188 protein-coding genes and 4 pseudogenes are annotated in these 182772 nt (G+C 60.6%); 119 read left to right on the plus strand and 73 right to left on the minus strand.

Annotated elements, in window-relative coordinates; all coding sequences use genetic code 11:
• Positions 1 to 74: 74 nt before the first annotated feature.
• From U4Z31_RS10165 to hisD, 10 genes are all read right to left on the minus strand, one after another.
• The gene (locus U4Z31_RS10165) at positions 75 to 887 is read right to left on the minus strand and encodes an ATP-binding cassette domain-containing protein (RefSeq protein WP_321810192.1); all 813 of its coding nucleotides are present in this window, start codon (positions 885 to 887) and stop codon (positions 75 to 77) included.
• Positions 888 to 2006: an ABC transporter permease gene (locus U4Z31_RS10170; RefSeq protein WP_321810193.1), complete on the minus strand. Its 1119-nt coding sequence runs from the start codon at positions 2004 to 2006 to the stop codon at positions 888 to 890.
• A 12-nt stretch (positions 2007 to 2018) separates the two neighbouring features.
• A complete protein-coding gene (locus U4Z31_RS10175) occupies positions 2019 to 2966 on the minus strand; it encodes a sugar ABC transporter substrate-binding protein (protein WP_321810194.1) in 948 nt (315 codons plus the stop codon).
• A gap of 56 nt (positions 2967 to 3022) precedes the next feature.
• On the minus strand, positions 3023 to 4282 hold the full coding sequence (locus U4Z31_RS10180; protein ID WP_321810356.1) for an MFS transporter: 1260 nt from the start codon (positions 4280 to 4282) through the stop codon (positions 3023 to 3025).
• A 142-nt stretch (positions 4283 to 4424) separates the two neighbouring features.
• Entirely contained in the window at positions 4425 to 5195 is a 771-nt protein-coding gene (locus tag U4Z31_RS10185; protein ID WP_321810195.1) for an HpcH/HpaI aldolase family protein, read from the minus strand.
• The gene (locus U4Z31_RS10190; protein WP_321810196.1) at positions 5182 to 6162 is read right to left on the minus strand and encodes a hydroxyacid dehydrogenase; all 981 of its coding nucleotides are present in this window, start codon (positions 6160 to 6162) and stop codon (positions 5182 to 5184) included. The genes U4Z31_RS10185 and U4Z31_RS10190 overlap by 14 nt, the downstream gene beginning before the upstream one ends.
• A gap of 7 nt (positions 6163 to 6169) precedes the next feature.
• The gene (locus tag U4Z31_RS10195; protein WP_321810197.1) at positions 6170 to 6997 is read right to left on the minus strand and encodes an NAD(P)-dependent oxidoreductase; all 828 of its coding nucleotides are present in this window, start codon (positions 6995 to 6997) and stop codon (positions 6170 to 6172) included.
• Positions 6998 to 7005: 8 nt separating this feature from the next.
• Positions 7006 to 8853 carry a 3D-(3,5/4)-trihydroxycyclohexane-1,2-dione acylhydrolase (decyclizing) gene (iolD, locus tag U4Z31_RS10200; RefSeq protein WP_321810198.1) on the minus strand — a complete coding sequence of 616 codons (1848 nt, stop codon included), beginning with the start codon at positions 8851 to 8853 and terminating at the stop codon, positions 7006 to 7008.
• 38 nt (positions 8854 to 8891) lie between these two features.
• Positions 8892 to 9659 (minus strand): SDR family NAD(P)-dependent oxidoreductase, encoded by a 768-nt coding sequence (locus tag U4Z31_RS10205; RefSeq protein ID WP_321810199.1) that lies wholly within the window; start codon positions 9657 to 9659, stop codon positions 8892 to 8894.
• Positions 9660 to 9669: 10 nt separating this feature from the next.
• The gene (gene hisD, locus U4Z31_RS10210) at positions 9670 to 11001 is read right to left on the minus strand and encodes a histidinol dehydrogenase (RefSeq protein ID WP_321810200.1); all 1332 of its coding nucleotides are present in this window, start codon (positions 10999 to 11001) and stop codon (positions 9670 to 9672) included.
• Between the two features lie 293 nt (positions 11002 to 11294).
• Here hisD and U4Z31_RS10215 point away from each other — a divergent pair, with 293 nt between their 5' ends.
• A complete protein-coding gene (locus U4Z31_RS10215; RefSeq protein ID WP_321810201.1) occupies positions 11295 to 12098 on the plus strand; it encodes an IclR family transcriptional regulator domain-containing protein in 804 nt (267 codons plus the stop codon).
• Between the two features lie 145 nt (positions 12099 to 12243).
• Here the strand turns inward: U4Z31_RS10215 and U4Z31_RS10220 are convergent, their stop codons facing one another.
• From U4Z31_RS10220 to U4Z31_RS10230, 3 genes are all read right to left on the minus strand, one after another.
• Positions 12244 to 13368, minus strand: a complete 1125-nt coding sequence (locus tag U4Z31_RS10220) for a zinc-binding dehydrogenase (RefSeq protein ID WP_124488550.1) — start codon at positions 13366 to 13368, stop codon at positions 12244 to 12246.
• Positions 13369 to 13569: 201 nt separating this feature from the next.
• The gene (locus U4Z31_RS10225; RefSeq protein ID WP_124580095.1) at positions 13570 to 15039 is read right to left on the minus strand and encodes an aldehyde dehydrogenase family protein; all 1470 of its coding nucleotides are present in this window, start codon (positions 15037 to 15039) and stop codon (positions 13570 to 13572) included.
• Positions 15036 to 16043, minus strand: coding sequence for an ABC transporter substrate-binding protein (locus U4Z31_RS10230; RefSeq protein ID WP_321810202.1), 1008 nt, complete (start codon positions 16041 to 16043; stop codon positions 15036 to 15038). Before U4Z31_RS10230 ends, U4Z31_RS10225 begins: the two co-directional genes overlap by 4 nt.
• A 410-nt stretch (positions 16044 to 16453) precedes the next feature.
• On the opposite strand from U4Z31_RS10230, the gene U4Z31_RS10235 reads away from it, so the two are divergent.
• Positions 16454 to 17404, plus strand: coding sequence for a LysR substrate-binding domain-containing protein (locus tag U4Z31_RS10235; protein WP_321810203.1), 951 nt, complete (start codon positions 16454 to 16456; stop codon positions 17402 to 17404).
• Positions 17405 to 17854: 450 nt separating this feature from the next.
• Here U4Z31_RS10235 and U4Z31_RS10240 read toward each other — a convergent pair whose 3' ends face one another.
• From U4Z31_RS10240 to U4Z31_RS10275, 8 genes are all read right to left on the minus strand, one after another.
• Positions 17855 to 19261: a purine-cytosine permease-like transporter gene (locus U4Z31_RS10240; RefSeq protein WP_321810204.1), complete on the minus strand. Its 1407-nt coding sequence runs from the start codon at positions 19259 to 19261 to the stop codon at positions 17855 to 17857.
• A 187-nt stretch (positions 19262 to 19448) separates the two neighbouring features.
• Positions 19449 to 20171: an SDR family oxidoreductase gene (locus U4Z31_RS10245; RefSeq protein WP_321810205.1), complete on the minus strand. Its 723-nt coding sequence runs from the start codon at positions 20169 to 20171 to the stop codon at positions 19449 to 19451.
• A gap of 223 nt (positions 20172 to 20394) precedes the next feature.
• Positions 20395 to 20715, minus strand: coding sequence for a 2Fe-2S iron-sulfur cluster-binding protein (locus U4Z31_RS10250; RefSeq protein ID WP_321810206.1), 321 nt, complete (start codon positions 20713 to 20715; stop codon positions 20395 to 20397).
• Positions 20716 to 20756: 41 nt separating this feature from the next.
• The gene (locus U4Z31_RS10255) at positions 20757 to 21968 is read right to left on the minus strand and encodes an NAD(P)/FAD-dependent oxidoreductase (protein ID WP_321810207.1); all 1212 of its coding nucleotides are present in this window, start codon (positions 21966 to 21968) and stop codon (positions 20757 to 20759) included.
• Positions 21969 to 21978: 10 nt separating this feature from the next.
• Entirely contained in the window at positions 21979 to 22572 is a 594-nt protein-coding gene (locus tag U4Z31_RS10260) for an aromatic-ring-hydroxylating dioxygenase subunit beta (protein WP_321810208.1), read from the minus strand.
• 2 nt (positions 22573 to 22574) lie between these two features.
• Positions 22575 to 23960, minus strand: a complete 1386-nt coding sequence (locus U4Z31_RS10265) for an aromatic ring-hydroxylating oxygenase subunit alpha (protein WP_321810209.1) — start codon at positions 23958 to 23960, stop codon at positions 22575 to 22577.
• A 32-nt stretch (positions 23961 to 23992) separates the two neighbouring features.
• Positions 23993 to 25486 carry a glutamine synthetase family protein gene (locus U4Z31_RS10270; protein ID WP_321810210.1) on the minus strand — a complete coding sequence of 498 codons (1494 nt, stop codon included), beginning with the start codon at positions 25484 to 25486 and terminating at the stop codon, positions 23993 to 23995.
• A 1073-nt stretch (positions 25487 to 26559) separates the two neighbouring features.
• The gene (locus U4Z31_RS10275) at positions 26560 to 27801 is read right to left on the minus strand and encodes a dienelactone hydrolase family protein (protein ID WP_321810357.1); all 1242 of its coding nucleotides are present in this window, start codon (positions 27799 to 27801) and stop codon (positions 26560 to 26562) included.
• Between the two features lie 174 nt (positions 27802 to 27975).
• On the opposite strand from U4Z31_RS10275, the gene U4Z31_RS10280 reads away from it, so the two are divergent.
• The 3 genes from U4Z31_RS10280 to trpA all read left to right on the plus strand — a co-directional run bounded on the left by U4Z31_RS10280 (position 27976) and on the right by trpA (position 31374).
• Positions 27976 to 28602, plus strand: a complete 627-nt coding sequence (locus tag U4Z31_RS10280; protein ID WP_321810211.1) for a helix-turn-helix domain-containing protein — start codon at positions 27976 to 27978, stop codon at positions 28600 to 28602.
• 426 nt (positions 28603 to 29028) lie between these two features.
• Positions 29029 to 30222 carry a tryptophan synthase subunit beta gene (trpB, locus tag U4Z31_RS10285; protein ID WP_321810212.1) on the plus strand — a complete coding sequence of 398 codons (1194 nt, stop codon included), beginning with the start codon at positions 29029 to 29031 and terminating at the stop codon, positions 30220 to 30222.
• Positions 30223 to 30558: 336 nt separating this feature from the next.
• Positions 30559 to 31374 carry a tryptophan synthase subunit alpha gene (gene trpA, locus U4Z31_RS10290; RefSeq protein WP_321810213.1) on the plus strand — a complete coding sequence of 272 codons (816 nt, stop codon included), beginning with the start codon at positions 30559 to 30561 and terminating at the stop codon, positions 31372 to 31374.
• Positions 31375 to 31583: 209 nt separating this feature from the next.
• On the opposite strand, the gene U4Z31_RS10295 is transcribed toward trpA, so the two are convergent.
• The 6 genes from U4Z31_RS10295 to U4Z31_RS10320 form a co-directional block, all read right to left on the minus strand.
• Positions 31584 to 32276, minus strand: coding sequence for a GntR family transcriptional regulator (locus tag U4Z31_RS10295; RefSeq protein ID WP_321810214.1), 693 nt, complete (start codon positions 32274 to 32276; stop codon positions 31584 to 31586).
• Positions 32277 to 32379: 103 nt separating this feature from the next.
• Positions 32380 to 33516 (minus strand): aminotransferase class V-fold PLP-dependent enzyme, encoded by a 1137-nt coding sequence (locus tag U4Z31_RS10300; protein ID WP_321810215.1) that lies wholly within the window; start codon positions 33514 to 33516, stop codon positions 32380 to 32382.
• Positions 33517 to 33546: 30 nt separating this feature from the next.
• On the minus strand, positions 33547 to 34671 hold the full coding sequence (locus U4Z31_RS10305) for a porin (protein WP_321810216.1): 1125 nt from the start codon (positions 34669 to 34671) through the stop codon (positions 33547 to 33549).
• A 75-nt stretch (positions 34672 to 34746) separates the two neighbouring features.
• Positions 34747 to 36063, minus strand: coding sequence for an MFS transporter (locus U4Z31_RS10310; protein ID WP_321810217.1), 1317 nt, complete (start codon positions 36061 to 36063; stop codon positions 34747 to 34749).
• 45 nt (positions 36064 to 36108) lie between these two features.
• Positions 36109 to 37299, minus strand: a complete 1191-nt coding sequence (gene argE, locus U4Z31_RS10315) for an acetylornithine deacetylase (RefSeq protein ID WP_321810218.1) — start codon at positions 37297 to 37299, stop codon at positions 36109 to 36111.
• A gap of 668 nt (positions 37300 to 37967) precedes the next feature.
• On the minus strand, positions 37968 to 39194 hold the full coding sequence (locus tag U4Z31_RS10320) for a citrate/2-methylcitrate synthase (protein ID WP_321810219.1): 1227 nt from the start codon (positions 39192 to 39194) through the stop codon (positions 37968 to 37970).
• Positions 39195 to 39254: 60 nt separating this feature from the next.
• On the opposite strand from U4Z31_RS10320, the gene U4Z31_RS10325 reads away from it, so the two are divergent.
• Positions 39255 to 39539, plus strand: coding sequence for a hypothetical protein (locus U4Z31_RS10325; protein ID WP_185715761.1), 285 nt, complete (start codon positions 39255 to 39257; stop codon positions 39537 to 39539).
• Between the two features lie 339 nt (positions 39540 to 39878).
• On the opposite strand, the gene U4Z31_RS10330 is transcribed toward U4Z31_RS10325, so the two are convergent.
• Positions 39879 to 40985, minus strand: coding sequence for a porin (locus U4Z31_RS10330; protein WP_321810220.1), 1107 nt, complete (start codon positions 40983 to 40985; stop codon positions 39879 to 39881).
• A gap of 522 nt (positions 40986 to 41507) precedes the next feature.
• Between U4Z31_RS10330 and U4Z31_RS10335 the strand changes: the two genes are divergently transcribed.
• The 3 genes from U4Z31_RS10335 to U4Z31_RS10345 are packed head-to-tail and all read left to right on the plus strand — an operon-like array spanning position 41508 to position 45913.
• On the plus strand, positions 41508 to 43625 hold the full coding sequence (locus U4Z31_RS10335; protein WP_321810221.1) for a hydantoinase/oxoprolinase family protein: 2118 nt from the start codon (positions 41508 to 41510) through the stop codon (positions 43623 to 43625).
• Between the two features lie 10 nt (positions 43626 to 43635).
• On the plus strand, positions 43636 to 45624 hold the full coding sequence (locus U4Z31_RS10340; protein ID WP_321810222.1) for a hydantoinase B/oxoprolinase family protein: 1989 nt from the start codon (positions 43636 to 43638) through the stop codon (positions 45622 to 45624).
• Positions 45625 to 45628: 4 nt separating this feature from the next.
• Positions 45629 to 45913, plus strand: a complete 285-nt coding sequence (locus tag U4Z31_RS10345; protein ID WP_185715759.1) for a hypothetical protein — start codon at positions 45629 to 45631, stop codon at positions 45911 to 45913.
• 482 nt (positions 45914 to 46395) lie between these two features.
• On the opposite strand, the gene U4Z31_RS10350 is transcribed toward U4Z31_RS10345, so the two are convergent.
• From U4Z31_RS10350 to U4Z31_RS10395, 10 genes are all read right to left on the minus strand, one after another.
• Complete coding sequence (locus U4Z31_RS10350; RefSeq protein ID WP_124488529.1) at positions 46396 to 46941, minus strand: phosphohydrolase; 546 nt, start codon at positions 46939 to 46941, stop codon at positions 46396 to 46398.
• A 387-nt stretch (positions 46942 to 47328) separates the two neighbouring features.
• The gene (locus U4Z31_RS10355) at positions 47329 to 48036 is read right to left on the minus strand and encodes an ABC transporter ATP-binding protein (RefSeq protein ID WP_321810223.1); all 708 of its coding nucleotides are present in this window, start codon (positions 48034 to 48036) and stop codon (positions 47329 to 47331) included.
• The gene (locus U4Z31_RS10360) at positions 48020 to 48766 is read right to left on the minus strand and encodes an ATP-binding cassette domain-containing protein (RefSeq protein ID WP_124580139.1); all 747 of its coding nucleotides are present in this window, start codon (positions 48764 to 48766) and stop codon (positions 48020 to 48022) included. The genes U4Z31_RS10355 and U4Z31_RS10360 overlap by 17 nt, the downstream gene beginning before the upstream one ends.
• The gene (locus tag U4Z31_RS10365; protein WP_321810224.1) at positions 48763 to 49767 is read right to left on the minus strand and encodes a branched-chain amino acid ABC transporter permease; all 1005 of its coding nucleotides are present in this window, start codon (positions 49765 to 49767) and stop codon (positions 48763 to 48765) included. Before U4Z31_RS10365 ends, U4Z31_RS10360 begins: the two co-directional genes overlap by 4 nt.
• 1 nt (position 49768) lies before the next feature.
• Positions 49769 to 50638, minus strand: coding sequence for an ABC transporter permease subunit (locus U4Z31_RS10370; protein ID WP_321810225.1), 870 nt, complete (start codon positions 50636 to 50638; stop codon positions 49769 to 49771).
• 86 nt (positions 50639 to 50724) lie between these two features.
• The gene (locus U4Z31_RS10375; RefSeq protein WP_321810226.1) at positions 50725 to 51960 is read right to left on the minus strand and encodes an ABC transporter substrate-binding protein; all 1236 of its coding nucleotides are present in this window, start codon (positions 51958 to 51960) and stop codon (positions 50725 to 50727) included.
• A gap of 71 nt (positions 51961 to 52031) precedes the next feature.
• Positions 52032 to 52847, minus strand: a complete 816-nt coding sequence (locus U4Z31_RS10380) for a phosphodiesterase (protein WP_124488523.1) — start codon at positions 52845 to 52847, stop codon at positions 52032 to 52034.
• 34 nt (positions 52848 to 52881) lie between these two features.
• Positions 52882 to 54027, minus strand: coding sequence for a cobalamin-independent methionine synthase II family protein (locus tag U4Z31_RS10385; protein WP_321810227.1), 1146 nt, complete (start codon positions 54025 to 54027; stop codon positions 52882 to 52884).
• 228 nt (positions 54028 to 54255) lie between these two features.
• Positions 54256 to 55284, minus strand: a complete 1029-nt coding sequence (locus U4Z31_RS10390) for an isopenicillin N synthase family dioxygenase (protein WP_321810228.1) — start codon at positions 55282 to 55284, stop codon at positions 54256 to 54258.
• Between the two features lie 141 nt (positions 55285 to 55425).
• Complete coding sequence (locus U4Z31_RS10395) at positions 55426 to 56310, minus strand: LysR family transcriptional regulator (RefSeq protein ID WP_321810229.1); 885 nt, start codon at positions 56308 to 56310, stop codon at positions 55426 to 55428.
• A gap of 199 nt (positions 56311 to 56509) precedes the next feature.
• Between U4Z31_RS10395 and U4Z31_RS10400 the strand changes: the two genes are divergently transcribed.
• The gene (locus tag U4Z31_RS10400) at positions 56510 to 57661 is read left to right on the plus strand and encodes a porin (RefSeq protein ID WP_321810230.1); all 1152 of its coding nucleotides are present in this window, start codon (positions 56510 to 56512) and stop codon (positions 57659 to 57661) included.
• Between the two features lie 230 nt (positions 57662 to 57891).
• Here the strand turns inward: U4Z31_RS10400 and U4Z31_RS10405 are convergent, their stop codons facing one another.
• From U4Z31_RS10405 to U4Z31_RS10415, 3 genes are all read right to left on the minus strand, one after another.
• The gene (locus U4Z31_RS10405) at positions 57892 to 58134 is read right to left on the minus strand and encodes a hypothetical protein (RefSeq protein ID WP_321810231.1); all 243 of its coding nucleotides are present in this window, start codon (positions 58132 to 58134) and stop codon (positions 57892 to 57894) included.
• Positions 58135 to 58180: 46 nt separating this feature from the next.
• The gene (locus U4Z31_RS10410; RefSeq protein WP_321810232.1) at positions 58181 to 58543 is read right to left on the minus strand and encodes a DUF4156 domain-containing protein; all 363 of its coding nucleotides are present in this window, start codon (positions 58541 to 58543) and stop codon (positions 58181 to 58183) included.
• A gap of 71 nt (positions 58544 to 58614) precedes the next feature.
• On the minus strand, positions 58615 to 59211 hold the full coding sequence (locus U4Z31_RS10415; RefSeq protein ID WP_321810233.1) for a porin family protein: 597 nt from the start codon (positions 59209 to 59211) through the stop codon (positions 58615 to 58617).
• Between the two features lie 151 nt (positions 59212 to 59362).
• Between U4Z31_RS10415 and U4Z31_RS10420 the strand changes: the two genes are divergently transcribed.
• From U4Z31_RS10420 to U4Z31_RS10430, 3 genes and pseudogenes are all read left to right on the plus strand, one after another.
• Positions 59363 to 59878, plus strand: a complete 516-nt coding sequence (locus tag U4Z31_RS10420) for a DUF2975 domain-containing protein (protein ID WP_321810234.1) — start codon at positions 59363 to 59365, stop codon at positions 59876 to 59878.
• Positions 59879 to 59883: 5 nt separating this feature from the next.
• Positions 59884 to 60096: a helix-turn-helix transcriptional regulator gene (locus U4Z31_RS10425; protein WP_321810358.1), complete on the plus strand. Its 213-nt coding sequence runs from the start codon at positions 59884 to 59886 to the stop codon at positions 60094 to 60096.
• 554 nt (positions 60097 to 60650) lie between these two features.
• Positions 60651 to 61079 (plus strand): annotated as a pseudogene (locus tag U4Z31_RS10430) (integrase core domain-containing protein); the annotation flags it as partial.
• A gap of 308 nt (positions 61080 to 61387) precedes the next feature.
• Here the strand turns inward: U4Z31_RS10430 and U4Z31_RS10435 are convergent.
• Positions 61388 to 61666, minus strand: coding sequence for an HU family DNA-binding protein (locus U4Z31_RS10435; protein ID WP_321810235.1), 279 nt, complete (start codon positions 61664 to 61666; stop codon positions 61388 to 61390).
• Positions 61667 to 62761: 1095 nt separating this feature from the next.
• On the opposite strand from U4Z31_RS10435, the gene U4Z31_RS10440 reads away from it, so the two are divergent.
• The 5 genes from U4Z31_RS10440 to U4Z31_RS10460 all read left to right on the plus strand — a co-directional run bounded on the left by U4Z31_RS10440 (position 62762) and on the right by U4Z31_RS10460 (position 67517).
• Positions 62762 to 63451, plus strand: a complete 690-nt coding sequence (locus U4Z31_RS10440; RefSeq protein WP_321810236.1) for a phage integrase family protein — start codon at positions 62762 to 62764, stop codon at positions 63449 to 63451.
• Between the two features lie 151 nt (positions 63452 to 63602).
• Complete coding sequence (locus tag U4Z31_RS10445; RefSeq protein WP_321810237.1) at positions 63603 to 64049, plus strand: hypothetical protein; 447 nt, start codon at positions 63603 to 63605, stop codon at positions 64047 to 64049.
• A 20-nt stretch (positions 64050 to 64069) separates the two neighbouring features.
• A complete protein-coding gene (locus U4Z31_RS10450; protein ID WP_321810238.1) occupies positions 64070 to 64396 on the plus strand; it encodes a tyrosine-type recombinase/integrase in 327 nt (108 codons plus the stop codon).
• A gap of 1358 nt (positions 64397 to 65754) precedes the next feature.
• Positions 65755 to 66444 (plus strand): ParA family partition ATPase, encoded by a 690-nt coding sequence (parA, locus tag U4Z31_RS10455; protein WP_321810239.1) that lies wholly within the window; start codon positions 65755 to 65757, stop codon positions 66442 to 66444.
• Positions 66441 to 67517: a ParB/RepB/Spo0J family partition protein gene (locus tag U4Z31_RS10460; RefSeq protein ID WP_321810240.1), complete on the plus strand. Its 1077-nt coding sequence runs from the start codon at positions 66441 to 66443 to the stop codon at positions 67515 to 67517. The genes parA and U4Z31_RS10460 overlap by 4 nt, the downstream gene beginning before the upstream one ends.
• Before the next feature lie 137 nt (positions 67518 to 67654).
• On the opposite strand, the gene U4Z31_RS10465 is transcribed toward U4Z31_RS10460, so the two are convergent.
• Together U4Z31_RS10465 and U4Z31_RS10470 are read right to left on the minus strand one after the other, a co-directional pair.
• Positions 67655 to 68506: a replication initiation protein gene (locus tag U4Z31_RS10465; RefSeq protein ID WP_321810241.1), complete on the minus strand. Its 852-nt coding sequence runs from the start codon at positions 68504 to 68506 to the stop codon at positions 67655 to 67657.
• A gap of 1084 nt (positions 68507 to 69590) precedes the next feature.
• Positions 69591 to 70166: a hypothetical protein gene (locus tag U4Z31_RS10470; RefSeq protein WP_321810242.1), complete on the minus strand. Its 576-nt coding sequence runs from the start codon at positions 70164 to 70166 to the stop codon at positions 69591 to 69593.
• Between the two features lie 401 nt (positions 70167 to 70567).
• Here U4Z31_RS10470 and U4Z31_RS10475 point away from each other — a divergent pair, with 401 nt between their 5' ends.
• Genes U4Z31_RS10475 through U4Z31_RS10540 form a run of 14 tightly spaced genes read left to right on the plus strand, consistent with a single transcriptional unit; the run spans position 70568 to position 85182 of the window.
• Entirely contained in the window at positions 70568 to 71284 is a 717-nt protein-coding gene (locus tag U4Z31_RS10475; protein ID WP_321810359.1) for a type IV secretion system protein, read from the plus strand.
• Positions 71281 to 72156: a TrbG/VirB9 family P-type conjugative transfer protein gene (locus U4Z31_RS10480; protein WP_321810243.1), complete on the plus strand. Its 876-nt coding sequence runs from the start codon at positions 71281 to 71283 to the stop codon at positions 72154 to 72156. Before U4Z31_RS10475 ends, U4Z31_RS10480 begins: the two co-directional genes overlap by 4 nt.
• A 7-nt stretch (positions 72157 to 72163) precedes the next feature.
• Positions 72164 to 73438, plus strand: a complete 1275-nt coding sequence (locus U4Z31_RS10485; protein WP_321810244.1) for a TrbI/VirB10 family protein — start codon at positions 72164 to 72166, stop codon at positions 73436 to 73438.
• Positions 73435 to 74241, plus strand: a complete 807-nt coding sequence (locus U4Z31_RS10490) for a transglycosylase SLT domain-containing protein (protein WP_321810245.1) — start codon at positions 73435 to 73437, stop codon at positions 74239 to 74241. Before U4Z31_RS10485 ends, U4Z31_RS10490 begins: the two co-directional genes overlap by 4 nt.
• Positions 74238 to 75503: a TrbG/VirB9 family P-type conjugative transfer protein gene (locus U4Z31_RS10495; RefSeq protein ID WP_321810246.1), complete on the plus strand. Its 1266-nt coding sequence runs from the start codon at positions 74238 to 74240 to the stop codon at positions 75501 to 75503. The genes U4Z31_RS10490 and U4Z31_RS10495 overlap by 4 nt, the downstream gene beginning before the upstream one ends.
• Complete coding sequence (locus U4Z31_RS10500) at positions 75500 to 75925, plus strand: lytic transglycosylase domain-containing protein (protein WP_321810247.1); 426 nt, start codon at positions 75500 to 75502, stop codon at positions 75923 to 75925. The genes U4Z31_RS10495 and U4Z31_RS10500 overlap by 4 nt, the downstream gene beginning before the upstream one ends.
• A 2-nt stretch (positions 75926 to 75927) precedes the next feature.
• On the plus strand, positions 75928 to 76476 hold the full coding sequence (locus U4Z31_RS10505; RefSeq protein ID WP_321810248.1) for a toxin co-regulated pilus biosynthesis Q family protein: 549 nt from the start codon (positions 75928 to 75930) through the stop codon (positions 76474 to 76476).
• A gap of 5 nt (positions 76477 to 76481) precedes the next feature.
• On the plus strand, positions 76482 to 78086 hold the full coding sequence (locus U4Z31_RS10510; protein WP_321810249.1) for a type II secretory pathway protein: 1605 nt from the start codon (positions 76482 to 76484) through the stop codon (positions 78084 to 78086).
• Between the two features lie 2 nt (positions 78087 to 78088).
• Positions 78089 to 79417, plus strand: a complete 1329-nt coding sequence (locus U4Z31_RS10515) for a hypothetical protein (protein WP_321810250.1) — start codon at positions 78089 to 78091, stop codon at positions 79415 to 79417.
• Positions 79404 to 79982, plus strand: coding sequence for a hypothetical protein (locus U4Z31_RS10520; RefSeq protein WP_321810251.1), 579 nt, complete (start codon positions 79404 to 79406; stop codon positions 79980 to 79982). Before U4Z31_RS10515 ends, U4Z31_RS10520 begins: the two co-directional genes overlap by 14 nt.
• Positions 79979 to 82219 carry an ATPase, T2SS/T4P/T4SS family gene (locus U4Z31_RS10525; RefSeq protein ID WP_321810252.1) on the plus strand — a complete coding sequence of 747 codons (2241 nt, stop codon included), beginning with the start codon at positions 79979 to 79981 and terminating at the stop codon, positions 82217 to 82219. The genes U4Z31_RS10520 and U4Z31_RS10525 overlap by 4 nt, the downstream gene beginning before the upstream one ends.
• Positions 82216 to 83349 carry a type II secretion system protein gene (locus U4Z31_RS10530; protein WP_321810253.1) on the plus strand — a complete coding sequence of 378 codons (1134 nt, stop codon included), beginning with the start codon at positions 82216 to 82218 and terminating at the stop codon, positions 83347 to 83349. The genes U4Z31_RS10525 and U4Z31_RS10530 overlap by 4 nt, the downstream gene beginning before the upstream one ends.
• Positions 83350 to 83360: 11 nt before the next feature.
• Positions 83361 to 83954 carry a type 4 pilus major pilin gene (locus U4Z31_RS10535; protein WP_321810254.1) on the plus strand — a complete coding sequence of 198 codons (594 nt, stop codon included), beginning with the start codon at positions 83361 to 83363 and terminating at the stop codon, positions 83952 to 83954.
• Between the two features lie 10 nt (positions 83955 to 83964).
• Entirely contained in the window at positions 83965 to 85182 is a 1218-nt protein-coding gene (locus U4Z31_RS10540) for a hypothetical protein (RefSeq protein WP_321810255.1), read from the plus strand.
• An 883-nt stretch (positions 85183 to 86065) separates the two neighbouring features.
• Here the strand turns inward: U4Z31_RS10540 and U4Z31_RS10545 are convergent.
• From U4Z31_RS10545 to U4Z31_RS10570, 6 genes are all read right to left on the minus strand, one after another.
• A complete protein-coding gene (locus U4Z31_RS10545) occupies positions 86066 to 87058 on the minus strand; it encodes a CAP domain-containing protein (RefSeq protein ID WP_321810256.1) in 993 nt (330 codons plus the stop codon).
• A 224-nt stretch (positions 87059 to 87282) separates the two neighbouring features.
• Positions 87283 to 87648, minus strand: coding sequence for a hypothetical protein (locus U4Z31_RS10550; RefSeq protein WP_321810257.1), 366 nt, complete (start codon positions 87646 to 87648; stop codon positions 87283 to 87285).
• A 7-nt stretch (positions 87649 to 87655) separates the two neighbouring features.
• Positions 87656 to 87853 (minus strand): hypothetical protein, encoded by a 198-nt coding sequence (locus U4Z31_RS10555; RefSeq protein ID WP_321810258.1) that lies wholly within the window; start codon positions 87851 to 87853, stop codon positions 87656 to 87658.
• The gene (locus U4Z31_RS10560; RefSeq protein WP_321810259.1) at positions 87843 to 89042 is read right to left on the minus strand and encodes a FlhC family transcriptional regulator; all 1200 of its coding nucleotides are present in this window, start codon (positions 89040 to 89042) and stop codon (positions 87843 to 87845) included. The genes U4Z31_RS10555 and U4Z31_RS10560 overlap by 11 nt, the downstream gene beginning before the upstream one ends.
• Before the next feature lie 52 nt (positions 89043 to 89094).
• Positions 89095 to 90330: a hypothetical protein gene (locus tag U4Z31_RS10565; protein WP_321810260.1), complete on the minus strand. Its 1236-nt coding sequence runs from the start codon at positions 90328 to 90330 to the stop codon at positions 89095 to 89097.
• 259 nt (positions 90331 to 90589) lie between these two features.
• Positions 90590 to 91261, minus strand: coding sequence for a nuclease-related domain-containing protein (locus U4Z31_RS10570; RefSeq protein WP_321810261.1), 672 nt, complete (start codon positions 91259 to 91261; stop codon positions 90590 to 90592).
• Positions 91262 to 91685: 424 nt separating this feature from the next.
• Here U4Z31_RS10570 and U4Z31_RS10575 point away from each other — a divergent pair, with 424 nt between their 5' ends.
• The 7 genes from U4Z31_RS10575 to ltrA (U4Z31_RS10605) all read left to right on the plus strand — a co-directional run bounded on the left by U4Z31_RS10575 (position 91686) and on the right by ltrA (U4Z31_RS10605) (position 97714).
• The gene (locus U4Z31_RS10575) at positions 91686 to 92048 is read left to right on the plus strand and encodes a hypothetical protein (protein ID WP_321810262.1); all 363 of its coding nucleotides are present in this window, start codon (positions 91686 to 91688) and stop codon (positions 92046 to 92048) included.
• A gap of 113 nt (positions 92049 to 92161) precedes the next feature.
• A complete protein-coding gene (locus tag U4Z31_RS10580) occupies positions 92162 to 92611 on the plus strand; it encodes a hypothetical protein (RefSeq protein ID WP_321810263.1) in 450 nt (149 codons plus the stop codon).
• A complete protein-coding gene (locus U4Z31_RS10585; RefSeq protein WP_321810264.1) occupies positions 92599 to 93453 on the plus strand; it encodes a hypothetical protein in 855 nt (284 codons plus the stop codon). Before U4Z31_RS10580 ends, U4Z31_RS10585 begins: the two co-directional genes overlap by 13 nt.
• Positions 93453 to 94043: a single-stranded DNA-binding protein gene (locus tag U4Z31_RS10590; protein WP_321810265.1), complete on the plus strand. Its 591-nt coding sequence runs from the start codon at positions 93453 to 93455 to the stop codon at positions 94041 to 94043. The genes U4Z31_RS10585 and U4Z31_RS10590 overlap by 1 nt, the downstream gene beginning before the upstream one ends.
• Before the next feature lie 397 nt (positions 94044 to 94440).
• Positions 94441 to 95583 carry a toprim domain-containing protein gene (locus tag U4Z31_RS10595; protein ID WP_321810266.1) on the plus strand — a complete coding sequence of 381 codons (1143 nt, stop codon included), beginning with the start codon at positions 94441 to 94443 and terminating at the stop codon, positions 95581 to 95583.
• 95 nt (positions 95584 to 95678) lie between these two features.
• Complete coding sequence (locus U4Z31_RS10600; protein ID WP_226158749.1) at positions 95679 to 95906, plus strand: hypothetical protein; 228 nt, start codon at positions 95679 to 95681, stop codon at positions 95904 to 95906.
• A gap of 443 nt (positions 95907 to 96349) precedes the next feature.
• On the plus strand, positions 96350 to 97714 hold the full coding sequence (gene ltrA / locus U4Z31_RS10605; RefSeq protein ID WP_321810360.1) for a group II intron reverse transcriptase/maturase: 1365 nt from the start codon (positions 96350 to 96352) through the stop codon (positions 97712 to 97714).
• Positions 97715 to 97801: 87 nt separating this feature from the next.
• Here the strand turns inward: ltrA (U4Z31_RS10605) and U4Z31_RS10610 are convergent, their stop codons facing one another.
• The 4 genes from U4Z31_RS10610 to U4Z31_RS10625 form a co-directional block, all read right to left on the minus strand.
• A complete protein-coding gene (locus U4Z31_RS10610; RefSeq protein WP_321810267.1) occupies positions 97802 to 98056 on the minus strand; it encodes a hypothetical protein in 255 nt (84 codons plus the stop codon).
• Entirely contained in the window at positions 98053 to 98208 is a 156-nt protein-coding gene (locus U4Z31_RS10615) for a hypothetical protein (RefSeq protein ID WP_321810268.1), read from the minus strand. The genes U4Z31_RS10610 and U4Z31_RS10615 overlap by 4 nt, the downstream gene beginning before the upstream one ends.
• 119 nt (positions 98209 to 98327) lie before the next feature.
• A complete protein-coding gene (locus U4Z31_RS10620) occupies positions 98328 to 98666 on the minus strand; it encodes a hypothetical protein (protein WP_321810269.1) in 339 nt (112 codons plus the stop codon).
• Positions 98667 to 98675: 9 nt separating this feature from the next.
• Positions 98676 to 99680, minus strand: coding sequence for a PRTRC system protein D (locus tag U4Z31_RS10625; protein WP_321810270.1), 1005 nt, complete (start codon positions 99678 to 99680; stop codon positions 98676 to 98678).
• Positions 99681 to 101143: 1463 nt separating this feature from the next.
• Between U4Z31_RS10625 and U4Z31_RS10630 the strand changes: the two genes are divergently transcribed.
• Entirely contained in the window at positions 101144 to 102274 is a 1131-nt protein-coding gene (locus tag U4Z31_RS10630) for an integrase domain-containing protein (protein WP_321810271.1), read from the plus strand.
• 367 nt (positions 102275 to 102641) lie between these two features.
• On the opposite strand, the gene U4Z31_RS10635 is transcribed toward U4Z31_RS10630, so the two are convergent.
• Complete coding sequence (locus tag U4Z31_RS10635) at positions 102642 to 103040, minus strand: RidA family protein (RefSeq protein WP_321810272.1); 399 nt, start codon at positions 103038 to 103040, stop codon at positions 102642 to 102644.
• Between the two features lie 409 nt (positions 103041 to 103449).
• Here U4Z31_RS10635 and ltrA (U4Z31_RS10640) point away from each other — a divergent pair, with 409 nt between their 5' ends.
• Both ltrA (U4Z31_RS10640) and U4Z31_RS10645 read left to right on the plus strand, forming a co-directional pair.
• A complete protein-coding gene (ltrA, locus tag U4Z31_RS10640) occupies positions 103450 to 104940 on the plus strand; it encodes a group II intron reverse transcriptase/maturase (RefSeq protein WP_415750279.1) in 1491 nt (496 codons plus the stop codon).
• A gap of 58 nt (positions 104941 to 104998) precedes the next feature.
• A pseudogene (locus U4Z31_RS10645) lies at positions 104999 to 106056 on the plus strand (IS5 family transposase); the annotation flags it as partial.
• A gap of 276 nt (positions 106057 to 106332) precedes the next feature.
• On the opposite strand, the gene U4Z31_RS10650 reads toward U4Z31_RS10645, so the two are convergent.
• A complete protein-coding gene (locus tag U4Z31_RS10650; protein WP_165487627.1) occupies positions 106333 to 106470 on the minus strand; it encodes a hypothetical protein in 138 nt (45 codons plus the stop codon).
• A gap of 48 nt (positions 106471 to 106518) precedes the next feature.
• Between U4Z31_RS10650 and istA the strand changes: the two genes are divergently transcribed.
• Together istA and istB are read left to right on the plus strand one after the other, a co-directional pair.
• A complete protein-coding gene (gene istA, locus U4Z31_RS10655; RefSeq protein WP_321810274.1) occupies positions 106519 to 108069 on the plus strand; it encodes an IS21 family transposase in 1551 nt (516 codons plus the stop codon).
• A gap of 15 nt (positions 108070 to 108084) precedes the next feature.
• On the plus strand, positions 108085 to 108834 hold the full coding sequence (gene istB, locus U4Z31_RS10660; protein ID WP_321810275.1) for an IS21-like element ISBmu3 family helper ATPase IstB: 750 nt from the start codon (positions 108085 to 108087) through the stop codon (positions 108832 to 108834).
• Positions 108835 to 108977: 143 nt separating this feature from the next.
• Here the strand turns inward: istB and U4Z31_RS10665 are convergent, their stop codons facing one another.
• The gene (locus U4Z31_RS10665) at positions 108978 to 109721 is read right to left on the minus strand and encodes an IclR family transcriptional regulator (protein WP_321810276.1); all 744 of its coding nucleotides are present in this window, start codon (positions 109719 to 109721) and stop codon (positions 108978 to 108980) included.
• 123 nt (positions 109722 to 109844) lie between these two features.
• Here U4Z31_RS10665 and U4Z31_RS10670 point away from each other — a divergent pair, with 123 nt between their 5' ends.
• A complete protein-coding gene (locus U4Z31_RS10670) occupies positions 109845 to 110834 on the plus strand; it encodes a nitrilase-related carbon-nitrogen hydrolase (protein WP_321810277.1) in 990 nt (329 codons plus the stop codon).
• Positions 110831 to 111760, plus strand: a complete 930-nt coding sequence (locus U4Z31_RS10675; RefSeq protein WP_321810278.1) for a threonine/serine dehydratase — start codon at positions 110831 to 110833, stop codon at positions 111758 to 111760. The genes U4Z31_RS10670 and U4Z31_RS10675 overlap by 4 nt, the downstream gene beginning before the upstream one ends.
• Positions 111761 to 111954: 194 nt before the next feature.
• Here U4Z31_RS10675 and U4Z31_RS10680 read toward each other — a convergent pair whose 3' ends face one another.
• The 5 genes from U4Z31_RS10680 to U4Z31_RS10700 all read right to left on the minus strand — a co-directional run bounded on the left by U4Z31_RS10680 (position 111955) and on the right by U4Z31_RS10700 (position 115430).
• The gene (locus U4Z31_RS10680; RefSeq protein WP_321810279.1) at positions 111955 to 112623 is read right to left on the minus strand and encodes a cold shock domain-containing protein; all 669 of its coding nucleotides are present in this window, start codon (positions 112621 to 112623) and stop codon (positions 111955 to 111957) included.
• The gene (locus tag U4Z31_RS10685) at positions 112617 to 113288 is read right to left on the minus strand and encodes a Lar family restriction alleviation protein (RefSeq protein WP_321810280.1); all 672 of its coding nucleotides are present in this window, start codon (positions 113286 to 113288) and stop codon (positions 112617 to 112619) included. Before U4Z31_RS10685 ends, U4Z31_RS10680 begins: the two co-directional genes overlap by 7 nt.
• Before the next feature lie 110 nt (positions 113289 to 113398).
• Positions 113399 to 113818, minus strand: a complete 420-nt coding sequence (locus U4Z31_RS10690; protein ID WP_175753966.1) for a hypothetical protein — start codon at positions 113816 to 113818, stop codon at positions 113399 to 113401.
• Positions 113819 to 113871: 53 nt separating this feature from the next.
• On the minus strand, positions 113872 to 115101 hold the full coding sequence (locus U4Z31_RS10695) for a DUF1173 family protein (protein ID WP_321810281.1): 1230 nt from the start codon (positions 115099 to 115101) through the stop codon (positions 113872 to 113874).
• A complete protein-coding gene (locus U4Z31_RS10700) occupies positions 115098 to 115430 on the minus strand; it encodes a hypothetical protein (protein ID WP_043292945.1) in 333 nt (110 codons plus the stop codon). The genes U4Z31_RS10695 and U4Z31_RS10700 overlap by 4 nt, the downstream gene beginning before the upstream one ends.
• 569 nt (positions 115431 to 115999) lie before the next feature.
• Here U4Z31_RS10700 and U4Z31_RS10705 point away from each other — a divergent pair.
• The 32 genes from U4Z31_RS10705 (at position 116000) to U4Z31_RS10860 (ending at position 145398) form a co-directional block, all read left to right on the plus strand.
• Positions 116000 to 117001 (plus strand): N-6 DNA methylase, encoded by a 1002-nt coding sequence (locus tag U4Z31_RS10705; protein WP_321810282.1) that lies wholly within the window; start codon positions 116000 to 116002, stop codon positions 116999 to 117001.
• A 274-nt stretch (positions 117002 to 117275) separates the two neighbouring features.
• Positions 117276 to 118955, plus strand: coding sequence for a PRTRC system ParB family protein (locus U4Z31_RS10710; RefSeq protein WP_321810283.1), 1680 nt, complete (start codon positions 117276 to 117278; stop codon positions 118953 to 118955).
• Between the two features lie 76 nt (positions 118956 to 119031).
• Positions 119032 to 119478, plus strand: coding sequence for a PRTRC system protein E (locus U4Z31_RS10715; protein ID WP_321810284.1), 447 nt, complete (start codon positions 119032 to 119034; stop codon positions 119476 to 119478).
• Between the two features lie 8 nt (positions 119479 to 119486).
• The gene (locus U4Z31_RS10720) at positions 119487 to 119705 is read left to right on the plus strand and encodes a PRTRC system protein C (protein WP_096506455.1); all 219 of its coding nucleotides are present in this window, start codon (positions 119487 to 119489) and stop codon (positions 119703 to 119705) included.
• 99 nt (positions 119706 to 119804) lie between these two features.
• On the plus strand, positions 119805 to 120947 hold the full coding sequence (locus U4Z31_RS10725) for a PRTRC system protein F (protein ID WP_321810285.1): 1143 nt from the start codon (positions 119805 to 119807) through the stop codon (positions 120945 to 120947).
• 11 nt (positions 120948 to 120958) lie between these two features.
• Positions 120959 to 121687 (plus strand): PRTRC system protein B, encoded by a 729-nt coding sequence (locus U4Z31_RS10730; protein WP_321810286.1) that lies wholly within the window; start codon positions 120959 to 120961, stop codon positions 121685 to 121687.
• On the plus strand, positions 121684 to 122319 hold the full coding sequence (locus tag U4Z31_RS10735; RefSeq protein WP_321810287.1) for a PRTRC system protein A: 636 nt from the start codon (positions 121684 to 121686) through the stop codon (positions 122317 to 122319). The genes U4Z31_RS10730 and U4Z31_RS10735 overlap by 4 nt, the downstream gene beginning before the upstream one ends.
• Positions 122319 to 123146: a PRTRC system ThiF family protein gene (locus U4Z31_RS10740; protein WP_321810288.1), complete on the plus strand. Its 828-nt coding sequence runs from the start codon at positions 122319 to 122321 to the stop codon at positions 123144 to 123146. Before U4Z31_RS10735 ends, U4Z31_RS10740 begins: the two co-directional genes overlap by 1 nt.
• Positions 123147 to 123417: 271 nt before the next feature.
• Complete coding sequence (locus tag U4Z31_RS10745; protein WP_321810289.1) at positions 123418 to 123879, plus strand: hypothetical protein; 462 nt, start codon at positions 123418 to 123420, stop codon at positions 123877 to 123879.
• A gap of 87 nt (positions 123880 to 123966) precedes the next feature.
• The gene (locus U4Z31_RS10750; RefSeq protein ID WP_321810290.1) at positions 123967 to 124359 is read left to right on the plus strand and encodes a hypothetical protein; all 393 of its coding nucleotides are present in this window, start codon (positions 123967 to 123969) and stop codon (positions 124357 to 124359) included.
• A gap of 8 nt (positions 124360 to 124367) precedes the next feature.
• Positions 124368 to 124841 carry a hypothetical protein gene (locus U4Z31_RS10755; RefSeq protein WP_321810291.1) on the plus strand — a complete coding sequence of 158 codons (474 nt, stop codon included), beginning with the start codon at positions 124368 to 124370 and terminating at the stop codon, positions 124839 to 124841.
• A 213-nt stretch (positions 124842 to 125054) separates the two neighbouring features.
• Complete coding sequence (locus U4Z31_RS10760; RefSeq protein ID WP_321810292.1) at positions 125055 to 125465, plus strand: hypothetical protein; 411 nt, start codon at positions 125055 to 125057, stop codon at positions 125463 to 125465.
• Between the two features lie 78 nt (positions 125466 to 125543).
• Positions 125544 to 127064, plus strand: coding sequence for a hypothetical protein (locus U4Z31_RS10765; protein ID WP_321810293.1), 1521 nt, complete (start codon positions 125544 to 125546; stop codon positions 127062 to 127064).
• A 14-nt stretch (positions 127065 to 127078) separates the two neighbouring features.
• Complete coding sequence (locus tag U4Z31_RS10770) at positions 127079 to 127543, plus strand: hypothetical protein (RefSeq protein ID WP_321810294.1); 465 nt, start codon at positions 127079 to 127081, stop codon at positions 127541 to 127543.
• 255 nt (positions 127544 to 127798) lie between these two features.
• Positions 127799 to 128050: a DUF3717 domain-containing protein gene (locus U4Z31_RS10775; RefSeq protein ID WP_321810295.1), complete on the plus strand. Its 252-nt coding sequence runs from the start codon at positions 127799 to 127801 to the stop codon at positions 128048 to 128050.
• Between the two features lie 119 nt (positions 128051 to 128169).
• Positions 128170 to 129195, plus strand: coding sequence for an ATP-binding protein (locus tag U4Z31_RS10780; RefSeq protein ID WP_321810296.1), 1026 nt, complete (start codon positions 128170 to 128172; stop codon positions 129193 to 129195).
• Between the two features lie 99 nt (positions 129196 to 129294).
• Entirely contained in the window at positions 129295 to 130224 is a 930-nt protein-coding gene (locus tag U4Z31_RS10785; protein WP_321810297.1) for a hypothetical protein, read from the plus strand.
• A 7-nt stretch (positions 130225 to 130231) separates the two neighbouring features.
• Positions 130232 to 131407, plus strand: a complete 1176-nt coding sequence (locus U4Z31_RS10790) for a DUF2201 family putative metallopeptidase (protein ID WP_321810298.1) — start codon at positions 130232 to 130234, stop codon at positions 131405 to 131407.
• Positions 131408 to 131683: 276 nt separating this feature from the next.
• Positions 131684 to 132730, plus strand: coding sequence for a CpaF family protein (locus U4Z31_RS10795; protein ID WP_321810299.1), 1047 nt, complete (start codon positions 131684 to 131686; stop codon positions 132728 to 132730).
• A 17-nt stretch (positions 132731 to 132747) separates the two neighbouring features.
• A complete protein-coding gene (locus U4Z31_RS10800; RefSeq protein WP_321810300.1) occupies positions 132748 to 133128 on the plus strand; it encodes a conjugal transfer protein TrbC in 381 nt (126 codons plus the stop codon).
• Positions 133121 to 133432, plus strand: coding sequence for a VirB3 family type IV secretion system protein (locus U4Z31_RS10805; RefSeq protein ID WP_321810301.1), 312 nt, complete (start codon positions 133121 to 133123; stop codon positions 133430 to 133432). The genes U4Z31_RS10800 and U4Z31_RS10805 overlap by 8 nt, the downstream gene beginning before the upstream one ends.
• On the plus strand, positions 133429 to 135906 hold the full coding sequence (locus tag U4Z31_RS10810; protein ID WP_321810302.1) for a type IV secretion system protein VirB4: 2478 nt from the start codon (positions 133429 to 133431) through the stop codon (positions 135904 to 135906). Before U4Z31_RS10805 ends, U4Z31_RS10810 begins: the two co-directional genes overlap by 4 nt.
• 10 nt (positions 135907 to 135916) lie before the next feature.
• Complete coding sequence (locus U4Z31_RS10815) at positions 135917 to 136129, plus strand: hypothetical protein (protein WP_321810303.1); 213 nt, start codon at positions 135917 to 135919, stop codon at positions 136127 to 136129.
• A 10-nt stretch (positions 136130 to 136139) separates the two neighbouring features.
• On the plus strand, positions 136140 to 136883 hold the full coding sequence (locus U4Z31_RS10820) for a DUF4141 domain-containing protein (protein ID WP_321810304.1): 744 nt from the start codon (positions 136140 to 136142) through the stop codon (positions 136881 to 136883).
• On the plus strand, positions 136880 to 137890 hold the full coding sequence (locus U4Z31_RS10825) for a type IV secretion system protein (protein WP_321810305.1): 1011 nt from the start codon (positions 136880 to 136882) through the stop codon (positions 137888 to 137890). Before U4Z31_RS10820 ends, U4Z31_RS10825 begins: the two co-directional genes overlap by 4 nt.
• Positions 137890 to 139212 carry a TraI domain-containing protein gene (locus tag U4Z31_RS10830; protein WP_321810361.1) on the plus strand — a complete coding sequence of 441 codons (1323 nt, stop codon included), beginning with the start codon at positions 137890 to 137892 and terminating at the stop codon, positions 139210 to 139212. The genes U4Z31_RS10825 and U4Z31_RS10830 overlap by 1 nt, the downstream gene beginning before the upstream one ends.
• Positions 139209 to 141077: a conjugative transfer system coupling protein TraD gene (gene traD, locus U4Z31_RS10835; RefSeq protein WP_321810306.1), complete on the plus strand. Its 1869-nt coding sequence runs from the start codon at positions 139209 to 139211 to the stop codon at positions 141075 to 141077. Before U4Z31_RS10830 ends, traD begins: the two co-directional genes overlap by 4 nt.
• Positions 141078 to 141087: 10 nt before the next feature.
• Entirely contained in the window at positions 141088 to 141606 is a 519-nt protein-coding gene (locus U4Z31_RS10840) for a hypothetical protein (RefSeq protein ID WP_175891295.1), read from the plus strand.
• On the plus strand, positions 141560 to 141823 hold the full coding sequence (locus U4Z31_RS10845; protein WP_257774762.1) for a hypothetical protein: 264 nt from the start codon (positions 141560 to 141562) through the stop codon (positions 141821 to 141823). The genes U4Z31_RS10840 and U4Z31_RS10845 overlap by 47 nt, the downstream gene beginning before the upstream one ends.
• The gene (locus U4Z31_RS10850; RefSeq protein ID WP_124902155.1) at positions 141813 to 142418 is read left to right on the plus strand and encodes a DUF4400 domain-containing protein; all 606 of its coding nucleotides are present in this window, start codon (positions 141813 to 141815) and stop codon (positions 142416 to 142418) included. Before U4Z31_RS10845 ends, U4Z31_RS10850 begins: the two co-directional genes overlap by 11 nt.
• Before the next feature lie 347 nt (positions 142419 to 142765).
• Entirely contained in the window at positions 142766 to 143659 is an 894-nt protein-coding gene (locus U4Z31_RS10855) for an ATPase (RefSeq protein ID WP_321810307.1), read from the plus strand.
• 17 nt (positions 143660 to 143676) lie between these two features.
• Positions 143677 to 145398 (plus strand): ATP-dependent helicase, encoded by a 1722-nt coding sequence (locus U4Z31_RS10860; protein ID WP_321810308.1) that lies wholly within the window; start codon positions 143677 to 143679, stop codon positions 145396 to 145398.
• 121 nt (positions 145399 to 145519) lie between these two features.
• On the opposite strand, the gene U4Z31_RS10865 is transcribed toward U4Z31_RS10860, so the two are convergent.
• Positions 145520 to 145927, minus strand: coding sequence for a hypothetical protein (locus U4Z31_RS10865; RefSeq protein ID WP_321810309.1), 408 nt, complete (start codon positions 145925 to 145927; stop codon positions 145520 to 145522).
• A complete protein-coding gene (locus U4Z31_RS10870) occupies positions 145924 to 146331 on the minus strand; it encodes a polymer-forming cytoskeletal protein (RefSeq protein ID WP_321810310.1) in 408 nt (135 codons plus the stop codon). The genes U4Z31_RS10865 and U4Z31_RS10870 overlap by 4 nt, the downstream gene beginning before the upstream one ends.
• A 555-nt stretch (positions 146332 to 146886) precedes the next feature.
• On the opposite strand from U4Z31_RS10870, the gene U4Z31_RS10875 reads away from it, so the two are divergent.
• The gene (locus tag U4Z31_RS10875) at positions 146887 to 147129 is read left to right on the plus strand and encodes a hypothetical protein (RefSeq protein WP_321810311.1); all 243 of its coding nucleotides are present in this window, start codon (positions 146887 to 146889) and stop codon (positions 147127 to 147129) included.
• 145 nt (positions 147130 to 147274) lie between these two features.
• Here U4Z31_RS10875 and U4Z31_RS10880 read toward each other — a convergent pair whose 3' ends face one another.
• Positions 147275 to 147883, minus strand: a complete 609-nt coding sequence (locus U4Z31_RS10880; RefSeq protein WP_321810312.1) for a DUF1845 domain-containing protein — start codon at positions 147881 to 147883, stop codon at positions 147275 to 147277.
• Between the two features lie 652 nt (positions 147884 to 148535).
• On the opposite strand from U4Z31_RS10880, the gene U4Z31_RS10885 reads away from it, so the two are divergent.
• From U4Z31_RS10885 to U4Z31_RS10940, 12 genes are all read left to right on the plus strand, one after another.
• Positions 148536 to 148766, plus strand: coding sequence for a hypothetical protein (locus U4Z31_RS10885; protein ID WP_321810313.1), 231 nt, complete (start codon positions 148536 to 148538; stop codon positions 148764 to 148766).
• Positions 148763 to 150037: a hypothetical protein gene (locus U4Z31_RS10890; protein WP_321810314.1), complete on the plus strand. Its 1275-nt coding sequence runs from the start codon at positions 148763 to 148765 to the stop codon at positions 150035 to 150037. The genes U4Z31_RS10885 and U4Z31_RS10890 overlap by 4 nt, the downstream gene beginning before the upstream one ends.
• 167 nt (positions 150038 to 150204) lie before the next feature.
• The gene (locus tag U4Z31_RS10895) at positions 150205 to 150690 is read left to right on the plus strand and encodes an NADAR family protein (protein WP_321810315.1); all 486 of its coding nucleotides are present in this window, start codon (positions 150205 to 150207) and stop codon (positions 150688 to 150690) included.
• A gap of 80 nt (positions 150691 to 150770) precedes the next feature.
• Positions 150771 to 152126 carry a metallophosphatase family protein gene (locus U4Z31_RS10900; RefSeq protein WP_321810316.1) on the plus strand — a complete coding sequence of 452 codons (1356 nt, stop codon included), beginning with the start codon at positions 150771 to 150773 and terminating at the stop codon, positions 152124 to 152126.
• 198 nt (positions 152127 to 152324) lie between these two features.
• The gene (locus U4Z31_RS10905) at positions 152325 to 152846 is read left to right on the plus strand and encodes a hypothetical protein (protein WP_321810317.1); all 522 of its coding nucleotides are present in this window, start codon (positions 152325 to 152327) and stop codon (positions 152844 to 152846) included.
• Positions 152834 to 155155 (plus strand): SMC family ATPase, encoded by a 2322-nt coding sequence (locus U4Z31_RS10910; protein ID WP_321810318.1) that lies wholly within the window; start codon positions 152834 to 152836, stop codon positions 155153 to 155155. Before U4Z31_RS10905 ends, U4Z31_RS10910 begins: the two co-directional genes overlap by 13 nt.
• A 79-nt stretch (positions 155156 to 155234) precedes the next feature.
• Complete coding sequence (locus U4Z31_RS10915) at positions 155235 to 155411, plus strand: hypothetical protein (protein WP_203234300.1); 177 nt, start codon at positions 155235 to 155237, stop codon at positions 155409 to 155411.
• Positions 155412 to 155433: 22 nt separating this feature from the next.
• Positions 155434 to 155628 (plus strand): hypothetical protein, encoded by a 195-nt coding sequence (locus tag U4Z31_RS10920; protein ID WP_321810319.1) that lies wholly within the window; start codon positions 155434 to 155436, stop codon positions 155626 to 155628.
• 193 nt (positions 155629 to 155821) lie between these two features.
• Complete coding sequence (locus U4Z31_RS10925) at positions 155822 to 156103, plus strand: hypothetical protein (RefSeq protein ID WP_321810320.1); 282 nt, start codon at positions 155822 to 155824, stop codon at positions 156101 to 156103.
• A gap of 140 nt (positions 156104 to 156243) precedes the next feature.
• The gene (locus U4Z31_RS10930) at positions 156244 to 156672 is read left to right on the plus strand and encodes a phospholipase D-like domain-containing protein (protein ID WP_321810321.1); all 429 of its coding nucleotides are present in this window, start codon (positions 156244 to 156246) and stop codon (positions 156670 to 156672) included.
• Between the two features lie 204 nt (positions 156673 to 156876).
• Positions 156877 to 157746 (plus strand): hypothetical protein, encoded by an 870-nt coding sequence (locus U4Z31_RS10935; RefSeq protein WP_321810322.1) that lies wholly within the window; start codon positions 156877 to 156879, stop codon positions 157744 to 157746.
• Positions 157721 to 158680: a hypothetical protein gene (locus U4Z31_RS10940; protein WP_321810323.1), complete on the plus strand. Its 960-nt coding sequence runs from the start codon at positions 157721 to 157723 to the stop codon at positions 158678 to 158680. The genes U4Z31_RS10935 and U4Z31_RS10940 overlap by 26 nt, the downstream gene beginning before the upstream one ends.
• 130 nt (positions 158681 to 158810) lie before the next feature.
• Here the strand turns inward: U4Z31_RS10940 and U4Z31_RS10945 are convergent, their stop codons facing one another.
• From U4Z31_RS10945 to U4Z31_RS10970, 6 genes and pseudogenes are all read right to left on the minus strand, one after another.
• Positions 158811 to 159290, minus strand: coding sequence for a hypothetical protein (locus tag U4Z31_RS10945; RefSeq protein WP_321810324.1), 480 nt, complete (start codon positions 159288 to 159290; stop codon positions 158811 to 158813).
• Between the two features lie 51 nt (positions 159291 to 159341).
• Complete coding sequence (locus tag U4Z31_RS10950; protein ID WP_321810325.1) at positions 159342 to 160289, minus strand: tyrosine-type recombinase/integrase; 948 nt, start codon at positions 160287 to 160289, stop codon at positions 159342 to 159344.
• 149 nt (positions 160290 to 160438) lie between these two features.
• Entirely contained in the window at positions 160439 to 160831 is a 393-nt protein-coding gene (locus tag U4Z31_RS10955; protein WP_321810326.1) for a DUF2471 family protein, read from the minus strand.
• A gap of 100 nt (positions 160832 to 160931) precedes the next feature.
• Positions 160932 to 161231: an H-NS histone family protein gene (locus U4Z31_RS10960; RefSeq protein WP_321810327.1), complete on the minus strand. Its 300-nt coding sequence runs from the start codon at positions 161229 to 161231 to the stop codon at positions 160932 to 160934.
• A 125-nt stretch (positions 161232 to 161356) separates the two neighbouring features.
• A pseudogene (locus tag U4Z31_RS10965) lies at positions 161357 to 162497 on the minus strand (error-prone DNA polymerase); the annotation flags it as partial.
• Positions 162498 to 162548: 51 nt separating this feature from the next.
• Positions 162549 to 162869: an H-NS histone family protein gene (locus U4Z31_RS10970; protein WP_321810328.1), complete on the minus strand. Its 321-nt coding sequence runs from the start codon at positions 162867 to 162869 to the stop codon at positions 162549 to 162551.
• Positions 162870 to 163116: 247 nt separating this feature from the next.
• On the opposite strand from U4Z31_RS10970, the gene U4Z31_RS10975 reads away from it, so the two are divergent.
• The 16 genes from U4Z31_RS10975 to U4Z31_RS11050 all read left to right on the plus strand — a co-directional run bounded on the left by U4Z31_RS10975 (position 163117) and on the right by U4Z31_RS11050 (position 169813).
• Positions 163117 to 163812: a site-specific integrase gene (locus tag U4Z31_RS10975; protein ID WP_321810329.1), complete on the plus strand. Its 696-nt coding sequence runs from the start codon at positions 163117 to 163119 to the stop codon at positions 163810 to 163812.
• A gap of 95 nt (positions 163813 to 163907) precedes the next feature.
• Positions 163908 to 164150: a hypothetical protein gene (locus U4Z31_RS10980; RefSeq protein ID WP_232438893.1), complete on the plus strand. Its 243-nt coding sequence runs from the start codon at positions 163908 to 163910 to the stop codon at positions 164148 to 164150.
• 32 nt (positions 164151 to 164182) lie between these two features.
• The gene (locus U4Z31_RS10985; protein WP_232437021.1) at positions 164183 to 164545 is read left to right on the plus strand and encodes a nucleotidyltransferase family protein; all 363 of its coding nucleotides are present in this window, start codon (positions 164183 to 164185) and stop codon (positions 164543 to 164545) included.
• The gene (locus U4Z31_RS10990) at positions 164542 to 164982 is read left to right on the plus strand and encodes a HEPN domain-containing protein (RefSeq protein ID WP_321810330.1); all 441 of its coding nucleotides are present in this window, start codon (positions 164542 to 164544) and stop codon (positions 164980 to 164982) included. Before U4Z31_RS10985 ends, U4Z31_RS10990 begins: the two co-directional genes overlap by 4 nt.
• Before the next feature lie 13 nt (positions 164983 to 164995).
• Positions 164996 to 165247, plus strand: a complete 252-nt coding sequence (locus U4Z31_RS10995) for a hypothetical protein (protein ID WP_321810331.1) — start codon at positions 164996 to 164998, stop codon at positions 165245 to 165247.
• Between the two features lie 15 nt (positions 165248 to 165262).
• Positions 165263 to 165517, plus strand: a complete 255-nt coding sequence (locus U4Z31_RS11000; protein WP_321810332.1) for a hypothetical protein — start codon at positions 165263 to 165265, stop codon at positions 165515 to 165517.
• Positions 165518 to 165768: 251 nt separating this feature from the next.
• Positions 165769 to 166026: a hypothetical protein gene (locus tag U4Z31_RS11005; protein WP_321810333.1), complete on the plus strand. Its 258-nt coding sequence runs from the start codon at positions 165769 to 165771 to the stop codon at positions 166024 to 166026.
• A gap of 32 nt (positions 166027 to 166058) precedes the next feature.
• A complete protein-coding gene (locus U4Z31_RS11010; RefSeq protein WP_321810334.1) occupies positions 166059 to 166421 on the plus strand; it encodes a DUF6283 family protein in 363 nt (120 codons plus the stop codon).
• 12 nt (positions 166422 to 166433) lie between these two features.
• Positions 166434 to 166733 carry a hypothetical protein gene (locus U4Z31_RS11015; RefSeq protein WP_321810335.1) on the plus strand — a complete coding sequence of 100 codons (300 nt, stop codon included), beginning with the start codon at positions 166434 to 166436 and terminating at the stop codon, positions 166731 to 166733.
• 232 nt (positions 166734 to 166965) lie between these two features.
• Positions 166966 to 167124 carry a hypothetical protein gene (locus U4Z31_RS11020; protein WP_321810336.1) on the plus strand — a complete coding sequence of 53 codons (159 nt, stop codon included), beginning with the start codon at positions 166966 to 166968 and terminating at the stop codon, positions 167122 to 167124.
• Between the two features lie 12 nt (positions 167125 to 167136).
• Positions 167137 to 167379, plus strand: a complete 243-nt coding sequence (locus U4Z31_RS11025) for a hypothetical protein (protein ID WP_321810337.1) — start codon at positions 167137 to 167139, stop codon at positions 167377 to 167379.
• 32 nt (positions 167380 to 167411) lie between these two features.
• The gene (locus U4Z31_RS11030) at positions 167412 to 167654 is read left to right on the plus strand and encodes a hypothetical protein (protein ID WP_321810338.1); all 243 of its coding nucleotides are present in this window, start codon (positions 167412 to 167414) and stop codon (positions 167652 to 167654) included.
• Positions 167655 to 167693: 39 nt separating this feature from the next.
• The gene (locus U4Z31_RS11035) at positions 167694 to 168008 is read left to right on the plus strand and encodes an H-NS histone family protein (protein ID WP_321810339.1); all 315 of its coding nucleotides are present in this window, start codon (positions 167694 to 167696) and stop codon (positions 168006 to 168008) included.
• 75 nt (positions 168009 to 168083) lie between these two features.
• Positions 168084 to 168410, plus strand: coding sequence for a hypothetical protein (locus U4Z31_RS11040; RefSeq protein WP_321810340.1), 327 nt, complete (start codon positions 168084 to 168086; stop codon positions 168408 to 168410).
• A gap of 185 nt (positions 168411 to 168595) precedes the next feature.
• Positions 168596 to 169543, plus strand: a complete 948-nt coding sequence (locus tag U4Z31_RS11045) for a hypothetical protein (protein ID WP_321810341.1) — start codon at positions 168596 to 168598, stop codon at positions 169541 to 169543.
• Positions 169544 to 169555: 12 nt separating this feature from the next.
• Positions 169556 to 169813 (plus strand): hypothetical protein, encoded by a 258-nt coding sequence (locus U4Z31_RS11050; protein ID WP_321810342.1) that lies wholly within the window; start codon positions 169556 to 169558, stop codon positions 169811 to 169813.
• A 295-nt stretch (positions 169814 to 170108) separates the two neighbouring features.
• On the opposite strand, the gene U4Z31_RS11055 is transcribed toward U4Z31_RS11050, so the two are convergent.
• Together U4Z31_RS11055 and U4Z31_RS11060 are read right to left on the minus strand one after the other, a co-directional pair.
• Entirely contained in the window at positions 170109 to 171230 is a 1122-nt protein-coding gene (locus tag U4Z31_RS11055; protein ID WP_321810343.1) for an IS110 family transposase, read from the minus strand.
• A 107-nt stretch (positions 171231 to 171337) separates the two neighbouring features.
• A protein-coding gene (locus U4Z31_RS11060) for an IS3 family transposase (protein WP_321810344.1) occupies positions 171338 to 172515 on the minus strand; the annotation gives its coding sequence in 2 pieces (ribosomal slippage) (positions 171338 to 172260 and positions 172260 to 172515; 1179 coding nt in all).
• A 430-nt stretch (positions 172516 to 172945) separates the two neighbouring features.
• Here U4Z31_RS11060 and U4Z31_RS11065 point away from each other — a divergent pair.
• The 12 genes and pseudogenes from U4Z31_RS11065 to U4Z31_RS11120 all read left to right on the plus strand — a co-directional run bounded on the left by U4Z31_RS11065 (position 172946) and on the right by U4Z31_RS11120 (position 182667).
• Positions 172946 to 173374 (plus strand): hypothetical protein, encoded by a 429-nt coding sequence (locus tag U4Z31_RS11065; RefSeq protein ID WP_321810345.1) that lies wholly within the window; start codon positions 172946 to 172948, stop codon positions 173372 to 173374.
• Between the two features lie 14 nt (positions 173375 to 173388).
• On the plus strand, positions 173389 to 173613 hold the full coding sequence (locus U4Z31_RS11070) for a hypothetical protein (protein ID WP_157661044.1): 225 nt from the start codon (positions 173389 to 173391) through the stop codon (positions 173611 to 173613).
• Between the two features lie 24 nt (positions 173614 to 173637).
• Positions 173638 to 173838 carry a hypothetical protein gene (locus U4Z31_RS11075; RefSeq protein WP_321810346.1) on the plus strand — a complete coding sequence of 67 codons (201 nt, stop codon included), beginning with the start codon at positions 173638 to 173640 and terminating at the stop codon, positions 173836 to 173838.
• A 180-nt stretch (positions 173839 to 174018) separates the two neighbouring features.
• Positions 174019 to 174231, plus strand: a complete 213-nt coding sequence (locus tag U4Z31_RS11080; RefSeq protein ID WP_321810347.1) for a hypothetical protein — start codon at positions 174019 to 174021, stop codon at positions 174229 to 174231.
• A gap of 37 nt (positions 174232 to 174268) precedes the next feature.
• The gene (locus U4Z31_RS11085; protein ID WP_321810348.1) at positions 174269 to 174796 is read left to right on the plus strand and encodes a hypothetical protein; all 528 of its coding nucleotides are present in this window, start codon (positions 174269 to 174271) and stop codon (positions 174794 to 174796) included.
• Positions 174797 to 174910: 114 nt separating this feature from the next.
• Entirely contained in the window at positions 174911 to 175930 is a 1020-nt protein-coding gene (locus U4Z31_RS11090) for an IS110 family transposase (RefSeq protein ID WP_321810349.1), read from the plus strand.
• 609 nt (positions 175931 to 176539) lie between these two features.
• Complete coding sequence (locus tag U4Z31_RS11095) at positions 176540 to 176968, plus strand: hypothetical protein (RefSeq protein ID WP_321810350.1); 429 nt, start codon at positions 176540 to 176542, stop codon at positions 176966 to 176968.
• 96 nt (positions 176969 to 177064) lie between these two features.
• On the plus strand, positions 177065 to 178042 hold the full coding sequence (locus U4Z31_RS11100) for a DUF2971 domain-containing protein (protein ID WP_321810351.1): 978 nt from the start codon (positions 177065 to 177067) through the stop codon (positions 178040 to 178042).
• 57 nt (positions 178043 to 178099) lie between these two features.
• Positions 178100 to 178870 carry a DUF5677 domain-containing protein gene (locus U4Z31_RS11105; protein ID WP_321810352.1) on the plus strand — a complete coding sequence of 257 codons (771 nt, stop codon included), beginning with the start codon at positions 178100 to 178102 and terminating at the stop codon, positions 178868 to 178870.
• Positions 178871 to 178912: 42 nt separating this feature from the next.
• A complete protein-coding gene (locus tag U4Z31_RS11110) occupies positions 178913 to 179578 on the plus strand; it encodes a hypothetical protein (protein WP_321810353.1) in 666 nt (221 codons plus the stop codon).
• 11 nt (positions 179579 to 179589) lie between these two features.
• Positions 179590 to 181417: pseudogene (locus U4Z31_RS11115) on the plus strand (phage integrase family protein).
• 206 nt (positions 181418 to 181623) lie between these two features.
• Positions 181624 to 182667, plus strand: a complete 1044-nt coding sequence (locus U4Z31_RS11120) for a PDDEXK nuclease domain-containing protein (protein ID WP_321810354.1) — start codon at positions 181624 to 181626, stop codon at positions 182665 to 182667.
• Positions 182668 to 182772 lie beyond the last annotated feature (105 nt).

The following is a 182772-nucleotide window of genomic DNA, read 5'->3' on the forward strand; positions in this document are numbered from 1 at the left end:
TACTCCTTTAATTTAGTTGTCCAAATATCCTTCACCGAAACTTCACCGCCCGACCTGCCGGAATGCCACACCGCTCAGTGCGGCACGGTATTCCGGCTACGATGGATGCTGTTCCTGCTCACGTCATCCGCGATTTCGTTGAGTTCGTCGCCTCCGCCCATCAGGTTGTAGAGCTCCTCCAGGGTGACGTCGCCGCGCTTGCGGGTCTCGAGCGTCGTGCCGCGTTTCAGAATGACGAACCGGTCGCCCACCGTATGCGCGTGACGGACGTTGTGGGTGATGAAGATCACCCCGAGCCCCTTTTCCCGAACCTGGTTGATATAGCGAAGCACCATCGCGGTCTGTCTCACGCCGAGGGCCGAAGTCGGCTCGTCGAGAATCAGCACCCTTGCGCCGAAATAAACCGCGCGTGCGATGGCTACGCACTGCCGTTCGCCGCCGGAAAGCGTCCCGACGGCCTGCTCCGGATCTCGCACATCGATACCGATCTTGAGCATCTCTTCTCGCGTGACCTTGAGCGCATGCTGCGCATCGAAGAACTTGAACGGCCCGATACCCTTCTTCGGCTCGCGCCCCATGAAGAAATTGCGCGCGACCGACATGAGCGGAATCATCGCGAGGTCCTGATACACGGTCGCAATGCCCTGATCCAGCGCGTCCCGGGGGCTGTCCAACGTCACCGGCTGGCCACCGACCAGCAGTTCACCGGAGGTCGGCCGGTGCACACCCGATAGCGTCTTGATCAATGTCGATTTGCCCGCACCGTTGTCGCCAAGCAGGCACAAGACCTCACCCGGATACACCGTCAGCGACACGCCGTTCAACGAGATCACCGAACCGAAGTGCTTGACGAGATTCCGAGCTTCGATAAGTGGCGTGGTTTCCATTTAACGCTCCCCCGTCGCGCGCTTGCGCACGACATTGTTGAAAAGTACGGCCACGAGAAGCATCGCGCCCAGGAACACCTGATACCAGTCCTGGTCGATACCCGTATAACTGAGGCCAATGACAACCATGCCGAAAATGATCGAACCGAAGAAGGCACCGATGACCGAGCCGTACCCGCCCGTCAGCAGACACCCGCCGATGACCGCCGCGATGATCGCTTCGAACTCTTTCTGAAACCCGCGACTCGCGTCGGTCGATCCTGCGTCCAGCACTGTCAGCACGGCGACGAGCGCGGCGCAGCACGCTGTCGTCATGAACAGGATGAACTTGACGCGTGTAACGGGCACCCCGGAATTGCGGGCCGCCGCCATGTCACCGCCGACCGCAAAGATCCAGTTGCCGAACGTGGTGCGGATCAGAACGATTGTCGCGACGACGGTCAGGCCGATGAACCACAGGATCGAAACGGGAACCCCCTTCACGCTGGGCTCGCCGTTGGGGAAAGCGGCGATGATGTTGTGCTCGGCGAACCAGCTGAACAGCCCCGTGAACGCATTACCCGAAAATGCATGAACGAGCCACGACGATCCTGCCGCCGAATCGACTTCGCGCAATTGCGTCAGTCCGCCTGTCGCCTGCTTGAGACCGACAAGCGTGAGCCCGCGCAGCATGAACATGAACGACAGCGTCACGATGAAGGACGGCAGACCGGTGCGGAGAACGATCTGCGCATTGATCGCACCGAACAGGGCCCCGACGACGAACGTGATGACGATGGAGACCGGCAACGGCAGGTGGAACACCACCAGGCAGGTGCCGAAAACCAGCCCGGAAAACGCGATCATCGATCCGATCGACAGGTCGAACTCCCCGCCAATCATCAGCAGCGCCGCGCCGATGGCGAGGATGCCGAGCTGAGACGCGGGCGTCATGAAGTTCATGATCCCGGCGACCGAGAACATCGCATTGCTCGCCGTCGCAAAGAAGAACACACCCACGAGGATGAGGCCGGCCATCGCGCCGAGCTCGGGCCGCCGCATCAGCCGCCGCAGCTGGGAAGCATTCTTGAGCCGCTCGTCCGGCATGGTGGGCGCTCCTGAAGCACGAACATGTTGCATGGTTTCCTCCTGTTACCGGATGGCTTTCGCGGAAAGACTCATCACGCGTTGCGCATCGGCCTTGGTGATGAACTTGGGTCCTGTCTCAATGACCTTGTTGGTCGGCAACAGTCCATAGCGGATCTCGTTCGCGAGAAAGACCGTGCCGAGATAACCGAACAGATAGGGCTGGTGTTCGACCGCGAACAGCGCCTTGCCGTCAGCTACCGCCTTCAGGAAACCCGGTGAGAGGTCGAACGACACCACCGCCAGGTTCGCGCGCTTCGCTTCCTGGGCAGCGGCCACGGCCGGTTCGCCGGACTGGCCCGCACTCAGTGCGACGACGGCATCGACGGCGGGATCCTGCGCGAGCGCCGCGGCAACCTTGGACTTCACTTGCTGGAAATCGGCGGTAGTCGGCAGCACCGTGACGTTACCGCCGAATCCGTCTTTCACGCCGCGGCAACGGTCGTCGAGCGCCGTGTTGCCAACCTCATGATTGATACAGATGGCCTTCTTCAGCCCCATCGACTTCAGACGTTCGCCCACTGCCTTGCCCGCCGGGTATTCGGGCTGCCCGATGTGAAGAAGCGTGCCGAGTTTCGCCGCGACATCCGCACCCGAATCGACGGAAATCACCGGTATGCCGGATGCCACCGCGTTCTTGATGGCGCCGCTCAATGCGTTCGCGTCGGGAATGGTGACGATGATGCCGGCGGGTCGCTGATTAACCGCCGCATTGATCAGGTTCGACATCTGAACCATGTCGAAGGTAGGGGGCGAGCGATAGTCGACGGTGACGCCAAGCTGTTTGGCCGCGTCATTCGCGCCGTGCTTGACGATGTTCCAGTACGGGTCGCTCGCGAGGCCGTGCGTGATCAGGATGATCTTCTCCGGCTCCGCGCCGCTCGCGTGAACTGCCGCGAAAGCCAGCGTTCCGGCCGCCACGAGGGTTTTAAGCGTTTTCCATGCATTCAACATTTTTTGTCTCCTGATATCAATCGTTGTACCTGCTTCGAGCGCAAAAGCGTGGACCGCTATCGCGCAATACCTTCCGTTTGAACATGCCGTCGTGCCCTACCGTCACGCCCGCGCCGGGCCAGCATCAACAGGGTTCCGAACAGGACGACGACAAGACAGGCTGCCGGCATCAACATCGGCGCGGCCGTGCTGCCCGTCTGGTTGCGAATCCAGGGCGCGAGGTTCTGCGCGAGGAATCCGCCCACGTTCCCGATCGAGTTGATCGCCGCGATGCCCGCGGCGGCTCGTGCTCCCGAGAGAAATTCGGCGGGCAGCGTCCAGAAGCACGGCACGATGATGTACATGCACGGAGCGGCCAAACACAGCGCTGCAAATCGCCAGACGTTATCCGTGAGCAGCGCGCTGCATACGAAGGACACGATCCCTATGCACGCCGCAACGGCGATCCCCCGCAGCAATTGCCTGCCGTGGCCCATGCGCTTGGGCAGCCAAAGCAGCGTCACGGTCACGATCAACCACGGAATCGATGCAAGCAAACCATTCACCGAGTTCGATACGCCGAATGCCTTGACGAAAGTCGGCATCCAGTAGCTCACCGCGGCGATGGACATCGACACCATCATGAAATAGCAGGAAAGAAGCAGTACGCGGCGATCCACCAGAACGTCGAGCACACGGCCGTGTGCCGGATGTCCGACTGCCTCCTTGCCCAGCTCGCGGGCGATCCAGGCCCGCTCGCCGTTGTCCAGAAACTTCGCCATCGCCGGGCTGGCGGGCAGCAGACGCCACGTGACGAACGCCATTGCGACCGGCGGTAGACCCGTGGCGATGAATACCCACTGCCAACCTTGCAGCCCCCAAAGTCCTTGCAAGTCCAGAAGGGCCCCGCAGATCGCCGCGCCGGACAAATTGCCGACCGCGCTGCCGAGTACGAAGTACCCCATGATTCTTGCCCGATGGCGCGCCGGAAACCACAATGTCATGTAGTAGATGATTCCCGGGTAAAGCCCTGCTTCGGCCGCGCCGAGCAAGAATCGCAGGACGTAGAACATCGACGCGCTACGCGTGAAAGCCAGCATCAACGTCACTGTGCCCCAGGTCAGCATGATCCGCGCAAGCCAGCGCGGTGCACCAACCCTGTACAGTGCCATGTTGCTCGGCACCTCGAAGATCAGGTAACCGATGAAGAAAAGCGATGCACCGAGTCCGTAGGTGACTTCGCTCATCTGCAGGCTGTCGATCATCTGAAGCTTGGCGTAACTCACGTTCTGCCGATCGATATAAGCCATCAGGTAAAGAACCCCCAATAGCGGCATCAAACGCAGCGTCAATCGATTGATCAGTCGCTTTTCGCAGACAGGTTCGTACACGTCTCCTCCAACCATTACGATGGGGACTCTTCCTCCAGCGCAGTCTCGGACCCTCGAGTGCTGCGCGGGAAGCGTTCCAGGATTCTTCTTATAGCCCGCGACCTTCACGCGCCGCCCGCACCTCGGCCGCCGTCGCTGCCTTGAGATGATTCGCATCGCTGTTCGGTACGACGAAATCGAATCCCTGGGCGGACCAGCGCGCAGCCACCGCACCCGAAGGACAAAACATGCCGATGTGCTTTTTCTGGGCCTGCGCAGCCTCCTTGCATCGTGCAATCGCGGCCAGGACAGTGGCATCGGTCGGGTCCCCGGCAGTCCCCTTGCCCAATGTCAGCCCGAGGTCGTTGGGCCCGATGAATATGCCGTCCAGGCCATCGACCGAAACGATTTCCTCCACCGCATCGAGACCGGCGACGGTCTCGATCATGGCCAGCCGGACAATGGTCCGGTCCGCATGCTCGAAGTAATCCGGCCCGCCGTAGAGCAGCCCTCGCGAAGGGCCGAAGCTGCGGTCTCCGTGCGGCGGGTAGCGCGTCGCGGCGACGAACGCACGCGCCTGCGAAGCACTGTTGATCATCGGGCAGATGACCCCGTAGGCACCCGCGTCGAGCGCCTTCATCAGAAGCGCCGGATCGCTGTCCGGCACCCGGACAAAGGGCGTCGCCGGCGTGGCGGAAATGGCCTGCAGCATGCCGATCATCGTCTGGACGTCCGTCATGCCATGCTGCAGGTCGACGGTGACGCAATCCACACCGCTCCACCCGATCATTTCCGCGCTGTAGCTGTTGCCGATCGACAGCCAGGCTGATACGGCAGCGCGGCCGTGCTCCCAGCACTCCCTTACCTTATTCGGACGCATTGGACACCTCGTCGAGAACGGAACGATTCACCACAAGCGCACGGTCGAGATTCCCGTCGAGACCGGCCAGCGCGTTCCTGACGGCCATCACACCCATTCCGATCAGCGCCTCGGTACTGAGCGCGGCCGAGTGCGGGCTCAATACGACGCCTTGCTCGCTGGCAAGCGGCGAATCCGCAGGCAGCGGCTCGACCGCGAAGGTATCGATACCGGCACCGCGCAGATGCCCGTCCTTGATCGAGCGGGCGAGCGCATCCTCGTCGACGATGCCTCCGCGTGCGCTGTTGATCAGCACCGCCCCCGCCGGCATCAACGCGAGCTCGCGCGCACCAATGAGGTTGCGCGTTTCGGGTACCAGCGGAACGTGCAGCGTCACGATATCGGCACTCGCGAGTCCGTCGTCAAGCGTGTTCGTGAACGCGACGTCCGGGAAGTTCGCCCGCGTGGCAAACGGATCGAAGACGCTGACATGCATCCCGAAGGCTCGGGCACGCGCTGCCACCTCCTGCCCGATCCGGCCATAACCGACGACGAGCAGCCTGCGCCCTCGCAGCTCGAAACAGGTGATCCTCGAACGCGCCGAGAATTCGCCGGCGCGCACCGCCGCGTCCATCCGGATTCCCGAGCGCGCAACTGCCAGCATCAGGAACAGCGTGTGCTCGGCGACGGAGTTCGAGTTGACGTCCCCGACGACGGTCACGGGAATGCCCCGGCTCGTGCAGTAGTCCACCGGGATGTTGTCGTAACCGACACCGTGGCGTGACACGACCTGAAGGTGCGGAGCGGCGTCCAGCACATCTGCCGGCAGCAGCGCGTCGCGTACCGTGATCGCGTTTGCATCGGTCACGTGTCTCAGCAGGTTCTCGCGCGAGAAATCGGTCACGACCTCGTAGGTGACGTCCGGCCGCGCATCGAGCAGGCGGAGCGCTTCGGCATGAAGCGGTTGGATGCAAAGAATTTTTTTCATGTCTGTCTCACCAGCGGGCGCCGAAAAGGGGCACCGAAGCTCCCGTAGGAATAAACCGGTCGCGTAACGCGGCGGCACGGTCTTTAATCAGGTTGGTCGCGGTCTGCATCGGTCGATGAGACTGGACAGGGTCGTAGCCAATCGTTTCTTTCGCCTCCTCCAGGTCCCAGCGGCTACCGTGATTGCGGGACACGATATTGAGCACCGCAGAGCCATGAAACGGACTTGCGACCGACCGGACCACCGCCTGGGCCCAGTCTTCGTTACCCAACCACATTTCCTGCCCCCAACGACCGAAAGCCATGTGTGGACCGGGGCGGTTATCGCCGGGTTGGCAATAGCCGATCCGTAACGAGATCACCGACATGCCGGTGCGCGCTGCAGCCGCCGCTCCATAACGTTCGACGAAGAGCTTCGACGCCCCGTACGGATTGACCGGCCACGGGTTCAGCACGCTGGTCAGACGCTCATCGCCGAAGCGATAACCGCCGAGCACCCAGTTCGAACTCGCGAAGACAAAGCGTCTCACGCGCGCCTCCTCGGCCGCCCTGAAAACATTCAGCGCCAGTTCGATGTTCAGCCGTGTGATCGATTCCCATGACCCGACCGGTTTCGGATCCGCCGCCAGATGCAGCACTGCATCGGCCCCTTCGAAGCGTTTCGCCCACGATGGGTCGTAGCGTTCCAGGTCGGCGGTAATCACGTTCGGATCACCCGTCGAGTTGCGCCCGATACCGACGACTTCGACGTCTTCGAGCGTCCGTAACGCCGCCATCGCCTTCGCTCCGAGGTTGCCGGTGGATCCGGTCACCAGTACGCGCTTAACCGCAGTCATGGCGCCTCCTAGATGCCCTTGCGCTGGTACGGGCGCAGCGCTTCCTGGGCAACGCGCGCTTCCTCGATCGATGCGCGATGCGTCACCTCCGGCATGCCGACATCCCACCACGAGCCGCCTTCTGCCCATTCATACGGATGCGTGCGAATGGCGATGACATAGGTCCGGTCCGCTTCCCGCGCACGGGCGAGTGCCGCCTCGAACTCGTCGATCGTCGTGACATTCTCGGAAAGCGCGCCCATCGAACGCGCGTGCATCGCGAAATCGATACGCGGCACGTCGCCGGAACGCTTTGACGATGCGAAGAGATTGTTGAACTCCGCGCCCCCTTTGCTCGTCTGCAAGCGGTTGATGACGGCGAACCCGCCGTTATCGCAAACGATGCAGATGAACTTGTTGCCGGTCAGGACCGACGAATAGATGTCGGAATTCATGATCAGGTACGAGCCGTCTCCGACAAAGGCGAACATCTCGCGGTCCGGATTGGCGATCTTCTGCCCATACGCGCCGGCGATCTCGTATCCCATGCAGGAAAATCCATACTCGGACTCGAACGTACCCACGCCGATCGTCTTCCACGTGCAATACAGTTCGCCAGGCAAGCCACCGGCCGCCGACACAAGGACGTCGGTCGGCTTTGCATTGCGTTGCACGGCACCGATGACCTGTGCGTAATTCGGTACGGCCTGCGGGCGGAACGCCGTGTCGCGTTCGATGACGGCATCCCACGCCGCCTTTTCCTCGACGGCACGCTCGCCCCACGCCGCGGGTGCACCCCACCCTTCGAGCCGCCGCGTCAGCCCCTTCAGCGAGAGCTTCGCATCGCCCACGACTGGTTGGGCCATGTGTTTGTTGGCATCGCACCGGTTGGTGTTGAGTGACACGAAGCGCACTTCGTCATTGCGGAAGACGCTCCACGATCCCGTCGTCATGTCGGCGAGCCGCGTGCCGATGTTGATGACGACGTCGGCCTCCGCTGCGATCCGGTTGCCGGCATGGCCGCCCATCACGCCAACCGACGCCAGGTTGAGGCGATGCTCGTGGAGCAGCGCCGAGCGACCCATCACTGTCTCCACGACCGGAATGCCTAACGCGTCGGAAAATCGCGCGAGTTCGTCGCAGGCGCCCGAGTAATGAACGCCGCCACCGGCAACGATCAGCGGCCGTTTTGCCGAACGAATGATCTCGGCCGCCTCATCCAGCTGGATGTCCGGCGCCTGATAGCGCTCGATGCGATGTACGCGCTCCTTGAAGAAGTCGACCGGATAGTCGAACGCTTCGCCCTGCACGTCCTGCGCGAGCGAGATCGTGGCGGGCCCGCAATCTGCCGCGTCGAGCAGCAGTGACACGGCCTGCGGCAGCGAGCTCAGGATCTGCTCCGGCCGGGTGATCCGGTCAAAAAATGCCGACACTGCCTTGAACGCGTCGTTCGTGGTCATCGTCAGGTCGTGGAAATGCTCGACCTGCTGCAGCACCGGATCGGGCAAGCGCGAAGCGAAGTTGTCCCCGCACAGAAGCAGGACCGGCAAACGGTCGGACAACGCCACGGCCGCGGCGGTCACCATATTCGACGAACCCGGGCCGACGGAGGCCGAACAGACGTGGATCTGCTTGCGGCGCCGGGCGCGAGCGTACGCGACCGCAGCCAACGCCATGGACTGTTCGTTCTGGCCGCGGTAAGTGGGCAGCGTTTCCTGCACTTCTTCCAGGGCCGAGCCAAGACAGGTGACGTTGCCATGTCCGAAGATTGCGTGCACACCCGTGAACAGCGGCAGTACTTCGCCATCCGTATCGATTTTCTGCGCGATCAGAAACCGGACGATGGCTTGAGCAAGAGTTAAGCGAACCGTTTCCATCCTGATTGTCTCCAAATGAATTTTTTGTGCTGCCCGGGTCAGCTCGTCGTGGTCCAGCCGCTGTCGAGCATCAACGCGGATCCGGTCATCAGCGCCGACGCATCGGACGCAAGAAACACGACAGCGCCCATGATGTCTTCCGGTACCCCGAGGCGGCCGAGCTTCAACTTGCCGAGAACGAAGTCCCGAAACGCGGCGTCGACGAAAAACGGCTTCGTCATCGGTGTTTCGATGAACGTCGGACAAATCGTGTTCACGCGTATCCCGTGCTCTCCCAGTTCAGCCGCGATCGCCTTGGTCATGCCTTCCACCGCATGCTTGGTTGCGCAATAAACCGTTCTGCGAGCCGCGCCGACGTGCCCCATCTGGGACGACATGTTGATGATCGAGCCCGGTCGCCGTTCGCGGACCAACTTGCGGGCCACGGCTTGCGCAACGAAAAACGCGGCGCGCACATTGACGTCGAACACGAAGTCGTAGTCGGCCGCTTCGGTATCGAGGAAGGCGGCCGGCCGGTTCGTCCCGGCGTTGTTGACCAGAATGTCGAATGCAGGCGCCTGGTCGAGCCACGCGGAAGTCGCGTCGAGATCCACGACGTCCAGCGCGACACCACTTGCCATGCCCCCGACCTCACGTATCGCCGCCGCAGCCTCGCTTACCTCTTGCGGCGAACGGGCTGCCAGCACCACCTCGGCACCCGCCGCAGCCAGCGCCGATGCAGCAGCTAGACCGAGGCCGCGACCCGCGCCCGTGACGAGCGCGCGGCGGCCATCGAGGCGCATGGAAGGCATAACAGGGATAGTCATGATCGCTCGCTCAGTCGACCGCTTTCGCCGTTGCGCGAGGAGCAGCAGCGTAGGGTTTCACGTCCAGGCCGCCGAACCGGCGCAGGCGGATATTGGCCTGCTCGCCATGCCCCGCAAATCCTTCCAGCGCGCACAACCGCGAGCAGTATTCGCCGACCAGCGTCGTCGCTTCGTTGGTCTTCACATACTGATAAGTGCAGGTCTTGAGGAACTTGCCGACCCACAACCCGCCGGTGTACCGCGCCGACTTGAGCGTCGGAAGCGTGTGATTGGTACCGATGACCTTGTCGCCATACGCTACGTTGGTCCGCGGGCCGAGAAACAGGGCGCCGTAGTTGGTCATGTTTTCGAGAAACCAGTCGTCACGGTCGGTCATGACCTGCACATGCTCCGATGCAATGGCATCGGCAACGCGTAACGCGTCTTCGTAGTCATCGGCCACGATGATCTGGCCGTAATCGTTCCACGCCGCACGAGCTGTCTGCCCCGTCGGCATCAGGTCGAGCAGACGCTCGATTTCCCGCTGGGTGTCGCGTGCGAGCTGTTCCGAGACAGTGAGGAGAATCGCCGGCGAATTCGCGCCATGCTCCGCCTGGCCCAACAGATCGACTGCACAAATTTCGCCATCCACCGTATCGTCGGCAATAACCAGCGTTTCCGTCGGCCCGGCAAACAGGTCGATGCCGACTCGCCCGAACAATTGACGCTTCGCCTCGGCAACGAAGGCATTGCCCGGCCCGACCAGCATGTCGACCGGTTGAATCGTCGTCGTCCCTACCGCCATCGCCGCGATCGCCTGAATGCCGCCCAGCACGTAGATTTCGTCAGCACCCGCCAGATGCTGCGCCGCGACGATCGCTGCCGCGGGCTTGCCCTTGAACGGCGGCGCGCACGTCACGACACGCTTGACGCCCGCCACCTTCGCCGTGAGCACCGACATGTGTGCCGACGCCAGAAGCGGATATTTGCCACCGGGCACGTAGCAGCCGACCGAATTCATCGGGATGTTCTTATGACCGAGAAATACTCCCGGAAGCGTTTCCTGTTCGACGTCGAGCATCGACGCGCGCTGGATTTGCGCAAAGTTGCGCACTTGCGCCTGGGCAAACCGGATGTCCTCGAGTTCGCCTTCCGACAGCGCGCTCAGGCAGTCCTGAATCTCCTGATCGGTCAATCGGTAACTCTTGCGCTCGAGTCCATCGAACCTGATCGACATTTCTCGCACAGCCTCGTCTCCGCGGACTTCGACGTCGCGGATCGCGTCCTCGACCATCTGCCTGACTTTGCTGTCGATCTCGCGCCGCGCTGCTTCGTCCATGCCCTGCTTGAGCCAACGTGCCATTTCGTTCGTCTCCTGAAAAATTCATCGTCTACATGCAGTGGATGAGTTCAGTGTAGGAGCGGCCTTCGATCAATGTCAACATATCGCGCGCATGTGCGTTTATCGCACAACGATCATTGAGAATCTGGAAAATCTCGCCGAGATGACCGCCCCACATGGCTTTTCATCCATCCGGACACATCAGCATCACGCACATCCGATTCAAGATTTACGGGAAAACACCTAAAATATCGCACGCTTGCGCGCTTATCGCACGCATGGGACAATCGCGCACAAACACGGCATCGACTGATATGGACTCGACCAAGGAATTGCAGAAACAGGATTTCGCCCAAACCCTCGCGAGAGGCCTTGCATGTCTCGAGGTTTTGGCGGACGCGACTGCCCCGTTGGGATGTAGCGAAGTCGCGGCTGCAATGGGCGTGAGCCGCGCGGCAGCACGCCGCATCCTTCTTACGCTCACGCACCTCGGCTACGTTGCCGAGGACCGCGGGGAATACAGTTCGTCACCCAAAGTGCTCTCCCTGGGCCGAGGCATGCTCGCGAAAGGCAGCCTCTGGAGCACGGTTGCGTCCGAGGTACTGCAATTCGCCGACCGTCTCGATGATGCGTGCTCGATCTCCGTGCTCGAGGGGCTCGACATTCTTTTCGTGTGCCGCGACGCGACACGTCGCATCTTCACGTCCCGGCTCGGCATCGGTGACCGGCTTCCGGCGCATTGCTCTGCAAGTGGCAAAGTGCTCCTTGCGAACCTGTCCGAGGCAGAGCTTGACCGACGGCTGGATGGCGTCAAGCTGAAGGCGCAAGGCCCGGCGTCTATAACGGACACTGCAACGCTGAAGATTGCCCTGAAGCAAATCAGGGCGGTGGACTATGCACTGGCGATCGACGAAATGGAACCGGGGACGCTGTCACTCGCGGTCCCGCTGCGGGAACGAACGGGCCGGGTCATTGCCGCAATGAGCTTTGCCTCTCACAGATCGAGACGCACCCCTGAGGACCTGTCGGCGAATGTTCTTCCCGACCTCCGGAGTGCGGCGACGCGGGTGGAAGCGACCATTCGCGACTTCCAGGACCGAGGATGGGTCATGGTCTAGTCGATTCGCGATCGTCGCGCGGCTGACTGCCCAGGTATTGCGCCCAGTGTGGATTCCGTGGCGGCAGCGGCAGCCGGATCAGCGACAGCGCACGAGACGCTCGCCGGCCCCGAATTGGTTGCCGGAGAGCACCCGCCCATTACCCTCACGCACCCTGACCAAGACGCGGCACGATGACAGGCTTCACTTCCCTGAACTCGCTCATTGCCTGCAACGCCTCCGTCAATCGATCAAGCGGATAGGTATTCGAGATCAGTTTGTGGAAATCGAAGTACTTTTGCCTCGTTGAAACAAACTCGATCGCCTGGTAGAAGTGCCGCGCTTCAGCCATGACAGTCGAGGCGATCTGCACCCCGCGAAACAGCAGCTTGGGTGCGACGGGAATGTCCCCGCTGCCGGATATCCCCACTTGAACCAGCCGGCCGCCAGGTCGCGTCATTCGCAGACCTTCCACCAACGCGTGTGAGTTGGCGCAATTCAATACGGCGTCCGCGCCGCGGCCGGATGTCAGTTCACGAACCCATTCGACGCGCGCTGCAGGATCGGTGACTTCGGTCAAATCGAGTACGTCATCGGCACCCCACTGCTTCGCGACCTCGAGCCTGGTGGCTGGCGCGCCGATCACCAGTACCTTCTTCGCACCGCGGTCTTTGGCGACTGCAAGCGCATACAGACCCAACGGTCCACATCCCTGTATCACCACGGTCTCGTGACTGGAGATGGATCCGAGTTGCTCGAAGCTATGCATCACGGTACGCAACGCACAGGCAGCCGACGCGGCGATTTCAGGCGCCACGTTTTCCGGAATTCGAATGTACAACGCACCGGGCGGAAAGTAGTGATATTCGCTACACCCTCCTCTGAGCTTGCTCGGATGCGAGTGACCGTAGCTCTTGACGTCATGACACAATGTCGTCTGCGTAGCGATGCGGCAATAGTAGCAATGACCGCAATGGGCATATGACGAGATGATCCGATCGCCCGGTTTTAGCGGTTCGTTCAGCACGTCGACAATATCGCCGCCGGTTTCTACAATCGTGCCGCAGGTCTCGTGGCCCGGAATGTATGGCAACTCCAGCGGCTGCAGAAAGGGCTGATCGCCACCGCCTTCCGTAAAGTGGCCCATCCAGCGATGTGCATCGGTGCCGCACAGCGTCGCCGCATCAACCTTGATCAATGCCGACGACGGCTCGATTTGCGGCAGCGGAACGCGCCAAAGCTCGGTAGGTCCTTTGAACTTCGTTACGACGGCTGCTAAGCTTTCGGTCATCTAATACTCCTTCATTCAGAATGTCGGATCGGCGAGAAAGGGTTCATGACCCGCGTTCGCGTCTGGCACGGTCCCGCGTCGTGACACATGCGTTGCCCGCTCCAGACACGAATCGAGCAACATTCGGTGACTCCCGATCCGAAAACGAAGCGGCAACGAAGCAATTCGCTGCCGCCCGTTGCCCCGCACGCTGATGCGATATCAAAACGCGATGTTAATGTTCTTGATTTGAGTAAAGGCCATCAACTCGTCGATGCTTTCCTCGCGACCGATCCCGGACTGCTTGTAGCCGCCATAGGGCGCACCAAGGAAATGCGGCCCGGCGCGATTGACCCAAATGAAACCAGACTCGATTCGTGACGCTGCACGATGCGCGGTGGCAAGGTCCTTCGTAAATATCGAAGCGGTCAGCCCGTACTCGACACTGTTGACTTCAGAAAACAGCGTCTCCTCGTCACTCCACTTCAGCACCGACAGGATCGGACCGAAAACCTCTTCCTGGGCAATTCGCATGTCGCTCTTCACCCCGGAAAAGACCGTCGGGTCGACGTAGAACCCGTTCTGCAAATCGGGCGCCGTCGGCTGCGTCCCGCCGGCCACGAGCACCGCGCCTTCGCGCTTGGCAATCTCGATGTACTCCAGGACCTTGTTGAGCTGGGACTTCGAGATGATCGCCCCCATCGTTGTCGCGGGATCGGTCGGAATTCCGGGCCGGTAGGCCTTGATCTTCTCGAGCACGCCAGCGAGTACACGATCGTGGACCGATTCGTGCACAAACAGGCGCGAGGTCGATCCACACGACTGGCCGCACCACGTAAAATTCATCCCGCGCACGGCCCCTTCGATCGCCCGGTCGACGTCTGCGTCCGGAAACACGACCAGCGCGTTCTTGCCGCCAAGCTCGAAAATCAACTGCTTGAGCTGATTTGCTGCCTGCCTCGCGATAGCACGCCCGGTCGGGACACTTCCAATCAGCGTGACCATCGGAACCTGGGGATGCGCAACCAGTGCCTCGCCCGCGGGAACACCACCTGTAACGATGTTCAGGACACCGGGGGGAAACACGCCTTCGAGGAGTTCCATCATCCGCAGCGCGGACAGCGGCGCCTGCTGCGGCGGCTTGATGATCACCGTATTCCCGGCCGCGATCGGTGCGGCGAACTTCCCGGCGCTGAACATCAGTGGGTGGTTGTACGCAACGATTCTGGCGCACACACCCAATGGCTCGCGTACGGTCAGATTGGTGACCCCACCTCCCATCGGGATGGTTTCCCCTTTGACTTCCGTCACCAGGCCCGCAAAGAAATCGATTTGCGCCGCGGCGTGCAGTACGTCATTCGCCATTTCGCTGACCGGATTACCGCAGTTCTGAGCGTCAATCAGCGCCAGCTCTTCGGCGTTCGCCCGCAGGATGTCCGCGGCCTTCCTCAGCATCGCCGCGCGATCCAGCGGCTTGCTGAAGCGCCAACTCTCGAACGCATTCCGCGCCGCCGACGCCGCGGCATTCACGTCTTCTGCATCCGCCTCGGCGCAACGCCCGAGACTCTCGCCGGTTCCGGGATTGAAAGTTTCGCTGTAGCCCCCCCGAGGAGCATGCCAGGCGCCGCCGTAATAGAGGTCGCGTTTCTTCGGCAACGCTTCGGCCTGACGTTCGGAAACCGCTTGATTCACTTCTCCTCCCCGGATTCAGTCGGATGCAGTTTTCTGGATTCGATATTCACGAACAAATCAAGCACGTCAGGCTTGGTCGAAATGATGTTCTGATCGTGCAGATGCCGAACGAAAGTCGAGATACTGTGCTGATTGGCACTGACGCCAAAGGGCCAATAGTCCATCCCCATGAGCTGGCGCGTCCGTTCGACTTCGTGGACGATGAACGGGGCAGCGACCGCCAACGCATTCAATTCATACAGGTTGGCGACGGCACGATCCTTTGCTTCCTCGAACGCATCAAACAGGCTCTGGGCAGCCCAAGGATGCTGGTCATAAATCGCTCGTTTCATGACGAGCGTGTGCATCATCGGAAAAATGCCCGTACGTCGAAAATAGTCCTCCTCGACTTCCCGGCAGTTCTCGAACAGGTAGCGAACGGTACCCTCGTTTCTTGCCATCGCCCGCGGCGAATGCACCGACAGCAATGCGTCGATTTCACCGCGTTCCAGCATGACTTCAAGACGCGGTTTGTCCTGTTTGGTGCCCGCCACCATATCAGCGGCTTGATGTACCTGATCCGCGTCGGGTGCCGCCTCGACGTCGGTCCCTGAAACCCAGGTGATCTCGCTCGGCTTGATTCCGTAGTCATCCAGCAATGCGCCACGACACCACACCGCGCCGCTCATTTGATACCAGCCGATCCCAACCCGCTTGCCCCTGAGTTGCTCCGGATGCCGGATATCCGAATCCGTGCGAACGTAGAGTGCGGAATGACGAAAGACACGCGACGGAAACACCGGCAGTGCAATGAGGTCATCACGCCCCTTCGCACGCATCTGCACATAGGCGGACATCGACATCTCGCAGATGTCCCATCGCAAGTCCTTCATCTGCTCGTAGAACGTCAACTCAGGCGCTTGGGGCGTGTAGTCAAGCTCGATGTCCCGAGGCCGAATCGTGCCGGTGCGGAAAGGAATGGTGCGGTCGTACTCTCCGCAGGCGAACGTAAGTTTCAACGACATCTAACAACACCCTCCATTGAAAGGAATCTGCCCGAGGCTGCTGGCGGTGCCTTGCCCGAGACGCACAGCTCACCGCTATCCCGCGCACTCGACAGTCGTGCCCGATTAGCGATGCCGTCGCATCCGGGTAGCAACCTGCGCTCGGCTCGACTGTTACGAAAAATTCTGATCCATCGGGGAACACCCGAATCACGCACACTGCATGCCATGAGGGCCGGTCGCTACCCAATATGCTCGCGCTCCCGGAGCCTCTTCGCGGTCCCTCATGAGGGCTCCACGCCGCACGGTCTTTCGCACTTCCAAGACAACGTCGTGACAGAGTTGCAGCTCGCCGACCAATTATGGGAATATCGATAGACACTGATCAAATGATTTGTTTGATCCTTTTGATAACACATTCGGTATGAGTCATGATCCCGCTGAAGAAAGCTAGCCGACTGAGGCGTATGGTGCGGCCAGCACATCTGGAACTACTGGCGGCCATGCAGCACGCACCTACACTCGGCGCAGCCGCACGCGCCGCCGGCGTCGCCCAGCCAGCCGCATCACGGCTACTCAGGGAGCTCGTCGACATTACCGGAATCGAACTCTTCGAGAAATTCGGACGAACTTTGCGGCCAACCCCGTCGGGGAAGATCGTCCTGCAGCATGCGTCGCGGCTTGTCACTGAGCTGGACCGTCTCGAGGCGGAACTGGAAGCTGTCGATCGAGGCCTGATGGGAACGGTTTCGATTGGTGCCGGCGTGGCGCCGTGCTGCGTTCTCGTTCCCCGTTCGATCAATCTCCTGGCCCAAAGTGGCCCGAAGATCTTCGTCAGTCTTCGCGAAGGCGGAATGGACGAGTTTGCCGAACGCCTTCGCGAAGGTCAGATCGACTTGCTCGTCGGTCGTATCGAAAACGCAGGCCGCTATAGCGACCTCGCATTCGAGGAGCTTTACGATCCGTCCATGCGGATCGTCTGCGGACCACAACATCCCCTGGCGCACCGACAAACGCTCTCGGTGGCCGAGGCCATTCGCGAAACCTGGCTCCTGCCCGAGTCGAATACGTCCATGAGACGTGGCATCGAGACGCTTTTCAAGACGGAGAAGGTGTGGCCGGACGAGTGTTTGTTCGAATCGTCATCGATTCTGGCAAATGTAGCGTTGCTTGGCGGAAACAACGTCGTCTGGGTATTGTCTGCCGATATCGCGACTCATTTCGAACAACTCGGGCAGCTTAAGATATTGCCCGTACCTGAGTTGCCTGGTCCTGGGCCGGTCCTGATGGCAAGCCTGAAATCTCGCAGTATCTCTGCGCCGGTCACACGCATGCAGGACTGTCTGCGCCAAGCGGCGAACGAGCTGTCCCGCAGCGAATAGCCCATACAACGTGCACGGCGGCGCGGACCGACCCCGGTTCGGGTCGTCACATTCATTCCGTACGTAAAACGTCACGCCGAGCGTGCTGCGCTTGAATGCCCCGTGCGGTACCTCGAACAGTCGGCAAGGCTCAAAGGGTGCACAACGGGCATTGGCGCGACCGGAGTCGACCGCGCAGACTCTCGAGTCGACGGCGGCCGATCCGATCCCCTGACCGGAATGTACGTCGCTCTATCGGCCGCCTGCGCGCATTCCCCCGGTTGATTGATCACTTCAAGCGCGCCCGTTCCGTGCCAAGGCACGGCAGAAATGCGTGTTTCGCGCCGACTGCCGCGCAAGCGGCCGACGATCGTCCATGTGCGATCCAGGGTAGCCGGTACATCGAGAAGCGCCGGCACCCACACTCAACGCTTCAATAACAGCGTTACGCTCGTTCGCGTTCGAAGCAACTCACGCCGGATCACCGACTCCAGCAGCAAGCGGGCGAAATACAGTCAGCCGCAATGCCGGGTACAACACGACGCTTATGCCGAGCGACGTGAAAAACTGAATCGGCACGATTTGATTCAGCATGAAGTGCGCCACGGTCGAGGCAATCACCGTGGTGCCTACGCCCGCCCAGTTGACCGACTCGGGTTTAGACGCGGGGAGGCGTCCCGTGATACGACTGACAAAAAAATAGTCGACGATCATGACCGCGGCAAATGCGGTCGTAATCACCCCGAGAATCTCGATCCACGCCTGTACCCTGTTCAGGATATCCAGCGCCACCATAAGAAGACCGAGCAAGTTCGCGACGACGACCAGGACAATACGTCTTGTACGCAACCCGATGGCGTCAAACAGATTGGAGAGTGCAAGCGATCCGCTATACGTGTTCAAGACCTGGGCCTTGGTTTGCGCAAGTATCATGAGAGCGACACCGACCCAGCCGCCAAAAAACAGGAAAGCGGCAGTTACTCCGTCGGGACTCATCGCCAGCTTTCGCGCCGTCGCCAGATCGACATGCAGGGAAGCAGCATAATGTTCAGCCAGTTTGCCGACGCCGGCGTACATGAAGACGCCGCCGATAAACACCATGCCGAACCCCAGTGCGACGTTGCCCACAGCGGCCGCCACACCGATGTCCGACGAACTTCGCGCGAATCGGCCGAGGTCCGCATCGACGAGAGCCAACGCACCGGCCGAGCCGATCAGGACATTCGTGCAGAAGATGAATTTTCCCAGGCTATCGGACGCCCCCAGAGTAGCGAGCACGTCGGGCGGAAACAGTGCGGGAAAATCATACGCGTGATTGTCGGCATGAATCGTGACGACCTTCCAGGTGATGTATAGCAGCAACGCGATAAAGGCAATCAACGTGTAGGAAGACACCTTTGAAACGGCGCCGAAGCCGTATGCGGTCAGGAAGATCCAGAGGACACTTAAGAGTCCATAGACGAGAATCTGGTTAGCGAGCGTATCCTGGAAGCCGAACGCAAAACGAAACCCTGCGTACAGCAGCGCGTTCTCCAGCGCAAGGAATCCGATGATCATGAAGCCAAAGATAAGCGAGCCTATCAGGCTGCCGCGTGCACCGAAGCCATAGTGCCGCGCCATGACCGTACTGGAAAGGCCCGTTTTGAACGCAATGTGACCGCACGCCCAGCCGAGAAGCGAGCCGACCACGGCGACGAAGCCACCGGCGGCCAGTGCGATCTTGATGCCCGCAGCGAAAGTCGTGAGTGCTCCCAGGAACAACACCACGAGCGTGGTTGCGATACCAGCGGTGCTCCACGACAGCTTCAACCATCCGTGTCGCAGGTGAAGCGGCACAGGTTCCAGTGCATGATCCTCCATCTGTCCATCGGCATTCACATTCGTCTCCTTTTTCGTTATGCACTCAAAAAAGCGAAGCGACCTGGAGCAGGCGACGTCAAGACCGGACGCCTCTGCCATCCCTATTCGGCGGTACCCCGTCAACATCGACGAATCAAATACGCTCCCTTCGCTCCGCGATACTCACACTCAAAACCCACCTCCATCAGCCGCCCACCCTGCCGGTCTATAGCGTGCCGGATGCCAGTCGGCGCTCAACCGCTTTCGCGTCGTTCGCGAGTTCGGCAGCCAGCTCACGCGCCATGTCCCCCACATAGATGTCCTCGGCGCCGGCCTCGAAGCCATCCAGGGCTTCCTCCGCCGCCGCCAACGCTCCCATCTTGCGAAGCGTCAGGCCGGCCGTCATACGCGTGTCGATAGCACCGGGTAACACTGCAGCCACCCGCACGCCCATCGGAGCGAGCTCACCGCGCAGACCCTGCGTCAAGCTCAGCGCCGCGGCCTTCGACGCGCAATACGAGCCCATCGATGGCAGATTGACCCGCGCTAGCAGCGCCAGCACATTGAGCACGGCACCATGGTGAGCGATCAGCGCCGGTGCGAACGCGCGCGTGACGCGCAGCAACGCCAGATAATTGACATCGATTTCCTCGCGGGCGAGTTGCAGGTCGGGTGCGCGCAGAAATGAGGTGTTGTGATTGACGCCAGCGTTATTGATCAGCAGCGTGACGTCCTTGGCCGTGGCTGCGGCCTGCGTGACGTCCTCGTCACTGGTGACGTCGAGCGTGATCGGCACGACGTTCTCGGACGCAGGTACTGCCGACACGTTGCGTGCGGCGGCGTAGATCCTTGCGGCGCCCCGCGCCTTCAGGGTCTCGATAAGCGACTGGCCGATCCCGCCGGTCGCACCTGTTACGAAGACGACCGATCCTTTAATGGGCGTTGTCATGCAACCTTTCCTTGCTATTAGTCTCGCGAGAATCGCACATCGTTATGTCCTAAATCGCCATCTCGGCGCATATCCAGATGCAAGTTCGAGTACGGCTCATGGCCCGTGCCATTGTCCTCGACTCCGTATGCGCGATGCGCACATCGGTCAGAGATCGACCTGCGTCGCCCCGTCAGCCAACCGCAACGTCACTGCACCAGAAACGCGGCATACGGCCCCGTACTCATCCCTGAGTTTCCGGCGTTCGCACGATCAGCCCATCGAGTTGGGCCTGGATTTTGATTTGGCACGAGAGGCGCGAATTTTCCCTGACCTCATTGGCAAATTCGAGCATGTCGCGCTCTGTATCACCAGGCGCGCCAACCACCGCCAACCACTCCGGATCGATATAGACGTGGCAGGTCGCGCACGCGCATGCGCCGCCGCATTCGGCGTCGATGCCGGATACATTGTTTGAGATCGCCGCCTCCATGACCGTCGAGCCCAACCTCGCGTCAACAGCAACACGTCGACCAGCATGGTCTTCGAATATGATCTTCGTCATCTGACACTATTCGCTTGAAAATTGCACAAAATCCGACCGCTTCACCGCTTCATCAGCGCAGCAATATCGAAATCCACTTCTTGTAAACGCGCCCGCGTCACCCCAGCCGGCAACAGACGACGTGCCGACATATGTTCGCGAGGCCGGTTCACGCTCTCCACACTGATGCAGACGTCATCGCGGAAATGGAACACCGAAAACTCCGAGTCAGAACCGTGACGCACCACACGATCCGTTGCACCAGAGGCAAGACCTGCCATCTGAAGTTTCAAGTCATACTGATCCGACCAAAACCACGGGAGCGACTCATAATGCTTGTCAACACCGGCAATGGTCGAACCGGCCACACGGGATTGATCGATTGCGTTTTGAACGGACTCGAGTCGCGCTCCATTCGTATTGAAGACGCCGCCAAACACCGCACAATCGCCCATGGCGAATACATCGGCGACACCGGTTCTCGACTGCGAATCGACTGCAATCCCGTTTCTGCAGCGTAGGCCGATTTGCTCGGCCAACTCCGTATTCGGAATAGAGCCGATGCCGACGATGACAATGTCAGCATCGATGACACGCCCGTCCTTGAGTACGACCCGCTGAACCACACCCTTTTCGCCAACGAGCGATTCGATCTCGCCGGCAACCGAAAGCGTTACCCCGTGCCGAGCATGTGCGGCGGCAAGAAATCCCGAAATTTCCGGCGCAACGGCTCTCGCAAGAATTCGATCCGCCGCCTCGACGACGGTGATCCGCCGCTCGGGAGCGGCAAGCGCCGATGCCACCTCGAGACCGATAAAGCCGGCCCCGATGATGACGATGTTGACCGCGCTCGCCGCCGCTGCTCTGAGCGTTCGTGCGTCGCTTGCCGATCGTAGGTAGTGGACATTGCCCAAGTCGGCACCCGCGAGCGGCAGCGAACGTGCGCGAGCCCCCACTGCAAGCGCCAGCGTATCGAACAGCACGCGAGCGCCGTTGGATAGTACCGCCTGCTTACCCTCGCGCTCGATCCCGACCACCCGAACTCCAAGTTCGACGTCGATATGATTGGAGGTGTAGAACGCCTCGGCCTTGATAGCCAATGGGTTCTCGACCTCCCCCTTGAGAAAGGCTTTCGACAGAGGCGGCCGATGATACGGAAGCTCGCTCTCGTCGCTGACGATTACAATTTGCTCGCCGTAGCCGTTTTCCCGGGCAGACGACGCGAGTTCGCATGCGGCATATGAACCGCCAACGATAAGTAGCCTACGGCGCATGACGATATGCTCACAAAATGATGCTCGGGTTGCGAATGCACTGATCGCAGTTGATCAAATTGATCTGTTTGGCGGAGATCTTCCATCCCCCCTCGTCGCGTTGCATTCGATATCCCGCCCAGCCCGTCAAGATTCTGGTTTCGTTGTCCCAGAACTCGCTGATCAGGAAATTGGCGCGGACCATTCGCACGTCGGCACTACCACCTTCGAACACTTCGACGTTCGTAATCAACCTGGCAGTCCGGGACGCGGGTGCCTGCGACCACGCATGGCCGGTACGCAAACGGTAGACCCGATCCTCCAGGCGTCGCCGATCATCGAACATCACGGCAATCTCCGATCGAGGGTCGCCCTGATTCCTCGTCGACGGAGCCCAGTAGACGCATTCGCGCACAAACATATTCAGCCAGTCTTCGAAAAGCTGCTGATCGAGAAGCCGCGCCTCCCTTTCGATGATTGATCGGAATGCGTCGCGCTCCGAGGCCTCGGGAACGATACGATCGTCCTGTTGCCATTCCGAGAAATCGGCGACCAGTTTTTGATAGAACTCGTCCGTCATGTAATAGGAGAAGCGGGACGGATCGCGGCTTGCCTGAACATTCATGATTAAACTTCTCGCTGGACGCTGTTGTTCGGAGTAGATGCCATCAGTCGCTTCCACTCACGGATGTACTCGCGCATGAAAAGCTCATCCGTCGATGGCCCTTTGATTGTGCCGTCGGGCAATGTTTCGAATCGGTCCGGAATGCCAAGCCCCCGGTTCATGTAGATCCATTCGTCTTCGATACACTCCAGCCCACGCTGAATCTGCTCGAAGTTCGTCAGATCGTCGATTTCGCCGAAGTTTGGAAAACCTTCCTGCGTTCTCATGCGAAGCGTATTGATGTCGTTCAATACGTCTTCCCCGAGCATGCCGTCCACGTCTTCGATCTTCGTTCCGTACCAGACCGAATCGGTTTCACCGACGCTCACCGGCTGGAACACCTGGATGTGATTGCCGAGCAATGACAGGTTCGGAAAGACGTTGATGTTCACCGGCTCCGATCCGGCCAGATCGAGAATCGGCTCTGCGTCCGCGCCGAAGCGGTTTCGCAGCTTCTCCGCAACATGCTCCATACCCGGATGCAATGACTCGATAGCCCAGAGTCCGCCGGGGCGTTTCTCGAGCGCCGGTCGCTTGTCCTTGAAGTGATGCCCGTTACCCATGTATTGGATATACATGGGCAGTTTGTCGGGCTCGTGCTTGTAGTACGACATTCCCTTCTCTGCATCTTCGTCCTTGAAACGATTTTCGGTTTCGATCAGAGACTGATGCGAGTAGATGACGTGATAGCCATCACCAGAGTTATCGTAGGCCAGCTTCCAGTTGCCCTTGTACTTGAACCGATTCGCCTCGCATACGACCACCTTGCCGCCGGGATTCCGGTCGATCCATTCGTCTATAGGCTTGCGAATGGGGCCCAGATGTTCCTCGATCGAGGGTGCATCGACATTCAAGGTACCGAAGATGAACCCGCGATAGGACTCGACACGCGGGACCTGCGCCAGGTTGAAGTCCGGATTCTTGACCAGACGCTCGGCATAACCGTCCGCCCAGGGCACACCACGAAGCTTGCCGGTATTGGCAAAGTTCCAGCCGTGATACGGGCATTGGAACGAGCGGGCGTTGCCCTTCTCCCAGCGACAGAGTGTCGTGCCGCGGTGGGAGCACCGATTGTAGAGCGCCCGAATCGTCCCGTCGCTGCTACGCGTAACGATGATGGGCCGCAGCCCAAGCTTGCCGGTCACGTAATCGTTGACGTTCGGAATCTGGCTTTCGTGTGCCAGATAGACCCACGTTCCACCGAAGATGTGGGTCATCTCCGCATCGAAAATCGCCGGGTCGGTGTAGATGGTGCGGTGAACGCGTTGCTCCTGAACCAGATTGTCCCAGTCGAACCGGGCATCGCTGCTCGCCTGCGTGGGAAACGATATGCGCTGAAGCGTGGACATGGAAATGGATCCTCAGATTGGTTGACTCTTCATCAGAAGAAGTCGAAATATTCGTTCTGCTCCCATTCAGTGGTCTCCTCACTGTCGGGATCGATGTTGTGTTCGCGGACAAATGCTTCAAAGCGCTTGAGTTCGGTGCGCTTAAGTTGCCCGTAGTAGTCGACGAACACCTTCCCGAGCTGGTCACCAAAGAGTGGCTCGCGCTCGAACAGCTCCAGTGCCTCGGATAGCGAATGCGGCAACATCGTGTGCTGCGTGTTGTAAGGGTCGGTATCGGGCGGCCCCGGGTTGAACTCGTTTTCAACACCGTCGAACCCGGCAATCAGCTGCGACGCGATGTACAAGTACGGATTGGCCGAGGGCTCACCAACACGGTTTTCGATGCGGCTCGCGGGATCATCGACTCCCCCCAGCACCCGAAGCATCACGCCCCGATGATCAGTGCCCCAGGCAACCCGGTCCGGCGCGAGCGAATTGGCCCTGAAGCGCCGATAAGCATTGATCGTCGGATTCGACAGGAGCGCCGCGGCGGGTGCGTGACGGAGCAGTCCCGCCAGATAATTCATGCCCAGCGGCGAGAGCACGTCGCCGGCGTTATCAGGCATAAAGAGATTTCGACGCGATTGTGCGTCCACGATGGACTGATGCAAGTGCCAGCCGCTCGAGTAATATCCCTTCAGCCCCGGGCGGGCCATGAAGGTCGCAAGGTAACCCAGACGTCGGCAAACCTGGCGCGTGGCACTCCTGAACAGCACCAGATTGTCGGCCGCCTCCAGCGCATCACGCGGCGCAAACGTGCACTCCAGTTGGCCGGGTCCCCACTCCTTTTCGATCGAACGCAGCGGCAGGCCAAGCCCCTGCATTGCTTTACTGAGCGCAGCAACAGGCACATGGATGGTGTCCATGTTGCTCTCGGAATGGAACGAATATCCGGGTTCGACGGGGAACGTACGCGGTGCCCGTGCCTTGAGGCCGGGTGCACCGATATCCTCGTGGGAAAGGTGATCCTCGGCCAGGCGCAGCAGGTACCACTCGACTTCGAGTCCGATCACGCAACGCTTGCCGCGCGCAGCGAGCTTGTCGAGCTGGTCACGCAGCAAGCGCCGCGGGGAGAAGTGAAAACCCTTGCCCGAGGTGAAATATTCGTCGCCAAGAATCCACGCGACATTCGGCTCCCACGGCAAGATACGAAACGTTGCGGGATCGGGCACGACGATCAGGTTGGGCGAGCCGGTCATCTCCTCCAATCCCATTCCGCCACCTCGAGTGAACGACGAGAAGACACGCGCCCCGGATGCGTCCAGCGTCGCCGTTGCGACATTGATGTTGTAGCCATCTTCGAGTGCCGACAGGAATGCGGGAAGCGTCACTGTCTTCGCGCGTGACGCACCATGGGGATCCGCCCATACGATTCTGAACAGCTCAATGTTTTCCTTCGTGACTCGAACTTTGATTTCATCGGCCAGTCGCCTCTGATCGTCCGACCACAGGTTGTGCTTCGCGATAAATCCCAAACTGTGCGCCATCTTGTATCCGCTCCTCGAACAACGCTGCGTAACCAAACTGCAGGGTATGAATAGTCATTATCGGAATGTCGATCGACACTGATCAAATGATTTGTTTGAGCAAATCGATAACGCATTCGGTATGAGTCGAGCGAGCGCGGTCGCTCGCGATGACAAATCCACGTCGAGTGCCACATCGGCGCCCGGATCAAATGCGTGCAGCGCCCGATCGGCCTTCAAAACGGCTCGTGAAGCAGCGGCATCGGCAACTGTCATGCCCCCGAACCCGTCACCCGCTGCCAGTTCCTGGCCGGAACAGTGGGCACGACGCCGAAGTATCGAGCCAGTCCACGGATGCGGCCGAACGCGTGACGCGCCCAAGCCATGCACGCGCTATCCGCCATGCGGCCTGCAATGGATGAACTGTTTTTGCCAGAAAGAAGAATGGACAATCACCGTGCCCGACAGGTCCGGTGCGGGGTCGTCGCGCATTAAAACGGCGTGCAACGGAGCAAGACACCGTACGGCGCGCAACCAATCGCGCGACCTCGGAGCCATGGGCGCCGAGCCCAGCTCTTGCAGGCCGCCTTGCGATTGAGAGGGTTCCGCACAAGGGATGGCCAGTATCGCTAGCGCGCGAGCAAGCAGTTCGCCATCGATACTCACCGCTCGTCGGGCATCTTTACACTATTCTGGATAACTACATATTTGTATTTTTATGCGACCTGCAGCAATGTGTTTCGCAACGAGCAAACCCTTACATGATGCGGCGTAACCGTCGCCATGCGAACCCCTTTCCGCGAGTTCACGAACGGTCGGCTTGAACGGACGACGGCGAATGAGCCCATCCACGCCCAATCCAGCTCTGACATTCATCGGAGCCTCCGCGATGGACGCGCTTCCTCTCCGCCTCCACCTTCAGTCATCCGCGTTGAACGACTTGCCATCCAGGATTGAAACGGGGCTCGTTGCCGTGATCGCCCATGTTGCGACTACATTTTCGCCAAGCCGGCGCACGATACCTCTTGGCGATATCGTGCCCGGCGCCCGAAGTCCGCTGTCACATGACACGGTAGATTCGAGCAGGTGATCGATCACACGGCCGCAGAAGGCTCCCCGACCTGCCACTTTGCCATCAGGACATTCGACGGCAACGTCTCGTCAACCAGCTTCTTCGCGGTTTCCGCGCCGACTACCGGCAGGTTGCCACGCTCGAGCAGACCGATCTGCACCAGCACGGAAGCTTGGTCCCAGTAGATATGCTCGTTGTAAAGCTTGTCACCGCGGAACCGAACGATCGCCACAAGCGGAACCTCGACATATTTGCCGGTGGGAGGCACACCCGGCAGCATCCAGTCGATCTCGATATCGTGGGTGAAACAAAGCAGAACTTCATCGACGATGCGATCGGCACCAATCGTGCGCGAGATCGGGATGAGCTTGGCATCCTTCGGGTTCTTGGGAATGAAGTGATCCCGATAGAAGCGGTAGAGATCGCGATAACCGACGCCGCCGGTGAGCGTCGGAATATGATTGACGTAAGGCTCGGGCACCATCGTGGCCATCGTGGCGTCGACCGAACGCTCAACGAATTCGAGGTCGCTATGTCGCTGCCACAAACGATCCAGATCGTAGTGCGGGCCCATTACCTTGCGGAACAGCGCGATCGATCGTGAATGCGCCATCAGGCTGGCCGGCTTGTTGAAGCTCGCGCGGTCTGGAGCGGAAAAAGCGTGATCGCAGTCCGGATATGAATACACGCCGACGTCCGGGCGCTGGGCAAACGCAGCACCGATCCGATCGCGCGCCTCTCGCGGCACATAGCGATCCAGTTCGGCGAAGTGGAAGACCATCGGGCAATTGACTTGGGGCGCCTCGGCAAGGTGCTCCTCGATACCGACCCCATAATAACTGACCGCGCAGTCGATATCCGTGCGCGCGGCCATCAGGAATGCCAGCTTGCCTCCGAGACAAAAACCGAGCGCCCCGACCTTGCCAGTGCACTCGGCACGTGAGCGAAGCGTCGCCAATGCACGGGAGATGTCCGCAATCGATCTTTCGGCGTCGAAGCGCTGGTTGTATTCCATCGCCTTGGCGAAATCGGCATCGCTGTAGCCGAGGTCCACTCCCTGCTCGAGTCGCCAGAACAGATCAGGCACCAGAACCACATACCCTTCCTCGGCATAGTAGTCGGCAACCCTGCGCATCGACTCATTGACGCCGAAAATCTCGTGAAGCAACAGTATCCCGGGCCCCGATCCGGCGGCCGGCACGGACAAATATCCCTTGAACACTCCGCCATCTGCGGCGGCGACCTCAACCCACTGGCCTGCCATACTTGCCTCCTCCTCAAAGTCCTGCACTTCCGCGTCAAGCCCCGCGGCGTAGGTTCTTGCATCACCTTTCATCACAAATTCTTAGTTGAATTTTTAATATAACTTTTTTATGATGTCAATCCAGCGCACGGGAGTAATTTCCCGCCCCGAGCACGTGCCATCCGCGAGATCGCCATGAAAGAGAGCCGGAAGACAGTCCCGAAACGTAGTGACGCCCACACCGAGCCTGTGCAGCGGCCACGCGTCGCCGAGCGGCCGGCTTCGTCACACCTTGACCGCACCGCGGCCATGCGGCGGTTGTCGGATTTCGAGTTCAGGATGGAGCGGCTGGCACAGGCCTATTACCGGTGGAAGGCAGCTTGCTTCTCCGCAGTCTGCAGCGTCGCGCTGAGCGGTGACGACGTTGCGGTGCTCAATGTCGTGCGCATGGGCGATGAACCCAAGCGACTCTCCGAGATCGGCCAGTTGTTGAACCGTGTAGATGTCCCCAATCTTCAGTACGCCACGCGAAAACTCGTAAAGGCGGGACTGATCGAGACCGAAGGCAAGCCGTCACGTAAGGAGACGCGTTACCGGACGACCGATGCGGGTCGCGAAATCACCGACGCTTATGCGACATTGCGCGGCGCCACTTTGCCACCATTGTTCGACGCACTCGAGGAAGGCGTCCGCGACCTCGAGAAGATGAGCGTCCAGATGGACTTGTTTGCGAGCCTTTATGGCCAAGCGGCCCAAGTCGCACTGAGTCAACGCTGCCTACCCACGGAGCATCTCGCGCACGAGGATCTCGAATTGCGTTGAGCCGGTAAAGCTCGGACGCTGCGGGTTTCCATCGGTTGCACATCCCCACTGCCTCGCCCGATACTGGGGCCACCGGTTTATTGAAATTGCAGTTCGGCGTGGCGGTTCGCTGTTGTTCGACACGAACATCGAGTGCCGCCACCGCAGTACAAAGGTACTCCTTTGGTCACTTTTTCCAGCAGAGCCCGCGCATCGGGCCGTTTCGAATGGTGGGTTGAACTCGCGAAACGTCAATGACGTGGCGTGTACCCGCCCGTTCGCAGCGGACGCCCCCTATTGGCGCCGCTCCGACGGCCGCGAAAGGCTGAAGAATCAGCCCAACGATCGGTTTGCGCCGCGCGCAATGCGCAGGCGAAAGCCGAATGACGCTTGGCAGTGCCGCGCACTGGTTCTGCAGTTGCGCAGCACGCTCTGGAGAGTGATGCAATGTACAATTTGCCTGACAATCGTGGCCATTTCGGCCCATACGGTGGCGTATTCGTCGCAGAAACGCTTGTCCACGCCCTCAATGAACTGCGCGACGCTTATGAAACACTCAAGCACGATGCCGAATTCATCGCGGAATATCAGCGCGAACTGAAATACTTCGTTGGACGCCCGTCACCCGTCTACCACGCCCGCCGCTGGAGTGAACTGCTGGGCGGTGCGCAACTCTTCCTCAAGCGAGAAGACCTTAACCATACCGGCGCACACAAGATCAACAACGTGATCGGCCAGGCGTTGCTTGCTCGACGCATGGGCAAGAAGCGTGTGATCGCCGAAACCGGTGCGGGTCAACACGGTGTCGCGACTGCGACCATTGCGGCACGCTTCGGCATGGAATGCGTCGTGTACATGGGATCGGAAGACGTCCGACGGCAAGCGGCGAACGTATACCGGATGAAACTGCTGGGTGCGACTGTCGTGCCGGTCGAATCCGGTTCGCGTACGCTCAAGGACGCGCTCAATGAGGCGATGCGGGACTGGGTAACCAACGTCGAAACCACCTTCTACATCATTGGTTCCGTGGCCGGCCCCCATCCCTATCCAATGATCGCTCGCGATTTTCAACGCGTCATTGGAGACGAGTGCCGCTCACAGATGCCCGAACTGACGGGCCGACAACCGGACGCGGTCATTGCGTGCATCGGCGGCGGATCCAACGCGATGGGAATTTTTTACCCGTATATCGATGATGCCGCCGTGCGCCTGATCGGCGTTGAAGCAGCTGGCGATGGCCTCGAAACCGGCCGCCACGCGGCCGCACTCACGGGTGGCAGTCCGGGCGTGTTGCACGGCAACCGGACATATCTGCTCCAGGACGAAAACGGCCAGATCATCGAAGCGCACTCGATTTCTGCCGGCCTCGACTATCCCGGCGTCGGCCCCGAGCATGCATGGCTGAAGGATAGCGGTCGTGCCGAATATGTCTCGATCACGGACGCCGAGGCATTGAAGGCGTTCCACGACTGCTGCCGGATCGAAGGCATCATACCGGCACTCGAGTCGAGCCATGCACTCGCTTACGCCGCGAAGCTTGCTGCTACGCTAGACAAGGACAAGCTGTTGCTGGTGAACCTGTCGGGGCGCGGCGACAAGGACATGCATACGGTTGCCGAGCATTCGGGCATCAGTCTGTAAGCGCGTCATGTTTGACGGGGACGACTCGAACCCGGACGTGTCCTCTCGACCTGATCGACCGTCTAGCGATAGACCCCGTCATCCCATATGACACTGCAATCCCGCACTACCCGCGCACGCTGTCGCTAAATCGGCCAGGGTTGCTTTTCGCTCGCGCCGCAAGCGCACTTCGCACGCGCCCCAGGCTCAGTTGCTTGCAACGCACACTGGACAGACCGACCGATCGCACGGACTGAATGCATGCGATCGGTCCGGTTGCCAGCGCCCACATGCCGGCCGCGCGCGAGCAGCACGAATTGCCGCGAAAGACACGAATTCAGAACCCAGGATATTTCTATGTCACGCATTCACAATACGTTTTCGACGCTCGCCGCGCAGGGCAAGAAAGCGCTGATTCCCTTCATCACCGCGGGTGATCCCGACCCTGCCCGCACCGTCGAATTTATGCACGCGCTCGTCGCGGGCGGCGCCGATGTCATCGAGCTCGGTGTGCCGTTCTCCGATCCGATGGCCGACGGCCCCGTCATCCAGCGGGCGAGCGAACGCGCACTCGCCAACGGCGTCTCCTTGCGGCACGTGCTGGCGGACGTCAAACACTTTCGCGACACGAACACGCACACGCCGGTCGTACTGATGGGTTATGCAAATCCCATCGAACGGATGGGTGTCGATGCATTCGTGGCGGCCGCACGCGATGCAGGGGTCGACGGGGTTCTCACGATCGACTATTTACCGGAAGAATCGGCTTATTTTGCAGCTAAGTTGCAGCACGCCGACATCGATCCCATCTTCCTTCTGGCGCCTACGTCGTCTGAAGAGCGCTTCGCTGCGGTCGCGAAGGTCGGACGCGGCTATGTCTACTACGTTTCACTGACAGGCGTAACCGGGGCGGCCAATCTGGATCTCTCAAGCATTGCAAGCAAGATCCCGGCGATCAAGTCGCACGTACCTTTGCCTGTTGGCGTTGGTTTCGGCATTCGAGATGCGCGCACTGCGCGCGCCGTATCGGAGACTGCCGATGCGGTCGTCATCGGCAGCCGCCTCGTGCAGCTACTTCACGAGACGCCCCCGCGAGATGCCGTCGGGACGCTCACGCGCTTCGTCGCCGACATACGCGCAGCCCTCGACTACGCGGACACCGACGCCCGATAGCAAAGCGTTTTCATCACGGCCGCCTCCCGTACCCAACGGGAGGCACGTGAGCATGATCCCCCGAGCACGAACCATGCTGACGAGTTCGTGAACGCGAACTCCGATAGCAATGACACTCGGAAAGGCAACCTCCCCGCAATCATAGGGGACGCAGTCGAGCCGCTACGACGGGAACGCCAGAGACGACACGGTTGCGATGCGCGGGAAAATCACTCGACGCGGCTCCACGATTCGAAGTACTCGTGCTCCGCCGCTTTCATGCCGTTCTTCAATGCGCTTTCGATTCGCGCCGGATCGCGCAGCATGAACGCATCAAGCATCGCGCCGACGGACTCTACAACGACTTTCTGTGTTTCGGGCCGCTTCAGCGTTTTTACCCTCACATGTTGCACATGATCTGCAAAGCGCTGGATCGCAGAGACAAGGCGAGTATTTTCCACTCCGGCAAGCCATGTATCGCGAAATTCGGTATTGGCCGCAATCATGAGTTCGACATCGTTGCGTTCGTATGCCGTGCAGATCTTCTCGTACGCCCGCCTGAGTGCGTCCAACTGTTCGTCAGCCAGCGTTTTCGCAACCGATGCCGCGGCAGCAGGCTCCAGCAACCGACGCACCTCGAAGATCTCGCGGATATCTCGCGTCGTAATGATCGGAACGACGAAACCGCGCGTCGTCCCCATCAAGTACCCTTCGTTCACTAGCCTCATCAGCGCCTGACGGGCAGGCATCCGCGTACAGTCGAATTCGCCGGCGATCTCGTAGTCCAGCAGGCGATCGTCCGCACCTATCTCGCCACGCTGAAGGCGCCCAAGCAGTTCCAGATAAATCGTCTCGGCCAGCGTTGTCTGCTTGAGCGCAGTGCGTCGCGGAAGCTTCGTTTCCTTCGTTTGTGCACCCGGCACGTCGTCCCCTCAGAATTCCGAATTCATCATTCAGAATACGGCTGGGCCCGACGCGCGTCAAGGCCACCTGGATTCGCAGCGGAACATCCGCCCGCCATCACCCTTACTCCGGCAGAAGCGTTGCAAGGGCTGCCGCTACCGACGTGTTGGTCACGACACCGGCCGAAAAGCGCATGACGCGCCCGCGCGTGTCAACACTCACACCCGCGGTATCGTACAGATGTGCTTCCAGCGCCTGCGGGTCGATGTGGTCAGGCAATCTGGCCATCACGCTGCCACCTCGCTCCTCGTCACGACGGGGAGAAGCCAGTTCATAACCTTTGCGATCGAGCACGTCGATAATTTCATGACTCAATCGCAAATTGCAGGCTCGGAGATCGTGCGACCCGCCACCAAGGTGCCACTGCAAACCCGGCCCGGATGCGACGTACGGAAGCAGCGACGGCGTCGCAACGTTGAATCGCCGCGCATCCGGCGCAAACGTGAATCGGTCCAGGTCCCAGTTGAAAGGATCCGACTGACTCCACCAGCCCCGTTTGAGCGGCACAAGCCCCTCTTCGATCATCGCCGGATTGATGTAAGCAAGACCAGCACCCGTTGTCCCGCACAGCCATTTGAGCGTTGTCGTTACAACGAAGTCCAGCGGCGTTTCGGCGAGGTTGAACGGAAGCAGGCCGGCTCCTTGCGTCAGATCAGCAGCGAGCAAGCTGCCTTGCTGACGCCCGTGTGCGATGAGTCGTTTCAGATCGGCTCGCTTCGATGCCGTCGATGTCACCCAGTTAATGACGGCCAGTGCAACGCTGTCGTCCCACCGCTCGATGAAGTCATCATCGGTCACATAGGATTTGTTGTCCGACAGCGGCACGGTTTCGAGCGTGAAGCCAAGCGACGGCGCAAGACCTGTCAAGAAGAAGTGCAGACTCGGGAAACAGTCGGCGGCGATGAGCACGCGTCGTCCGGCAAGACGCTGCCGCCCCAGCGCATCGACAAATTTCGCGAATGCCTCCGTCACGTTCTCCGCCGCGAACACTGCATCGGACCGGGCGCCGATAAGTGTCGCCCAATCGTCAAGCACTTCCTGCTTGGCTTGCAAGCCGTAGTCCCAACGCGCGTGATCGGATCGATACCACACCGCCGTAAACGAATCGAGCGCCGCTTGTACCGCCTCGCGCTGACCGGGGAACATCCCGACCGAGTGGTACATCAGCCACCCATCATGTTTGCCTTTCCACTCGTACATAACTCGAAACCTCCAAAAGAAACCGTAGATTCAGAACTTGTGACGCATGCCAACCCGCAGCAATAGCTGATTGCGCCCGGATGAGCCCGGCATGCTGATGACGTCCGCATGCGCCGTGTCGCCCGTGGCATGCTGGAAGATGGATTGAACATATACGTCGGTGCGCTTGGACAAGAAGTAATCCGCGGTCAGGTTTCCCTGGTGGTACTTGTTCCCGTTCAGCGTCGTGAGCGTATAGCCGAAGCCGAAATTCCAAAACGACCGGAACAGCCAGGAAACCCCGCCCTCATAGTTGTGGAACGTACCGTTCGCCGCAGCCGATGCACCCCGATAAATCGCCTGGGTATAAAGCGCATACAGGGTGACGTTCGGAACGACCTGATACGTGCCGCCAGCGCCCCACGTTCTGGCGAAATCTCCGCCCAGCAACACAGGTTTCGACGACCCGACAATCGGTGAAATATCGATCGTTTGGCCGCTGATATCCGCGTATGCGGTCGCAACGCTCAATGGCCCATTCGTGTAATTCGCGCTGAAGCTGTACGTCCGCCCGTTACCATTGATCTGCCCCGGCAGATTCGAGAAGCCGTACATCGCGCCCAGCGTGAGTCCGCCGAAGCTCGGGCTCAGGTACTTGACCGCATTGTTTACCCGCTGACCGCCCATTCGATCATTGTCCAGCGGGTTATTACCGTAGCCGCCTGCCGACAACGTTGGCGTGTTGTACGTCCCGAGCGGGTCGTACATGAAGTCGAGCTGACGCCCAAGCTTCACGGTACCGTAACGCTCATGGGTCAGCCCAACCCAGCTCTGGCGTCCGAAGCCCAACCCGCCCTGGCCAAGGGCGCCGGTCCCGAGGTTGTAACCCGTTTCGAGTGTGAAGATGGCTTTCAATCCGCCACCCAGGTCCTCAACGCCCCGGAAGCCCAGACGGTTTGCCTGCATGATGCCGGTATCCATCAGCGTCGCGGTCTTGCCGCCTGCATTGCTAACCCATGTAATGCCCGCGTCGACAATCCCATACAACGTGACGCTGCTTTGCGCGAAAGCAGCATTGGATGCTCCGGCGAACGCACATGCTGCCAGTGCCATTCCAATCGCCCGATACCCACGCTTCGTATCGCGGCCGCTCTGGTACTTTCCGATCGTGTTCATCTCCAAACTTCCCGTCTATGTGAGGTTGTAGTGAGGCCCTCTCTTTGTTATGCACGCACTCCCGTCGTCGTTCAGTTACCCTCGACTAAGCCTCCGTGGCGACGGAAGCGCGAGGATCAGGAAGCCGCCCGCGACTGCCCAGCCTGCGATGGCAAGCATCGATACGACGGTACTGCCCGTCAGGTTCTGCGCCAGCCCCATTGCGTAAGGACCGAAGAACCCGCCCAGTGCACCGAGTGCGTTCATCAATGCCAGACAGGTAGCCGCGGCACGATCAGTAAAGAAGTTCGACGCGAACGCCCAAATAATCGGAGTCGATCCGACAAAAGCACCTGTCGCGATCGAAATGCCGGCGATAGAAAGCCATGGCGATGAATGAAACAAGATGCTGATCAGCAGCCCCAAGGCTCCAGTCATGCATGCTCCGGCGATGTGCCATCTCCGTTCGCGGAAGAAATCGGAGCTTTGCCCGAGCAGCAGCATGCCTGCCGCCGCCGTGGCGTATGGAATGGCCGAGATCAAACCGATCGAACCGTATTGATGAAAGCCGGCCGCCTTGACGATCGTTGGCGTCCAAAACACGACGGAATAAGCACCGAGATTGGCTGCAATAAGCACCAGTCCGAGTAACCAGACTCGAGACTCACGTAACGCGTCCGAAATTCGTGCACGCTGATGTTCCGGCGCACGGTCCGCATCAACGATCGCCCGCAACTGCGCACGTTCGGCATCGTTGAGCCATGCAGCCTCTTTGGGCGAGTTATCGAGGAAGAACCAAACCATGAAGCCGATCACAATCGCCGGAGCACCTTGCAACAGGAACAGCCATTGCCAGTTCCGCAGCGACCCGACATTTTCAAACGCCCCCATCATCCAGCCGGACAATGGTCCGACCAGGATCCCGCCAACGGCGGTAGCTGCAATCAGCGTTGAAATCACGCGCCCCAAGCGCCGCTGCGGATACCATTGCGTCAGGTAATAGATCACCCCCGGCGTGAAACCGGCCTCGGCTGCACCGAGCAAAAATCTGCTGACATAGAACATCTCAGGAGTCTTAACGAACAATGTCGCGATCGAGATTGCCCCCCAGGTAATCATGATTCTCGAGATCCAGAATCTGGCACCCACTCGATAAAAAATAAGATTGCTCGGCACCTCGAACAGAATGAATCCAATGAAGAAGATGCCAGACCCTAACCCGTACACCGCCGCGCTGAAATGCAGATCATCCAGCATCTGCAGCTTCGCGAATCCGAGGTTGACCCGATCGATATAAGCGATGATGTAGCTCACGAAAAGCAGAGGCAAAAGACGTTTGCTAACCTTCCTCAACAGCCTATCTTCCTGAACCGACTCGAGCAGTGGCGCACTGCTCACATTGAGAGCCTTCATGGCGTAAACTCCGAGACGTGGGATGTGTTGTATTGCAATATTTAGTTAGACGTTGACCCGCTCAACAAGACGCTCAATGAATCGCTCGCATGCGCCGAGCTGCTCGAGAGTGACGTATTCGTCAGGCTTATGTGCCTGCTCAATGGAGCCTGGTCCGCAAACAATGCTTGGCACACCGTATTGCTGGAAATATGCAGCCTCAGTACCATATGCAACCTTCTCGGCGCGATCGCGGCCGACGAGTTCCGTTGCGATCTTGTAGATTTCGTCGCTTTCCTTGCCATCGAGTGCAGGGATGTTTCCAATGCATTCGAAATCGATCGCCGCATTGGCATACTTCTTTCTCATCTTCGGCAGCAGCACCTCATTTGCGTAGCGTTCCACGGATTCAATGAAAGGATCCGGGGAAAGCCCGGGCAGCAATCGATAGTCGAACACGAACTCGCAATGGGCCGGAATAATGTTGTCGCCCGAGCCACCCACAATGTTGTTCGTCGAGATCGTCGAGAACGGCACGTCAAATGCGTCATCACGCGTTCCGTGACTTTCTTCGCGCTCGGCGAGATCCTGGATGTGGCTAATCAGCTTTGACGCGTACTCGATTGCGTTGACGGCTTTCGGCGTGAGAGAAGAATGAGCCGCACAGCCGCGCACCTTGCACCGGTAAATCCGTCCCGCCTTGTGCGCACCGATCACGCGCATGCTGGTCGGCTCCCCGACAATACAACCGGCCGGACGAATGCCTGCACGATCAAGCTCAGCAATCAATCCTGGCACGCCAAGACAGCCGACTTCCTCGTCATACGTCAGCGCAATATGAATGGGCTTGCGTACGCTTCTTGCCGCGAGGAGCTCGGCCTTGGCCAGCACGACTGCAATGAAGCCTTTCATGTCCGACGCTCCCCGGCCATACACGCGCCCGTCGCGAATATCGGCAATAAAAGGGTCGCTTTGCCAGCGCTGGCCGTCCACGGGCACGACATCCGTATGTCCCGACAGCACAATCCCGCCGGCATCCCCCTCTCCAAAGGTAGCAAAGAGGTTCGCCTTTGTCCGACCGGCGTTGTAGTCATACCTGAGACGCGCACCGAGCCGCTCCAGCTCTGCGGCGGCCCACTCGATCAAATCCATGTTCGAGTTACGACTTGTAGTATCAAAAGAAATCAGCTTCGACAGGCATTCAACTGTCTTGATCGAGACCACCGACTCATACCCCTCGCACCCCAGCACCGACATCTGGAAAATCCTCCCTATTAATTCGGATACCTTATTTTCTATCCGTGATCGACCTTGCGTCGGCCCGCCATCGTGACGACGCTAGCGCGCGATTGCACTCGCTCTCATCTGGTGCCGACTGGTGGAAGGCGGGAACACTCGCCAGACACCGTGTTCATGGTTGAAGAAGGCTATTGTCAGAGGACCCGACTGTCTCAGCACCTCGACGCATACGTAGAACACACCGTTCGCAGTACGCCCGAATCGGGCTACCCGCATCGGCTTCGCCGGTGTCGGCGCAAGCCATTTATCGACCAGCGAACGTAAAGCGATCTTCTCGGTACCCATGGTCATCACCTGATACGCGCATAACACTCGGCAAGTTCCAGTTCCCGTGATTCATCGGATCGCGCTCGGATGCCCTTTACCGCCACGACGGAGCACCCCCGTTCCTGGACATCAAGCGGAACGTCCCTGACTTGTAGCCGCTCTTTCATCGAAAACTGAATTCTGAATTCAGAATATGTCGACGGATATTCTGTGTCAATCAGATGGTGTACGGGGTTTTCCCGCACCATCGGTATTCATTGGATGATTCGCGGCGGCACCCCGGTCCAGGCGAGCCCACCTCCGCCGCGTGCAAGACACCGCCGCGATCCCCTCCGTTTCCCGCTTTGGGGCTCGTACAACTATGGCGAAAATTTCGCCCGCGGTCGCATCAAGAAGCCTTCGCCTCGCTGCTCCAGAACGTGCGCAACGTATCCGGCAATACGCGCAAGCAGAAATAGGGCACCACCGGTATGCGGCGGCATGCCGAACGCCAGTTGAGCGGCGACGAGCGCTACCGGCAGACTTGGCCGCATCCGCCAGCGCCGCTCGCATTCAACAATGAATTCGATGAGTACCAAGGCTTCAGGCGCTGCGTCAGGCATCTGCGTTATGGTTTCAATGAGGAAGCGCGCGCGCGGATCGCCGAGGGGATACAGCGGATGGTTGAACCCGGCAACCTGCCGACCTCTTTTGTACGTCTGTGCGAATCCCTCGAGCAAGATGGCTTTGTTTGGCGCGCTATCAAGCAACTCACCAACCCAATCGAGATCGTCCCCGGTTAAGGGCCCTTGGAAGGCTGCGATACCGGCCTGAATGCACGTACTCAAGTTCGCGCCGGCCGAAGCGGTCACGCGAGCAACGAAAGTCGGGGTCGACAGTTCATGGTCGGCGCATAGGATCATGATTGCGTCGAGCAAGCTTTCGTATTGCCTGCCCAGGTGCAGGGCTCGAGTCAGCACCCGGGCAACCGACTCACCCGGCCGCGGCACGATCAAGGATTCGTTGCTCAGGAAGGCAAACGCACCGGCAAGCACACAGATCATTTGCCTGGCGTCCGAAACCACATCGGCGCCATACACTCGACAATCCCCGTCGCATACGACGGAGAGCAACTGCACCAGCGTCGCAAGCAACTCCCGGAACCGCATGGCGGGCAAGCGCGATATCGTATCGCTGGCGATGTCATAGAAAATCTTGGACGGTGCCTGGACCTCCCAGCCCGCTTTTCGCCCGCTCCAGACGCCGGTCCAGAGCAGATCGGCCACCGTCTCATACGTACTGCCAAGGCGAATCAGATCGGTGGCCAATCTCGAGCGATAGCGTGGACCCTCAGGAGTAATTTCGGTGATGGCGGTTGAAATTACGGGCTCTCCCCAACGCAACGCTCCGGCAGCCACCGGGCCATGGCCGGAGCGAGCGACGCTTCTGGACCGCACCCGTTCCACGTCCACACGTGAATAAAGCTTTTGGTGTGTTCCGCTTTGGGCGATCGCGCGTATCCAACCGCGTGCAACATAGGCGTACAAGGTCTGGGGTTTAATACCGAGCAACTCGATTGCGCGCTGCGCCGGCAAGAAATCCGGCATGCTGTCCGACTCTGTCACCGAAGCCCCGCCTACCGCCAAAAGTTGGCATTGACGCGCGTCATGCCCGATACGCGTTCCAACGTTGTCTCGATCCATCTGTTCCGCTTTGCACAGTTTTTCAACCTTTCCTCGGTCACGTTCGGACCTGATGTCTTGTCGAGCGCCAGGGATTTCACACCGTCCTCCATGCAGTCTCTTTCGTTCGGTGGTGTGGAGACCGCCGCATCGTTCCGCAGCGGCGTGACGCACGTCCCGCATCGCCATCGGTCCGGAACCGCTTCGGCTACCGCCTCAACGTTGATCCAGCATTATTCACGTGCAATCCATATCAGTTTGAATTCCTGATTGCCACGATGATCCCCCTGGATGGGCTGACGCCTCCTCGTGCACACTGCGGCTTCTGGTCCGTCCAGCTTGGAACCGGACGGTCTCCCCCAATCTCCGACAGATTCAACGAACGGCTCGATAGACATATCGTCGCCCCAAGTGACATAGATGCCTGCGCTGGCAAGACGCCCCTGCTTGCGCCCCGCCTGGGTACGTCGATGAATCGTAAGATCCTTCATCACAGACTTCCAATGCAAATATCCCACTGACACATAACAAAATGATCATGCATTTGACGGAAGCACACGATCGCCTCCTGAGCACCGGCGCATGCCGTGCCGCTGTTGTCGCGGCTTGTCAAAAGCGCGTGGTCATCCCGACGCGTACTAAGGCCTGATTGCTCGTGGATGAAGGTTGAAGCGCGTTAATCCACGCCTTCGCCCGAGATTCGCTTCCGCTCGCGTGTTGATACAGCGCCGTAAGCGAAAGAGCCGTCCGCTTGGACAGGGCATAGCTTATCGTCGTCGCAAACTGCCTGGCGCAGTTATCACCGACTACCTCGTTTCCCTTCATGAATTCGTACGACGCGCCGAGCGACCAAAACCCGTCGATGCTCCAGGTCGCGCCTGTCACATAGACATTGATCTCCGCGCCGGACAGGGTATTTTTTGTGTTGGTATAGAGCAGGAATCCTTTTACCCGGCCTGCGTCGTACCGCCCACCGAATCCGAAATTGCGGATTCCGTGGTGCCCGTTACCAAGTTGAGGATACTTGACGTACGTATATGCCGCTCCCACTCCAAATCGACCGATTGCATAGTCGAGACTGAAGCTGGTCGTGTCGCCTGCGGAAAGTGCACCCGGCTGGTTACTGAACCCGTACATCGCACCGAGTTTCAGTCCGAAGACCTCGGGTGATCTGTACTTGACCGAGTTCGGTACACGTGTCGCACCAGCCAGACGATCGAAGTCGAGCGATCCAGTCGGGTTTCCGGGAATTCCCAGACCCGCGAATGGACCTTGGCGAAAATTATAAAACCCTCCCAAGTACAACGACGGATCGTACGGGAGCAGTTCCTCCATCATGAAGTCAAACTGATTGCCGAAAGTCAATGCACCAAGATGGTCAGCTTTCAACCCCACGTACGCCTCTCGATTGAACATAGCTCCGGAACTCGGCAACACTGCACCGTTGGCCACATTGAACTGGGTGACGATACTGAATATCGCAGACGTTCCACCGCCAAGGTCCTCCGTGCCTCGAAAACCCAGGAGATTGGGAGCTAGTATTCCGCTGTCCATCAACGTCGCGGAATGTCCTCCCTCATTGGTGACATACCCGACTCCCACATCAAGCAAACCGTAAAGGAGCACACTACTTCCGGATACCGTCTGGCTCTGCTGTGCATACACGAATGTTGCGCAAAGCGCCCACGCTCCCCCCATCACCAATCGCTTCACCATCTTGTGTCTCCGACTCGTTATTTTTCGAAGCCAATTTAGTGATGCAAATTTTTTCAATCAATCTTGATCATTCAATCAACGAGTAATGGTCGGTCGCTCATCCGTACGGAGGCAGGATCACATGGTCTCAGGCTAGGGAAATTCCCGATCTTTCCATCGTGGTCAAGGGTGCCTTGCCCAGCGGCGCGCCGCGGTGGATTCTGCCCGGCATTCAGGCAACTCGCCCCCGTCCCGACCTGCGGCGTGTGCATGTCGACATGCCGACATGCACACGCCGCACGAGCGGCACCGGAAGTTTCACTGGCGTCTCGCTTGTCTTCGCATATCGGATCATCGCGCGTCCCATCTTGATTGCGTAATCAAGATTGACCGGGCCGATCGGCTCATCCTAGATTCGTGAGCATTGGCACGGCATGATTGCGGCCTCCGGCCGATCAGCCAATCCAATACGTTACGCCCGTCGCTCAACCGGGAATGTGCGCGATCCCAAGGGCGGCCGACCAATAAGTCAAGGAGACAAGGATGAGCTATGTGATTGGCATCGATACTGGCGGAACATTCACTGACGGTTTCGCTGCCCACGAAAACGGTCGTCTCGCATCGGCAAAATCACCATCTACCCCGCCCGACTTTTCGCAAGGCTTCCTCAAGGTTATCGACGAACTCGGTCAGGAGCTTGGGCTTTCGACCCCGGACCTCCTCGCGCAAACGCGCTACATCGTTCATGGCACCACATCGACAATCAATGCGGTCATTACAGGCGACGTCGCAAAAGTCGGATTCATGACGACGCGTGGTCACGCCGATTCGATCTCGATCATGAATCTCGAAGGTCGATACGCAGGACTGGGGCCAGACGAGATCCAGCACATGGCTCGAACGAACAAACCCCAACCGCTCGTGTCTCGAGATCGCCTCTTCGAAATCGATGAGCGCATCGACTACAAGGGCGCAGAAATTGTCCCGCTGGACGAAGACGGTGTGCGCAACGCAGTCAACGCCTTGCTGAAAATGAATGTGGAGGCAATTGCAGTTTCATTCCTTTGGTCATTCCTCAATCCCGCTCACGAGCAGCGCGTACGAGAAATCATTCTGGAACTCGCACCGCACCTGTATGTTGCCTTGTCGTGCGAGGTGAGCCCGCGAATTCGCGAATACCCTCGCAGTGCCACTACGATCATCAATACGCAAGTCGGGCCAGTGTTGCGCAACTATCTTGTCCCGCTGGAAACACAGTTGCGCGAACGTGGCTTCACCGGGGCGTTGCTCGTGATGCAAGGGTCCGGCGGCTGCATTCGGGCTGCCGATGCCCCCGCTTATGCGGTCAGTACCCTCGGTTCCGTGCTGACTGGCGGCGTGGTCGGCTGCTTGCATCTCGCCGATGCGCTCGGGCATAAAAACGTCGTATCGACCGACATTGGTGGCACGACGTTTCTGGTTGGACTCGTACTGGATGGCAAACCCGCCACAACAACGACGACGGTTCTACATCAGCACCAGATCAATACCACCATGGTCGATGTCCATACGATCGGTGCCGGTGGCGGTGCAATCGCATGGCTCGACGCGGGCGGCAACCTGCGTGTCGGCCCGCGCAGCGCAGGAGCGCGTCCGGGACCGGCATGCTATGGCGAAGGCGGCACCCTGCCGACGGTAACCGATGCAGACCTTGTGCTTGGCATCATCAATCCGGACAATTTCCTCGGGGGGCGCAAGAAACTATATCGTGAACTCGCGGAGCAAGCGATTCGTCGGCATATCGCAACGCCACTCGGTCTGACTGTCGATGAAGGCGCTGCGGCAATCTATGCGATTCAGAATTCCCAAACAGCGGATCTGGTGCGCAAGGTCGTAGTGAATAGTGGCTACGACCCGCGTGACTTCGCCGTCTATTCCTTTGGCGGCGCCGGCCCCATGCACTGTGCGAGCTATTCCGCCGATCTCGGAGTCCAGGAAGTCGTCGTGCCGCTCGGATCTACTGCTGCGGTATTTTCAGCGTACGGCCTTGCGGCATCGGATATTGTATTGACCGCAGAGACATCAGCGCCGGACAACTTTCCTGCGCCCGCGAATCACGTTAACGATACTTTCGCCAGGCTCGAGGCGGAGCTTCACCAGCGGATTATCGACCAGGACCTCCACTTCGCCGAAGTACGCTTCGAGCGCGAAGCGGATATCCGTTACACCATGCAGCTCGCGGAGGTTTCAACACCCTTACCGACCGGCCAGCTCGACGACAATGCAGTCAACGAGGTAAGCACGCAGTTTGAGCTGCTCTACGAGAAACTCTACGGAAAGGGAACCGGTTTTGCCGATGCGGGACTTCAGGTAATCACTTATCGTGTCCGCGCCATTGGCTGTCTTCCGGCTCGCCCCAAGTTGCCCGAACTTCAGCGCGAACGCCGGGAGCCCCGTCCGCGTTCAACACGTCAAGTGTTCCTCGACGTGCGCCACCGATGGGAATGCACGCCCATCTATGATTATCGGGACCTATCCACTGGCACCCGCATCGACGGTCCCGCCGTCGTCGAAGCACCCACCACGACGGTCGCCATTCCGCGAGGCTGCAAGGGGGATGTCGATCGCCTTGGCAATCTCGTCCTGCGATACGACACAATTTCGGCCGCGCAAGCGGCATGAGGATATCTTGATGACCATCCTTCATGTGGCAGGTTCAGAACGATTTTCTCGTCGTCCTGGCGACACATCTCAGATTCACCGTGGCGTCGAAAACCACATCGACCTACATGACGTGACCGACCAAGACATTGCCGCCGTCGATCCGCTCACGTATGAAGTCATCCGCCATCGGCTCGCGATGATCACCGAAGAAATGGGCGATGCGCTCAAACGCATGTCCGGTTCTGTCGTCGTAACCGACGCGAATGATTTCGGCGCAACCATTCTCGACGAGTGCGGCAACTCCGTACTCGTCGGGCTGTATAACACCCAACTTGCCGCCTCGGTCGACATGGCGGTCAAATGGACCCTTGAGCATCGATCCGAGCGCCCCGGCATCCGCCCCGGCGACATGTTCCTGTGCAATGATCCATGGGTCGGCGGTGGCCTTCACCAGAACGATGTAACGGTACTGGCGCCTCTGTTCCATCAGGGGAAGTTGTTTGCGTGGACCGCAGCCGTGTGCCACCAGGTGGATCTCGGTGGCGTCTCGCCGGGAAGCTGGTCTGTGGAAGGGCACGACGTCTTTTGGGAGTCCACACCGGTTCCGCCCGTGAAAATTGTGGAAAATGGCGAGTTGCGTGTCGATGTCGAAGACATGTATCTGAGGCGCTCTCGCGTACCGAAGCTCATCGCGCTGGATCTGCGTGCGAAAATCGGTGCGAACAATATCGCACAGGAATTGCTGAACCGCCTGATCACGAAATACGATGCCCGAACGGTGAAAGCTGTCATGAAGCGGATTATGTCCGACGCCGAAGCGCGCCTGCGCGCCAAGCTTCGATCGCTGCCGGACGGATCGTGGGGCGCGGTAGCCCATCAGGATAGCGCGCGCAGCGGCGATCAGGGCATTTACAAGATCGTGCTGGCAATGCACAAGCGCGGTGACACGCTCCATTTCGACTTTACCGGTACCGACGCACAGGTCGAAGGGTTCATCAACTGCACCTACGCTGGCTTGCGCGGCGGCATCATGCCCATCGTGCTCACCATGCTCTGCGCGGATATACCGTGGGCGCCCGGGGGGCTGTACCGTTGTTTGGAAATCACGAGCGAACCCGGGACGATCAATAACTGCACGTTCCCGGCAGGCGTCGGCAAGGCGTCGGTCGCGTCGGCATGGGCTACCCAGAACGCGGTATCCGAATGCATCGGAAAAATGTTGTCCGTGCATCCCGAACATCGCAAGTCGATGATGTGCGTCTGCTGCGGCACATGGGACCTTGCACTCATTGCCGGTGTCGACCAGCGAGGCGGCCCGTTCGTCACCATGCTGTGCGATGCCATGGCCGGTGGTCTTGGCGCTCGCGCCGACCAGGATGGGGTCGACACGGGCGGCCTGAACTGCATTCCGATGGGACGCGTGGCGGATGTGGAGATCAACGAGTTCGCGTTTCCAATCCTGTATCTTTGGCGCCGAGAAGAAATCGACTCTGGTGGCCCCGGTCGATACCGCGGAGGCGTGGGAGGATCCAGCTGCTTCTTGCCACACGATTCGCCGCTCGGCGAGTTGCATCTCGTGGTTTCCGCGCCCGGGAAAGCCATACCATTGGCCACCGGAATTGGTGGCGGATATCCGGCTGCGACACAACATGACGTCTTGATTCGTGGCGCCGCGGCTCGAGAGCTGCTCTCAAATGGCCGAATCCCCGCGTCACTGGAAGAACTTTGCGGTACACCTCATGTCCTGCCATCACACATTGAAACAAACCTCGCCGAATCCGATACGTATTTCACCCATTGGCAGGGCGGCGGTGGCTACGGAGATCCTCTGCAGCGCGACCCCGGTCGTGTCGCGATCGACGTTGCCAATTTCAAGGTTTCGCCGCAAGCGGCACACGACGTGTACGGCGTCGTGTTCGACAGTGAGGGAGAAATCGATATTTCAGCAACTGATCGACATCGAGTTCGGGTTCGCCAGGAACGAACGAGTCCGTTGGCCCATGCAACCAAGGAGTAAGTCCATGCAGATCGACGACAACCTGGAAGCCGGCGAGTCAGGGGCCGTTTTGTGTTCGCATTGCTCAACCGTTTTAGGCGAGTGCACAACCGCCCCGTTAAAACATGCGATCCGGCGCGAGTCGCCGGCAGCAGCCGCACGAGCGGTGATGCATGCAGATCCGGCTTGCTTCACTGAAAGATCGATCGTACTGCGTCAGCTATTCTGTCCCGGTTGCGGCGCGTTACTCGATACGGAAATTGTGCCGCAAGACGAATCAGCGTACCGAACGTGGATACTTCGTGCCTGACATCCACATATGTGGCCCGACGTGCAAGTCGCGACGGGCCACGAATATGCTGATCAACACCTGCGGTCGAAGCGCGACAACCCGAGGGAGCGTGTCGTCAGAATCGAGATGGTTGGCGGATGGCACCTGGTGGTGCGCTACGTCGTTCACCCGCCTCGCGATCAACTGCGATGAACTCCAGACCGGTACACTGGCGCAAGGGACATGCACAAGGTTCCGATCATCCAGGAAGGCATACGTGGATGTCCGCGCAGACGTCACGTATCGCATACGGCTGAGTCCGGAACCCGTACCTGAACTTCATCGGTGCTCGGTGGCTCGACATCGATCCCACCAACCACCTCGCCCGACGTTGCGGCATCCCTCCACTCGCCCGGATGGACAGGGGCGCGAGATTGACTCCCCCCCTGAAAGAAGGGCCGCTTGCCCGATCATCACGCCCCTCGTTCATGCGAACACCGCGCCCGAGAGCCGGGCCATCCCTACTTCAGCAGCGGCTTCAACTGGGCAAGGAAGTGGTCGACAGGCGGCGTCACGACACCGGGCGTCTTTGCGAGGTCGTCGTAACGGCGCACACGAATCGCATCCTGTGCATACGGCTCTCGAATGAACGCCGAAATCTCATCCTCCGTCATCAACCCGCCTTGCAATTGAAGGGAGCGAACCGAGTCCGGCGCAAGGCACTTGTTGTATTCCGGCTCAACAGTGCAGAGATATCTCTTTGCCGCCACATGCAGGCGAATCGGTTCGGTTACATCCTGTCCAAAATACTGCGACAGCCACCGAGCACCACGCTGCTCATGTGTATCGTCGATTCCTTTCGCGGCACAATCCTCGCCTAGATTGTGAATCATGTGTCCCGCGTCGTGAAGGAAGGACGCAGCAATCAGCGCGGCAGGATCGTCGTTCGCTTCAGCGAGCATGCCGGCTTGTAGAGCATGCTCTTGCTGCCGGACAGCCGTCAGGCCATAGCGCCCTTGCGCTGCGTCCGTGTACAGAGTTGCCAGTTCATCCAAAATTGAAGCCATTGTGTTCTCCTTGGGTTGTAAAGGAAGAAATCGCTTCGCGAAATGGCGTGCCATTCGTCCGCATCGACGATCGAACGACCTCCAAGCATCGCACGCGATTTCCGTTTGAATTCGTTCCCGTTGGCGCGGCCTATCCGGAAATATCTTTCCCAATAACCAGAATCGCCACGGAATGGGAGTTTCTCAAGGGGCCGTGCCCGCGGTCTTGCGCGGAAGACGCCGCATACGGGCGCCGAGCTCGGGTTTCTATCGCGCGCAACCACAGATTGTGGAACCAGCACCCTACGGTCATGCCACGTGCTGCGTTACACGCTTTGTCGATGGTTTCCTCGCTTGTATTTCTTTCGCCATCCATATCGGAATCAATCAACGTAGAAAGACGCATCGTCACGCTGCGGCGGCTGTCTCGACATCAAAAGGCGTGTCGCCAAGCAACTGCTCGCGCGATCGGTCCGCAACGATGCGTCCTTTCTGCATGAGAACCGCACGCTCAACCACCGACGCAACAAAGCTCAGGTCTTGGTCCACGATGAGCATCGCCAAGCGATCATTCTTCGCGATGATGTTGAGCAACTCGGACAACTCATCACATACCGACGGCTGCACACCGTCCGTAATTTCGTCGACTAGCAGCAGTCGCGGCACCGTAATCAGGGCTCGGGCCAGCGATAGCAACTGGCGCTCGCCACCGGAAAGTCCTGAGCTCGGCCTCTTGAGCAGGCGCTCAAGGCGCGGAATTTGTGCGATAACCTTTTCGACGGCCTGCTCACGCTGGCGTCGGTCTGCGAACGAGGCTAGGCGCAGGTTTTCCATCACGGTAAGCTGCGGGAAGCCGGCACAACCTTGGGCAACCATCGCGACGCCGTGGCGGCTACGCAGATGAACAGCCAGGTCCTGAATTGCTTCGCCGCGCCATGTGATAGTCCCCGAGCGAATAGGCAATACACCCATTACGGTCTTCAGCAAGGACGTCTTTCCCATGCCGTTGTAGCCAACGAGGCCGAGAATCTCGCGATCGGCCATCGCCAGGTTCGTGCCGTGCAGGACCGGTGCCCCACCATAGCCAGCCGTCACATCCTTAAGAATGAGCATCATTAATCTCCTTCTTTCGCCCGAGATAGACGTCGCGCACCATCTCGTTTGCCTGGATGTTGTCCATCGTGTCATCGGCTATGACCTGTCCTTTGTGGAGGACGGTCACGCGCTCCGCGAGCCGGGCGATGAAGTCGAGGTCGTGCTCCACGACAATTACAGTGGCCTGCTTGTTGAGCAATCGAATCAACTCCACAGTCTTCAGCATCTCGGTCGATGTCATGCCGGCGGTAGGCTCGTCGAGCAAGGCGAGGCGCGGAGCGCTGGCGCGCAGCATCCCCAACTCGCACCATTGACGGTGCGCATGCGACAAGCTGTTCACAGGCGCGCGTGCCAGCTCGTCCGAGAAGTCGATTTCATCGAGGATCTCCGCCATCTTGAGCTGCGCGTCGCGCTTGCTCAGGTTCTGCGAGTGCAAAGCCAACTCGATGCTCTCACGCGTCGTCAGATTCGGATAGACGCTCGGAATCTGGTTCTTGATGGCAATTCCCAGTCGGGCCACTTTGAAGCTCGGTAGTGCCCCAACGTCGTTCCCCTCAAAGAACACCGCGCCGCTGGTCGGTCGATACTGATGCGTCAAGCACTTGAACAAGGTGCTCTTGCCGGCGCCGTTCGGACCGATCAGGCAGCGAATTTCGCCAGGGAACACCTCGAAATCAACGGAATCGACTGCACGAACGCCACCGAACTGCTTGACCAGTGCTCGCGTCGAAATGATGGGGGTCGGCTTCATTCGGAGGCCCTCGACATCGGTGTGAACCTGCGCAACCGCACGCCCCAAGTCTTCATCCACGGCAGCACGCCCTGAGGAATCAACAGCACGAGTGCGATGATTACCGTGCCAAACACAAGCTCGGTATTGATCGTTTGGCTAGTACCGAGATAGCTCGCCAGCAACTGAAAACCGATCGCAGCGACGACCGGACCGGCCAGCGCCCCCAATCCGCCGGCAATCACCCACAGAACGAATTGCGAGGCCTGGGAAAGGTCAAACGCATTGGGACCGACGAATCCTGCGACCGACGTATAAAGCGCGCCGGACAGCCCGGCAACAGCTGCACTAATCGTATAGCCGACGAGCTTGTACAAACGCACGTCATAACCGAGTAGTTCGCAACGCAGTTCGTTTTCCTTGATTGCAACCATCACACGCCCGATGCGATGCTCCCGCAGCCAAGTCAGCACCGCGTAAACCAAACTCAGGGCCACAACACAAACCAAGAAGGTGGTCCCGACTGATAACTGGGTCTCCGGCATCCCAGGGATATTCAGGCCGGGAACTCCGTTGATGCCATTGAACCCGCCCAGCGGTACGCTGCCGAAGTGATAGAACGGATCGGCCGTGCTGCTGAAGAATGAAAAGAAAATCAGCGTCACGCAAAGCGTGATAACGGCCAAATAGACGTCACCGAGTCGGCTAAAGAACAGGAAGTAGCCGAGGGCGAGCGAGACGATGACGGGCAGCGCGACGGCAGCCAATATCGCCCATGTACTGCTGCCCATATTCATCGCACACAAAGCGTAGGCGTAAGCGCCGAGCCCGAAGAATGCGGTGTGCCCCAGACTCAACACACCCAGGGTGCCCCATACAAACGCGAGCCCAAGGCCGCCGATAGCCAGCGCGGCATATCCTGCCCCGGACACAAGGTTGAACGGATCGAGCACGTATGGCGCGACTAATCCGACGGCCAGCAGTACAAAAAAGAAAATTCGCTTGAAGATCACTTGTCGCACGTTAGCGCTCCCCAGTCCAGAGTCCGGAAATGCCCTTCGGATATATTCGCAGCAGGACGATCGCAACCAGCAGCAGCGCAGCCTGTCCGACGATGGGCGTTGCCACGACAGACACGAGTGCTTCCACTGGCCCGAGGACCGTCGCTGCCGACATCAGACCGGCTACGACCGAACCACCTCCACATATCACCGTCACGAAGGCCTTCGCGACGTAGGCAGCACCCATATGTGGTGTCACGCCGGAGATTGGTGCCAGCAGCGCGCCGGCAAAACCGCTCAGTGCCGCGCCAAGCGTGAACGTCACCGCGTAGATGCGGCTCTGATTGAAGCCAAGTACGGATGCCAACTCGGGATTGAGCATAGCCGCTCGCGCAACGAGCCCGACGCGGGTGCGCATCAGCACAACATATCCGCAAGCCACCAGCGCGAAGGCAATTGCCACGATTGCAACCTGATATGCACCAAGTGTGTAGCCGCTGCTACCGACCCGAATAGTGCCAAGCGGTGCACTCACGCCGTTGATCGTATTGCCAAAGATTGCGGTAATTCCGCCAATCAGGAACAGGCTTAGCCCCCAGGTCGCCAGCATGGTTCCCACGAGGTTGCCGTACATCCGCCTGATGATCAGGCGCTCTACGAGACAGCCGATGAGCCCCACAGTGAGGGGAGCGACGGCAAAAATCGCAAACCAGATATTGAGTCCGAGCTGGCACGCGAGAATCGTCGCATAGCCGCCAAGCATCAGGAATTCCCCGTGCGCGAAGTTGATGACGCGCATCATCCCGAAGATGACCGCCAGCCCTGAGCTGATTAGCGCCAGGATGGCAATGGCATTGACGACCGTGAATGCCAAAATCAGAATTGTGTCCATGTCTCGCCCGGCTGGAAGCCGTTAGCCACGACAAACCGTGCGCCTGGAAGATGCGGCGCACGGTTCACCGAAACCGCTTCAGGCAATCAAAGTTGCGGTTGCAGGAACTCGGTCTGCGCCGGGTACTTCGGAACGTCGCAGCGGCCACCGTACGGGTCGGGGCGAATCTGCTTTCGGGTCTCGACGAGGCTCCACACACGGTCCTGAACGCGGATGATGTGCACGTCCTGCGTCGTATGGTGGGTCGGCCCGTCCGTGACCATCCTGCCACCAGGGCCTTCCCAGGAAATTCCGCTTTCCCATGCCTTCATCACGGCATCGCGGTCGAAGCTCTTCGCGCGCTTCACGCACTCCGCCCACAGCATGACTCCGTTGTAGCCGCCGATTGCTTCGCCGCTCAGGTACGGATGGTCGTTGCCCATCGCCTTGCGGAAGCGGCTCAGGAAGTCCTTGTTCTGCGGTGTGTCGAGTTCCTGGAAATAGTTGTACGCAGCGTAGATGCCGTTGGTCTCTTGCGGCGAAAGAACTTCGTGCTCAAGGCCAGCGCCGAAGATCATCGAAACGATCGGGATTTTCTTCAGCATACCGGCGGCTGCCCACTGGCGGTAGAACGCCATCGCCGGCCCACCGACCAGACACGAATGGATGAAGTCCGGCTTTGCGGCCTGAATTTTCGCGATGGCCGACGTGAAGTCCGTCGTGTCGAGCGGGTAGTAGTCGTCGGCCACGACGCTGCCACCTTGCCGCTTGGCCATCACGTGATTCCAGGCGCCGAAGGTGCGAGGGGCGTTGTAGTCGGAAGCGATGTAGTAGAGCTTCTTGCCGAGGTTCTTGAACGACCACTCGAGCAGCGGAACGATTTGCTGATTCCCTTCCGTGTTCACACAGAACGTGTTCTGTTCGCACACGCCGCCTTCATACACCGAGCCATAGAAGTACGGAACCTTGTACTTGCGGAGAATCGGGCGCGTAGCCTCGCGCGCGGCGCCCGTCAGCGCACCCATCGCCATGACCACGCGGTCACGAAGCGCCGCCTGCTGCGCGTACTGCGGATACTTGTTGATGTCCGACTGTGCGTCATAAACCTTGACCACGACTTGCTTTCCGAGCAACCCGCCCGCCGCATTCAGCTCCTTGGCAGCGAACTGCATACACATGTTTGCCCCGACGCTGTAGGCGTTGAACGCCCCCGAAATATCGTGCAGCGAGGCAATCGTGACCGATTCCGATCCGGCAAACGCGGAAAACGGAATCGATTCTGCGAGCACGGCTCCCGAAAGGGCCGCAATCGATTTGATGAAATCTCGACGGTTGTTGCTCATGACACACCTTTAGGATATCGAAATAATTGCAATGGAAATATCTCGAAATATTTTTCTACGCCGTTCGCGCGTTAGATGCGCATTACCTGATTATCCTTCTTCCCGTTCGGGTCGTATCGGAAGCGCGGGCTGTTATCAAGGAATTCGTGGTTGTGGATTACGATGCCGGTCTCGTCGAAGAAGACGATGGAGTACGCGGGTGGCTCGAGACTCGTTACGATTCCGTTCTGACCGAAATCGAGGGCCGTCTGGTGGTTCAGTCCCGCGAGGGTGCTAAAGGGGATGTTTCGCCACGTTCCTGAAACCGGGCGATGCACGTGCCCGAAGAAGACGTGTCCGACGTCGTGCTTCCCCACGATTGCCGCAAAATCATCTGGGTTGCGCAGCATGATGTTGTCCATCGACGGAAGGTGGATGCGAAAAGGCGGATGGTGCATGAAAAGATAGGACGGTTTGTCGGCCGCCTCGTTCAGGCGCGCATCGAGCCACGCCTGGCGCCGCTCGCAGTACCATCCCGCATGCGTACCATCTTGCTTCGTGTCCAGGAAGATGAATCGACCGACCGGGGTATCGGTGTACGACTGGATGAACCCGTGCTCGTCGACCGGTGCATCCGGAAACACGCCGCGAAACTTGCGGCGATCGTCATGGTTGCCGACGACCAGTTGAACCGGAATCGGGAAGTCGCGCAGCGCATCGCGCAACGCGATGTATGCCTCCTCTTCTCCATCGTGTGCGAGGTCGCCGGTCATGACGCACAGGTCCGCATCTGCATGATGTGCTGCGACATGTTTCAGGCACGCGTGCAGACGGTCCTGCGGGTCAGTTTCAAACAGCTCATGACCCGGAGGAACCAGGTGAACATCAGTGATGTGAATGATTTTCATTGTTTGTCAGTCAACTTGCTTCGTACGTCAATTGTTACGTCGCCTTGCGCCACAGGCGCGACGATGCGATCTCTGCCCCTTGCACCATCGCTTCCAGCTTCTTCCACGCAATATCAGGGTCGACCGTCTTCATGGTCGCCAAACTCGCGAAACCACAATCGGTACCCGCGATGACGCGCTCGCGCCCAACCAGATCCGCATACTGCTGAATGCGCTGCGCCACGACTTCACGATGCTCGATATAGTTCGTGCAGGTATCGATGACCCCAGGCACGATAATCTTGTCTTCGGGGAGACTCGTTTCCTTGAACAAGCTCCATTCATGCGCGTGGCGTGGATTCGCCGCTTCGAGCAAAAGCGCCATCGGACGGGCCTTGATTACCAGGTCAAAGATCTCGTGCAAGTCGATGTCATGGTGGTGGGGGGACTCATAGTTTCCCCAGCACAGATGCATACGAACGCGGTCCGCCGGAATGTCCCGCAGCGCGTGGTTGAGCACTTCGACGAGCATCGCGACTTCGCTGCGAAATTCTTCGACCGACATCGGTTCGGCACGGAAGTGGCGACCCAATGCGAGGTCCGGGCAATCGATCTGCAGGATCAGTCCCGACGCGACAATCGCATCGTATTCGTGCTTCATCGCATCGGCCAGCGCATACAGATACGCCTCATGGCTCGGGTAGAACTGGTTCGGCATGTAGTGCGCCATGATGCCGGGCGAGGATGCATTCATGAAACCGTCTTCGTGGGCCACACCGGCCAGTGCCGACTTGAAGTTCTCAATGTCGATCCGCAGCTCCGCCTCGCCGCGGTACTCGATCGGCCCGATACATGCCGGGGTCCGGATATCCAGGTTGATGCGCTTGGCGAAGTTCGGAAATTCAATCAGTTCGGACAGCGCTAACGTCTGGTTCGCGCCGGTGAGGCCGGTGAGCCGGTTGCGCGCGTATGTCGAGTACGCATACTTGCTCATCTCGCCGTCGTCGATAATCGACACGCCGACCTCAGCCTGCTTCTTCGCGATCTCGGAGACAGCCGACGCAACGTGGTCCGGAAGCGTTGCCGCACGCTCGCTATCCAGCGTACCCATCTCCTTCGCGTACAGCATTTCTTCCAGCGGCAGCGGCCGTGGCAAGCTGCCGACGTGGGTGGTCAAGATTCTGTCGCTGCTCGTTTTCATCGTTGCTTCCTCAAAAGAACTACCAAATTTTTTAGCGAACCGACGTCCTGACAACAGAAGTCGGCTGACTCCCCTGCACATCCTAACCAGCGCCATTTACGCGCATAAGTCGTCGCATTAGCCAAACTAATAAGTTCACCGCCACGGACTGCAGATTCGTCAGACGACTAAGCGAGAGTTTCGAAGACACTTGGAGTCGTCGGGCGACGTCTGCCTTCGCTAAAAAACTCAGACGTAAGCGAACCCGTTCCCCCGGAGTTCGACATCCTTATAGTGGGCTCGCGCGACATCCGGATGGGAGCGGATTCGTGCTTTCAGATGGTTGGTACCAACATCCTGGAAGAGCGGATTAGTCGGGTCCTTGGTAATGCCACGGACTGCTCTTCTCAGGTCCCCGGCAACCCGGAGCTGCGGCAGCGGAGCAAGCAGGTTCGCACCAAGGAAGAACGGTACGGAATAGCGGCTAACCCCTGCTGGCGGCGTAATTACACGGTGCACATCTGCGCGCACAAAGCCATCGGTAATCATCTCCAGGAGTTCGCCCGTGTTTACGATGAACGAGCCCGGAATCGGCGGTGCTTCAATCCATTCGCCAGTCGAGGTCTGCACCATGAGGCCTGGGTTGTGGTCGTTGAGCAGGATGGTGATAAGGCCACCGTCCTTGTGAGCGCCGACGCCCTGCTGGTTTTCGATCAAGTCGCTACCGGGGTAGCGAACGATTTTCAGATGTTGAGCAGGATGCGGCTCGAACATCGATTCGAAGGTATCTTCCGGGTGATTGATAGCGACAGCGATTGCCTTTAAGACTTCTCGCCCCACGCGCGTTGCTTCTGCCTGGTATTTCAAGATGACGTCACGCAGCTCCGGCAATGCCTCCGGCCACTGATTGGGACCGATGGCGCGTTTCCACGGCGCATCGCCCGCTTTCAGGTCGAGAGCCGGCTTGTCGGTATCGAAGTCGACCTGTTCACGCCAGTCCTTCTTTCCTCCGGTGAGCTCGAAGCCCACACGGTTGTAGCCGCGGAAATGCCGCGACTTGACCATCTCAATGGCGAGTTTGTCTTCTTCCGGTAAAGCGAAGAATTGCTGCGACACTTCGATGACGCGGGCCGTCAGCTCCGGCGCCACGGCATGACCGGCCAAGTAGAAGAATCCATGGTCATAGAGGACGTCACGAAGTTCCGAGACGAAACTCGAGCGTGTCGAAGCCTCCCGAAACTGTGAAAGGTCGACGATAGGTAGGGAAGATTTGCTCATTGCTTCATGTGCCTTCGACAGGTGTCGGCTGCTGGGAATGAAGCAACTGTATTCAGTCTGGTTAACGATAAGGTGACGTCATATTAGTGACGCTAATGAAAGTTCCCAGCCGATTCAAAAGCCGCGTCACTGCACAAGCGCTCAGCCCAGCTCCCGCTCGGTCGCGACATCAAAGAACGAGCGCACAAAATGCAGCGCCCTTCTTCCGCTTGTTGTAACCAGATAGGTCTTGTAGAGCTTGTCCATCTCCCGCACCGGCCTGCACGTCAGCTCATCTTCCGGGTACATGCTGTCCTCAAGTGCTATGGCCACCCCGAGCCCGTGCAGCACCGCCTCCTTCATCACTGGATAAGACGTCATCTCGATCAGATCCGTTAGGGCGACCCCGTGGGTATTACATACGGCGCGCACCTCTCGCGCCGTAAGGGTCCCCTCTCCAGGAAGAATCAGCCCATTCGCGGTGAGTTCGTTCAGAGAAACGCTTTCCTGCGTGGCCAGCGGATGGTCCCGACGAAGAATCGCGACCATCTTCTGGGTGAGAATTTCCTCGCGGTAAAGACCCGGCAAGTCAGCCGGGTCGGTAACGATGGCGATGTCAACCTGAGAACCCTCGAGTCGCTGCATGGATGCAGCCCATGAGATGACTGCGAAGTTGATCTTGACGCCGGGGAAGAGTTTCGAAAATTTGGCGATCAACGGCATAGCCGGACGCGGTGCATTCGCCACGACGGTCAAATGGCCAGTGGACAGCATCTCGTATGCACCAATCTTCTCCGACACCAACTGCTCGAGGACGCGCATCTGGTCGGTCAACGCGAACAATTCGATCGCCGGCTTCGTTGGCTCCAGTCCGGACCGGTACCGCGTGAAAAGCGGGGCTCCGATACGCTTTTCGAGGTTCGATAGGTGCTGCGTTACCGCCGACTGCGTGATGCCCAAGGCGGCCGCAGCATCCGTCACGCTCCGTTGTCGGAATACCTCGGTGAAGGCAGTGATCTGGTGTGAACTTAACTTTACGCTTTGCATCTCGCCTCGCATTCCACATTAGTCGCACTAATAAAACGACACTTCCAAGTAAATACCACTTGCTACTGTACAACGGCGACGAGGTGCTCGGAAAGCACGGCAAAGGTCTGAACATTCCGGGCATCAACCGACGCGGTCACCTCGACCCGACAGTGCTTGTCACGGGCTCGCGACATCCAATAAATTAATAGGATAACTAATGAATATCAAGACTACACTGCTCGCCATGACGCTCGCGATCATGTCAGCGCATGTGATGGCTCAAAGTAGTGTGACGCTGTACGGCGTCATCGACGAAGGGCTCAACTACGCCACCAACGTGGGCGGGAAGAAATTCGTCGGCCTCGAAAGTGGGTACACGCAGGGTAGTCAGTGGGGGGTGCGCGGCGTCGAAGATATCGGCGGCGGAACATCGGTCGTATTTCAGCTTGAGAACGGCTTCGACGTGAATACCGGGCAACTCGGCCAAGCCGGCCTTGAGTTCGGCCGTCAGGCTTTCGTTGGTCTGTCAGACAAGAGATTCGGTACGTTGACAATTGGTCGCCAGTACGACACCTTCTTTTTCTTCGTGGCGCCCACGACCGCCAACGGCAACTGGGCAGGCTTTGCGTTCACGCACCCATACGACAATGACGACACGGAAGGATCGACGCGCGTCAACAACACGATCCAGTACACGAGCCCAAGCTACGGCGGCTTCCAGGTCGGCGGGACGTACGGCTTCAGCAACAGTACGAACTTCGCGAACAATCGGCAGTACAGCATCGCCGGCCGCTACACCAGCGACAACCTGACGGTTGCCGTTGGCTATGAAGAGCAGAACCAACCGGGCAGTTCTTCGTCGGGTGCCGTCAGCAACGGCAGCGATGACACGTTCCGGGCCAACCGCGTGCGTCGCTTCGGTGCCGGCGTCAACTACACGACCGGCCCTGTGACTCTAGGCCTCGCGTATACCTATACGAACGCATTGCGCCCCATCAATTCGACGTATGCCGGTTCGCTGCTGCCCTCGAGCGGCACGTCGGTATCCTCGATTGCGTTCAACAACATCGAAGTCAACGCCAAGTATCAGGTGAGTCCTGCCTGGTTCCTTGGCGGCGAGTACGTCTTCACGCGCGCGAACTACCATGCGTCGGGCCCGTCGCAACACCTGAACTACCACACCATCGGCCTGATGTCCGATTACTTCCTGTCGAAGCGCACCGACCTGTATGCCCAGGCCGTGTATCAACGCGCCGGCGGCGACACGACCGGCTCGGTCATGGATAACGCGTATGTGATTGGATCCGGCGGTCCGTCATCGTCCAACAATCAGATGCTGGTTCGCCTCGGGATCCGTCACCGGTTCTGATTCCGACTCGACAGCGTACCGACAGATCGACGTCACTCATTGTTCGAGCGTCCGCTAGTCCCTCAAGTAATCCGTTGACGCGATAGGCCGACACATGTTCGCGTCGCGTATTGTGCCGGCATCCATTTTTGGCACGGACAGTAAATATCTCGACCTGCACGAGTGCACACTCGCGTGTTCCGAAACGACGACGGGCGCATAGAGCGCCCGTTTCCTTGCAACAAAAAAGTTCACTGGGATTTTGTGCTGCACCCGAGACCAAAACCAGAATTGCGGTAACCGATTGTCGTGTCAACGTCAACACCGAGCGTCGATGCAATCAGTGCATCGACGCTCCGCTGCCGGCCAGTTGCAAGCGCCGGCTTGATCAGGTCGCGAACCGCATGCCGGTCGATGACTTGCTGTCGACGGTCGTTGCGCAGACGATCACGCCACCGACGTATCGCCATTTTTCTGCGCATCGATTCGTTCAAGCACGTTTGAAGCTGAAGCAGCGATCCGTCACCGGCGTGAGCGGCCCTACTGACATCGATACACATTGCCAGACAGGGTGACGTTCGTTTGCGCCAGGTAGTCGGAACTACCTGTCTGTCCTGCGCGGTTCGTGAGAAGGTAGACAAGATTGCCACCCATAGCTGCGGCTTTGTTCTTCAGGTCATTACGTGCGCCAGATTCAAGATTGGCGTTCGATGTCAGCCTGCCACGCAGGAGATCACCTTGACTGCCTGTGATGTCCCCAAGGAAGGTGCATCGGTCACGCGGCTCCTGCGTCGTAATACGCACGGCTGAGGCTGCAGGGTTGGCGAGTTGAATCGGCGAACATGCATTCAGGCAAAGGAGCATGCCAGCGATAGCGAGAATTCGAAAACGGGTGTGATTCATATCCATCCTGGGAAAAGAAGCGCCGATCCGACAACGCAGCGCATAGATATGGAGAACTCGACGACACACAATCAACGGAACAGGTAATCAACACCTACCGTGAATGTCTGCGCCTTCACCGAAACATCGTTGACGCCCTTCCAACTCAGCTTCTTGTAATTCATGTACTGAACCCGTGCGCGCCAATTCGGCGTAATGTCGTAGGCTGCGCCAAGTCCGAGATTGAACATTCCGGCCGAGCGATTCCGCGACTCGATGTCACCTCGTCGTCGACCAAGTTCCCATCCGATACCGGCGATGCCCAGCAGGGCGAAACGATCAGTAATGGGCAGGTGCCCGACCGCGTTTGCCGACCATGCGCCAAGGCTGAATTTGTCCTTTTGACTTGCCGATTTCGCTTCCACGGAACCGAAGCTGGAGAGCGTGCTTTCGACCGAAAAGTACCGAGAGAATTGATAGCCGCCGCGCAGCCCCACGGTCGCGTTGTTGGACGAAGTGCCCGACCATCCCGCGCGATCGGTGCTGAACTTGTCGCGTGCGTAACCGATGTCACCGCCGAGATACCAGAAGCCATCCGCAGCACACCCCAACTGAGCGCGCACCGCCCCGGTGCAAAGCGCCGAGGAAAGCATGATGAACAGTGTGCTGGCAAGGGATTGATGTCGCATTTTTTTACCTTTAGCGGAAAAAGTTTTATGTGAAACGATACAACTTTGCCGTTTTACAATACAATGCACCTATTCCGCAACCATTCTGTAAGGAAATTTGCATATGTACACGTCATCAACCAAAGGGGGCGCCTCGATGCGGCGTCTTCGCATGCTGTCGACTACCATGCTGTGGCTGATCACGGGCGGCGCGGTCGCCACCGTGGTCTGCATGGCATGGATTTGGTTTGGTTTGCCGGATTGGGAACTGGGAAATATCGTGCGCGAAATCACGCATGCGGATTCGGCTGTTCCCGTGAGCCTTTCGTTGGCGCACCGGGCCGGTGGTTTTCTTTCCACCGGTATCGCGCTAGGGCTGCTGATTTGCGCGTTGTACCAGGCGCTGCAGATGTTCGCTGCTTTCGGGCGTGGTGAAGTGTTGACGGCCCACACCGCACTTCGTTTGCGCGGAATGGCATTGGCATTGACGGCGCTCGGGCTGTCGATTCCGCTGGTCAGATTGCTGACCGGTCTCGCGATGGTTGGTACACCGGCAGAACCTTATTGGGTGCTGATATTCACACTTGGAGATTATTTCGTGAGCTTGCTTGGCGGGTTGCTGATGGCAATTGCATGGGCGATAACGGAAGCGATCTGCATTGCCGAAGAGAACAAGAATTTTATCTAGAACCCATCATGATACTGGTCAGACTCGACGTATTGCTGGCAGAACGCAAGATGAAATCCCGCGAGCTTGCACATCGCATCGGCATATCCGAACCGAACCTTTCTCTTCTTAAATCCGGCAAGGTCAAAGGGATGCGCTTCGAAACACTTGAACGCATTTGCGAAGCGCTCAATTGTCAGCCCGGGGATTTGCTCGAATATCGGCAGGACACAAAATAGCGATCGCCTCCTACCGAGGCGCATGAAGAATAAATTTGCGGCAACTGATGCCTAATTACCAATGGCATCAGTTCGCTCTCTATTGCCTCTGTTGAGGTTGCTTAATTCCGCTAGCAGGCCGACTAATTGTGCTAGCAAGGGCGCCGGTGCCGCCTTTCCTCGGCATTTACAACGGTAGCGAGAGACAGATTTGATCAAACGTTGCATATTGCGCGCCCGGCGCAACACCCAAGACGGAACTTTCTCTAGCGGTGTACCATGCTCGCCGCAGTCTCGAATGGCTGGGTCAAGCCAAGTCCGCCGCCAATAGGGAGCACTGATGTCGACTGGGTTGATTACGAGGCAGCGGTAACAGTACGTCAGACGCCGTCTCGGCATCATCCAGGCGTCCGGCGTCTGAATTCGGGCGAGTACTGCAACGTCAACGCGCGCGAGCGCAGCCAGCCTTTGTATCGCGACATCACTCAATGGTGCAAACAAGATCCATCCCGCATTGGTTAACGCCGGTGACGTCCTCAGTCCATTACCCTCCCACGCCATGTCGACGGCCATCCGAATACACCCGCGAGTGCCTGGCGATCGAAGCCGGCGCCAGCTTGAGGTCGCAGGATGTGATCTTGACGCTGTCACGACTGATGCGACTGTACGGCAAGCCCGCGTTCGTTCGGTCTGACTACGGCGCTGAATTTACGCTGCCGAGGTGATGCAGCTGGCTGCGAGACGCTGCAGTCGGTCCGACCTTCATCGCGCCCGGCAGTCCGTGGCAAAACGGGTTCGTCGAGAGCTTCAACGGCAAGCTGCGTGACGAATTGCTAAACCGAGAATGGTTCCGCAGCCGCGCCGAGGCCAAGGTGCTCATCAAACGCTGGCGGCAGTTCTATAACGAGCGCCGGCCCCACAGCGCTCATCGCTACCAACCTCCGGCCACGGTCCGTCGAGTCTGGCTGGATTCCGATAATATCGACGCGAAACTCCCTGCCTGATTGGTCACAGAATTCCGCTGCAAGTCATCCCCTTCACTCACGGTGGCTGACTAACGCGATATCAACGATGCGAAATCCGGTGTCGTCCCCTCGCGACCCAACAATTCGATGAGCCGAGTTGGATGTTGATACGTATCAACAACACGCTGAGCGATCAATTTCGCCCGCATCTCAACGTCGCGCAAGCGCCCGCGTCATCGACAACTCGTGCACCCGGCGCGACGTCACCATCTGATCGCCGATCAACCGCAATGGGGCAGACGTCTGCATGCTCCAAGCGGTAGGCTTGCCGACGTCAGAGCCTGCACTCAAGACACGTTCACGGCATCTTTGAATGCCTTCCCGGCACTGAACTTCACCGTCGTCGCTGCAGCAATTGCTATCTCAGCGCCCGTCGTCGGATTTCTACCGGTCCGTGCTGCACGTTCCCCTTGCGAGAACGAGCCAAATCCGACGAGTTGCACGGTGCCGCCGTCGCTGACAATCCGTGTGATCACAGCCAGTACGGCCTGGATCGCCTCGCCGGCGGCAGCCTTGCTCAGGCCAGTGTCGGCTGCGACAGCATCAATGAGTTCTTGCTTGTTCATGAGTCAACCTCGTTCGATGAAGGCGCCGTCTACCCTACCGCATCGAGCGACACCGGGGTAACCCGCTGCCGTAATCGAAACGCCGATGCGCCTTCGCCATCACCGGGACGAGCGCGGCGCTCCCCTACTGGCGCACAAAGGCCTCAGAATCGGTCGCAGGATTCTCACGTGCTGCTTTGACCCCGCGCATCTAACCGTGCATTGAAAGAAAAGTAGCAGCAATGCGCAAGTAAAAGTAGAAGCGGCTAGCTCCGCGGGAATTGAGTGGCGATCGAAGTGCAATGCACCGAATGCGATGCTCCTCATTGCGTCACCAGTACGCTGCGCAGTCCCAGCGACTGTGTAGCGAGCGTAGGACAGTACAAGGCGCCGCTGAGGACCAGTTTGAACGCGGCCGCACGCGAGACCATAGGATCGAGCGGTGCCAGGTACTGCTCGAGCTGCCTCAAGGTCAGTCCGTCTCGGCAGGCTGCCAAGATGTCAGGCGCGAACGTATCGCAGCACTCATACGCGCTCGCGGAAAGGTAGCGCAGCTCTTCAGCGATACAAAGCGAGTGCTTCGCAACTTCAATAAATTCACTACAAATTACGTATCAAACAATACGTTTGATTTGAGCGGCCAGACGATGCACCTCGGGAGTGCGGTTTTGGTTGATCGTCCATTCCCATGGAACACGTCTTACCGTGAAACATCGCCGAAAATCCCCCTAAAAATCCATGAATCCCCCGCTGGGTATGGCTTTTGCTGATCTCCCCAATGGCGCGAGGTTGTTTCACGCTGTCCGTATGTGACACCGTCGACCACCGAGTTTTCAGCGTTTCACTTCGGTCGTGTGAGATTTTTGACTTTCACTTTCCACCAATCCAAAGGGAAAATCACCGCGCCGCTATGTCGAGGTGCGGGGCGGCCCTCGGTCAGTGCTTCCATTTTCACTTCCACCAACGACAGTCGCACATCACCGTTGCTACACCCGCACCGACTTCGCAGCGCTGCGCGCGTACGTCCAGCACGTACCACCAGCAACCATCGGCCGCCTCTACCTAGGCGAGGACGAAAACGGTGACCCGTTCACGGCTGCTGCCGTCGAGCGGCGCATGCGCGACATGCAGGCCGACCTGGTGGCCCTCGCGCTCGAACACGGCTCACCGGTGTTGGCCGAGCATCTGAAGGCGTCGGCTAAGAAACACGGCAGCGCGAAGCTCGATGATGCGTCCCTAAAAATAGTTGAGCAAGCGGTGCAGCTTTCTATCGCCGTGCCGGAGGCGCCGCACACGGTCGGCATGTGGTTTCGCCCGATGATTGCAGGGCGCCTGAAGTCGCGGCACATCACGACGCTCACGGAATTGGTCTCCTGCTGCAACTCGCGCGATGGCAGTTGGTGGCGGGCCAGGCCGCGCATCGGAGTCGGCCGCGCGCGTGCAATTGTCGCGTGGCTGCGCAAGCATGAGGAGACGATCGGCCACTATGTGGAGGCTGACGTCGACGCGCATGACCCGTTCGCCGCCCCGGATAGTCAGCTCGTGCAGGTTGGTGGCGTCGCGCCGGCATGCTCGCGCCGCTCGAGCGCATGTCCGTTGTCCATCCGTTGTTCGGCAGCGATGGTACAAACCGGGCGGCCCTCTTCCCTTACATCCAGGCGCCGAAGGATCTCGCGGCGGTACGCGGCTACCTGTACTTGTACCGCGACCAACCGAAGACGGTGCGCGCCAATACGAATGAAGTCGAGCGCTTTTTGCCTTGAGCCGTCGCGGTACGGCGCAAGCCACTCAGTTCATTGCTCGTAGACGCCTGCGAAGCGTATAAGGACATTTGAAGGTACCAACGCCCGAGTTCGTGGGTGCCCAGGCGTCGCGCCGCTCGAATCGTTGGCGACCATTCGCGGAAGGACGGCTCAGTGGCCCGTCGCAACGTTACGCGGTACGCGCATTACGTGCGATGTTCGCCTGGCTCGCGGACGTGCGCTATCTCGTGGGTAATCCGTGGACGGCCGTGAACGATCCGCCGATCGTGACGCGCGAACGCAAGTTGCAGGTCGACCGCGCGATCCCGGCCGGGCTCTGGGAACAATTGCGAATGCATGCGACGCAGCGAGCCGCGTCGTTGGATGATCCCGCCGACAAGCGCCGCGATTCGACTCAGTGGCGCGTTGCACTCGCGCTGATGCTGCTGATGGGGGACTCCGGATTGCGGCGAGAAGAGGTCACTAACGCATATCGCGACGCGCTTCGAGTATCTCCGCACGCAAATCCAGAACAGCCAGTCTGGCAACTGACGGTTATCGGCAAGCGTGGTAAGGAAAGTATGGTCCGATCAGCCCGGAGACAATTGACGCGTTACTCGCGCATTGGGGAATCGGGGCGAGGACTTCGACGCTGCAACTGACGGGCCCCTGGTTTTCACCAATGAGGATTCCCCGGACCAAGTCCGCGCAAGACAAACACGCCGCAAACGGCCACCTGATTGAATGGGTTCGAAAGCGGCTGATTTTGGAGCTCGATGGCATCGAAGCGGGCACACGCACGTCGCTTGCTCGTCTATCACCGCATACATTTCGCCACACCATCGGAACCCAGGCAGTAGCGCACGACGTGGCGCTCGACGTCGTCCAGAAGGTGCCGGGCCATGCATCTCTACGGACGACGTCGATCTACGTTCAAGCGGAACAAAAGCGTGTCGTGACAGAGGTGTCTCGTTACTTCGGCCGAGGCCGACCCACGACTAGTGAGTAGGGGCGTTCGCGAAGTTTTCTGCCTGATATGAACGCACTGCGCCCTCCCCTATCTGGCCTTTGGCCAGTAGGAATCTCCCAGATTCAGTCCGACTTTGTCGAGATCGCCCTGCGAAGTCCGAGAATATCTGGGACTTCCCGGCCACTGAAAAACAAACTGCGACATTTGCTCGGAGTTTGGCATGTCTATCAGCGGCACTTTTAGAGATTTTATAGAAAATCAGTATATAAGGTGCGCACGGAGTTAGGTGTCGGAGTCACTAATAACGCGGTTTCCGTCGCAGTCTGAGGTTCCGCCCATGTCTCATACCGTCGCATCGCCTTGGATGGTCGCTGGCGTTGATACGTATCAACGCCACGCGCACATGACTCCTGTTCCAGCGAACCGGCGGCAATCCCTGGCGCACGAGACGACTGAATCTCCGGCGCGCTTTGCGGCCGCGGCGAGCAAAGCTCCCGTTGTTGATACGTATCAACGAATCGGGCAAGGGGGGTATCGCCGAATCGACACCGGCAAACATTTCGCTTTCCCAACATGGCATTACCAACAGATCAGCGCATGTTGATACGCATCAACAACCGGTGTTTATATGAGATGTGCTTGACCGGATCCCGGTAATACATCGCTCCTGCAAAGACAATCGCGCCGCTCGAAACTTCGCTCCTTGGCTAGCGATACCGACGCTCGTTGATACGTATCAACGGCTCGGGTTCCTGCGCAATTTCCGCTTTTGATTGTCCCACCGCCCATCGAGGATCGGTAAAGGCTCTCCGACATCACCCCGACGTTGACACGTATCAACACCGGTCCCGAGTAGCGAGTTCGTTCGTTTTTGAATGTGCCACGCCGGTGTATCGCGGGTATCTCTCGTAGAATCAAATTCGCGCGCACGATTTCGTCGCGGGCCGAACCTCTGCGCCGCCAACCATATCGGCGGAGGACGAGTGCCCCGCCGACCAGAATATCCGCGCCGGGAGTCGGTCGTTGATACGTATCAACGGGGCCCGGTTCATACAGAGAGTCGTCTAGATTTTTTCCACTGCACGTGCCCACGGCTCCTTCTTCGGAACCGTGCCTCCGCATTCAACGGTTGTGTCCTTCGGCACCGTGTTGATACGTATCAACGGCCGGACAACGCAATGTAACGGGCCGTGCCTATCCGGCGGACCGTCGCATGCGTACCGTATAAGATTCGGCCGGAGCCCGCTCAACGACGAACAGTTGATGCGTATCAACCGCTGGTCCTTGCTCTGCGCTCTCGACCGCAGCGGCCGGAGAAATATAAGCGCTATGCAACAAAATACTTGAATTTTTGTATTTTCAAATTATGATTGGGTGAATTCTTGAGGACCCGATCAATGACGGCAAAAATCTTCGCGATTGCGAATCAGAAAGGCGGCGTAGGCAAGTCCACGATCAGTGTCAACGTAGCGAGCGATATCGCCGAGCGCGGATACCGCGTCCTTGGGATCGATGCAGATCCCCAGAACACTCTTCTCCAGTGGAGTGCAGCGGCGGGTGAAGGCGAAGAGGGGCTTCCTTTTCCGGTCGCAAACCTCGCCGCGTCCGGAAAGATGATCCACCGCGAGGTTAAAAAATATATAAACGATTACGACTTCATCGTGATCGATTGCCCGCCATCTGTCGAGGATCCTCGACCGGCTGTCGTTCTGATGATCGCCGATCTGGTGGTGATGCCGACATCATCGTCACCGACAGATTTCTGGTCCAGCCGCGGCTTCATCCAACTGATCGAGCAAGCCCGGGTGACCAACGATGAACTGAAGGCCGTCTGGTTGCTCAATAAAGCAAAGCCGAAGCGCCTGCTCACAAAGGCACTCGGGAAGGCAATCGCCGACACCGGGATTCCCGTACTGAAAACGAGCCTCAGCGATAGAGAATCTTTCAAGCAAGCTGCAGCGTACGGTGTGGCGGTATCGGCACTATCGGACAAAGGTGCCCGTGCGGCCCGCGACGAGATCAAAGCCATCACCGATGAGATCCTCGAGTTCCTGGATATCGAGCAATTTAAGGAGGGTGCAGTATGAAGGGCCGACGCAGTCTTGATGCTGGCTTTACCGTTGCGGTGCCAACTAAGCAGACCGCGATTGACCGATTTGCCGCCGTCGATGCAATCGTAGGGGACGGTCATCAGCACCCCGCGCACCCGGACCTTAGAGTCGTTCCAGCAGCTCCAGCTGAAGCTAGCGAAATCACGGGTTCCGATGCCTACCGCGAATGGTGTGTAGCGAACAACTATACGCCGGGGACACCGATTGACCTCCCCTTAGGGTCAGTGAAGGCAAGCCCGTTCAATCCGCGCCACTTCTACCGTGCGCAATCGATCACAACCTTGGCCCTGAACATCGCAACTCAAGGGCAACAGCAACCAGTACACGTCACCCCGGACTACGACAAGGGTGAGGGATACTTTATTGTCGACGGTGGCCGAAGGACACGAGCGCTGCGCGAATCGAAAGAAAGCACCGTGAAAGCGATCGTCGTTGACGTCCCTCAAGGTATCGAGAGCTACAAGCTTGGGTACGACCTCAACACACAGCATGAAACTCAAACGGTGTTCGACGATGCCGTTGTGTGGAAGCGGTTGCTAAACGATGGCCATTTCGCCAGCCAGACGGCTCTCAGCGAACAACTTGGCGTAGATAAATCGACGGTAACTGCAACGCTTTCTGTTTCGGAACTTCCCGACGCGTTGATTGAAGAAATGCTCGAACAGCCAAAGACTTTCGGCATGAACATGGCCTACGCGATTGTTAAGTACTACCGTGCGACCGGTGAGAAGGAAACGATCCAGTTGATCCGTAGGATCGTCGACGAAGGGCTCAGCGTCCGGAAAGTTAACGATCAAGTCAAACGAGCATCTGACGCGAAGTCGGCAACGGCACCGAATCGTCAACGATACTCCGAACGCGTCGACATCAACATGCACGGCAACGTGAAGGTCGGCGACCTTCGACTGTATGGTGATGACAAGCTACGTCTCGAGCTTCAAGGGCTTCCGCGCGAAGTACGTGACCGCATCCAAAGAAACATAGTCGCGCTGCTTGCTGAAGAGATGAAGGATCCCGAGTCTCTTGATCTCGGTACCCGAAAAGACTGACAGCGGATAGGGCGGGGGCAACGCAACCTCGCCCGCTGATCCCCACGACGCGAAGAATCGGCCATTCGACTTGGCCATCTCAACTCGGCGGTCTCATCAACGACATATCGGCGCTACCACCGCCGTCTACGCTTCGACTACGCGACTTCAGCGATCTCGCCCAGATCCAACCGACTTTGGGGGTTCTGCTCAAACTTGAAATCCAGCGAGTTCACGGCACGCCCCAACTTCACCGGCGTCCAGGAGATCACCAAGTCAGCCTTGGCGTTCAGTTCGTTCACTGCGGTTTCGATCACGCGACGTTTAATGTCTGCAAAGCGATACGTATCGGGGATCTCGAGAACGGTCCGGAAATCTGCCAGAGTGATCAACAATCGGCCGCGATCGCGCTCGCGCATCAAGAGTTCGAGTAACCGCCATGAGTAGAGAGACTGGAGACCCCGTGCAAACTCCAACTGGTAGGAAACGAATCGACGTTGAAGCATAAAGATGTGCGGGGTGAGATCCGGCGAGAAGGAGATTTCCGCCCATCCCTCGCCTTCGTGATAGACGGCCTTCCACACCCAGTTCAAAATCACCTTACGAGGGCCATCCATGTAGGTGAGAGTCCGCTTTTGCAGGCTCGCGCACCCTTCCTTTAGCCCTTCGTACGCGGCTGTCGCTTGCTTTTCACCCGATCGGGGCGCGAGGGCCGCAAGGGCGGCAAATTCGTCCGCCCTAACCCGCACACTGACATAACCGCTGCCTCGACCATGAAGGTACGGAGACTTCTTACTATCGATACACCTCAATGCGGCCATCATCACGCGCTTTTCATTGAGGGTAAGCCCTTGCTGTGCATTGACGAGTGCTCGGCTCATCGCCACAGTTCCCTTTACCCGGCCGTCAGTATCAAGCGCCGGTTCATCAGAGGGCTCGATTCGAAGCGCTTCGATTTCGACTATCTCGACCTGCGCTTCTTCGCTCGCTTGCTTCGCCTTCTTTTTCACAAAGGTGACCTTCCGGATGGGGTGTCACAATTATAAGGTGACACCGAATAGGCGCAAGTCACCGTTGTGGATAACGGTCGGAAAACGTCACATCGGGCCCGGATCCTGTCCACTCAAGGTCGGAATATGTCACTCGGGGGTCGGATCAAGTCACAGTTCAAACACTGTGATCGGCCGCAAACCTATGCCTGACAGGACACTCCAAGGGTCGGCCTTCGGTTTACAAAGGTGTTTACAAACGGTTTTACTATCTGTTTTACAAAGGACCGTCTGAGAAATGTTGTCCTCAAACAACAAAACCTCGACGCGCCGCAGATTCCAACAGTCCGAAACCCCGAAAAGGTGACGTTTTCCGACCCAATCACTCCGCTAGGGGTGCTGCGAGGTCCTTCAAAGTAGGAAGCGCCCTCAAAAAGTGACGCTTTCCGACCTGACATGGGCAAAGGAGCTGAGTACTTACTAACTTTTTGCCCTGGTCCACCATGACGGGGCCCCGAGTTGGTCTGCCGGGTCGGAAAATGTCACTGTTGCCGGAAGATCAACGGGTCGGAAAACGTCACCTTTGGGCCCAGCAGCCTTCAGGTCGGAAAATGTCACTCTTTGAGGAGCAGCCCAGTAACTGTCCTCTTCGGACTGGAGGTTTGCACGCCACGTGGCTGGGTCCCCGAGGCTGTGAATACTAGCGGGTCGAAATATGTCACTTTTAGACGTGGTTCATTCCAGGTCGGAATCCGTCACCAAACGGCTCATCGGTAGGTCGGATTGCGTCACCTTTCCCCATTCTATGAGGTCTGAAAAAGTCATCTTTCGCCAATGGAACCTTGGGTCGGAATATGTCACCACTGGGCGCCGGTTCGCGGGTCGAAAAACGTCACCTTTCAGCGAGCGATGTCGGGTCGGAATTTGTCATAGTTGGGCAGTGCGCTCGGGTCGGGAAATGTCACCTTTAAGACGAGCCGCGATGTGGGTCGGAAAACGTCACCCATTCCAGCGGGCTGCATCGATCGGGTCGGATTGTGTCACCCATCGCATGAAGCGTCCGACGTTGCCGGTTAAGCCGGCACCTTCGAGTGATCGAACGCGCTTAGCCGCGGTCACCCAGCAACGTTGGCAACAGTGCGTTGACTAGGTCTTCCAGCGCGGAAAGGTGAGGGATAACGCGTTGAATCTGCGGTGAGTCGATTCTGATGTGTCCGCCGCTTGCTCCTGGAGACAATCTCAGTGCGAGCCCGTTCGCGGTTCGTGAAACGCCCTTGCAGAGCATCGATCGCACGTTTGCTGGATCAGTTCCAGTTGGTACCTGCAAGGCTCGTTGAACGACAGCCTCGCGCCCCAGCTCCCGAATCATTTTCGTAACGAGCGCCGCTGCACGAAACGAGACATGGTCCTGGCCACCAAACGACGCTACTACCGCGGGCGGAAGCTGAGATGCTTGGATCGATCGTGTGACGATGGCTTTCGACACACTGAGTTCTGCCGCTAGCTGTGCCTGGGTCGGCCAAAGCTTGCGATCGAGCTGCTTACGATAGAACTGGCCCAAGACCACCGGAGGCGCACCGACGCGGCGAAGCGCGAGATGTTGTTCACTCGCCGCGAAGCGCTCTCGAGAAATGTCTACGTTCTCGCAGGATGAACTTTTGCACAAATCGGAATCGATCATAGAGGTCGGCAGTGGTTGGCCACTTATTGTTGTCATTTTTGAAAAATGCCCCGCAACCGGTTGAGGGGGGAGCGGAATGCCTCGAAAGACGATCACGAAAAGTGTCACGCAAAAACAATGACTTGCAAGCGCTGACCGCTCACGTGACAGTCACGGAGTGCGTGCAACGCGTGCAACGATTGATGTGTCGATTTTATCGTCCTAGACGCAAACACAAGACTGGAAAGCTCGGTGATTTTGGGTAGCTTTCTCTGCCATCCCCCTCAACCGGTTGAGCGATCGCCATCGCCACGTCTGTTCAAGCCGGCATTGCGAAAAGGTCCCTGAAATCACCGCTCTTTTCCCACGAGCCGTAGTCGCCTCGGCTGTTCCAATTGATCCGTCCCAATTGGAACTCCGTGATGCGACTCCCCAGACTCTTTCCCCGTAGCAAGAAGCAGGTCGCCCTGTCGCCGGCGCCCGGCCACTACTCGAACGACGATCCTGAAAAGATCATCTTCGACCAGGGGACGCGTCTGCGGATCGAAGCCAATCACTGGAAGACGTTCTGTTTCGTCCTCGCGATCATCGCAGGTGGCGCGGTGTACACCCGGCAACCGCCGCCGTCGGTTGTGCGGGCCTATGGTGTCTCGTCGGATGCCGGCGGCAATCCGTTGGTCAAGCAACTGGCCGCGTACAACCCGGACGACCAGGCGAAGCGGACGGCGATCAAACAGGACGTCGAGCACTGGTTCACGATCGAGCCGGTCCTCACCGACGATATCCGCACCTCACGCCTCGCCAAGAACATCAACGCTGTCAAAGCCAAGATGGTCGGCAACGCGAAGAACCAATTCGCGGCGTGGATCAGCGACGACAAGCCGTTCGACCAGATCACGACCAATCCGAAGCTGGTCCGCGAGCCGAAGGTTACCAACGTCTCGCTGCTGGAGGATTCGACCGTCGTCGTCGAATTCACGACCTCGACCCGGCAATCGCCCACCGACAAGCCCGTCGATGTCCGCTTCGCGCTGACGATGCGCTACCAGATCATTCCTCCGACCGTGGAAGACGTACTCGGCACGAATCCGTACGGCCTCTACTACCCGTTCTTCACTTTGCAGAAAACCGGCGCATGAAACGACCACGTTCCCTCCTGACCTGGGGCACGCTCGCGTTGATCGCAGCGTCGGCCAATGCGTTCGCCGCAAAGAATGCCGCGAGTCCTGTGTCGCCGATTCCCGAGTTCGATGTCGGCAGCATCATCGGCGACGCGATGAGCCCGGTGAATCCGTACAACTCCGGCGCCGATCCCATCACGATGCCCGGTGACGCGCGCATGGCTGTCTTTCCGTACAGCCACGACCAGATCTACCGCGTGATGACGGCACCACTCAAGCTCACGACGATCGAGCTGGAGCGCGGTGAGAGCCTGATCAGCGAGCCGGCGATGGGCGACTCGGTCCAGTGGGTCATCGATACGGACGGCGCAAACCACGTGTACGTCAAGCCGACGAAGCCCGGCCTCGTCAACACGCTGCACCTGAGCACGAACAAGCGCGAGTACGAGCTGACGCTCGTCTCGTCGCCGCTCGGCGGACTGTTTTATCAGAACGTCCGCTTCAACTACCCGAATTCGCTGATGGCGAAAGTGCGCACGCGCGGAAACGCTGCCGGCGACGAGCGCGACGCGGATCACGCTGGTCAATCGGATTCCGGGCCGATCGGTGTGCCGCCCGACAAGCTGAACTTCGAATACACCGTTTCAGGCACGAGCTCGCTCAAACCGGAGACGGTCTTCGACGATGGCACGTTTATCTGGATCCGGATGCCGCCGCGGACGCCGTTTGCCGTGCCGACCATCAACGACGGTGGCGACATCGTCAGCCCAAACTTCATTCGCCGCGGCCCGTACATCGTCATCCAGCGACTGGCAGACGAAGTGAAGCTTACGCGACCAGGCGAAGAAGTGACGATCACGCGCGGCCGTCGCGGCCTGTTTGGGTTCTGAGGTCGGTATGGCGAAGCAGAACGATCCGAGCAGCCCGGAAGAGAAAGCCTTGTTCAAGGGAAAGGTGCCGCGCAACGTCATGATTGCGATCGGCGCGATTGCTGCCCTTGGTATTGGCTCGCTGGGCTTCTACACGCAGACCGTTGAAGCAAACAAGGCGGAGGCAGAGGCGCTGAAGGCCAAGCGTGAACGTGCGGCCGAAGCGGTCGACAAGAGCGATCGCGACAAAGCTGACGTCGACAAGATTATCGAGCAGCAACAGGCCGAAGCCCGTCGGCGCGCTGCAGAAGCTGCGGCCGCCGCAAGCGCCGCTGCGGCCGCGAATGCGAAGAAGCCGACCCTGTCGGCAGACGCGGTCTTGCCGAGCGCAAGCACCGGCGAACTCAAGGCGGCGAACGACCAGGACACGATCTACGTCTCGCCGATCTTTCGTCCGGGTGTCAAGGTGAAGGACGCCCAGCCGCAGCAGCCGCAATTGCCGAACGGCATCATCTCGCCGCAACAGATGCTGCTTCAGCAGGCGGTCGCTCAAGACGCGGCGATGAAAGAAGCGACGGCGCAGGCCGCTTTGGCTTCGCGCAGCGGGCAGGCGGCAGGACCGATGACGACGCAACAACGCGACAACGCGTTCATGCACGACGTCGCGCAGCTGAGCGAGGGCGACAAGGATTTCGCGCGAACTGGATTTGTCGGCCAGTCGCACAGCTGCACGCTGTCGCCGCCCGCGAAGATTCCGGTTCTCTCGAACGAAGCGCTCAACTCGGATCGCCCCGGCACCGCGTCGCTGATCGTCGAAAGCGATGTGTACGCGAACAACGGTGATGGGCGTTGCCTCGTGATTCCGTGGGGCACCACGATCGTCGCGCCCTACAGCTCGGACATTCAGCCGGGGCAGGAGTCGATTCTCGTCGCCGGCGCGGAGATGCGGCTGCCGAACGGTAAGCACGTCCCGCTGTACGGCGCACAAGGTGCTGACGGCGATGGCACGGCCGGCTTCAGTGGTGACGTGAACAACCACTTCTTCAAGATTTACTCGACTTCGTTCATGACGGCGATTCTGGTTCGCGCCTTCAGCAATAGCGATCAGAGCACGACGACGGGCCCGCTTGGCGTCACCCAAGTAGGCGGCACGGCTGGTCAGATCGCGGCGCAAACGGCGCAGTCGGTACTCGACCGTTACAAGAACATTCCGCCGACTATCACGTCGAAGCCGGGCAAACGGCACTTCATGATGAAGATCAATCGCGACATGGTGCTCGAGCCGTACCGGGAGCCGCGATGATCAAGCGCATGGCTTTCGCGGCTGTAGCGGCATTGGCGAGCGCATACGCGCATTCGGCAGTGATCGCGCAGGTGATCAGCCCGGTGAGCGTCGTCATTCAGGATGGCGCGGTGCGCCGCGTCGCGATGCTGCCGGGCAAGCCGGTTTATTACTGCGGCCTCGACGCGTTCGTCGAATGGGCGTCGCCGCTGATGGGCCAGCCCGTGCGCAGCTCGAGCGAAGCGGGCATCACGGTCTCAATCGACGGCCGCGATGTCGCACTGAATGACCTGTTTATCGACCGCGGTTGGCTCCAGCCGCTCGTGCTGGATGACGGCGCGCAGGCGGCGCTCGCCGAGCGTCGAGGTGGATGGGCGTGTTCTCGCGCGGTCGTGCCGTTCGAACTGCTGCACACCAACGTCGATCCGAAGATTCTTGCCGGCATCGCGTTGAACGAATCGAACTACCGCGGCCGCGCTTGGCCGTGGACGCTGAACGTTGCGGGTCAGGGCTTCTTCTTCAAGTCGCGCGAGGAAGCCTACAAGGCGATCGAGACGCTGCTCGCGCGCGAGCGTTGCAATTTCGACGTCGGCCTTATGCAGGTGAACTGGTGCTTCCACGGCAAGCGCTTCGCATCGGCGTGGGACGCGCTCGCGCCCGCCACCAATGTCGCGGTCGCCGAGGCGATCCTCACCGAGAACTTCGCGCGAACCGACTCGGTCGCGAAGGCCATCGCTTACTACCACAGCGCGAATCCCAATCCCGGTCACACGTACCTCACGCGGTTCGTTCGACACCTTTCACTGATCGAGGCAGGCCTGTGAAGCACACGACCAAGTTACTCGCGTGCGCTGCGTCGGCGATCGTGTGCGCAGCTGCATCGGCGGCAAATACGGATCCGTTCGACTTCGACTACGACATTCTGGGCGGTATCGCCGAGCGGCCGGCGCTGATCTTCAACGACGGGGCGAAGACCTATATCCAGCCGCGCGCGGGCCAGGTCATCGTCGCCGAAGGTGGCCATACCGAAGGCCCGTACGTCGTCGTCGAAGGCACGCCGGCGTCGATCACGTACAAGGTCGGCGCCCATTCGGCCACGGCCCGATGGAAGAAGGCGAACACGTTCATCGGCGGCACCGGCGCACTGGCTGCGATGAAGGACGATCAACCGGCCGGATTCGATGGCTTCACGAACCGTTTGGTGCTGATCGGCACGCGCTCCGCACTCGCGCCGGTTCGCGCGCTTCATGCGTCGATGCCGGTCGGCAACGTCGTCAAGTCGCTCGTTCCGCAAGGGTGGACGGGTTCGGCGCAAAAGGACGTCGACCTGACGACTTCGGAGCTGTTCGCGACGCGCGACGGCGAGAACTGGATGCAAGCGCTCGATCGCTTGATGACGCAAACCGGGCTGTACGCGGACGTCGATTTCGGCGGGCGGCATGTGCGGCTGCATCGCGATCCGCCGAAATCCGCTGCGTTGAACTACGCGTCGTTTGGCGGTGATGCCGATGAGGCCGGCCTGAATCGCGTCGTCGCGCGTGTCACAGCCGAACCGCCGCTAGTGTCGCGGCTCGCCGAGCGCTTTGGCGCCCAGGCGATCCGTGATGGCGACGACACGCATATGCAGATCCGCTTCACGGCGAAACCGGCGAAGACCGTCACGTTCAAGACGCCGGACGGGAAAGCGTTGCGCACCAGCTGGGACGAGGTCAAGAGCGTGATGACGATCGACCGCGCGGAACGTTTCATCGTGGCCGACGCGACAAACCGCGTCGAGGTAACGCGCGACGCGAAGACGGTCTACGACTTCGACCAGCCGAATCCGGCAAAGCTCGAAGCCGCGTTCGATCGAGAGGGCCGGACGTACTTCAAGTTCGCGGAATCGGTCGTGCGGGTCGGCGTGACGGATGCGCGGAACCTGGGCATCGGCGAGCAGAAAGGCCGCTACTTCATGTTCGAGGGCACGTCCGACCTGTTCACCGTGACAGCAGACGGCAACACGATCCGCGTCAAGCGCCGCAAGGAAGTCACGTATCGCGAAACGCCTGACGCGACGCTACAGGCGAGCGGGGGGCCGACGTCATGAAGCACATCGTATCGATCGTCGCCGCCGTGATGGCGGTCACCGCGTTGCCGAGCCGGGCGGATTGCCTTGATGACGCGGCGGCATTTCACCGCGTCAATCCGCGGCTGTTGCGCGTCATTGCGCAACACGAGTCGGGCATGCGGCCCAATGCCGTGAACCGGAACACGAACGGCAGCGAAGACATCGGGCTCATGCAGATCAACACGTCGTGGCTCCCGACTCTGTCGCGCTACGGCATCCGTCGCGAGCACCTCTTCAACGGTTGCGTGAGCGCGTATGTCGGGGCGTGGATCCTCGCGTCGAACGTGCGTCGCTTCGGTCCGAACTGGAAGGCAGTGGGGGCCTACAACGCGGTCACGCCGTCCAAGCAGCTCGTCTACGCCAGCGCGATCTATCGCCGCTTTATGCAACAGGGTCGGTAACCATGCAGAAGACACATTCGAATCAGGCGCGAGCACGCGCGATCGTAGCGGTAGCGCTGGCCGCCCTGAGTGCCGCGGCGACTGCGGCACCCCAAGCGGCGACGAGCTCGATTGATGCGGACGGCTGGCAGGTACTTGCGTCGGCGCCGAAAGCGGCACCGGCGGCGGCCGACAGCACGAAGCGGGAGCAGTCGCTGCAGCCGCCGGCGAGCACCAGCGCGCCCGCGCCGTCGACCGACGTCGCGGCTGTCGAGTTGCCGGGAGCGGGTGCACCAGCTGCGAGCGGCACGCTGACCTTCTCGGTGACGCCGGCAGACGTCAATCTTCGCGACGCCCTCGACCGTTGGCTGCAGCAGCAGGGCTGGCAACTGGCGTGGAAGATCGACGACGACCTGCCGCTCGAATTCAACGCGTCCTTCACCGGCGACTTCACGTCCGTCCTGCAGCAGGTGATGAAGGCGACGAACCACATGCGTACGCCAACGCGCGCTTGCCGCCACTCGAACAACGTCATCCGCGTGATCGCACGCGCGGGCAATTGCCAGGACTGAGAACCATGCGCGTTCACCTTTTGAAATCCACGGTCGCGATCGCAGTCGCCCTGATGGCCGCCGGTTGCGCCGTGACGCAGCAGGACGTCAACGACAGCTACGACGCGGCACACCGCACGATCTCCGACGCGCTTGGCAAGGGTCCGGCGCCGATGGCGCTCGTCGAGGATGTGCCGACCGCGTTCCTGGGGGACCGGCTGGTGCCGCTTGCCTACGAGGCGACGCTGCCTGCCGTGTTCCGCGACAAGACGGTCACGCTGCCCGCGAACCTCGGCATCAAGCAGATCGCCACGCTGATCTCGACCGCGACGGGCTATCCGGTTCACCTGAGCCCGGACGTTTTCGTGCCGCGCGACTCGCTGGTGCCGGGGCAAACGGAGTCGAAGGGGCAGCACAACGCTGCGCGAACCGAAGAGCCGATCTACCGGCAGGCGTTCACGGGCCGGTCCGGTACGTACATGAAGAACATGACCACCGACCTGGGCCTCGACTGGTCGTTCGACGGCAGCACGATCAACGTGAGTCGCTTCGTCACGCGCATGTATCAGATCGCCGCGATCCCGGGCAAGGTGTCGATCAAGTCGACGATGAGCAAGGGCATGGACACGTCGACCGGCAATCAGTCGGGTAGCGGCGGCGGGGGCGGCTCGGGCGGCAACACGGGTTCGTTCTCGGCGCAGACATCGACGGGGCGCGAAGGCGACTTCGATCAGATCGCGGCGATCACGGCAGAAATCGAGAAGCTGAAGTCGCCCATGGGCCGGGTGAGCGTGAACCCGCAGAGCCGACTCGTGATGGTGTACGACACCAAGGAAGCGGCGGACAACATCGGGAAGCTGCTGAAGCACGAAAACGCGATCTCGACGCGTCAGGTGGCCATCACGGTCCGCACGATCCAGATCGCGCTGAACCGGGGCAGCCAGGCGGGCATGAACGCGGACGTTGTCTTCAATGCGATGCATGCCGGCCTCGCGCGCTACGCGATCAGCTTTGCCTCGCCGACGTCGCTTGCGACTGGCGGTGGCTCGGTCGGTGTGTCGGTGCTGCGCCCGGATGCGCCGTTTTCCGGCACAAACGCAGTCGTCAACGCACTGAACCAGTACGGCCGCACGGTGCAGGACAACACGATGACCAAGATGACGCTCAACGGCCTGCCGGTGTCTGTGGCGTCGTTCAAGAGCGACGACTACCTGCGCTCGACCACGCCGTCGTCCGGTTCCCTGACCGCGACGTCCGGCGGTGTGCCGGGCCTGACGCCGGGCACCATCACGACGGGCGATTTCGTGAACGTCCTGCCTGCGGTCAACGATCACAACCAGATCGTCCTCGCGTACTGGGCGGACAGCTCGAAACTCAACGGCCCGTTCACGAGCGCGGGCGCCGGGTCTGGTCAAACCCAGCAGCAGATCCAGCTCGCGCACACGATCGGCACGAAGGACGACCAGACGATCGCACTGTCGGATGGGCAGACCATCGTGCTGTATGGCGCGATCACGGATCAGGCCGACAGCACGACGAATACCGGCATCGCCGGCATCACCGGTAGCTGGAATAAGGCGAAGACGTTCCAGATCATCATGCTGAAGGCGACGGTCGTCCCGTCGATGTGACCATGATGCACATCACGGAACCCCTGCCGATCGACAAGCGCGCACGCCTTGTGTTCGGCATCGATTGGCGGGCCTACCCGGTAAAGGGTGGGAAGGCCGAGCGTCGGCGCTATGTTGATGCCTTCGGCGCGACGCATTACGTCGAGTTCAAGGTTGGCACCGAACTGATCGGTGGCTTTGCGATGCCGGATGCACCGGAAGTGAAAGGCGCCCGGCTGTACTCGGGCGCGGCGCGCGTCGCTCTTCACGAGCGGGTCAAAAGCCGCGCCGCCGCGCTGGTCCTGCTGCAGGACGGTCCGCGCATCTACCTGGTGTTCGTGGTGCGCGGCGCGGTGCGCAACGATGAAGTGCTGTCCCCCGAGGCGGCGCAATCGCGGCGTCTTGAGATCGAGCAGGAATGCCTGAGGGGCAATCTGAAGCTCGACAGGCTCGGTACGGGCGATCGGATCGGCGACGTTGATGAGCCGTTCCAGGCGAGCGAGCTGCTCGCGAACGGCAAGGTTGGTCGCATCACGAAGCTCCCGATGTCCGTGCCGACCATGGTTCCGGTCATCGCGATCGTGGTCGGCGCGTTGTTCGGCGTTCCGAAGCTGATGGATGTGCTGTCCCCTCCGCCGCCGCCTCCTCGTCCTCCAACATTCGCTGAACAGTATGCGACAGCCGTTCAAGAGGCGTTCGCGCGCGTGCAGCCGCGAGCATCCGACCTTGCGCCTGCGTTGCTCGCGGCCGTCGGCGGAAAGGAAACGGTCATCAAGGGGTGGCTGTTCCAGGAGGCGAACTGTCCGTCGTCGGGTTTCTGCACGATGAAGTTCCGCCGGAACGGGGGGACCTTCGCTGGGTTCGCGCAGGCAGCGACTGCGGACATGCGTCCGGTGACTTTCGCGCGTGACGGTCTATCGCTCGAGTGGCGAGGTCCGGCTGTTCCTAAGGTTGCGTCCCTGAAGGAAGGTGAGTCGAAGAGTTGGCCCACTTCGCAGGCGTTCATCGACATGCTCCAGACGCCACCGCAACGCATGTCGGCCAAGGTCCTGGAGCTTCGAGCCTACGGCTACGTCGTCACGCTGGATGAACCGCAGGCACTCATTGCGGCGCCTGGCGCCGTTGAAGGGGGGCGCGTCGGGTCGTTACTCAAACAGGGTGGCTGGACGATCGAAGGCTTTCGCTGGCAATCACCGCTGCTCGCCAAGCTGCCCCCGAACATGACGATCGAATCGCTGAAGGTCGACCTGCGTCTCAATGAAGGTGCATCTGCGACCCCCAACAGGGAAACGGGCGAATCGTCGTATGGGGTTCACTTCACCGCGAAGGGTAAATACTATGTTTTCGATTAAGCACGCACTCGTCGCGGCGGGCGTTTGTATTGCCGCGTCCGCTCATGCCGGACCTGTCGGCGCCAGCCTGTCGATCGACGACATCGATCAACTGGCGCGCGCGAATCTCGCCCGCCAACTGGGTGGGGGTGCGCCCGGAGTTGGCATGTTGCCGCCCGGTGCCATGTCGCAGCCGCAGCCTGGCATCGTCGCGAGCGGCGTGACAGCTGACGCGCAGCCGAAGCCGGTAGAAAAACCAGCCCGCCAGCCGCGCGCGCATGCCGAGGCGGTCTCGTTCCTTGGCGCGTTTAACGACGAGACCGGTGCCCACGTCCTGTACTCGTTCCGCGATGCGATCTACCCGGCGCGCGTCGGTGCAACCTTGCTCAACGGCTGGAGCGTTAAGAGCGTCGACGGCTACGCGGTGACGGTGGCCGAAGGCAAGCGGTCGTGGAAAGAGCCGATCCGCAGCGCTGCGCCGATCCAGTCGCCAACGACGAATGCCGTTCGCTCGCTGGTGGATCTGGGGGCGCCGCTGCCCACCGGCGCCCCGTTGCCGGGCGTACCGCTGGGAGGTACGCAATGAGCCTCTTTGCGGAGATGGAATCGCGGGAGCCGGAGAAGCGCGGTCTGCTCGGTCGGCTCAAGGCATTCAAACCCGGCTTTACCGATAGCGCGTCGAGTGCAATGCCGATCGTCGGACGAGAGCCGGTGGACGGCGGCGAATCAGCCGTTGAAGTCGATGGCCCGCGCGAGCCGCGCTTCAAGACAACGAGCAAACCGGTGAACCCGCGCCAGGCGAATCAGGGTGCGCCGATGACGATGGGCATGATGCTGCGTCGCGCGCAGGATGAAATCGAAGACGTGGCGATGTTCGAGGAGGACCCTGCGTCGCCTCGTGCCGTCGCCGTTGATGTCCCGCCTTCGACGGGCGAGGTGAGGGTTGATTCGGTGGCGTCGTCGGAACCCGAGGCGGTCCCGGCAGTTGCGCGAGCGGATGCACCGGTGAATGAGTCAACACGTGCGCCCGAGCCGTCCGAGTCGCTGGACGCGGACGCAGTGAAGGAGCGCGAAGCCGCATCGTCCCGCCCGGCCGGATACGACGATCCGCCGACGGTGCGCCGAATCGGTACGGACGTGACCGAGGCGCCAGAGGTTTCGATCGAGACGGGTCGGCCGCGTTTGGTGCATGCAGACGCGCTGACGTTCAAGCGGGTGTTGTGCCAGCGCGATGAAAACGCGGCGCTGGCCGTCACCGAATTGGCACGCCGCGAATTCATTGCGGTCGAGCTGCAGGCTGGAATCTCGATCGTGGTGTCGACGCAGCGCTTCCACGAAAGCCAGTTGTACGCGACCTATCTGAAGGACCTCGCGCGCGCGGACATTTCCGTGCACGAAGAGATGGTCGCGGAAGAGGACGTGATTGCCGCGCTCTACAAATCGGAAAAGCAGCGGGCGACGTCGAGCGTACCGGAGTCGTCCCGGGCGATCGGGGCATTCCGGGATGTGATCGAGGCCGCGACGGGGTACGGCGCGGGAGACGTTCACTACGAGTATCGGGAATACGCCGAAGACGTCGAGTTGCGTTTGCGCGTCGACGGAGAAATGTATTCGTACCGGAAGATGCCGAAGGCGCTCGTGCGCCGGGCACTCTCGGCGACCTACCAGGACCTCGTTCAGCGCAATACGAACTCCGGCGAGACGTTTCAGCCGTCGGCACCGCAGTCCGCGATGATTCCGCTCGTCGCGCATGCGAACCTCGTCAATATCCGTTGGCAGAGCGCGCCGCTTGTCGGCGGGTTCGATGTCGCGCTGCGCTTGCTAGACGGCAACTTCAAACACGTGAAGGTGCTGCTTCCGAATGAGATGGGCCTGGAGGCGAGCCAACTTGAGATCCTTGAGAGTCTCGGCAAGGTGACCGGCGGCGCCACGTTCCTGACCGGGGAAACCGGCTCGGCGAAGACGACGTTGTTGCGCGCGATGTCATATCTCGTGCCGAATCGCGACCGCATCAAACAGTTCGCGGTCAACGAACCGTCCGAGGTGCCCGCGCCGTGGCTGTCCGACATTTCGATCCAGCGCCGGCCGAACGAGACGGAAGAGGACGCCAACCGAAAGATCGTCGAGGTGGTTCGGACACTGATGCGAATGGATCCGGACGATCTCACGATCGGCGAGGTGCGTGACTCCGTCCTCGCGGGGTTGGTCGCCGAGCTCGCGCTGACCGGCCACCCGGTTCGCACGACGCTGCACGGAAACAGCATCCTCGGCGCGGTGATGCGATTGGTCGGTGGCCGGCTCAAGCTGCCGATGGATGAAGTGGCGTCCGGCAGTTTCCTGAATGCGGTCGGCAATCAGAAGTTGATCCCGGTTCTTTGCCCGCACTGCAAGCGGCCGGCGCGCGACGTGCTGTCGCCGGAGCAGATCGCGACGCTGGAGCGCAAGTTCGGCCTCGACACGTCGAGCATGGCGTGCCGGAACGAGGACGGGTGCGAGCACTGCCGCCGCCCGGGTCTGTTCACGCGCACGGGCAAAGTAGCGGCCGGCATCAAGGGGCAGACGCTCGCGATGGAGTTGTACAGACCGACCCCTGAGTTTCTCGAGCGCGTTTCCGTACGCGATTGGCGGGGTGCCGAGCAAGTGTGGCGCAGCAGCCGGAAGAGCGATTTCGCGGACGCCGACATGACGGGAAAGACCGTCTACGAGCACGCACTGTACAAGGCGTCGAGCGGTCTCATCGATCCGCGGTTCATCGACGAATCGATGTGCTCATTCGACGCGTACCGCGTGATGCCTGACGCAGGCGGGTTGGTGCCATCGTGATCAAGTCGTTCATCTACTCGATCTTCATGATGCTCCCGGCGAAGGAGCGACTGCGCCTCGCCACACTTCGATTCCGGGCGATGCGCGAAATGTTCTTCCGGGAGACTCGTCTCGACATCGCCAAAAAGGGGCTGCGCAACAGCGAGACCTTGCTCGAACGGCTGACGACACTCGAGGTGCGCCATCGCTCGCGAAAAAACCTCTCGTGGCCGGTGTTTCAGAAGATCGCCCAACGTATGCGCGCCGGTGATGATTTTGCGACCGCGATCAAGCCGTCCGTCCCGAACGACGAATTCGTGTTGCTCGAACTCGCAGGACAGTCGCCCCGCGACGATGCCGCGATTCGGGGGCTGGAGCTGGCCGAGATGGCGGCCTATGCGAAGCGCGTGCTGTCGGCGACGACGTCGCTGCAGATGGCGTATCCGGCCTTCCTGCTGGTCTATCTCTATTCGTTTTGTGTGCTGTTCGGCGCGCAGATTCTGCCGGCGACGCTGGACGTGAAGCCGCTTGAGAAGTGGTCGGCGTTCGGCCAGTTCATCTACGCGTTCGATACGTTTTGCGCCGACTACTGGTGGCTGACGTCTGCGGTCGTCGTGGGGTTGGTGGTCGGGTATTTCCAGACGCTGAAGCATTGGACGGGGGAGTTTCGGAACCGCGTCGACGCGATGCCGCTGATGTGGCGCAATCGCCGGGATCTGCGTGCGGCATTGCTGATCGTGTCGTTGGCAGGATTGTTCGACTCGGGCCTCACCCTGCGGGCCGCGCTGGACAAACTCACCAAGTCGGCTGACCCGTGGATGCGTTGGCACCTGCGCCGGATGAGCGCGCGGCTGACGGCGAACCCCGACCAGCCGATGCTCGCACTCGATACCGGGATCTTCTCGGAAACCACCATCGACATTCTGACTGACGCGGCCGGGCGGGATCAGTTTGTCGAGGCGGTGAAGGACCTTGGGCAGACCTCGCTCGAGCGCGTCGTCGAGGCGGTGCGACGGAACGCAAAGATCACGCACTACGTGCTACTCGCTGGGGCGGTGCTGGCGTTCCTTGTCTTCGGCCTGGGATCGTATCTCGCAACGGGTGCTGTCGCTTTCGATAGCGCTCCGACCTCTATCAATCAGAATTTCTAGGAGCCAACGTCATGAACGAAATCAACAAACTGCAGCCGCGCAAGCGTCCTTATATCGGAAAGGGCCGTCGCAAGCAGAAAGGGGAGCTGTCGCTGGTCGAGGCCGCCGGCGTGATGGCGGGCGGCGCTCTGATAGCACTTCTTGTCTACATGGGCTGGGGATACGTGATGGACCGTATTCACGCGATGCAGTTCAAGAGCGAGGCGCAGTACTTCCGGAGTGGCATTCAGGACGCGACCGCGAGCGAGATCGACTTCTCGGGCGTGACGATGCTGTCGCTCACGCAGGGGCGCGCATTCGATACGGCGGGGCGACGCCTGAACAAGACTTCGGGCGCATTGACGGGACTCTTCGGTGGAGGTGTCGCGGCGGCGCCGGCCACGGTGACGGTAACGAATGACGCCGTCGCAGTGACGTATCCGGTGCCGGCGACGGTCTGTGCGCTTTCGGCGGATGCGGTCTCGGCGGCGTACACGATGGTCAAGGTGAACAACACGACGATTTCGAGCCCGACGACCGCATATTCCTCGAACGCCGCGGCCACGGCGTGCGGATCAGCTGGCGCGACCGCCAGCATTGTGATGTACGCGACGAAGAGCAACTAAGGACCGACCGATGCTCAGCATTATTGAAGTCGTGGTCGTGCTGGTCGCTGCAGGGTTAATGACGTTGCAAGCCATCCAGCGCGACGTCGAGACGCGCCGGCATGACGTGCTGAGCGTCGAAGGGAAGAATCAGGCGGCAATCAACGCCGCGTTGTCGAACTGGGTGACGGACAAGTACGGCACGTTGGTGGCGCAGATGGTCGGCGGAAAGACCACGACCATCACACCACCGACGTTTGCCGAGCTGCGCGCTGGTCAATATCTGAAGGCGGACTATGCGGCCGGGCCGTTCTGGGGTGGGTCTTACATGATCCAGATGAGCGTTGGTCCGGACGACTGCGCGACCGGCACGACGTCGTGCAAGGTGAGCTACGTATTCTATTCGTCGCAGCCCGTGACGAGGCGGGGAAGTCCGGACGTTGCCGGCGCCGGGGTCGTCGCGCAGGCAGCTGGTGTTGGATTCGGGTTCTCGACGAATCAGAATCCGGCGGCGATCAAAGGGCTGAATGGCAGATGGACTGCGACGAATCCTGTCCCCGGCGCACCGGCGGGCATTGTGATGGCGACGAACGGACCGTCATCGGATGGGATCGCCGTGTTCATTCGGCGCGACGGTTCGCTGAAGTGGACGGGCAGCCAGGATGTCAACGGCGTCGATCTGCATAACGTAGGCAATATCGACGCGACTGGAACGATTGCGGCGCCGACGCTGGCTGCTTCGAACGCAACGGTCAGCAACGCGATTCGGACGCCTGGGACGCTGAATGTCCAAAACGCCGCGGGGACAGCGCCTGCACCGATCAACACAGGCGCGGCGACCGTCAACGGCGACGCGACCATCACCGGAACGGCGACCATCGGTAATGTGGCGTGGCCGCGTACCGCGTGTGCCGGGACGGCGCTTGCCTCTGCGGCTGATGGCTCGGGGATGGTCCTTTCTTGTCAGCGCGATCCGATCACCGGCTCGCGCGTATGGCTGCCGATTGGCGGGTCGTGGCAACAATACGCGCGTTTTGTCGTCGTCCACGGCTCGTTTGTCCCCGCGCCCAGCTGTAACGCGGCTGGGACACCCGAGATTCTGCTCGCGCCTCAGGGTGTCTACATCGATCCGACGGCCGCCCTGAACTTCACTGCCAGCGGCGCAGGCCCCTGGACGATCGCCATTACGGATGGCAGCGGTAATCCCATCGGGGTGATCGCTATCGCCACAACGTACTGCGCTTACTAGGAGCAGAACTTGAGAATATTGAGTAAGGCCTTGGTGCTAGCGACGGCGGCATGGGCGAATCTGGGTTTCGCCGGGCCGGCGCGCTGCTCCTATGGGAATCAGGACTCGACCTGCGTTACCCCCATCCGGTCAGCGCCGGTCGCACAGCCGCAATGTTCGACGGGTGCCGGATGGACGACCGTGTCGGCGTCTGTCTGGCAGGGATCGCAATGGTCCGCGCCGAAATGCAACTATCAGGCGCCGCCGACGTGTCCGAGCGGGTATGCCCAGCAGTCGGCGCCCGTTTGGAACGGCTCAGGGTGGGTGGGCATCGCGTGCGTTCCGCAGGCTCCGCAAGTGACCCAGGCTGATCAGCAGCAGGCCTGCGCCAACGTAGGGGCAAGCTATGGGGTTTTCGTCAATCCAGTGTCAGCGTTTCTCGGCCCGCAATCCGAGACAACGAATCAAGTGTCCAACGACATCAACACGCAACCGCCTCCGATAATCTGCGAGGCTCCAGGCACTCGCTATGCAGTTCGCGGAAACTGGCCGCCGACCAACGGCCCCTACGATGTATACAAAATTGGATTTGGTAAATTCACAGATCCAAATAGCGGTAACGTTTCTGGCGCGAGTAGTTTATTGATTGCCTGCATGCTAAACCCGGGATCGGCACAAGTTGTTGGATTCGTATTGGCTCAATCTCAAAACGCAACAGGTGGGCCATGCGGTGGTGGCCGGTAAATCAATGAGAAAGGCTAGTGCCGCGCCGCGGAGACTATAGAGGTGGATCACATAGCGTCTCGTTTTTCGGGACGCTGGACGCAGCGATCATCTAGAAAAAAGAAACCCCACGTCGGAAACGTGGGGTTTTTGTGAGTTCAACGACGGTGAGTTACCCGGTTTAACTTCCCGTCGAGAACGAGCCGGTTCTGCTGAACGGAGTACCGTTAATGGTCCCTGAGAGCGACGCCGAATACTTGGTGTTCGGCGCCAGCGGCGTCGCCGAATAAGCGCGAGCTTCGAAAGATTGAATCAGCTTGTTCGTGTCATTCGTCGAATTGAGGACTTGCAGGGTGATGACATTCCCTGACGTGTCGATCAGGGTTCCGGACGTCAGGACAACTGCGTCTCCCGGATTTGCTGACACGGCCAGCGTCGGTCCCAATGTACCGCTCGTATTCGGCGGGGTGGGTGTTTCGCCGACGACCTTATACGGAACCCCCATTGCGCCATCGCAAGGGAACATCAGCGGAACGCTACCGGTCATCGACTTCAGATTCGCGACCGTGATGACGCCGTGTGCTTCGGGGAAGCCGTTGACCGTCGTTTCGTTCCAACCAGCGCCGATCTGCGTAACCGGCCACACGAAAGCCCCCACGTGATAAACGCCACTGGACCATGCGGTGGCGATGTTCGTCCCGTAGGCCGTTTCGCTCAACGTGGCGTTCGTCCAGTACCCCGCGCTTTCGCCTCCCATGAAGACCGTGCTTGCCGGATAGCCGGCGCGCGAGGCGCGATCTGCATATCCGGCGCCAGTAAAGCCCGGATTGGTTGCAACTTCACTGTCGGTAATCGTGCCACCGTTCTTGCCGATGTAGTCAGCGTGCGCTTGCGAGGCGGTATCGAGAAGCGTGTTTTCCGTCAGCGCGGGGAAGCCACACGTCTGCCGCTGTAGGTTGATCGTATCGAAGATCGCCCTCTGCGCGCTGCCCGCAGCGTATTGCGCCGGGGAGACATTACCGCTCGACGCCGACGGGGGCGGCGTGGGGCTACCGGGTGACGAGCCTGCGCCGGGCGCACTCGCGCCGCTATCACCACCGCCGCCGCATGCGGCGAGCGTCAGCAACGTTACGATCGAAACAGCCGAGAGGCCGATGGTCGTGATTTTCTTCATTGCCTTGTGTTCCTTATTGTTGTTGGGCATGCCCCTCGCACACCCTTGATTCCATCCTACCGAGCCGGCGCCGAAGTCAAGTTCGCGCTGTCGGCGGCCCAAATTTTTGAAATGGCTTGGGCGAGCCAAAAACCGCCAATTCTAGATTACGGTTCGATTTCGTCAGACTTAATGGTAAATTGGCAAAAAGATCCCGCCATCGGGCGGGGGGCAAGGTCTGAAGGTCATCTGGATTTGCGTCGCTTCCAGTGGAATACGCGCAGCCCGATGAAGGCCACGCCCAGCAATACGGTCGATTTGTACGGAATGGCCGAAGACACGGCGGGGACCGCTGCCGCACCAACGTACATGCAGGTGAGTGCGACCAGCACCTTACCGAACCAAGGCCTGGCCAGCATTCCAAGTACCGGCGGCGGCTGACTCCCAACCCAATCGGGATAGGCCTCGTTGACCTGCTCAAGCTCGAACGACTCGGCCCTCGTTTGGCGCTGCACCTGATAGAACCGTTCGTATCGCTCGAATCGGCCGTCGCCGCGGCCGTCGAGCCAGGCGGCGTTGCTTTCGGCGACCAGGTAGGCGAGGTCGTCCATGTGCGCCCTAGTGAACGTAGAGCGCCGCCCACGGCAGCGCGGCTTGGACGTCGACGATGACTCGGCCGTCCGCCTCGGAGTAGTACTGTTCGGTTTCGGAGTCATACCACGCGAACTGCGGTCGGCGATCGCCGCTAATCACGATCAGGCTCGCCGGCAGGTCCGGAAGGGCGTGCAGTGCCGCGCGTTCGTGGTTAGTCGGCATTGCGCAACCTCGGCTTCGCGCTACGTCGCTTCGCGCCAAGCTGCCCGGTGCAGGCCGGGCAGTCGAAGCTATGGTGCATCTCGATCTTGGTATCGTTGTTGCTGACGATATATTCCGTGCGGCAGGTCCGGCACGGCGCGATCGTGAGCCGGTTGTCGGCGGCCATCGCCCGCGTCAGGTTGCAACCGCGGTCGACAGAGATCACGTGTTGGCCGCCGAAGATTTGCTGGTAGACGTCGTTGGTTGCGATCAGCGCTTGCGGTGCGTTGGCGCCGGATGCGAGCGCTGCGCGGTACAGCCACGTGAAGATCGTGCCGTGCAAGCGATTGGTCGGCGTCTCGACAAACCAGTTGAGCGAGTTCGGCGTGTTGCCGCAGGGTGAACTGGTGCCGTGCATCTCGACATACCGTTGGCGCATCGCGTTCTGATTCAGGCGAAACAGGCTGGCGGCCGTCGACGCGCGGCATCCATATGCCATCAGTGCATGTGCGTACGTCTCGTTCTTCTCGCGGGGCAAGCGCAGTTCGCTCCAGCCGGCCTTGCCGGGCGCGCTGTTCATCCTGATCGGCGAGGTCGCCATGATCTGGTGCGCCACCATCTCGTCGGTCAGGTCGCTGGCGGTGAACTGATACCAGAAGGTCGGCGTGTTGAAGCGCCAGCGAAACAGCGGCAGTCCGTTCATTCGACCGAGCGCGATACGCAGCTTGTAGGTCGGCACGGACGCGAGGTAGGCGACCACTTCGGTCGTCACCCCGAGAAGCGGAGCGGCCAGTACGCTGAGGTGAATGACGCTCGTGACCAGATCAAGGAAGACCCGGTTGTGCTGTTCGACCGAGAACTTCGCGAGCGCGTCCAGTGGCGGAAGCTTGCGAATCAGCTGGTCGACCGCGACGGTCGTGGGGGTGTCGTCAACGAAGCAACGCCAGTCCTCAACCGACTCGAGGGTCGGCGCGACCATCAGGAACGGCGTGCGCAGGAGGTTGCGCAGCGACTCCTCGTTATGTTTGACGTGGTCGATCTCTTTGCGCTCGACGGCGAGGATATCGTTGAAATCCCCATTCATTTCGAGCAGCCACTTCATCTGATCGACGAGGTCGAAGTTCGTTACCTGGATGCGTTCGGCCAACCAGTTGGGTACGTACAGTCGCTCGATCGAACGGTAGGTCTCGCGCGAGTTTTTCTTGTCCATTTTTCTGAGTCTCTCTTCTACTGCACAACAATAAAGCGTGGCCCGTGCAAAATCAGGCGCGTGCGGCCGCCGTCACCTCACCGTGGAACTTGCCGATCAGGTCACTGAAGGCCTGGAACAGCGGTTTGAAGCGGGCAGGGTTTCCGTCGGCTGTCGCGAGCAACTGCGCGCTGTGATAGTCCTGAACGAAGGAACTGAAGGTATCGATCAGCCCGCGAATCCGCTTTTCGAGCACCTCGCTCGCTTCGATCGACGCACGGTGTTCCTGCGCACGCGCCTCAAGCTCGGACAGTTGGGCTTGCGCTTGTTCCAGCTGCGCGCTGGCGGCCTCGAATTCGGCCAGCTTGTCCTTCATTGCCTCTTGCAGGGTCGCGTAGGATTCCGGCAGCGTCGGCACCGGGACCTCGGTCTTCACCGGGTTCGCTTTGAGCTTGACGATTTCTGCAGTGAGCTGCTCGACTTCACGTTCCTTGGTCGCGATCGTGTGCTGCAGTGTGCTGACCTGCTTGCCGGTCGAGGCGAGCGAAACCTGAGTTTCCTGCGCTTTCTCTTTCTCCCGGGCTTGCTCCTGCCGCACGTTGGTGAGTTCGGACGACAGGCGGTCGATCTCTTTCTGAGCGTCGTCCAGCCGGCCGATGGTGGCATGCAGCTGGGAAGTTGCCTCCTCGATGCTGCTGTCCTTTCCGGCGATCTGGTCTTCCAGCGTCGCGATGAGCTTTTTGACTTCGCTCTTGGTGAGCGTGGGATCTTCGCGCTTGGCGTCGATCACCTTCTCGATGATGTCGTCACCGATGTGGTTGTGGACGAGCAGCGACATATCGCTGTACGTCAGCATTTCCACGGCGCCGATGTTGTTCGAGAACTTGTTGTAGCACCGGATGTACAGGCTGACCGACGACTTCGATTTCTGGAAAACCTTGGTGAGGAAGGAGTAAACCAGCTCGGCGGCCCGGTTCTTGACCTTCTGGTTGTCGCCTTGGGTGCTGACGAAATGGCCGATGACGGATGCGTGGATGTGCGCAAAATTGCCGCCGATCCGCATATGTTCCTGCAGGATCTTGCGAGTCGAGTGGGCGACTTCCTCGCTTTCCTGAATGATTGTTCTAATCAGACCGTCCGGCAGACCATTGAACATCTCGCGCGCGGCGGAGCTGAGCTCGAATTGGTCCGGCACGTGCGCGAAAGTAGCAGTCAGTTCGAGATCGTCATCTTCCGGCGTGGCGTTGTCGGGAACAGTGGGGTTGAAGTTTTCGATATCGTCAGGCTTCTTCGGCGGTTTCTTGGACAAGGTGTTCTCCGTTGGAGGATGCCTTCCCTGGCACGGGTTAGGCGACTAGTCGGATCGGGTGAGGGCCCATCCGGCGGAAATGAGACCTGGCGGTCTGCACCAGCTTACGCGGCGCTTTTCAGCGTTAAGGGGCGAAAGCTGCACGAAACAATGTGTCTTTCGCCAAATGACGCGCGCCGACGAAATGAAACGGATTGTTTCAGTTTGTTAGAAAATGTAAGACGGTGGTCAGTTGTTTACGGATGAATTTCTGGCAACTTTATGGCGATGTGCGGATAACGCTGTTCCCGGTCGGGTCAGCAACGCTCAGCCGATTCACGACGCCCCACGCAGCCGGCACGTTGATGTTCGGATTTCCGGACTTCGCGTGCCGATCCCGTTGGGTACGCAACCAGTAGCCCAGGTCGCGCAGGGTGACGAGGGCAAGCGGCAGGTCGGGGGAGAGCGAGCAGTTGTCGTGCGCGAAGACGCCGAGGCCCTGGACGTTCCAAACCGAAGGCAGCGTGCCGCGGAGGAAGGCAACCTTGGCCCGGTTCTGGCTGATCGGCGAGCGACGCTCCTCGAGCTTGCCGCTAGGCAGGTCGCACACGACCGTATCGGCGCCGCTGCCAGGCACGATGGCGCCGGCCCAGTTTTTAGTCTCGATCACGAAGATGCCAAACGGCGTGACGACGAGATGGTCGACTTCGGCGGTCGGGAACTCGGTGCCCGGCGCGTGCAGCAGCAGCAGCGCAGTGGGGTGGACGTAGAAGTCATTGCCGCAAAGCTGAGACAGGACGCGGCGCAGCTCGCCAAGCACGCGCGCCTCGCCGGCATCGCCCGATGCCTGGCTGCGGGTAACCGGGAGCGGTGATTGCCGACGCGGACGGGATTTCGCGTAGTGCTTGGCCAGTGCCCAGGCACCAGCTACAAGGATGAGAATCCAGACCATTGGGATGCGCCTCGGTTGATGAAGTGACGCGTCCAGTTTGTCTCCGATTTCTCGAAGTCAAGTTCCGGAGAAAGCTATACGATTTTCTGGAGCATTCTCGGTTTTGCCCCACAACCGGTTGCGTTCGGACCGCGCAGCCAAAGCTGTACGCGATTGGCGAGCATTCCGAGTGCACCGCGCGTTGGCGCGGCTTACCCTACCTATATCACGCGTTTCCGACGCATCGACCTTCCTGAGCCAACCGGCTCTGCCATTTCGCGGCTTGCCCGCGCCTTCCCTGCTATCAGCCCTGAGCGATTTCGTGCGCTGACCAACGTGGTCGCGGACGAAAGCGCTTCGCGCCGATTTCCTTGCTCGTTCCGAGCATCGAAACCACCGGGCCTTGTTGGGACACCCCCTTGTTCGATTTTCTCTGGAGAGAAACATGTTGAAGTCCCTGTTCAGCGGCGCATTCAAATCGCCGGTCAAGTTCCTCGCTCTGTGCTTGGCGGCCTATATCGCCGCGCACTCGATCATCGTTTTCGTGTTTATGGCTATTGCTGCAGTTCACCACTTCAAGGGCAGCGCGAAGGGTGCGCCGCGTCAGTCGGATCGCGACTCCGCGGATCGCCACGATGCTGACGAAAGTCTGCGGCACGCGAAGAGCGGTCCTGTCACGACGGCGAATGCCGAAGCTCAGGCACCGGCAGTCCCGCAACGTCAGTATGCGAAATCCGCTGTTGTCATCCCCATCAAGGCTTCGTCGAACCGGACGAATGCCCAACACTTGAAAACGGGCACGAAGTAGGTCGCCCCTGTCCGCCCGCGCGAAGCAATTCGCGCGGGCGCCCCCATCTCCCACCGGGAACCACGTTCCCGGTAAGGGGAATGAGGTGCCCGGTTGATATCCGGAGCACGCTCATGAAACCGCAAGTAGCTGGTTGGCAGCTCGACATGTTCGGCGGCGATTCGCCGATTCTCATCACTCCACCCAAACCCGATCCTTTGCCGGATCCCGATCGCTGGGAGCCGCACGTGCGGGAGAAGCTCGCCGAGGCCGTGGTTTTCTTCGCCCTCGACAGCCGGCATAGCGACAACGTCCCCGAGGCGTTGATCGACTGCGCAGAAATGCTTCATCAACGGCTGTGCAACCGGCCGGTGGACAAGGTCGATTACTACGCAACGCTCGGATGGATCATGGAGCTTTGGACTGGGGCGATTCCGTACTCGGTCGTCTGCGCACTCGGCCGTGTCCGACCGCGCGCGATGCAGGACGCGATCCGCGACGTTCCGTTGCTCAACTATGACTTCAACCGACTCAACCGCTGGTGCAGCGGTCAACTGTCGCTGGAGGCGCAATGGGTGGCATAGCCATGTTCTTCACGCGCGTGCTCGCTCAAGCCTTCCCGGGCAGTCCTCGGGCATCGGCGTCGACGGTCGAAGTGCCCGCGTCATCATGCGGCAGCGGGAAAGCTGTCGGCACTGGCGCGGACAATGAGACGCTCGTGACAATCGCGGGAATCGTCCATCTGTTCGTTGACGAAGGTGACTGTGTCGTCGAGTTCGTACCGGCTTTCGATGACGCGCCTGGCGACACGCTGTTCGGCACGAAGATCCTGCCGGCGCTCGCGCCGCACTGGGCGATGTTGCATCAGCACCCGGCGCCGTTGAAGGACGCGATCGCGACAGCGATCCGCCGCGCAAGCGTACCGGCCACTGGCGCGACGGGCATCGCATCACCAACGACAGATTCGGACGCTCGGTCGGGAGGCTCGTCGGAAGCGGCGGAAACGCCAGCCGACGTTGAGCGCGAAGTCGGTCGCCAGACGTCCGTGGCTGAAGTTGGTGGGATCCAATCTCCACGTCGAGGTGGCAGTGCTGAATCGGGCCGTTCCGCCGCGGTCAATGGTCGGATCACCGGCTGGGGCGAAGAAACGTTCCCCGACCGTCGACCGGGCAAATCTCGAAGCTATCGGTCTTTTGCCCTTCGCCTCGAGACGAGAGAGGGTGAACAGACACTGCAGGGCGAGGGCCTGAAGGACGCGATCAGCGAATGCGGCTGCCGCGTTGGCGACCTCGTATCGGTCAAGCGCCTGCGCAAGATCAAGGTGCCGGCATTTCGCAAGGAAGACGGCTCCCCCATTTTGAAAAACGGCCAGCAAGTCATGTGGGACAAGTGGCTGTGGTCCATTACCAAGCGAAGGAGTTTTTGATGGCATCTGTCAATAAAGTCATTCTCGTCGGCAACCTCGGCGCGGATCCTGAAGTGAGGTATTTGCCCAGCGGTGACGCGGTAGCGAATGTGCGTCTTGCGACGACCGATCGCTATAAGGACAAGGCGAGCGGCGACTACAAGGAAATGACCGAGTGGCATCGCGTCTCGTTCTTCGGCCGATTGGCCGAGATCGTGAGCGAGTACCTGAAGAAGGGCAGCTCGATCTATGTCGAAGGCCGCATCCGCACCCGCAAATGGCAAGGTCAGGACGGGCAGGATCGTTACTCGACCGAGATCGTTGCGGACCAGATGCAGATGCTCGGCAGTCGCAATGGCGGCGGTCGCGGCGACAGCGGTGGTTACGGCGGTGACGGCGACTTCGAGCAGGGTGCTCGTCGACCGGCGGCCGCACCGGCATCGGGGCCGGCATCCGGTCAACCGCCTGCAAACACCGCTACGCGTACGCAACACTCGGCGCCCCCGCCGGCGCAGACGCAGTCGTATGGTGGCGGCGGTGGATTCGCCGACATGGATGACGACATTCCGTTCGATTTTTGGTACCCGCGTAAAGCGTGGGCTGCAATCTGATCCCGGAAAAGCTCACCATCCTGCTTCACTATCCCGTTTTCTCTCACCTATAGCGTGTGACGTGCCTTTGGGCACGTCACACGCCGTCTTTCTTCCTTCCTGCATTTCCCTGTCTACCCGACGTTGCTGAACCAAGCCGACGCGCTCGCGCGCGGCTTCGTTGAGCAAGCGTTTCCGCGCCTGTCTCAGGCATCGAAAAACCCGCAGTCCAACTGGAGAGATCCGTGAACGTGAAGTGTTTTTGCCTTTCGTCCCGCTCGAGGCTCTCCATCTCACGTCGATTCGACGTGCCGTTGGAGCCCGCGGCGGCAGGAAGGTTTGTTGATCCATCTGTGCTGGCTATCCGATCGGTGGCGAATGCACGCGTTTTCGCCGTTGTGCGAACGGAGGACGAATCATGGGAGAGCTGAAGAAGCTGGATCTCGCGGTCATCGACTGGCCCAATGTTTTTCCGCACTACATCGACAGCCGATTCCTGAGCGGGAAAGGGCGTTGGTGGACGTGTCCGCTCTGCGATGGGGAAGAGACTTTCCGGCTCTATCCCGCTGAGAAAGACCCTAGAGGTGGTTGGCATTGTGCGCGCTGTTTGAAGGGTGGGACGGGCGTGCAGCTGATTCACGAGGTGACGGGCAAACCGTATCGTGAGATCTACTACGAGCTCAGGACCGGCAACTACAACGGTGGTATTCCCGTCGCGGTGGTCCGCAAGGTCAAGGCGGTCCCGGCCCGGTCTGAAAAAAGCGACGAGCAGAAGTGTCGCGAAATGCAGGCTGCGTGGGACGGCGCGGCTCCGATGACGGTCGATTCGCCCGCTTGGACCTACCTGTCGACGCGGATTCCCGGGCTGCGGCTCGAGTGGATCGGACGCGACGTGCGCTGTCACCCCGGCTTGGAGTACGTCGACGCCTTTGGCAAGAAGCAGGGGAAGTTTCCCGTGATGCTTCAGCGCGCGCGGTCGCAAGCCGGGAAGCCGCGGCGTGTCCATCGCACCTACCTCACGGCCGACGGCGAGAAGGTTCCATTTCTCACGAAGAACGGGAAGCCGCGAGCGAAGCTGGAGATGAGCGCGCCGGCCGGCAGTTTCGGGTCGTCGGTGCGGCTCAACACGACGCGGTCGCGCACGCTCGCACTGGTGGAAGGCGCCGAGACTGGCTTTGCGGTCGTCGCACGGTACCAGAATCGCATCGAGGTCCGCTGCCTGCTGAATTGCGGCGGCCTGGAGCATGCCGATATCAACTGGAACGACTACGACCACGTGATCATCTACGCCGATCGCGACAAGGTGGATCAACGGCGCGGCTTCCGGCCGGGCGAACATCATGCGCAGCTTCTTGCCGATCGCATTCGTGCGCAAGGCAAGCGCGTTTCGATCGTTAAGTCAGTGGTCGAGGGCGTAGATTTCTGCGATGTGTGGAGGCTGCAGCACCAGCGGCGGGTGCAAAAGCGTGACCTCGTGCGGGCCAGGCAACTGGCGCACGAAGAATCGCGGAGGCGGAACCTGACGCGAACCGGCAGTAGCGGAATGCGTGCAGCAATGTGACTTCGACGCCGGCATTCGCCGGCACAATTTTTTTCTTACCCGGTGGGGATACGTCCCCTCCGGGCCGTATTGCGCCGGGCCACATCACGAGGTGAATGATGGGCTCGTTTCGACTGGTGCTGGATGAGTTTGAAGTGATCGAGGTGCCGCCCAAGGTGGCGTCAGAGGGGGCAGCGGACTTTTCCGAAGGCCCGCGTTTCGACGTGATCGACCGGCTGCTCGAAGGCGACGATCGCTATATCCTGCGGGATGAAGCGTTCCAGCCGGCGGTCGATTTTTGCATGGCGTGGCTCGAAGAAAAAGAGAAGAGCCGAGCGCACTAAACCTGAAGACAAGCGACTTCCCTCGGGAAGTCGCTTTTTTTTGGTGCGCCCAGCATGGGCGCACTCCTGCGGGTGCAAGTCCCGCCATAAGCTGGTCACGGCGAATGAAGCGAAGCGCAACTGCGTGAGGGCGACCGAGCGTGGGGAGGAAGCGTGGAGCGTAAATCGCGAGCCGATGAACAAGAACTGCATAGAAGGCGCTGCTGAGCAGGGCGAGCGGGCCAGAAACCGCGAAGCTCTCGTGATCAAGGCGAAGCAGCGTAGATGCGGCGGTTGTGCGATGAAGGAGTGCGTTCTTACCTGGGGAGGCCTCGCCTCATGCCTGAAAGGGCAACGGCGTCGAGTCGGAGCGAGGAGTCAGCAGAGGTCGTAGTAGCCGCAGGATAGGCCGGGAAGGCCGAGGCTAGTGGCGAAGGACCAAACGAGGAGGAGTGTTCAACGACATGCCGACGCAACAGGCAAGGCGTCAGATGCCCGCGCGAGCGGGGCGAGCGGTGGCAGCGCGCGGTGAAGCTGTGCGTGAAGCCGTGAGCGACGAAGCCTGCGGCTCGCGGCATGAGACGAGGAGCACAGGGTCGGCGTTGCTGGAAGCGGCGCTGACGAGAGAGAACCTGCGGCAGGCGTTCAAACGGGTGCGGGCCAACAAGGGTGCGTCGGGCGTTGACGGGCTGGACATTGACCAGACCGCGCGGCATCTGGTGACAGCCTGGCCGGCAATACGTGAGCAACTGCTGCGGGGGACGTACCGGCCCATGCCGGTACGGCGGGTGGCGATCCCGAAGCCGGATGGAGGTGAGCGTGAGCTTGGCATCCCGACGGTGACGGATCGCCTGATCCAGCAAGCGTTGCTGCAAGTGCTGCAACCGATTCTAGATCCCACGTTTAGCGAGCACAGCTACGGCTTCCGACCGGGGCGACGTGCGCACGATGCGGTGTTAGCCGCGCAGTCGTACGTACAATCGGGCCGGCGGATCGTCGTGGACGTCGATCTGGAAAGATTCTTTGACCGGGTCAGTCACGACATTCTCATTGACCGCTTGCAGAAGCGCATCGGGGACGCTGGTGTCATCCGGCTGATCCGGGTGTACCTGAACGCGGGCGTGATGAGCGATGGCGTGGTGCAGGGGCGGGAGGAGGGTACGCCGCAAGGCGGACCACTCTCACCGCTGCTGGCGAACGTGCTGCTCGATGAAGTGGACAAGGAGCTGGAGCGTCGGGGTCATTGCTTCGTACGCTATGCCGACGATGCGAACGTGTACGTTCGCTCTCGCCGTGCGGGCGAACGGGTAATGGCGCTGTTGCGGCGGCAGTACGGGCGGCTACGCCTGAAGATCAATGAAGCCAAAAGCGCAGTGGCAAGCGTGTTTGGCCGCAAGTTCCTGGGCTACAGCTTCTGGGTAGCCGCAGGCCGTGTGGTCAAGCGCAAGGTGGCAGTCAAACCGTTGGCCACGTTCCGGCAACGCGTGCGGGAACTGACGCGTCGAGGTGGGAGCAGCCTGCAACAGGTGGTGGAAAGGCTGAGGCCCTACCTGCTGGGCTGGAAGGGCTACTTCCGTCTGGCGCAGACGCCGGGCGTGATGCGGGAACTGGACGAATGGTTGCGCCATCGTCTGCGCGCGATCCAACTGAAGCACTGGAAGCGCGGCACGACCATGTACCGTGAACTGCGCGCACTCGGCGCAGCGCATGATGCGGCGCGCCAAGTGGCGGCCAACAGCCGTCGCTGGTGGCGCAACAGCGGGCAGTTGCTCAACGGCGTGCTGCCCATCGCATGGTTTGACCGTCTGGGCCTACCCCGTCTCTCCTGACCTCAACTCCTCGAACCGCCCGGTGCGGACCCGCATGCCGGGTGGTGTGGCAGGGGCGAAGCCTGTTGGCTTCCCCCTATGCCGATCTTAGTCGCCCACGATAACCAGAACGAGAAGGAGGATGAGCCTGAAGACTCGCCACGCCCCGCCGGCCCAAAATGTGCCGATCGCGCCAACAAGAAGAATCAGACTGGCGATGTCGCCCGCGCCGTGGTTGTGCATGAAGGCGCCGGCCGTGAAGATCAGCGAGTACACCAAGACCAGAACGAGGCGACGCAGGACAAAGGGAAGGGCCCGGAATCCACGGATGACCGTGGACGTGGTGCCGGCGACGGCGTTCATTGCTCGTCCTTGGCATTGGCCATATGGGCGTGCCATGCATCGACGCAGTATTCGGCAGCAATCGCGGCCGCCGCGACCGCCAGCCAAAAGTAGGGGGATGCGAGCTTGTGAATCAATTGACCGTTGCGAATCCACTCGATCAGTTCCAGCATCTTCTTCTCCTTATCTATCGGTGCAAGACGTGGCACACGTTTTGAACACCTACCTCGTACAGCAATTCTCTCAGGTCTGTACAAAAAGCAAGCCGCGAAAAAACCAACCGATGGGCCTGTCAAGCCCATGCCCCGAGCTGATCGTGAAGCGAGTCGTCGAAGCCCGCGCCGTCAAGGCTCCCATCGCCAACGCTGAGTACCTGAAACTCGTCGCTGTTACGGGCGCCGGTCGCGCGCGCTGGCGTAGCATGCGGTGACGCGGGCGTGACGAGCGGCGCGGCCACTGCAGGGGTTACGACGCGCACCTGCCCGGTCAATTCCTGACGAAGCGCTGATTCGGCCAACGCTTTGAGGACGGCGGCCCGGCGACGGGCCGACGGACACGCGCTCAACCGCTCGAACAGCAGCGGCGACACGAGCTCGTTGATCGTGATGGTCATCTCGATCTTGTCGCTCATGCCCACTCCTTACCGGCGTTCGCGAGCGACGCTCGATTCCCCGACCAGCAGGAACCCCCGAACGTTCGCGAGGCACGGCGCGTCGATCACCTCGATGAGGACTCGCGGGAACGCTTGCCGAATGACGGACGCATAGAGTGCCGCGCCTCCACCGGACAGGATGATCGATCGAACGTTCGCCAGACGGCCGACGTTGTTTTGCATTTCCTTCACCACGCCCGAAATCAACGGCTGCGCTTTCTCGAGATAGGGCACGAGGTCGATGTCGTTCCCATAGAAGAAGAACGGTGTTTGCTCGCGCAGTGCTTTGTCGATTCGCTCGATGTCCTCGACCGCGTCGCCTTGGTCGCGCGCGATCAGCTGGGCGATGCGCTGATAGATCTGCGATGCGCCGCCCGGCATACCGCCGCTGCGCTTGTCGTCCATCGCGAAGCCGCTCGCGTACACCCAGTCGGTCGTGAAGTAGCCGACGTCGACGACGAGATGTTCAACGTCGCGGCCAAACTCGCCTTTCCGGTTGCTGGAGGCGAGGACGAGCGAGCCGAGCGGCTGCGGGATCACCATCACCTTGTCGATCTTTACGCGGCCTGCTCCGAAATCCAGCGTGCCGGTGAACCGTTCCATCAACGCGCCCGCGTATTTCTTCAGGTTGTGAACCGGCAGGCCGAGCACCAGGCGTTCGATATGGGTCACGCCGGAAAAGTTGATTGCGCCGAAGAGCAACGCGGCGTAGTTGTTCGTGAGAATGTAGTCGTCTGCCAGCGCGCGGCCGGTGTTGCCGTATGCGGCAGTCAGGGAAACGTCCGGGCCGACCTCGTACTCGACTTGGTCGATCACGATGGTGGCCACTTTGCGGGCGGTCAGTACGCTGTCGCCGTATCCGGCGATCGAGCGACTCGCCGCAAGCGGCGCGAGCGACGGAAACATTCCGGAGGCCACGGCGTTGTTCGCGGCACGGTGCGCGTATTTCGTATTGCCGTAGCCGACGTCGATAGCAAAGACTGCAGTTTTCAAGGGCGACTCCTTTGGTCACTGGTTCAGGAAAGGGAGGTGCAACGTCGAACCCGGAGTCGAACTTCGGCGCAGCCACAGCACCAAAGTCCTAGATAAAGTCGGACATTGAGAACGGGCCGTCACCGAAGTCGGACATAAAGTGGGAGATTGCAATGGCGAGCCCTAGAATCTCCCGGATAAAGTCCGAGATTGCGTGATTCAGTCTATCGAGCGGTACGCAAAGTCAAGTTTTGGAAAGCGGCGCACTTCCCGCCAGCTTTCGCGCGACCGAGCGTGACAAAACCGCCTATTCTGGGCATCACCTACCGCGTCATCGACGCATCGAACCCGCGCGCCAAGCGCTCACACTCCCCCTTCCGGCCCGCTTTGGGCCTCCAACGCAGTGAAATGTCCGGGCCGCACATTGACGCGGCCTTTTTCTGAAGCAAATCAAGTACACAGTGGTCCACCTTGAGGACCCCTGGACAGTGCGATATCCATACGATCGGCGGCGGTTTGCCGCAATGGGACGCAATGAGGACATGTGGACACCGGACACCGGACAGTCCACGCAACCTCGATTGCGTCTACTCACGCCCTTTCAGCGAACGAGCTGGGTGCGTTCAGGAAGCCCGATACACCGCGGCGGACATGAACGTGCTTGGGGGCGGGGGAAGTCTTGCGAACCGGAGAGACCGGCGTCGCGATTCCCTGATTGGAAGAACGAACGGTAGGCGCAGCCGTAACCCAAATGCGCAACAGGAATTGCCCGGCACGTAGCCCGGCGCCGGCGACCGCGAGGTTCGTCGACGCCGAGACGCGCAAGCGTCAGGCTGGCAGGGTAGCCACGAAGCTGGACTGGGCGGATCAAATCCGCGCAGCGCGTCCGACAAGCGGGCGCGACATGAACGGCGGCGGATTTGCGCGAAGCGCGGACTGCGTCGGTCATGCCAGCGGGATGGACAGTCGGATCGCATGCTCTTCCCATGCAGCGGGCTGATCGGATGGAATCGCTAAAGGACAGGAAGCAGCAAGACCGCGCCGGCGGATACCGGCGGAGCCATTCGCGCGAGCGAGGGCGAGAGAAGTAGCCGTTGTCGCGTCAGGTAGGGGCGCGCAACGGACGGTAAAGGTGAACGTCTATGGGGTCGCCGCGAGGGCTCCAGACGGACCCGCGCCGATTGATGTGGGAAACATTGCGCGGAGCGAGGGCCGCCGACTGATCAAAAACCTATCGCGTCAGCGGAATCGGCCGCTCAACGGCGGAGCCCGGCAGAGCGCTTCTTGACCGAGCCGCCGCGTACCGTACGATGGGTTCGCAAATGGTATCGATCACTGGGATCGTGGTCGACGATTTCGCGGAGCGCGATTGGCCGGCTGCCGCCGCGGCGAAAAGCGGGGCGCTCAGGACGATCGATTGACGATAGGAAATGGCGGGTGAATTCCGCCAGGTGTAAGCGGCATCGACCGCAAGGAGTAGAAGGATGGCTGCGATCCTCAACGTTCGGGCTGTTGTGGGACGCTATCGACTGTCGCCCGAGTTTCGCGACGCGTTGCTGGTGCTGTTCGATCAGCATGTCGCTGAGATCCACAGCACGACGCGGATCAGCAAGCGCGCGCTGTCGATCAAGACGCAGGAATACCGGGCGACGGCGATCTGCAAGGCGTTCGTCGAACTGCGTGAGGGAGGGTTCGCGCTGCAGACGCCGTGGTCGCTGAAGATCAAGCACGTCGAATACCTCGTTGACCGTTGGGTCAAGGATCAGCAGTCGGGCGGCACGATCGAGAACAAGCTCACGTATCTGCGAGCGCTCGCCCAGTGGCTGGGCAAGGCGAACCTCGTCGGTACGCTCGGCGACTATGTTGATCGCCGTGAAGCGGGACTTGAGCGCAGCTACGTGGCGACGGAAGACAAGTCATGGGTTGCGAACGGCGTAGACGCGGTCGCGAAGATTGAGGAGATCGCGCAGACGTGTCCGTACACCGCGGTGCAGCTCAAGCTGCAGGCGGCGTTTGGACTGCGTGTCGAAGAGAGCTTCATGCTGCGCCCGGCAGAAGCGGTGCGCGATCCGCACATGCTCGCGGTGACGCGCGGAACGAAGGGCGGGCGGCCCCGGGAGGTGCCGATCGAACGGAAGATCGCGATCCTGGAGGAGGCGGCCCGCCTGAGCAACGGTGTCACGGGATCCACGATTCCCACCGGCCGAACGCTGAAGCAATGGCGCGACTGGTACTACTACGTGCTCGGCAAGCATGGCGTGACGAAAAGCGGCATCGGCGTGACGAGTCACGGACTGCGTCACGAGTATCTGCAGACGCTCTATGAGCGGGTGGCCGAGGTGCCGGCGCCGATCAAGGGTTCGTCGTCGCGGCCCGATCCTGCCGCGCATGACGAGGCAAAGCGGCGGGTGGTCGAGGCTGCCGGGCACAGCCGGGTGTCGAAGGCGAATGCCTACCTGTCGACCTTCACCCGGCAGGCCGAGCTGAAGAATGCGTTGCCGACCGTTGATGAGGCGAAGGCTGCGCTCGAGGCGGCCAGTGGGAACAAGACACATGCTGCTGGTGCGTTGGGCATTTCGCGCCAAGCGTTGTATAGGATTCTTGGGGCGCGATAGCGAAGCGCGGATTGAGCGACTGCAACTGCGGCGGCGATACGCGCAAATCCCAGCGCAATGATCGGTTTGCCAGAATGCACCTGAAAATCGGACGTGATATGGGGATCGCGTCGAGCCACGACTCGATAAACTGAGTGTGTCTCTCAGGTTCTGGCACTGGCCCTCGGAAATCGCTAGAACCATCGTTAAGCCGGCGCAAGCCGGCTTTTTTTGGTTCTTCGTGGATTTCCGTGGTCGTCGCTTGCCGACCCTGAGCTGTCCTTCGATATCTGCCCAGTGTTACGTCTCATTTCGAGGGCACAGTCGTCATTCCACAGTGGCCCCCGCCCGTCGTCCGGGAAAGACGCTGGCCCGCTCGACTGACACGTCAATCATTGAGCGGAAGCTTCGCAACGACCTTGATCTCAAAGTCGAAGCCGTAAAGCCAGGTCACTCCGACAGCGGTGAGCGTCGGATGCGGCGCGTCGCCCCAAAACTCGGGCACGACCTGCCAGACGCGCTCGAGGGTCGATTGCGGATCGACCATGAACACCGTGACGTCCATCACATCGTCGAACGTGCATCCGGCCTCGTGCAGGATCGCATTCAGGTTTCGAAAAGCAAGCCGCACCTGTTCCTGCAGATCCGGCTCAGGCGTTCCGTCCTCGCGACTGCCGACCTGACCTGATACGAACAGCAAACCACTCGCCCGTACCGCCGGAGAATACCGGTTACGCTCGTACAGCGCCCGACGTCCCGGCGGAAATACCACATCGCGCTTGTCCACTCTAACCTCCGTTGATAGTCATTGGTTTCGATCAGCTCACTCTACCGACCGGCGCACGCGCGATAAACTGCCAACCCTGTCCATGACTGTTTGTAGAATGCAAACAATTCAATCGCGAGGCAAACACTCATGGACCGTTTCGATGCAATGCGTGCTTTCGTCCGGGTAGTCGAGGCAGGCAGCCATGGAGCCACGAAATGGTTTATATCCCGGATGCCGACGCGCTCCAGTACGTGGAAGGCAATACGAGTGGGCGCGACATCGCGAGTGCCTGCCGATCCGGCGTGGTCGTAGAACCTGGCATGCACGAAAGCGCCTTGCACGGGAACCGGGAGATCTCACGTCTGACCTGGCGTTGTAGTGGTACTGGCCAGGCCCGCATCGGGAAGGCGAGGAGCCGAAGCCGATGATGTACGGGCGTGAGAAGTCAGACCCCGCCATAGTAGCGAAGAAGCCTGCGAACAAGGCCGGGGACCCGGCTGCGGAGTGGGTGGAGCCAAGGGCGGGGACCGAGGGGAACGCGAACCAGAACCACACGTGCCGGGCGCAGAACCGGGGAAGCGTGTCACAGGGACTGGATCGCGTACGGCAGTTGGCGAAGCAGCATAAGAAGATGCGTTTCACGACGCTGCTGCACCACGTCACAGTTGAGCGGCTGGGCGCAGCGTTCGATGCGCTCAAACGCAAGGCGGCGCCGGGCGTTGACGGCATGACGTGGCAAAGCTATGAAGCGGGACTGGAGGGCAATCTCCGGGACCTGCACAGGCGGGTTCATACAGGGAGCTACCGCGCCCTGCCAGTGTTGCGTCGGTACATACCCAAAGGCGATGGCAGTCTCAGACCCCTGGGCATTGCGGCACTGGAGGACAAGCTGGTGCCGAGCGTGATGATGGATGAACTAAATGCCATCTACGGGGAAGATTTCCTCGGCTTCTCGTACGGATTCCGTCCGGGTCGCAGCCAGCATAATGCGCTTGACGCATTGGCGGCAGCGATCCAGTGGCGACCGGTAAACTGGATTCTGGATGCCGACATCCGGAGCTTCTTCGACACCGTCAACAGGCAATGGTTGATCCGTTTCGTGAAGCATCGGGTGGCGGACCCGCGAGTCATTCGCCTGATCGACAAATGGCTTGATGCCGGGGTGCTGGACAATGGCCGACTGATCTCGGTACAGGCTGGTACGCCCCAGGGTTCAGTGATTTCCCCATTACTCGCCAATATTTACCTGCACTATGTCTTTGATTTGTGGGTAGAGCGATGGCGGCGTCAGCGGGCACGTGGCACGGTGATTGTGTCGCGGTACGCGGACGATACGGTAGTGGGTTTCCAGTACGAAGCCGACGCGGTGCTGCTGCTGAAGGAGTTGCGGCAACGCATGGAAGAATTCGACCTCACGCTGCATCCGGAGAAGACCCGTCTGGTGGAGTTTGGTCGGTACGCTGCCGAGCGGCGAAGGCGCAAGGCCCTGGCGAAGCCGGAGACGTTTGCTTATCTGGGTTTCACCCACATAAGTGGGACGTCACGCAACGGCAGCTTCCAGCTCAAGCGAAAGAGCCGTAAGGACCGCCTGCGCGCGAAGCTCAAGCAGGTCAAGGAGCAAATGCACCTGCGCATGCACGAGCCGATCGCCTCACAAGGGCGCTGGCTGGCGCAGATTGTTCGGGGCTACTTTGCGTACCACGCCGTCCCGACCAATATGCGGTCGCTGCACGCATTCAGGCACGGCATCATGAAACTCTGGAGGCGTACGCTTCGGCGGCGCAGCCAGAAGGATGGGATGACGTGGCACCGCATCCAGCGACTGGCAGACGAGTGGCTACCTCAACCGCGGATTCTTCATGCATGGCCCGATCGCCGATTTGCCGTCACACACCCGAGGTGGGAGCCGAATGCCTGAATTGGGCACGTTCGGATCTGTGCGGGGGGTATTGGGCAACTGGTATCCCTACCGCGATCAGGTCTTCACCGGCGAGACGTACTTGCAAACGAAGCTGCCGATCGATCCGTCGAGCCTGACGCGCTGGCGCAAGCGGCTGGGCGAAGCCGGCGTTGAAGAACTGCCGGCCGAGACGATCGAAGCGGCCAAACGGGCGAACGTCGTCAAGAGCACAAGCCTGAAGCGAGTGATTGTCGATACGACGGTGATGGAAAAGGCGATTGCGCATCCCACCGATTCGCGCCTGCTCGAACGTTGCCAGGAACATCTGGTGAAGGCGGCCGCCCGGCACGGGCTGAAACTACGGCAGAACTACAACCGCGAGGCGCCGCGTCTGGCGGGCCAGATCGGCCGCTATGCGCATGCGAAGCAGTACAAGCGGATGAAGAAAGCGCTGCGGACCTTGCGTTCGCGTGTCGGGCGCGTGATGCGTGACGTCGAGCGGCAACTCGACGGCGTCGCTCAGCAAAGCCGTGCGGCGTTGGAAGACTTGATTGGCCGCACGAAGCGGATTCTGTCGCAGAAGCGAAAGGACAAGAACAAACTGTACGCGCTGCATGCGCCGGAAGTCGAATGCCTGGCGAAGGGCAAGGCACGCAAGCCGTACGAATTCGGTGTGAAGGTGTCGATCACGATGACGCACAAAGAAGGCCTGGTGGTAGAGGCGCGCTCGATGCCGGGCAATCCGTACGACGGACACACGCTGGCCGAAGCCTTGGAACAGGCAGCGATCCTGAGCGACGTTCAACTAGAGATCGCCGTCGTCGGTCTCGGCTACAAGGGCGTCGCCATCGAAGGCGTGAAGGTCTATCACCCGGGTTTGCGGCGCGGCATCACACGCGGCCTGCGCGTGATGATCTGGCGTCGTAGCGCCATTGAGCCGGCCATTGGCCACATGAAGGCCGACGGCAAGCTTGATCGGAACTGGCTCAAAGGGGCGCTGGGCGACGCGATTCATGCGGTGCTGTGCGGCGCCGTCACAACCTGCGGATGATCCTGCGCAAGTTGCGGCTTTTTTACGCTCTGATTCCCATCGCTTTGCTCGGCTTCAAAGTCGTTACGCCGTCGGCAGCCTGACCTCATCCGCGCGACGAAACGAATCGTTCAGGGCCGACTCATGAACGTCGTGGTTGAAACCACGACTCCCAGCTACGACGATAGACAATCGCTGTCTGGGCGATCGTCGAGTCACGCTCGAAACTATCGCTGCATTCAGGTGGGTGGCAGCCTGGAAACTCGCCTCACGCAAGACAAGATGCGTATTTCGGCGAACGTGATCAGTGATTTCGGATGAACGTGATCAGTGGTTCAGAATGATGGTGATCGGCCGTTTCGGTCGAAGGTGATCGCTGATCACCGGCTTCCGAAACGAGCGATCATCTTGCCGAAACGGGTGATCACGTTCCCGGAATGAGTGATCAGCGAACCGAAACAGCTGATCACGCAACCGAAACGGGATGGCCGTTCCGGCTCGGCGGTGGTGTTGCGCATGTGATCAACGACGGGCGTTAGCCTTGTCTCTTTTTAGGGGACAGGTTGATGCCGGCACATCGGATGAGCATGCGCAAACTGAAGGAAGTACTGCGGCTGAAGTGGGCGTGCGGCCTGTCGCACCGCCAGATCAGCCGGGCGATCGGCATCAGCGTCGGCGCCATCTCGGCGTACGCCGCCCGCGCCAGCGCGGCCGGGCTTGACTGGGCTGCTGTTGAACCGCTGGCCGACGACGAGCTCGAGATCAGGTTGGACCTGCCGGCGGAAGCAGCGGCTCCGACCCGGCGGGTCGAACCGGATTACGCGGCGATGCACCGCGACCTGCGCCGCAAGGGCGTGACGCTGCAGTTGCTCTGGGAGGAGTACGTCGAAGCCCACTCCAGCCAACGCACCTACCGCTATACGCAGTTCTGCCAGCGATACAAGGACTGGGCCGCGGCGCTGAAGCGCTCGATGCGCCAGCAACACCGCGCCGGCGAGAAGCTGTTCGCCGACTTCGCCGGACAGACCGTGCCGGTTCTTGGCCGCGACGGCGGCGTCGCGTTCAAGGCCCACGTGTTCGTGGCCGTCCTCGGCGCCTCGAACTACACCTACGCATGTGCGACGCGCTCCGAGGCCATGCCCGATTGGATCGGCAGCCTGATCGACGCGTTGGAATTCTACGGCGGCGTTCCCGAACTGCTGGTGCCCGACAACCCCAAGGCCTTGATCGCCAAGGCAGACCGGTACGAACCGGTGCTGGGCAACACGACGCAGGACTTCGTGAACCACTACGCGACCGCCATGTTGCCGGCGCGGCCGCGCAAGCCGCAGGACAAAGCAAAGGTCGAGGTCGGCGTGCAGATCGTCGAGCGCTGGATCCTCGCACGGCTGCGCAACCACCGCTTCTACAGCCTGGCCGAGCTGAACAAGGCGATCGGCAAGCTGATCGTCGACCTGAACCAGCGTCCGTTCAAGAAGCTCGACGGCAATCGCCGCGAATGGTTCGAGCGGCTCGACCGCCCGGCGCTGCGCCCGTTGCCGACCCGCCGATACGAGATCGCGACCTTCGTGAAGTGCCGCGTCAACATCGACTACCACGTCGAAGTGGATCACCACTATTACAGCGTTCCGCACAGCCTTGTGCGTCAAGAGGTCTACGCGCGCGTCACGCGCCACGGCGTCGAGATCCTACACCGCGGCAAGCGCGTTGCCGCCCACGCCCGCAGTCGACTCCGGAACAAGCATACGACGTTGCCCGAGCACATGCCGGCGGCGCACCGCGCCCACATGGAATGGACGCCCGGGAGATTGCTGAACTGGGGCGCTTCCGTCGGTCCCGGTGCCGAAGCGATCGTCAAACACCTGCTGACCAATCGGCCGCACCCCGAGATGGGGTACCGCGCGTGCCTCGGACTGCTGTCGCTCTCGCGCAAGTACGGCAAGGAACGGCTGGAAGCCGCCTGCCAGCGGGCGCTCGTGATCGGTTCTCCGACCCGTCGCTCCGTGCTGTCAATCCTCGAATCCGGCCTGGACCGACAGCCGATGCTCCCGATTCTGCTCACCGAATGGCATTCGCCCGATCACGAGAACGTGCGCGGGCCCGACTATTACCACTGACCCAAGGAGGTCGCGATGTTGATGCAGCAAACCCTCACTCAGCTCAAGTCCCTGAAGCTCGACGGCATGGCCCGCGCGTTCGAGGAACAGGCGGCGTTGACCGCCAGCACCAGCCTGTCGTTCGAAGAACGCTTCGGCATGGTCGTCGATCGCGAACTTGCCTGGCGCGATACCCGGCGGCTCGAGCGGCTGCTGAAGTCCGCGAAACTCAAGAATCCTCAGGCCTGCATCGAGGACATCGAGTACCGGCAGAGTCGCGGTATCGACAAAAGCGTCGTTGCCGCACTCGCTGGTTGCGACTGGATCCGCAATGCACAAAACCTCATCCTGACGGGGCCGACCGGCGTGGGCAAGACGTGGATCGCCTGCGCGTTTGGTCAGCAGGCCTGCCGACAGGGCTTCTCCGTGATGTACGTCCGCGTTGCCCGGCTGTTCGAGGAATTGAAGATCGCCCACGGCGACGGCAGCTTCACGCGGCGGCTCGCGCAGCTCGCCAAAATGGACGTCCTGCTGCTCGACGACTGGGGCCTGCAGGACCTCGATCAGGGTGCCCGAAACGATCTGCTCGAAGTGCTCGACGATCGCGTTGGCACGCGCTCCACGATCATTACCAGCCAACTGCCATTGGAACACTGGCACGCCTGGCTGCAGGACCCGACGCTCGCCGACGCGATCCTCGACCGGCTCGTCCATCAGGCCCACAAGCTACCGTTGAAGGGCGAATCGATGCGGAAGACCAACGCCAAGCAGTCCTCCGCATCCTGATCGTGATCACCTTCGCTATAATCCATTGACCGCGCAACACCACCTTCCAAACTGATCACGTTCGCCGAAACGCCTGATCACCATCACCGAAATCCGCAGACAAGACACTGTTTGCCAGTCGGACACGGAAATGCCCTTGACCACTACAAGGATGTCGGCAACGTTTTCGCGGCAGCTTTCAGGATCTCCGCCAATGCTTCTGGATTGCCAAGTCGCGCCGTTGGCGCTGCAACGGATATCGCTCCGCGAACCTCTTCTCCGCTCACCACCGGCACCGCAACGCAGGTCAGACCGGCAATCAGCTCTTCAGCATCCAGCGCGTATCCCCACTTGCGGACTTGCGCCAGCTCTGCCTGGAGTTGCTCTTTTTCAACGATCGTATTTTGCGTAAATCGTTCTAGTCCTTGATCGCAAATTTGTGAAAGGAGTTTCGCTTCGGCCGAAGCAAGCAGCACCTTGCCCACACCGGTTGCATGTAAGGGTCCGCGCCAGCCGATCTGGGAGAACATGCGAATCGGATGCGGAGAATCGACTTTCGCAAGATAGACAACGCGATCACCGTCGAGCACGGCAAAGTGAGCCGTTTCCCCCGTTTCATTCACCAGATGACGCAACAGCGGCGTTATTCGCTCGGCCAGTGCCGCCTCCGCGCTCGCGCCGGCGCTACCGAAGAGCCCTGTCAGGCGGAAGCTGAGCCGATAGGTCTTGTCTTCCTGAACGAGCCACTCTCGTTGCACCAACGTTTTGAGCAACCGGTAAACCGTCGCCCGCGGCAGGTCGAGGGACTGTGCCATCTGGCTGACGCTCAGGACATTCGACGAACCAGCCAGCAACTCGACGAGACGGACGGCGTGCTCGACGCTATTGACTGTTGCGATTTCACCCATCACCACTCTCCTCAATGGTTAACGCGAAGACGCACGCCCATCGCTTGCCCGGCATCGGGCAAGCGAGTATGCTGTTCTTTATTGATACTATCACGTTCATTATTGATTCGCAAGGAGGCATCAATGAATGAGTCGAACATGGGGGCGCCGTGGATCGCTTCCGTCATCCAGGGAACACCCATTCCTTTTGACCAGCGGCGGACCCTGGCAAAGGTCGAGGATCTGGTTGCATCTGCCGTGTCCCGAAGCGCCCGGCTGGTCGTATTTCCGGAAGCGTTCGTCGGCGGTTATCCGAAGGGGCATGCGTTTGGATCGTACGTTGGCGGACGCAGCGACGAAGGAAGGGACGCCTATCGCGAGTATTGGGAAGCGGCGATCGATGTACCGGGGCCGTGCGTGGACGAACTTGCCGCAATTGCAGGGCGTCACGGCGTTCATATGGTGATCGGCGTTATCGAACGCGATGCGGGAACCCTCTATTGTTGTGTCCTTTTTTTCGGCCCGACAGGAGATTTCCTTGGCAAACACCGCAAGCTGATGCCGACCGGCGCCGAACGTCTTATCTGGGGTTATGGCGACGGATCAACTATGCCTGTACTGGACACCTCCCTTGGAAAACTCGGCGCTGTGATTTGCTGGGAAAACTACATGCCCATGATGCGCACGGCCATGTATGCCAAGGGGATTCAGCTTTACTGCGCACCGACGGCCGATTCCAGGCCGACGTGGGTCGCGTCGATGCAACACATCGCTGTCGAAGGCCGATGCTATGTACTTGCAAGCAATCAGTTTCTCCGGCGACGCGATTTTCCTGACACTTATGCCAATGTGTTCGGAGACGATCCCGACGCGGTGGTTCAGGCCGGGGGGAGCTGCATCATCGATCCGTTTGGACAAATCCTTGCAGGCCCCGCGTTTGGTGAAGAAACCATTCTCACAGCAGAAATAGATCTGCGAAATATTGCACGCGGCAAATTTGATTTCGATGTAACGGGCCATTACAGCCGCCCCGACGTTTTTCGCCTGACGGTTGACGAACGTCGTCACGCGCCGGTGACCATCATCCCTTCGATGCGTCAACATGAAGCCAATCACGAGGATCTGCCCAAATGATCACGAAAGAGGACATCCGGGTGGCCGCACAGCGTATCGCCCCATTCATTCGTACCACGCCCGTTATCCAGCTGGAGGCCGGTTGGTTCGATGTTCCTTGCGACACCTTCATGAAGCTCGAATCCCTTCAGGTCACCGGCTCGTTCAAGCCACGAGGTGCGTTCAATCGTTTGCTCGGCGAGCCTGTTCCGCCTGCGGGCGTGATCGCGGCCTCGGGAGGAAACCACGGTATCGCCGTCGCATACGCAGCGCAAAAGCTCGGCGTCCGTGCGGAGATCTATGTGCCAAACATCGCAACCGCGCTCAAGCGCAAGATGCTGACGGATCTTGGTGCGCGGGTCGTTGTAGCCGGAGATACCTACGTCGAGGCACTCGCGGCTAGCGAAGCCCGGGCCGCTGAATCGGGGGCGCTGAACGTGCATGCGTTCGACCATCCCGCGACGGTAGCGGGACAAGGCACAATTGCGATCGAACTCGACACGCAGTTGCCGGACATCGACACGGTGCTTGTTTCAGTGGGTGGCGGCGGATTTATTGGCGGTATCGCAGCGTGGTTTTCCGGACGCGTAAAAGTCGTCGCTGTCGAACCGGAGAACTGCCCGACGCTAAACCGCGCGTTGCAGGCTCGCATGCCGGTCGACGTCGAGACGGGGGGCATTGCCGCGGATTCTCTCGGGTGCAGGCGTATCGGTAACGTGCCTTTTTCCATTCTGCTTCCGACCGTGCGCGACTCCGTACTGGTGTCGGATGAGAAAATTCGCGATGCGCAAAGGGTTCTATGGGAAAAGCTCAAGATTGCCTCGGAGCCCGGAGGCGCAACCGCTTTCGCAGCCCTGCTTTCGGGTGCCTATGTCCGCTCGCCCGGTGAGAAAATAGCCGTGGTCATCTGCGGAGGCAACGCCGATCCAGTGTCGTTCGCACAATGAGCATCCGGACGACATTGGCTCCAGCGCCTTGCTGAAGCCAACGGACGGAGAGCCTGAATACGCCGCGAGAGATGGCCATTGATCGGAAGGCGTTGTCAACGATCCAGGCACCGATGCCGAATGGCCGAAAGCCGCCGAACGCCGACGTTCCTCGCCGGCGTTCCCCCCGGAAATCCACGAAGAATCTATTTTGTTCAGTGCGGGCGCCGCCGAACACTTCGAACGACTACGTCGAGAACTGGTTTGATGCGCTGCGGGAGCTTCGGATGCGCATGGAGGAATCGCGCGAGCGGTGGCGATACCCGGTAGTACGTCCGGATCGCCCAACGGCCCGGCTTCGTGGTCCGGAGGACATTGTCTCGGAATCCACGGAGAGCAAGGACTTCCGGTGCGTCGTAGTCGCCATAGACCGCAGACGCGATGAAGCACATGCCGAACCGTTTGTAGGTGGCTGCGCAGTACGGACATACCGAGCGCTCCGGCCGCCCCCGATGCGTGATGATCCGCGGGACCATCTTCTTCTTGCATGCAATGCACTCAACGAGATCATCGCGATGTTGCGAGGCGGGCGCTCGCGATGGCCTCTCGACAATTCGCACTCTGGCCGTGCGCGGGCCTCGATTGTTTGACGTGGCGTCGAACTCCACGATGTCGCCGTCGCGTGGCGCCTCGGCGCCGATGACGTCGCTGACGTGAAAGAAGAAATCGATGGATGTGTCCCCGTAGATAAAGCCGTGGCCCTTATCTTTCGAGAACCACTTTATGGATCCTCGCATGGTTTTGATTTGTAGTTGGTTGAGTCCGTAATGAGATCCGTCCGGCGCCTGGTCGCCCGACGTGTTGTGGCGTTCACCAGCTACCACCGATCTCGGTCGGGCATGGTGTCCACCGCGATCGCTATCCGATCTTCGAAAAGGAAATCTCGATGCTCGTTCGGCGAGTGGATTTTCGGGAACTGGACATAGTCCTGTCCGTCGACCTCGATCCACTTCGCCAACTGGACGAGTTTTCGATATCGTGCTGCGTCTTCGAGTACCGGTGCGATCGGCCACGTATCGAAGGTGACGACGGTCGCGTCGACAATGCGCTGCGCCAACATCTTGAAGATCGGACCAATCTCGTTCCAGTCTCCTTCTACGCGGGACAGCATGTCGAGAACCAGCTGCGTATCGCAGGCGCCGAGCTCTCTCTCGATCAGCCTTCGCAGGTCCTCATCCGTTGCTTTCGGTCGATTCAAGCGCTGGTTCCATGTTTCGGCGCAGCGGTCTTTCGCGGCCGCTTCGTCGTCGCCGATCGTTTCCCACTGCGTCGACATGCCGCAACCTGTGCAATAGATGCAGACCAATGGTTCGGTCACCGGAGCCTCGGGCGGGCGGGGAAGTACGTCACCGATGTTCGGGGGGCCGCCGAAACGGCCGAACTGGCTGAAATCGAATCGGCGATTCTCGTCGCATTCGACGAGTCGTTGCGATCGGCCGACGGTCGGCCGGCCGCCACAGTGCTCACATGGATAGAGCTGTTCGATCATTTGTCGGAAGGTTGTAAGTTTCTCGTCGCCGGCATTATTGCTGTTTTTGCATGGCGGCAAAACCGAGAAAAGCGCGAATATTCCTTCCGGTAATTCCTTACCCGTCTGAATTAATCGCGTGAAGCCCGTAGTTCCGCAACGCGAATAAGGGACAGGAGCGAGTCGGTGGACGTGTTGGATGTGTCGCTTGATTCGGAGGATGCGACGACGATCTGGCCGGAATCGGTAGGAAATACTCGTCGCGCGGATTGAAGATCGTCGACGAACCAGAAATGCCATGCCCGCGCGTAATGCCACCAGGTGCCGGCGCGTTCCAGTTCGTCCCACGACGCGCGGAACTCGAGGATGGCGCCGAAGCTCGTGAAGACTGCGCACCGCAGTCCGCGAGCGTCGGTCACCGCGACGGCGAGCTGCCGGCCGCCGGAGAAAGAGTCGGGGTGGCGGCATGCCATGGAGAGGGCGGGAAACTGCGGACCCCACTGATCGGTGCGGGAGACCGCGCGATGGAGGAAAAGCGACTTGCCGTGCATAGGAGGCGTCCAGGTTGAGAAGATGCCTTCATCTTGCCGGCGTCGTCGCGATGTCAAGGTCTGGCGCTTCGTCGCGCAATAGGAGGGAAATGGACATCGACCAGCTGACACCTATCGATATCCCACTCCACGGCCTGGATTCCGCGCGCCATGCGGAGACGTTGCTTTTCCCGCTTGCGAGCCTCGTACTCGGCAACGCCATTCATGCCATAGACCTCGATGTGGGTTGGTTCCGCGGTGTCTGTTAGGACGAAGTCCGGCAGCATGTCGGTGCCTTCATTTAGCCGGATCGGCTTGTCGAAGGCGCGGCCTTCGGCAACGAGCCGATTTGCCATAGCGACTTCGTGGATGGAATCGCATGTGATGTACGTGGACGAGCAAAGCATTGCTGCGAGCTCGACTACAACGTGATGCCCCTTCGGCGTACGCTCGATCACGAGAATCGCGACAACTCGGGCGCTCCCGTCGCCGAGGGCGCGCATCGCGTGGCCGTATCGCTTCTCGGCGAGCGCGATCAGCTCGGTATTGCAGTAGTACCGCTTTGCGCTCTGTCGCAATGTGATCGAGCGCCCGTAAGGGGGCACGCCAATTTCTGAGATCTCGCCGATGACCAGGCCGCGATGGTTCGTGCCGTCGCGCTGGACAACGCGTGCGAAAAAAGCATCGAACTCGGCGTTGATGGCGGTGCGATCTGCTTCCGGGAACCTGCGCATGACGTGCAGAACCTGCTCGGCGGGCTCGCCGTTGATCACCGCGTCGCTGATCTCGGCGAGAACACGCGCATTGCAGACACCCCAGTTCCGCGCGCGGTCAACACCGGACCAGCGATTGAGCCCGGCGACTTGCCAGAGCGTCTGCAGGAAGCCGAGGAGCGGTGCCGAGCGGCGCGAGGTAGTCGGTGCGCCGGCTTGTCGTGGGCCCTTTGATACTGGACCGACGGTGCGCTGCGTGAGGGCGACGTCGAGCTTCGCTCGCAAACCCGCTGCAGTGGCCTCGATGCCCGCCATGGCCTTTCCGGATTCGCTGCTCCCGTCACTCGGATCCTTGTGGAACGAACAAGACAGGCGGTCGTGCAACGGTCCCTCATCCGGCCACCCGGCAAGATGGAACAGGTTCCCGTATCGGCGGATCTGGAGACGCAGCGGCGAGGCCGCGCTGCGGCATAGGCATTGCGCGTATCCCGGACTGATCTTCGCGCGCTCGAGCGGGCGGACGAATGCGGCGGGATTTTCCTGGACGTCGTCGAGTGGAACAGCGACGCCCGCAAAGGAGACGCGGCTCATCGTGCGCTCTCGTTGTTTGCGATTGGTAGCGGTGTCTTCAGCGGGCCCTTGTATTCACGGCCCGTCTCCTTCTCCGTGAGGAACCACTCGCCGGTTGATAAGCGGGTGACGTGGCAAAACGGGAACCGCTGCTCCATGACCATTTTCTCGTTGGCGTCTCGCTGTTCCCGCCAACGATCGAGCTGCCGTCTCAGTGCCGAGAAAGCCCAGGACGCGGCGAGGAGGGCCACCGTCGCGCAACCGACAACTATTCGACTATCGTGGCTGAGCCTTGTCAAGACAGCGACCAGGGTGACGATCATCAGCAGACTGGGAATGATCAGGTCCATGTTGAGTGGGTTAGAGGTTTCGGCGTATGGGGGTGCGCGACGCGTGGCACGGCGGCCGGTCAAATGCTGTGACGCTTCAGCCGGCCCAAGGAGCACTTACCCGGTTGGTAGGATGGGAGCGAGGGACGCACCCACCTAAACCATGCAGCCGGTGGGCACTGGAGATGCCTGAGAAAGCGCACCAGTTTTCTGGAGCTTTTCGCCTTACCCCGCTCAACCGGTTGCGCGGCCCAGGTGCTGCTTAAAAAGTGAGCATCGAGCTACGAGCGCCGCTAGGCTTGGTCGGCCGCGACTTATCCACAAGCTTGTGCAGCGCAATTGTGGGTATCTCGGCATCTTGGCCACCGGGGCGAAAGCGTGCCCGAACCTGACGGCATTTCGGGCCCCCAGTTCGGGTACCGCGCTTTACCATCCGTTCCAACCACCGCGTCTACGACGCATCGACCTACGGCCGCGCGCGGCCCATCTACTTCACCCCTACGGGATCACTCCTGTCGGGCGTGCTCTCCCGTCATTAATCTGGAGAGCACCATGCCCGTTTCAACCGTCCGTACGCTGGAGGCCGTCGTATGAGCCGAAAGAGCGCGGAGAGAAAGTTTGCACGCGCAGCCGATCCCCATCAGGCTGAACTCGTGAAGCTGCTCAAGCAGTTTGGCTATGCCCATCAGATCAATACTGTGTTTGCGGATTTCGTCGAGATATCCGCTATCACGCTGAGCAACAGCGTGGACAAGCCGCAGTTTGAACCGCGGGAAAGGCGCTACTTGGAGATCGTCGGAAAGTACAAACCCGAAGAGCTTCAATTGTTTGCCCGGATGTTCGCGGAGCTAACGCTCTCGTTCGAGCATCGACTTGGCGTCGATGAAGACCTTCCGCCTGGCGCATTGCCCTGTCCGGGAAACCTGACGGACGTGCTCGGTGAGACGTACATGATGCTGGACATCGGCAACGACCGGGCCGGCCAGTTCTTCACGCCATACAGTGTTTCCCGCCTGATGGCGGGCATCACGATCGGCGGTCGGAGCGACGCCATTGAGCAGGATGGGTTCATGCGCATGCAAGAGCCTGCATGTGGTGCGGGTGGCATGGTAATCGCGACGGCAGACGCATTGCTTTCGGTCGGCCAAAACTACCAGCAGACCTTGCATGCAACCTGCATCGACATCGACGCACGCTGCGTGCATATGACCTATCTGCAGTTGTCGATGATGCACGTTCCCGCGATTATCGTGCACGGGAACGCGCTCACCATGGAGGTGTGGGGTATGTGGTACACCCCAGCGCATATTCTCGGCGGTTGGCGGGCGAAGCTTCGGCAGCACAGGCAGGCAGATGCTCTGCGTGAAGTATTGGCGCTGGACCGCAGCGCGGTCGCTCCGGACGCCGATGAAATGCAGGAACCGGCGGGAGACGTGGTGTTCGACAGTGAGGTCGCCGTTGCGCCAGTCGTCGAGGCGCCGGCGCTTGCCGCCGGGGTTTCCGACGAGGGCCTTTGCGATCTCTTCGACGAAGCTGTCGAGCAGTCGAGAGCCAGCATTTTTGAGGCCGTTGATCAGTTGGCGCTCTTCTAGACCATGCGATAGCGTGCGTTTTCTTTGACCCAGGCCCGATCGTTTCGATCGGGCTTTTTCGTTTCAAATCCCGAAACTCGAGCTGCACTCGATCAGGAAAAGCTGGCTGATTTTCTCGGGCTTTCCGACAAGCCACTGAAAATTCAAGCGTTATCTTTTCCTCATCTACCGCGTCACTGACGCATCGACTCAGCCGGCGCCGCCGGCATTCCTTTCCAACCCCATCGGGAACCACTCCCGATCGGGGGCAGGTTCCCTCTCCGGAGAACCTGCAATGCAACAAGCACTCCTTCAGCAGCCGACCATCAAGCTCGGCCGTATCAAGCTCGGTCGAAACCCTCGCACGTACTTCGATGACGCCAAGATGGCCGAAATGAAGGCGTCGATCTCGGCTCGCGGTGTTGATACGCCGGTTATCGTCCGTCCGATCGACGACGGATTCTTCGAACTCATCGCCGGCGGCCGTCGGTACAAAGCCGCGCTCGAAACGCGCGGCGATGACTACGACATGCCGGTGAACGTTAAGGACGTGGATCCGGTTGAGGCGGAGGAAATTGCCTTTACCGAGAATATTCAGCGTGACGACATGTCCCCCGGTGACGAGGCAGTCGAGGCGGCGCGCCTTCTTGGCCGCTGCCAAGGGGATCGCGAAGAGGCTGCCAGGCGGATCGGCTGGAGCCTTCCCACGCTCAACAGCCGTCTCGCGCTGCTGAACTGCAGTAACGAAGTCCTCATCGCCCTGAACACGCGCCAGATCCTTCTGGGTCACGCGGAGTTGCTTGCCGCACTGTCCAAGGAGAATCAGGATCGCGTGCTTCCGGTGATCATCTCCGAGAAGAAGTCCGTGACCGACGTCCGAAAGCTCGTCGAGAGTGCGGCATGCTCTCTGTCCGCCGCGATCTTCGACAAGGCCGATTGCGCGGCGTGCCCGCACAACTCGGCGATGCAATCCGAGATGTTCGGCGAGTCGATCGCGACCGGTAACTGCACGAATCGCCAGTGCTACAACGGGAAGACGGACAAGCAGCTCGAGGTCACGGCCGCGGGTTTGCGTGACGAGTTCCCGACCGTGCGCATCGTGCGTGCTGGCGACAATCACACGCGGGTCCAACTCGCGGTCGACGGGGCGAACGGTGTTGGTGCCGAGCAGGCGAAGGCGTGCCACGGCTGCCAGAACTACGGCGTTGCTGTCAGCGGGCTGCCCGATTCTCTCGGCAAGACCTTCCGTGGCCAGTGTTTCGACACTGTCTGCAATATGCGTAAGGTTGCGGACCGGATCACGGCTGAGAAGGCCGCGGCGAAAGCTGCGACCTCTGACGCCAAGGGTTCGCCCGTTTCGACTAAAGCAGCGGGCAAGAGCGCATCGAGCTCCGATGCGTCGGCGCCGGCGGCGGTAACCGTGGTCGCCGAATCCGACCGGGTGAAGCAATACCGTGAGGCGCTGTGGCGGAAGGCACTGCGGCGCGACGTCGGCAAAAATGCGGCGCTCGCTCGACAGTACCTGATCGCAATCGTCCTCGCGGGCTATGCGCGTCAGATCAAGGACGAAGTTTTCCGATCGGTCTACGAAAAGGTGACGGACGAGAAGGCTCCTGCGGCTGACCTTCCGAAAGCCCTTTCTCTCGCTTGCTCGACGTCGGATGAGCAGGCTGCGACGCTGGTCACCGGCATGTTTGTCGCGGCGATCGAAGGTCTCGACGTCACGTATCTCAAGCAACTCTGCAAGCACCACAACCTCGATCTGACGCAGTACTGGAAGCTCGACAAGGAGTTTCTGGACCTCGTCACCAAGGCCGAGATGATGGTGATCGCGGACGAGCTCGGGCTGCGCGCGGCGATGGGCGACAACTTCAAGAAAGTCTTCTCGAAGTCGAAGGCCGAAGTCATCACGGCGTTGTTCGCCGTCGAAGGTTTCACCTACGAGGGCAAGCTCCTGAAAGTTCTCAAGTTCTAAGCAGCGGGCGGCCCCTGGCCGAGTCGCGTCGACACTCTGCGCCGCCTCGAGCGGCGCATATTATTTGGAGATTCAAATGTTTCAAGCACTCGAACCGCTACTTCGTTCCGCGGAAAAACTCGTCTTGTCGTTGACGATGGATGGCGACAACATCGTCGTGTTTTTGACGCCGGCAGGTGGCAAGGACGCGATGCTGCGACAGCCGTTGATCCTGAAAGCGACGGCTGCAGAGCTCGACGAGGGCTTCGCGGCGGCGATCGGTAGCTTTACCGCTGCGCACCAATCGCTCGGCGAACAGGTGGCGGCTACCAATGCGATCCTCGAGGCCCAGCAGCAGTCGCAGGCGACGAAGGCCCAAAAGGCATTGTCGAAAGCGTCGAAGCCTGAGGCCGCAAATGCGGCCGTGGACGAAGACGCTGATGCAGATGAGGAAGGGGCCGTAACGGCCGCCGCCTCGCCCGGTGCAACTCCCCCTGCCGACGAGAAGCCGGCCGGTACGGATCTGTCCACGCTGATTTTGTGAGGTGCGCTATGTCGATCAGCATCGCAGCATTGGTTCGCGAGTTCACCTACAACGGCATGGCGCTTTTGGATCCCGGTCCGACGTTTTCGCCTGACCAGGTACGCGATCTCTACACCGCCCAATACCCTGAGCTGACGACCGCTGCGGTCGACGGCCCGGACATGAAGGGCGAGGTGGCGCACTACAAATTCGTCCGCGCAGCGGGTGCCAAGGGCGCCCATGCGTAAACGAGATCTGCTCAAAGCCCTGTCCGATCCGGATGGTGGCTTCAACCAACAGGAACCGGCCGAAAGGCCGGTTTTTTTATATGACGAGGAAATGCGGAAATGTTCTTCGATCCTGCACTCCCTGATTCAAGCATCGCAGCTGGCTCGGCCGCGCGTTGGCAACCGCCACGCGCTGCCCCTGCCCGACGTCGACTTGCCGCTGATCTTCTGACGCTTCCGTCCTTCTCGACTGAGGTGCCGGGGGCGGTTCGTTTGAAGTGGCGTGAAGACGTGAACCTGTCGGATTTGGTCCTGAAGCATTTCCAGTACGGGCCGTTGCGCGCAGGTGATGTTCATGATCCGGCCGACGCCGGCGACGCGTTCCAGCAGGCGTTTCATGCGTGGATGGGACGTCAGTATGGGCTTTTTTCTCGGCTCCGATTCGCGCCGCATCTGTTCGACGCGCATGCGGTTCGTGATGTTCTCGATGGCCTCGGTAACGGGAACAACGATGACGACCCGACGCCGCTATTCTTCGGGTTCGGCCTTGAAGATGAGTGGGTGTACTCCCTTGAAGGGGCGATCGAGACACTGCGGTTGGCCCACCCGTTGCTCTTCCGGACGGTGATGGCCGCGTTGTACCGCGCATCGGCCCGGACGATGTTCATCCGCCTCCCAGACTGGTTCATGTACGAATTTTCGTGCTGGTACTGGGACGGCGATCCGAACATTTCGGACAAGGATGCGGACGAAGCGCTGAAGGAACGGTTCGACGAGGACACCGAAACCCGTTCTGCGTATCTGCCGTCGGTTGTTCGGCCACAGCTTTGTCCGGACGACGCTGATCCGTGTGTGTTTAGCGGCGGTAAGTGGCGTTATCGAGGTGCCCTGACCGACCCAGAGCTGATGCGTCTTCGCGCTCGCAGCAGGGGCATGCCTAGGCGCGTCTGCACCGAGGTGCTCAAGCTCCGCGCGCTGATGCGCCGCAGCCGTAGTCGAGATCTGCTTCACGTGAACTACGCCGCAAATCCGGCTTACGCGCTTTGCTCGGTGATCGTTGAGGACAACCAGTTTGTCGGCGACCTTCTCGATTGTCATTTCGACAATGAATCCCAATCCGGTGATGCGACGACCTACAGCGGATTTTCCCGTTTGGAGTCGACTTCGAAGGCTATCCGCCGCCAGTACGCCGACCTGGCACTGGCGTTTCGAATTCTCACTCACCTTGACCGGCTTCTTGCGCTGGTGAGTCAACCCACTTAAAGGAGTGTGTTATGTCTGGTATCTCGGCCGGCAGAACTGGTTCGGATGTCGCGTTGTCGCAAGCGTTGTTGCTCTATACGGGCAAGGATGGTGCGCATTTTGCGACAGCCCACGCTGTCATCGCTGACCGCCAAAGTGGCCGACCCGTCATTGGCGCCGGTCGGCCGCTCGACCGGAAGGTGCTTGTTCAAACGCTTCAGCAGCTCGCCGAGCACGTGGCACCGCGGGCGGAGTTTTTGCCAGCGACGGTGCTCGGGGTGTCGCCTGAAGCAGTCACGTGGTGGTGCCCGCCAGCGATGCGCCGGGTGTTCTTCGAATGCGAGAACCTTGGCAAGCGAAGCGCCGTTGTGCCGCATCCGGGGTTGGTGTTCCAGGCCTCGAATCAAGGCTTTCGCGTGTTCGCGGTGGCATGCAGCGATCGCCCCGTTCGCGAGACGCCGTTGTTCGAACCGCCGTACTTCAACACCTGGGACATGGGCCGGATCTGCATTGGCAGTGCGCAGGTTCCGAAGCGTGTGGATGTGGCGTCGATCGATGGCTGGGAAGCCGGGTTCTTCGATTCGGCCTTCACGCATCCGAACGCCGGCGGCAAACGGATCGAGTACAAGGACGGCGAGTACGCGTTCTGGCGCGACATGCTCGACGGCAAGTTCGGCGAGACGTTTCCGCTCAACGCGCTGGTGCCGATGAAGCGGACGATCGATCAGCTGGTCAACGGGCAAGTCGGGAGGGGCGCATGAATCCACTCGATACCGTTCTCCAACAGTCCTTCCCGTCGGTGATGGTTCCGTCGCGGGAGGCTGTTGTCCCGATGACGCGTTCGGGTGAGCGCCTGCTCATCGCGTCGGATGGCGTCTATCTCGAAGTCCTGCGTCCATGGGTGCGCGTGGTGCGTCGCATCGCGCAGTACGCAGTCTCGACAGCTGTCCCGTACGGGAAGGTCGAAGAGACGACGGCGGTCTTGTGCGGGCAGATTCCGGCCGCGCTCGTCGCGGAGTTTCATGCGATGGCCCGGGCGGCGTTGCCAAACGAGGTCGGCGCGTGGATTGTCTGGAACAGCGTGACCGGTGAGTTCCGTATCGTTGCGTTGCCTTCGCTGTCGCACGGGCCGGGGCATTTGGTCTATGAGCGTCCGCGACTGGCAGACGGCGAATGGCTGGTGGTGGATTGCCATTCCCATGGCACGGGCCCGGCATTCTTCTCGCGCACGGACAATCAGGATGACAAGCATGACGTGAAGTTTGCGCTCGTGCTGGGCGATTGCGATCGTACGCCGTCCGTCGCGCTGCGGCTTTGCGCGAAGGGGATCTTCGAGAAGTTCGAACGCGCGCCCGAGTCGTGGGCGGCGGCGCTGACAATGGAGGGGGTGTGATGAGCGAGGTGATCACTCATAGTATTCCCGCCGACATGCTCCGCCGGCCGTGGCGTGTTGTGGTGGTTGGAGCCGGCGGGACCGGGAGCGCATTTCTTCCCAGTCTCGCGCGGCTGCATCACGCCATGATTGAGCTCGGCCACCCTGGCGGGATCGAGTGCACGGTGTACGACGACGACACCGTCAGCGAGACGAATGTCGGGCGGCAGGGGTTCTATCCCAATGACGTCGGGCATTACAAGGCGTTGCTGCTCGTGAACCGGCTCAACAACCTGATGGGAACCAACTGGGTTGCGGAGCCGCGGCGTGTCGATTCGTCGGTGCGGATCGTCGCCGACATCGTGGTGGGTTGCGTCGACTCACGTCGCGCGCGGCACGCCATCGTGCAGGCAGCGAAGCGCGGGAGTTGTCGTTACTACCTCGACTGCGGCAATGAGACGGATCGTGGTCAGGTCATTCTCGGGGAGTTCGGCAAGGCCCGGCACGACCGGTTGCCCCACGTGGGCGATCTGTTCCCGGAACTGCTGAATGCCAAGAATGACAGGGGCGACGACACACCGTCCTGCTCGATGGCCGATGCGCTGCGCAAGCAGTCCTTGGTCATCAATCAGGCGATCTCGGTACAGGCCTACAACCTGCTCTGGACGCTTTTTCGGACGGGGTCGCTGAAGTATTCGGGCAGCTTTGTGAACCTGGAGACTGGTCGCACCAGCCCGATACCGATCGATCCCGCCGCATGGGCGCGTTTCGGGTATGACGCGCCAAAGCCGAAGAAGTCGAGGGCTCGCAAGCGCGTGGACCCGATGGACCCGCATATCCCGTGGTAGCTTGCCAACACAACTTCAACCAGCGCCTCCCGAGTAATCGGGTAGGCGCTTTTTTTTTCGGCCAGAGGAAAGCGGGGCAGTTTTCTCGACGATTCCGGCGGGCGATGGCAGCACGCCGGCCTACACTGATCCTGTTTCCCGCGCGTCTGCGCATCGACCCCTTCGCATCGGCTCTGTCCGTGCGTATTTCTCTCACCGACCATACGTCGGCTTCCCTGTCAGGGCAATTTCCCTGACGGGCGATTGCCCTCTTTTTTTTGAGGCAATCGCTATGTTCAAGCTTCTCATCTCTGTTCTGCTCCTCGCTTCGTTGACCGCGTGCGCTTCGTACGACTTCGGTTCCCCCGACGTCTACCGGCGCTACGACGTTCAGCGCGCGGGAGAAATCGAGGCGGCCACGGTCGTCAGCGTGCGCGGCGTCACGATCAGCAACGAGTCGGACCGTTCCGGTCTGGCATCGCTGTTGAGCGCGGGTGTCAGCGCATTTCTCGGTTCTCGCACGATCGGCGGCGGCAATGGCCGATACATCGCTGGCGCGCTCGCTGGCGCGGGTGCGGCCTATGTGTCGCAGCGCCTGTCGGAATCGCTCGCGCGTCACGCCGGCCTTGAGGTCGTCCTGCGCACGGTGTCCGGCCGCACGCTGGTCGTCGTTCAATCCGACGAGCAGCGCTTCGCCCCTGGCGATCGCGTGATGCTCGTCAGCAGTTCTTCCGGCATGCGCATCACGCGCTGAGCCGTTCATTCGCCGGCAACAGCCGGGCTCCTTCCTGCATAGCGAGGTTCCCGTTCGGGGCCTCGCTTTTTATATTCCGAGGGCAAGATGTTCAAGGTACCGAAAGTTCTGTACGCGGACCGGCGCGCGGGTGGCGTAGCGTCCGACGCTGCGCTGACCCACCATGCGATGCGGATGCTGCATCGTGTTGCGCGCGATCTGCGGTTGCGAGCAGGTGAGCATGAGGTGGTAGCCGAGCCGGCGAAGGCCGGCCGCGGCTGCCGTGTCACCCTGCGCACCAGCCGGATGATGCTCGAGGTCGTGGATTCGACGTCGCGTCAGCACGTCGCGGTGTCGTTCCGCACGCGGCGAGGCCTTCGTGACCTATCGGGTGGTGGCGACAACACCGTGCCGCTCGCGCAACTCGACACGCACGAGGGCTACCAGGCTTTGCTTGGGGGTCTTCGGCTGGTTGACGGTCTCGATCGAGACCGCCGCTAGGAGGTCCGATGGAGTTCGTTGAGGTATGTATCGACTTCCCATCGGGCCTCTCGGTTGTCGACCGCTGCACATACGCTCCGGATATCGGGATGGTCTACGTCTCGGCCCGGCTGCGCGACTTCCTCGCGATCGTAGGTGAGACTGAGTCTCCGCCGACCATCATGGCGAGTTGGGATGGCAACGGAGCCACGTTGATCCAGAGCACGGCCGACACACTCGCCGTGGTCGAATTGCGGCTGTCAACTGCGCTCCAGCGGTCTTGGCTGAGCACAAGGCTGATTCGATCGACGTGGTCAAAAGACCAGCGCCAACAGTACGGGCGGGTTTGTCACGCACTGACCGTCTCCGCGATCGTGGGCATCGTCGGCTACGCTAACTCTGCACCCGGCTGGACGTTCCAGATGGTCAGAAACATGGCCGCAATGGTTGTAGTCGCTGTGATAACCTTTGTTGTAGGAATGGACTCCGTGAACGGAGACTAGATATGGATTTCGGAATTGTTGCGTTGCTTTTGACTCTCGTTTTCTGTGGCTATGGCGTCATCGCGTGCGAGCGCGGCCGGAGGGCGGAACGCGAGCAACGTCGTTTCCCGCACCGCCGCATGCATTGAGTCGTATTTTCGGCCGCCCACTGTGGCGGCCGCCATTCATCAAGGGCTGCACCGTATGGTGCGGCCCTTTTTCTTTGGAGTTTCCATGTCCGATTTATGCACCGGGGCGTCGTCTGCCTCGTCGGCACCATTCGATCTGGCCGGCAAGGCATTAGAGGAAATCGTTCAATACGTCGAGAGGATGCTTCGCTCGACCGAGCTGGAGCCCGAGTGGGTAGTTGCAGCTAATCTTGTCGCGCGATCGAATGAGGCGCTCTATGGTCTGAAACCGTCGTCTGTGTGGCCATGCGACGACACCAATCGCAGGCGTGGTCGGGTGTCGGTAGAACGCGGCACATCGGAGGGCTGGATTGTTGTGGTTGATAGTGTCTGGTTGGCAGCCGAGGGAGGCTCTGGACACTGGCGCACACAACCGCTGATACGCATCAAGACGCTTACGCGCTCGCACGGCTGGGCCGTTGCCGCAGTAGTATCAAGACTGCTCGAAATCGACTGACGCTTCACCTTTCTCTTTCCCACTCCGGGGCGACTGCCCGGATGGGTGGTTGCCCATTTTTCGCAAGGACAACCACCCATGTATACGATCCATACTCCGAACGAAGCGATTCAAGTCGATACACTCGCGCACGTATTCCACGTGCTTTTCCACGATGCTTCTCTGTCTGCTTACGAAACGACGGAGGTCTCGTTGACCCGCGGTGGTGCTCTGCTTCCGATCCTGCGCTACAACGGGATCTTGACGGTCCGCCAACCGGGCACCGCCCACGCAATCTTCACTGCTCTGTTTACCGAGCTGCGTGAATGCTGGTTCACCAAGGACGGGAAGCAGCTGCATCCCTGGCAGGTCACTCGAAAGCGCTGGGAGCTCTTCCGTTTCGTGTTCGAGTTGGCGAAGAAACCCGCATGGATGCTTTCTGGCGAGCAGCTCGAAGCTGAGGTAGAGGCTGCGCGAACCGCTGGTCAGCGCTTTCATCTGCCCGATGTTTGCGAACAGGTCGCGGGTAGCCTGTTCGGGTATACGTCGGAAGGGCCGCGTCTCTCACATTCGGGCGGGATCAACGGTCGGCACGAGGTTCACGTTGCCTATGCGCTGTTTCTGGATCAACCGGTTCCCGAGTCGGTGCTGGCGGACTACCGTGGCGATGCTAAGCGTTTCCAATACGACCTCCAGTGGTTCCCCGTTCTTCTGGATGTGCCAATCCTCCGCAACTTACTCCCATACGGTGTCATGAAATCCGCGGTGGCAATTTTCCGGCACGAGAAACGGCCGATTGACGCGAAGCTCGGTGCGAAGGTTGTCGCGGCGTTGCAGTCTGCTCCTGCTGACAGCACGTACGTCGACATCGACGACCGTCTTTTCGCCGCAGGGCTCGTGGCCAAGCCGGATCTTCCCGAGCAGTATCAACGGCCGGTGGACGTCGGTACGGCAACATCTCCGGTCGCGGAGCGCTTGCGTGAACTGATCGGGGATGCTGTCCTGAAGAAGTCGCTCGACTGGCTCGATGCTGAGCGACAGCAACGGCGGATTTCGCAGCGTCGGTACAGTCTCCAGGTCGAGATGGCGAAGCTGGATCGCGGGCGGACAACGTTCGAGCGCCCAAATCAATTCGCGGCCGTCGTCGAGGCGCGGAATGTCGGCGAGCTGCTTAAAATTCTGGATCAGCCGGCGGGTTGGAATGACCAGAGCAAGCAGGTACTCCGAGAGCAGTTTGGGTTGTCGTTGCGCGGGTTGAATTCGGCTCGCCGGCGGCGCGCGATCTTCTCGTTCTGCGGCTATGACGAGGCTGCGCAAGCGGAATGGGAGGCAAAGCAGGACGCCACACGCGCGCAAAGGCTCGCCGAAGAAGCCACCAATGATGCGAAGGAGCAGGCTGGCCGCGCGCGATACCGCAGATCGGACAACGTCCTGATTTCGGGTGTCGAGCATGTCGACCAGGCGATCGCTGACGGGTATTCCGAGATCCGGAGCTTTCGACATGGTGCGGCGACGCGCTACGCGTTGGCGAAGCCGGGTGCGACCGAAGGGCGAACTCTCCACGCGAAGAACGGCACGCTGGACTATGCGCGGTCGCGGCTCACTCAGCTCGCAGCTTGATCGAGGGGTCGATTATGCGATTCGATCGAACTATCCGTTACGAGGATTATGTCTGGACACATCGTAAGGAACTGGCTTTCCTCAATCGACACAAGCGTGTTGCGCAAAAGCTCGAGCGTGATTGCCCATTGTTCGCGGATCAGCTTGCACCGGCGCCCGAAACGGACGTCGATGCAGAGAAGGCGCTGCGCATTGCCCGGGCTCGGAAGAGCGAGCAGCGAATGCGCGACCACGACGCGAGCGTATGGCGAAAGGGTCGGGCGTCGTACTTCGCGTGCGATGCGGCGACGCGCGCCCGCATCATGGCTGCATGGCGAGTGTGGCCGGGGCCGGCGAAGCCGCTGTACTTCGTCTATGTGGTCGAGAAGCACAACGGTGTTGGCGAGGAGCGAACACGACGGATGCGGGACCGGGACGCCGAGATCCGTGCGAAGGTCCTTCCGATGTTGAAGCTCCAAGGCGATTTGCTTGGGGCGTGAGCGGTGATCCTTCACCCGTTATCGAACAACCGGCGCCTCGTGCGCCGGTTTTTTTTCACCCATTCGGAATGGGATCGCTTCAAAGCCACGTCAATTTCTCGATCTTTCCGGTCGGCCCGCATGACGGCGGCTCCTACACTGGCTTTACTCACCGCGTCACCGACGCATCGAATCCGCCGCATGCGGCCATTTCCAGCCCCAGGGAATCACGTCCCGCAGGGCGTCGTTCACGGGGCGACACTTCCGAGGCCACCCGTGAACCAAACTGACACGTCCACACGTTTGCCACCTGATGCCATTTCGATCACCGAGATCGAGGTGGCGATCAACGTGTGGCGCAATCGCTCGCCGGCACCGACCGGGCCCGACGAGCTGCTCGTTCTCTGTGCCGAGGCGCGAGTTCTCGCGGACGTCTATGGCGTCATGATCGTGAACCGCTCAACCAGCGTTTCGCGATCGTCGCTGACGGCGAGGCAGGCCGCGGCGTTGCTCGGCGCACGCACGTAGAGCATCAACTGGCGTCCCAGGACGCATCGATTCGCCGTATTGCGGCATCTTCAATCACCCCGCAGGGTCACGTCCCTGCCGGGCGTGATCACGTGGGGCTCTGTCATTTCAGGAACCCCATGAAACTCTCTCCCGCACGCCTCACCAAGCTGCTTGCCGTCTACATTCCTAAGCGGCTTCCCGTGCTGATCACCGGCCGACCGGGTATCGGGAAATCCGACATCGTGGAAACCGCCACCGCGGCGGCCGAGCACGACTTGCTCATCAGCCACCCGGTTGTCGAAGACCCGACCGACTCGAAGGGATTGCCGTTCCCGTCGTCCGACGGCACGCATGCTCGATTTTTGCCTTTCGGCGACCTCGAGCGCGCGCTCTCGGCGAAGCGTCCACTGGTCTGGTTCTTCGACGACCTCGGGCAGGCTTCGCCGGCGGTGCAGGCCGCCAAGATGCAGCTGCTGCTCGCGCGCCGTATCGGCGAGCACCAACTGCCCGACTGCGTCACGTTCGTCGCGGCTACGAATCGCCGCGGCGACAACGCCGCTGTCACCGGGATCCTCGATCCGCTGGTCTCGCGTTTCGCGGCAGTCGTCGAGCTCGCAGCCAGCGTGGACGACTGGACGACGTGGGCGGTTCAACAGAATGTGCCGCCCGAGCTGATCGCGTTCCTTCGCTTCAGGCCCGACTTGCTGTGGGAGGAGCGTAGCAGCCGAGATATCGTTGCGTCGGCAAGCCCCCGGAAATGGGGGTTTCTCGCCAAGACGATGCAGGCTGTTCCGGCGGATTTGCTGCCTGACGCAATCAATGCGACGGTCGGTGAAGGCGCTGGCACTGAGCTGCTTAGCTTTCTCACGATTTACCGGGCGCTGCCCTCGGTCGACGCGATTCTCCTGAATCCCGATTTGGGCGTCATCCCGGAAGAGCCGAGCATTCTTTACGCGCTCACGGCAGCGCTCGCACACAAGGCGAGCGACGGCAACTTCGAGCGGGTTCTGCGCTATGCGGACCGCCTCGTTGATGCTGGCCACCGCGAGTTCACGGCGCTGCTGGTACGGGACGCCACTGCGCGCACGCCCGAGCTGCAGAACCACCATGCATTCATTCGTGCGCAAGGCGGAGAGATCGGCAAGATCATCCGCGGTGTGTGACCGCCTTCAAACCCCGTAGTGCTTTTCCCTGTCGCCACGGCCGATTCCGGTCCGTGGCTTTTTTTCGTCTCGAAGTTTTCTGTGTATCTGGAGCCATTCATGAACATCACCGATCTGCAATCCAAGGTCATGCTGTCGTCCGTCGCGATCTCCACGTGGGTTGCCCGTCGCTATGACGGGAAGGTCACGGAAGAGGTCGAGAAAAGCCACCACGCGCGTGGCATCGGCCGTTTCAACAAGCGTCTGCTGCCGGAACACGCGCCGAGCTATGCGGAAGTACTGTCGATCGGCAACCGGATCCGCTCGCACTATTACAGCCGCACGCTGAAGTACGATCAACTGGGCGTGCGACTGCTGCCGACCATGGTTTACATGGAGCTGGCAGAGCGGCTGCGCGCGATGAAGGACGAGTTCGATCTCGCCGTATCGATTTTCCTGACGAACTACCTGGACCTGAAGGAGCAGGCGAGGGCGGAGATGAACACCCTGTACAACGAGGCCGACTATCCGAGTCTGGCCGAGCTGAAGGGCAAGTTCGGCGTCAAGCTGTCGGTGCTGCCGTTCCCGGACGCAAGTCAGTTCGGTGTGGATCTGCCAAGTGACGTCCTGACCTCGTTGCGCACGGAAATCGACGAGCATGCGCTGGCGTCGATCCAGACCGCGAACAACGATCTGGTTGGCCGGTTGTACGAGGCTGTCTCGACGATGGCCTCCCGCCTGTACGCGTCCGGCAATGTCCGTCTCGACGTCGCGAACCACGTACGCGAGTTGTGCGATCTGCTGCCGAAGCTGAACTTCAGCAACGACCCGAAGCTCGCGCACATCCTCTCGGAGGCGAAGCAGCATCTTGCAGCGCACAACGGCGCGGACCTGAAGGAGTCCAGCGTGCTGCGCTCGCAGGTTGCCACCAAGGCGACCGAGATCGAGGGGCTGATGGCCGCCTTCATGGGCGGTGTGCCGGCGGTACCGCTGACTGACCAGATTCCGGACCAGTCGGCGACTCGCCTAGCGTTCCTCGCCGCTGCATGAGGATGCCATGGACTCACGCATCGCGAAGCAGCGCACTGCGCTGGTGCTCGACCATCCGTTCATCGGGGTGTTGGCGCTTCGGCTCAAGGTCCGAGCGGATCCGAGTTGCAAGACCTTCTGGACGGACGGCGAATCGCTCGGCTACAACCCGATGTATGCGGCCGGACTGACGGAGCTGCAGATTCGCGGTGTGCTCGCCCACGAGGTGTGGCACGTCGTGAACGGGCATTGTTGGCGGCAGGGTTATCGCGAACCTGACGGTTGGAACGAGGCGTGCGACTACGCCATCAACCCGATCGTCCTGGATGCCGGCATGCAGCTTCCGCCAGGCGTACTCGTCGACGCGCGTTTCAAGGGGATGTCCGCGGAGGAAATCTATGGGATGCGCTTGAACGAAGCTCTGCAAGCCGTGAAGCAACCGGGCGGCAAGCCGGGCAAATCGACGGGTTCGCCCGGCTCTCAACCGGAGCCAGCGGATGACCAGGCGGTTGGACCGGCACCATCCTGCGGGGAAGTCCGGCAGTATGCGGGGCCCGACAAGGCGGCGAAGGAGGCCGAGTGGAAGGTGGCCGTGCTCCAGGCGGCCAAAGCGGCGCAGGCGTGCGGCAAGCTCGGCGGCACGTTACAGGCCGCTGTTGAGCAATCTGTCGCCGCGGTAGTCGACTGGCGTTCGCTCCTGCATCGCTTTGCGCAGGACGCGGCGCCGACCGACTATACGTGGGCGCAGCCGAATCGCCGCTACCTGCACCTTGGGATGTATCTGCCGGCACTGAACGAGCCGGCGGTGGGCGACGCGGTGTTTGTCCGCGACGCCAGCGGCTCGGTCTGGGATGAAACGCAGGCGCAGTTCGCGGCCGAGATCCTGGCCGTTGCCGATGCGGTTCGCCCGCGTCGCTTGATCGTGATGGATTGCGACGAGCGCGTAACGCAGGTTCAGGTGTTCGAGCGGGGCGACCCGGTCGAGCTGGCGCCGCTGAAAGGTGGTGGCGGTACCTCGTTCATCGATCCGTTTCGACGGATTAAGAGCGAGGGTATCGACCCCGCGTTTCTCGTGTACCTGACTGATATGGTCGGTATGTTTCCGTCCGACGAGCCGGCTTACCCAGTGCTTTGGGCGTCGACGACACCGATCAAGCGCGCCCGGCGCGCCCCGTTCGGCGAGACAATCGAAGTTGTGTGCTGAGCGACTGCAATGGCTCGCTATTTCCTGGAACACGCCCGGTCCTTGTGACCGGGTTTTTTTTTCGTAGGTTGCAAACGCATGCCACCAGTCGACAGGTCCGAGACGGGAGAAAGCTATACGTTTTTCTGGAGCATTTCGAGTTTGCCCCCACAACCAGTTGCGTGGAAATCGGTGCGCCGACGGCGCGGCCATGCTCTTCGTCGAGGCCGCGAAAGCTGTTCAAATTGGCCATTCTTTCGGGCGATCGGCGGATGTGCCAGCTTGAACAATAGCTGCATGTCTGAAATTGCCGAAAATCCCTTTCTGAAGGTCGCGCGACTCGAAGAGAACGCTGTGCAGCTGTTCTTCGAATCGCTGAAGCTCATCAAACCGTACCTCGATCACCCGAACGTCGCCGAAGTCATGATCAATTCGGCGAACAACATCTGGGTTGAGGAGCGGGGGGTGATGCGTCGCCTCGACGTCGAGTTCAATCCAGCGACGCTGACGGGTGCGATCCACTCGCTCGCAGCCTCGGTTGAGAAGTCGGCGCAAGCCGGCACGGCCCAGGGGATCATCAACGGCGGCCACAAGAATCTCCGGATCGCGACGGTGATGAAGCCGACGGCGATCGACGGCGACGCGCTCGCGATTCGGCGCCACCGAGAGACCAATCTGTCGATCAAGGATTACGCGCGCATGGGTGCGTTCTCGCTGATCCATGCGAAGCGAGATATCGATCGACCAATTTTCCCGCCGGGCGTTGCCGACGACGCGCTCGCCGAGGCATTCACCTCGATGGTCCAACAGCGCGCCAACGTGCTCGTCGCTGGCGGTACATCGACCGGTAAGACAACGTTCCTGAACGCGCTCAACGGTCAAATTCCCCCGGAGGAGCGCGTTATCACGATCGAGGACACGATGGAGTTGAAGGTAGACCTTCCGAACCGCGTCCGACTTCTGTCGAACCCCGACAAGGGTGTGACGACACAGGTTCTGGTCGCGCTTTGCCTGCGCTTCCGTCCCGACCGGATCATCGTCGGCGAAGTGCGAGGTGGGGAAGCGTATGACTTCATCCAGGCACTCAGCACCGGCCACGACGGCGGAATGGGTTCGATTCACTCAAACGATGCGCGTGGCGGTCTCAGCCGCCTCGAGAGCCTCGCGATGTTGGGCATCCCCCCCGGCAGCCGCTGGGAGCTCACCGACATGCGCAAGGCAATCGCCGACTGTTTCCACTATGTCATTCACCTGCGCCGCTCGGGGGAGTTGCGCCATGTGTCGGAGGTGCTGGCGATCAGGGGCTTCAAAGACGGGGACTACGTCCTCGAACGCGTTTTTTAACCACACGGGGTTTATCAATGAAGAAGCACATTCAATCGTTGTGTTCGCTGGCCCGGAAAAAGGCTCTGGACACCGCGCACTACTTGTTCGGGCGGGGCCAACGGCTCTCCACGCTGGTCGCTTTGGCGCTTACGTTTGCCGCGCCGGCGGCGCGGGCGGTCGACCTCAGCGACCTGGGAAGCGCCACCGCCTTCATCTGCCTGATCCAGGCCTACGTGAGCGGCCCATGGCTGTTCGGAATCGGCATCGTTTTGATCATTGTGGGCGCGGTGGCGATTTCAAACTCGGAAAGCAATATCGGGAAGTTTGTTTCGTCTGTGATCGTCGGCCTTGGCCTCGCGGCGTGCGCGATTCCGATCGTCAAGAACCAGTTAAAGATCAACTACAGCTGTGCGTAAGCCGAAAAAAGTCAGCCGGTCGCTTTCCCTGCCACGCCAAATGGGCGGCGCGGATCGTGGCCTGGCGATCATCAACGGAACCCTGACCGCGTTGCTCTGCTACACCAGCATGTCGCCGACATTCCTTCTTGTGGGAATCGTGATTCATTGGGTGCTCCGTTGGCTGTCGTCGAGCGATCCGTGGTGGAAAGAGGTGCTGGTCGTCTACAACCGGTACCCCGATGTGCATGAACCACTACCTACCGCTGATGTCGCCGCCCGATTCCGTCGGCCGTATGGATTTGATCAGGAGCTTCCGCTGTGAGCGCGAAACCGAAGCGTCGAGCGATTCAGGAAATCGCCCCGTGGGCGACGATGGTGACCCCGGAAGTCATTCTCGACAAAGACGGGTCGCTGTTGACGCTGTACACGTTCGAAGGCGTGGATGCGGATAGCCCCAATTCCGACGAAATTTCGGCGGCGCGGGACAACCTCGACCACGCCTGCAAGAACTTCGATCACCGGATCACCGCATGGTGGCGCATGTCGCATCGACGTGTTCGGGGTGCGATCGGTGGACGTTTCGCGTCGGAGATGGATCAGCGCGTTGACGAGATCAACCAAAAGAGTGTGGGGAGCGGGAAGTACTTCCGCAACACCCACTCGCTCGCGCTCGCGTATACGCCCGAGACGGGGATCAACAAGCTCTTCGAGAAGATCGCATATCACATCACGGTGGGTGGCAAGTCAGTTCCGATTGCATTGTTCGAGACCGTCAAGGATATGGTGTTCGCGCGTAGTGCATTCGTGTTCGACATGGAGCGCATTGCGTCGGAAATCAAGCGCTTCGAAGGCATCCTGGACGCGTTCAAGGGTGGCGTCGCGCGCCTCAAGATGACGCGGCTCCAACTGCAAAACGCGCTGGCATTCCTCCACCAGACCGCTAACCCGGCAGTTCCACCGCGGCGCGTGCGTTACCCCGTGACGATGCTCGACACGCATCTGACGGAAAGCTTCGTGACATACGGTGCCGAACACATCATGTTCGAATCAGCCTACGGCACGCGGTACGCGAAGATCATCGCGGTGAAGGAGTGGATGGGTTTCCAGGAGGCCGCGCTCGACGTGCTAGCCGACGTGGACGCCGAGTTTGACGTGTGCGTCATGTTTCGATTCCTGTCGACCAGCAAGGCGCAGGCGTACATCGAGAAGATGCGCAAGTTCTACAAGGTCGCTGCGTTCAGCCCAGTAAAGATTCTGAAGAGCTTTTTCTCGAAGGATGAGAAAAAGGAAAGCATGGAGAACGAGAAGGGGCGCGAGATCCTGGCAGAAGAGGCGGAAAATGCGCTTGCTCGCCTGATCGCGGAAGGCCAACAGTACGGCTTTGCGAACATCTCGGTGGTCGTCTATGGCGACACGATCGACGAGTGCGACGACAACGCACGCGAGATCGTCGGCCGAATCGGCAACGCTGGTTTCGGGGTACTGATCGAGAAGCGAAACCTCCCCGCAGCCTGGGCAACGACGCTGCCCGGCCGGTGGGACCAGCAGAAACGGCTGCAGTTCGTGGAAACGCCGGTAATCTCGGACATTGCCCCCGTGCGCGGTGTTGCGGAAGGGAGCGATGTTAACCAATGGCTCACGCAGCAGCTCGGACAGAAGGTCGGCCCGCTCACGCTGCTTCCGACTCGCCATCGGACATTGCAGCGCATCACCTTGCACGATCTGAGCGGGAAGTCTCATACGCTGATCGTGGGCCCGATCGGCGCGGGCAAAACGATCTTTCTCAACTTTCTTGTTTCGCAAACTGGACGCTTCGCTCCGCGGCGCATCAAGTTCGACAAGAATCGCTCGACACGTATCCCCACCGTGTTCGCAGACGGCAAGTTCGTCGATGCAACCGGCAAGTTCGCGGCGGCGACACAGGTCAATCCGCTTTCGATGTTGGTTGACCCACGGCACTACACCTACGTGTCGGACTGGGTCCAGATGGCAATCGAGGGCGACGGGGAGGATTTCCGTTGCACTCCACAGCAGCAGCGGACGATTTATGAGCGGGTCGTCACCCTGGCGCAGGGCTATGGCCCGGAGTACTGGACGCTCTCGTTCCTGACCACGCTGTTGCCCGTTGAGCTGCGGGAGCGCTTGCAGATTTGGACGAAGGGTGAGAAGAACGGTCGATTCTTCGATCACGTCGAAGACGCATTCTCCCTTTCCGACGATCTTGCGATCGAGATGGGCGAGCTGTTCGAGAGCTATCCGGTCGCTGCCGCGCTGTTCATGGATTACGCTTTCTACCGCATCTCGCAATGGCTGGATGGCAAGCGCGTCACGATCATCGAGGTCGAGGAGTGTGGCTTCTTCTTCCGGTACCCGCGCTTCTATGCGCGTCTGGAAATGTGGGCCGTCACGATCCGCGGGTTGAACGGCACGCTGGTGATGGCGACACAGTCGCTGAGCCAGCTTGAGCGGGTTCCGAACTTCGAGATCCTAAAGGAAAACATCCAGAACTTCTTCTTCCTACCGAACCGCGACGCGCGAAACAACAAGCGGCTCTATCGCGATGTGTTCGGGCTGACCGACGACCAGATCGACATGATCAGCGAAGGCGTTCCCAACCGAGACTACCTATGGGTGACGCCGGATCACTCACGGATGCTCCAGGCGAAGTTCCCGAAAGAAGCGCTCTCGATCTTGCGCGCGGACGGCGCGGCCCAGCGCACGCTCGACAAGCACCTCGCGAGCGGCTCGCCGACCTGGCGTGAGGACTATCTACGTGAAATGGCCACCGTCGACTGACAGGAACCCGATGACGCTCAATTTGACCTCTACCCGGCAGTCGTTGTACCGCGACCTCTTCGCGCTCACGGCTGACGAAATCAACAACGTCGCCATCGGGACGCCCGTTCGCGTGCGACCGGTGGCGTCGCAGGCCGGCCAGCAGCCGTCGCTCCGGCAAAAGCCGCAAGACGCACCCACGATGCCGTGCGCCGCTCGTACGGCGGCTCAATTCTTTGACTGAAAGGCCCACGATGAAACTCTTGCCGACCCTTCGCGCCGCGGCCTTCGCGGCCTCGATGTTCCTTACCCAACACGTGTCCGCGCAGCTGACGGTGTTCGACCCGACGAACTTTGCGCAGAACGTGATCACGGCGGCTAAGGCTGTCAAGGGCGAGATATACCAGAACACCAACATCCTCTACCAGTACCAGATGATGGTGAATGACTTGCTGCAAGCGAAGAATCTGAATCCTGCTGCGTGGAAGGCTGCGTATGACCAGATCACCGGCGATATCAACAAGGTGAAGGGGCTGGTCGGCACGCTGCAGGGCCTTTACGGCGATCTCCAGAAGGGCGGTGAATGGGTCACCCAGGTTCAGGGACTGGTTACTCGCTCGGGCAAGTCGAATGCGCAGTGGTTCGCGGACCTGAACACGTTGGTCCAACAGAACGACAGGGTCGCGCGAAACCTGTTCCAGATGGGTTCGAACATCATGCAGCACACGAACGAAATGGCGCAGCGCCGGCAGGAACTGCAGTCCGAGCTGGCGATGTCGCCGACCCAACAGGCGACGGCCGAGATTACGACGCACTACCTCGATATCGTGACGAGCCAAAACGCGGACATCCTCCAGTTGAACGCGGCCAAGGCGCAGAAGGACGCTCAGAAGGACGCGCAACAGGCAGAGGAGGACAAGGAAAAGGCGGGGGACGCAGAGAAATTCATCTCGAAGCAACAGGCCGAGCGGGCTGCGTACGGAATCGGTCAGCAATGAAGAATAGCGTACTCCGCATGTGGCTCCGATGTGGGCTGCTCATTCTCGCGCTCGCGCTACCGACTGCGGCACGCGCGGGGCTAATGGACGGCTTGTCGCAGGCGATGTCGTCCGGCTGGAGCTCGAGCTACGTGAACGGGGAGGTCGCGAAGGGCGCCACTGCGGCGATCGAAGAGATTTCGAAAATCATGAAGGACCTGATCGATCTCGCGGTAGAGGTCAGCAAGACGCTCGACAAGGAATCGAACAAGATGGCGTTTGGGTTGTCGGTGACGACGGTCGTGCTGGCGTCGCTCCGGTTCGCGGCCACTAGAGATCCGATCGCGGCTTGGCAGAGCCTCTTCGAAGACCTCGCGATACTGGGCATCTTCGCGGCGGTCTATATCGTTTACGGCAGGTGGGCGCCCGGGTTCTACAAATGGTTCAACGACATGGCGATCGCAGTTTCAGGTACCGACGCCCAGTCATTGCCGATGGCCATGGTGAAGTCGGCTGGCGCGATCTACGACGCAGTCATCGAGGCGCTGAAGGCGGAGCACTGGTGGAACTATATTGCGCTGTTGATCAACCTTGCACCGCTGCTGTTCGCGTGGTTGTTCCTGATGATCGCGGCCTTGGTGTTTCTTTTCTATGTTTCGCTCGGCACGATCCAGATGGCCGTCGCGATCGTGATGGGAAAGATTGCGTTCGCGCTCGGCATGTCGGAGTTTACGCGGGGGTGGTTCAAGAGCTGGCTTGATTTCACGATCGGTGCAGGCATGTACATGGTCGTCGCGGCGATTCTTCAGCGCTTGATGACGACGACGCTTGCGACGTCGTTCGGCAACACGATCTCGAAAGGACTTACGACACCGTATTCCGGATCGCTGACCCTGGATCTGTCGATTTTCGTTCTGATCCTCGCATTCGAAATTCCGAAGTTTGCTTCGATGTTCGGTGGTGGTGCGAACGCGAGCGGCGCGGCATTCAAGAGCCTGACGAAGCTCGCAACGAAGGGCGTGGTGTGATGACGGACGCACGACTTTTCGAGCCAGTTGATGCCGCGGAGCTGACAGCCCGCAACGAGCGCCGCATCGACCTCATCGCGCAATGTGCGAACGAGTCGTCACGCGATGAGTTCGAGCGGAAATGGATGGGACTAGTTCGGCGGTGTGCGGACTGGTTTTCGTCCGTTCCGTTCAGCCCGGAGTTGTACCGGGAGCCGGCCGGCGCGTTCCGGTGGACAGTCGAAACGGCGTTCTACGCGATGCGGCTGTCGGGCGGGCTGAAGTTTGGCACGAACCTGTCGTCGGAGCGCCGTCGGCGGATCGAGCCGCAATACAACTACGGCGTGTTCCTTGCGGCGATCTGCTCGGGCCTGGACGAACCGTACCGTAATTTCGACGTCGAGCGGGCGACGGACCGCCAGGTCTGGAATCCCTCCGTCCACGGTGCACTCGGGCCGTGGCTTGCCGGCGCGAGCTACCGTGTGGCGCGTCGCGCTACGCCGCTTCCCATCGAGCGGATGCGGACCGGCATGCTGGCGCATGCGGTGGTCGGCACCGAACTGCTCGGCGGGCTCGATTCCGAAGTTCAGGCCGAGATATTCGGCGCCATCAACCCGACGCAGAGCCCGATGGGCGTCGAGTCGCTGACCCACAAGGTCGTGCGGCAGGCGGTCGCGACGGCTGCGGATTTCGATCGGAAGGTGCAGCAGGCGGTTTTCGAGCCGGTGACGTTCGCTGTTCCCTCTGCTATCCACGTGGCGGCGGAACTGGAGCCGAAGGTTGAGGCGGCGTCGACGGCGGCCACGCCAACGCCGGCACCGGCACAGCCTGCGACAGCCGATTTTGCGCAGGCGGCCGTTGCAGCCGGCGGTAGCGCACCGTCTGGTTCAGGCTCGCTGCCGACTGCTGCCCCCAAAAGTACGACGACGGCGGTGACGCCAGCGGCGCCGGCCGCGCACGGGGCCCCGAAGGGCCCGGATGCGCGGCAGATGGCGCTCGAGCTTCCGCCGCCGGCCGCCGCCGTTAATCCGGTCGAGATTCGTCGCGAGCCGGCCGCTGCCGCGCCAAGCGGCAACCACTTCGATGAGGTGCTGAAGGGTGCACCGCGCATGATCGTAGACTTCTTTTCGGCGCTGCAGCAGGACGTCGCGGCGGCAAAGGCGAAGGTGCGCTGGACCGATCAGGGACTCGTCCTGTCGAAGCGGACCATCGGCAGCTATGGCGTCGCGAGCGACACCCTGATCGAGCACATGCGCCGCCGAAGCTTGCTGCTCGCCAACGAGCCGTCGGAAGTCACGTTGGCGCCGCGCATCGGTGAGCTGATTCAGGAGCGTGGTGCATGAGGGGCTATTTCAACCACTTTCGGCCGATCTACGAGGTCAGGGCCGCGTTTGGGTGGCTGGTTGCGCTGCTCGTTCTTCCGTTCTCGGGCATGCCGTACGGCTGGGCGTTCGCGCTTGTGGCGCTGGCATTGTGGACGTTCCGCTCGGGTCAAGTCTGGCGCGCGCTGAAATTCCGGATGGGGCTGTCGACGAAATGGCTGACGACGCTTTCGGTACCGGCTTTGCTGGTGATCCAGACGCGGATGAAGGCTGAGGCGGACGCGATGTTTCTCGGCACGGGCTTCGAATGGACACAGAAGCACTGCCAGATGGCCCACGACATCTTGCGGATGCCGACCACCGAGATCCCAGGTCTGCCTAGGTGGCTGCCGAAGACCCAGATAGGGCGTGCGTTCGAGGAGATGATCGAGAATCTGTTCGCACCAAAAGACAGTATCCGAGACCGGACGCCGCAGGGCGTGTCGTGGACACACGGGCTGGAGGCCAACAAGGGGTACGTGCCGTTCCACTACAAGGCGATGGGCGGCCATACCGCAGTGGGCGGCACCACTGGCTCGGGTAAGACGAGGACGTACGAAGTCATCTCGACGCAGGTGATCCACTGCGGCGATGTGCTGATCGATATCGATCCGAAAAACGACAAGGAATGGAAGGCGCGTGTCGAGCGCGAGGCGAAGCGTACCGGCCGCAAGTTCCTATATTTCAATCAGGCAAAGCCATCCGAGTCCATTCGTCTCGAGCCGCTCGATAGTTGGTCCCAGCCGTCCGAGATTCCGAGCCGCATTGCGCAGCTGATGGAGGAAGGGCCATTCCGGGATTTTGCGTACTTGTTCATCAGCCGATCGGTGAACGGCGAACTGTACATCGGCGACAAGCCGAACCTGCGCTCGATCCTGAAGTACGCGCAGCTCGGGATCGACCCGCTCCTGGAGAAGGCCCTCAAGCGCTTCTTCATCGAGAGCGGACTGAGCAACTGGGAGGAGCTGGTAACAGCCGACACGGTCAAGTTCGCGAACAAGCCGGGCTCGACCAAGGTCGACGCGATGATCTTGCTTTACCAGGCTCGGTTCGGCGCAATCGACCGGGGACACGAAGCGATCGACGGCCTGATCGCGACGCACGTGCACGACCGCGAGCACTACATGCGGATCATTGCGTCGGCACTGCCGCTGCTGCAGATGCTCGCCACGGGCGAAACCGGCCTGATGCTCGCGCCGAAGGTCGACGACTTCGAGGACGAACGTGAGATCTGGACGATCGAGAAGGTGATTCGCCAGAAGGCTATCCTCCACATTGGCCTCGACTCGCTGTCCAACAGCATTGTCGCCAAGGCCATCGCGTCGATGATTCTGGCCGACGTCTCGGCGGTGTGTGGTTCGATCTACAACTTCTACGACACGCCCCCTAAGGTCGTGCTGATCATCGACGAGATTGCGGAGGCGATCAACGAGCAGGTGATCCAGATTTTGAACAAGGGCCGTGGCGCAGGCTTCAACGCGTTCGTGGCATTCCAGACGCGTGCCGACCTCGAAGCCAAGCTGGGGAATGCGGCCAAAATGCTGCAGGTTTTGGGGAACCTGAACAACCAGATCATCTTACGCTTGGAAGATACCGACACGGCTGAGTGGTTCTCGAAAACGGTGGGGGATACCGCGATTCGGAACCTGATTGTCTCCAGCAGTACGAGCAAGGCGAGCGAGGGCCATGTCGGCGAGTTCACCGGATCGGTAACGCGGTCGCAGCAGCTGGAGGCGGTGCCGTTGATCCCGACTCGCCTGATCCAGAGCCTGCCGAACCTGCAGTACTTCATGCGGATTTCCGGCGGCGCGGTGTACCAGGGACGTATTCCAATTCTTACAGGCTAAACAACCAAGCATGTCTGCCGTATTCAAAAAAATCATTCGCGAGCACAAGCTCTCTGCCCACCTGACCCCGGTGTTCACCCTTGCTCCTGAGCTGGAGCTGGTGTGCACGCGTGTCGCGGAGTTCGTCGGTGAGCACTTCATCGGGAAGGCGGAGCCGCTCGTCAAGGAGATGTTCGTGGACGGCCTTGCTGCGTTCAAGCGCGTGCGAAAAACCGGCGATCCGCACGTCGCTTTCATGCAAGGGCTGTTCGGGTCAGCCCATATGCTGTACGCGCGGCGCTTTGTCGTGCGCGATGGCGAGCGCTGCCACGTCTGGTCGCCGATGTTCGAGCCGGTGACTGCGTTCGAGTCGCGCCACAAGCAAGCGCCAGAAATGGTTGACGAACGGTGCCCGGAGAACATCAGCCAGCGATCGGCGGCGTTCCAGCTCGCGGCACGCGCGCTGACGGGGGAAACCTTCCGACTGTACTTCGAGGAATACGATGTCGCTCACGCATATTCTGATTCGGACACTGACGCGGGTCGATGACCACACCGTGCATCGCGCGATCACGACTGCTGCAGCGCAGGACGACTCGGCTGCTCGGCCGCCGCAGGAGTTCCAGCAAGGCCGTAACGCGATGGCGTACGCACTGGCCATGTTCATCGATCGCCAGCCGGCGCGATTCTATGTCGGCCTTGCCGGCTTGATCATCCTGCCGATCTATCTCATCGGCGGCCTCGTGGGAGAGCTGTATGGCCGGTAGCCGCTTTGTCGGTCACATCAAGATGTGGTTCTTCTTTGTGCCGCTGCTCTCGGTTGCGCTGATGCCGGCGCTGCCGGACCCGTCGTTGTTCGCGATCCCGGATGCCGAAGCGGAATCGGTTGCGGCCAGCCTTGGAGAAGCGCGAACCGCGGATGCTGTCGACGCGACGAATCGTACGTTCAAGCGCTACTTCGTCGAGACGGGGCTGGTGCAGGCGTCGATGGAGTCGACGAAGGATTCGCAGATCGAGGATGGTGGCATGTCGAACTTCGCCAGTCGGTGGGTTCACAATTTTTGGCGGCTGGTGTACCGGATGGTCTATCGGCTCACCGTGATGAAGTACTGGTTGCTCGGCGCGCTCGTGTTCGGCATCGCGATGTTCATCGACGGGACAGTCCGGCGCAAGGTGAGGGCCGCGGCGGCCGGCTACGTCAGCCCGCTGTCGTTCCATCTCGCCGGTCATGGGATCTTGCTGGTATTCGGTGTGACTTTCACGGTGTTGATCGCGCCGGTGCCGCTCCTTGCACCGTACTGGCTGGCGATCGCGGGATGTCTCGGCGCGTTGCTCTGGAAAGCGGCATCTTCATACCAGTAGCCCGGGAAAGCCCCAGCTTTTCGTATAGCTTTCTGCCGAAAGGCCCACAACCGGTTGCGCGCCGCGCACCGGGAAAAGGCAGACGAAATACCTGACGATTTGCACCGAACTGGGCGGCCCGGCCGCGCCACAATAAGTCAATGGTCTACGGTCCTCAGAAAGCTCGACTCCCCGTAGAGCTTTCAGCCTGGCCCCCTCCTTGTGAGGGGGCTTTTTTTTCGTCCAGCGTTTCGCGGCGGCCGCGAAAGCCGCGCGAAATCGTTCACGTTTTGGACGCCCGTCGCAGCATAGGCCCGCAAGAATAGACGCAAGCCGCACGTGCGGTTAGTCAACCAGAAAGGATCCACATGAGCACGATCAACGAAGAAGCGCACGTCGGCACCGATACAGCGGACGTGGCACCTGGCCACGTGGCCGTACTCCCGCCGGCGGGCGACGAAGTATCAGCAGTCAAGGGTAGCCTGGTTGAGGGTGACGCCCGGCAGACGACTGACGGCGCGGACGATGGTGAAGTCGAGCGGGAACTCGACGAGATGGAGAATTCGGCCAACGTGTTGCAGCGCGAAGGGCTGATCAGCATCGATGAAGCGAAGCAGAAGCTCGAAGAGGTGGCGCGCACCCGCACGCTGTTCCGCGACCTGTCGCCCGCAGAGCGCGCGCGAATCATCCAGCGGCGTCGCGAGATCGGTCGCGAGCTGATGAACAAGCAACTGTCGGGCGCCGCAGTCGTGACCGCGCGGGTCACGATGAAACACACGCGCCTTCGGCCGCTGTTCGAGCAGTGGTGGCCGTACCTGAACCGGATGACGATCAACATGCAGCGATTCGGTCGCGCGACGTACGGCGCGAACGAGCAGGGGATCGTCAGCACGTGGTTCGAGAAGCAGCTCGACCAGCTCGAAGCCTATGTGAACGAACAGCTCGACGTCGCGCAGGGCTTCCGCGTGAAGACCGAAACGGAGATGCGCGATCGCGGCGAGACAGTCTTCGCGCCGACCGTGACGAAACCGTCGCTCGATATCGAAGTCGAGGCATATTCGCGGTTCTCGATGCGCCTGCTCTCCGTGATCCTGAAGTTCGACCAGGTGATGGATCACTTCGATTTCCTCGTCTGGAACGGGATTCGTGACCAGTCCGACGTCGACGACGAGACCGGGCGCTTCCTGCGCAAGTTCCACCCGGTCGGCCTGCGCGGCTACACGACCCACCTGAAGCTGATGAACACCGTTCGCGGTAACTGATCGGGAAGACCGGTGCCATGCTCGACGAGTTGAATCCCCAACAGCGCGAGGTGGCACTTCTGCGCCGCCACTGCCTCGCGATCGCGTGCCCGGGCGCGGGCAAGACCAAGATGAGTGCGACGAAGGCCGCGTTCTTGCTGCAGGACCCGACGGCGGTGGTTGGCGCCGTCACCTTCAGCAAGGATGCGGCCGTCGAACTTCGCGAGCGCATTCTCGCGCTGGCGCCGCAGGATGCGAAACGCCGGCTGATCGCCGGCACTTTCCACTCGCTCGCGTACAAGCAGCTGCAACGGCCCGGCCGCGGGCGGCCGGACATCGCATCGGAAGGCGATCGCCTCGGGATGCTTGGGCGCGTGCTTGCCGAGCTCGGGTATGACTGGAAGGTCGAAGAGGCTGTGCCGATCATCGAGCGGATCAAGACGAACTTCGGTCGAGCTGATGAGGGTTCGGCCGAGGCCACGCTCTACACCGCTTACCAGGACGCGCTCGAACGCAACGGCAAGATCGACTTCCAGGACATGTTGCGCCTCGCCGTCGAGCGGATGCAGAGCGAGGACATCAAGCCGTATCGGTTCACCGATCTGCTCGTCGACGAGTTCCAGGATACGGACCCGCTGCAGTTCCGGTGGGTCGAGCTGCACGCGCGCGCGGGCACGCACGTCACGGTCGTGGGCGACGACGACCAGAGCATCTACGGGTTCCGGGCCGCACTCGGCTTTCGCGGCATGGAGAGCTTTGCGAGCACGTTCGAGGCGCAACGCGTGGTGCTGGGTAGCAACTATCGCTGTCGCGCGGAGATCCTGGCGGCCGCCGACCGGGTGATCCAGAACAACGTCGATCGGATGCCGAAGATCCTTCATGCCGCGCGGGGCGCTGGCGGGGCGATCGCGGCGCGGCGGTTCGACGATGAGTATGGCGACGCGGTGGCCGCCGTCGAGGCGCTTCAACCGAGACTCGCTGCCGGCGCAAGCTGCGCGATCCTCGCGCGAACGAACCGGATCCTCGATCCGATCGAGGCTGTGTGCCGATCGCACGGCGTGCCGTACTACCGGGCGTCGGGCGGATCGGTGCTCAACAAACCGCAGGCCGCGCTGATGTGCAACCTGCTGCAGGTGGTCGAAGGCCACAAGCAGAACGGCATCGACGCCGTCCTGGGCTACATGGGCATGAGCTCCTACGACCTCGGCGCGTTGCACAAGCGCATGGGCGCCGCCTTCGTCCAGATGCAAAAACAGGAGCTCGTCGGCCTCGGGCTGCGCGATGACACCGCGACGGCATATCGGGCCTTCATGAAGCGGCTGGGCGAGTGGCAGGTGCTCTGCCAGAGATCGTTCCACTCGCTCGCCTTGGAAGGCGTCTACGAATGGATGATGACGTATGCCAAGGGTGACGTCGCGATTCGGGCGATCCAGTGCATTTACGACATAGTGAGTCGCCTGAACGGATCCTTTACCGAGCGTATCGAGTTCCTGAAGCGCGACAACAACAAGCCTGGCGACGGCGTCCTGGTGCTGACGACGATGCACAGCTCGAAGGGGCTCGAGTACGACCACGTGTGGATCAGCCGATCGGAGGAGGGCGTGGTGCCTGATGAAAAGAGCCCGGAATCGGAGGAGCGGCGCCTTTTCTACGTCGCGATGACGCGCGCTCGCGATAGCCTGACCATCTCGTCGATCAAGAAGAACCCCGTCTCGCGTTTTGTGATTGAGTCCGGGATCGAACAGAATTTGGCCGCATGAGGCGGCCGGACTGGGGCGACTTCAGACCTGTCACTCGCCCTTGTTTACCGATACGAGAATACGGCACAGAATCGCGGGTGTCGGCCGGGAGGGAGGTGCGTCGGTCGCGGTCGTGATGTGGCTACGAAACTCCAACCTTCTCACGTCTCGAGCGCCGGATCCGAACCGCCACCGCGAACGCGCTGCGATTGAGGTAAAGGGTTGTCACTGAACCGAGTTGAAGCACCACGGACGCCAGAGCGAGATCGATAACAAATCCATAGAAGTAGAGCAATGCCCATTCGATGAGATCCCATTGATCGAAACTGATCGGGAAAAAGTCCCATTGTCTGGTCCATACGCCGGTGACGGCTCGAACGCAAAAGTACGCTGCGGTTTGTATGACCCAGGCGATTTGCGAGCTCACGTCGTCTTGGAAGAAGGGCACGAGACTCCACAGGATGTATCCCGTGAAGATGATCACCGGGATCGTCCAAACACATGCGACAGTGATGTCAGTAACGCGATGAAGCCGGCGGAGCGTCGTCATTGAGCGGCACCTCGGGATTCGAGACGCTCGGCTGCGGCCTCGCGATCGGTGGGGGTGTTTTCGATCACAAGCTCGCGAGATACGCGACGGAGTTGGCCATTGAGTGCGGCGTGCCGGCCGAGCCGGATCGTGCCGCAATAGAACACGTTCCCGAGCACACGGCCGTTGATTTCGAGCATGTCGCGAGCATGGACGTCGCCCTCCACGAGCCCATCGATCCGGACGATTTCGCCCTGAACCTTGCCCTTGACGATACCGCCGGCCCCGACGTGCAGCAGGCCCTCGGTGGAAATGATGTCGCCGTTTGCGAGGGCGAATACGCTCAGGCCATGGTCGAGGATCATGTTGCCTTCGACGACCAGGCCGGGCATGAGGACCGTCACGTTGTTCGGTTTCGCTTTCATGGTGTGCCTCTTTCAGAACAGTGGAACGTCGCCGGTCTTGGCGGGCGTCGAAGATTTCGGGGAGTGCTCGGTCTTCGTGGGTTCGTTATGCGGTGTGGCGGCTGTCGCCTCGGTGGTAGCCGGCTCCTGGCGCGGCCGAACGGGTGCACGATGGAGCCTGCGCGGCGCGGGTTTCGGCAGCTCAGTCGGCTGCGCCGTGGGCGGTGCCGCGACGGGTGCTGACGTCGCTGCGGGCGGTGTCGACGGCGGCGTTTGAACGGCGGTGACCTGTCGCTGGCTTGCGGCCGGATTCGAGGCCGCGCGCGCGGCTCGGATCGGCGACGTGGCGGCCCTTTCCAAATCGGTCACGGGCGCAGCGGCGCTAGCCGATGGCGCCGATCCATCAGCGTCCCCGGTCCGCAGCGCTTGCACGTCGACGCGGGGCCGGTCGGCCGGCATGCCGGCGGCCGGCTCGGTAAAGTCCGCACTGGTGAGCGGCCGTTGGGAGCCGCGCGTCGTCGAGGCCGCTGAGGGCGCTGGCGGAGTGACCGGAGTTTGTGTGTTCGACCGCTCAACGTGTACGACCGCCTGCGGCGGATGGAGCGCGTGCCAGAGCTTCGCGGTGCTGACGCCCGTGAGTCCCGCCCCCGCTACGACAGCAAGGACGATCGCGGCCGGCCGGCCGAGTTTTCGACCGGTAGAAGAAAGTCGAGCGGTGACGCGCTCGCGCGTCGATTCCTGTCGGTCAGGAGCAGGGAGCGCCCGGACGTGGCTGTTGATGTCGATGACGACCGGTTGCGACGAGTATTGGGCATGTAGCGCCTGGATCTCTCGAATGTCCAAGATTTCCTCCGTGGATGATCGGCATACCGCGACAGTGTCAGAAGGCGCGGCAGGCTCAAGACGAGCTTATTCACCGGATTCCAATGTCAAGCCGGTGGGGCGTGCTGCAGGTGCTGTCGCGTCAGTCGCGCGCAGTGCCGTCGGCGTCGTATCGGTCGTTGTCCGGGATGCACACGGTTCGCACGTGCAGGATCCGGCCTTCGGCGTTCTTGAGGATGTTGGCCCGGTCCTGCGGCGTGATCTTTTCCGCGAGCTGCGCCTCCATCGACGCGACGAACAGGCGGTCGTATTGAGTCAGGCACCTGACCAGCAGGCCGGCCAGCGGCCGCGTCACCTTCAATTCAATCTGTTCGTACGGGAAAGTGAGCGCGCGCGCGTTGTGCCGTTCGACCCACGCGGTGGCTTTCCGCATCCAGTCGGCGGTTTCCCGCAGGGCGGTCTGGACGGCCAGTACCTTGCCGCCGCGGGCAACCGCGATCTTGGCCGCGCAGAAGTTGTAGTCGCTCCGGATGAACGTGCGTGCGAAGACAGAGCTGTAGTGCAGGATCGTGACCGCGTCGGAATCCGGCACGATCCTGTCGATACGGCTGTCGCTCGTCAGGCGCTGGATTGGCTTCAATCCGGTCGACGTGGCGAGGCGCACCGGCGACTCGTCGGTGGGCGGGGTGTTTTGCGTGGGCGTGTGAGGTTGCCCGCGCCCTTCGTGCGGTGGTTCGAGAACGGCAGACATGATTTTTTCGGGTGGTCTCTCTCATCGATGATTCTGAGCGAGGCACTCGATGTGCGTACCGGCAAAAGCGAGCCTGTTTTCGTGAGCTTTTCGGGGATTGCGGGCGGAGATATTCGCGATACTGACTCTACTTCTCGCGTCCCTGACGCATCGACCTTGACTTCGCTGGCCGAAGTCCATCTTTTGTACAAGCCGTGCCTATGGGCATGCTCCGACTGGTTGGCAACCAGTGTGGAATTCTCTTCTGATGAGCGCCTCGCCCGTGCTCCCCATTTCAGTCATAAAACTCGTTGCTGGCCGCATTCATTTGCGCCGCGACGTCGTTCGACCCCGGACATCGGGTGTCTCTCTCCAGGCCTCTGTCTGGGAAGAACGACTGTAGTCGACTGAGCCGTGAACCTGCGTCGGAATGGCACTTCCGAAAATGGGCTGTAGCACAGCGTGACCATGCTGTGCGAGGACGACCTAACGTCCTCTCTATGAGCCGACCGGCTCCCTGAGCACCACGTCCCCGGAAGGGACGTGGTGCTTGGGTCATTTAACCGAATCCACGAAGCGCGTTCCTCTGCCGAGGAACGCGCTTTTTTTTCGTCTTTTTTCTGTCCCGGAGGTGCGTGCGCTTCCCAATCGTCTCAATTCCCGGATTGCCGACGTGATCAGTCAAACGATCGCCGAGGAAAGGTCGACCACCGACACGACGACACCCGCCTGGCGGGAGCGTTGCGAAGTGGCCCAGGTCGCGATGTTCACCGACTCCGACCGCCGGATTTTTCTGTCCAGTATCGCCCACCGCCGCGGAGAGGCGGCCGCCAACGCGCTCGAGCAATCGGCGGACGCGTTGCGCACTCAGGCGATCTTCAAACTTGCAAGGAAACCATCATGAATGCAGTTGTCAGGTTGGCAGGCGGCCCCGTACGGAGCGTCGTCGAAGAGCGGGCGATGCGCCCGCCCGTGATCGGGAAGATCCGGCCCGGCATCAAGGTGCTGACGTCGTCAGCCCGAGGCAATCCGGATGCGGTTGCGCTGTACGAAGCGATGGTCGCTGCCGGCGACTCGTTCGAGACGATCGGCAAGGCGATCGAGTCCCGTTGTCGACTCAGGAATGCGCTGGCGCCGCGTAACACCGACTACTTCACCTGCCGGCGCTCGGACTTCAACAATCCGGCCGTCGCTGACGAGATCCTTCGGCTTTACGGCGAGGATCGCGGGCAGGGCGTCAGGCTCTACCGCTTCCCGGTACTGTTCGCCTTCAACGACTGGATGCAGAACATCCCCAACCAGATGGCGGCGTGGGGCACGAGCGGCCGCAAGTACTTCTCGGAGTACGGGCATGACGGGCTCCGATACTGCAAGACGTACGCGAAGGTCGAGCGCGATCCGCACGCGACGCGCGCAGTTCGCCAATTCGGCGGCCGCGACGTGATCTTCCGTCAGGATGACGCGATTCCCGACGGAGTCTGCAACCCCGAGCAATGCCCGCAGTACCAGGGGCGGCAATGCAACCTCGGCGCGCAGTTCATCTTCGCGATTCCCGACATCAAGGGTCTGGGCTTGATCGAGCTTCCGACGAACTCGATCTATGTGCTGCAAAAAGCGTATGCAGCAATGAAGACGGTCCAGCTGGCTCGCGGCAAGCTGACGGGTACGAAGTTCTGGATCTCGAAGCGGGAATTCGACATCACTCGCATCAACGAGGCGGGCGACGCGGTGCGTCAAATGCAGATGCTGACCGTGCTCGACGCGGACATCGACATCGGCGCGCTGCTCGACGGCGCCGAGGATGTGCCGTTGGCGATCGAGGATTCGGAAATGACCACGCAGAGCGACCCGGGCGGCACGGTGATCCAGCTTCATCCGGCAGACGGCGGGAGTGAAGTTGGGCACGCTGACGGTGACGAACCTGAGGATGGCCCGCCGGAAACCATGGAAGAGAAGCGTCACCGCATGCAGGACCTGCTGCAGCGTCTTCGCTTCGGTGACGAGGAGCGGCGCAAATCACTGCGAGTGTACGGGCACTTCCGGTTCGGTCGCGGCTGGATGGAGCGCACGGTCGACGTCGACAAGATGATCGCGCGGCTGACAATCGCGCTCACGGATCCGCAATCCCTTGAGCACGAGATCGGTGAGGCGGTCGAGTCCTTCCGCAACGCCTAAGTGATACCCCTTTCGCCGGCCCTTCGGGGCCGGTGTCTTTTTCTACATCGCGCACCTGAGAGTCCTTCAGCAAAACCATTTGCTCAAGTGCTTTCGACCGCGTGCCTCACGCATCGAATTCGTCCGCGCAAGCGGCCATCTCTTGACTTATCCCTCTGGAGGATCCCATGCGCCGGATCGGCAATTTCACGGCGTTTTTCGGCGCCGCCGACGTGTTTAGCAATTGGCACCTGTGCAGCTTCACGTTCCACGAAGTCACCTTCAACTGTGTCGAACAGTTCATGATGTACGCGAAGGACATGCTGTTCGATGACCATGTGACCGCGGAAGCGATTCTCGCGTCGACATCGCCACGGGACCAGAAGCGGCTTGGCCGTTCGGTACGCGGTTTCGACGAGGCGCGTTGGCTAGCGGTGCGCGAGAAGATCATGTTCGTCGGCTGTCGCGAGAAGTTTCGACAAAACGAGGCTCTCGCGAGCGCGCTGCGCGCGACGGGGATGTCGGTCCTGGTCGAGGCGAGCCCGTATGACCGGATCTGGGGCGTCGGGCTCGGCGAACACGATCGTCGCATTGCTGATCCGTCTGCCTGGCAGGGCCTGAACCTGCTCGGCAAAGCACTCATGCACGTGCGGGACGTGCTTACTCGATCGTAGTTTCCATTCTCGCGCCGCGTGGCGGCGCATACCGATCTCTGGCTGCCTGCGGGCGGCGATTTCTTTTTCTGGAGGCGTTGATGAAGATCGCGCATTTTTCTGACCTGCATTACTCGCCGGGAAACCTTGACGAGTCGGACAGGTGTTTTTCGTACGCGGTAGGTGACGCGATTGCACGGCTAGCTGGTGTGGCGGTGATCAGTGGCGACTCGACCGATCATCGACTCGACGCGCATTCGCCGGCGCTCCATGCGCTCGCGAAGCAAGTGCACCGGCTGGCAGAAGCGATGCCGGTACTCATGCTTCAAGGCACGTTTTCGCATGAACCGCCGGGAACGCTGGACAATTTCGCGTTGATAGGGGCACGATATCCGGTGGCGATCGCGGACCGTCCTTGCCACGTGGCGCTCGTCGAAGGGGAATTCTGCTTTTCTCAGGGACCGGTGTTCACCGACGAAGAGCTTCGTTACGCAATCGATGGTGGTGCGGGCGCGATATTCACGTGCCTTCCGACCATGAACAAGGCTGACTTGGCGTTGCGTGTTGGCGCGTTGGCGGCGTCGACGAGTCTCGGTGACTCGCTGACGGACTTCCTGTCGGCAGCGGGCCGGATCAACGCAACGGCGCGGGCAGCCGGTGTGCCGACCGTCGGTGTGTCGCACGGGACGGTCAACGGGTGCGAGACCGACCACGGTGTCACGATGGCGGGGTTCGATCACGAGTTCAGCCTCGGTGCTCTGTTTGGCGCGGAGTGCTCGGCGTTCATGCTCGGACACATCCACAAATATCAGACGTGGGTGCGCGAGCGGCGCGTGGTGGGCTATCCCGGATCGATCGGGCGGTTTCATTACGGCGAGCTCGGCGACAAGGGCTATCTGGCGTGGGACGTGTCGGCTTCCGATGCGTGTACCACGTTGATCCCGACGCCGTCTCGCGAAATGCTCTCCATCAGCTTCGACGGTCCACCGGACGCGGACGAGCTCGCAGCGCTATCGGCGGCATCAGCCGGGAAGTTCGTGCGCATTCGCTGGCAGATCGACGAAGAGCATAAGCAGCTGGTCGACCGCAAGGCGATCGAAGCAATGTTCTCGACGGCCGCTGGCGTGAAGCTCGAGCCGCGCGTGCTTCCTGTCATGCGCAGCCGAGCAGAGGGGATCAGCACGGCGCCGACGGTCGACGCGAAGCTGTCCCGATGGTGCGAGCTGGCCGACGTCGATGTTGTTCCGCTGGTTGACCGGCTGCAGCTCCTTGAGACCGGGGAGCCGGACGCGATCGCGCAAGCAATTCTGGCGCGTTTAGCCAGTGCTGACGAGCCCGCTGGTGGTCAGTCCGTAACGCCGATCGTCGAGTCGGCGTTGCCGCTGGCCACAATGGCGACTATCGCGCCGGCCGCTGACGAACAATCCTGGCTCACCGACGATCTGTTTGCGGCGTAGGTTTGCCCACGGACGGTTTGCATTCCGTCACTTTCGAACACTAGCCGTGTTCCGATAGCCCGCGTGGCTATCGAAACGAGGTTCACCTCGCGCCCATTGGCGCATCGAACGCAGCATCGCTGCATCCAGTTTCTTTCTACCCTGACGGGGCGTGTTCCCCGTCAGGGGCGCACTCCGTCTTCATTCCGGAGTGTGCTCATGTTTGGTCTCTATCCTGCTGGCGTCCGTTGGGCGCAAACCTATACAGCGTCCACCGACGCCAAGTCGCTGCAGAAGCGCCTCGTCGACCATGGCGGGTGCACTGCAGCTCTCTTTCATCAACCGTTCGGTGCTCAGCGCGGCGCTGTAATCGCACAACGCGATGGCCTGTTCGTCCTGACCCATGTGATCGAAGCCGACCAGGCTGAAATCGTGGTCACGCCGGGCGTCGAGCTGCAGAACCTGCTCTGGTCGTTCGACTCGGGCTACTCGGGTCAGTGGTCGGGGCGCGAGCTGCAGATCCTCACGGGTTGTCCCAATTGGGACGCGGTGCTCAAGCAGACGTCGGACGCGTTCCGTCGCCTCTGTGGGACGGTGCAGGCTGCCGTCGATGGCACGTTGGGCAAGCCGGCTTCCCGGCCCGAGCCGACGCTGACGATCGACGACGATGATGTGCCGTTCCTGCCTGACGACTATCTGCAGCCCATCACGCTTGCGGAGATCCAGTCATGCGACCACTGAAACTGTTGCTCGAAGGGTTCCATGGCGTGCGGGACGGGATGAAACGCGACAGCGTCGAACTCGACCTGCAGTCACTGCCCAATGGATTGATCGCGTTGACGGGGCCGAACGGCGCTGGCAAGACGACGATCATGGACAACCTCCATCCGTACCGGATCATGCCGTCTCGCGCGTCGAAGCTCTCGGTCGATGCGTTCTCGTACTGGGATCACATCTGCGGGGTGCAGGCGCGCAAGGAGTTTGAATGGGAGCACGATGGCTTGCGCTATCGGTCGACCTTCGCGTTCCGCAAGCCCGGCAAGACCGGCAAGGCGGACTACTTCCTGTTCTATCGCTCGACCGATGGCGAGTGGCGGCCGGTATCGCTGCCGGATGGCACCGTTTCGGATGGCAAGGGCGAAACCTACGATCGATGTGTTGACGCGATCTGCGGTTCGCTTGAGTCGTTCTTCACGAGCGTGTTTTCGGCGCAGAATCGCCGGCCGCTCGCGTCGTACGGAGCGAGCGAGATCAAGGCGTTGCTCGCTGAACTGCTGAAGATCGATCACCTCCGTGCGTTGTCGACGAAGGCGGCAGAGGTCGCGAAGGTGCTGGCCCGGCAACTCGGCGTAGTGCAGCAAGACCTCACGGCATTTTCTGGAAAGGGTGAGCGGGTCGATCAGACGCGCACTGCGATCGCGATGAACGTTTCGGAGATCGCAACCGCGCGCGAGCAGCGTACGGCAGCCCAGGCAGACATCGCAACGCTGATGCAACAGCACGCTGTCCTGGTGGCCAAGCAAGGCGAGAACGCAGGGGCGGCGGCGCGACTCGGGGAACTGGGTGCGCGTCGCAACGAGCTGCGGACTTCCCTTGATGTCTTGGAGCGTGACGGGCAGGCGGAGCAGCAACGGTTGCTGCAGCGCGCGACGGCGATTCGTAACACGATCGCCAGCCATGCATCGGTTGTTGGGCAGCGTGAGTCCATTCTTGGCGCCGCGGCGGATCGCGACGGTGCACAGCTTCGGCTCGGCAAGGCCGAAGCACTGATCGAACCTTTGCAGCGATCGATCGATGAGCTCGACGCGAAGCGACTGCGGGCAGCAACGGTCGGATCGACGCTTTCCAGCCTGCAATCGGAGGGCACGACCAAGGCCGACCTGATCAAGACCCTGACCGAGCAATCGGCGGTCATCGGTTCGGTGCCGTGTGCGGGGATGGACATTCACGTGACGTGCCCGTTGCTCGCGCAAGCGAGGAGCGCGGCACAGCAGGTTGGCGTCCAGACCATCTCGTTGAATGACCTTCGGACCCGGTACCGCGGCCACAAGGCGGAACTGGAGCAACTGGCGCCGGCTGTCGAGGCGTTGTCTGCGAAGCGAGCCGAACTGCGACGCGTCAATGCGGAGATCACGGCGGCCCGGCAGGCGCTTCAACGCGCAACCGAACTTGCCGCCCGAAAGCCGCTGCTCGATGCAGCTGAAACCGGGATGCAACAGGGCCAAGCGGAACTTGCATCGCTCGATGTTGAGCGAGGCGAGGCGTCGAAACGTCGGGAGACCGAGACGGCGCGGCTCAATGGCTTGTTGCGAGAGGTCGAGGCGGAGGTGTCGCGCCTGGCTTCGGTCGACGTGGCGCAAGCGATTGCGGATGTCGATCGCCAGTTGGCTGCTCGACGCGAGACCTGCACGGGGCTGGACGCGATGATCGAAGCATTGATCCGGCGTCAGGCTACGGGAGAAACGACGCTGGTGGCGCTCGAGCGCGAGCTTGAGGGATTTTCAGCGACGCAGGCACTCGCCGAGCGCATCTCGGACGAGATCGCGAAGTGGAAGCTGTTGGCGAAAGGGCTGGGCAATGACGGCGTGATCGCGCTGACGATCGACGACGCGGGCCCGGCGCTGACGCAGACGGTGAACGACCTGCTGCTTGCGTGCTACGGCACGCGGTTCACGGTCGAGATCCAGACGCAGCGTACGTTGGCCAACGGCGACACGCGCGAGGGATTTGAAATCCTCGTGCACGACGCCGAGAGCGACAGCAGCAAAGCGGTCGGCGTGATGTCCGGTGGTCAGAAGGTGTGGATCAACGAATGCCTGACACGCGGCGTCGCCCTGTATATCGCGGGTAACGCGGGACAACCGTACGAGACGCTGTTTAGCGACGAGTCGGATGGGCCGCTTGATCCCGATCGCAAGGTGCAGTTCATGCGTATGAAGTGCGAGGTGCTGCGTCAGGGCGGGTATGCGCGGGAGTTTTTCATCTCGCAAACGCCTGACCTGATTGCGGAGGCCGATGCGGTCATCGACGTGGCCGCACTCGCGAGGTAGTGCAGCACACATTTTTAACCCTGGTGGGGAACGTTCCCCACAGGGGCGTTCCTCGCCTTTTTTCTATTCGAGGAACGCAATGAAACTGAAGTCCAATGCTGCTGCTCTGCATCGAAGCCTGACGGTTTCGATCCGCCCGAAGCCCATCCGCATGGGTACGGAACACGTCTACGAGCTGAACGGCTCGCGGCTGCGCGACGTGCTGGTTGATGGGCGCTGGGTGACGGTGGCCGCTACGGCTGTCGTCGTGTCCTGAATCGTCGACGGAGGAGTGTTCGATGGACGGGATGACGAACCTGGTGATGCTGTTGATCGCGATGCACGGCGGGGCGGAGCCGCCGGCGCTGGTCCTGCGCTACGCGGTGGCCTCGCAGGCCGTGAATAGGCGGCCGCCTATGAAAACGGACGCGGTCATCTGCAAGGATGACCAAGTCCGAACTTTTCCCGCAGGGCATCCCAAACCCTGCATCTAAACCGCTGAACTGCGGCCCCACTCTCGGTAGAGAGTCGGGCCTCTTTTTCTTGAGGAGGCTTTGCTCGGTTAGGGCTGGCCGCTCACCTTCAGAGGAGTAGAAAAGTGTCCTTTCGCACGATTACTTATGTTGTGCTTGCCCCCGGCATGCAGCTTACGGACGACGCGCCGAGTGTCTGACGAGAAGCGTCGCGGTGGCGGACGAACGTGGGTTGCTCATTGTCTACGAGAGCTACCTCGCACCGACGGGATCATTCGAATCGGTTGAGACTGACCGTACGCCGGACATGCTCGACGAGCTTGCCGTGCAACGATTCCTCGACACCCTTCCCAGTCACATGTTCTATCTGAAGCGCGTTGGCGAGACGACCTGTTCAACGAGGGGCGAGTTTGATGGGAAGTTGTTCGGTGACGAACCCGACATAGACGAAATCGACGCAGCGTATCTGTCGCCTCCGGTGATGCGGGGCGCTTGATCTACAACCCGTGCGGGAATAGCTCCCCGTGGGACTGTTCCTGCGCTATTGCAGCAGTACATTTTCTCTGAAATTCCGGTTTTCGGCCCCGCTCTCGGAAGAGAGTGGGGCCTTTTACTTATGCTCTATTGGAGGCTTTGATGAAGAAGCAAATACGCTGGGCAGTGCTCGTTGCATCGCTGTGCTGTTACGTTGCGGTCGCGCTCGCCGGTCGCGCGAAAGCGGAGACGGTGCCGACGGTTGAAGTAGCGTTTTCGCCGGATGGTGGAGCAGAAAGTCTTGTGCTTCGTACCATAGGCGAGGCTCGCCAGTCGATTCGCGTGCTGGCCCACTCGTTCACCGCTCCGACGGTGACGCGTGCGCTCGTCACCGCGAAGCGACGTGGCGTTGACGTCGCGGTCACCGTCGACGCGCGCAGCAACTTCGAAGAGGACCGTAGCGGCCGTGCTCGAGCGGCGCTCGGAGCGCTCACTTACGCTGGGATTCCGGTTCGTGTCGTGAGCAGCTGCTCGGCCCAGCACTCGAAGGTCCTGATCGTTGACAACGTGACGGTACAGACCGGGAGTTAACTACAGGCAACAGGCGGCCCAGTACAACTCGGAGAACGTCGTGGTGCTGCGCGGCAACGCGCGGATCGCCGGCGTCTATCTGAAGAACTGGGAGGCGGTCTCTGCGCACGGTGAACTCTACCGCGCGCCCTGATCGATATCTATCCTCAACCCATGCGGGAACGGCTCCCGCATGGGGCTGTTTCCGTGCACGTGGAGCAGCATATGTTTTCTGAAATTTTGGCGAAGATGGAATCGGCGATTGACGAACTCGTTACGCTGATTCGGCAGGGTTACACCCTGTCGAATGCCCTGAGCGGCGGAAAGGATTCGACGTGTACGGCGATCCTGATGCTGGAAGCCGTCAGGCGTGCCGGCACCGACGTGTCGCGCGAGCACTTCGTGACGAGCGCTGACACGACGATCGAAAATCCGAGTATGCACTGGCACCTTCAGGCCATGCTGGATGAGATCCGCGATGCCTATGCGGACGCCGGTGCATCGGTATCGGTGCATGTTGCGAAGCCATCGCTGGCGTCTCAGTTCGTCGTTGCGACGATCGGGCGCGGCACACTTCCCCGCACCCCGGAAAACGGGGTAAAGAACGGAAAGCGGATACGTGCGTGTGCGGCGGACTGGAAGGTCGACCCGCAGAATCGCCCTGCGCGTCACGCTCGAGCGTTCGGCGGCCGCCGGCGGAAGAAGCGAAGTCGTCACCATCCTCGGCAACCGGTTCGGGGAAAGCGGCAGTCGCGCAAGGGCCATGGCCGCTCGCAACGAGAATGCGCTGAGACCCGTTCGGAACGCGGACGGATTTCTCACGTTTTCGCCGATCGCCGAGTGGTCCACCGACTGCGTATGGACGATGCTCTCGCTCTTCGCAGAGGATTCAGACCGTTCCTTTCCGTCGCCCGTGTCCAGCGAGTCGATCCTGCGTCTGTCGGATCTATACCGCGCGGGGAACGAGGGGACATGCGGTGTGATTCTGGGGGAGGGCGGCGCGCGTGCCGCGTGCTGGTCTCGATTCGGGTGCGCGTTCTGTTGCGTGAGCGGCGAGCGCGATCGCTCGATGGAGTTGATGGTGAAGGAAGCTGACCACCGTCATCTGGAGGGCCTGAACCGCTTCCGCAACTACCTGATGGCGGTGCAATGGGATCTCGGCCGTCGCGAGCTCGTCGGCCGGAAGTTGAGTGACGCCGGGTATCTTGCGGTCAAGCCGGACGTTCTGTCGTATCTGGAGCGCGTTCGATTGCTGCAGTACCTGCTTACGCTTGACGCGCTTGAGGTCGAGCGCGCTGAGCGGCATGAGGGCGCGCTGGCTACGGGCGAGATACCTGACACACTGGAAAACCGGGTGCTCTGCGACGTGCAGTTCGAGATGGTCACGCCGGCGCAGCTAGTGGCGATCGACTTTTATCTTTCGATGCACCACTACGCGCCGCATGCGTTTCCAGCGCTGTCGGTCTGGTTCGACGTCCATCGGCTCGGACGGCGCTACCACGTGCCGGTGGTGGACCCGCTGCCGAAGATCGATATCCCGCATCATGGGTGGTTCTTCGTCGGCGCGTACGACGCCGAGGTGCCCACGGATGGCCTTCGCGACTACGTCGCGGAACAGTGGAATCGCTACCTGCATCCGGAGCGACCGAGCCGATCTGCGCGCACGAGGTCCGGCGAGCAGATCGTCTATTTCGAAGAGAGCGACCAGTTCGAGGTAGACGTCGAGGCGGCGTGTGCGTTCGTGACCTGCAGTTTCGATGCTGGATGGTCCGTGAAGGCGCAGCAGCACTCGGGGATGGAGTCGGCACGGTTCTGGCTGAACGAGGGCATTCTTCGGCTTCCGGACGGTATGGCGGGCCGGTATCAGGAGATGGCCAAGCGTGGGCAGTACTTCACGCATCTCGCCGAGCGACACAACCTGACGCCGGCCGAGCTGGATCGATTTCTCGTCGACCGCACGATATCGAGCACTGAGCACCTCACGATGCTGAACCTGGCGCCCGTCGATCTGTTCTCGCAGGCGGCTTGAAGCCTGACACTCTGGAACCCAACCCGGTGCGTATGCACCGGTTTTTTTCTGCCTGTCGCTCTCGTGGTTGTTGGCGATCGGACTCGGAACGTCATCGCCAGACGAGGCTACACGACTGCGTAATGGACGCTTACGCGGTCGTCAGTCGGTCGAGGATGGCTCCGAGACTGTCTACTGCGAGCGTAGGAGTCGCATGCGTGGTCTGCAGGCGGGCCCGGCCGACCACTAGGTCACGGGAATTGATCGAGATGCGTTCGATATGTCGGCCACGTGCGGCCGGCTGAGCGTATCGTTCGTACGGATATCCGCGATGAATGTAGTCCTCGAGATCGGCTTCGACGAAGGCGATGTGATGTTGGCCAGCGTCGGTCAACGCGACGCAAAGCATGTCGAACGGGACGCCCGTCAGGTCGCAATCGGCGATCCGGTTGATGATTCCGTCGCGGACGATGTGATCAGTGATCAGAATGCTCTTGTGCCCGCCGTGGTTCTCGACCTGAATGACGACCTGTTTCGGGTCCGACGCGAGCGCGAGGAGCCGGTAGCGGCAGACGGCGATGCCACCATTCGCGAAGTAGACGAGGTCCGTGTAGTGCGATACGTAGTCCATAGTGAATGCTCCAATAGAGAAAAAGCCAGCACATCCGCTGGCTTTTTCAGGCTATCGAGGCGGAGAGGCAGTCAAGTCTGGGGTCGCTTGAGGCCCGGTCGGGATCGTTGCCCGAATGCGGATAACAGTGCGCTGGCTCGTCAGGCCCAAGAGATGCATGACGTCGTCGTTGCTTTTGCCGGTGCGCAGCAGGCGCCTGGCGAACGTGTTCCGCAGGGTGCGGGGGCTCATATCGGGGAGCCGAACGTCGATCGCGAGGAGCTCGTCTCGAACGATGCGGCCGAGCATCTCGTCGGTCATTGGCCCGCCTGTACGGGGGGACGGGAACAGCAGTGGGCTGTCGGCGGCCGCAGACAGTTTCCGCCATCGCGCGAGCGCGGGTTCCGCAAACTCATCAACGTTGACCCGACGTGCTTCGCGTGGGCCGCGCTTCGGTACAAGGAGGTGCGGCCGCGTCGGCGACAGGGCGAGGTCGACGGCGGCCGCCTGTCGGATTTCCTGCGCGGTGATGCCGGTCGAGAGCAATAAGCCAACGATGGCGCGGTTCCGCAACGCGCGATCGTCGAGCCCGTCGATGGCTCGGATCGACGCCTGCAGGCGAAGATCGTGGGCCTCGAGTAGGTACACCGGGACGGGTTCGTCCTCCGGCCACGTCTGCGTCAACGTATAGGCGGCCGCTGGATTGGTTTTACGCACGCCGACGTCGACCAGGTGTCGGCCGAGCCGATCGAGGAGCTTTTGGTACCGCAGGCGTGTCGTGGTGCCGGGTTTGCATCGGCGATCGAGGTCAGCGAAGAACGATTCGAGGTGGTCGGGCCCGAAGGTGGCCAGCGACAGCTGAGCGGCGGTGAGGTGGCGCATGAAGCGTTCGAACATTGCTTCGTGCTGGACGATCGACCGCGGCGAGAACGCGCGCCGATCGGCGCCGGCGGCTTCCGTGCGTTGCCACTTCTGATAGGCCTCGGCCGGTGCCGACAGCCAGAGAGTCGGTTCGTCCATTTGATCTTATATACTGAATATTGCGTACCCCAAGCATAACGCGAATCTACGATTCGCGTCACCAGTCTGCAAAAGGGAGGGGCGACTGTCCACCCACGCTTGCGCACGGACGCCGGCACGCGCCCTGTTGAGCGCACGGAATGCGTCGTTCACGCCAGGTCCTGCCCGTTCCCGGATGTGGGCACACCGACCAGGAGCTCTCGGACGCACCGATAGACAATCGGCAGCGACGGCTCCGTGTGACTCCAGTCGATGAGGCCGCTGAAATCGACGCCCGGCATCGTAGCCGGTCCGATGCGCGGCAGCGCGTCGACGATCACAGGATCGTTGCGGCTCTGAAAGGCCAGATCGGAAAACGCCTGCTCTTCGATCTCAAGCAACAGCGGCCAGCTCAACGCGTGAGCGAGGCCCGCGCTGATGTAGCGCTCTGTGAGCAAAGTCGCCACGCGTCGAAAATCTTCCGTGGCGAGTTTGAGCGCGTGCGCGTACCAGACTGGGTCGAATTCCGAATCGGGGCGACCATCGGTTGGGGCAAGGTTCATAGCGGGCAACAACGAGAGGGGACAGCAGCCTGCCGCGCGAAATTCTCACGCGGCAGGCAGGCGGAATGCATCGTAAATGTAACGAGCGTTCGGTCGCAGTTCAAGAGCGGGCGCCATGGCGCTCGATTTCGAAGAAGACACGGTCCTTGCCATCGATCCACGCCGGCGGGCGGCCACGGCCACTCCATGTTGCACCGGTTTCTGGATCACGGTACTTGGCATCGGGACGTCGGCGCGCGCTCTTCCGATGTACACCGTAGATCTCGCGTGAGCTGATATCGAATTCACTGACGAGCTGGCAGACGTTGAACAGGGCGGTTGTCCGTTCCGCGCCTTTGGCGGCATCGATTTCCGCTTCGAGTGCGGTCCGTTTCGCGAGAAGTTCCTGGTAGGTCGACATGATCTCTCCGATCGTTGTTGGGGAATCAATATCGACCAGCTTAGCGAGGGAATCTGGAATTCAAGTTCCCGTCTCGATTCACGTCGAACCTTCCACGTGAGCGAGGCGACCGGTACCCGAATCATTCAGCAGAACTCTCTCGTGGTCGTCGGCAGGGCGCCGAGCAGGTCGCTCCGGTCGACGAGTTTGCTCGCGATCAGGTGTCGCACCTTGCCCTCCGCCTGCCACACACCGTATACCGCGAGCAGCGCAGCGCCGAGCGCCTCCTTCCGAGACTTTTCCAGCAGGCCGGGCCAGAGGATCACGTTGACCTGGCCGGTCTCGTCCTCGAGCGTCATGAAGAGCACGCCGTTGGCCGTGCCCGGGCGCTGCCGCACCGCGACCAGTCCGCATGCGCGCGCCAGTTGCCCGTTGCGCAGAGTCACCAGTTGGTTCGCCGACTGCAGGTGATCGAGCGCCAGGCGCTCGCGCAGCAGCGCGAGCGGATGCCGGCCGAGTGTGAAGCCCATCGCGCGGTAGTCGGTCACGATCTCCGTTCCCTCGGACGCCAGCGGCAGTGCTGGCGTCGCGTCGTCGCGCTCGGTCCCGCGTAGCAGATCCCGGTCGGGGACGGCCGCGGCCGCGAGCCAAAGCGCGTCGCGCCGGTTGCCGCCGGCGAGTGTTCGCAACGCGTTGGCACGTGCCAACACCTGCAGGTCGTGCCGGTCGAGTTGTGCACGCCGCGCGAGATCCGCGACGTCAGCGAACGGGCGCACCGCGCGTGCGAGCTCGATGCGACCGGCCGCGTCTTCGCGCATGCCCCGCAGCAGGGAGAAACCCAGCCGCACCGGCGCCGACGTCGTTGGCCCCTCGATCGCGGAATCCCACGCGCTCAACGCGACGTCGACGGGCAGCACCTCGACACCGCGAAGCTGGCCGCGTGCTCTCCGGGAAGCCGTATTCGCCGAAGCCCTTGATCTGCGAGAAGATCGCGTCGGCGAACTCGCGATCGTAGCCTCGCGCGAGCATGCCGCTCACGAGCCGGTCGTGATACGGCTCCAGGCCGCCCTTGCGCTTCCGTGCCGCCATCGCGCGGTGCAGCTGATCAGCCTCGCCGGCTGAGAAGCCGGCCGCCAGCATCGCGACCTGCATCACCTGCTCCTGGAAAATCGGCACGCCGAGCGTGCGCTTCAAGGCCTTTTCCATTTCGGCCGACGGAAACGTCATGGGTTCCAAGCCCTGTCTCCTGCGCAGGAACGGATGAACCATGCCTCCTTGTACCGGACCGGACCCGAGCGATGTGGACAGACGCGACATTTGAAGTGCAGCCGCGTCCGGCTACTCGCCAGGCCACCACGTCTTCGTCACTCGGTCGACCAGATAGTCCTCGAGGTTCTTGTCTACCAGCCATTTCGGACGGGGGCCGAACCCCGACCATTCCTTACCCGAGGATGGGTTGTAGTATTTCGCAGCAGCGCGGCGATTGCGTGGCTTGCGGAATCCTGCGGCTGACAAAAGCTCCTCCTCCGAGATGCCGCCAAGCGCAACCTGGTCGCGAATTGCGTCCAATGCGGCACGCTTCTCCTCACGCCTTGTGTCGATGAGGCGGTCGTTCAATTCACGCAGCTGAGCCTGGAGGGCCTCGATATCAGTCAACATTGTCGTTCGGGAGTCTATTGGAAATCCGCAGGATGGTAGCCGAGAAAGCCACGTCACTGAAACGCCGGCTAAGACATGAGGACGGCACGTTGCGGATTTGGCGCTCAGTCGGAAAGGCTGGCGAGGGGCTCTGCCGGCTTTTTCCGAGGACGCGAGGCGCGGCGCGGGTTACACTGAAAAGGAGTGCCACGCCGTTTTCTCTCTCGTAACAGGCTCGAAACCGAGCGTATTCCGAGATGGAGAAGCGATGGAACCGAAGCGTGCAAAGATCCTTACCCCTTCACAGATCCGGCACCTGTTGTGCGTCACTGACGCGACGAGTCGGCACCCCGAGCGCGACACGCTCGTGCTGTTGCTCGGATTTACATGCGGCATGCGTGTGTCCGAGATCGCCCAACTCGAGGTGGCCGACGTGCTGCTGCCGTCCGGCCGTCTCCGCGTGGAAGTGAGCCTTCGAGGCGTGATTACCAAAGGCTCGAAGGCCCGTTGTGTTTATTTGAGTCATCCCAAAACCGTCGCTGCCCTGGAGCGGTACATCGAATGGCGCTGGAAGCGCGGCAAGGTGACAGCGCTCGACCGGAGCAAGTGGCAGGGACTTATGCCTAACGTGCCGCTCATCTTGACGCACAAGGGCACACGCTACGAGTTGAGCGTGAAGCGTCGTGTCAACTACCACGGCGAAACGGTCGAATATCTCGCGGCCGACAGCCTTCAGAACTATGTGACCGGGCTGTACCGCGCCGCTGGTTTCGGTCGGGGGTTTTCAAGCCACTCAGGTCGCCGGACCTTCGCGAGTCGGCTTGTTGCACAGTACCACTCGATTGAAACGGTGCAGTTACTGCTCGGCCATGTCCACCTCGATCACGTCGCGCCCTATCTTGAGGTTTCCCGAATGGCGCGTCGCGAAGCAATGAAGGAACTTGGCGGTCCGTTTTCGGACTGACGAGAAACTTCGCCGTACCGGCTCAAGCACCGACGGCGAATACCGGAAATACAGGACGTGCGCCGGACCGGAAATCCAATGATATATTGGTGTACATGAACACGTTATCGCCACCCCCAACGATGGACAACCGTGCCCGCATGCGCGCGCTGTGCACGCTCGCTGGATCGCAGGGCGAAGCCGCCAGGCTCATTGCGAAGCAAACCAGCCGTCCGTGCAGCCTGAATGCCGTGAAGTCGTGGACTTGCGATCCGGATACGTCGCGCGCACGGACCTGTCACGACTGGGCTGTTGAAGCGCTTGAGAAGGCATTGAAGAAATTGAATAAAGCGCGTTGACATGGTGTACATGTACACCTAACATGAGAAGCATGACCCCGGAGATTTCCCTGATGAATCCGTCTGTTGACCCGTTAACGGCCCGCGCGGCAGATGTCTTTCTGAAGCGCATCGCGGTCCGCTATCCGGTAAGCCGAGCTATTCTCTTCGGCAGTCGTGCTCGACACGACAACACCGATGAGAGCGATGCAGACATTGCCGTCATTCTTCGTGGCGAGCATGGGGAGCGCACCGATATTGCACTCGATATGGCGGGCACGTCCTTCGACGTGCTGCTCGAAACCGGAGTTCTAGTCGGAGCGTTGCCGCTTTGGGAGGATGAGATGGAGCACCCTGATTTGTTCAGCAATCCGGTACTGATTGAGAACATTCGTCGTGAGGGTATTCCGCTGTGAGCAAGACGCACAAGGACTACATGGCGAAGGCAGGCCGCGCACTCGAAGAGGCGCGTGTGCTACTCAAAGTCGGAGGCTACGAGGGCGCGTGTAATCGTGCGTACTACGCGATGTTTGATGCCGCGCACGCGGCGCTGCTGGGTAGTGGCGTGGCGGAGAAGTCGCCAGAGACCCATAGCGGGCTGATCGCCGCATTCGGCTTGAAGTTGGTGAGGAGCGGGCTAATTCAACCGGAATTCGGTAGGGCTCTGCGGCAGGTTGAGAGCTTGCGCGGAATCGCAGACTATGGCGTCGAAGCGATCGTGGCCGACAAGGCACTCTGGGCGGTCGGGCAGGCAGAGGACTTCGTCGGCATGGTGCGCCAGCTGCTCGCTCGCGATCTGACCCAGAAGCCGGAAGATCCGGAACCGCCATCGACGCCCGGCATCGATATTTGAACGGAGCGGTTTCATGAGCATCGCGTCAGCGCCCACCGTCCCACTCATCGAACGCGCAGGTCGTGCATTCGCCGTACGCCTGAGCGATATTCCGCAGCCGTGGCAAGACAGTTTCCGCATTGCATTGCGCGGCTCTGCCTGCCCAGCGCTCGACGGCGAAGGTGAGTGTGCGTATGCATGGGACTGGCAGGACTGGCTGCAAGGGACTTTCCCGCGCGGCCGCGCTGTAGAGATGTTCGATATCCCCGATGGGCGCGGGCGCTAGACCCAAGGAAAAGCGATGAGAACTGAAATGGTTGTTCACCTCTCCCCAGGCGAGCATGCGCTGATCGAGTCGATCATCGAACACGTCTACCCGGACCCGACAGCAGGGCGCACGCTGCCGATTGAGCAGGGCGAAGGCCGGGCGGCCGCAGGCCTCGCCCGGAAAGGTATCGTGACGATCGAAGGCGAGGCAGACGACCGCTCCATGACGTTCACGGCCCTGGGCGAGGCGGTCTACAACCAGTGTCGCGGTGATCGTGCGCCGTGGTGACGACGTACGAAGGAAAACTATGGAAGCGATTTTGAGCGAGGCGGAGCGGGCGGCGATTCGTGCCGTCGCCTCGGGCGACAAGACGCAATTGCCAATGGCGCGCAGCGTTCGATCGCGCTGCGCCCAAGCACTGCGTTGGCGCCTGCGTCGAGCTCCAGTTCATGGCCGAAGTTTTCGCACCGGTTCCGGATCTGTTGCTGCGCTCACAGTACCGCGCGGCCGTGTTGAAGCAATCGAGCTGAATGGGAAAAATGAACACATACAGCATCGACGTTTCGTCGCTTGGCGATACCGTCTGGGTGACCGCACACGATGGTCGATGCGTTGGCCGATTCAGCAAGCGCTTTGGGATCGACGTGCACCGGACGGTGACGGAGCAGTTGGCTGGCGCAGATCAGTGCTTGCATTGCACGCATGAGCCCGCCGGCGCGATCGAGTGGTCTGTCTTCCGCGAGGCAATCGCGAAGCACTACGGGATCGAAGTTCCGATAGATGCGATCTCGTTTTGATCGTGGGAAAAAGGCCGATGAAAACGTGTGGCATGAACAAACTCAACAAGCCCTGCCCGTCGTGCCCGTGGCGGGTGGATGCGACGGCCGGCGATATCCCGAACTTTGATATTGCTCTTGCAGAGAATTTGGCCGCGACGTGCCCGGATGAGCGTGACATGGGACCGGATTTCGGCGCGAGCATCTTTGCGTGTCACCAGTCGAAGCCGGGTGAAGAGTTCGCCTGCGCGGGCTGGCTAGCCACGGTTGGGCATCGCCATCCAAGCGTGCGGTTGGCGCTCGCGTCGAAGCGCCTGGACGCTTCCGCGCTGCAACCTGGTACGGACTGGCCCGACCTGCACGAGAACTACGAAGAGGTTTTGAACAAGCTGCGTGAAACATTAGTAACGCGATGACGGAAAAATCTCATGGTTGATCGTCGAGAACAAGTCCGCGAAGCCGTGGCGCGAGCGATTTGCGATGCGTGCGGAGAACAGCCAGAACTTCTGGGCGACGCCCGCGGCAATGCGTTCCGCTGGCAGGGCTACGGGCAGTCGGCCGAGGCTGTGATGCTTGAGCTGCAGGCGGCCGAATCCGGTGAGCCGGGACGAAGCGCCGTGCCGCATCTGGCCACCGTCATCGCGCAATCCTGCGAGGACGGCTCGGATTCGGCATGGCAATATGAGCGCGCAGCAGGCGACGCATTGCGAGCCTACTTTTCTCGTTGAAATCGGAAAAGCGCAATGGAGCGAATAGCGGTGTCTGCGAGCTACGAGGCTGTGAAACTGGGAAAGGCCATCACGGGCCGCGTCGACTTCATTGCGCGGGTGGCAGATCCCACGAAGGGATACGACCTGACCACGCGAGCGCAGCGTGCTGTAGCGCGCCGGCTACGAGTGCGTCCGGCCGACGTCAAGATCGTCGGCATAATGTCGAGCTGATGCAAGGGAAAAGCGAGACATGAACTCCAAACTGACAGGCTACCGAGCGCTAATTGAGCAACGAGAGGCACTGGATGCCGTTGCAGACGCGATGATCGCGTGGCAGGACGCGATGGGGAGTGAAGGGAAGCTCGGGATGCAGTCGCGCGCTGGTGAGCACATCCCCTTCAAAGACTAGGAAAACACGACGATGGATGCGAAGACAATGATCGATGATGCGGGTCGCTATCGCGAACAGGAAGTGCTTGTTGGTAAGGGTGGCGTCGTGGTGTTTTTCCAAGGTGAGGTCCAAGGCTGGGTGAACCAATTGCGCAACCCGGAGCAATGGCGGCCCGGCTGCATAGCAGTCGATGAACAAGGCCGCATGTGGACGACTATCGCGGGTAGCGAACGTGATGGCGCGTTGATGTGGCTCGCGAACCACGAACTATAAAAACGTTGACGAACTTGCACCCGGAGGCTGCCATGAAGCGAGCGAAGCGGTTCGCAGAGTATGAGGGCTGGAAGATCGAGGCGTCACCGACTATTCTGGCGAATCAGCGGCTCTTCGTCTCTGGCGTTATCGTTTCGCGATGCGAAGAGCGCTTCATTTTCACCGACCTGGGCAACCGCGTGTATCGAGCACAGGCCTACGAACGTGGCATCGAGTGGGCGAAGCGGTGGATCGACAATAACTATCGGTGCGGCGCAGTCGGCCAACGCGGCTAGGAAAACGCCAACCTTGCCGGCGCAAGGAAAAGAGAGAAAATGAACTCCAAACCGACAGGCTACCTAGCTCTAATTGCGCAACGAGAGGCACTGGATGCGCAAATCAACGCCGCTCGCGAAGCCGAACGTGAAGCGGTGATCGGACAGATCAAGGCATTGATGAAGGAGTTCGATCTCAGCGTTCTGGATCTGCAAGAGAAAGTGCATAAGCGCAACTCGAGGCGCGTGTCGACCGTTCCGAAGTACCGCGACCCGGCGACAGGTAAAACCTGGTCCGGCAGGGGGCGGCAGCCAGCATGGCTCGGTAACGATCCTGCAGCGTTCCTAATTCAGCCCGACCTGCTCGCCATCTGAGTAGGGTAGCCGCTCGTCGACCATTGATAGGAAAACAGCGGCGCGATTTTGCGCCTGCGATACGGGAGGCAGTAGATGGGCCAAGCAAAACAGCGCGGTACGAAAGAGCAACGGATTGCGCAAGCACAGGCGAAGATTGAAGCGCTGCGGCCAGAGAAGCTAGTGTGCGGCGCGTGCAAGACAGCATTCACCGATCTCGATGCTATGGACACGCGGAACATGACGGGCATCCGCGCAGCCTTCGGCGGAATCTGTCCGTCGTGCGGGGAAACTGTCTTCGCGTTCAGCGGCAATCAAGATGCCGTTGCAGACGCGATGATCGCGTGGCAGGACGCGATGGGGAGTGAAGGGAAGCTCGGGATGCAGTCGCGCGCTGGTGAGCACATCCCCTTGAAAGACTAGGAAAACACATGGCTCGTCGAAAATACAAAAGAAAAAGCCACCTTGCAGAGGCGATAAATCGCTCAAGTCCGGGATGGCAACTGTTTTGGTCCGTTGTCGTTGTTCTTGCCTTCGTCTTCTCGATGGTGATGTACTTCTCTCACTGAAAGATCGGAAAACAGTAACCACGCTGATCGGGGGCGAAGATGGATGAGCGAGCGAGTAGTATCTTTCAGAAAATCCGCGGCGAGATCGATTCCGTGGTCACCCGGTCCGGAACTGAAGCGCACTTCCGGCAATACGTTGAGCGGTATCGAACGCCGCGCTGGGGCATATTCTCAGACTATGTGATTGGCGACCGCGAACGCCCGAGTGACACCTTCGTGTTCACGGTTGCGCCGTTGGGCATGCATCTGTCTGGCTTGTTCGCACTTGCCCTGGAGAAATCCACGCCCGACCTTAAAGATGTCAAGTCGATTCCTCAGCAGATGCATGGAATTCTGGATGACGCGCGGTTCTACTCATTCTGCTTTTCCATGAAAAAGGGTAACGGACTGCCGTTTGATCGGCAACAGATCGGCGATGGCTTGCGTGAGTTGGTCCGGACACTGAAGTTGCAAGGGGCCCCGGGCGACACGTTCGCAAAGAACCTGTCAGAAGCACTCTCAAAGGTCCGTGCAAACAGTTTCAGCACCAAACTGTTCAGCGACATCCTTTTCACAGTTTCGATCGTCTCGTACTTGATCTGCCTGATTAGCAGGACGAGTCCCCTGCGCCCGGACCGGATTGGCTGGTTCTCCGATCGGGACAGGATCACCAGTGCTTATGGTGAGCTGGTAAAACATCTCATCGCACTGGAGGTGCCGACTGCCTGCAGCGAGAATTTTGAGGGATGGCGAGGCCCCGTCGTCGGGCTCAACGAGCAGCGACCCGGCGCACTCTGGTGTGATGGCATCCTTCGGGTGCCGGACTATCTCGCCGGTACGTTGTCCGTGCTGTGTTTTGAAAATGAAACGATGTCCACCGAGGCGAACAAGTTCGTGGACATGCTCCAGAACGTCATGGCGGGCGAGTGCTCGATCCGGGTCTTCCGCGCTTCCTTGAGCCCCGCGGTCTCGGTGCGGGAGATGATTTTTGAACCGCTAAAAGCATAGGAAAACAGGAACATGACCAAATATGATGAGCTTGCGGGCCGGGCTGTTGCGTTGGCTGCCCGGCTGAACAAAATCGAAGTGCAGTGTCGACAGAAGGCTGCCGCAGTTATCCGACGCTTCGCAGAGGTGCTTGAAGCGCCAGAGGGGCGTGTCTCGGCCGTCGACCTCAACGATGACCTCTCTTTTCCGCCAGACGTGAAGCACAAGACCGGCTGGCCGGAGGTTGTACAGGGTGCAGACGGTCTTTGGTACTTTGTAGTGGTCAACTGATATGACTTTCCGCGTCAACCGAAGCGACCGGTTTTCGTGGTTCCGTGGACATTCGAATTTCCTGAGGGCGACGTAGCAGTAACGACGACGGTGGATCACACTGATATGCGCGGGTTGGGTACCGCATTACAGAGGTCCGTCTCATGAGCCTGCCGCTCTCTAATGGCGCAAATTGGACATACCTTGCCTTGCCTGTTGCCTAGTTGAACCGCGGGTTGCTCGAGTACCGGGCTACGCCGCCTTCAGGAAACTCTCCGTGATGATGCCCATCAATTTGCAAATCCTCGTTGGCGTATCAGACACTGCGCGGGGACGTCGCCGTCATTGCGAGACGAGCGATGTCCCAAATAAAGCCAACCAGTTCGCGCGCGACGGCGACGATCGTGATGCCGGCGTTCTTGCCGCGCGCTGCCAGCTTGCGGTACCGCTGGCATAACCGAACCTGGGCGTCCCAGGCACGGTCGATAACCACTTTTGGTAGTCCCTCATGTCGACGTTGAATCTGCGGCCCGACGCGAGCTACATGCCGGTAACTCCAGGCGGCCTCGACCAGCAACTTACGGGCGTAGCTGTTGCCGGTTTTGGTGATGGCTCCCTGGCGTCGCTTGCCGCCGGACGAGTGTTCGGATGGCGTCACGCCGAACCATGCCATGAGCTGACGCGGATGCATAAATCGCGATAGATCGCCAAGTTCCGACACCATGCCAACAGCGGTCAGAAACTGCACGCCCCGCATGGCCTGCAATGCCTGTATGACGGGGTAGAAACGCCAGTCAACGACAGCTTCGCGCAACGCCGCTTCCAGACGATCACATTGGGCAAGCCGATCGTCGATCGTGCGCCGGTGTTCTTCGAATGCCAGTTGCTGCCACGCGTTGCCGAACGAGTAGCAACTGATCCAGCGCTTGTGTGCTTCACTCCAGTCGGCTCGCCCCGTGTAGCGCACCCCGTGCGCGAGCAGAAACGACTTCAAACGCTGCTTTGCCTGACGCAGCTCCTCTCGGACGCTCGCCCATGCTCGTGCCAGATCCCGAAAAGCTTCGTCTTCGACCGTCGGCACATGCACGGCCGACAGATCGTCGGCACGCAGTGCACGCACAAGCTTCATCGCATCACGGCGATCCGTCTTGACGCGATCGCCAGGTTTGCGGGGTATCAGCGACGGCGCGCACACCATGCACTCGAAGTCGCGCTCCACGAGCTGCCGATACAGGCCATAGCCACACGGACCGGCCTCATAGACGACTCGCACGTGCGGCGCCTTCGACTGCAGCCGCTTGCACAGCCGATCAATCTCCGCTTTGGTCGTACCGATCTTGCCGAGCGATTCGACCGCGCCTGCGTCGACCGCGTATGCCACCGAGATCGACTCCTTATGCACATCCAGACCGACGTACAGCGTGCTATCTTTTTCCATGCTGGCCTCCGTGGTGAAAATCGCCGCGGTGCGGCTTCGGCCCACCGGTGCGGCTCTGGCAGCGATGCTAACCCGCGTTGAATACACCACGCCAGGCCAGCCCTACCTCACGGAAAGTCATACTGCCTAATCCCGGACACTGCGTTAAGTTTTTCTTCCGCAACCGCCGGCGCCAGTCCGTCATTGAACTGATGCGGCCGTATCCAGTTGTACCGGTGCATCAGGTAATGGCTGATGTCCCGGTGTGCCTCCTGCGCCGACATGTAGCCCACTGACGGTAGCCATTCGGTCTTGAAGCTGCGGAACAGCCTCTCCATCGGGGAGTTATCCCAACAATTTCCTCGACGGCTCATGCTCTGCTGTATCCGATAGCGCCAGAGGCGCTGACGGAATTTCCGGCTTGCATATTGGCCGCCTTGATCCGAGTGAAACAGCAAGCCTTGCGGTCGACCACGTTGCTCATAGGCCATCTCCAACGCCTGCACGACCAGATCGGCATCAGGTCGTGTCGAGAACGCCCAGCCAACAACCCGACGCGTGAACAGGTCGAGTACTACGGCCAGATAATGCCAACGGCCCTGCGCCCAGACATACGTGATGTCACCACACCACACCTGATTTGGCGTACCAACCTCGAATTCGCGATTGAGATGGTTCGGGATATCGATCCGCTCGACCGTGGCCTGCTTGTAGGCATGGCGGCCCGGCTGCTTGCAGATCAACCCGAGTTCTTCCATCAAGCGGCTGACCTTGAAGCGGCCAATCGCCGTACCTTCCTCGCGCATCATGCCCATGATGCTGCGACTGCCAGCAGAGCTTCGACTCTCGATGAACAGCTCGTGTACCCGGCTACGCAGTGCCATGCGCTCGGCATCGACGCGTCGGGCTCGCCCTCGGTGTGCATACAGGCAGGACCGCGACACGTCGAATACCGCGCAGATCAGCTCGACCGATTCGCTTGCGCCAATCTGATCAATTACTTCGTACGTTCGATGCCTTCCGACATCAAGAGCGCGGTAGCCTTTTTTAAAATGGCCTTCTCACGCTCGAGGCGTTCGATACGCGCCTCGAGTTCCTGAATACGCTGTTGATCTGGCGTGATTGCCTTGCCCTGCGGCGTGACACCCTGGCGTTCCATCTGAAGTTGCTGCACCCAGCGGCGGAGCACCGTCTCGCCGACGCCGACCGAGCGGCTTGCTTCCATATGGCTATAGCCCTGGTCGAGCACCAGACAGGCGGCTTGTTGTTTGAACTCTGGGGAAAACGTACGTCGTTGCTTGCTCATCAGACACCTCTTCATGGCGACCATTCTCGCCTAAATCAGTGTCCGGATTCATTAGACCACTACACTTCGGCATCCGCGTCACCTATGGCGATCCTCAGGGCCATGCGTGGCTCTTTGAATCCATAGTGCTGGCGATTCGCGCAGACACCGATCCAGTCACTTCGTTCGGTCTTCAGCTAGCCGACGGTTCAGAGCGGAAAATTGAATCGAGCGATGACCTGGATGAATTCTTGAATGACGTTATTGCCGATACCGAAAGAAGACTCGTAGAGGCCCTCCAAGGGCGGCGCAAGAGCATCGGATTCACCACATCGGCAAACTAACATCAGACACAGGAAGACCAGGAAACAGACGATAGGACCGCGTGCGCGAGCGGCGCTCGAAACGTTAGCCCGGGGGAGATATGATTGAAACAAGAAAGAGTCATGGGATGTTGTTCTGGATCGCGGTGATTGTGGGGGCCGTGGTTGTACTCTTTGTCGGTTCGGCCGTCATAGGGGGCATCATGGAGTCGAACCAGCGACGCGACACACTGGAGAAGGCCGGCTCGCTCACTGACGTCAATGTGCTGCAAAAAATGATCATGAAGGAAATGGACGAGCGCCATGACGTGCCGTTAGTTTGCTGGTACAACGGAGCGATTAGCTATCGGCTTGCCGAAGCGAGAGACCTGAAAATCGAGAAGGCTGACGCCGTTGAACTTTCGAATGATCAATACCTTGTCCATGAACTAGTGAAACACGGGTTCGATTCGAAAGCAGTCGTAGCGGGGCTTGCTCGCATCGTATACGACAGTCCGCTGTCGCCCACTGCCTCGTTCGACGCCGCGATCGAGGCCTGCACGATTGGGAATGGCTAGGAACCGGAGGTCGTATGGGAAGCTCAGCAGTTGAGGCCTACGAGGCGTGCGGAATCGGCCAGCATAGCTCGATGCGACCGGCCGAGGCTGGCGTGAATGGGCTGGAGGCGTTCCAGCACGACGTCGCGGTTGCAGATCGGTTGGAACGCGAAGGGAAGATTCGCATTCGTCAACGGCACAAGGAAGACCATACCGGCCAGGGTTATATAGACCTTATCCTTTTCGAGCGGCTGTTCTGAACCCAGGAAAACAAGAGGAAAACCATGGTAAGCAACGTTGAAATTCACATCCCTTCAAGCACAATCATTCTCGACTCGGTGACGTTCTGTATCGAGTTCGGCAAAGCCCGAATCGAAGGTGGTCATCCATCCGGCCCCGTATTCTCATGCGGCGCCGCGCGTGCGATCGTGAGCGAAGGTGACGCGACGCGGCTGATTGCAGCAGGCGTCTTCGACGCACGCTAACCCGGAGCATTGGCAACCCGGCTGCATAGCGGTCGATGGACAAGGCCGCACGTGGACGACTATTGCAGGTAGCGAACGCGATGGCGCGCTGATGTGGCTCGCGAACCACGAACTGTAGGAAAACGCCAATGCGTCGGCACTAAGGAAGCGCCGGCCAAGCCGGCTCAACGAGAACGAACTATGGACCTGAAAGAAGAACTGGGAGTCGCCTCCGTCAATGAATTGCGCTACGTGCGCTCGCGCACGAAAGGCACGATGGGGCAGACGGAAATCGACGAATATGCAGAGGTCACTCCCGAGGGCAAGGTGATCGCCAGATACACAGTCACCGAGCATACTAACCTGCGCGGCCTCGACACGACACGCTCCATCCAGAAACAGACTGTCGCCTAACCGCTCGGAAAATGCCCTTCGAACGCGCGAAGACGTTATGATCAGACGCCTCACAATCGACCTCTCAAATGCAGCGAAGATGATATTCGCGCCGTCGGCGTTTCTTGCTGCGGAAGAGATGCACCTGAAAGTTATTAACGCCGAACACGTGGACCCGACAACCCCGTCTGAACGGGCGGCGTTGGTTCGATGCGCGTTCTGGCGATCGGCCGCGATGGTCGCTGTAGCGCTCGCATTGGGCGCTTCGATTGCCGCCCTCGCAAAAGTTTTTGGGAATTCGTTGCCCTCGGATTGGCAGTTGGGGCTTCAGGCTGCAGCCGCTGCAATCCTTCTGTGGGGCACGGTTTTCGTTCGAGGCTGGGACATCCAAACTATGGGGGGGAGGACGCTCACCGAGCGTGCCAACCGAACGCTATACCTGACGTTGTATTTCGTCGGTACAACGCTTGGTGTCTTCGCTACCCTCTGCCCGGTCGAGAGCGTAGCTGTTACCCGCGCGGTTCAGATACACACAGAAGAAACCAAAACATCCGCGGTCACGACGCCCACTGGAGAATTGAAATGAACGCGTCCCACCCACCCACGTGAGAGCAAGAGAGGGGTGGATCCTCACGGGCCAACGGCATCGATGTGCCCAGGTGGAAAATGCACGCATTTCCCGGCAACCGGAGGATCCACGATGAACAGTATGGCCGTGGGCGTTGATATCGCCAAGAACGTGTTCCAGGTGCATTACGTTGATCAGACAAGCGGCGAGATCGTGAACAAGGCGATCAAGCGAGCGAAGTTCCTGGAGCACTTCGTGAATCGTGATCGGTGCGTAATTGGGATGGAGGCGTGTGGCGGTGCGCACCACTGGGCCCGAGTGCTAAAGCAGATGGGTCATGAGGTCAGACTGATGCCGGCGGAGTTCGTGAAGGCATTCAACATCCGTAACAAGAACGATGCGGCAGACGCGAGAGCGATATGGCTGGCAGTGCAGCAGCCGGGCAAGCCGATAGCGGTGAAGACGGAAATGCAGCAGGCGATGTTAGCGCTGCATCGGATGCGGGAGCAGTTGGTGAAGTTCCGCACGATGCAGATCAACGGGCTGCGTGGACTGCTGACGGAATACGGCGAGGTGATGAGCCGTGGCCGGGCGGCACTGGACAAGGAGATACCGGCGGCACTTGGCCGGATCGCGGAGCGTCTGCCAGCGGCGCTGATCGAAACGTTGCGCGAGCAGTGGAGCGGGTTGGCGAGACTGGACGAGCAGGTTGCCGAGATCGAGCGTCGGATGCGCGAATGGAAGAAGGAAGACCGGGCGGTGCAGGCGATCAGCGAGATTCCTGGCGTGGGGTTGCTGACGGCGACCGCCGCAGTGGCCATGATGGGCGATCCGAAAGCGTTCAGATCGGGGCGGGAATTTGCGGCGTGGGCGGGTCTGGTGCCCAAGCAGACAGGTTCTGGCGGCAAGGTGAATCTGCATGGAATCAGCAAGAGAGGCGACACGTATCTGCGGACGTTGCTGATTCACGGCGCGCGCAGCGTACTGACGCACGCGAAGGAGCCTGGGCCGTGGGTTGAGCAGATCAAGAAGCGGCGGCCGACGAATGTGGTGATCGTTGCACTGGCCAACAAGATGGCGCGAACGATCTGGGCGGTACTCGCTCATGAGCGAGCGTATCGAAAGGACTACATCAGCGTGAAACCAGCCTGATCGGTTCCTGCGAGGTAGAAGATCAACATTTACACAGGGTAGGGTGAACGTCGAAAGGTTGCGCAGCAATCGAGTGTGATGACGAGCCAGGTAGGACCTGGGCCCGCCAAGCCTGAATGTCACCAAGAGCTTTGAGCTCGTTCGGAGAATGAGGCGCGGGCCAGCGGATTTCATAGGGGCCCGCAGCGGCAGTATCGACTGCATCAAGGCCGGATATAGAGCTGCAGCCCATCCTGTCTGTCGGAACACACGAGAACTGTTGCAAACGGGACGCGTTCATATAGGTGACATGGCCGCAAACGGCGAGACACGTGGGGCGGGTCATGATCCACGATAGAGGTATGGACAAGCGCCGGCCTCGCAGGCAGTGGAAAACCGTACGAAATAGGACGACGACGATGGATTGGGGTTTCCTTCCGAGCATTGTGTCCGCCGCCGCAGGCCTAGGGGGAGTTTGGCTTGGGGCGGAGCTGACATCACGACGTGAGATACGGCGGGAGACGGATCAGTACGTGAAGGACGTTACATACTTGGCAATTATCGTGAGCGCCCATCTGCAACGATTTGTCGATGGTTGTGTCTCCGTGGTCGACGATGACGGAACAAGCTATGGCCAACCAGCAGGAGAAAGGGGGTTACTACGAGGCCACGGTAGCAACGCCGACTTTTGGACCGTTGACGTTGGCCGTCAATTGGAAGGTGCTCCCCCCTCGCCTGATGGACGAGATCATGAGTCTGCCGTATCACATCGAATCGCTGAATCGACATATTGCTGGTGTCGGCGAATTCGACGACCCGCCCGATTTCTCGGAATACTTTTGGGAGCGTCGGCACGGATATGCGATGCTGGGGCTCCGGGTCTCTACCGTTGCAGACCGACTGCGGCAGCACGCCGGCCTCGACATCGCCTCTACTACCGAAACCGACTGGTCGAAAACCGCGTACTTGGCGGGGAAAAAATCAGAGTTGGAAGTTGGCCGAAAGATGCGACCACAAGTGCCCGATTGGCCCATCGCGGACCAGATTACAGGTAAATAGGAAAACGCCGGCCGTGCCGACGCACGGATGCGTATGGTCGCGTCAGCAACTCTGCGCTATATCTGGCCCTTCTGTTATTGACTGTTATTTTCCCTCATGCCCGACACGACTTCTGTAGACTTTTTGATTGGCGCGTTGTCCAAGTGCTTGTACTCTGACGTTGATGCGCGCAAGCATCTGCCACACAAACGACCGCTACTCGCGCATTACACGTCAGTCGAAAATCTGCGCAATATCCTGACAGGCGAAGAGCTGTGGTTTTCCAACCCGCTCAGCATGAACGATCATGAGGAGCTGTATTACGGGCTGCAGCATGGCATGCAGGCGGTCCGTGCGCACAAAGATCTGTTCCGCACTTGCGAAGCGCTGGGTTGCCATAACGCCTTCATCAGCCAGCTCGATGCCTGTAAGCATCGCTTTGATAGCGAACACGCTTTTGACACGTACGTAGCCTGCTTCTCCGAGCACGATCCGGCCAAGGACGCCGATGGCCGCCTGTCCATGTGGCGAGGTTACGGTGGTAACGGAAGCGGTGCCGCGATAGTTTTCGATACCGAGCAGTTGACTTTAAATGAGCAATCCCCGTTGATGATCGCGCCGGTCGAATACCTGAGCCGTGAAGCCCGTCTGGCTTGGATCAATCAGCGGCTCGACCGGTTCACGACCACCCTGCAGCGCTTGCCCGTCAACACGAATAATGTTGGCATGGTGGCCGCGGTGCTCTTTCAGAGGCTCCTGCAGGCTTCGCTGTTCTCCAAGCACCATGGCTTCTCCGAGGAGCAGGAGTGGCGAGTAGTTTATTTTCCTAATATGGACCACGCGAACACACTTAAGAGCATGTTCAGTTACTGGATCGGTCCCAGTGGCGTGCAACCAAAGTTAAAATTCCGATTCGCGCCGCTGCAGGGGATAACGGCCCCTGATTTCGGGCTAGATAAGCTGGTACACAGCATCATCCTCGGTCCGACACACAACCCGTTGTCTCAGCGAGCCACGCTGCGCATGCTACAACTCGAGCGACCGGCACTGGTCCCGTGCCTGCGCGCCTCCACGACGCCATTTCGGGCTACCTGATTGGCGATCAAGCGATTCCTTGATCGTCCGTTTCTATCCGCAACACGAGCCACGATTATGATGGTCAATCGCACCGACATCGCCGCCAAGGGATTTCTCTCGCCAGAGATCGAATCGTGCCGCCGGCAGTTGCGCGCTGAACTTGCCGCAAGCGTGGCTAAAGCCGAGGCGGTCTCCGATCGCGTCACAGCGTGCCTGTTCTTTGCCGACGTGTCGCACTACGCGCCACACGAAACCCTAGCGCTTTCATTCTGGGTACGATGCCTCGGCGCATGCCAGGGGAGCCTACTTCTTGCAGAGCGCGGCATGGCCCCCGAAGCTCTCACTCTCTTGCGAAGCGGCTTCGAGTTCCTCTTCTTCGGCGCAGCGTCGCTCGTGGATCCGAGCGTTTTCGAGAGCCTCGCCGACGGCCATGACTTCGAGCGCCGAAAACAAGCCCGGGCCATGATCAGAGAGGGATCTCAGGGAGGTCACTTGACCGAAAGCCAAATCGCGCTGTTGCGCCAGGTTGAGGAGGAGGTCGATAAGCCGAAGGCAGCGCTGGATGCCTTCGCTGCCGCGCAGCGCGCCGGGCTCGGTTACCTCTACGCCTCCGCCTACCGCGGGCTGTCGATGATGGCATCGCACGCAACAATGGCCGGAACTGATAGCGTGCTCGAGGAGCAGCCAGATGGTAGGGCTAAAGCTGTCTTCGGGCCGTCAATGCGGAATGTCGAGTTCGCCTTCGGGCTGATAGCGCGCTGCGTCGAACTCGGCGAGGAGCGTTTCATGCCCCTGCTGAGCAGGAACGCGGTGCAAGCGATGCCGGACGCATCGAAAGGCTCATAGGAAACCGTTGACGAAGTTGCGCCTGGAGGCTGCCATGAAGCGGTGAAGCGGTTCTCGGAGTACGAGGGCTGGAAGATCGAGGCGTCACAGACGATCTACGCTGGGCTCGGTGCAGGGTTGACGGCGGTGCTGACGGCCCTGGTCACGCTGGTCCTGCTGTCGCTGTACCTGATTCCGGTCTACGGCTTGAACCGGCCGGTTGCCACGAAGCTTCAGCAGCGCCGGGAAAGGAAGGGGCTCCCTGCACCGAAGCGTTCGGCGTCGCCCCGGAAGGTGCCTGAGTGGATCGAGCGGCGACGCGCGGCACCGCGACGGAACGTGCTGCGCCGGCGTCCCGGCATTAAATCCATTCACGAGAGCTCACTCATGGCTGCAAAACCCTCGCAGAAAATTCCCCCGCCGCAACGTGTCGATGGGATCGTGTTCTACCTCGCCCTGCATGAAGATCGGTGGGCCAAGACGATCGGCGTCGCTTTCGAGCATCGCGGCCGGACCTGGGCCGTGCACCGCAGCACGCTGTCGGATCCGCATACGCCGGCGCTGTTCTCGGTATCTGATGTGGAACCGGGGCGCAGCTTGGGGCGCATCATGGAGGCTCGATCGACGCCGCGCGAGCCGTCGCGATCGAGATCATTGACCGGGCCACCCCGGAGCAATGGGGAGCGTTTTTCCCCACGGCGAAGCCGCGTGCCCGCGCGCGCGCCGTAGCGGCCTGATCGATGGTGAACCAACCGCAGCAGCTCACGCTGCCAGCGCTTCAAACGTATAGCCGGACCGAGTTCAGGGCGTTGCGCGCCCGCGTGAAAGGTGTGTCGATCACGCGCGGCGCTACTTCGACGCCGACACGACCGAGTCGCTCGACGTCGAGCGCCTGCTGCGCACGATGCGCGACGACCTCGTGGCGCACGCGCTGCGAGAGGGCTCGGCGGTGCTGATGTCGCACCTGCAGGCGTCGACCGCCAAGTATGGCGAACCCCGCCTGACACCGGTGTCCCTGCAGATGATCGAGCAGGCCGCCGGCGCGTGGGCCGCCGCGACTCCGGCCGCCGACCATCCGGTGAGCCGATGGTGGCGACCGCTCATCGCCGATCGGCTGGCCGGCGAGGGCGTCGTGACGCTCGGCGAGCTGGTCGCGTTCTGCAATCGCCGCGGCGGCAGCTGGTGGCGCTCGGTGCCGCGCATCGGCGCCGGCCGCGCGCGCGTGCTGGTCACGTGGCTGCGCCGCCATGCCGACACGATCGGTCAATCGGTCGATGTCGACGTCGATACCGCCGAGCCGCTGGTGCTGCCGGGGCAAACCGTTGAACCCACGCGCGGGCAGCTGGTACCCCTCGAGCGGCTCGCGGTGCCGCATCCGCTGTCCGGCGCGGCGGGCTCGAATCGGACGGTGGTGGTTCCGTACATCCGGGCGTCGCACGATCTCGCGGCCGTGCGCGCCTACCTGAGCCGCTACACCGGCCAGGACGCGACGCAGCGCGCGTATCGGCGCGAGCTCGAACGGCTGCTGTTGTGGGCAATCGTCGAGCGTAGGGTCGCGCTGTCGTCAATGCAGGTCGAGGATTGCGAGGCGTACAAGGCATTTCTCGCCGCGCCATCGGCCGCGTTTATCGGGCTGCCCGTGTCGCGGGCCTCCGGCCGCTGGCGGCCGTTCGGCCTCGGCGGCCTGTCGCTCGACAGCCAGTTGTGCGCGGTGCGCGCGATTCGCGCAGCCTTCGAGTGGCTGGTCAAGGTCCGCTACCTCGCGGGCAATCCGTGGGCGGCCGTCGTCGACCCGAAGCCCGTCAAGCACGCCAAACGCCTGCACATGGGCCGAGCGCTGCCGTTCGATTTGTGGACGCGCACACGCGCCGCGCTGGCTGACTGGAGCGAGGGAGTCGGACCGCAGGCGCCGCGTTGGCGGGCAGCCCGCGCGCTGCTGCTGATGATGGGGGACGCGGGCCTGCGCATTGCCGAAGCGAGCGCCGCGTCGCGGGATGCGCTCGAGCTACATCCGGCCGATGGCGAGATTCCGGCCACCTGGGAGCTACGGGTCATCGGCAAGCGGCGCAAGGAGCGCTTCGTGCCGATCAGCGGCACGTGTATCGACGCGCTGCGCGCCCACTGGCGGGACCGGGGGCTGGACTTCGACGCGCCCGACGGTGCGGGATCAACGGACGGCGCCCTGATCGCGCCGCTGGTCATTCCGCGCACCCCGCGGGAACGCGAAAAGTTCGCGCGCAAGTACGACGCCAGCGACAGTGCGACCCAGAAGATACTGCCCGGCTATTCGGTGCGCGGCGCGCGAGGTCTCGTCCAGTGGGCGATTGACAGTTGCTCGAAAAATTGACAGATTTGACCGAGTCGGAGCGTCAGAGCCTCACCGACCTATCGCCCCATGCGTTCCGCCACACGTTTGGCACGCAGTCGGTGGCCGCCGACGTACCGCTCGACGTCGTGCAGCAGTTGCTCGGGCATGCTTCGCTGCAGACGACGTCCGAATACGTGACGGCCGAAGAGAAACGCCGTCGCGCGGAGATCGGGAAATTCCACGCGCGCTTGATCGAGTAAAAGTAAAGTACCCGCTGGAAAAATCGGCAGCATTTCGACGCGTCGCTAGGGATCGATCTGGGGCATGGCGAAGGCGGTGTTGGGAATGGTCCATATAGGGCTTGATCAAATTTCCCTTCGGTTCGGCGAGGCATTGCCTCATACCGGTTGCAGCCGGGATAATGCCCACTATCTTTTTGACTACGACACTGCAAACGAAAGGCTGGATGACAAATTCCCTTACCCTGCAGGGTGACGAAGACTATCGCCGCTGGCTCACGGAGCTCAAGCAGCGGGTCGAGCTTACCCGTGCACGTGCCGCCGCAAGCGTGAATCGCGAGCTGGTGACACTGTACTGGCAGATCGGTAGCGACATTCTCGAACGCCAGGAGCGACAAGGGTGGGGGACAAAAGTCATCGATCGGCTGGCTCAGGACCTAAAGGCTGCATTTCCCGACATGCGGGGATTCTCTCCGCGCAATCTGAAATACATGCGGGCTCTAGCGCAAGCATGGCCATCATCGGAATTTGTGCAGCAGCCTGCTGCACAATTGCCGTGGTTTCATCTCTGTACCTTGCTCGACAAAGCAAAGGATCCGGCGGTCCGCGATTGGTACGCGGGCAAGGCACTTGAGCACGGCTGGTCCCGCAACGTTCTCGCGATGCAAATTGACACGCAAGCACATGCGCGGGCGGGTGCGGCCGTAACCAATTTCGACGCTCGCTTGCCGCCTCATCAATCAGATCTGGCGCGCGAAGCGCTCAAAGATCCGTACATCTTCGACTTCCTTGGATTGTCCGAAGATGCTCAAGAACGCGATATCGAGCAGGGGCTGACGCGGCACATTACTCGCTTTCTACTCGAGCTTGGCGCCGGCTTCGCGTTCGTAGGCCGGCAGTATCGGCTTGAAGTCGGCGGCGACGAATTCTTCATCGACCTGCTGTTTTACCACCTGAAGCTTCGCAGCTACGTGGTGGTAGAGCTGAAGGCAACACCGTTCCGTCCCGAATATGCCGGGCAACTGAACTTTTACCTGTCCGCGGTCGACTCGGAGTTGAAGTCGCCTGATGATCATCCGACCATTGGGCTGCTCCTGTGCCGGGAAAAGAACCGTTTGGTTGCCGAGTATGCGTTGCGTGGCATGGCAAATCCGATGGGCGTCGCCGAATACCAGCTCCTCCGTGACGTCCCCGCGTCGCTGGAAGCAGGATTGCCATCCATTGACCAGATTGAAGCAGAATTGGGCCCCGATTTGTCTGGTTCAGACTGAGTCGGGTTGGTCCACTGCAGTGACGGCCCTGCAGAATATTCGAGATTTTGAATACCGACCCCATGTCAAAGCCATTACAACTTAGCCGCTACACCCTATGAAGAC

Source organism: Burkholderia sp. BCC1985 (genome assembly GCF_905339915.1).
Taxonomy (GTDB): Bacteria; Pseudomonadota; Gammaproteobacteria; order Burkholderiales; family Burkholderiaceae; genus Burkholderia.

What these genes read in the sequence shown, in the direction of transcription:
- U4Z31_RS10165 (WP_321810192.1), bottom strand. Translation starts at nt 887, where the DNA reads ATGGAAACCACGCCACTTATCGAAGCTCGGAATCTCGTCAAGCACTTC.
- U4Z31_RS10170 (WP_321810193.1), bottom strand. Translation starts at nt 2,006, where the DNA reads ATGCAACATGTTCGTGCTTCAGGAGCGCCCACCATGCCGGACGAGCGG.
- U4Z31_RS10175 (WP_321810194.1), bottom strand. Translation starts at nt 2,966, where the DNA reads ATGTTGAATGCATGGAAAACGCTTAAAACCCTCGTGGCGGCCGGAACG.
- U4Z31_RS10180 (WP_321810356.1), bottom strand. Translation starts at nt 4,282, where the DNA reads ATGCCGCTATTGGGGGTTCTTTACCTGATGGCTTATATCGATCGGCAG.
- U4Z31_RS10185 (WP_321810195.1), bottom strand. Translation starts at nt 5,195, where the DNA reads ATGCGTCCGAATAAGGTAAGGGAGTGCTGGGAGCACGGCCGCGCTGCC.
- U4Z31_RS10190 (WP_321810196.1), bottom strand. Translation starts at nt 6,162, where the DNA reads ATGAAAAAAATTCTTTGCATCCAACCGCTTCATGCCGAAGCGCTCCGC.
- U4Z31_RS10195 (WP_321810197.1), bottom strand. Translation starts at nt 6,997, where the DNA reads ATGACTGCGGTTAAGCGCGTACTGGTGACCGGATCCACCGGCAACCTC.
- iolD (WP_321810198.1), bottom strand. Translation starts at nt 8,853, where the DNA reads ATGGAAACGGTTCGCTTAACTCTTGCTCAAGCCATCGTCCGGTTTCTG.
- U4Z31_RS10205 (WP_321810199.1), bottom strand. Translation starts at nt 9,659, where the DNA reads ATGACTATCCCTGTTATGCCTTCCATGCGCCTCGATGGCCGCCGCGCG.
- hisD (WP_321810200.1), bottom strand. Translation starts at nt 11,001, where the DNA reads ATGGCACGTTGGCTCAAGCAGGGCATGGACGAAGCAGCGCGGCGCGAG.
- U4Z31_RS10215 (WP_321810201.1), top strand. Translation starts at nt 11,295, where the DNA reads ATGGACTCGACCAAGGAATTGCAGAAACAGGATTTCGCCCAAACCCTC.
- U4Z31_RS10220 (WP_124488550.1), bottom strand. Translation starts at nt 13,368, where the DNA reads ATGACCGAAAGCTTAGCAGCCGTCGTAACGAAGTTCAAAGGACCTACC.
- U4Z31_RS10230 (WP_321810202.1), bottom strand. Translation starts at nt 16,043, where the DNA reads ATGTCGTTGAAACTTACGTTCGCCTGCGGAGAGTACGACCGCACCATT.
- U4Z31_RS10235 (WP_321810203.1), top strand. Translation starts at nt 16,454, where the DNA reads ATGATCCCGCTGAAGAAAGCTAGCCGACTGAGGCGTATGGTGCGGCCA.
- U4Z31_RS10245 (WP_321810205.1), bottom strand. Translation starts at nt 20,171, where the DNA reads ATGACAACGCCCATTAAAGGATCGGTCGTCTTCGTAACAGGTGCGACC.
- U4Z31_RS10250 (WP_321810206.1), bottom strand. Translation starts at nt 20,715, where the DNA reads ATGACGAAGATCATATTCGAAGACCATGCTGGTCGACGTGTTGCTGTT.
- U4Z31_RS10255 (WP_321810207.1), bottom strand. Translation starts at nt 21,968, where the DNA reads ATGCGCCGTAGGCTACTTATCGTTGGCGGTTCATATGCCGCATGCGAA.
- U4Z31_RS10260 (WP_321810208.1), bottom strand. Translation starts at nt 22,572, where the DNA reads ATGAATGTTCAGGCAAGCCGCGATCCGTCCCGCTTCTCCTATTACATG.
- U4Z31_RS10265 (WP_321810209.1), bottom strand. Translation starts at nt 23,960, where the DNA reads ATGTCCACGCTTCAGCGCATATCGTTTCCCACGCAGGCGAGCAGCGAT.
- U4Z31_RS10270 (WP_321810210.1), bottom strand. Translation starts at nt 25,486, where the DNA reads ATGGCGCACAGTTTGGGATTTATCGCGAAGCACAACCTGTGGTCGGAC.
- U4Z31_RS10275 (WP_321810357.1), bottom strand. Translation starts at nt 27,801, where the DNA reads ATGGCAGGCCAGTGGGTTGAGGTCGCCGCCGCAGATGGCGGAGTGTTC.
- U4Z31_RS10280 (WP_321810211.1), top strand. Translation starts at nt 27,976, where the DNA reads ATGAAAGAGAGCCGGAAGACAGTCCCGAAACGTAGTGACGCCCACACC.
- trpB (WP_321810212.1), top strand. Translation starts at nt 29,029, where the DNA reads ATGTACAATTTGCCTGACAATCGTGGCCATTTCGGCCCATACGGTGGC.
- trpA (WP_321810213.1), top strand. Translation starts at nt 30,559, where the DNA reads ATGTCACGCATTCACAATACGTTTTCGACGCTCGCCGCGCAGGGCAAG.
- U4Z31_RS10300 (WP_321810215.1), bottom strand. Translation starts at nt 33,516, where the DNA reads ATGTACGAGTGGAAAGGCAAACATGATGGGTGGCTGATGTACCACTCG.
- U4Z31_RS10305 (WP_321810216.1), bottom strand. Translation starts at nt 34,671, where the DNA reads ATGAACACGATCGGAAAGTACCAGAGCGGCCGCGATACGAAGCGTGGG.
- U4Z31_RS10310 (WP_321810217.1), bottom strand. Translation starts at nt 36,063, where the DNA reads ATGAAGGCTCTCAATGTGAGCAGTGCGCCACTGCTCGAGTCGGTTCAG.
- argE (WP_321810218.1), bottom strand. Translation starts at nt 37,299, where the DNA reads ATGTCGGTGCTGGGGTGCGAGGGGTATGAGTCGGTGGTCTCGATCAAG.
- U4Z31_RS10320 (WP_321810219.1), bottom strand. Translation starts at nt 39,194, where the DNA reads ATGCCGGATTTCTTGCCGGCGCAGCGCGCAATCGAGTTGCTCGGTATT.
- U4Z31_RS10325 (WP_185715761.1), top strand. Translation starts at nt 39,255, where the DNA reads ATGCCCGATACGCGTTCCAACGTTGTCTCGATCCATCTGTTCCGCTTT.
- U4Z31_RS10330 (WP_321810220.1), bottom strand. Translation starts at nt 40,985, where the DNA reads ATGGTGAAGCGATTGGTGATGGGGGGAGCGTGGGCGCTTTGCGCAACA.
- U4Z31_RS10335 (WP_321810221.1), top strand. Translation starts at nt 41,508, where the DNA reads ATGAGCTATGTGATTGGCATCGATACTGGCGGAACATTCACTGACGGT.
- U4Z31_RS10340 (WP_321810222.1), top strand. Translation starts at nt 43,636, where the DNA reads ATGACCATCCTTCATGTGGCAGGTTCAGAACGATTTTCTCGTCGTCCT.
- U4Z31_RS10345 (WP_185715759.1), top strand. Translation starts at nt 45,629, where the DNA reads ATGCAGATCGACGACAACCTGGAAGCCGGCGAGTCAGGGGCCGTTTTG.
- U4Z31_RS10350 (WP_124488529.1), bottom strand. Translation starts at nt 46,941, where the DNA reads ATGGCTTCAATTTTGGATGAACTGGCAACTCTGTACACGGACGCAGCG.
- U4Z31_RS10355 (WP_321810223.1), bottom strand. Translation starts at nt 48,036, where the DNA reads ATGATGCTCATTCTTAAGGATGTGACGGCTGGCTATGGTGGGGCACCG.
- U4Z31_RS10360 (WP_124580139.1), bottom strand. Translation starts at nt 48,766, where the DNA reads ATGAAGCCGACCCCCATCATTTCGACGCGAGCACTGGTCAAGCAGTTC.
- U4Z31_RS10370 (WP_321810225.1), bottom strand. Translation starts at nt 50,638, where the DNA reads ATGGACACAATTCTGATTTTGGCATTCACGGTCGTCAATGCCATTGCC.
- U4Z31_RS10375 (WP_321810226.1), bottom strand. Translation starts at nt 51,960, where the DNA reads ATGAGCAACAACCGTCGAGATTTCATCAAATCGATTGCGGCCCTTTCG.
- U4Z31_RS10380 (WP_124488523.1), bottom strand. Translation starts at nt 52,847, where the DNA reads ATGAAAATCATTCACATCACTGATGTTCACCTGGTTCCTCCGGGTCAT.
- U4Z31_RS10385 (WP_321810227.1), bottom strand. Translation starts at nt 54,027, where the DNA reads ATGAAAACGAGCAGCGACAGAATCTTGACCACCCACGTCGGCAGCTTG.
- U4Z31_RS10390 (WP_321810228.1), bottom strand. Translation starts at nt 55,284, where the DNA reads ATGAGCAAATCTTCCCTACCTATCGTCGACCTTTCACAGTTTCGGGAG.
- U4Z31_RS10395 (WP_321810229.1), bottom strand. Translation starts at nt 56,310, where the DNA reads ATGCAAAGCGTAAAGTTAAGTTCACACCAGATCACTGCCTTCACCGAG.
- U4Z31_RS10400 (WP_321810230.1), top strand. Translation starts at nt 56,510, where the DNA reads ATGAATATCAAGACTACACTGCTCGCCATGACGCTCGCGATCATGTCA.
- U4Z31_RS10410 (WP_321810232.1), bottom strand. Translation starts at nt 58,543, where the DNA reads ATGAATCACACCCGTTTTCGAATTCTCGCTATCGCTGGCATGCTCCTT.
- U4Z31_RS10415 (WP_321810233.1), bottom strand. Translation starts at nt 59,211, where the DNA reads ATGCGACATCAATCCCTTGCCAGCACACTGTTCATCATGCTTTCCTCG.
- U4Z31_RS10420 (WP_321810234.1), top strand. Translation starts at nt 59,363, where the DNA reads ATGCTGTCGACTACCATGCTGTGGCTGATCACGGGCGGCGCGGTCGCC.
- U4Z31_RS10435 (WP_321810235.1), bottom strand. Translation starts at nt 61,666, where the DNA reads ATGAACAAGCAAGAACTCATTGATGCTGTCGCAGCCGACACTGGCCTG.
- U4Z31_RS10440 (WP_321810236.1), top strand. Translation starts at nt 62,762, where the DNA reads ATGCGCGACATGCAGGCCGACCTGGTGGCCCTCGCGCTCGAACACGGC.
- U4Z31_RS10445 (WP_321810237.1), top strand. Translation starts at nt 63,603, where the DNA reads ATGTTCGCCTGGCTCGCGGACGTGCGCTATCTCGTGGGTAATCCGTGG.
- U4Z31_RS10450 (WP_321810238.1), top strand. Translation starts at nt 64,070, where the DNA reads ATGAGGATTCCCCGGACCAAGTCCGCGCAAGACAAACACGCCGCAAAC.
- parA (WP_321810239.1), top strand. Translation starts at nt 65,755, where the DNA reads ATGACGGCAAAAATCTTCGCGATTGCGAATCAGAAAGGCGGCGTAGGC.
- U4Z31_RS10460 (WP_321810240.1), top strand. Translation starts at nt 66,441, where the DNA reads ATGAAGGGCCGACGCAGTCTTGATGCTGGCTTTACCGTTGCGGTGCCA.
- U4Z31_RS10470 (WP_321810242.1), bottom strand. Translation starts at nt 70,166, where the DNA reads ATGATCGATTCCGATTTGTGCAAAAGTTCATCCTGCGAGAACGTAGAC.
- U4Z31_RS10475 (WP_321810359.1), top strand. Translation starts at nt 70,568, where the DNA reads ATGCGACTCCCCAGACTCTTTCCCCGTAGCAAGAAGCAGGTCGCCCTG.
- U4Z31_RS10480 (WP_321810243.1), top strand. Translation starts at nt 71,281, where the DNA reads ATGAAACGACCACGTTCCCTCCTGACCTGGGGCACGCTCGCGTTGATC.
- U4Z31_RS10485 (WP_321810244.1), top strand. Translation starts at nt 72,164, where the DNA reads ATGGCGAAGCAGAACGATCCGAGCAGCCCGGAAGAGAAAGCCTTGTTC.
- U4Z31_RS10490 (WP_321810245.1), top strand. Translation starts at nt 73,435, where the DNA reads ATGATCAAGCGCATGGCTTTCGCGGCTGTAGCGGCATTGGCGAGCGCA.
- U4Z31_RS10500 (WP_321810247.1), top strand. Translation starts at nt 75,500, where the DNA reads ATGAAGCACATCGTATCGATCGTCGCCGCCGTGATGGCGGTCACCGCG.
- U4Z31_RS10505 (WP_321810248.1), top strand. Translation starts at nt 75,928, where the DNA reads ATGCAGAAGACACATTCGAATCAGGCGCGAGCACGCGCGATCGTAGCG.
- U4Z31_RS10510 (WP_321810249.1), top strand. Translation starts at nt 76,482, where the DNA reads ATGCGCGTTCACCTTTTGAAATCCACGGTCGCGATCGCAGTCGCCCTG.
- U4Z31_RS10515 (WP_321810250.1), top strand. Translation starts at nt 78,089, where the DNA reads ATGATGCACATCACGGAACCCCTGCCGATCGACAAGCGCGCACGCCTT.
- U4Z31_RS10520 (WP_321810251.1), top strand. Translation starts at nt 79,404, where the DNA reads ATGTTTTCGATTAAGCACGCACTCGTCGCGGCGGGCGTTTGTATTGCC.
- U4Z31_RS10525 (WP_321810252.1), top strand. Translation starts at nt 79,979, where the DNA reads ATGAGCCTCTTTGCGGAGATGGAATCGCGGGAGCCGGAGAAGCGCGGT.
- U4Z31_RS10535 (WP_321810254.1), top strand. Translation starts at nt 83,361, where the DNA reads ATGAACGAAATCAACAAACTGCAGCCGCGCAAGCGTCCTTATATCGGA.
- U4Z31_RS10540 (WP_321810255.1), top strand. Translation starts at nt 83,965, where the DNA reads ATGCTCAGCATTATTGAAGTCGTGGTCGTGCTGGTCGCTGCAGGGTTA.
- U4Z31_RS10545 (WP_321810256.1), bottom strand. Translation starts at nt 87,058, where the DNA reads ATGAAGAAAATCACGACCATCGGCCTCTCGGCTGTTTCGATCGTAACG.
- U4Z31_RS10550 (WP_321810257.1), bottom strand. Translation starts at nt 87,648, where the DNA reads ATGGACGACCTCGCCTACCTGGTCGCCGAAAGCAACGCCGCCTGGCTC.
- U4Z31_RS10555 (WP_321810258.1), bottom strand. Translation starts at nt 87,853, where the DNA reads ATGCCGACTAACCACGAACGCGCGGCACTGCACGCCCTTCCGGACCTG.
- U4Z31_RS10560 (WP_321810259.1), bottom strand. Translation starts at nt 89,042, where the DNA reads ATGGACAAGAAAAACTCGCGCGAGACCTACCGTTCGATCGAGCGACTG.
- U4Z31_RS10570 (WP_321810261.1), bottom strand. Translation starts at nt 91,261, where the DNA reads ATGGTCTGGATTCTCATCCTTGTAGCTGGTGCCTGGGCACTGGCCAAG.
- U4Z31_RS10575 (WP_321810262.1), top strand. Translation starts at nt 91,686, where the DNA reads ATGTTGAAGTCCCTGTTCAGCGGCGCATTCAAATCGCCGGTCAAGTTC.
- U4Z31_RS10580 (WP_321810263.1), top strand. Translation starts at nt 92,162, where the DNA reads ATGAAACCGCAAGTAGCTGGTTGGCAGCTCGACATGTTCGGCGGCGAT.
- U4Z31_RS10585 (WP_321810264.1), top strand. Translation starts at nt 92,599, where the DNA reads ATGGGTGGCATAGCCATGTTCTTCACGCGCGTGCTCGCTCAAGCCTTC.
- U4Z31_RS10590 (WP_321810265.1), top strand. Translation starts at nt 93,453, where the DNA reads ATGGCATCTGTCAATAAAGTCATTCTCGTCGGCAACCTCGGCGCGGAT.
- U4Z31_RS10595 (WP_321810266.1), top strand. Translation starts at nt 94,441, where the DNA reads ATGGGAGAGCTGAAGAAGCTGGATCTCGCGGTCATCGACTGGCCCAAT.
- U4Z31_RS10600 (WP_226158749.1), top strand. Translation starts at nt 95,679, where the DNA reads ATGATGGGCTCGTTTCGACTGGTGCTGGATGAGTTTGAAGTGATCGAG.
- ltrA (WP_321810360.1), top strand. Translation starts at nt 96,350, where the DNA reads ATGCCGACGCAACAGGCAAGGCGTCAGATGCCCGCGCGAGCGGGGCGA.
- U4Z31_RS10610 (WP_321810267.1), bottom strand. Translation starts at nt 98,056, where the DNA reads ATGAACGCCGTCGCCGGCACCACGTCCACGGTCATCCGTGGATTCCGG.
- U4Z31_RS10615 (WP_321810268.1), bottom strand. Translation starts at nt 98,208, where the DNA reads ATGCTGGAACTGATCGAGTGGATTCGCAACGGTCAATTGATTCACAAG.
- U4Z31_RS10620 (WP_321810269.1), bottom strand. Translation starts at nt 98,666, where the DNA reads ATGAGCGACAAGATCGAGATGACCATCACGATCAACGAGCTCGTGTCG.
- U4Z31_RS10630 (WP_321810271.1), top strand. Translation starts at nt 101,144, where the DNA reads ATGGCTGCGATCCTCAACGTTCGGGCTGTTGTGGGACGCTATCGACTG.
- ltrA (WP_415750279.1), top strand. Translation starts at nt 103,450, where the DNA reads ATGTACGGGCGTGAGAAGTCAGACCCCGCCATAGTAGCGAAGAAGCCT.
- U4Z31_RS10650 (WP_165487627.1), bottom strand. Translation starts at nt 106,470, where the DNA reads ATGCGCAACACCACCGCCGAGCCGGAACGGCCATCCCGTTTCGGTTGC.
- istA (WP_321810274.1), top strand. Translation starts at nt 106,519, where the DNA reads ATGCCGGCACATCGGATGAGCATGCGCAAACTGAAGGAAGTACTGCGG.
- istB (WP_321810275.1), top strand. Translation starts at nt 108,085, where the DNA reads ATGTTGATGCAGCAAACCCTCACTCAGCTCAAGTCCCTGAAGCTCGAC.
- U4Z31_RS10665 (WP_321810276.1), bottom strand. Translation starts at nt 109,721, where the DNA reads ATGGGTGAAATCGCAACAGTCAATAGCGTCGAGCACGCCGTCCGTCTC.
- U4Z31_RS10670 (WP_321810277.1), top strand. Translation starts at nt 109,845, where the DNA reads ATGAATGAGTCGAACATGGGGGCGCCGTGGATCGCTTCCGTCATCCAG.
- U4Z31_RS10675 (WP_321810278.1), top strand. Translation starts at nt 110,831, where the DNA reads ATGATCACGAAAGAGGACATCCGGGTGGCCGCACAGCGTATCGCCCCA.
- U4Z31_RS10685 (WP_321810280.1), bottom strand. Translation starts at nt 113,288, where the DNA reads ATGATCGAACAGCTCTATCCATGTGAGCACTGTGGCGGCCGGCCGACC.
- U4Z31_RS10690 (WP_175753966.1), bottom strand. Translation starts at nt 113,818, where the DNA reads ATGCACGGCAAGTCGCTTTTCCTCCATCGCGCGGTCTCCCGCACCGAT.
- U4Z31_RS10695 (WP_321810281.1), bottom strand. Translation starts at nt 115,101, where the DNA reads ATGAGCCGCGTCTCCTTTGCGGGCGTCGCTGTTCCACTCGACGACGTC.
- U4Z31_RS10700 (WP_043292945.1), bottom strand. Translation starts at nt 115,430, where the DNA reads ATGGACCTGATCATTCCCAGTCTGCTGATGATCGTCACCCTGGTCGCT.
- U4Z31_RS10705 (WP_321810282.1), top strand. Translation starts at nt 116,000, where the DNA reads ATGAGCCGAAAGAGCGCGGAGAGAAAGTTTGCACGCGCAGCCGATCCC.
- U4Z31_RS10710 (WP_321810283.1), top strand. Translation starts at nt 117,276, where the DNA reads ATGCAACAAGCACTCCTTCAGCAGCCGACCATCAAGCTCGGCCGTATC.
- U4Z31_RS10715 (WP_321810284.1), top strand. Translation starts at nt 119,032, where the DNA reads ATGTTTCAAGCACTCGAACCGCTACTTCGTTCCGCGGAAAAACTCGTC.
- U4Z31_RS10720 (WP_096506455.1), top strand. Translation starts at nt 119,487, where the DNA reads ATGTCGATCAGCATCGCAGCATTGGTTCGCGAGTTCACCTACAACGGC.
- U4Z31_RS10725 (WP_321810285.1), top strand. Translation starts at nt 119,805, where the DNA reads ATGTTCTTCGATCCTGCACTCCCTGATTCAAGCATCGCAGCTGGCTCG.
- U4Z31_RS10730 (WP_321810286.1), top strand. Translation starts at nt 120,959, where the DNA reads ATGTCTGGTATCTCGGCCGGCAGAACTGGTTCGGATGTCGCGTTGTCG.
- U4Z31_RS10735 (WP_321810287.1), top strand. Translation starts at nt 121,684, where the DNA reads ATGAATCCACTCGATACCGTTCTCCAACAGTCCTTCCCGTCGGTGATG.
- U4Z31_RS10740 (WP_321810288.1), top strand. Translation starts at nt 122,319, where the DNA reads ATGAGCGAGGTGATCACTCATAGTATTCCCGCCGACATGCTCCGCCGG.
- U4Z31_RS10745 (WP_321810289.1), top strand. Translation starts at nt 123,418, where the DNA reads ATGTTCAAGCTTCTCATCTCTGTTCTGCTCCTCGCTTCGTTGACCGCG.
- U4Z31_RS10750 (WP_321810290.1), top strand. Translation starts at nt 123,967, where the DNA reads ATGTTCAAGGTACCGAAAGTTCTGTACGCGGACCGGCGCGCGGGTGGC.
- U4Z31_RS10755 (WP_321810291.1), top strand. Translation starts at nt 124,368, where the DNA reads ATGGAGTTCGTTGAGGTATGTATCGACTTCCCATCGGGCCTCTCGGTT.
- U4Z31_RS10760 (WP_321810292.1), top strand. Translation starts at nt 125,055, where the DNA reads ATGTCCGATTTATGCACCGGGGCGTCGTCTGCCTCGTCGGCACCATTC.
- U4Z31_RS10765 (WP_321810293.1), top strand. Translation starts at nt 125,544, where the DNA reads ATGTATACGATCCATACTCCGAACGAAGCGATTCAAGTCGATACACTC.
- U4Z31_RS10770 (WP_321810294.1), top strand. Translation starts at nt 127,079, where the DNA reads ATGCGATTCGATCGAACTATCCGTTACGAGGATTATGTCTGGACACAT.
- U4Z31_RS10780 (WP_321810296.1), top strand. Translation starts at nt 128,170, where the DNA reads ATGAAACTCTCTCCCGCACGCCTCACCAAGCTGCTTGCCGTCTACATT.
- U4Z31_RS10785 (WP_321810297.1), top strand. Translation starts at nt 129,295, where the DNA reads ATGAACATCACCGATCTGCAATCCAAGGTCATGCTGTCGTCCGTCGCG.
- U4Z31_RS10790 (WP_321810298.1), top strand. Translation starts at nt 130,232, where the DNA reads ATGGACTCACGCATCGCGAAGCAGCGCACTGCGCTGGTGCTCGACCAT.
- U4Z31_RS10795 (WP_321810299.1), top strand. Translation starts at nt 131,684, where the DNA reads ATGTCTGAAATTGCCGAAAATCCCTTTCTGAAGGTCGCGCGACTCGAA.
- U4Z31_RS10800 (WP_321810300.1), top strand. Translation starts at nt 132,748, where the DNA reads ATGAAGAAGCACATTCAATCGTTGTGTTCGCTGGCCCGGAAAAAGGCT.
- U4Z31_RS10815 (WP_321810303.1), top strand. Translation starts at nt 135,917, where the DNA reads ATGACGCTCAATTTGACCTCTACCCGGCAGTCGTTGTACCGCGACCTC.
- U4Z31_RS10820 (WP_321810304.1), top strand. Translation starts at nt 136,140, where the DNA reads ATGAAACTCTTGCCGACCCTTCGCGCCGCGGCCTTCGCGGCCTCGATG.
- U4Z31_RS10825 (WP_321810305.1), top strand. Translation starts at nt 136,880, where the DNA reads ATGAAGAATAGCGTACTCCGCATGTGGCTCCGATGTGGGCTGCTCATT.
- U4Z31_RS10830 (WP_321810361.1), top strand. Translation starts at nt 137,890, where the DNA reads ATGACGGACGCACGACTTTTCGAGCCAGTTGATGCCGCGGAGCTGACA.
- traD (WP_321810306.1), top strand. Translation starts at nt 139,209, where the DNA reads ATGAGGGGCTATTTCAACCACTTTCGGCCGATCTACGAGGTCAGGGCC.
- U4Z31_RS10840 (WP_175891295.1), top strand. Translation starts at nt 141,088, where the DNA reads ATGTCTGCCGTATTCAAAAAAATCATTCGCGAGCACAAGCTCTCTGCC.
- U4Z31_RS10845 (WP_257774762.1), top strand. Translation starts at nt 141,560, where the DNA reads ATGTCGCTCACGCATATTCTGATTCGGACACTGACGCGGGTCGATGAC.
- U4Z31_RS10850 (WP_124902155.1), top strand. Translation starts at nt 141,813, where the DNA reads ATGGCCGGTAGCCGCTTTGTCGGTCACATCAAGATGTGGTTCTTCTTT.
- U4Z31_RS10855 (WP_321810307.1), top strand. Translation starts at nt 142,766, where the DNA reads ATGAGCACGATCAACGAAGAAGCGCACGTCGGCACCGATACAGCGGAC.
- U4Z31_RS10860 (WP_321810308.1), top strand. Translation starts at nt 143,677, where the DNA reads ATGCTCGACGAGTTGAATCCCCAACAGCGCGAGGTGGCACTTCTGCGC.
- U4Z31_RS10865 (WP_321810309.1), bottom strand. Translation starts at nt 145,927, where the DNA reads ATGACGACGCTCCGCCGGCTTCATCGCGTTACTGACATCACTGTCGCA.
- U4Z31_RS10870 (WP_321810310.1), bottom strand. Translation starts at nt 146,331, where the DNA reads ATGAAAGCGAAACCGAACAACGTGACGGTCCTCATGCCCGGCCTGGTC.
- U4Z31_RS10880 (WP_321810312.1), bottom strand. Translation starts at nt 147,883, where the DNA reads ATGTCTGCCGTTCTCGAACCACCGCACGAAGGGCGCGGGCAACCTCAC.
- U4Z31_RS10890 (WP_321810314.1), top strand. Translation starts at nt 148,763, where the DNA reads ATGAATGCAGTTGTCAGGTTGGCAGGCGGCCCCGTACGGAGCGTCGTC.
- U4Z31_RS10895 (WP_321810315.1), top strand. Translation starts at nt 150,205, where the DNA reads ATGCGCCGGATCGGCAATTTCACGGCGTTTTTCGGCGCCGCCGACGTG.
- U4Z31_RS10900 (WP_321810316.1), top strand. Translation starts at nt 150,771, where the DNA reads ATGAAGATCGCGCATTTTTCTGACCTGCATTACTCGCCGGGAAACCTT.
- U4Z31_RS10905 (WP_321810317.1), top strand. Translation starts at nt 152,325, where the DNA reads ATGTTTGGTCTCTATCCTGCTGGCGTCCGTTGGGCGCAAACCTATACA.
- U4Z31_RS10910 (WP_321810318.1), top strand. Translation starts at nt 152,834, where the DNA reads ATGCGACCACTGAAACTGTTGCTCGAAGGGTTCCATGGCGTGCGGGAC.
- U4Z31_RS10915 (WP_203234300.1), top strand. Translation starts at nt 155,235, where the DNA reads ATGAAACTGAAGTCCAATGCTGCTGCTCTGCATCGAAGCCTGACGGTT.
- U4Z31_RS10920 (WP_321810319.1), top strand. Translation starts at nt 155,434, where the DNA reads ATGGACGGGATGACGAACCTGGTGATGCTGTTGATCGCGATGCACGGC.
- U4Z31_RS10930 (WP_321810321.1), top strand. Translation starts at nt 156,244, where the DNA reads ATGAAGAAGCAAATACGCTGGGCAGTGCTCGTTGCATCGCTGTGCTGT.
- U4Z31_RS10935 (WP_321810322.1), top strand. Translation starts at nt 156,877, where the DNA reads ATGTTTTCTGAAATTTTGGCGAAGATGGAATCGGCGATTGACGAACTC.
- U4Z31_RS10940 (WP_321810323.1), top strand. Translation starts at nt 157,721, where the DNA reads ATGGAGTTGATGGTGAAGGAAGCTGACCACCGTCATCTGGAGGGCCTG.
- U4Z31_RS10945 (WP_321810324.1), bottom strand. Translation starts at nt 159,290, where the DNA reads ATGGACTACGTATCGCACTACACGGACCTCGTCTACTTCGCGAATGGT.
- U4Z31_RS10950 (WP_321810325.1), bottom strand. Translation starts at nt 160,289, where the DNA reads ATGGACGAACCGACTCTCTGGCTGTCGGCACCGGCCGAGGCCTATCAG.
- U4Z31_RS10955 (WP_321810326.1), bottom strand. Translation starts at nt 160,831, where the DNA reads ATGAACCTTGCCCCAACCGATGGTCGCCCCGATTCGGAATTCGACCCA.
- U4Z31_RS10960 (WP_321810327.1), bottom strand. Translation starts at nt 161,231, where the DNA reads ATGTCGACCTACCAGGAACTTCTCGCGAAACGGACCGCACTCGAAGCG.
- U4Z31_RS10970 (WP_321810328.1), bottom strand. Translation starts at nt 162,869, where the DNA reads ATGTTGACTGATATCGAGGCCCTCCAGGCTCAGCTGCGTGAATTGAAC.
- U4Z31_RS10975 (WP_321810329.1), top strand. Translation starts at nt 163,117, where the DNA reads ATGGAACCGAAGCGTGCAAAGATCCTTACCCCTTCACAGATCCGGCAC.
- U4Z31_RS10980 (WP_232438893.1), top strand. Translation starts at nt 163,908, where the DNA reads ATGAACACGTTATCGCCACCCCCAACGATGGACAACCGTGCCCGCATG.
- U4Z31_RS10985 (WP_232437021.1), top strand. Translation starts at nt 164,183, where the DNA reads ATGACCCCGGAGATTTCCCTGATGAATCCGTCTGTTGACCCGTTAACG.
- U4Z31_RS10995 (WP_321810331.1), top strand. Translation starts at nt 164,996, where the DNA reads ATGAGCATCGCGTCAGCGCCCACCGTCCCACTCATCGAACGCGCAGGT.
- U4Z31_RS11000 (WP_321810332.1), top strand. Translation starts at nt 165,263, where the DNA reads ATGAGAACTGAAATGGTTGTTCACCTCTCCCCAGGCGAGCATGCGCTG.
- U4Z31_RS11005 (WP_321810333.1), top strand. Translation starts at nt 165,769, where the DNA reads ATGAACACATACAGCATCGACGTTTCGTCGCTTGGCGATACCGTCTGG.
- U4Z31_RS11010 (WP_321810334.1), top strand. Translation starts at nt 166,059, where the DNA reads ATGAACAAACTCAACAAGCCCTGCCCGTCGTGCCCGTGGCGGGTGGAT.
- U4Z31_RS11015 (WP_321810335.1), top strand. Translation starts at nt 166,434, where the DNA reads ATGGTTGATCGTCGAGAACAAGTCCGCGAAGCCGTGGCGCGAGCGATT.
- U4Z31_RS11020 (WP_321810336.1), top strand. Translation starts at nt 166,966, where the DNA reads ATGAACTCCAAACTGACAGGCTACCGAGCGCTAATTGAGCAACGAGAG.
- U4Z31_RS11025 (WP_321810337.1), top strand. Translation starts at nt 167,137, where the DNA reads ATGGATGCGAAGACAATGATCGATGATGCGGGTCGCTATCGCGAACAG.
- U4Z31_RS11030 (WP_321810338.1), top strand. Translation starts at nt 167,412, where the DNA reads ATGAAGCGAGCGAAGCGGTTCGCAGAGTATGAGGGCTGGAAGATCGAG.
- U4Z31_RS11035 (WP_321810339.1), top strand. Translation starts at nt 167,694, where the DNA reads ATGAACTCCAAACCGACAGGCTACCTAGCTCTAATTGCGCAACGAGAG.
- U4Z31_RS11040 (WP_321810340.1), top strand. Translation starts at nt 168,084, where the DNA reads ATGGGCCAAGCAAAACAGCGCGGTACGAAAGAGCAACGGATTGCGCAA.
- U4Z31_RS11045 (WP_321810341.1), top strand. Translation starts at nt 168,596, where the DNA reads ATGGATGAGCGAGCGAGTAGTATCTTTCAGAAAATCCGCGGCGAGATC.
- U4Z31_RS11050 (WP_321810342.1), top strand. Translation starts at nt 169,556, where the DNA reads ATGACCAAATATGATGAGCTTGCGGGCCGGGCTGTTGCGTTGGCTGCC.
- U4Z31_RS11055 (WP_321810343.1), bottom strand. Translation starts at nt 171,230, where the DNA reads ATGGAAAAAGATAGCACGCTGTACGTCGGTCTGGATGTGCATAAGGAG.
- U4Z31_RS11065 (WP_321810345.1), top strand. Translation starts at nt 172,946, where the DNA reads ATGTTGTTCTGGATCGCGGTGATTGTGGGGGCCGTGGTTGTACTCTTT.
- U4Z31_RS11070 (WP_157661044.1), top strand. Translation starts at nt 173,389, where the DNA reads ATGGGAAGCTCAGCAGTTGAGGCCTACGAGGCGTGCGGAATCGGCCAG.
- U4Z31_RS11075 (WP_321810346.1), top strand. Translation starts at nt 173,638, where the DNA reads ATGGTAAGCAACGTTGAAATTCACATCCCTTCAAGCACAATCATTCTC.
- U4Z31_RS11080 (WP_321810347.1), top strand. Translation starts at nt 174,019, where the DNA reads ATGGACCTGAAAGAAGAACTGGGAGTCGCCTCCGTCAATGAATTGCGC.
- U4Z31_RS11085 (WP_321810348.1), top strand. Translation starts at nt 174,269, where the DNA reads ATGATCAGACGCCTCACAATCGACCTCTCAAATGCAGCGAAGATGATA.
- U4Z31_RS11090 (WP_321810349.1), top strand. Translation starts at nt 174,911, where the DNA reads ATGAACAGTATGGCCGTGGGCGTTGATATCGCCAAGAACGTGTTCCAG.
- U4Z31_RS11095 (WP_321810350.1), top strand. Translation starts at nt 176,540, where the DNA reads ATGGCCAACCAGCAGGAGAAAGGGGGTTACTACGAGGCCACGGTAGCA.
- U4Z31_RS11100 (WP_321810351.1), top strand. Translation starts at nt 177,065, where the DNA reads ATGCCCGACACGACTTCTGTAGACTTTTTGATTGGCGCGTTGTCCAAG.
- U4Z31_RS11105 (WP_321810352.1), top strand. Translation starts at nt 178,100, where the DNA reads ATGATGGTCAATCGCACCGACATCGCCGCCAAGGGATTTCTCTCGCCA.
- U4Z31_RS11120 (WP_321810354.1), top strand. Translation starts at nt 181,624, where the DNA reads ATGACAAATTCCCTTACCCTGCAGGGTGACGAAGACTATCGCCGCTGG.